The 230,686-nt window shown below is 51.6% G+C and carries 220 protein-coding genes and 1 pseudogene (2 of these 221 only partly in view); 134 read left to right on the top strand and 87 right to left on the bottom strand.

Annotated elements, in window-relative coordinates; all coding sequences use genetic code 11:
- Positions 1 to 291, top strand: partial view of an EF-hand domain-containing protein gene (locus tag DHN43_RS03195; RefSeq protein WP_108817703.1) — the 3' end only. It extends 717 nt beyond the left edge of the window; the window shows 291 of its 1,008 coding nt (coding positions 718-1,008); the start codon falls outside the window, past its left edge; it ends in the stop codon at positions 289 to 291.
- Positions 292 to 367: 76 nt separating this feature from the next.
- On the opposite strand, the gene DHN43_RS03190 is transcribed toward DHN43_RS03195, so the two are convergent.
- Together DHN43_RS03190 and DHN43_RS03185 are read right to left on the bottom strand one after the other, a co-directional pair.
- Entirely contained in the window at positions 368 to 1,954 is a 1,587-nt protein-coding gene (locus DHN43_RS03190) for a SulP family inorganic anion transporter (RefSeq protein ID WP_057462768.1), read from the bottom strand.
- A gap of 350 nt (positions 1,955 to 2,304) precedes the next feature.
- Positions 2,305 to 3,570: a hypothetical protein gene (locus tag DHN43_RS03185; RefSeq protein WP_108817702.1), complete on the bottom strand. Its 1,266-nt coding sequence runs from the start codon at positions 3,568 to 3,570 to the stop codon at positions 2,305 to 2,307.
- 967 nt (positions 3,571 to 4,537) lie between these two features.
- Here DHN43_RS03185 and DHN43_RS03180 point away from each other — a divergent pair.
- Both DHN43_RS03180 and DHN43_RS03175 read left to right on the top strand, forming a co-directional pair.
- Complete coding sequence (locus DHN43_RS03180; protein WP_063303605.1) at positions 4,538 to 5,710, top strand: aminotransferase; 1,173 nt, start codon at positions 4,538 to 4,540, stop codon at positions 5,708 to 5,710.
- A 219-nt stretch (positions 5,711 to 5,929) separates the two neighbouring features.
- Positions 5,930 to 6,952 (top strand): asparaginase, encoded by a 1,023-nt coding sequence (locus tag DHN43_RS03175; protein ID WP_057465847.1) that lies wholly within the window; start codon positions 5,930 to 5,932, stop codon positions 6,950 to 6,952.
- Positions 6,953 to 6,989: 37 nt separating this feature from the next.
- On the opposite strand, the gene DHN43_RS03170 is transcribed toward DHN43_RS03175, so the two are convergent.
- The 7 genes from DHN43_RS03170 to DHN43_RS03135 all read right to left on the bottom strand — a co-directional run bounded on the left by DHN43_RS03170 (position 6,990) and on the right by DHN43_RS03135 (position 16,226).
- Complete coding sequence (locus tag DHN43_RS03170) at positions 6,990 to 8,360, bottom strand: TIGR03808 family TAT-translocated repetitive protein (protein WP_063303606.1); 1,371 nt, start codon at positions 8,358 to 8,360, stop codon at positions 6,990 to 6,992.
- Positions 8,361 to 8,379: 19 nt separating this feature from the next.
- A complete protein-coding gene (gene meaB, locus DHN43_RS03165; RefSeq protein WP_063303607.1) occupies positions 8,380 to 9,378 on the bottom strand; it encodes a methylmalonyl Co-A mutase-associated GTPase MeaB in 999 nt (332 codons plus the stop codon).
- Positions 9,379 to 9,520: 142 nt separating this feature from the next.
- Complete coding sequence (locus DHN43_RS03160; RefSeq protein ID WP_057465850.1) at positions 9,521 to 9,841, bottom strand: heavy metal-binding domain-containing protein; 321 nt, start codon at positions 9,839 to 9,841, stop codon at positions 9,521 to 9,523.
- Positions 9,842 to 9,998: 157 nt separating this feature from the next.
- Positions 9,999 to 10,760 (bottom strand): potassium channel family protein, encoded by a 762-nt coding sequence (locus DHN43_RS03155; RefSeq protein ID WP_108817701.1) that lies wholly within the window; start codon positions 10,758 to 10,760, stop codon positions 9,999 to 10,001.
- A gap of 150 nt (positions 10,761 to 10,910) precedes the next feature.
- Positions 10,911 to 11,762, bottom strand: a complete 852-nt coding sequence (locus DHN43_RS03150; RefSeq protein ID WP_063303608.1) for an SDR family NAD(P)-dependent oxidoreductase — start codon at positions 11,760 to 11,762, stop codon at positions 10,911 to 10,913.
- Between the two features lie 304 nt (positions 11,763 to 12,066).
- A complete protein-coding gene (scpA, locus tag DHN43_RS03140) occupies positions 12,067 to 14,232 on the bottom strand; it encodes a methylmalonyl-CoA mutase (RefSeq protein WP_108817699.1) in 2,166 nt (721 codons plus the stop codon).
- Positions 14,232 to 16,226 (bottom strand): methylmalonyl-CoA mutase family protein, encoded by a 1,995-nt coding sequence (locus DHN43_RS03135; RefSeq protein ID WP_208994803.1) that lies wholly within the window; start codon positions 16,224 to 16,226, stop codon positions 14,232 to 14,234. Before DHN43_RS03135 ends, scpA begins: the two co-directional genes overlap by 1 nt.
- Positions 16,227 to 16,973: 747 nt before the next feature.
- On the opposite strand from DHN43_RS03135, the gene DHN43_RS27355 reads away from it, so the two are divergent.
- The gene (locus DHN43_RS27355) at positions 16,974 to 17,675 is read left to right on the top strand and encodes a LuxR C-terminal-related transcriptional regulator (protein WP_063303610.1); all 702 of its coding nucleotides are present in this window, start codon (positions 16,974 to 16,976) and stop codon (positions 17,673 to 17,675) included.
- A 121-nt stretch (positions 17,676 to 17,796) separates the two neighbouring features.
- On the opposite strand, the gene DHN43_RS03125 is transcribed toward DHN43_RS27355, so the two are convergent.
- The gene (locus tag DHN43_RS03125; RefSeq protein WP_082597153.1) at positions 17,797 to 18,186 is read right to left on the bottom strand and encodes a DUF2780 domain-containing protein; all 390 of its coding nucleotides are present in this window, start codon (positions 18,184 to 18,186) and stop codon (positions 17,797 to 17,799) included.
- A 378-nt stretch (positions 18,187 to 18,564) separates the two neighbouring features.
- Between DHN43_RS03125 and DHN43_RS03120 the strand changes: the two genes are divergently transcribed.
- Positions 18,565 to 19,953 carry a dipeptidase gene (locus DHN43_RS03120; RefSeq protein ID WP_108817697.1) on the top strand — a complete coding sequence of 463 codons (1,389 nt, stop codon included), beginning with the start codon at positions 18,565 to 18,567 and terminating at the stop codon, positions 19,951 to 19,953.
- Between the two features lie 97 nt (positions 19,954 to 20,050).
- A complete protein-coding gene (locus DHN43_RS03115) occupies positions 20,051 to 20,632 on the top strand; it encodes a TIGR00730 family Rossman fold protein (RefSeq protein ID WP_063288149.1) in 582 nt (193 codons plus the stop codon).
- 75 nt (positions 20,633 to 20,707) lie between these two features.
- Here the strand turns inward: DHN43_RS03115 and DHN43_RS03110 are convergent, their stop codons facing one another.
- Both DHN43_RS03110 and DHN43_RS03105 read right to left on the bottom strand, forming a co-directional pair.
- Complete coding sequence (locus DHN43_RS03110; RefSeq protein ID WP_208994729.1) at positions 20,708 to 21,571, bottom strand: DMT family transporter; 864 nt, start codon at positions 21,569 to 21,571, stop codon at positions 20,708 to 20,710.
- 231 nt (positions 21,572 to 21,802) lie between these two features.
- Positions 21,803 to 22,465: a haloacid dehalogenase type II gene (locus tag DHN43_RS03105; protein ID WP_057465857.1), complete on the bottom strand. Its 663-nt coding sequence runs from the start codon at positions 22,463 to 22,465 to the stop codon at positions 21,803 to 21,805.
- Between the two features lie 566 nt (positions 22,466 to 23,031).
- Here DHN43_RS03105 and DHN43_RS03100 point away from each other — a divergent pair.
- A complete protein-coding gene (locus tag DHN43_RS03100; RefSeq protein WP_057465858.1) occupies positions 23,032 to 23,901 on the top strand; it encodes a branched-chain amino acid aminotransferase in 870 nt (289 codons plus the stop codon).
- Between the two features lie 47 nt (positions 23,902 to 23,948).
- On the opposite strand, the gene DHN43_RS03095 is transcribed toward DHN43_RS03100, so the two are convergent.
- Positions 23,949 to 25,163 carry a YbfB/YjiJ family MFS transporter gene (locus DHN43_RS03095; protein ID WP_108817695.1) on the bottom strand — a complete coding sequence of 405 codons (1,215 nt, stop codon included), beginning with the start codon at positions 25,161 to 25,163 and terminating at the stop codon, positions 23,949 to 23,951.
- A 236-nt stretch (positions 25,164 to 25,399) separates the two neighbouring features.
- Here DHN43_RS03095 and DHN43_RS03090 point away from each other — a divergent pair, with 236 nt between their 5' ends.
- The 5 genes from DHN43_RS03090 to DHN43_RS03070 all read left to right on the top strand — a co-directional run bounded on the left by DHN43_RS03090 (position 25,400) and on the right by DHN43_RS03070 (position 29,231).
- On the top strand, positions 25,400 to 25,999 hold the full coding sequence (locus tag DHN43_RS03090) for a superoxide dismutase (RefSeq protein ID WP_057465860.1): 600 nt from the start codon (positions 25,400 to 25,402) through the stop codon (positions 25,997 to 25,999).
- A gap of 141 nt (positions 26,000 to 26,140) precedes the next feature.
- Positions 26,141 to 26,749, top strand: coding sequence for a TetR/AcrR family transcriptional regulator (locus tag DHN43_RS03085; RefSeq protein WP_108817694.1), 609 nt, complete (start codon positions 26,141 to 26,143; stop codon positions 26,747 to 26,749).
- Positions 26,724 to 27,029 carry a hypothetical protein gene (locus tag DHN43_RS03080; RefSeq protein ID WP_108817693.1) on the top strand — a complete coding sequence of 102 codons (306 nt, stop codon included), beginning with the start codon at positions 26,724 to 26,726 and terminating at the stop codon, positions 27,027 to 27,029. The genes DHN43_RS03085 and DHN43_RS03080 overlap by 26 nt, the downstream gene beginning before the upstream one ends.
- The gene (locus DHN43_RS03075) at positions 27,016 to 28,176 is read left to right on the top strand and encodes an aromatic ring-hydroxylating oxygenase subunit alpha (RefSeq protein WP_108817692.1); all 1,161 of its coding nucleotides are present in this window, start codon (positions 27,016 to 27,018) and stop codon (positions 28,174 to 28,176) included. Before DHN43_RS03080 ends, DHN43_RS03075 begins: the two co-directional genes overlap by 14 nt.
- A complete protein-coding gene (locus DHN43_RS03070; RefSeq protein WP_108817991.1) occupies positions 28,173 to 29,231 on the top strand; it encodes a ferredoxin--NADP reductase in 1,059 nt (352 codons plus the stop codon). The genes DHN43_RS03075 and DHN43_RS03070 overlap by 4 nt, the downstream gene beginning before the upstream one ends.
- Position 29,232: 1 nt before the next feature.
- Here the strand turns inward: DHN43_RS03070 and DHN43_RS03065 are convergent, their stop codons facing one another.
- From DHN43_RS03065 to msrB, 4 genes are all read right to left on the bottom strand, one after another.
- Complete coding sequence (locus DHN43_RS03065; protein ID WP_057465863.1) at positions 29,233 to 29,616, bottom strand: hypothetical protein; 384 nt, start codon at positions 29,614 to 29,616, stop codon at positions 29,233 to 29,235.
- Between the two features lie 49 nt (positions 29,617 to 29,665).
- Positions 29,666 to 30,031, bottom strand: coding sequence for a hypothetical protein (locus tag DHN43_RS27255; protein ID WP_208980729.1), 366 nt, complete (start codon positions 30,029 to 30,031; stop codon positions 29,666 to 29,668).
- Positions 30,032 to 30,248: 217 nt separating this feature from the next.
- Complete coding sequence (locus tag DHN43_RS03055) at positions 30,249 to 32,342, bottom strand: S9 family peptidase (RefSeq protein WP_108817691.1); 2,094 nt, start codon at positions 32,340 to 32,342, stop codon at positions 30,249 to 30,251.
- A gap of 295 nt (positions 32,343 to 32,637) precedes the next feature.
- A complete protein-coding gene (gene msrB, locus DHN43_RS03050) occupies positions 32,638 to 33,045 on the bottom strand; it encodes a peptide-methionine (R)-S-oxide reductase MsrB (protein ID WP_084404713.1) in 408 nt (135 codons plus the stop codon).
- A gap of 258 nt (positions 33,046 to 33,303) precedes the next feature.
- Here msrB and DHN43_RS03045 point away from each other — a divergent pair, with 258 nt between their 5' ends.
- The 10 genes from DHN43_RS03045 to DHN43_RS03000 all read left to right on the top strand — a co-directional run bounded on the left by DHN43_RS03045 (position 33,304) and on the right by DHN43_RS03000 (position 41,732).
- Positions 33,304 to 35,652, top strand: a complete 2,349-nt coding sequence (locus tag DHN43_RS03045) for a putative monovalent cation/H+ antiporter subunit A (RefSeq protein ID WP_108817690.1) — start codon at positions 33,304 to 33,306, stop codon at positions 35,650 to 35,652.
- Entirely contained in the window at positions 35,652 to 36,068 is a 417-nt protein-coding gene (locus DHN43_RS03040) for a Na+/H+ antiporter subunit B (RefSeq protein WP_057465865.1), read from the top strand. Before DHN43_RS03045 ends, DHN43_RS03040 begins: the two co-directional genes overlap by 1 nt.
- Positions 36,068 to 36,445 carry a Na+/H+ antiporter subunit C gene (locus DHN43_RS03035; RefSeq protein ID WP_057465866.1) on the top strand — a complete coding sequence of 126 codons (378 nt, stop codon included), beginning with the start codon at positions 36,068 to 36,070 and terminating at the stop codon, positions 36,443 to 36,445. The genes DHN43_RS03040 and DHN43_RS03035 overlap by 1 nt, the downstream gene beginning before the upstream one ends.
- A gap of 4 nt (positions 36,446 to 36,449) precedes the next feature.
- Positions 36,450 to 38,036, top strand: coding sequence for a Na+/H+ antiporter subunit D (locus DHN43_RS03030; RefSeq protein ID WP_063288157.1), 1,587 nt, complete (start codon positions 36,450 to 36,452; stop codon positions 38,034 to 38,036).
- Complete coding sequence (locus DHN43_RS03025; protein ID WP_057465868.1) at positions 38,033 to 38,512, top strand: Na+/H+ antiporter subunit E; 480 nt, start codon at positions 38,033 to 38,035, stop codon at positions 38,510 to 38,512. Before DHN43_RS03030 ends, DHN43_RS03025 begins: the two co-directional genes overlap by 4 nt.
- Complete coding sequence (locus DHN43_RS03020) at positions 38,509 to 38,862, top strand: cation:proton antiporter (protein WP_057465869.1); 354 nt, start codon at positions 38,509 to 38,511, stop codon at positions 38,860 to 38,862. The genes DHN43_RS03025 and DHN43_RS03020 overlap by 4 nt, the downstream gene beginning before the upstream one ends.
- Entirely contained in the window at positions 38,859 to 39,221 is a 363-nt protein-coding gene (gene mnhG, locus DHN43_RS03015; RefSeq protein WP_082830654.1) for a monovalent cation/H(+) antiporter subunit G, read from the top strand. The genes DHN43_RS03020 and mnhG overlap by 4 nt, the downstream gene beginning before the upstream one ends.
- Positions 39,222 to 39,684: 463 nt before the next feature.
- Positions 39,685 to 40,101 (top strand): MucR family transcriptional regulator, encoded by a 417-nt coding sequence (locus DHN43_RS03010; protein WP_008549808.1) that lies wholly within the window; start codon positions 39,685 to 39,687, stop codon positions 40,099 to 40,101.
- 490 nt (positions 40,102 to 40,591) lie between these two features.
- Complete coding sequence (locus DHN43_RS03005; protein WP_159096781.1) at positions 40,592 to 41,002, top strand: helix-turn-helix domain-containing protein; 411 nt, start codon at positions 40,592 to 40,594, stop codon at positions 41,000 to 41,002.
- A complete protein-coding gene (locus tag DHN43_RS03000; RefSeq protein WP_108817688.1) occupies positions 40,986 to 41,732 on the top strand; it encodes a DUF6456 domain-containing protein in 747 nt (248 codons plus the stop codon). Before DHN43_RS03005 ends, DHN43_RS03000 begins: the two co-directional genes overlap by 17 nt.
- Here DHN43_RS03000 and DHN43_RS02995 read toward each other — a convergent pair.
- Together DHN43_RS02995 and DHN43_RS02990 are read right to left on the bottom strand one after the other, a co-directional pair.
- Entirely contained in the window at positions 41,695 to 42,126 is a 432-nt protein-coding gene (locus DHN43_RS02995; protein ID WP_057465873.1) for a SufE family protein, read from the bottom strand. The two genes, DHN43_RS03000 and DHN43_RS02995, sit on opposite strands and share 38 nt — an antisense overlap.
- Before the next feature lie 146 nt (positions 42,127 to 42,272).
- Positions 42,273 to 42,857 carry a DUF5330 domain-containing protein gene (locus DHN43_RS02990; protein ID WP_108817687.1) on the bottom strand — a complete coding sequence of 195 codons (585 nt, stop codon included), beginning with the start codon at positions 42,855 to 42,857 and terminating at the stop codon, positions 42,273 to 42,275.
- Between the two features lie 528 nt (positions 42,858 to 43,385).
- Here DHN43_RS02990 and DHN43_RS02985 point away from each other — a divergent pair.
- Positions 43,386 to 44,264: a peptidoglycan-binding domain-containing protein gene (locus tag DHN43_RS02985; RefSeq protein ID WP_063303621.1), complete on the top strand. Its 879-nt coding sequence runs from the start codon at positions 43,386 to 43,388 to the stop codon at positions 44,262 to 44,264.
- Between the two features lie 33 nt (positions 44,265 to 44,297).
- A complete protein-coding gene (locus DHN43_RS02980; protein WP_082597157.1) occupies positions 44,298 to 44,684 on the top strand; it encodes a DUF1491 family protein in 387 nt (128 codons plus the stop codon).
- On the opposite strand, the gene DHN43_RS02975 is transcribed toward DHN43_RS02980, so the two are convergent.
- The gene (locus tag DHN43_RS02975) at positions 44,658 to 45,314 is read right to left on the bottom strand and encodes a hypothetical protein (protein WP_208994802.1); all 657 of its coding nucleotides are present in this window, start codon (positions 45,312 to 45,314) and stop codon (positions 44,658 to 44,660) included. The genes DHN43_RS02980 and DHN43_RS02975 overlap by 27 nt on opposite strands.
- 644 nt (positions 45,315 to 45,958) lie before the next feature.
- On the opposite strand from DHN43_RS02975, the gene DHN43_RS02970 reads away from it, so the two are divergent.
- The gene (locus DHN43_RS02970) at positions 45,959 to 46,801 is read left to right on the top strand and encodes a hypothetical protein (protein ID WP_108817686.1); all 843 of its coding nucleotides are present in this window, start codon (positions 45,959 to 45,961) and stop codon (positions 46,799 to 46,801) included.
- Positions 46,802 to 46,813: 12 nt separating this feature from the next.
- Here the strand turns inward: DHN43_RS02970 and DHN43_RS02965 are convergent, their stop codons facing one another.
- From DHN43_RS02965 to DHN43_RS02955, 3 genes are read right to left on the bottom strand one after another with little or no spacing between them, the layout of a single operon-like run.
- On the bottom strand, positions 46,814 to 47,404 hold the full coding sequence (locus DHN43_RS02965) for a DUF1254 domain-containing protein (protein WP_108817685.1): 591 nt from the start codon (positions 47,402 to 47,404) through the stop codon (positions 46,814 to 46,816).
- Positions 47,401 to 48,102, bottom strand: coding sequence for a DUF1214 domain-containing protein (locus DHN43_RS02960; protein ID WP_108817684.1), 702 nt, complete (start codon positions 48,100 to 48,102; stop codon positions 47,401 to 47,403). The genes DHN43_RS02965 and DHN43_RS02960 overlap by 4 nt, the downstream gene beginning before the upstream one ends.
- Positions 48,099 to 50,336: a transglycosylase domain-containing protein gene (locus DHN43_RS02955; RefSeq protein ID WP_108817683.1), complete on the bottom strand. Its 2,238-nt coding sequence runs from the start codon at positions 50,334 to 50,336 to the stop codon at positions 48,099 to 48,101. The genes DHN43_RS02960 and DHN43_RS02955 overlap by 4 nt, the downstream gene beginning before the upstream one ends.
- Before the next feature lie 112 nt (positions 50,337 to 50,448).
- Here DHN43_RS02955 and DHN43_RS02950 point away from each other — a divergent pair, with 112 nt between their 5' ends.
- The 33 genes and pseudogenes from DHN43_RS02950 (at position 50,449) to DHN43_RS02790 (ending at position 83,492) form a co-directional block, all read left to right on the top strand.
- A complete protein-coding gene (locus DHN43_RS02950) occupies positions 50,449 to 50,943 on the top strand; it encodes a YcgN family cysteine cluster protein (protein WP_208980731.1) in 495 nt (164 codons plus the stop codon).
- Positions 50,944 to 51,400: 457 nt separating this feature from the next.
- Positions 51,401 to 51,910 (top strand): hypothetical protein, encoded by a 510-nt coding sequence (locus tag DHN43_RS02945; RefSeq protein ID WP_108817682.1) that lies wholly within the window; start codon positions 51,401 to 51,403, stop codon positions 51,908 to 51,910.
- The gene (locus DHN43_RS02940; protein ID WP_208994801.1) at positions 51,843 to 53,174 is read left to right on the top strand and encodes a DNA-packaging protein; all 1,332 of its coding nucleotides are present in this window, start codon (positions 51,843 to 51,845) and stop codon (positions 53,172 to 53,174) included. Before DHN43_RS02945 ends, DHN43_RS02940 begins: the two co-directional genes overlap by 68 nt.
- A 218-nt stretch (positions 53,175 to 53,392) precedes the next feature.
- Positions 53,393 to 54,571: a phage portal protein gene (locus DHN43_RS02935; RefSeq protein WP_108817680.1), complete on the top strand. Its 1,179-nt coding sequence runs from the start codon at positions 53,393 to 53,395 to the stop codon at positions 54,569 to 54,571.
- A complete protein-coding gene (locus tag DHN43_RS02930; protein ID WP_063293237.1) occupies positions 54,564 to 54,752 on the top strand; it encodes a hypothetical protein in 189 nt (62 codons plus the stop codon). Before DHN43_RS02935 ends, DHN43_RS02930 begins: the two co-directional genes overlap by 8 nt.
- 51 nt (positions 54,753 to 54,803) lie before the next feature.
- The gene (locus tag DHN43_RS02925) at positions 54,804 to 54,983 is read left to right on the top strand and encodes a hypothetical protein (protein ID WP_108817679.1); all 180 of its coding nucleotides are present in this window, start codon (positions 54,804 to 54,806) and stop codon (positions 54,981 to 54,983) included.
- 25 nt (positions 54,984 to 55,008) lie between these two features.
- Positions 55,009 to 55,434, top strand: a complete 426-nt coding sequence (locus tag DHN43_RS02920) for an HK97 family phage prohead protease (RefSeq protein WP_057465886.1) — start codon at positions 55,009 to 55,011, stop codon at positions 55,432 to 55,434.
- Positions 55,435 to 55,517: 83 nt separating this feature from the next.
- On the top strand, positions 55,518 to 56,849 hold the full coding sequence (locus DHN43_RS02915; RefSeq protein ID WP_108817678.1) for a phage major capsid protein: 1,332 nt from the start codon (positions 55,518 to 55,520) through the stop codon (positions 56,847 to 56,849).
- A 32-nt stretch (positions 56,850 to 56,881) separates the two neighbouring features.
- A complete protein-coding gene (locus DHN43_RS02910) occupies positions 56,882 to 57,454 on the top strand; it encodes a head-tail connector protein (RefSeq protein ID WP_108817677.1) in 573 nt (190 codons plus the stop codon).
- A complete protein-coding gene (locus DHN43_RS02905) occupies positions 57,451 to 57,789 on the top strand; it encodes a phage head closure protein (protein ID WP_108817676.1) in 339 nt (112 codons plus the stop codon). The genes DHN43_RS02910 and DHN43_RS02905 overlap by 4 nt, the downstream gene beginning before the upstream one ends.
- Positions 57,776 to 58,183, top strand: a complete 408-nt coding sequence (locus DHN43_RS02900) for a DUF3168 domain-containing protein (RefSeq protein WP_208994800.1) — start codon at positions 57,776 to 57,778, stop codon at positions 58,181 to 58,183. The genes DHN43_RS02905 and DHN43_RS02900 overlap by 14 nt, the downstream gene beginning before the upstream one ends.
- 24 nt (positions 58,184 to 58,207) lie before the next feature.
- The gene (locus DHN43_RS02895; RefSeq protein ID WP_108817674.1) at positions 58,208 to 58,624 is read left to right on the top strand and encodes a phage major tail protein, TP901-1 family; all 417 of its coding nucleotides are present in this window, start codon (positions 58,208 to 58,210) and stop codon (positions 58,622 to 58,624) included.
- Between the two features lie 10 nt (positions 58,625 to 58,634).
- A complete protein-coding gene (locus DHN43_RS02890; protein ID WP_108817673.1) occupies positions 58,635 to 58,985 on the top strand; it encodes a gene transfer agent family protein in 351 nt (116 codons plus the stop codon).
- Complete coding sequence (locus DHN43_RS02885; protein ID WP_108817672.1) at positions 58,982 to 59,209, top strand: phage tail assembly chaperone; 228 nt, start codon at positions 58,982 to 58,984, stop codon at positions 59,207 to 59,209. Before DHN43_RS02890 ends, DHN43_RS02885 begins: the two co-directional genes overlap by 4 nt.
- On the top strand, positions 59,206 to 59,751 hold the full coding sequence (locus DHN43_RS02880) for a phage tail tape measure protein (protein WP_108817671.1): 546 nt from the start codon (positions 59,206 to 59,208) through the stop codon (positions 59,749 to 59,751). Before DHN43_RS02885 ends, DHN43_RS02880 begins: the two co-directional genes overlap by 4 nt.
- Before the next feature lie 210 nt (positions 59,752 to 59,961).
- The gene (locus DHN43_RS02875; protein WP_208994799.1) at positions 59,962 to 60,606 is read left to right on the top strand and encodes a DUF2460 domain-containing protein; all 645 of its coding nucleotides are present in this window, start codon (positions 59,962 to 59,964) and stop codon (positions 60,604 to 60,606) included.
- A gap of 22 nt (positions 60,607 to 60,628) precedes the next feature.
- Positions 60,629 to 61,516 (top strand): DUF2163 domain-containing protein, encoded by an 888-nt coding sequence (locus DHN43_RS02870; RefSeq protein WP_108817669.1) that lies wholly within the window; start codon positions 60,629 to 60,631, stop codon positions 61,514 to 61,516.
- A 2-nt stretch (positions 61,517 to 61,518) separates the two neighbouring features.
- The gene (locus DHN43_RS02865) at positions 61,519 to 61,959 is read left to right on the top strand and encodes a peptidase P60 (protein WP_108817668.1); all 441 of its coding nucleotides are present in this window, start codon (positions 61,519 to 61,521) and stop codon (positions 61,957 to 61,959) included.
- Between the two features lie 18 nt (positions 61,960 to 61,977).
- A complete protein-coding gene (locus DHN43_RS02860) occupies positions 61,978 to 65,856 on the top strand; it encodes a baseplate multidomain protein megatron (protein WP_108817667.1) in 3,879 nt (1,292 codons plus the stop codon).
- A gap of 137 nt (positions 65,857 to 65,993) precedes the next feature.
- Complete coding sequence (locus tag DHN43_RS02855) at positions 65,994 to 66,287, top strand: PepSY domain-containing protein (RefSeq protein WP_208981842.1); 294 nt, start codon at positions 65,994 to 65,996, stop codon at positions 66,285 to 66,287.
- 191 nt (positions 66,288 to 66,478) lie between these two features.
- A complete protein-coding gene (locus DHN43_RS02850) occupies positions 66,479 to 67,144 on the top strand; it encodes a response regulator transcription factor (protein WP_057465896.1) in 666 nt (221 codons plus the stop codon).
- Positions 67,137 to 68,558, top strand: a complete 1,422-nt coding sequence (locus DHN43_RS02845) for an ATP-binding protein (RefSeq protein ID WP_208994798.1) — start codon at positions 67,137 to 67,139, stop codon at positions 68,556 to 68,558. Before DHN43_RS02850 ends, DHN43_RS02845 begins: the two co-directional genes overlap by 8 nt.
- 223 nt (positions 68,559 to 68,781) lie before the next feature.
- A complete protein-coding gene (locus tag DHN43_RS02840; RefSeq protein ID WP_208986598.1) occupies positions 68,782 to 69,213 on the top strand; it encodes an RT0821/Lpp0805 family surface protein in 432 nt (143 codons plus the stop codon).
- Positions 69,214 to 69,421: 208 nt separating this feature from the next.
- Positions 69,422 to 70,888, top strand: a complete 1,467-nt coding sequence (locus DHN43_RS02835) for a hypothetical protein (protein WP_108817666.1) — start codon at positions 69,422 to 69,424, stop codon at positions 70,886 to 70,888.
- 138 nt (positions 70,889 to 71,026) lie between these two features.
- Complete coding sequence (gene ccmI, locus DHN43_RS02830; protein ID WP_108817665.1) at positions 71,027 to 72,187, top strand: c-type cytochrome biogenesis protein CcmI; 1,161 nt, start codon at positions 71,027 to 71,029, stop codon at positions 72,185 to 72,187.
- 155 nt (positions 72,188 to 72,342) lie between these two features.
- The gene (ccmE, locus tag DHN43_RS02825; protein WP_082597161.1) at positions 72,343 to 72,816 is read left to right on the top strand and encodes a cytochrome c maturation protein CcmE; all 474 of its coding nucleotides are present in this window, start codon (positions 72,343 to 72,345) and stop codon (positions 72,814 to 72,816) included.
- Positions 72,817 to 72,886: 70 nt separating this feature from the next.
- Positions 72,887 to 74,902, top strand: coding sequence for a heme lyase CcmF/NrfE family subunit (locus DHN43_RS02820; protein ID WP_063288184.1), 2,016 nt, complete (start codon positions 72,887 to 72,889; stop codon positions 74,900 to 74,902).
- Positions 74,903 to 74,907: 5 nt separating this feature from the next.
- Positions 74,908 to 75,390, top strand: a complete 483-nt coding sequence (locus DHN43_RS02815) for a cytochrome c-type biogenesis protein (RefSeq protein WP_199914763.1) — start codon at positions 74,908 to 74,910, stop codon at positions 75,388 to 75,390.
- 167 nt (positions 75,391 to 75,557) lie between these two features.
- Positions 75,558 to 76,313, top strand: a pseudogene (locus DHN43_RS02810) (alpha/beta hydrolase family protein); the annotation flags it as partial.
- Positions 76,314 to 76,488: 175 nt separating this feature from the next.
- Positions 76,489 to 78,039: a Do family serine endopeptidase gene (locus tag DHN43_RS02805; protein ID WP_108817989.1), complete on the top strand. Its 1,551-nt coding sequence runs from the start codon at positions 76,489 to 76,491 to the stop codon at positions 78,037 to 78,039.
- Positions 78,040 to 78,338: 299 nt separating this feature from the next.
- Positions 78,339 to 79,019: a response regulator transcription factor gene (locus DHN43_RS02800; protein WP_057465903.1), complete on the top strand. Its 681-nt coding sequence runs from the start codon at positions 78,339 to 78,341 to the stop codon at positions 79,017 to 79,019.
- Positions 79,003 to 80,499: a sensor histidine kinase gene (locus tag DHN43_RS02795; protein ID WP_108817663.1), complete on the top strand. Its 1,497-nt coding sequence runs from the start codon at positions 79,003 to 79,005 to the stop codon at positions 80,497 to 80,499. The genes DHN43_RS02800 and DHN43_RS02795 overlap by 17 nt, the downstream gene beginning before the upstream one ends.
- Positions 80,463 to 83,492, top strand: coding sequence for a bifunctional [glutamine synthetase] adenylyltransferase/[glutamine synthetase]-adenylyl-L-tyrosine phosphorylase (locus DHN43_RS02790; protein WP_108817662.1), 3,030 nt, complete (start codon positions 80,463 to 80,465; stop codon positions 83,490 to 83,492). Before DHN43_RS02795 ends, DHN43_RS02790 begins: the two co-directional genes overlap by 37 nt.
- A 74-nt stretch (positions 83,493 to 83,566) precedes the next feature.
- On the opposite strand, the gene DHN43_RS02785 is transcribed toward DHN43_RS02790, so the two are convergent.
- Positions 83,567 to 85,942, bottom strand: a complete 2,376-nt coding sequence (locus tag DHN43_RS02785; RefSeq protein WP_208994797.1) for a PAS domain-containing sensor histidine kinase — start codon at positions 85,940 to 85,942, stop codon at positions 83,567 to 83,569.
- A gap of 192 nt (positions 85,943 to 86,134) precedes the next feature.
- Entirely contained in the window at positions 86,135 to 88,771 is a 2,637-nt protein-coding gene (gene pepN, locus DHN43_RS02780) for an aminopeptidase N (RefSeq protein WP_108817661.1), read from the bottom strand.
- 270 nt (positions 88,772 to 89,041) lie between these two features.
- Here pepN and DHN43_RS02775 point away from each other — a divergent pair, with 270 nt between their 5' ends.
- The 7 genes from DHN43_RS02775 (at position 89,042) to DHN43_RS02745 (ending at position 99,065) form a co-directional block, all read left to right on the top strand.
- A complete protein-coding gene (locus tag DHN43_RS02775) occupies positions 89,042 to 90,217 on the top strand; it encodes a CaiB/BaiF CoA transferase family protein (RefSeq protein ID WP_108817660.1) in 1,176 nt (391 codons plus the stop codon).
- 186 nt (positions 90,218 to 90,403) lie between these two features.
- A complete protein-coding gene (locus tag DHN43_RS02770) occupies positions 90,404 to 92,176 on the top strand; it encodes an adenylate/guanylate cyclase domain-containing protein (RefSeq protein WP_208994796.1) in 1,773 nt (590 codons plus the stop codon).
- Positions 92,177 to 92,316: 140 nt separating this feature from the next.
- The gene (locus tag DHN43_RS02765) at positions 92,317 to 94,218 is read left to right on the top strand and encodes an ABC transporter ATP-binding protein (RefSeq protein ID WP_108817658.1); all 1,902 of its coding nucleotides are present in this window, start codon (positions 92,317 to 92,319) and stop codon (positions 94,216 to 94,218) included.
- Positions 94,215 to 96,131 (top strand): ABC transporter substrate-binding protein, encoded by a 1,917-nt coding sequence (locus tag DHN43_RS02760; protein WP_108817657.1) that lies wholly within the window; start codon positions 94,215 to 94,217, stop codon positions 96,129 to 96,131. The genes DHN43_RS02765 and DHN43_RS02760 overlap by 4 nt, the downstream gene beginning before the upstream one ends.
- Before the next feature lie 126 nt (positions 96,132 to 96,257).
- Entirely contained in the window at positions 96,258 to 97,286 is a 1,029-nt protein-coding gene (locus DHN43_RS02755; protein ID WP_108817656.1) for an ABC transporter permease, read from the top strand.
- The gene (locus tag DHN43_RS02750; RefSeq protein WP_108817655.1) at positions 97,283 to 98,455 is read left to right on the top strand and encodes an ABC transporter permease; all 1,173 of its coding nucleotides are present in this window, start codon (positions 97,283 to 97,285) and stop codon (positions 98,453 to 98,455) included. Before DHN43_RS02755 ends, DHN43_RS02750 begins: the two co-directional genes overlap by 4 nt.
- Before the next feature lie 16 nt (positions 98,456 to 98,471).
- Entirely contained in the window at positions 98,472 to 99,065 is a 594-nt protein-coding gene (locus DHN43_RS02745; protein WP_108817654.1) for a class I SAM-dependent methyltransferase, read from the top strand.
- On the opposite strand, the gene DHN43_RS02740 is transcribed toward DHN43_RS02745, so the two are convergent.
- The 5 genes from DHN43_RS02740 to DHN43_RS02720 are packed head-to-tail and all read right to left on the bottom strand — an operon-like array spanning position 99,040 to position 104,692.
- Positions 99,040 to 99,891 (bottom strand): polysaccharide deacetylase family protein, encoded by an 852-nt coding sequence (locus DHN43_RS02740; protein WP_208994795.1) that lies wholly within the window; start codon positions 99,889 to 99,891, stop codon positions 99,040 to 99,042. The two genes, DHN43_RS02745 and DHN43_RS02740, sit on opposite strands and share 26 nt — an antisense overlap.
- Positions 99,881 to 101,080, bottom strand: a complete 1,200-nt coding sequence (locus tag DHN43_RS02735) for a glycosyltransferase family protein (protein WP_108817987.1) — start codon at positions 101,078 to 101,080, stop codon at positions 99,881 to 99,883. Before DHN43_RS02735 ends, DHN43_RS02740 begins: the two co-directional genes overlap by 11 nt.
- Complete coding sequence (locus tag DHN43_RS02730; protein ID WP_057465914.1) at positions 101,080 to 102,210, bottom strand: glycosyltransferase family 4 protein; 1,131 nt, start codon at positions 102,208 to 102,210, stop codon at positions 101,080 to 101,082. Before DHN43_RS02730 ends, DHN43_RS02735 begins: the two co-directional genes overlap by 1 nt.
- Positions 102,210 to 103,448, bottom strand: a complete 1,239-nt coding sequence (locus DHN43_RS02725) for a glycosyltransferase family 4 protein (RefSeq protein ID WP_108817652.1) — start codon at positions 103,446 to 103,448, stop codon at positions 102,210 to 102,212. The genes DHN43_RS02730 and DHN43_RS02725 overlap by 1 nt, the downstream gene beginning before the upstream one ends.
- A gap of 2 nt (positions 103,449 to 103,450) precedes the next feature.
- Positions 103,451 to 104,692 (bottom strand): glycosyltransferase family protein, encoded by a 1,242-nt coding sequence (locus DHN43_RS02720; protein ID WP_199914762.1) that lies wholly within the window; start codon positions 104,690 to 104,692, stop codon positions 103,451 to 103,453.
- A gap of 253 nt (positions 104,693 to 104,945) precedes the next feature.
- Between DHN43_RS02720 and DHN43_RS02715 the strand changes: the two genes are divergently transcribed.
- From DHN43_RS02715 to ilvD, 8 genes are all read left to right on the top strand, one after another.
- Positions 104,946 to 107,537 carry an ABC transporter ATP-binding protein/permease gene (locus tag DHN43_RS02715; protein WP_108817651.1) on the top strand — a complete coding sequence of 864 codons (2,592 nt, stop codon included), beginning with the start codon at positions 104,946 to 104,948 and terminating at the stop codon, positions 107,535 to 107,537.
- 100 nt (positions 107,538 to 107,637) lie between these two features.
- The gene (locus DHN43_RS02710; protein WP_193757786.1) at positions 107,638 to 108,078 is read left to right on the top strand and encodes a cyclic nucleotide-binding domain-containing protein; all 441 of its coding nucleotides are present in this window, start codon (positions 107,638 to 107,640) and stop codon (positions 108,076 to 108,078) included.
- A gap of 13 nt (positions 108,079 to 108,091) precedes the next feature.
- Entirely contained in the window at positions 108,092 to 108,913 is an 822-nt protein-coding gene (locus tag DHN43_RS02705; RefSeq protein ID WP_063293205.1) for an MBL fold metallo-hydrolase, read from the top strand.
- Between the two features lie 86 nt (positions 108,914 to 108,999).
- Complete coding sequence (locus DHN43_RS02700) at positions 109,000 to 110,469, top strand: adenylate/guanylate cyclase domain-containing protein (RefSeq protein WP_057465918.1); 1,470 nt, start codon at positions 109,000 to 109,002, stop codon at positions 110,467 to 110,469.
- Positions 110,470 to 110,580: 111 nt separating this feature from the next.
- Positions 110,581 to 111,348, top strand: coding sequence for a 3-hydroxyacyl-CoA dehydrogenase (locus DHN43_RS02695; RefSeq protein WP_108817985.1), 768 nt, complete (start codon positions 110,581 to 110,583; stop codon positions 111,346 to 111,348).
- 184 nt (positions 111,349 to 111,532) lie between these two features.
- Positions 111,533 to 112,873: an NAD(P)/FAD-dependent oxidoreductase gene (locus tag DHN43_RS02690; RefSeq protein WP_108817650.1), complete on the top strand. Its 1,341-nt coding sequence runs from the start codon at positions 111,533 to 111,535 to the stop codon at positions 112,871 to 112,873.
- Positions 112,874 to 112,891: 18 nt separating this feature from the next.
- Complete coding sequence (locus tag DHN43_RS02685; RefSeq protein WP_108817649.1) at positions 112,892 to 114,193, top strand: NAD(P)/FAD-dependent oxidoreductase; 1,302 nt, start codon at positions 112,892 to 112,894, stop codon at positions 114,191 to 114,193.
- 191 nt (positions 114,194 to 114,384) lie between these two features.
- Positions 114,385 to 116,232, top strand: a complete 1,848-nt coding sequence (gene ilvD, locus DHN43_RS02680) for a dihydroxy-acid dehydratase (protein WP_063293202.1) — start codon at positions 114,385 to 114,387, stop codon at positions 116,230 to 116,232.
- An 85-nt stretch (positions 116,233 to 116,317) separates the two neighbouring features.
- Here ilvD and DHN43_RS02675 read toward each other — a convergent pair whose 3' ends face one another.
- Positions 116,318 to 116,968, bottom strand: coding sequence for a peroxiredoxin (locus DHN43_RS02675; RefSeq protein WP_108817648.1), 651 nt, complete (start codon positions 116,966 to 116,968; stop codon positions 116,318 to 116,320).
- 258 nt (positions 116,969 to 117,226) lie between these two features.
- Between DHN43_RS02675 and DHN43_RS02670 the strand changes: the two genes are divergently transcribed.
- Positions 117,227 to 117,688 carry an SRPBCC family protein gene (locus DHN43_RS02670; protein ID WP_108817984.1) on the top strand — a complete coding sequence of 154 codons (462 nt, stop codon included), beginning with the start codon at positions 117,227 to 117,229 and terminating at the stop codon, positions 117,686 to 117,688.
- A gap of 43 nt (positions 117,689 to 117,731) precedes the next feature.
- Here the strand turns inward: DHN43_RS02670 and DHN43_RS02665 are convergent, their stop codons facing one another.
- The 12 genes from DHN43_RS02665 to DHN43_RS02610 form a co-directional block, all read right to left on the bottom strand.
- Positions 117,732 to 118,532, bottom strand: a complete 801-nt coding sequence (locus DHN43_RS02665; protein WP_063288205.1) for an ABC transporter permease — start codon at positions 118,530 to 118,532, stop codon at positions 117,732 to 117,734.
- Positions 118,525 to 119,292 (bottom strand): ABC transporter ATP-binding protein, encoded by a 768-nt coding sequence (locus tag DHN43_RS02660; RefSeq protein ID WP_108817983.1) that lies wholly within the window; start codon positions 119,290 to 119,292, stop codon positions 118,525 to 118,527. Before DHN43_RS02660 ends, DHN43_RS02665 begins: the two co-directional genes overlap by 8 nt.
- A gap of 63 nt (positions 119,293 to 119,355) precedes the next feature.
- Positions 119,356 to 120,375, bottom strand: coding sequence for an ABC transporter substrate-binding protein (locus tag DHN43_RS02655; RefSeq protein ID WP_108817647.1), 1,020 nt, complete (start codon positions 120,373 to 120,375; stop codon positions 119,356 to 119,358).
- 404 nt (positions 120,376 to 120,779) lie between these two features.
- Complete coding sequence (locus tag DHN43_RS02650; RefSeq protein WP_108817646.1) at positions 120,780 to 122,942, bottom strand: anthranilate synthase component I; 2,163 nt, start codon at positions 122,940 to 122,942, stop codon at positions 120,780 to 120,782.
- 287 nt (positions 122,943 to 123,229) lie between these two features.
- Positions 123,230 to 124,384 (bottom strand): acetylornithine deacetylase, encoded by a 1,155-nt coding sequence (gene argE, locus DHN43_RS02645; protein ID WP_108817645.1) that lies wholly within the window; start codon positions 124,382 to 124,384, stop codon positions 123,230 to 123,232.
- 72 nt (positions 124,385 to 124,456) lie between these two features.
- On the bottom strand, positions 124,457 to 125,389 hold the full coding sequence (locus tag DHN43_RS02640) for an ROK family protein (protein ID WP_108817644.1): 933 nt from the start codon (positions 125,387 to 125,389) through the stop codon (positions 124,457 to 124,459).
- Positions 125,390 to 125,456: 67 nt separating this feature from the next.
- Positions 125,457 to 126,155 (bottom strand): class II aldolase/adducin family protein, encoded by a 699-nt coding sequence (locus DHN43_RS02635; RefSeq protein ID WP_108817643.1) that lies wholly within the window; start codon positions 126,153 to 126,155, stop codon positions 125,457 to 125,459.
- A gap of 72 nt (positions 126,156 to 126,227) precedes the next feature.
- A complete protein-coding gene (locus DHN43_RS02630; protein ID WP_108817642.1) occupies positions 126,228 to 127,865 on the bottom strand; it encodes an ABC transporter ATP-binding protein in 1,638 nt (545 codons plus the stop codon).
- Entirely contained in the window at positions 127,862 to 128,746 is an 885-nt protein-coding gene (locus tag DHN43_RS02625) for an ABC transporter permease (RefSeq protein ID WP_063301878.1), read from the bottom strand. The genes DHN43_RS02630 and DHN43_RS02625 overlap by 4 nt, the downstream gene beginning before the upstream one ends.
- Positions 128,743 to 129,690 (bottom strand): ABC transporter permease, encoded by a 948-nt coding sequence (locus DHN43_RS02620; protein WP_063288212.1) that lies wholly within the window; start codon positions 129,688 to 129,690, stop codon positions 128,743 to 128,745. Before DHN43_RS02620 ends, DHN43_RS02625 begins: the two co-directional genes overlap by 4 nt.
- Positions 129,691 to 129,887: 197 nt before the next feature.
- Complete coding sequence (locus DHN43_RS02615) at positions 129,888 to 131,399, bottom strand: ABC transporter substrate-binding protein (protein WP_108817641.1); 1,512 nt, start codon at positions 131,397 to 131,399, stop codon at positions 129,888 to 129,890.
- Between the two features lie 20 nt (positions 131,400 to 131,419).
- Complete coding sequence (locus DHN43_RS02610; protein ID WP_108817640.1) at positions 131,420 to 132,733, bottom strand: acetylornithine deacetylase/succinyl-diaminopimelate desuccinylase family protein; 1,314 nt, start codon at positions 132,731 to 132,733, stop codon at positions 131,420 to 131,422.
- 237 nt (positions 132,734 to 132,970) lie between these two features.
- On the opposite strand from DHN43_RS02610, the gene DHN43_RS02605 reads away from it, so the two are divergent.
- Both DHN43_RS02605 and DHN43_RS02600 read left to right on the top strand, forming a co-directional pair.
- Positions 132,971 to 134,374 carry a mannose-1-phosphate guanylyltransferase/mannose-6-phosphate isomerase gene (locus DHN43_RS02605; protein WP_063293192.1) on the top strand — a complete coding sequence of 468 codons (1,404 nt, stop codon included), beginning with the start codon at positions 132,971 to 132,973 and terminating at the stop codon, positions 134,372 to 134,374.
- 109 nt (positions 134,375 to 134,483) lie between these two features.
- Positions 134,484 to 135,995, top strand: a complete 1,512-nt coding sequence (locus tag DHN43_RS02600; protein ID WP_063296328.1) for a phosphomannomutase/phosphoglucomutase — start codon at positions 134,484 to 134,486, stop codon at positions 135,993 to 135,995.
- A gap of 86 nt (positions 135,996 to 136,081) precedes the next feature.
- On the opposite strand, the gene DHN43_RS02595 is transcribed toward DHN43_RS02600, so the two are convergent.
- Entirely contained in the window at positions 136,082 to 136,921 is an 840-nt protein-coding gene (locus DHN43_RS02595; protein WP_108817639.1) for a hypothetical protein, read from the bottom strand.
- A 112-nt stretch (positions 136,922 to 137,033) separates the two neighbouring features.
- Positions 137,034 to 137,924, bottom strand: a complete 891-nt coding sequence (locus tag DHN43_RS02590; RefSeq protein WP_108817638.1) for a LysR family transcriptional regulator — start codon at positions 137,922 to 137,924, stop codon at positions 137,034 to 137,036.
- Between the two features lie 190 nt (positions 137,925 to 138,114).
- On the opposite strand from DHN43_RS02590, the gene DHN43_RS02585 reads away from it, so the two are divergent.
- Complete coding sequence (locus tag DHN43_RS02585; protein WP_057465938.1) at positions 138,115 to 139,614, top strand: CoA-acylating methylmalonate-semialdehyde dehydrogenase; 1,500 nt, start codon at positions 138,115 to 138,117, stop codon at positions 139,612 to 139,614.
- Positions 139,615 to 139,659: 45 nt separating this feature from the next.
- On the opposite strand, the gene DHN43_RS02580 is transcribed toward DHN43_RS02585, so the two are convergent.
- Positions 139,660 to 140,160 (bottom strand): hypothetical protein, encoded by a 501-nt coding sequence (locus DHN43_RS02580; protein WP_208994794.1) that lies wholly within the window; start codon positions 140,158 to 140,160, stop codon positions 139,660 to 139,662.
- A gap of 451 nt (positions 140,161 to 140,611) precedes the next feature.
- On the opposite strand from DHN43_RS02580, the gene cydD reads away from it, so the two are divergent.
- Complete coding sequence (gene cydD / locus DHN43_RS02575; RefSeq protein WP_108817637.1) at positions 140,612 to 142,417, top strand: thiol reductant ABC exporter subunit CydD; 1,806 nt, start codon at positions 140,612 to 140,614, stop codon at positions 142,415 to 142,417.
- Entirely contained in the window at positions 142,414 to 144,153 is a 1,740-nt protein-coding gene (cydC, locus tag DHN43_RS02570; RefSeq protein ID WP_108817636.1) for a thiol reductant ABC exporter subunit CydC, read from the top strand. The genes cydD and cydC overlap by 4 nt, the downstream gene beginning before the upstream one ends.
- 97 nt (positions 144,154 to 144,250) lie before the next feature.
- Here the strand turns inward: cydC and DHN43_RS02565 are convergent, their stop codons facing one another.
- Positions 144,251 to 145,372 (bottom strand): saccharopine dehydrogenase family protein, encoded by a 1,122-nt coding sequence (locus tag DHN43_RS02565; RefSeq protein ID WP_108817635.1) that lies wholly within the window; start codon positions 145,370 to 145,372, stop codon positions 144,251 to 144,253.
- A 243-nt stretch (positions 145,373 to 145,615) separates the two neighbouring features.
- Complete coding sequence (locus DHN43_RS02560) at positions 145,616 to 146,095, bottom strand: Lrp/AsnC family transcriptional regulator (RefSeq protein WP_057465942.1); 480 nt, start codon at positions 146,093 to 146,095, stop codon at positions 145,616 to 145,618.
- A 249-nt stretch (positions 146,096 to 146,344) separates the two neighbouring features.
- Here DHN43_RS02560 and DHN43_RS02555 point away from each other — a divergent pair, with 249 nt between their 5' ends.
- A complete protein-coding gene (locus DHN43_RS02555) occupies positions 146,345 to 147,394 on the top strand; it encodes a zinc ABC transporter substrate-binding protein (protein WP_108817634.1) in 1,050 nt (349 codons plus the stop codon).
- A 205-nt stretch (positions 147,395 to 147,599) separates the two neighbouring features.
- Here the strand turns inward: DHN43_RS02555 and DHN43_RS02550 are convergent, their stop codons facing one another.
- Entirely contained in the window at positions 147,600 to 148,100 is a 501-nt protein-coding gene (locus DHN43_RS02550) for a MarR family winged helix-turn-helix transcriptional regulator (RefSeq protein WP_108817633.1), read from the bottom strand.
- A 146-nt stretch (positions 148,101 to 148,246) separates the two neighbouring features.
- Here DHN43_RS02550 and DHN43_RS02545 point away from each other — a divergent pair, with 146 nt between their 5' ends.
- The gene (locus tag DHN43_RS02545) at positions 148,247 to 149,125 is read left to right on the top strand and encodes a DMT family transporter (protein WP_108817632.1); all 879 of its coding nucleotides are present in this window, start codon (positions 148,247 to 148,249) and stop codon (positions 149,123 to 149,125) included.
- 68 nt (positions 149,126 to 149,193) lie between these two features.
- Here DHN43_RS02545 and DHN43_RS02540 read toward each other — a convergent pair whose 3' ends face one another.
- The 5 genes from DHN43_RS02540 to DHN43_RS02515 form a co-directional block, all read right to left on the bottom strand.
- Entirely contained in the window at positions 149,194 to 149,430 is a 237-nt protein-coding gene (locus DHN43_RS02540; protein WP_057465945.1) for a hypothetical protein, read from the bottom strand.
- Between the two features lie 197 nt (positions 149,431 to 149,627).
- On the bottom strand, positions 149,628 to 151,118 hold the full coding sequence (locus tag DHN43_RS02535; RefSeq protein ID WP_108817631.1) for a type III effector: 1,491 nt from the start codon (positions 151,116 to 151,118) through the stop codon (positions 149,628 to 149,630).
- A 302-nt stretch (positions 151,119 to 151,420) separates the two neighbouring features.
- The gene (locus DHN43_RS02530; protein ID WP_108817981.1) at positions 151,421 to 152,908 is read right to left on the bottom strand and encodes a flavin-containing monooxygenase; all 1,488 of its coding nucleotides are present in this window, start codon (positions 152,906 to 152,908) and stop codon (positions 151,421 to 151,423) included.
- An 11-nt stretch (positions 152,909 to 152,919) separates the two neighbouring features.
- Complete coding sequence (locus tag DHN43_RS02525; RefSeq protein WP_082830661.1) at positions 152,920 to 153,390, bottom strand: cupin domain-containing protein; 471 nt, start codon at positions 153,388 to 153,390, stop codon at positions 152,920 to 152,922.
- 427 nt (positions 153,391 to 153,817) lie between these two features.
- Positions 153,818 to 154,102, bottom strand: a complete 285-nt coding sequence (locus tag DHN43_RS02515; protein ID WP_057465947.1) for a putative quinol monooxygenase — start codon at positions 154,100 to 154,102, stop codon at positions 153,818 to 153,820.
- Positions 154,103 to 154,316: 214 nt separating this feature from the next.
- On the opposite strand from DHN43_RS02515, the gene DHN43_RS02510 reads away from it, so the two are divergent.
- On the top strand, positions 154,317 to 154,673 hold the full coding sequence (locus DHN43_RS02510) for a winged helix-turn-helix transcriptional regulator (RefSeq protein ID WP_057465948.1): 357 nt from the start codon (positions 154,317 to 154,319) through the stop codon (positions 154,671 to 154,673).
- A gap of 101 nt (positions 154,674 to 154,774) precedes the next feature.
- On the opposite strand, the gene DHN43_RS02505 is transcribed toward DHN43_RS02510, so the two are convergent.
- The gene (locus DHN43_RS02505; protein WP_057465949.1) at positions 154,775 to 155,020 is read right to left on the bottom strand and encodes a hypothetical protein; all 246 of its coding nucleotides are present in this window, start codon (positions 155,018 to 155,020) and stop codon (positions 154,775 to 154,777) included.
- 818 nt (positions 155,021 to 155,838) lie between these two features.
- Between DHN43_RS02505 and DHN43_RS02500 the strand changes: the two genes are divergently transcribed.
- Positions 155,839 to 160,143, top strand: a complete 4,305-nt coding sequence (locus DHN43_RS02500; RefSeq protein ID WP_159096780.1) for a VCBS domain-containing protein — start codon at positions 155,839 to 155,841, stop codon at positions 160,141 to 160,143.
- Between the two features lie 54 nt (positions 160,144 to 160,197).
- Here the strand turns inward: DHN43_RS02500 and DHN43_RS02495 are convergent, their stop codons facing one another.
- The 4 genes from DHN43_RS02495 to DHN43_RS02480 form a co-directional block, all read right to left on the bottom strand.
- Entirely contained in the window at positions 160,198 to 160,500 is a 303-nt protein-coding gene (locus DHN43_RS02495) for a pyocin activator PrtN family protein (RefSeq protein WP_244306636.1), read from the bottom strand.
- The gene (locus tag DHN43_RS02490; protein ID WP_108817628.1) at positions 160,497 to 161,069 is read right to left on the bottom strand and encodes a hypothetical protein; all 573 of its coding nucleotides are present in this window, start codon (positions 161,067 to 161,069) and stop codon (positions 160,497 to 160,499) included. Before DHN43_RS02490 ends, DHN43_RS02495 begins: the two co-directional genes overlap by 4 nt.
- Positions 161,070 to 161,071: 2 nt before the next feature.
- Positions 161,072 to 161,356 (bottom strand): hypothetical protein, encoded by a 285-nt coding sequence (locus tag DHN43_RS02485; protein ID WP_108817627.1) that lies wholly within the window; start codon positions 161,354 to 161,356, stop codon positions 161,072 to 161,074.
- A gap of 768 nt (positions 161,357 to 162,124) precedes the next feature.
- Entirely contained in the window at positions 162,125 to 162,439 is a 315-nt protein-coding gene (locus tag DHN43_RS02480) for a helix-turn-helix domain-containing protein (protein WP_063303685.1), read from the bottom strand.
- Between the two features lie 89 nt (positions 162,440 to 162,528).
- Here DHN43_RS02480 and DHN43_RS02475 point away from each other — a divergent pair, with 89 nt between their 5' ends.
- From DHN43_RS02475 to DHN43_RS02460, 3 genes are all read left to right on the top strand, one after another.
- Positions 162,529 to 162,783 (top strand): hypothetical protein, encoded by a 255-nt coding sequence (locus tag DHN43_RS02475; RefSeq protein WP_108817626.1) that lies wholly within the window; start codon positions 162,529 to 162,531, stop codon positions 162,781 to 162,783.
- Between the two features lie 208 nt (positions 162,784 to 162,991).
- Positions 162,992 to 163,486 (top strand): phage regulatory CII family protein, encoded by a 495-nt coding sequence (locus DHN43_RS02465; RefSeq protein WP_063288237.1) that lies wholly within the window; start codon positions 162,992 to 162,994, stop codon positions 163,484 to 163,486.
- Positions 163,483 to 164,001 carry a hypothetical protein gene (locus DHN43_RS02460; RefSeq protein WP_108817624.1) on the top strand — a complete coding sequence of 173 codons (519 nt, stop codon included), beginning with the start codon at positions 163,483 to 163,485 and terminating at the stop codon, positions 163,999 to 164,001. The genes DHN43_RS02465 and DHN43_RS02460 overlap by 4 nt, the downstream gene beginning before the upstream one ends.
- 5 nt (positions 164,002 to 164,006) lie before the next feature.
- On the opposite strand, the gene DHN43_RS02455 is transcribed toward DHN43_RS02460, so the two are convergent.
- The 4 genes from DHN43_RS02455 to DHN43_RS27015 form a co-directional block, all read right to left on the bottom strand.
- Positions 164,007 to 165,092, bottom strand: coding sequence for a pentapeptide repeat-containing protein (locus DHN43_RS02455; RefSeq protein WP_108817623.1), 1,086 nt, complete (start codon positions 165,090 to 165,092; stop codon positions 164,007 to 164,009).
- Positions 165,093 to 165,232: 140 nt separating this feature from the next.
- Positions 165,233 to 165,655: a hypothetical protein gene (locus DHN43_RS02450; protein WP_108817622.1), complete on the bottom strand. Its 423-nt coding sequence runs from the start codon at positions 165,653 to 165,655 to the stop codon at positions 165,233 to 165,235.
- Positions 165,656 to 167,275 (bottom strand): pentapeptide repeat-containing protein, encoded by a 1,620-nt coding sequence (locus DHN43_RS02445; protein WP_108817621.1) that lies wholly within the window; start codon positions 167,273 to 167,275, stop codon positions 165,656 to 165,658. It abuts the gene before it with no gap.
- 80 nt (positions 167,276 to 167,355) lie between these two features.
- Entirely contained in the window at positions 167,356 to 167,619 is a 264-nt protein-coding gene (locus DHN43_RS27015) for a hypothetical protein (RefSeq protein ID WP_159096779.1), read from the bottom strand.
- Between DHN43_RS27015 and DHN43_RS27010 the strand changes: the two genes are divergently transcribed.
- The 3 genes from DHN43_RS27010 (at position 167,618) to DHN43_RS02430 (ending at position 169,492) form a co-directional block, all read left to right on the top strand.
- On the top strand, positions 167,618 to 167,899 hold the full coding sequence (locus DHN43_RS27010) for a hypothetical protein (RefSeq protein WP_159096778.1): 282 nt from the start codon (positions 167,618 to 167,620) through the stop codon (positions 167,897 to 167,899). The genes DHN43_RS27015 and DHN43_RS27010 overlap by 2 nt on opposite strands.
- Complete coding sequence (locus tag DHN43_RS02435) at positions 167,887 to 168,654, top strand: Rha family transcriptional regulator (RefSeq protein ID WP_108817619.1); 768 nt, start codon at positions 167,887 to 167,889, stop codon at positions 168,652 to 168,654. Before DHN43_RS27010 ends, DHN43_RS02435 begins: the two co-directional genes overlap by 13 nt.
- Positions 168,655 to 168,733: 79 nt before the next feature.
- Complete coding sequence (locus DHN43_RS02430) at positions 168,734 to 169,492, top strand: BRO-N domain-containing protein (protein ID WP_108817618.1); 759 nt, start codon at positions 168,734 to 168,736, stop codon at positions 169,490 to 169,492.
- Here DHN43_RS02430 and DHN43_RS02425 read toward each other — a convergent pair.
- Both DHN43_RS02425 and DHN43_RS02420 read right to left on the bottom strand, forming a co-directional pair.
- Positions 169,459 to 170,304, bottom strand: a complete 846-nt coding sequence (locus DHN43_RS02425) for a hypothetical protein (protein ID WP_108817617.1) — start codon at positions 170,302 to 170,304, stop codon at positions 169,459 to 169,461. The genes DHN43_RS02430 and DHN43_RS02425 overlap by 34 nt on opposite strands.
- Before the next feature lie 75 nt (positions 170,305 to 170,379).
- The gene (locus tag DHN43_RS02420) at positions 170,380 to 171,267 is read right to left on the bottom strand and encodes a hypothetical protein (protein WP_108817616.1); all 888 of its coding nucleotides are present in this window, start codon (positions 171,265 to 171,267) and stop codon (positions 170,380 to 170,382) included.
- 77 nt (positions 171,268 to 171,344) lie between these two features.
- Between DHN43_RS02420 and DHN43_RS02415 the strand changes: the two genes are divergently transcribed.
- The 35 genes from DHN43_RS02415 to DHN43_RS02240 all read left to right on the top strand — a co-directional run bounded on the left by DHN43_RS02415 (position 171,345) and on the right by DHN43_RS02240 (position 199,670).
- Positions 171,345 to 171,587 carry a hypothetical protein gene (locus DHN43_RS02415; RefSeq protein ID WP_108817615.1) on the top strand — a complete coding sequence of 81 codons (243 nt, stop codon included), beginning with the start codon at positions 171,345 to 171,347 and terminating at the stop codon, positions 171,585 to 171,587.
- Entirely contained in the window at positions 171,587 to 172,726 is a 1,140-nt protein-coding gene (locus DHN43_RS02410; RefSeq protein WP_108817614.1) for a DUF7146 domain-containing protein, read from the top strand. The genes DHN43_RS02415 and DHN43_RS02410 overlap by 1 nt, the downstream gene beginning before the upstream one ends.
- On the top strand, positions 172,723 to 174,381 hold the full coding sequence (locus tag DHN43_RS02405; protein WP_108817613.1) for a DNA primase family protein: 1,659 nt from the start codon (positions 172,723 to 172,725) through the stop codon (positions 174,379 to 174,381). The genes DHN43_RS02410 and DHN43_RS02405 overlap by 4 nt, the downstream gene beginning before the upstream one ends.
- A gap of 312 nt (positions 174,382 to 174,693) precedes the next feature.
- The gene (locus DHN43_RS02400; RefSeq protein WP_108817612.1) at positions 174,694 to 175,425 is read left to right on the top strand and encodes a hypothetical protein; all 732 of its coding nucleotides are present in this window, start codon (positions 174,694 to 174,696) and stop codon (positions 175,423 to 175,425) included.
- 115 nt (positions 175,426 to 175,540) lie between these two features.
- Positions 175,541 to 176,077 (top strand): phage tail protein, encoded by a 537-nt coding sequence (locus tag DHN43_RS02395; RefSeq protein WP_108817611.1) that lies wholly within the window; start codon positions 175,541 to 175,543, stop codon positions 176,075 to 176,077.
- Between the two features lie 169 nt (positions 176,078 to 176,246).
- The gene (locus tag DHN43_RS02390; protein WP_063303703.1) at positions 176,247 to 176,930 is read left to right on the top strand and encodes a hypothetical protein; all 684 of its coding nucleotides are present in this window, start codon (positions 176,247 to 176,249) and stop codon (positions 176,928 to 176,930) included.
- A gap of 16 nt (positions 176,931 to 176,946) precedes the next feature.
- Entirely contained in the window at positions 176,947 to 179,001 is a 2,055-nt protein-coding gene (locus DHN43_RS02385) for a terminase gpA endonuclease subunit (RefSeq protein ID WP_108817610.1), read from the top strand.
- Positions 178,986 to 180,617, top strand: a complete 1,632-nt coding sequence (locus DHN43_RS02380; protein ID WP_108817609.1) for a phage portal protein — start codon at positions 178,986 to 178,988, stop codon at positions 180,615 to 180,617. Before DHN43_RS02385 ends, DHN43_RS02380 begins: the two co-directional genes overlap by 16 nt.
- The gene (locus tag DHN43_RS02375) at positions 180,610 to 180,870 is read left to right on the top strand and encodes a hypothetical protein (protein WP_108817608.1); all 261 of its coding nucleotides are present in this window, start codon (positions 180,610 to 180,612) and stop codon (positions 180,868 to 180,870) included. The genes DHN43_RS02380 and DHN43_RS02375 overlap by 8 nt, the downstream gene beginning before the upstream one ends.
- A gap of 25 nt (positions 180,871 to 180,895) precedes the next feature.
- Positions 180,896 to 181,960 (top strand): head maturation protease, ClpP-related, encoded by a 1,065-nt coding sequence (locus tag DHN43_RS02370; RefSeq protein ID WP_108817607.1) that lies wholly within the window; start codon positions 180,896 to 180,898, stop codon positions 181,958 to 181,960.
- Between the two features lie 11 nt (positions 181,961 to 181,971).
- Complete coding sequence (locus DHN43_RS02365) at positions 181,972 to 182,352, top strand: head decoration protein (RefSeq protein ID WP_108817606.1); 381 nt, start codon at positions 181,972 to 181,974, stop codon at positions 182,350 to 182,352.
- Positions 182,353 to 182,363: 11 nt separating this feature from the next.
- Positions 182,364 to 183,374, top strand: a complete 1,011-nt coding sequence (locus tag DHN43_RS02360; protein WP_108817605.1) for a major capsid protein — start codon at positions 182,364 to 182,366, stop codon at positions 183,372 to 183,374.
- A 72-nt stretch (positions 183,375 to 183,446) separates the two neighbouring features.
- Complete coding sequence (locus DHN43_RS02350; protein WP_159096777.1) at positions 183,447 to 183,761, top strand: hypothetical protein; 315 nt, start codon at positions 183,447 to 183,449, stop codon at positions 183,759 to 183,761.
- Between the two features lie 2 nt (positions 183,762 to 183,763).
- Positions 183,764 to 184,138, top strand: coding sequence for a hypothetical protein (locus DHN43_RS02345; RefSeq protein WP_108817603.1), 375 nt, complete (start codon positions 183,764 to 183,766; stop codon positions 184,136 to 184,138).
- Entirely contained in the window at positions 184,138 to 184,926 is a 789-nt protein-coding gene (locus tag DHN43_RS02340) for a hypothetical protein (RefSeq protein ID WP_108817602.1), read from the top strand. The genes DHN43_RS02345 and DHN43_RS02340 overlap by 1 nt, the downstream gene beginning before the upstream one ends.
- A 15-nt stretch (positions 184,927 to 184,941) precedes the next feature.
- Positions 184,942 to 185,556: a phage baseplate assembly protein V gene (locus DHN43_RS02335; protein ID WP_108817601.1), complete on the top strand. Its 615-nt coding sequence runs from the start codon at positions 184,942 to 184,944 to the stop codon at positions 185,554 to 185,556.
- A 12-nt stretch (positions 185,557 to 185,568) separates the two neighbouring features.
- Entirely contained in the window at positions 185,569 to 185,769 is a 201-nt protein-coding gene (locus DHN43_RS02330; protein WP_108817600.1) for a hypothetical protein, read from the top strand.
- A 3-nt stretch (positions 185,770 to 185,772) separates the two neighbouring features.
- A complete protein-coding gene (locus DHN43_RS02325) occupies positions 185,773 to 186,147 on the top strand; it encodes a GPW/gp25 family protein (RefSeq protein ID WP_108817599.1) in 375 nt (124 codons plus the stop codon).
- 22 nt (positions 186,148 to 186,169) lie between these two features.
- On the top strand, positions 186,170 to 187,129 hold the full coding sequence (locus DHN43_RS02320; RefSeq protein ID WP_108817598.1) for a baseplate assembly protein: 960 nt from the start codon (positions 186,170 to 186,172) through the stop codon (positions 187,127 to 187,129).
- Positions 187,122 to 187,859: a phage tail protein I gene (locus tag DHN43_RS02315; RefSeq protein ID WP_108817597.1), complete on the top strand. Its 738-nt coding sequence runs from the start codon at positions 187,122 to 187,124 to the stop codon at positions 187,857 to 187,859. Before DHN43_RS02320 ends, DHN43_RS02315 begins: the two co-directional genes overlap by 8 nt.
- On the top strand, positions 187,856 to 188,542 hold the full coding sequence (locus DHN43_RS02310) for a phage tail-collar fiber domain-containing protein (RefSeq protein WP_108817596.1): 687 nt from the start codon (positions 187,856 to 187,858) through the stop codon (positions 188,540 to 188,542). Before DHN43_RS02315 ends, DHN43_RS02310 begins: the two co-directional genes overlap by 4 nt.
- A complete protein-coding gene (locus tag DHN43_RS02305) occupies positions 188,539 to 189,282 on the top strand; it encodes a hypothetical protein (RefSeq protein WP_108817595.1) in 744 nt (247 codons plus the stop codon). The genes DHN43_RS02310 and DHN43_RS02305 overlap by 4 nt, the downstream gene beginning before the upstream one ends.
- A gap of 20 nt (positions 189,283 to 189,302) precedes the next feature.
- A complete protein-coding gene (locus tag DHN43_RS02300) occupies positions 189,303 to 189,707 on the top strand; it encodes a hypothetical protein (protein ID WP_208994793.1) in 405 nt (134 codons plus the stop codon).
- A 70-nt stretch (positions 189,708 to 189,777) separates the two neighbouring features.
- Positions 189,778 to 191,178: a phage tail sheath C-terminal domain-containing protein gene (locus DHN43_RS02295; RefSeq protein WP_108817594.1), complete on the top strand. Its 1,401-nt coding sequence runs from the start codon at positions 189,778 to 189,780 to the stop codon at positions 191,176 to 191,178.
- A gap of 9 nt (positions 191,179 to 191,187) precedes the next feature.
- A complete protein-coding gene (locus DHN43_RS02290; protein WP_108817593.1) occupies positions 191,188 to 191,694 on the top strand; it encodes a phage major tail tube protein in 507 nt (168 codons plus the stop codon).
- A gap of 9 nt (positions 191,695 to 191,703) precedes the next feature.
- The gene (locus DHN43_RS02285) at positions 191,704 to 192,012 is read left to right on the top strand and encodes a phage tail assembly protein (protein WP_108817592.1); all 309 of its coding nucleotides are present in this window, start codon (positions 191,704 to 191,706) and stop codon (positions 192,010 to 192,012) included.
- A 168-nt stretch (positions 192,013 to 192,180) separates the two neighbouring features.
- A complete protein-coding gene (locus DHN43_RS02280) occupies positions 192,181 to 195,312 on the top strand; it encodes a phage tail tape measure protein (RefSeq protein ID WP_108817591.1) in 3,132 nt (1,043 codons plus the stop codon).
- 23 nt (positions 195,313 to 195,335) lie between these two features.
- Positions 195,336 to 195,764, top strand: coding sequence for a phage tail protein (locus DHN43_RS02275; RefSeq protein ID WP_108817590.1), 429 nt, complete (start codon positions 195,336 to 195,338; stop codon positions 195,762 to 195,764).
- Positions 195,765 to 195,783: 19 nt separating this feature from the next.
- Entirely contained in the window at positions 195,784 to 195,990 is a 207-nt protein-coding gene (locus DHN43_RS02270) for a tail protein X (RefSeq protein ID WP_199914760.1), read from the top strand.
- A gap of 3 nt (positions 195,991 to 195,993) precedes the next feature.
- Positions 195,994 to 196,998: a phage late control D family protein gene (locus DHN43_RS02265; RefSeq protein ID WP_108817589.1), complete on the top strand. Its 1,005-nt coding sequence runs from the start codon at positions 195,994 to 195,996 to the stop codon at positions 196,996 to 196,998.
- Between the two features lie 317 nt (positions 196,999 to 197,315).
- Positions 197,316 to 197,912: a D-Ala-D-Ala carboxypeptidase family metallohydrolase gene (locus DHN43_RS02260; RefSeq protein WP_159096776.1), complete on the top strand. Its 597-nt coding sequence runs from the start codon at positions 197,316 to 197,318 to the stop codon at positions 197,910 to 197,912.
- Between the two features lie 34 nt (positions 197,913 to 197,946).
- Positions 197,947 to 198,453: a hypothetical protein gene (locus tag DHN43_RS02255; protein WP_108817587.1), complete on the top strand. Its 507-nt coding sequence runs from the start codon at positions 197,947 to 197,949 to the stop codon at positions 198,451 to 198,453.
- On the top strand, positions 198,450 to 198,671 hold the full coding sequence (locus DHN43_RS02250; RefSeq protein ID WP_108817586.1) for a hypothetical protein: 222 nt from the start codon (positions 198,450 to 198,452) through the stop codon (positions 198,669 to 198,671). Before DHN43_RS02255 ends, DHN43_RS02250 begins: the two co-directional genes overlap by 4 nt.
- Positions 198,672 to 198,895: 224 nt before the next feature.
- On the top strand, positions 198,896 to 199,399 hold the full coding sequence (locus DHN43_RS02245) for a thermonuclease family protein (protein WP_108817585.1): 504 nt from the start codon (positions 198,896 to 198,898) through the stop codon (positions 199,397 to 199,399).
- 76 nt (positions 199,400 to 199,475) lie between these two features.
- On the top strand, positions 199,476 to 199,670 hold the full coding sequence (locus DHN43_RS02240; protein WP_063288283.1) for a hypothetical protein: 195 nt from the start codon (positions 199,476 to 199,478) through the stop codon (positions 199,668 to 199,670).
- Between the two features lie 316 nt (positions 199,671 to 199,986).
- On the opposite strand, the gene DHN43_RS02235 is transcribed toward DHN43_RS02240, so the two are convergent.
- The 3 genes from DHN43_RS02235 to DHN43_RS27520 all read right to left on the bottom strand — a co-directional run bounded on the left by DHN43_RS02235 (position 199,987) and on the right by DHN43_RS27520 (position 204,460).
- Positions 199,987 to 200,643 carry a hypothetical protein gene (locus DHN43_RS02235; RefSeq protein WP_108817584.1) on the bottom strand — a complete coding sequence of 219 codons (657 nt, stop codon included), beginning with the start codon at positions 200,641 to 200,643 and terminating at the stop codon, positions 199,987 to 199,989.
- Positions 200,644 to 200,694: 51 nt separating this feature from the next.
- On the bottom strand, positions 200,695 to 203,127 hold the full coding sequence (locus DHN43_RS02230) for an AAA family ATPase (RefSeq protein ID WP_108817583.1): 2,433 nt from the start codon (positions 203,125 to 203,127) through the stop codon (positions 200,695 to 200,697).
- A 1,207-nt stretch (positions 203,128 to 204,334) separates the two neighbouring features.
- Positions 204,335 to 204,460 (bottom strand): hypothetical protein, encoded by a 126-nt coding sequence (locus tag DHN43_RS27520; protein ID WP_256387153.1) that lies wholly within the window; start codon positions 204,458 to 204,460, stop codon positions 204,335 to 204,337.
- Between DHN43_RS27520 and DHN43_RS02225 the strand changes: the two genes are divergently transcribed.
- Together DHN43_RS02225 and DHN43_RS02220 are read left to right on the top strand one after the other, a co-directional pair.
- Complete coding sequence (locus DHN43_RS02225) at positions 204,459 to 204,716, top strand: hypothetical protein (RefSeq protein ID WP_108817582.1); 258 nt, start codon at positions 204,459 to 204,461, stop codon at positions 204,714 to 204,716. The genes DHN43_RS27520 and DHN43_RS02225 overlap by 2 nt on opposite strands.
- Positions 204,713 to 205,579, top strand: a complete 867-nt coding sequence (locus DHN43_RS02220; protein ID WP_108817581.1) for a BRO-N domain-containing protein — start codon at positions 204,713 to 204,715, stop codon at positions 205,577 to 205,579. Before DHN43_RS02225 ends, DHN43_RS02220 begins: the two co-directional genes overlap by 4 nt.
- Positions 205,580 to 205,850: 271 nt before the next feature.
- Here DHN43_RS02220 and DHN43_RS02215 read toward each other — a convergent pair whose 3' ends face one another.
- Positions 205,851 to 206,156 carry a hypothetical protein gene (locus tag DHN43_RS02215; protein WP_108817580.1) on the bottom strand — a complete coding sequence of 102 codons (306 nt, stop codon included), beginning with the start codon at positions 206,154 to 206,156 and terminating at the stop codon, positions 205,851 to 205,853.
- Between the two features lie 623 nt (positions 206,157 to 206,779).
- On the opposite strand from DHN43_RS02215, the gene DHN43_RS02210 reads away from it, so the two are divergent.
- Positions 206,780 to 207,037: a YjhX family toxin gene (locus DHN43_RS02210; RefSeq protein ID WP_063295959.1), complete on the top strand. Its 258-nt coding sequence runs from the start codon at positions 206,780 to 206,782 to the stop codon at positions 207,035 to 207,037.
- A gap of 211 nt (positions 207,038 to 207,248) precedes the next feature.
- Positions 207,249 to 207,779: a GNAT family N-acetyltransferase gene (locus DHN43_RS02205; RefSeq protein ID WP_108817579.1), complete on the top strand. Its 531-nt coding sequence runs from the start codon at positions 207,249 to 207,251 to the stop codon at positions 207,777 to 207,779.
- A gap of 63 nt (positions 207,780 to 207,842) precedes the next feature.
- Here the strand turns inward: DHN43_RS02205 and DHN43_RS02200 are convergent, their stop codons facing one another.
- Entirely contained in the window at positions 207,843 to 208,970 is a 1,128-nt protein-coding gene (locus DHN43_RS02200) for an integrase (RefSeq protein ID WP_108817578.1), read from the bottom strand.
- 107 nt (positions 208,971 to 209,077) lie between these two features.
- Here DHN43_RS02200 and dusA point away from each other — a divergent pair, with 107 nt between their 5' ends.
- Together dusA and DHN43_RS02190 are read left to right on the top strand one after the other, a co-directional pair.
- Positions 209,078 to 210,124: a tRNA dihydrouridine(20/20a) synthase DusA gene (gene dusA / locus DHN43_RS02195; protein ID WP_108817577.1), complete on the top strand. Its 1,047-nt coding sequence runs from the start codon at positions 209,078 to 209,080 to the stop codon at positions 210,122 to 210,124.
- An 82-nt stretch (positions 210,125 to 210,206) separates the two neighbouring features.
- Positions 210,207 to 211,028, top strand: coding sequence for a sulfite exporter TauE/SafE family protein (locus tag DHN43_RS02190; protein ID WP_063288305.1), 822 nt, complete (start codon positions 210,207 to 210,209; stop codon positions 211,026 to 211,028).
- 78 nt (positions 211,029 to 211,106) lie between these two features.
- Here DHN43_RS02190 and DHN43_RS02185 read toward each other — a convergent pair whose 3' ends face one another.
- From DHN43_RS02185 to DHN43_RS02170, 4 genes are all read right to left on the bottom strand, one after another.
- Complete coding sequence (locus DHN43_RS02185) at positions 211,107 to 211,805, bottom strand: retropepsin-like aspartic protease family protein (protein ID WP_108817576.1); 699 nt, start codon at positions 211,803 to 211,805, stop codon at positions 211,107 to 211,109.
- The gene (locus tag DHN43_RS02180; protein WP_199914759.1) at positions 211,790 to 212,011 is read right to left on the bottom strand and encodes a DUF1289 domain-containing protein; all 222 of its coding nucleotides are present in this window, start codon (positions 212,009 to 212,011) and stop codon (positions 211,790 to 211,792) included. The genes DHN43_RS02185 and DHN43_RS02180 overlap by 16 nt, the downstream gene beginning before the upstream one ends.
- Before the next feature lie 40 nt (positions 212,012 to 212,051).
- On the bottom strand, positions 212,052 to 213,224 hold the full coding sequence (locus DHN43_RS02175) for an alpha/beta hydrolase (RefSeq protein WP_108817574.1): 1,173 nt from the start codon (positions 213,222 to 213,224) through the stop codon (positions 212,052 to 212,054).
- Positions 213,225 to 213,379: 155 nt separating this feature from the next.
- Positions 213,380 to 214,198: an adenosylcobinamide-GDP ribazoletransferase gene (locus DHN43_RS02170; protein ID WP_108817573.1), complete on the bottom strand. Its 819-nt coding sequence runs from the start codon at positions 214,196 to 214,198 to the stop codon at positions 213,380 to 213,382.
- Between the two features lie 301 nt (positions 214,199 to 214,499).
- Here DHN43_RS02170 and cobT point away from each other — a divergent pair, with 301 nt between their 5' ends.
- Positions 214,500 to 215,528, top strand: a complete 1,029-nt coding sequence (cobT, locus tag DHN43_RS02165; RefSeq protein ID WP_063293179.1) for a nicotinate-nucleotide--dimethylbenzimidazole phosphoribosyltransferase — start codon at positions 214,500 to 214,502, stop codon at positions 215,526 to 215,528.
- A 165-nt stretch (positions 215,529 to 215,693) separates the two neighbouring features.
- On the opposite strand, the gene DHN43_RS27250 is transcribed toward cobT, so the two are convergent.
- The 3 genes from DHN43_RS27250 to DHN43_RS02150 form a co-directional block, all read right to left on the bottom strand.
- Complete coding sequence (locus DHN43_RS27250; protein WP_208860398.1) at positions 215,694 to 216,050, bottom strand: GFA family protein; 357 nt, start codon at positions 216,048 to 216,050, stop codon at positions 215,694 to 215,696.
- Between the two features lie 87 nt (positions 216,051 to 216,137).
- Positions 216,138 to 216,494 (bottom strand): GFA family protein, encoded by a 357-nt coding sequence (locus DHN43_RS27245; RefSeq protein ID WP_208981844.1) that lies wholly within the window; start codon positions 216,492 to 216,494, stop codon positions 216,138 to 216,140.
- Between the two features lie 47 nt (positions 216,495 to 216,541).
- Positions 216,542 to 218,092, bottom strand: coding sequence for a sensor histidine kinase (locus DHN43_RS02150; protein WP_275078087.1), 1,551 nt, complete (start codon positions 218,090 to 218,092; stop codon positions 216,542 to 216,544).
- Positions 218,093 to 218,296: 204 nt separating this feature from the next.
- Here DHN43_RS02150 and DHN43_RS02145 point away from each other — a divergent pair, with 204 nt between their 5' ends.
- From DHN43_RS02145 to DHN43_RS02135, 3 genes are all read left to right on the top strand, one after another.
- Positions 218,297 to 218,941 carry a glutathione S-transferase gene (locus DHN43_RS02145; RefSeq protein ID WP_082597167.1) on the top strand — a complete coding sequence of 215 codons (645 nt, stop codon included), beginning with the start codon at positions 218,297 to 218,299 and terminating at the stop codon, positions 218,939 to 218,941.
- A gap of 80 nt (positions 218,942 to 219,021) precedes the next feature.
- Positions 219,022 to 219,555: a uracil-DNA glycosylase family protein gene (locus DHN43_RS02140; RefSeq protein ID WP_082831097.1), complete on the top strand. Its 534-nt coding sequence runs from the start codon at positions 219,022 to 219,024 to the stop codon at positions 219,553 to 219,555.
- A gap of 234 nt (positions 219,556 to 219,789) precedes the next feature.
- On the top strand, positions 219,790 to 220,281 hold the full coding sequence (locus tag DHN43_RS02135) for an Lrp/AsnC family transcriptional regulator (RefSeq protein ID WP_057465982.1): 492 nt from the start codon (positions 219,790 to 219,792) through the stop codon (positions 220,279 to 220,281).
- Positions 220,282 to 220,344: 63 nt separating this feature from the next.
- Here DHN43_RS02135 and DHN43_RS02130 read toward each other — a convergent pair whose 3' ends face one another.
- The 10 genes from DHN43_RS02130 to DHN43_RS02085 form a co-directional block, all read right to left on the bottom strand.
- Positions 220,345 to 221,226 (bottom strand): NAD(P)-dependent oxidoreductase, encoded by an 882-nt coding sequence (locus DHN43_RS02130; RefSeq protein ID WP_108817572.1) that lies wholly within the window; start codon positions 221,224 to 221,226, stop codon positions 220,345 to 220,347.
- A gap of 247 nt (positions 221,227 to 221,473) precedes the next feature.
- Positions 221,474 to 222,391, bottom strand: a complete 918-nt coding sequence (locus DHN43_RS02125) for an ABC transporter permease (RefSeq protein WP_199914758.1) — start codon at positions 222,389 to 222,391, stop codon at positions 221,474 to 221,476.
- Positions 222,388 to 223,098, bottom strand: coding sequence for an ABC transporter permease (locus DHN43_RS02120; RefSeq protein WP_057465985.1), 711 nt, complete (start codon positions 223,096 to 223,098; stop codon positions 222,388 to 222,390). The genes DHN43_RS02125 and DHN43_RS02120 overlap by 4 nt, the downstream gene beginning before the upstream one ends.
- Positions 223,099 to 223,175: 77 nt before the next feature.
- Positions 223,176 to 223,952, bottom strand: coding sequence for a transporter substrate-binding domain-containing protein (locus DHN43_RS02115; RefSeq protein WP_057465986.1), 777 nt, complete (start codon positions 223,950 to 223,952; stop codon positions 223,176 to 223,178).
- Positions 223,953 to 224,207: 255 nt separating this feature from the next.
- A complete protein-coding gene (locus DHN43_RS02110) occupies positions 224,208 to 224,984 on the bottom strand; it encodes a transporter substrate-binding domain-containing protein (protein WP_108817978.1) in 777 nt (258 codons plus the stop codon).
- Positions 224,985 to 225,403: 419 nt separating this feature from the next.
- On the bottom strand, positions 225,404 to 226,180 hold the full coding sequence (locus tag DHN43_RS02105; RefSeq protein ID WP_108817571.1) for a transporter substrate-binding domain-containing protein: 777 nt from the start codon (positions 226,178 to 226,180) through the stop codon (positions 225,404 to 225,406).
- Between the two features lie 262 nt (positions 226,181 to 226,442).
- On the bottom strand, positions 226,443 to 227,681 hold the full coding sequence (locus DHN43_RS02100; protein WP_108817570.1) for a molybdopterin molybdotransferase MoeA: 1,239 nt from the start codon (positions 227,679 to 227,681) through the stop codon (positions 226,443 to 226,445).
- 105 nt (positions 227,682 to 227,786) lie between these two features.
- Complete coding sequence (gene mobA, locus DHN43_RS02095) at positions 227,787 to 228,428, bottom strand: molybdenum cofactor guanylyltransferase MobA (RefSeq protein WP_108817569.1); 642 nt, start codon at positions 228,426 to 228,428, stop codon at positions 227,787 to 227,789.
- A gap of 188 nt (positions 228,429 to 228,616) precedes the next feature.
- Positions 228,617 to 229,075, bottom strand: coding sequence for a BLUF domain-containing protein (locus tag DHN43_RS02090; RefSeq protein ID WP_063288313.1), 459 nt, complete (start codon positions 229,073 to 229,075; stop codon positions 228,617 to 228,619).
- A 214-nt stretch (positions 229,076 to 229,289) separates the two neighbouring features.
- On the bottom strand, positions 229,290 to 230,686 hold the 3' portion of the coding sequence (locus DHN43_RS02085) for a bifunctional 2',3'-cyclic-nucleotide 2'-phosphodiesterase/3'-nucleotidase (RefSeq protein ID WP_108817568.1). The gene runs 538 nt beyond the window's last position; only the last 1,397 of its 1,935 coding nucleotides appear in the window; the start codon falls outside the window, past its right edge — the gene reads right to left on this strand; its stop codon occupies positions 229,290 to 229,292.

Here is a 230,686-nt window from a genome sequence, read left to right as displayed (position 1 = left end):
GCAAATGGCCCGGTTGATCTGGCTGGTTTCAGAACCATCGCAGCTGAATTCAAAGAGCCGATGTACGTTCGTTCCTTCCAGCGTCTGGATGCTAACGGCGACCTGAAAGTCACACAGGAAGAGTTCTTTGCACCAACTGCTCAGATGATGAAACGCATGGACCGTAACAACGACGGCGTCATCACCTCTGCAGACTTCACGAAGATGAAGAAAGACTGGCGCAAAGGCCAGAAGGACCGCAAAGGTGGCCACGGTCATGGTTACGGCAAGGGACAAGGCCAGCGCGGATAAACCAACCCGTTTGAGCGAATAAAAAAGGCGGAGCCAGTGTGCTCCGCCTTTTCTGTATCAGCTTAGGAAACCTGCATCAGCTTGTGGCTGGCTTGGTCTCTTGCATCTCTGCATCATAATCAACTGCAATGCCGTAATGCGGATCTTCCAGAACGGCGACCTCAACCATGCTGCCAGCTTTGTGCAGCAGGTCTTTACAATCCGGAGATAAGTGACGCAGATGCAGGGTCTTGCCAACCTGCTCATAGCGCGTTGCCAGTGCATCAATTGCCTGCAAACCGGAATGGTCCACCACGCGGGAATTGATGAAGTCAACAATCACATCATCCGGGTCAGACTGAGGATCAAAGATCTCCTGGAAACCAGCAGCAGAGCCAAAGAACAGCGGGCCTTCCAGCTTGTAGATCTTCTGGCCTTCAGAGTTGGTTGTTGTGTGTGCATCAATACGCTTGGATGCGTTCCATGCATAAGCCAGCGCAGAAACAATCACGCCAACCACAACAGCAACAGCAAGGTCAGAATACACAGTCACACCAGTCACCAGCGCAATAACAATCGCATCAGTTCGTGGAATCTTGTGCAGGATCTTGAAGGTGTTCCACGCAAAGGTACCAATCACCACCATGAACATCACACCAACCAGCGCTGCCAGCGGAATCTGTTCAATCAGCGAAGAGGCAAACAGAATGAAGCTGAGCAAAAACAGCGCTGCCGCAATACCTGCAAGGCGTGTCCGGCCACCGGATTTCACGTTGATCATCGACTGACCAATCATCGCACAACCACCCATGCCGCCGAAGAAGCCAGTCACAACGTTTGCTGCACCCTGAGCAAGACACTCTTTGGAGGCGCCACCGCGTGTATCTGTCATTTCAGAAACAAGGTTCAGCGTCAAAAGGCTTTCAATCAGGCCGATTGCAGCAAGAATGATGGAGTATGGCAGGATGATCTGCAGCGTCTCAAGGTTCAGTGGAACCATAGGGATGTGGAATTCAGGCAGGCCACCAGAAATCGGAGCCAGATCGCCAACGGTCTGAACGTTGAGCCCAAGGCCAATCACGATCACAGAAACAACAACAATAGCTGCAAGCGGAGCAGGAATAGCGTTGGTCAGCTTTGGCAGATACCAGATCACAGCCATGGTCAATGCAACAAGACCAAGCATCAACGTCAGGTCCATGCCTGCAAGCCAGCTTGCTGTGCCAGTCACTTCATCAACGGTCTGGAACTGGCCCATTTGCGCAAGAAAGATCACGATCGCAAGGCCGTTCACAAACCCAAGCATAACTGGATGCGGCACCATGCGGATGAACTTACCCCAGCGCATCACGCCGAAGATCAGCTGAAGGATACCCATCAGCACAACGGTCGCAAACAGGTATTCCACGCCGTAGGTCACTACGAGTGAGACCATAACAACGGCAAGCGCGCCGGTTGCACCAGAGATCATGCCCGGACGACCACCGAAAACAGCAGTAATAATGCCGACGATGAAGGCCGCGTACAGACCTACAAGCGGTTCAACCTGAGCAACAAATGCGAATGCAACAGCTTCTGGAACCAGAGCAAGAGCAACGGTAAGCCCGGAGAGGAGCTCAACCTTAATAGTATTGGCTGTAAAGCCAGTCTTTTCGGGCGCGTGCGCCTTCGAGGACGAATGCAAGTAGCACCTCCAATGGGATTCTTGGTACTGTTTTAAAGTAGTGGGCAAATCCTAGGCACGCACTGTGAAGTCCGTGTGAAACCAAGAGGTTTCCTGCTCAAGGACAAGAGCTATTCAGCCAGGACACCGCTAAAATTTGAGCGGTTTTTGTCTCCCTTTTGACGCGCTTATACGGGAATATCGTCAAAAACACCATCCCCCCAACGCATAATAGCCATGCACGGGGTGCGGGGAGGGGAAGTGTAAAGGTACGACATGAGGAAGACTGTGGTGTGAGTTTGCGTGATGAGGTGCCGTGATTAGAGAGTAAGTGTAATGAGGAGATCTTTAGAATCTTGAGATAACGAACCTCAGCTAGCCGGCGAAAACTGCGCTCTGAGTTTCCTAGCACCTTTCTTGGGATGCCATTTTTGACTTGCTAGAAATGTAAATATGCGCCTTGTTAGCAAAATCATTTCAGGCTTGGCTCCGTCTTTTAGAGATACATTTCTGCACTCAGACGCCAGTTTCCTTTGATTTCGTGTAAGTTCTTTCTCGTCACCATGCACAATACTACTTCGTAAGCTGTAATGTAGAAGGATGACTTTTTTCAAATCATTATGTTCATCAAGGCAGTGGACAATATAAGTTGCGAGTTTTTCGGATTTTTCGCCCGTTTTGTCGGGAAAACATGCCTCCAGAGCAAAAAACAACATTGGTATCTGTAATGATTTTGGGCCAATCAGCGCATGATTGAAATACTCGCAGGCGGCTTCCATCTTGGTTAGCCCTTGGAGGCAGGTAAGCATATGGTCGCAAAATGTGTCCACCTCGGTATTATCAATCTCCAAAAGCTTAGGTGGACGAGCCCCGAAAATTGCTGTTTCCTCAAGGTAGTCTGTATCACCAGTAGTGTGTTTGGCTTTTTGGTAACTCATTGGGAGCATAAAGTGTTTATGCCCAACTAATATATCAAGTAGTCTTATGTCGCCTTCTTTAATTAGGCGCAGAGAAGTCATGAAGCGCTTGATGAAACCGTCTTCTGTGAAAGTTTCTGATTTTGTATAGAACGCTGTATACAAATGGTTTTTGGTATGCGGGCTAGACCAAAACTGCCTGTAATTTTGGGTAGCTTCGTCAATTGGTGCGAAAGTTCCAATACCTGCTAACTCGATAGGAGTTTCAATTTTCAATCCTTGTATCAGTATAATAAAATGGTCATCCATTCGTTCTGATAACGATGAAGTACCATCAAGTAAGGTGCGAGTCAGAATATCTGGGTGTCTCGCAATGTCTCTGAATACAGGAAGTTGACTGCTTGCGTTAAGAGTATGACTGGTTTGGAACAAAGCTAAAGCATTTGTGATCTCTGTGAAATGGTAACAAATAACAAAGTACGGCTTGAGGCTTTCTCCCCCATTTTCTTTAACTTTGTTGTCAAGTGCAACCCATTCTGGCCATTCGAGTATTTGCTTCCATATGGCGTTGTTAGGGCGAATAGCTCCCTGGAAATCAGCTTTGATCTCGTTAGCGGCGTTCATAACGGCACAGAAGCTAAAACTCCGCTGAAACATGTGACTGTAGAACCTTGCAAAAAGGGCAAAGTACTCGTCTAAAAAATCAATTTTGTCAGGCATGTTACTTTCAGTGTGTAGCTCAACTATGTTGTTTGAGGCTATCAAAACCGCTAGTTGAAGCAATATTTACCTAGCTATCTTCTCTGTATTAAAAGCTCGATGCAATGGACTTTTTTGCAGCGCGTGGCTGAGGATGAGCTGTCAGGTTCGCTTGGATCACCGCCGTCATGCCGGACGGAACGGAGTGGAGATCCGGTAACCAGAGCCAAAGGCACCACCTTCTAGATTTTGGAAGAAAAAGCCGAGCAGATGCCACCAACTCAATCAAAAAAACTTATCCCCCCAGCTACAAACCGTGCCCATACTAATCCCATGCCTACGTAACGGGCTGCTGGCGGAGCGACCGTCAGTTTGTCGTAGGCTGGGTTGGGCTGTTGGAAGACGTAACGCACCTTTCAGTGGTCCGGTGAACCGAACTTCAAACGTGACCGCATGGTTTGAGGGGAAGGGCCCAGGACTATAGGGTATCACGCGGCGACGGATGCAGATGTACCGGTTGGAGAAATCCACTTTTGCAGATGTGTCTGTCAAAGACGGAGGAACTGTTCGGGCATGGAAACGTGTCTGGATAAGCCACTTTCTTTCCGGGAAACCGGCTATCGTGCCTTATAGGCAAAAGAGGCGACGTAGTTCATTAAAAGAAAGCCCGGGCAAGGCGTGTAGCCAATGCCGAAGAAACATTACTAATAAATAGCGCAGGTATTGCCTGCCGCCTTGCTCATCCCGACTATCGGGAATTCTGGTTCAACACTGCATGAGGGGTCATGTGGTGCTACTGGTGCTTCTGCATTTTTCAAAGCGTATCGCTGAAACCTGAGAAACGGGTTGAGCACAAAAATCCGCAATAGATGAAACCGCTTTATGTGGAAATACGCAGGAAATGCATCTAATGCAGACTTTGCAGGATGCCGCCTAATCGTTAGCTTGTCGTCCTGCGAAGAAGCGTGTCAGGCAAGGAGCACCCTGGATGAAACCGACAAACTCAGTATTTACCGGAATAGAAACAACGGTATTTGAGCGCATGTCGCGTCTGGCTATGGAACATCAGGCCATCAATCTGGGGCAGGGCTTCCCGGATGTAGACGGCCCGCAGGATGTGAGACAGGTTGCTGCTGACACCTTGATGGAAGGGCCTAACCAGTACCCGCCTATGTTGGGCGTCCCGGCGTTGCGACAGGCCGTTGCGGACAACAACAAGCGCTTCTATGATCTGGATGTAGACTGGCAGAGCGAAGTACTCGTCACCTCAGGTGCCACTGAAGCGCTGGCAGACAGCATCTGTGCGCTGGTTGAGCCGGGCGATGAAGTCATCCTGATTGAGCCGCTTTACGACTGCTATCTCTCGCTGGTCAAACGGGCAGGCGCCACTCCGGTCTTCGTGCAGGTAACGCCACCAAACTGGGAGCTGCGCGAAGAGACACTGCGCCAAGCGTTCTCCAGCAAAACAAAGGCCATTCTGCTCAACAACCCAATGAACCCAAGTGCGAAGGTTTTCTCCACGCAGGAACTGCAACTCATTGCAGACCTGTGTCTGGAGTTTGATTGCTATGCGATCTGCGATGAAGTCTACGAGCACATCGTCTTTTCCGACGACAAGCACAAACCACTCATGACCCTTCCGGGGATGCGTGATCGCTGCATCCGCATCGGCTCTGCGGGCAAGACGTTTTCACTGACAGGCTGGAAAGTCGGCTACATCACAGCCGCTCCAAACCTGTTGGAGCCAATTGCCAAAGCGCACCAGTTCATCACCTTCACCACACCGCCAAACCTGCAAAAAGCAGTCGCCTACGGCCTGAGCAAAGAAGATGACTACTACACCTCGTTGGAAGACGACCTGAGAGCAAAGCGTGACCTGATTTCCAAACCACTTGAAGACATGGGCTTTAAGGTGCTGCCGTGCGAAGGCACCTACTTTGTCACCTGCGACTTCTCCCCACTTGGCTTCAAAGGCAATGATGTGGAGTTTTGCCAGAAAATGGTGGAACAGGCAGGCGTTGCCGCCGTTCCGATCTCAGCATTTTACGGCACCAAAGGCCCGCAAACCTTCGTCCGATTCTGTTTCTGCAAAAAGGATGAAGTCCTGCACGAAGCTCTGGGTCGATTGCGCGTCTGGATGGGAGAACTGGCGGTTTCATAAGGGCTCGCACCAAACTGAAGACGTCGCTTCTCTGATAAGCAGTTCTGGTTCTTGGGAAAACGCGTAAAAATAAAGACAAATTCGCAAAAGTAGCTCTGCGCTCAAAAATAGAGTATGCAGACGACAACAAACCGGAGCTGCTTGGTCAGGCAAGGACGACTGACAGCCTTCCGCAAACAATCAATTAGCCTGTAATCCAACCCTTGGAAGTTTGAGTGAATGGATAATCCCGTACTCGTTGAAGTGACACGTGGCACCACTGTCGAGAGCCGTCACCGTGGTTCAATCGCTATTGTTGATGCCGATGGTAAGCTGGCATTCAGCGCAGGTGACGTGGAGCAGGGCATCTTTGCGCGCTCCGCAATTAAAGCTCTTCAGGCAATTCCAATGGTGGAATCCGGCGCGGCTGAAGCTCTTGATTTTGACGATGCAGAACTGGCTCTGGCCTGCGCCTCCCATAACGGCGAAGAGACCCATGCCAACTCCGCACGCATCATGCTCTTCAAAGCTGGCCTGACAGAAGAAGACCTGCTGTGTGGCCCACAATGGCCAAAGCACATGGATGATTGCGTCGGCCTTGTGAAGACCGATGACAGCCCATGCCAGCTGCACAACAACTGTTCTGGCAAGCATGCCGGTTTCCTGGCCATGGCCAAGACCCTCGGCATTCCAACCGAAAACTATATCGATTTTGACCATCCTGTTCAGATGGAAATCCGCAACGTTCTGGAACAGATGAGCGGTGGTATTCTGGCCCGTGATGTATGTGGCACAGATGGTTGTTCCATCCCGACCTACGCCATGGACCAACAGAAAACAGCGCTGGCCTTTGCCCGCTTCGCAACAGGTGTTGGTCTTGACCCGGTCCGCGCCAGTGCAGCGGAAACGCTCTACGAGGCGTGCGTTAACGAACCTTACATGGTCGCAGGTAAAAACCGCTTCTGTACCGAGATCATGGATATCTTCAAAGGTCGTGTCTTCGTGAAAGTGGGTGCAGAAGGCGTCTTCTGTGCAGCCCTGCCAGAACTAGGCTTCGGCGTAACGCTGAAATGCGAAGACGGTTCCGTACGCGGTGCAGAAGTGATGATGGCATCCACCATCAGATCGCTTCTGGATATTTCCGATGATGAGGAAAAAGGCCTGAACGCCTGGGAACACCAGCAGCTGAAGAACCGTCGCGATGTTCTCGTCGGCGAAGTGCGCCCTGTTGCAGACTTCAAGCGTCTGTTGAACGCCATGTGATGATGGAGGGCAGGAAGTCCACTTCCTGCCGTCTCACCTAAGCTGCACTGACAAGATTGTCTGTCACGCGAATGAAGTGTGGCAGATCCTCCGTTGAAATCGCCAGATCCCCGCTCACCTGCTCATCCCACTTGAAGCCAGCGATATTCACGGGGCAGCCCGCAATGATATTCTGGGAAATAAGCGCACTCTGCTTGTCAGCCGCAAAGCTGACGGCAATGCCCACAGGGGCAGAGCGTACACTGTTTTGAGCTGCAATAAGGTTCCGCATATACGGCCCCCAACCCAGATTGATGCCAATGATCCGTGCATCCTCGATAACATTGCCAGTCACGCTGGTGTCCGCCTCAACCGCAATACCAACCCCAAAGGTAGGATTGTCCTTCTCATAAGGCCCCGTGCTAGTGATGTCCCGAAGTACATTGTTGGAACATACGGCAAGACGTCCACCCTCACGGAAGTTGGTAATGGAAATCCCGTTAGCCGCTGCTTCAATCAGATTACTGCTGACAATAGCGCCCTGAAAACCGAACTCGACAAACAAAGCCACCTCGCCAGAACGATGGCAGGTGTTGCCAAGCACCTGAACATTAGACGCAGCATTGGCTCTGATTGCTGAGAACTTGCAGTCACTCACCTTGTTGTTGGAGATGGTGACATTATCCGCCCGAAACACATTGATGCCATTGCCATTCTGGCCGGTCCCGCCACTTTGTGCCGCGATGTTGGAGATTTGGTTGCCCGCAATGATCGAGCCATCATGCCCTTCTGACCACCGATGCACCAGAATACCGCCATTGCCACAATCAGAAACGATATTCCCCTCAATCCGAAGTGCACTAGCATTGTAGCTGAGAAGAGCAACATCTCCGATTGCATGTATGTGGTTACCAATAACAGAGCCTGAACACTGCTCCAGCACCAGACCAGACTTGCTGCTCTTGGTTATCTCACAGGAACTGAGATCAAGCCGTTCACACTGAGAAAACCACAGCAGCGCCGAAGCCTCTTCAGAAAGAGAGAAGGCATTGCCATCAAAAATAAGATTGCTCAAGCAAACACGATCACCCTGAATACCCTGCAGAAGAGGGCCACTTCCATTAAGCACCAGACGTGTATGTCCGGGCACGCCGCGCAAGCTCAGCCCACTGGGCAGAGAGAGGTTTGAACAGAAGAAATTGCCCGCACCAAGCTGAAGGATCTGCCCTTGCGCTGCGGTCTCATTCATTGCGGCTTGCAGCGCATCAGAGACATCTTGCTGCAAAGGAGGTGCAGGAAACTCCGCGATCACCGGTCTCAAAGGCGTCGCCGCCTGCGCGTCCTGAGCAGCCACAAGCGTTCCAGCTCCGGCAATGACACCAGCACCAAGCAGGGCACGACGTGAAAGTCTCTCTGGATCCTCAGTCATCTTGTCCCCCAACGCTGGTTTAAATGCCGAACAAGCTCGCCAGCTTACTCGCCGCAGCCGTTGCTGGCAGATTGCCGGATTTCACCGCGCTTTCAACATCAGGCAGCGCCGCTTGAATGTCCGGGTTCGCCTTCAAAGCTGCCTGAAGCTTCTCGTTCAGCAAGCCCCACATCCATGCAAGTTGTTGCTCTGCACGTTTGCTGTCCCAGTCACCGCTCGCCTGCATCCGTTCTTTGAAGATGCCGAGCTGTCCCCACACCTCATCAAGGCCCTCATTGGCAAGGCCGGAAACCGTCAGAACAGGGGGAGACCAGTGCTTGGAACGTGGCGCAAGAATATTGAGGGCGGCACGATACTCAGATGCCGCAGACCGCGCCCGCAGCAGCCCGTCACCTTCTGCCTTGTTCACGGCGATAAGGTCGGCAATCTCCAGCACGCCTTTCTTGATCCCCTGCAGCTCATCCCCAGCACCCGGCAGCATCAGCACGAGAAAGAAATCAACCATCTGCGCAACGGTGGTCTCGGACTGCCCGATGCCCACCGTCTCAACAAGGATCACATCAAACCCAGCCGCCTCACACAAAAGCATGCTCTCACGGGTTTTGGCAGCAACACCGCCAAGTGTACCGGCTGAAGGAGAAGGACGGATGAAGGCATTACGATCTATAGCCAACTGCGCCATACGGGTCTTGTCACCCAAAATGGAACCACCAGTTCGCGTAGAAGACGGATCAACAGCCAGCACGGCAACCTTGTGCCCGGCTGCTGTGAGATTGGAGCCAAAGGTGTCAATGGTGGTGGACTTGCCAACGCCCGGAACGCCCGTCACGCCAATGCGGAATGCATTTCCGGTGGAGCCCATCACCTTGGTCAGCAGCGCTTCGGCTTGCTCACGATGCGCTGGCTTCTTGGATTCAACAAGCGTTATGCCACGAGCAAGCGCAGCACGCTGCCCATTCAGCAGCCGCTCGGCAAGATCATCAATGTTGTCTCTGGAAGAAGCGAGGCGTGCATTCATTCAAATAAATCCGGTCAGAAGAATCTCTCCTGCCAACCTTGAACAGATGACGCCCCTTTGCAAGTCAGCGACTTGGAGAAGTTGTGGGGCAGAGCAGAACCCTGCGCCAGTTCTTCAGGAAGGATACGCGAAGAAAAATGCGTTAGCGGTAGGTGACAGCAGTACCGGTTGCGGTCACCATCAGCATAGAACCGTTGCTGCCAACAGTCTCATAATCGATGTCGATGCCAATCACAGCATTTGCGCCATAGCGAGCCGCTTCCTCAGTCATCTCATGCAGCGCAATCTGACGGGCTTTCTTCAACTCCCCCTCATAGGCGCCGGAACGACCACCGACGATATCGCGAATACCGGCGAACAGGTCCTTAAAGACGTTCGCACCCAGAATTGCTTCACCATGAACAATTCCCTTGTAGTCGGAAATCTCTTTGCCATCGAGAGTGTTAGTGGTCGTAGTAAGCATATGTCATCCTCAAATCCGTGCCATGGCCCTCAGCCAGACACACATCAATCCGTTCAATCAAAACCAACAAGCTATGATCGAAGTGCCCGAGCCCATAAAACGTATGGGCGCTTATCTCATGTAAGAAAGGATCTTACAAAATCCAGTGGTAGCCAAATTAGTCTGGGACGTGAATTTTCTTTTGCTTGCTTACCTCACGTCTCATCTCGGTCAATTCAGCGTGAAGCGCGTCAAGTTTTGCCTCCAGAACTTGTAAATCTTTGTTGCCCGCGTCTTCGCTCTCACTGATGAAGAGATTAGCAACGATTGTACCTGTCAAGGAGGCAAACATACCAACACCAACAGTCATCAAAAAAGCCGCGATCACACGACCTAAGGGTGAAACAGGAAAGAAATCTCCATAGCCCACTGTTGTGATGGTAACGAATGCCCACCAGATGGCATCTCTCAGACTGAGAATATTTGCACCTTCCATGTTTTTCTCTACTTGGAGAATAGCAACTGCAGCAAGGATGACCATCAGGATGGAACTGATGAACACAAGAGTAAGAATGCTGTTTGTTCTCTTGTTAAAGATGTGCCGTACAATGGTATGGGAAGCACGGATTGCGCGAATTATTCTGAAGAGCCTGATAATGCGTCCGTATCGTAGAGGGTCTACCAATGGGATGCTCGAAATGAGGTCGATCCAGCCCCATTTCATAAAATCGCCTTTCCGTTCTGCCTTTATGAAACGGACAAGAAAATCAATGAAGAAGACACCGCAAATTACAGTATCTGCGTAAATCAGTAGAGTAATGGTATCCGCGTCAAGCTGCATTGCTTCCTGGATAAGCAGTGCAGCGATTACATATATTGACAGGACGACAATAAACAAATCAAAAAGATGAGGTGCCGTTTGCAAGGAACGCTGGTTCATTACAGAAAATACCTAAAGTTAAATTTCAACGCTATCCCATTGGAATTGAAAAAATCAATCCGACAGATCTGGTGCTAATATTTCCTACTCAACATCGAGGTTTATGCAATTAATAGTTGCTGGTGTCTACAATGCACCAGCTATCAAAGACTACCTGATCTTCCCAGCTTTCTGGAAACTGGCAAACTTTTCGCAATAGTCTGGATGCCAACGTGAAAGAGCCGGACGGTTTTCGATAATATCACCAGCTGCCCAGGCGATCCGTAGCTTATCGGTGTTGGAGTCTACAGCGTTATCAGGGCACAGAATATAAAAGACACCCTCAGCCATACGCTGGAGGAAGTAGTCAACCGTTTGCTCGCTGGTCCACGCATCCTTCGGCTTATCCGGGTATTGGGCCATGTTTATACCCGTGTGAGTAAAGCCTGGTACAAAGAGATGTACTGAAATTGGTGCATTTGCCTCTCTGAGCTCATGGCAAAGCTGCTCACTTATGACTTTAATACCTGCCTTGGTCGTGTTGTAGGCAGGATTGCCGGGAGGTGTCGTGATCCCTTGTTTCGAGCCTGTGTTGACCACTACAGCCGGGCGGTTTGCGTCCATCATGCGCGGCAGGAAAGCATGAACGCCGTGGATTACACCAAACAGATTGACCGAGATGAGCTGCCGCCAGTTCTCCATCTCACCCCAGCTTGAAGATGGAATTTCAATCCCGGCATTGTTCATAAGAACGGCCACATCACCAGCCTCAAAGGCTTTGTCGGCCAACGTTTTCACCTGGCTCTCATCAGAGACATCTGTAGGAACACCAAACACGCTCGCAGAACTGGAAGCAACCGCGCGAACGTCTTTTACAGCTTGCTCAAGTCGCGGTCCGGGCAGATCTGCCAGAACTACGCCTAACCCCTGTTGGGCAAACCGAAGGGCAGATGCTTTGCCGACACCACTCGCTGCACCGGTAACGACCGCTAAACCACCGAGTTCAAGAGCTTCTTTAAACATTGTTATTCGCCTGATGACTGGAAGTTCTATTATGGAAGGAGACCTGCTCTTTCTACCCCACCTGTATGAGCTTTATTCATTAAGGGTTCATTGCAGCACAGATCGCGCGCATCTGAGAGCCAGTCTGTCACGAACATCTGGCGCAGCAGGAGATATTTAATTTTGTGGGAGGATGTCGAGGCAAGCTGACTTGCCATCCGCGGATAGAGTCCAGCGAAGGTAAAGAGCATGAAGGCGAAAACAAAAGTCTCGCCTTTATGCTGGGTTAAAAGCAGTCATCAACTGGGGGAGTGCCGATCAGTTATCACTCAGCCGCTTTTTGCGGCTCGTAGCCAAGCTTACCGTTGAGTTCGTGGATGAGGCCTTCAGCGGCCTCGGAGATTACGGTTCCCGGAGGGAAGATTGCGGAAGCACCAGATGCATAAAGCTCATCATAATCCTGCGGAGGCACAACGCCGCCCACAACAATCATGATGTCCTCGCGGCCCTCATCAGCCAGCGCTTTCTTCAAAGCAGGGACGAGGGTGAGGTGACCTGCGGCAAGGGAGGAAACGCCAACGATATGTACGTCGTTTTCAACCGCCTGACGGGCTGCTTCTTCAGGTGTGGCGAACAAAGGGCCAATATCTACATCGAAGCCAAGGTCAGCAAAGGCAGAGGCGATCACCTTCTGCCCACGGTCATGACCATCCTGTCCCATCTTGGCAACAAGAATACGCGGGCGGCGACCGTCATTTTCTTCAAACGCCTCAACCAGCTGCTCAATTTTGGAGATGCTCTCAGACATTTCACCAACCTCGCGCTTATAAACGCCAGCAATGGATTTGATTTCCGCTTTATGGCGACCAAACGCATTTTCCATTGCCAGAGACATTTCACCAACAGAAGCTTTCACACGAGCGGCTTTCACACAAAGATCCAGCAGATTGCCTTCGCCAGAGCGAGCTGCATCCTCAAGAGCCTTAAGCGCGGCTTGAGTATCCTCTTCGTTGCGCTCTTCACGCAAACGGTTCAGCTTCTCAATCTGCTTGGCGCGAACTTCTTCATTGTCCACTTTCAGAACTTCAAGTTCTTCTTCGCGGTCAGGACGGAACTTGTTCACGCCCACAACAGTCTGATGACCACTGTCGATACGGGCCTGCGTTTTTGCAGCAGCTTCCTCAATGCGAAGCTTCGGAATGCCTTTCTCAATGGCTTTCGCCATACCGCCAAGGCTTTCAATCTCTTCAATGTGCTTCAGTGCTTTGGAAGCCAGATCAGCGGTCAAGCGCTCAACATAGTAGGAGCCACCCCATGGATCGATGGTCTTGGTGGTACCGCTTTCCTGCTGCAGGAACAGCTGAGTGTTACGGGCAATCCGAGCAGAAAAGTCCGTCGGCAGCGCCAAAGCTTCATCCAAAGCGTTGGTATGCAGAGACTGGGTATGTCCCTGTGTTGCTGCCATAGCTTCAACGGTGGTGCGGATGACGTTGTTGAACACATCCTGTGCTGTCAAAGACCAGCCGGAGGTCTGCGAGTGTGTCCGCAGCGACAGGCTCTTCGGGTTCTTCGGCTGGAAGTTCTCCTGCATCAGCTTCGCCCAGATCAGGCGTGCTGCACGCAGTTTGGCAACTTCCATGAAGAAGTTCATGCCAATCGCCCAGAAGAAGGACAGGCGAGGGGCAAAAGCATCAATATCCATGCCTGCTGCCACACCAGCGCGGGCATATTCAATGCCATCCGCAATGGTAAAGGCCAGCTCCAGATCAGCCGTGGCACCCGCTTCCTGCATGTGATAACCGGAAATGGAGATCGAGTTGAACTTCGGCATATTTTCCGATGTATAGGCAAAAATATCGGAGATGATACGCATGGAAGGCACGGGCGGATAAATATAGGTATTCCGCACCATGAACTCTTTCAGAATGTCATTCTGAATGGTCCCGGAAAGTTTCTCAGAAGGCACGCCTTGCTCTTCGGCAGCCACCACATACAGCGCCATAACGGGCAGAACCGCACCGTTCATGGTCATGGACACACTCATCTTGTCCAGTGGAATGCCGGAAAAGAGCGTGCGCATGTCATAGATGGAGTCAATGGCAACACCCGCCATGCCCACATCACCGGCAACACGTGGATGATCACTGTCATACCCGCGGTGGGTTGCCAGATCGAACGCGATGGAAAGACCTTTTTGCCCTGCAGCCAAATTGCGGCGATAGAAGGCGTTGGAATCTTCCGCAGTCGAGAACCCGGCATACTGGCGCACAGTCCATGGCTGCTGCACATACATGGTTGGGTATGGTCCGCGCATAAACGGCGGCAGACCTGGCCAGGTGTTCAGGTGCGTCAGACCATTAAGATCTTCTGGACCATAAGCAGGCTTAACAGCAATACCTTCTGGCGTGTTCCATGTGGCTTGCGCGTCAGTGGAGGCCGACACGGCACAGTCTTTGTATTCAATCTGGGTGTAGTCAGGAAACAAGCTCATCAAATTGCCTCCACTTCATCAGCCAGCGAAACGCCAACCACTTCAAAACATGTCTTCAGTTCAGCAAGCATATCACAGCCTTGGTATATGGTTCCATCAAGGCCATTCTCAGTCAGCTCAGCAAGAAGATCCTTCGGACGCCCGGCCAGCGTAACGCGTTTAGCACCGGCAGCTTTCAGTTGTTTCAAAACGGCAACGGCTTGTTCCTCGTAGACCTTGTCAGAGGAGCACAAACACACAACCTTGGCATCGCTGATACGGAAACAGGAGATCATGTCATCAAGGCTGTCAAACTGCTTGCCACCCCCGCTGACAAACCCGCCAGTTGCATAAAAATTGGTTGCAAATGTTGCACGAGCAGTATGCTGAGCAACCGGTCCAAGCGTTGCCAAAAAGACCTTTGGCGGGTTGCCTTGCGTTTCTCGGAAAGCCTCGGCTTTGTCCCGCAGGTTCTCAAATGGTGCCGCCAGACGAGAAAGCTTCAGAGCCTGACAATCATTGTCACCCAGTTGCTTACGGCTGGCCTGAATGTCAACAAGACCGGCCCCCTCAGTCAATGTTTTGGCAACCGCCTCAAGCAACTGCCCATCTGTGCTTGGCTCTGGCAGGTCCATGCGTGTTGCGATCTCACCAATCTGGTCAGCATCCGCTTTCAGCACGTCAACATCAAGCTCGCCAAGGTTAGGGAAGGCGCTTGTGCCGGTCAACGGATGACGACCTGTTGCGACCAACTTGTCCTCTTCACGTCTGGCTGTCGTAACATCAAAATGAATTACGCCAGATGCCAGTGCTGCAAGCACCCCGCCTTCTTTCTCTATCTTCTGGAAATACGACCAAGCTGCATTGGCGAGGTCTTCAGTGCGCTCTTCAACCAAACCGCTTCCGGCTGCAGGATCGCTCACCTGCGCCAGATTGCTTTCTTCAATTAAAATGAGCTGCGTGTTTCGCGCAATACGCCGCGCGAATGCATTCGGCAAACCAAGAGCACTTGTAAATGGAAGAACGCTCACGCTGTCAGCACCGCCAATCCCGGCAGCAAACGCAGCAACTGTGGTGCGCAGCATATTCACCCAGGGATCGCGCTTGGTCATCATCCGCCAGCTGGTTTCCATATGAAGATGGAGCGGCAGGGATGGCAACTGAGCAGCATCCAGCAAACGAGACCAGATCTGGCGCATCGCGCGGGCTTTGATGATGGTGCCGAACTGGTCAGCACTTGCACTCAGGCAGGCCGAAACATGTTTTGGAAGGTCTTTAGCAGGCACACCGCCTTTTTCCAGCGTACGCATGTAATAGAGCAGGCTGGAAAGGATGAGGCCAAGTTCCTGAACGCTGTTGGCACCCGCATCGTGATAGCAACGCCCGTCACCGCGCAAGAGACTGCCCTGAATACCGTTGTTGCGGGCGTATCCTGCAAGATCTTGAGCACGCAATTCAAGCCGCTCAAAGGAGTTACGAACCCGCCCGGAGTTGACGAACACACTCAACGGATCGGAAACACCATGAACAGTCAGCTGGTTTGGCTCAATACCCAAACGCTTGCAGGTTTCAACGAGCAACGCGAGTGTTGCGCTGCCCTCATAACCACATTCAAGGCGGAAATCGATCAGGTCAGGTTTGACCCCCTCAAGGAGCCTCAGCATATCATCTATGCGCTGAACACTCAGTCCGCCACTTAGAACACGCGGGGAGGCAGGAAGAACCAGCTCGATGCTGTCAGCACCGCCCTCAAGGTCTTCGAGCATCTGGGCGTTGGCCTCGGAAACGATGGGATGATCACTTCTCTGAATGATCTTCCAAGGGTGAGAGCGCTCCCTCAATTGCAGTGGAGCACTGTCCGTGCGCCCTTGGTATAATGGCTTATTCTCAAGGCCGCCGGCAATTGGTGTGTTTAATGCATCCAGTGCCGCGCCTTTGAGGGCACGCAGAGCTGATGCTTCCCAGTCGCTGTGCGTCGCTTCTAGGAAATTGCTTGGAAAATCAATGTTTTGCATGTCCATCCCATGTCCTTCTGATAACTTTATACGAAGGAACCTTTGATGGTTTCAAGCTATGCGTTAGGACGAGATTGGAAAACAACTGCCTCAAACACTGCGTAAATTGCAGAACTACTGATGTGACAATGGTTGGACAGTTTTCGCATTAGCTTAATTTATCCTAAACTTGTCGCAATTGACCCTAGGGCATGTAACGCTGTTACTATTGCCGAGAGCTAAGCAGTAGTTTCGTACTCTTACTATAGATATTTCGGAGTTTCTGCGAAATAGCTCCTAGTTAAACTGTTGGGGTAATGCGTTTCTGGGGCAACAGTGGGGCCACTATTTACAAGTACTCTGAATACTTGGAGGTCAGTTGATCTACCTCCGAAAATGAGAATGACGGTATTGCCGAGATTGCTGTAATAACAAGTGGTCTAAGAGTAATGCAAAATACAAGAGATGGTTACATCTTGTAGAAGCGAGGCAACTCAAAGAATTGCCAGCAAACTACAAAATACAGCGATTAACAGGCGTGCAATATATTTTCTGAGCATGAGATAAGGCAACTGCCATAACTCCGCGATGAAGCAGTCCTGCGCTGAATAACCATTCAAAATGAAGAGTTTTCGAATTTACCTGCGCAAACCATCGGTTTGCGAAAGTTAGTTGGCATGCCTTCGGTATGTCAGGTGGGCAAGTGCGTCTTCAATCCAGCAGCACCCGAGCGAGTGCCAGGCGGATAGAAACGGGAAGGCAGGGCAAATGAACGATACTTCAGATATCGAAGCAAAGGTAAAAGCGATTTCAGAAGCACGGGCAGCGAAACCGGTTCTGGATATTGTGGAGTCCTATTTAAGGCGACTGGGTGCGTCCCATATCCTGATCACAGGTCTACCTATGCCAAACAGGACAATTGACAGTTTGGTTCATAGGTTCAGATGGCCTGATGAAAGAAACGGCGGTGTCGAGCGGACAACGCTGAGTGCTGGTGACAGTGCATTGATGTTGGGACTATCCGGCAATCGTCCGGTCGTCTGGTCGGTGTCCAGCTCGGACACAGGTAACTCCGAGCTCTTTGCAGCAATTGGTGAAGGTGCGCGGGTCATGGTGATCCCGGTGGATGCTCTTCATCCGTTCCAGGCAATGGTGGTTGGTGCCGGGCATCAAATCGCCGCTGAACCTTATGATCTGGCATCACTGGAAATTGTATGCTCGGCAGCGTTCCGGCGCTTGTTTGAGCTGGGTGTGATCTCTGATCAAAGACCGGGAGATCTGTCTGCACGCGAACGTCGTGTTCTGGAACTGACTGCGCTGGGCAAAACGGCCCATGAGATTGCAGAACTTCTGGAGATTTCACAAAGAACGGTTCATGCGCACCTGCAAAACGCAAGTGCCAAACTCAATGCATCAAATAAGACCCACACTGTGGTTGAGGCATTGCGTTACGGACAGATCAAAATCTGACCAAACGTTCTCTCAGTACTGGTGAAAAGCAGGCTCATTTCAAATGCGTCTGCTTTTTGCGTGATTGAATTATATGCAAAGGCGCATACTTGTGAGGACTGATGAACCTCACAAGAAGCTTCTATGTAATTTCAGCAAGCCCTGGCACACGGGCGACGATTTCATCTGTCATTTCTGGACCGACTTTTTCGCGAGTATATTGAACGGTTTCTTTCGCGACCTGTTGAATTTCTTCAACTGAGAGCCCAAGGCTGGTCATCTCATTCAAGGCAGCCAATACGCCGACACTTGCATTCATTTTGCTGGCAAGGCCACCCAGAAGCCCCTTGTTCTCAGTGGCTTCATCGATTGCAAGAAATCCCTCTGCAGCAGGGAAGGCCTCGAGCAAAGCCTCGACTTCTTCTTTACTGCTGTTTTTGGCGATGAAATTCAGCATGATCCCAACAGCAGGTTGAGCCTTCTCGGGATCCAGTCCGGTTCTTTCGGTAATGCGATCAACAAGTACGTGCATTGTAATCTCCTGTCCCCTAATGAATCTAATATAGTGATCATCGGGTGCAATGTTAGAGACAACGAAACAGGCGCAGGGCAACTCTGTGTTACCATCACTAAAAATCAGGCCTAATCCCGTGTGTTTCCTTCAAATTCCGTATCGCATGGCCTCTTAGGTGCCTTCGTTGTACAAAGTATCGCTCACGCACCTTAAAAGAGTTTAACCGACCCGCTTAAACAGTGCAGCGGAATTACAAGTGGTTACCAAGGCAAAGCCGTAGCTTTGACTTTGGAAATTATGTTAGAGCTTCTAACAGCCTCATATCTACGCAGTGACCTGCGTCCTATCCCATCTTACAGGTGATACACACGAGCCTGCACTACAAAGGAATGAACCATGTCGAATCTCGACAAAGTCCTTGATCGTATTGACCAAAATTTGGATCAAAGTCTCGATCGGTTGTTTGACCTCCTGCGCATCAAAAGCATTTCTACTGATCCTGAATATAAAGGGGATTGCCGCGAAGCAGCTGAATGGATGGCTAAAGAACTGACTGCAATTGGCATTCCTTCAGAGGTCAGAGACACCACTGGCCATCCAATGGTTGTTGGTCATCGTGTTGCTGATGGAAAGCCGGGCCCACACGTTCTGTTTTATGGTCACTATGATGTGCAGCCAGTCGATCCGATTGAGCTTTGGAACGCAGACCCGTTTGATCCGCAGATTGTTACCCGTGAAGACGGCTCTAAAATGATCGTCGCTCGTGGGGCAAATGATGACAAAGGCCAGTTGATGACCTTTGTTGAAGCTGTCCGCGCCTGGGTTGAAGAATCTGGTGATGTTCCGATCAACATCTCTGTTCTGCTCGAAGGTGAGGAAGAAAGCGGTTCTCCATCCCTTCAGCCATTCCTGGATGCAAACAAAGAAGAGTTGTCTAAAGATCTGGCACTCGTTTGTGATACCTCCATGTGGGACAAAGATACTCCTGCAATCTCCGTCATGCTGCGTGGTTTGGTTGGTGAAGAAATCACCCTGAAGGGTCCAAGCAAAGACCTTCACTCCGGTATGTATGGGGGTGCAGCACGCAACCCGCTTCATGTCCTTTCTGATATGGTTGCTGGCTTGCGCGATGAAAACGGACGCATCACGCTTCCTGGGTTCTACGATGGTGTTCTGGAGCTGCCGGAAGACGTCAAAGAAATGTGGGACAATCTTGGCTTCTCTACTGAGGAGTTTCTCGGCGGTATCGGCCTGAAAGATCTTGGCGGGGAAAAAGACCGCTCTGGCTTGGAACAGATCTGGGCACGCCCAACCTGTGAGGTAAACGGCTTGTGGGGCGGGTACACCGGTGCCGGCTTCAAAACAGTTATCCCTGCAGAAGCACACGCAAAAATCTCCTTCCGTCTGGTAGGCGATCAGGATCCTGAGAAAATCAGAGCTGCATTCCACTCTTACCTCAAGTCCAAAACTCCAGCGGATTTTGAGCTGGAATTGCACCCGCATGGTGGCGATCGTGCGCTGCGCATGGACTTTGATGCACCAGCTCTGGCCAAAGGCCGCGCTGCGCTCACTGCTGAGTGGGACAAGCCAGCGGCTTTGGTTGGCTGTGGTGGTTCCATTCCGATTGTTGGCAGCTTCAAGCGTACGCTCAACATGGACAGCCTGCTGATCGGCTTCGGTCTGGATGAAGACCAGATTCACTCACCAAACGAAAAGTACGAGCTGAAGAGCTTCCACAAAGGCATCCGTTCCTGGGCGCGTGTTCTGGAAGAGCTGGCGAAGTAATAAGCCATTGAAAATTTCTGGCTCTGGACTGTTTAGTTCAGAGCCAGAAGCTTTGAATTGAAGTTGTATTTTGGGCTCAGCCGACTGGAGAATTGAAATGGCATCTATCTGCGTGTTTTGCGGATCATCAATCGGGAAACGTCCGGAATATGAAGCTGCTGCCCGTGTTTTGGGCACCGAAATTGCAAAGCGTGGCAATCGTCTCGTTTATGGCGGTGCTGAAGTTGGATTGATGGGTGTCGTTGCAAATGCTGCGCTGGAAGCCGGCGGCGAAGTCGTTGGTGTCTTGCCAGAAGCACTTGCAGCAAAAGAACTGGCACACAGATCTCTGACGGATCTCCACATTGTCGGCTCTATGCACGAGCGTAAAGCGATGATGGCTGATCTGTCTGATGCGTTTGTGGCGCTGCCAGGCGGTATCGGCACCATGGAAGAGCTCTTTGAGGTCTGGACATGGGGACAGCTCGGCTACCACAACAAGCCATGCGGTCTATACAACGCAAACGGTTTTTACGGGCGCATGCTGGCATTTCTGGACTTCATGGAAGAAGAAGCGTTCATGAAGAAAACACACCGTGAGATGCTGTTGGTTGGTGACAATCCGACCCAGCTGCTGGATCAGATTGAAAACTATCAGGCGCCGATCGGCCATAAGTGGATCACGCGCGCTGAAACTTGATGGTTTGACACTCTGCAGGACTGAATATCACTTGATTAAAGCATGATGTGCGAATGAAAATAAGCGCAGCATGCTTTAGTCCTGCAGATACCGTGGAAGGCGAGAAGGTTCGTTTGTCAGGTAAAGCGCAGCCAGCAAAAAGACGAAGCCAACGGCCTGCCCAATACCTAAAGGTTCAGCAAAAACCCAATACCCTGTCAGGATCGCCAGTCCGAACTCAATGAAACCGGTGGTATAGGCCGTTTTCCTGCCAGACTTGTCAGAACTTCCATAGGCAAGCAAAAGCTGCGGCAACAATCCTGCAATCAGTGCCAGTCCTAGAATTGGCAGGGTACTCGGCATGGAACCTTCACCATGCCACACCTTGAGTTCGACAAGAGCAAAAGGAACTGCTGTCAAAACCGCCCCGGCAAAAATACAGGCGGCAATGGACAAAGAAGGCAGGTAACTCGGCGTTTTACGGCTAACCATCTGCAAACCGCCATAGCACAATGGCCCAATCAATCCGATTGCAACGGCGATAAAATCCACATCAGGCAGAGGTGTTGAGGCAATGATAATCAGCAGTGCGCCAAACACCAGTCCAAGTGTGAGCTTGTCACTGCTTCTCAATTTTTCGCCGCCAAGAGCTCTCAAAATCACCAGAAGAGCAGGATAGGAGAAGAACAGACTAGCGGCCAGATAGATCGGTAGCATGCTCAGAGCATAAAAATAGCTCCACGCCCCAAGCCCCATAATCATTCCGAACAGCACGTAATGTCGGCTGCTTGGGCCGGATTTAAGCGCTTGTGGCAGGTAGGGAGCAAGCAACACGGCTGGCAGAATGTAACGCAAGAGAACTGCTGCGCCAGGTGAGATGCCGGCGGCAAAGCCAATCTTTGCAAAATACGGGATGCTTCCGAAACAGACGGCGCCCAAACCCAATGCAACCAGGCTCACAAGCTTGTGGCCTTTGCCTACACTTTTAAATCCATGAAACATGAAGTCTAAGTAACGCCGATTGCTTCTACTCTGAAATAGGTTCTGGCCTCAAAGCCGCCACAAATATGAAACCTGCACGGACTAAGAGCAAGTTTATTCGCTGAGCCAGCTGAGTTTGAGCTCAGATGGCCACAGAAAATAGGCCTGTAATGAGGTTTATGCCAATTCAGGGTCAGGTGCACTCAAGGTTCAACCCAACGCAGGAAGCCCACTCAGGTCTTTCAAAACAGCCGATGGCGCCAAGTCTGCATATTCGTCCGGCATCTGAGAGCGATTAATCCAGACCGTCCGCATACCGTACTTTGTTGCACCTGCGATATCCCAGCGGTTGCTGGACTGGAATGAAATCGCTTCCGGATACATACGGAAATGTGTGGTCACAAGATCATAAACATCTGGATGCGGCTTGTAGGTTTGCACCGGATCAACCGAGAAGACCTCGTCAAAGGAATCCGTGATACCAGCGTTTTTGAGAGCGCCATCCATCATTTTCATAGGAGCGTTTGACAGGATCGCGAGCTTGGAACCACGTTCGCGCAGATCTTTCAGCAGCTGAGGAACTTCCGGATAGCAATCTAATTCCCAATAGGCGGCCAACAGCTCATCGCGTGCGCTTTTGTTTGCTTCTGGTACAAGCGCAAATGCAGTGTCCAGAGCCTGAACTGTCAGCTCCCAGAAATCTACATACTGCCCCATAAGAGAACGAACCCAGGAGTATTCCAGCTGCTTCTCACGCCAGATGGATGAGAGCTTTTTGCCTTCAGGCCCCACAGCACCCATGTGTTTTCTGGCGGCAGCATGCACGTCAAAAAGAGTTCCATAGGCATCAAAAACATAAACTGAGTGGCTCATCTCTGCTCTCCGGCTTTGCACCAAGCGTCAAGATTGGCAAATTCCAATACCTCTAAGAAAGCGATGTCATGCGTGTTCGTCAAGGCATGGTAAATACGTGCCCCCTATGCTTTGGGCGCAAAAATTTAACAATTGTTCCATGAAAACAACATTTCACTCCAAAATTGCTCGTACACGCACAAAACACGGCCAGAATCTTTAGCCAGCTCTCACGAAGGTTGCGGCAATCTCAAAAGTCCTCAAAACACGATTGCGTTAAAACTGTGCAAAAGAACAAAGAAGAGGCGTCAAGCCTGAAAACTACACGCAAGTCACAAGCCGCAATCTAATTGCGTTTTCTCACTATTTATTCGCGTGCAGTGACATTTAGTTGCGCCTCAGAGCTAAAATAGCTGCGGGATATAACTTTGAGCACGTTTGTGTTGGGCGTGATGACCGCACCTTGGTGCTTTGTCTTCTTTGTCGAGAGTATGGTTGACCCCATTTGAATTCTCAGGTCGACTGACAATAGATAATTGGGCGGGGCCTTTCAGGCTCATAAGCCGACTTTTGAGGAGAGATTAATTATGGCCGAAATGTCGAAGACTCGGACATGGGTTGAAGGCAAATGGTACGAGGGTAATCCGCCACTGATCGGTCCGCGTACGCATTCTTTTTGGTTGGGTTCGAACGTATTTGATGGTGCCCGTGGATTTGAAGGCGTTATGCCTGACCTTGATTTGCATTGTGAACGTCTAAACCGGTCTGCCGTAAACCTTGGTATGAAACCAACCATGCGCTTTGAAGAGATGGTTGAACTCGCGACAGAAGGCATGACCAAGTTTGAAGCGGACGAAGCAGTTTACATCCGTCCGATGTACTGGGCTGAACACGATGGTCCTGGCATCATTGACGGTGATCCGGAATCTACTCGTTTCTGCATGTGCCTGTTTGAAGCTCCAATGCCGCCCAAAGGTGCTTCCAACAGCCTGACATTGTCTCCATTCCGCCGACCAACAATGGAATCCATGCCAGTGAATGCGAAAGCTGGCTGCTTGTACCCAAACAATGCGCGGGCATCGCGTGAAGCAAAGTCCCGTGGCTTTGACAATGCGATCATGCTGGATGCTCTGGGCAATGTTGCAGAGCTGACCTCAGCCAACATCTTCATGGTCAAGGATGGTGAGGTGCTCACCCCTTACTGGAATGGCACCTTCCTGAATGGCATCACCCGCCAGCGCATTATCAAACTGCTCAGCAGCGCTGGCTATAACGTGCATGAAACAACGCTGACCTTTAAGGACTTCCTTGAGGCTGATGAGATCTTCTCAACCGGCAACTATGGCAAGGTGGTTCCAGTCCACAAACTGGAAGATCGCACAATGGACCATGGTCCTGTTGCTGCCAAAGCAAGAGAACTCTATTGGGAGTTTGCGCACGCTAAAGTGCCTGCATAACCCCATAGGGATTGGTTGTTTTAAAGGGAGGCAGTCGCCTCCCTTTTTTATGCCGGTGTGAAACGCTTGATCGTGAGCAAAGCAGCAAGAATGAGAGCACCTGCAGCCACAAGCGAGGCAAGCAAAAAGTCGCCGTTCAGCTCATAGAGATAACCAGCAAAGCTCGGGCCAAACATCTGGCCTAAACCGAAGGCAGCGGTCATCAGGCCGACAATCTGGCGAGGGTTAGAGCTTGCAAGACGACGCGCCTCAACAAGCCCGATCGATGTAATGCCAACAAACGTCCCACCCAACAGGATTGCAGCTGCTGAAAGCCCGGCGATAGTCGGCGTCAGAACACTCAAAGCCACGCCAATGGCTTCAAGTGTGCAGGCGACTGCAATTGCACGGCCATAACTGATACGGACTGCCAACTTCTCCCAAAAGAAAACGGAAGGGATGATCGCAAGTCCAACCAGCAGCCAGCCAAGGGATTTCATTGGCGCCAGCTCAGGCGTCGAACTAGCCAGTGCGCCGAGGAATGTGGCGGTGATGACGTAGCCAAAACCGAAGCAGCCGTAAGCAAAGATCAATCGCCACGCGCTCAGGTTCAGTGGCTTGGTCGTGGTCTTCATTTGGGTGGCGTGAGAAGCTGCTTGAGGAGCAAGCTCTTTTCGTGGAGGAAGAAGAAACGGCACGCACAACGAGAGCAGAAGACTGAGCGCACCGCTTGCGATCCAAAGCTGTGATGAGCTTTCTAAGCTTGTACCAAGCCATTCAATCATAAGGGACGAACCGGCTATGCCGATGCCAACACCAGTGAAATGGATCGGAAAGAGATGAAGGCTACGGGTCTCTGCCAGCCGCTGCATGACTATATTTGCGACCAAAACAAATGCATAAGCGCTTGCCAGCCCAGCTAGAAAGCGAATGACAACAAACCAGTAGACGCCAAGACTAAACGCCATGAAAAAGGTGACTACAGTGCTCGTGATCAACGCGATCATGAAGATACGATAGGGACCGCCGGGCAGGGGAGCGCGAGCTGCCAGCAGTGCTCCGAGCAGATAACCAAGATAATTGGAGGAGGCGACAAATCCTGCGTTGACTTCATTCAAAGTTCCGTCCTGCAACATGAACGGCAGAACCGGAGTATAGACAAATCTTCCGATACCCATGACTGCAGCCATAGCAAGGCAGCCACCCACCGCAGAAAGGACTGCAAACTGGTCTTTTTCGGTCGTAGTGGATGGTTTCATGAGTTTTTCGGAGGCATCTGACACAAATTGATTCCTTACAAGCCGCAGAATACAGCCAATAAAGTGACCTCACAGCTCCTGTAATTTCCAACTTAGAAGTTCTACTTACAAAAAAACAAGAAAAATATTTGCAAATTATGCTCTTCACCCGTTGCTCATACGGAAAAACATCACTATTTTGCACCATGAGTTGCAGCGCTGCTCGGTTGTAAAACTGAAAAGTACTGCGCCCAAAATTTCCTTTCCCATGGAGGTATACCATGTCTTTTGCTCTTGAAGACCTGCCATACGCATACGACGCTCTGGCCCCTTATATGTCTGCTGAAACTCTCGAGTTCCACCATGACAAGCACCATATGGCTTATGTAACTAACGGCAACAAGCTGCTCGAAGGTTCTGGTCTTGAAGGCAAAAGCCTTGAAGAGATCGTCAAGGAAAGCTACGGCACCAATGCAGGCCTGTTCAACAACGCTGGTCAGCACCTTAACCACCTGCACTTCTGGAAATGGATGAAGCCAAATGGCGGCGGTTCTTCTCTGCCGGGCGTTCTGGCTAAAAAGTTTGACGAAGATCTCGGTGGTTTCGACAAGTTCCGCGCTGACTTCATCAACGCTGGTGTAACCCAGTTCGGTTCCGGTTGGGCATGGCTGGCTGTTAAAGACGGCAAGCTCGTAGTGATGAAAACACCTAACGGTGAAAACCCAATCGTACACGGCGCAACCCCAATTCTTGGCTGCGACGTATGGGAACATTCCTACTACATCGACTACCGCAACGCGCGTCCTAAGTACCTGGAAGCATTCGTTGATAACCTGATCAACTGGGAATACGTGGAAGAGCTGTACTCTGCAGCTGTTTAATCCCAAAGACAGATTATAATCAAGGCGGCCTCGTGCCGCCTTTTTTGTCTCGATGGCTTTGATTTTTTAAATTGTCACTATTGACAGTTAATTATTTGAAGCCTATCTCTACTCGTGTCCGATGAGTGAAAGCACATACCCATGCCGCGTCCTAGTGTTCAATCCGCCAGACTAAATGAAATCGTTGAAGCTGCTGCGAAATGCGTTGCTCAATATGGTTTGGAAGGCGTGACGCTGGAACGCATTGCTGAAGAAACCGGACTGAAACGACCGCTTATCAGGCACCATGCCGGTAATCGGGAAGAGATAATAAACGCTGTTGTAACCCATGTTCTGTCAGGCTTTGGTGAGTTGACGACAATGTTCGCAAACGCATTGCCAGCAAAACGTGGTTCCTACACTGCCGTTGATCATCTGTTTGATGATCACGGCCACTCTGATCCAGCTGAGATGATGGTGTTCCAATCCATTGTTGCAGCAGCAGACAGGTTTCCTGCTGAGGCAGAAGCTCTTCTGAAATGGGTTGGTGATTTTACAGCAGTTGTCGTCGAGGCAATTAAACGAGACTTTCCTGAAGTGGAGAGTGAAGCCGCCGAAACCGTTGCCCATGGCATCGTGGCACTCTACTTCAACGTTGATTCCTTGGCTCCCCTCAAGCCGCCACATGCGTGGAGGCGTTATGCAAAAAATGCAGCATTGCTGCTGCTGAGGTCCTTGGAAGATAATGCAGGTACTCAAAGAGCTCTTTAGAAAGATAATCAGCTACGGCAAGTGGCGAACCATTTTTGCTCTGATCCTGATTGCTGCCTCGCTTTACTACGGCTGGCAGTGGGTCTGGGGTGCGCTTTTCCTCCTCTGGACAGTTAGAGCGTGGCGGAGCCAATCCGTCTATGTTGTCGAAACACTCACTCGTGGTGATAACCCGTTCCTGTTCTGGATCACGATCATCCTGTGGGCGACGCTTTCGCTCTATCTCATCCTCGCAGATCTAATAATGAAGCTAGGAGGCGTTCCCCATGTCTACTCATAGCAACGGTATGCCCGTTCTCCCCAAAGAGGCCTACACCTCGCAAGAATGGTTTGATCGAGAGCAGGCCGAAATCTTCTCCAAAACCTGGTCACTCGCAGGCTTTCAGGAGGACATCACTGAACCTGGCCAATACATCTCCGTTCAGGCTGGTTTGAACAATATCTTCATCGTAATGGGTCGTGATCATCGCTTGCGTGCGTTTCACAACATCTGCCGCCACAGAGGCACCCAGCTTTTGCGAGCTGAAGGCAAGACGCAAAAGGCGATCACATGCCCTTATCATGATTGGACATATGATCTTGAAGGCAACCTGATTTCTGTCCCGGAAAAAGAAAAAGAGTTTCCCGGGATAGATTTGTCCTGCAATGGTTTGAAAAAGGCATCTGTCGATATCTGGCGCGGAATGCTCTGGGTGCACCCAGATGAAAATGCTCCATCCATCATCAATTGGTTTGGAGAGGTAGAGCCATATCTTGCGCCATATGATCCAGCTGGATTAATTGAGACGGAAGAGGGCTACTCAAAGCATGAGATCAAGGCCAATTGGAAAATTATCGTCGAGAACTACATCGACGGGTATCATCTGTCACACCTGCATTCTCATACGCTCAACATGTATGACCACTCAAAGATTGAGTGTGAGTTCATCGGCCCACACTTCGCCTTCTGGGAGCCCCTTGCAGATTTCTATGCAGCTGAAGTGGAAAAGGTCACACCAATGCCACTCATTCCGGGTATCCCGAAAGACAAGATGGGAGCCTGGGTGCCAATGTTGTTTCCGGGGATTGGATTAGGTGAATCTGAGAATTCATGGTCCACCTTCCATATAACGCCAATCGCCCCGGACAGATCCGTAGTTGAGATACGGACCCGTGTGGCGAATGAAACCACTTGGGCCTTCACAAAAGCGGCCATGGCATCAGCCTCCTTCTGGGATAAGCATCTGGGTGCCAAATACAACGAAGACCCGAAAGCAGATCCGATGTCGTCTGGTGACTTTATGCAGGAAGATATCTACGCCTGCGAACAGCAGCAGAAGTCCCTGCAGAGTCCTTTCTTTGAACACGGCCCGTCCTCCAAACACGGCGAAAAGCCCGTTCGCGATCATCAGCGTGTCGTGGCTGAATGGGTGGAGCGCAATCCGTGAGAAATATCGTTTATTCACTGAGGGTTTCAGAGGTTATCTCTGAAACAAAGCATGCGAAAACCATCAGATTTGACATCCCTGCAGAGCTGAAGGAGGAATTTTTCTGGAAGCCAGGACAACACATCACCATTGAGCTGGATGTAAATGGTGACAAGGTGCGTCGTCCCTTCACGATTTCAGCGGCCCCTAGTGACGGTAACGCGTTACAGATCACGGTCAAATCCAATCCAGATGGCATTTTCTCCAAGTTCCTCTGCACAAAGGTGAAGGCAGGTCATCAGCTAAATGTGATGCCACCCTTCGGAGGTTTCACGCTTGAGCCTTTAAAAGACCGGCAAAGAACGCTCTACTTCTTTGCCGGTGGCAGCGGAATTACGCCGGCTGTCGCAATGATTGAAGCTGCATTGGAAAGAGAACCACGTTCAAAACTGTTTTTGCTCTATGCGAACCGGACAGCTGATGACATCATCTTTAAGGAACAATTGGAGCTGTTGGCAGAGCGCTTCCCGTCTCAGCTGGAAGTCAGGCATATTCTATCCAAACCATCCTTGTGGTCTATGTTCTCACCATGGAAATCTGGCCGGATAACCAAAGATGTGGCCTTGGAGTATTTGTCTGAATGCCGACCACTTGCTCAGAATACGCAATACTTTATTTGCGGTCCCGGTACCATGAACGCAGATGTGCGCGAGGCTCTTCGAAACTGCGATGTTCCGACAGATCGTATCCATGCGGAGAGTTTTGGCGGGAACCTTGATACGCCAAAAGACGTGTCCAGCGTGCCAGCTCTGCTAAAGCTCGACTACTACGGCGAGACCATTGAGCTGGAAGTTGCAAAAGGGCAGTCGATTATGAATGCTATCCGGGCCGCGGGCTTGGAGCCACCTTATTCCTGCCAGTCAGGAATCTGCGGAGCATGCCGGGCTCAGATCAAGAGCGGTGCGGTGAACATGAAGGCCAGAATGGCTTTGGAAGACTCTGATGTCGCCAAAGGAGCAATTCTGACCTGCCAATCCTATGCAAAAACCGCAGAACTATCGATCAGCTTTAAGTAGTTCAGGATCCGAACAGTTTGGCGAAGAAGCCTTTTTCATATCCAAGCTGGCAACGGGATGTGATGATCTGGTCTAAGACCCCGTTCATCAGATAGAGGAATGCTTCGCACTCGCTCTGAGTTGTGAAGCAAGCCTCGGTTGAGACGTTATAGGGCTGATTATCACTCAAAACGCGCCCGCCAACATTTGCTTGCCAGATATTGGAGGCGCCATGTTCAGCAGTCGCAATGGAACAATCATACTGAGTGCCTTTCACACGCGGCATGATTGGCCCTGTACGAGGTATCAGTTGCCGTTCCAGATAATTGGTGCTTGGTGGTTGACTGCAGCTGACCAGAAACAGAGACGCCGCTGCAAAGCAGGCGAGTGGGGCAATTGTCTTCATTTAATCAACGCTTTCGGGCCTTATCGGCCTCTTCTGTCAAAAGTGTATTTTAAAACCAGCCAAAAAGTCCTTTGTAATACCCATGCTGGCAACTGGCACTGCGCGTAAGCTCCAAATACCCACGCATGAAATTCAGATAAGCCTGACACTTCTTCATTGTCCGAAAACAGGCAACGCTGGAGATATTGCGGCTGGGATCGCTGAAATACCCGGTCACAAACGCCTGATAAACATTCTCCGCCCCGTCCTCTTTCACCCTGATCCGACAATCATACTGCGACCCATAGATCCGCGGCGCCGACCGCAAGTCATTCGGGATCAGATGATTGAACGGATAAAGCTTATTGTTGACCTGAGCGACTGTAGACGCAGGAAGCATAAGGATAAGAAGCAAGATAACCAGAATGGCACGCACAGGATGTTCCAGACTTTTTTGTTGTTTATGTCTTTAACATTGAGCGCCAAGAGGAGTTAAAGCTCCTCATTCGACCAAATAATCTTAGTCCTATGTTGGTTCCAGTATTCTTAACGGAGTTTTTGAACTGAGAATAAGGTTAAGGCAAACTTGCAGCTATATTAAATAAAAAGGCGCCCGTTTGAGGCGCCTTTTTATATTACTTAGTGAAGTTAGATTAGGCCTTGCCGGTCTGTTTTAAGGCAAAGGCATAGACCAAGGCGACCTCTTTCAGGCGATCGAAACGACCGGATGCGCCGCCGTGGCCGGCATCCATGTTGGTGCGCAGCATCACCAGACTATCATTAGCCTTCTTCTCACGCAGTGTTGCAACCCATTTGGCAGGCTCCCAATAGGTAACGCGCGGATCAGTCAGGCCGCCAAGTGCGAAGATCGCCGGATAGTCTTTCGCCTCCACATTGTCGATGGGAGAATAGGAGGCGATATACCCATATGCGCTCTTATCGCGGATCGGATCACCCCATTCCGGCCATTCAATCGGGGTCAGCGGCAACGTATCGTCGAGCATGGTGGTTAGCACGTCCACAAATGGCACTTCAGCAATCATTGCAGCAAAAGCCTCAGGTGCCATGTTTGCACATGCACCCATCAGCATGCCACCGGCTGAGCCGCCGTGGGCAACGATCCTATCGTGAGAAGTGAAGCCTTCGCTAGCCAGGAACTTAGAGGCTGCGATGAAGTCATAAAAGGTGTTCTTCTTGAACTCACGACGCCCGTTCTTGTACCAGGCATAGCCTTTGTCTTTGCCACCACGAATGTGCGCAATCGCATAAACAAATCCGCGATCAACAAGCGACAGGGCATTGGTGGAGAAGCTGGCAGGAATTGAAAGGCCATAGGACCCATACCCGTAAAGCAGGCAAGGAGCACTTCCATCCAGAACTGTCGAGCGTTTATAGAGCAGAGAAACCGGAACCAGTGTGCCATCATGTGAAGGAGCCATCAGGCGGCGCGTAATGTACTCAGAAGCATCGTGACCAGATGGCACTTCCTGCCGCTTGCGCAGCACTCTATCGCGCGTAGCAAGGTCATAGTCATATACCTCGCTTGGTGTTGTCATGGAAGAATACGTGAACCGGATGGTTGTGGTGTTATATTCAAACCCTGCGGCTATACCGAGGCTATAGGCTTCTTCATCAAATTCAATGCTGTGTGAAATACCATCGATGAAACGATGGACGACAATGCGCGGCAAGCCATCAACGCGCTCAAGCCACACCATATAATCCTTGTAAACATCGTGCGATAGGATCAGACGGCCAGGCTTATGAGCAATCAGATCAACCCAGTGTGACTTACCCGGAAGAGCAAGCTGAGCGACGAGCGGTACGCTGACAATCTTGAAATCTTCAGCCTCACCAGCGTTGGTTAAGATCAGTAGGCGGTCACCATTGTCTTCAACGGAATACTCCACGCCAGTCTCACGCTTGGCAACCAACGTAGGGGCTGCCAAAGGTTCATCTGCAGGAATAAGCCAAACCTCGGTGGTTTCATGGTCGCCTGAACCAATACAAATGAAGCGTCCGGATTGTGTTCTGCCAAGCCCAACAAAGAAGCTTGTATCTTGTTCTTCATAAACAAGAACATCTTCAGACGGTGCTGTACCGAGCTTGTGGCGGAAGAGCTTGGAAGGGCGATGGTTTGCGTCTACCTGAACATAAAACAGATACTGACCGTCCGTAGACCAAACACCGCCTGCACCAGTGTCTGGTATGGTGTCTTCCAGATCCTGTCCTGTCGTCGTGTCGCGCACTTTCAGTGTGTAGTACTCGGAGCCTTTGTCATCATAAGCCCAGGCCAGATACCTATGGTCATCGCTGTGAGATGCACCGCCAAATTTGAAGTATGCTTTGCCATCAGCTTCAAGGTCTCCATCGACAAGAACTATGGGGTCGCTTCCATCACGCTTGCTGCGCACAAATTTGGGGTGTTGGCCACCTTCAACAAACTTGGTCGCATAGGCGTACTCACCATCAGGAGAAGGAACTGAACTGTCGTCTTCTTTGATACGACCCTTTAGCTCTGCAAAAAGTGCTTTTTGCAGCTCTTCAGTGTCTTCCATCTCGCTTTCGGTATAGGCATTTTCTGCTTCAAGATAGGCACGGATCTCAGGATCAAGCAGAGTGGGGTCTCGCATTACCTCCTGCCAATTATCTGCGCGCAGCCAGGCATAAGGCTCGTTGCGAGTAAAACCATGATGGCTGGTTTCATGAGTGCGCATCTGGGCGCGAGGTGGAACTGACTTTTTCATTATACCTGACTGAGTTTACGCTTATGATTTTGAAATTTGAATTCTATTCTTCAGCATTTTAATCGGGAACGAGCATAAAGCCAGTTCCCGATTAAAACTTATCCCTGAGAAGATATGCGCTGAATCGAAGGTATAAATTTGAACCTGAAGCTTTTTACACCGATAATTTTCATGCTCATATGTCTTTCGAAGAGAGCAGATAATATTACTTCAATGTAATTAGAGTTGTTCTTCCACAGCTTCAAAACGTCGCTCTTTTGCCTCGCGATAACACCTATCTTGGATTTGATCAAAACTACGTGTCAGGTGTGAATGTCATCGAAGTACCATTCATGCAGTAGCGAAGTCCTGTTGGAGGTGGACCGTCAGGGAAAACGTGTCCGAGATGTCCTCCACAACTTGCACAGCAAATCTCTGTGCGGACCATGCCAAGCGTAGCGTCTTTATGTTCTGTCACAGCATCGGGAGAGACCGCCTCAAAGAAACTTGGCCAGCCGCAGCCTGCATCAAATTTTGTGTCTGATTTGAATAGCTTAGAGCTACATGCTGTGCAGCTGTAGGTGCCTGTTTCAAAGGTATTCCAATAAGGGCCTGTAAAGGCTCGTTCGGTACCTTTTTCCCTAAGGATACGATATTGCTCAGGGGTCAGTTGTTCCCGCCATTCCGACTCGGTCATGTCCTTAGGTGATTTTTTGTTAAACATGATAGAAATCCTTATTCACCGGGCTCAATGGTAGGGCCATGTTAAGTTTACCAAGACATAAACAAACAGCCAATGCCTATAAGGCAAGTTACAATTAGGTGAGGTTAAAGTTTATTGGAACCTGACAAAACTAGAATGTGATGAACTTGCCCTGCATGGGTGGGCAGATTATGTCTTTGGAGTGGTCGGGGGAGCGTGTTTGGCAAATTCGACTCGGTCTTATAGGTTAACCACACTAATAAATTTACGGAGTGCTACATGCCTTTATTCGGTGTCGAGGCAACGTTCTGGGCGTTATTAGGCCCGTTTGTTGCCGCTGCGCTTAGTCCCTTTCTGGCAAAGACTCTGAAACACAATGCTGCGTGGCTTCTCGCTGTTATTCCTGCATTGGCGTTCCTACAGTTTCTTTCATTTGTGCCAGGCATTGCCGAGGGGCAAACATTCAAGGCGAGCTTGGAGTGGGTTCCCACCTTCAACGTAAATTTCTCGATTTATCTGGATGGCCTGTCTGTCTTATTTGCGCTTCTGATTTCGGGAATAGGGACGCTCATTACGCTTTATGCAGGTGGATACCTGAAAGGCCATGAGAATCTTGGGCAGTTTCTGTCCTACCTGTTCCTCTTCATGGGGGCCATGCTGGGTGTTGTTGTTGCTGATAACGTCATCACGCTCTTCATCTACTGGGAGTTGACGTCTATCACGTCCTTCCTGTTGATCGGGTTTGACCACCTGCGCCGCGCCTCTCGCCGCTCTGCTGTGCAAGCGCTTGTTGTAACTGGCGGCGGTGGTCTAGCTCTGATGGCTGGTTTGATCTTAGCTGGCTACCAAGGTGGTAGTTTCGAGTTGAGTGAGTTGCTCAACTCCGGAGATGTTTTACGCGAAAGCCCGTATTACACCGCGATCTTCATCTTGGTGGTGCTGGGCGCTTTCACAAAGTCAGCTCAATTTCCGTTCCATTTCTGGCTTCCAAACGCAATGGAAGCTCCGACACCTGTTTCTGCATACTTACACTCTGCCACCATGGTGAAAGCCGGTGTTTACCTGCTCATGCGCATGCATCCGGTTCTGGGAGATACAGAACTCTGGATGACCGTACTTCCGATCTTTGGTGGCATCACACTGCTCGTTGGCACCATTCTTGGCATTCGGCAGACCGACCTCAAACTTGTTCTGGCCTACACAACAGTTGCGTCTCTCGGGTTGCTGGTGATGCTGACAGGCACATCAGATCCGGTGGCGATTCAAGGCGCCGTTATATACCTGTTCGCGCACTCACTCTTTAAGGGCTCTTTGTTTATGGTGGTCGGAACCGTCGACCATGAATCAGGTACACGCGATCTGAACAGAGTAGGGGGCTTGTTCTCACTGATGCCGATCACCGGTACAGCTGCGGTCCTCTCTGCGTTGTCAATGGCAGGTTTGCCACCTCTGGTCGGCTTTGTTGCAAAAGAAGTTCTTTATGACGGAACATGGCACGCTGTGAACGGTGGGCTTTGGACTGGCTTTGCCGTGCTGGGCAACGCGATGATGTTTGCTCTGGCTGCAACCGTTGCCATTAAACCGTTCTTCGGCGCCAAGGTGAAAACACCAAAAGTTGCTCATGAAGGAACAGTCCTACTTGTTGCAGGATCAATCACTCTTGCGGTTCTGGGGCTGGCAGCCGGTGCATTCATCGCATCAGTTGGTCATCAGCTCTTGTCACCAATGACCTCTGCAATTCTGGGAACGCCATTTGATGAAGAGTTGCATCTGTTCCCCACATACCTGTCACCGGCGCTTTACCTGTCCTTGGCGACAGTTGCCCTTGGTATTATCATCTTCATGTACATGGATAAGCTCCGTGTGATTGTTGCAGATGCTCTACGAACCATTGGGTGGGGACCGGATAAGGGCTTCGACCAGGTCCTGGAAGTTATCATTCGTTTTGCAACCACGCTGACACAAACAGTTCAAACTGGCAGTATGGTCACCTATATGCGCGCAACGTTTACCGTAATCGCGCTGGTGCTGTTTGTACCAATGATCCTCACAGGCAATTGGCCAAAGCTGCAAGGTATAGGCAGCTTCTACGCTTATGAGTGGTTTATTGCCGCGATTGCGGTGATTGGCGTTTATGCCGTGTTAACAGCACGCTACCGAGTAACGGCGATTGTCCTGCTTGGTATTCAAGGCTTTGCAGTGGCACTGATCTACCTGCTCTTTGGAGCGCCGGATCTGGCCTTCACGCAGTTTATGGTCGAGACACTCTCGGTTGTGATCCTTGCATTGGTAATGACCCGCCTGAATCTGAAGCCAACCGATGCCCGGTCATCGCGTGGCAAAGCCTTTGATATCAGCCTGTCAGTGCTTTGCGGTGCGGGTATCAGCATGTTGCTGATGTCCATTATTCAACTGCCGTTTGACCCAACACTCTCTGAGTTCTTCACACAGTACAGTCGGACGATTGCGCACGGTCGGAACATCGTGAACGTTATTCTCGTTGATTTCCGCGGCTTCGATACGATCGGAGAGATCTCCGTTGTGATGGTAACGGGTCTGGCGGTCCTTGCACTTATCCGAGTGCGACCTAAATCAAACGGAAACTCGAACTCGGAGAAAAATCGCTAATGAATACGCTTATATTCAGAACGGTCGCTCCGTATCTCTCTGCTCTGATGATGCTTTTTTCCGTCTTCGTATTGCTCCGTGGGCACAACGAGCCCGGTGGAGGTTTCATCGGCGGGCTGATTGCCGTTTCCGCCTTCGCAATTTATGGCATTGCCTGCGGTGTCTCTGCAGTTCGCCGGGCAATGAAGTTTCATCCTATGTCCATTGCTGCGTCAGGCCTGCTCCTCGCGGTTGTCTCTGTGTTGCCGAGCCTGTTCTTCAGTCAGCCAGCAATGACAAGTCAGTGGCTTGCACTCCCGTTTTTGGGCACGGTGATTGATCTATCAACACCGCTGTTCTTTGATATTGGAGTGTATCTGGTGGTGGTAGGAGCGATTTCTTCGATCGCTCTTTCTCTGGAAGAAAGGGCAGACTAATGGAAACGCTTTTCTCTGTTCTGGTCGGGATCCTTTTTGCAGGTTCCATTTATCTGCTTCTGTCTCGCAAACTTGTACGGATCCTGCTGGGTATTGCCATTCTTGGAAATGCCGTGAACCTCTTGATCTTCACGGCAGGACGCCTGACACGGGATGTACCGCCAATTATTCCGCTTCAAAGCTATCTCCCCGTAGAAGCAACAGCGAACCCTCTGCCTCAGGCATTGGTGCTGACCGCAATTGTGATCTCGTTCTCCTTCCTGGCATTCTTCCTGGTCCTCGGGTACCGGGCCTATCAGGAGCTGGGAACAGATGACTTGCTTGATATGCGCGTCGCAGAACCCAAAGAACATTCTGAACCGCCGCTGGGGTACTAAGTAGATGGCTGCAACGAAAACGACAGTTGATATTACAGCGGCTATGGTGACGGAGGCGGTGCCTCTTGCCGACTGGCTATTGGTTGCTCCTGTCCTGCTCACCATGGCAGGCGGTGCAATTTCAATTATTTTCCGAAAGAAATCGGCGACTCAGCCTTGGATCGCGATCACAACAATCGCACTGGTGATCCTTTCAAACATCGGCTTGCTCAACCACGTTCTCACCAACGGTGTTGTGACAATGGTGATGGGCAGTTGGCTCCCGCCTTTCGGTATCGCTTTTACAGCTGATCCGCTCGGCGCATTGCTGGCGCTGACAGCCTCTGTAGCAACCATGTGTGTCGCCGTCTTCGCAATGAACTCAATTGCTGAAAACGAAAGACGCTACGGTTTCTATCCGTTCCTCCTGATGCTGCTCTGCGGTGTCACGGGGTCATTTCTGACAGGTGACATCTTCAACCTTTATGTGTGGTTTGAAGTCCTGTTGATCTCATCTTTTGGGATGCAGATCCTTGGAAATGAAAAGGTGCAGATCGACGGTGCTGTAAAATATGCAGTGCTGAACCTGATTGCGACAACGCTATTCCTTGCCGCAACTGGCCTGCTTTATGGTCTGGTTGGTACGCTGAACATGGCGGATATTGCTGGCAAGCTGAAAGCCTTTGATAGCTCTGGTCCAATGCTTGGTTTGGCAACCCTGTACTTCCTCGCGTTTGCCATGAAGGCAGCAGCGTTCCCAGTCAATTTCTGGCTTCCGGCCTCTTATCACACACCACGTTTGGTAGTGGCCGCAATCTTTGCAGGCTTGCTCACCAAAGTCGGTGTCTATGCGCTGCTCAGAGTGATGCTTCTGCTGATGCCGGAAGGTCGTGACTGGCTCGCCTCTCTAATTGGAATAGTCGCAATCGCAACGATGCTGACCGGCTCACTTGGTGCATTGGCTCAAACAGATATCCGACGCCTGATGGCCTATCTCGTCATCGCTGGTATCGGTGCCATGATGGCTGGTATCGCAGTTGGTAATGAAGTTGCTGTATCTGGTGCGATCTTCTACTCCATGCATTCCGTTCTCATCATGACCGCGCTTTACCTCCTGGTCGCTTTTATGTTCCAGATGAGCGGAACATTTTCCCTGCGGGAAATCGGCGGTCTCTACATCCGCACGCCTCTGGGCGCTGGAATAGGCTTGATCCTCTTGCTCGCAGTCGCAGGCTTGCCACCTTTTTCTGGTTTCTGGGCAAAACTACTCCTCGTAGCTGGTGCGCTAGAAGCTGGTCGTGGCTGGGTCGCAGCTGGTATTCTGGTCTCTGGGCTGTTTACGACCATTGCTGTAGGACGTCTTTGGATCTTCGCATTCTGGCGAGGCGGGAACGAGCACACGGTGGATGGCATTCAAGCTCTCCCCATTGCCGGAAGCTCTGACGCCTCTGAGATATCGTGGAGCATCTGGTTGCCACTCGTTGTGTTGACTGCACTGATCTTCATAATTGGAATCTTGCCGGAAACCATGATGTCCATAACTGAAAATGGAGCAAAAACGCTGATTGATCCGACAGCCTATATCGGTTCCGTATTTGGAGGCATCCGATGAACAACACGGTCTTTCTCATGAACTTGCTGCTTGCAGCAGCATGGGGCGCTGTTACCGGCTCATTCACACCGCTGAATCTGATTTTCGGTTTTATCTTGTCCAGTATTGCGTTGTTCCTGATCCGGGAACAGATCGCATTTCGGGATTACTTTCAGCGCGGAGGGAAGATCCTCATTCTTGCTGGCAGCTTCTTCAAAGAGTTGGTGCTGTCCTCCTGGCGGGTACTGATGATTGTTATCAAACCGAAGATCAATCTCCACCCAGGCATCATCGCAGTGCCGCTCTCAGTCAGCGAAGACTTTGAGATCACGTTGCTGGCAAACATGGTCACGTTGACACCGGGAACGCTCTCTGTCGATGTTTCGGAAGATCGAAAGGTCTTGTTTGTGCATTGCCTCAACGTGCCAGATCCGGAAGAAACAATTGATGGCATCAAGAATGGTTTTGAACGTCAGATCTTGGAGGCGTTTCGATGAACGGATTTGAGGCTTTCGCATCAGATTTTCTGTATGCCTGTGTGAGCATCGCGCTCTTTATTCTCGGCCTGACATTCTTGCTGATTGTCTATCGCATCATCAAAGGCCCAACCTTGCCTGACCGTATTGTCGGACTGGATCTATTGGTGGTTGTCGCCATCGGCCTGATAGCGACTGTGGGTGTTGGGTCATCGTACACGCTCTATATCGATATCTCGCTTGCACTCGGTCTTGTCGGCTTTCTGGCAACCGTTGCCTTCGCCCGCTTCATCTTAAATCGAGGGCAGGCCAAAGACTTTATTATCATGCAGGAAATCAAAGATTCCGAAAAGCAGGAGGAGCAGAAATGATGTCAGCAGTTATCTCCATCCTGACTGGGATTATGCTCATTATAGGAGCAATCTTCGCAGCTGGCGCAGCGCTTGGAATCAATCGTCTGCCAGACGTCTATACACGCATGCACGCAGCGTCCAAGGCGGGTACTTTAGGATCTGGCTTGATGGTGCTGGCGCTTGGCCTCTATTCGCAGCAGTGGGATGATTTCATGCGCGCTGTCGCAACCGTCTGCTTCTTTCTGTTGACGGCTCCGGTTTCTGCACACCTCATCGCGCGCGCAGCCTATGTCGTGGGCTACAAACCTTGTAAGGAAACCAAGTTGGACGAGCTGAGTGTGACGAAGAAGTCTGTGGAGCCTGAAACGCCGCAATAATATGTCAGCTTCGGTCACAGTTTCTGGGGTTTAGTGCAACTAGATCACCAGAAATAATCGACAATGCCCTTTGGGAAGGCGGTTGACTAGAAACGTGAGTTTCACCGGCATCGCCTTGCCAACAGCCAATTACACAGCAAAGTCTCATTCTTTTACCTGTACATTAGGGCAAGCAGTTTATCTAGTTTACTTCTATGATTTCTCAAGTTTGTTGGAAGTCTGTAAGGTCCTTCTAAATCACAATGCACAAAAAACCATAGTAAATCTGCTTTTTCATACCGAATTTAACTTGTTATCCTTATTTCCTGTCTCTATAAAAGCCTCCTATGGTTTTTGCTTGTTTAGAGTCGAAGCTTAGCTGAGATAAGTACGGATCTAACGTTTAATCTTCGGATTAAAGTATTAGCTCTGTAGTAAGTAAGCACACCTACGAAATTTAGATCCACAAGATGACAGGTTAGAGATGAGCGAGATCCCTGCAGATAATAATTTGATGGAACTGACTGCTGATATCGTGTCAGCCTATGTTGGTAATAACACTGTGGCCTCTGCCGATTTGCCTGTGCTGATCAACGACGTTTACGTCGCTTTGCAGAAAACCAGTGGTGATCTTTCCGAGCCAGAGCCTGAGCCACTCAAGCCAGCTGTGCCGGTGAAGAAGTCTGTTACGAACGATTACATCATCTGTCTTGAAGATGGTAAGAAGTTCAAGTCCCTGAAGCGTCACCTACGCACGCATTACGATATGACACCTGAAGAATATCGTGAAAAATGGGGTCTGCCTTCAGACTACCCAATGGTTGCTCCTCATTACGCGGCAGCTCGTTCTGAGCTTGCTAAGAAAATGGGTCTCGGCCAGCAGCGTAAACGCGCTAAGTAATTTCAGGACATTTCCTGACAGAAAACCAGCCTCAATCGGGGCTGGTTTTTTTTATTCCCCTTCTGCTGTTTCTTATCCCCCCATTATTGATGAATTTCCCTTAAGGGTGCACGTGTTGTGCATAGTGCCTTGGCACGCCTTCTTCGACCTTCCGTAAAGGTAAAATCAGTTCATCTGACACTAGAGCTTAAGTTCTAATTTTCTTGTGCTTTACTAAGTTGTGATCTCAAAACACCTGCAAGTCTCAAGAGTTAATTCAAAAAAATAATTCGATAAGGTTTTAAGGGCAGCTTTCGAAACTTCGAAGCTGGACTCAAAAGTCGCTTAAGTCTGCCAGTCGTTTAGAAAAATTTATGCTTTGAGACCGCGAGGTACCAATCTTATCCCCCCCGAGTATCGCTAGGGCAACAATCAATTGTTCTTTGACGATAACCAATCAGTTCATTGGAGTAATTAAATGCCAAGAATTTCTGAGGGGGAGAAAAATGAAATGTCCAAGAGTCCGTGTTCGGAGTCTTCGGTTCATTCTGGACTGTCCCAAAAGCCTCTGTCAGCGGTGGACTGGATGGCGACAGGCCGTGTCGCGCTTGCATTTGGATTGAAGCCAGAGGAGCTTCATTCTGCCTCCCGCGGTTATGCAAAAGCTGCACGGGCCCGCCAAGTCTCTATGTATATTCTTCACGTCTCAATGGGCATGACCCTGTCCCAAGCAGGTGCAGTCTTTGGGCGTGACAGAACAACAGCAGCTCATGCCTGCAAAGTGGTTGAAGATTTAAGAGAAGATCCGAAATTTGATGCTGTCCTCTCCGAGATTGAGGGGCAGCTGTCTGCGTCTATTGCCAGTGCGCGCATGCATTCTTCCCTAAGCTCCGGAGGTCAGTCTGATGCCTACCCAGCCTGAGGAAGCAGTATCTGAAATGCAGCTCATCAAATTCTGCAAAGGGCTCGCAGTTGCAAAGCAGCATGCGGAACCTGAGGGGGAAGCTAAAGCTGTCTTATCGCGTGCAATAGCCCTGTCGCTGGTTGCTTCCTGTGCGCAGGGCTACCAGCTGACCAAAAAGGGCAAAAGCTGGTTGCGGCGAAAATTGAGCTATGGAGGGTTGGAAACTCAATCTAATACGGAGCAATCTCAAATCAATACCATCAACTCAGAAAGCCCACTGGCCTGGCTAAGGAGTAGAAAAGACAAAACGGGGAGAGGATACCTCTCGGAGCTCCAGTTTGAAGCAGGTGAGCGATTAAGAGAAGATTTCACCTACGCGCAACTTTGGGGAACCGTTAGATCGAACTGGCGCAGCGAGCAATCATCAAGATCGAGTACTAAGGTAGATGATGTATCCGACAGCGTTTACGATGCCAGAGATCGCCTTCAAAGAGCTCTCTCAACTGTCGGACCAGAGCTCTCCGGCGTTCTCATGGATGTGTGCTGTTTCTTGAAGCCTTTGAAACAGGTTGAGAGCGAGCGTCAATGGCCACAACGAACAGCCAAGATTGTTCTGGGGTTGGCGCTAGACCGACTTGCTACACATTACGGTTCGTCTCGCAGTCGTGCGGTCGGTCCCGAAAACGCTCAGATGGCGAGTTGGGCAGCGTCTAATTCGGAGTTAGAGCTGCGGACGCATCATCCTTGATACGCTGAACCATGGAACTCAAGCCATTGGAACGCTGAGGTGTCAGGTGTTCTTTGAGGCCAATCTTGCCAAATATACTCTCGATGTCCGTAGCAAGAATTTCCTTTGCAGAAACACCGGAATATTGCGCAAGAACGATAGCAACAAGACCGCGAACAATGTGTGCATCGCTGTCGCCCTTATAGAACAGGATCGGGCCTTTATCGGTATCTTCCTGAATGTTCTTCGAAAGCCAGACCTGAGAAACACAGCCATGAACGCGGTTTTCCTCACTGCGTTCATCATCTGTCAGGGGCTCAAGTTCTCGGCCCAGCTCGATGACATAGCGATAGCGGTCTTCCCAGTCTTCGAGGAACTCAAAGCCTTCCAGAATATCAGCGATCGCAGTGGTCATAATACTATTCTCTCACTCAGGGTTTTGAGGGCGTTTCTACCGCGCCAACCGGTTAGGGGCAATACGATTGGATTCAAAATATATAACGGCCCACACTCCAGATGAGAGTATAGGCCATAAATAGCTCAGATTTATGGAAATTGACCTTAATTCCGGCCGTAATACAGCGGATTAGGACGCGGTAACGGAACAGCAGCAACTGGAGTTGCATAGATTGGCTGAACTTCAGCAAACAGACCTTGTTCAGATGGATCTGCTTGCGCAGAGCTGTTCTGTTGCTGGTTTTGATTGAGTTGCCATGGAATGTCCCGATCAGCTGAACTAAGTGTACCGGAATGTGCAGGCTCGTCTGATGGGCTTGTAAGGCTCGGCAGCAACTGGCCAGCTGCAACTTCATCAAATGGTATTGCCTCGATAGCATCCTGAGCTGACGGCAGAGCAGCAAACTTGGTGGGTTGCAGATCTTCTGCCTCACTGTCGCTGAGGTAATTGTAGGTCAAGCGAGCAGCTTCTTTTGCCTTTAAACCGACGAGAGTGATGACCGAGCCGCCCATCTCGCAAGCATTGGGATTACGATCACAAAAACCGCCAAGATCCTTCACGGTGGATTGAGCAGCAAGGTAAACCTGAACGATCCCAATAGATGGTGCGTCCTCATCACTGCCAGTTCCAATTGGAAGCAGAAGCAGTACAAGTCCGATCCAAAATGTAGTTCTAAGCAAAAAGAACATTGGCTTCGCCCGTGGGTTTCAAGTGCGCCGAATAGGCTGACAACTTTTAGATAGTCGTTTAACTTGTTGAAACTATAGGGTTTACTCTCAAATATAACATATATTGTTCTCGATAAAATTGAATCAAATTTTATGTAAATTTGAAAACTACTGAAATTTATGGCTATTTTTCGTCTTTCGAAAATTTTGCGAAGCGTATCTATGATTAATAAAAGGTGTAGAAAAAGTATCCCAGCGGCACCTTATTGAAGTGAAAAGCCACCAGATGGGGCTCACAATTAAAACTCAAAAGTGCACATAAGAGTTTTTTTAAGCAAAACTTGATAGAAACAGTAGGACTGGAAAACTGGAAACGAGCCCAATTTAACCCAAGGTTTTATGGTGGTTCTCGGTGGGCAGAGAGCTATTCAAAGTGGACTTGCTGAGGTGAGGGCGATATCTCTAACCTCTCAGGAAGACACCAGTTAAAATTGGTAGTGACCGAGTACTCGGGTAACACACAAATTGCGTTGAAAGAGGTAGTGCTTGATGGTGGGGCGAAAGCCAAACGGCAAAAAAGCGAGCAAAGGTGGAGCCCGTCGGGGTTCTGCACATACGCAGCCTGATGGTGATTACCAAATGCATGTGGACTATGACGAAGACGGTGTTTTCTATGAAAATGGCGAAGTCGATCATGCTGCTGTTGCTAACGCTGCCTCCAAAAAGTCTCCAGGCATGAACAAGCTCTCTACATTGGTGCTGTTAGGCTTCGTTGGCATGGCATCGCTAATCGCGGTGAACGCTGCCTTTTTGCAAGATGCCAAGCATCCCTCTCCAATAGTCGCCACTCGGGTTTCTCAAAGCCAGTTAGATAGCTCAGAACTTGTAAGAGCAACTCAGAGATTGAGACAGCAAGAGCTGGTTGCTGAAGTGCAAAAAGAACTGCGCCGTTTAGGGGTGTATCCGGGCAGTTTGGATGGCCAGTTCGGTCCCGCGACAGAACGGGCAGTCCGTGCTTATCAAAGACAACGCGCAATGAGTGAAAACGGGCAGGTGACCGAAGCGCTGCTCGCACGGCTGACAATGGACTTTGCCGCGTTTGCGCCGTCTCCAAACACCGCGTCTGCTGAAGGGGCTGAGATTCCTATTCCTCGGGCAAGTCCTGAGGAAATTGAAGCATTGACGCAAAGTGGCTCCAATCTGACACAAGTCTCGGGTCAAACGGATGCAATGACTGAGCGTATCAAGCGCCTGCAAAAAACATTGGCAGATCTGGGGTACGGCCCGCTTACAATTGATGGTATTCCGGGTGGCCAGACCGCTTCTGCAATTGCCGCATTCCAACGCGATAATGCTTTGCAGATAGACGGGCAAATGAGCGAAGCTCTCTTCTCTAAGCTTGCTACTGTCAGTGGCACACGGATCTGATAGCGCGACCAATTCAATAAGAAAGACAACTTGATGCGAGTAACCTCTGAATTTTGGGTCGCTGCTTACACACGCCGGTGCTTCGGGGAAGGTGCTTTCGCGGGCATACGCCGCAAAGGCGCGCTGGAAGCAGGGGCCATCTTCATCATTGTTGATCGGTTGGACACGACCTACGACTTTTACGGTCCTGCGCCACAGTCTTTCTTTGAAGAGGAAAAACCACTTGATCGCGAGTTTGAGTGTTTGATGGAAAAGACTTCACGAGAGGAAATTGAAACCAAACTCACACGCGAAGAACGCATGGACCCTGACTTCTGGGTTGTCGAAGTTGAAGATAAGGAAGCCAGAAGCTTCCTGTCACTGCCAAAAGAGCCGGGGCCTGAAGATTTATTTTCAGGCTTTAAGGGTCGCAAGTTCTGAATGGTAATCTGAGGGACGCGTTAAAGATGTGCCCTGGGCTTTGAGTTCCCTCACAACTGTCTCGGTTGCCTCAAAAATCGTGTGATAGCGAGGATGAGAAATCTCTCCACTCCAGCTGCAGAGCAACTGTCGCGCAATCTTCTTGCTAACACCAGCAGCAGACTTTTGCAGGTCTCTCATGCGATCCGTCTCAATGAGTGTGCCCCAAAACCGTACGAGCAGCTGATCGACAAGACGGGAAGAGAACCCAAGACCAACGAGCATGACAATGAACCCGTCTGGAGAAGAATGCGTGCAGCATTGATGAATCTGATCTGGAGTCATGCGGCAGGCGTGCGCCAACTGGCCTACCATGCTCGTGTGGCCAAATTTTAGACCCCTAAGTGTAAGTTCTTGCGCCTCATTCTCCGTCAGAGCGTCAACCGTGTCATCTGAAGCAGAGGCATCTGACAGACTTGCCGAAAGGTCTTTGTATGATGAGATCGGTGTGCTCTCCAGGAAGAGACCAAGCAGATCTTCTGCAAGCTCATCAGAGGAAATGGCTGGATGTGAAGGGGCAACGGCGCTCCTGGAATTGAGAGCAACGTATTCTCCAATCATCTGGTCATGGTCATTTGCAAGAGCTTTCATCACGGCCTCCGGAGCATGAGAGATCGGGCACAACAGGTGCGCTACCTTCAATCGACTTGCCGCAGTGGCTGATGACAGGTGCTGCAGCGCTAACTCCTCATACATATGAGAGCTTGCATGAGAATGGCCGGTTTGAGCAAAAGCCTCTGTTGCTGCAATTAAGAGTTGAGACCTGTCTTCCATGAGTGAAGGAACCTGTATACGCAAAACAATGATTTCTCGATGTTTTTCGCAATCGCCAGAAATACGCAGCGACACATATGACATCGAATATAATTACTAGCTAAATTTAGGAGCAAATGCTTTACAGCTCATTAACTGAAACTCCGCTTAACTGAGGCTTGGAAGAACCACGGAATTGACCGGTAAATGTGCCAGAGGACAAACGATGGGTACACTTCATTATCTCGTGACTGAGCGGTCTCGAAGGCAACCCTTAGAGATACGCAGAGGCTTTGATCGTCAGCTTTCATCAGCCCAGATCCATATATTCCCGGGTGTCTACAAAATGCCGTCAGGATTAGGCTGCCGCAGCAGAGTTGGCGTTATTCGCGTTGTAGAAGAGCACTCGGAATACGAGAGGGACTAGCTTCCTACGTTCTTTGCCTGTATCTCCATTGCTGCAAGCAGTGGGATTGTGTGTCATGGGCGAGTTCGGGAAAACAGAGTTGATCAGCAAAGGTCGGGCCTTTGCGACTTGTCTCCTACTTGTGTCTTCAACCAGCCTGCTGTTGTCTGCCTGCGCCAAACCCACTGGAGATTTTGGCAGAGCAAAGCCAAATTTCCTCCATGACCGCGTTGCAGAAGATCTGGGCATGCTCTACCGCTATTCCCAGAAGCAAGACGTCTCCAACCTCAATTTGACAGATCAGGAAAATGAACTGCGCGATCGCGGATGGACGCTGGTTGTTCCTCCGGCCTCTGAGGATTGGATTGGAGCCAACAAGGCTCAGTTGGAACGTCAGGGTTTTTTGAAAGATCCATATGCTGCGATCAATCCGTCAAACTATTACGTTTATCTGCGCTCGGATAAGTACCGCTCCAGCGAAACGCGTTATACCCGTCTGATTGATGACATGAGGTCTGATCAAAAGCTCCTCCTGCCGTTTTGCAAAGTTGCCCGTCAGGTTCTGGTGAGTGATCATGAGCGTCTGGAGGCACTGAGCCGCCAAACTCAGGTGAGCCCGCAGTTTGCAACGGGGGTAAAGGCGAGGGTCCGCGAGAATAAGTCCTTTGTGGATTGGGTACTCCGCGCCACAGGCCACCGCCTACAGGCCTATCAGATCGCCATCAACGCGCTGGAAGTGGAAACCCCGTCTGCCCAGCAAATCTGGGACGCGAGCAAAGGTTACGAACAGCTGCGTCGAACCTATGAAGAACTGCCCTCCAAATGTTATGCTGAGGTCAAACGTCCGGCAGAACAAGTCGAAAAACCGTCCCGCATCTTTACCGGATGGGGTTTGGAGAGCGCTGTTCCGCAAAAATAGCCGAGTGGTGCTCTAAATCTTTGGCAAGTCAGAGCAAGTTGCAGATCGCAGCGCTGCGGAGATCTGTGGCAGATACGCGTTGGACGGCGCAAAGGCACGGAACAGCGCAAACCCCCTCAGCTCATTCGTCTCAACCACAATCATCTCTTCCAGGTCTTCTGGCGGGTTCTCACGCAGGATCGAAAGCTGCTGCGGTGTCAGCACCAACATGCGCACAGCTTCGCCCTCAGATGTCTTGTCATTGAGACTGTAAGTCACCTGTCCCTTTTCGTTGAACAGGCCAAGAGACCAGAACGGAGAGGGAGCAAACGCGCTCACTATCAATGGGCCGTTCTCAAGGGAATAACGACAGATCGCATGGCGCATAGATGGATCAAGATCCGGCAGAGGCTCACTGCGTGGCAGGATCGGTGGCAGCATCTGAAAACTGCGATCCGCACCAAAGCCGCCAACGCGTTCATAGGGGGAATGCGGAACATAAGCAGGAACGCTCAAAACAATGGCCACATGAATTATCCCCGCGACGAGCAATCCGCCAACGCCCCATAAAATCCAGCGGGGGGAAATGTAAAGGTCCTGCAGTTTTTTGAGGAGATCATTCATTTGCAGCTCACCAATTCAACAGCAGGCATCACAGGGGCACTCAAACCGGCACCCGTGGTGTAGGGGATATCGTAAAGACGCATGGCAAACACCAGCCCGTTACTCCCCCCGGTTGGCAACCAGTTCCCCGATCGGGCTTCAGGAGAAACCTGTATTGCAAACGCGCCTGTGTGATCCGTTAAAATGCCATGGCTATGCAAGGAGGCGCGACCGGCATCAGTCGCCAGCAGCTCCAGTGCGTTGTTCAAAGCTGTAATGGTCCAAAGCCGTGTAGTTGGCACTTTACCGGCAATTCGGTAATTGCACTGGGGGTCTAGTGCTCGTCCGCTGTCATCAAAGGCAGCGTAAAATGCAATGCCTTCACCGCTTCCAAGCGGCACGCGCCCGGTTCGTGCAAAAATAGCTGTACTGTAAGGATCACTGTCAATCGTCCCTGCATGCGGGTGCGCAACCCACACACCGCTTTCCAGTGCGCTGAACGGAGAGCCTCTGTTGAGCGACAGATAAGCACTGCCTATCCCCACGATCAAAGCAATCATGATGGAGAATAAAAACGGTCCGAACGAGAAAAACGGCGCTTTGAAAAGCAGTGGCGAAATATGAGGCCAAGGCTTTTGCCAGGAGGTTTCTCCATCAAAAATCTGGGTGGTTTCTGGTTCGCGAACCGCCACCAAAGGCATGTGAGGGGTGTGTGTCATCGGGTATAAGTCACATCCGCCTTTGCGTCAGAGCCCAGTTGGGCCTGCACGTTTGACTGAGAAATACTGTTGAATGGAAGCGCACGCAGTCGCTTCCCAAGCGCTTCCAGAACTTGCTGTGATGTTCTGTTGAGCAGTTCAGGTGGGCCAGTCACCTCAACATCACTGAGACCATTCGCGGCAATAACATCCTTACCTTCAGGTGGCTCCACACCGGGCATAGCTTTCAGCTCCAACCCCTGGTGCGCATACTTCATAAAGTTGCCCCAGGTCATCGCAGGTAAACTACCCCCGGTCATGCGTCGTGAGGAGGAGAAGTCGTCGTTTCCGTACCAGACCGCAGCCGCAAGGTTGCCCGTGTAGCCAATGAACCAGGCATCGCGATAAGCCTGTGTCGTACCAGTCTTACCGGCTGCAGTAATCCCATCCAGCCGGGCACGTCGGCCAGTGCCACGTTCCACCACATTCACCAGGATATCATTCATCATCGAGACCTTGTCAAACGGCAGAATCCGCAGAGAAGGGCCAGCGTCACGATCATGGTTGTAAAGCAACTCACCTTTTGAATTGCGCAACTCTAATATGGCGTAGGGGTCAATTTTCTTCCCGCCAGCTGCGAAGGCCGCATAGGAACTTGTCATATCAAGAACCGTAACTTCAGAGACTCCAAGCGGCATAGCACGGGTAATACGCAGTTCGCTGTTGATCCCCATCATATAGGCGGTAGTTGCAATCTTATCGCGCCCGATGGCCTGTGCCAGACGAACGGGAATGGTATTGATTGACTTGGTCAACGCCGTCTTCAGCGTCACAGCGCCTGCATAGCTGCGGGTATAATTGCGTGGACTCCAGCCGCCAATGCTGATTGGACGATCGGGGACAACACTCTCGCTCTCATATCCATTCAGGAAGGCCGTCATGTACACAAACGGTTTGAACGAGGAACCTGGTTGGCGAAGCGCATCAGTGGCTCTGTTGAACTGGCTTTCATCATAATCGCGTCCACCAACCATGGAGCGCACAGCGCCCTCGGTGGTGATAACTGTCATGGCCGCTTCTTCAACACCGTAACGGTCACCGTATTGACGTAAGGTGCTCTCGATTTGGTTGGTAGCTTCCTGTTGCATGCCCGGATCTAGCGTGGTGCGAACAGAAATAACCCTGTCATTACTGAGCTCTGGGTACTGTTCGGCAAGGTCTTTCACCTGTTCAAACGCCCAGTCGAGAAAATGATCTGGTGCCCGGCTCTTGGTCCGGTCAATCGCCTCTGCCGGGTTACGCCGGGCGCCGATAACTTGTCCCTCAGTCATGAAGCCCGCTTGCACGATATTCGTCAGGACCTCGTTGGCACGAGCACGGGCAGAAGGTAGGTTTTTATGGGGTGCATACTTGGAAGGAGCCTTGTAAAGCCCTGCTAACATTGCAGCTTCTGCCAGCGAAATTTCGCGCACGTCTTTACCGAAGTAAAATTCAGAAGCAGCGGCAACACCAAATGTCCCCGCGCCCATATAGGCGCGATCGAGGTACAATTTGAGGATTTCTTGCTTCGTCAGGTTCATCTCAAGCCATAAAGCGAGATAGGCCTCTTTGATTTTGCGTTGTAATGTGCGTTCGTTTGAAAGGAACAGGTTTTTTGCCAGCTGCTGTGTAATCGACGAGCCACCCTGCACAACAGAGCGGGCTTTCACGTTGGCAACCATGGCACGGAAGGTACCAACAAAGTCGATTCCCAAGTGATCAAAAAACCGTCTGTCCTCGGTAGCAAGGGTGGCCTGGATCACGTGATCAGGAATTTCATCCAGTGGAATTTTGTCGTTCAGTAAAATGCCGCGTTTGCCGATCGGGTTTCCGAACCGATCAAAAAAGCTCACGGAAAAGTCGGAGGTGGTCTTCCAGTCAGAACGTTCCGTTGCTTTAAAGGCCGGCTGCGCAAAGGTCAGCACGATCAGAAAGCCGAACGCGCAATAGGTCAGCCCTTCAGAAGCAAGCCCTGCAATAAACTTGGAGGGGCCGCGCAGGGAGAACCGGCGCATGAAGGCCGAGTACTCACGAAAGAACACCCCCAAAAACTGTGAGGTGTGCCAAAGCGCAGAATCCAGCCATGCATCGGTTGCAAGCATCCGCTGAGATAGATCCTGAAGGGTAAAAGATCGCTCCTTGCCCTTTTTTTTCACATTTTCAGCAGAATTTTCCGTGACATTCTGCTTTTCGCTGTTATCAGAGTTCTCTTCCAAACTGATTACCCGTAGTACCGGTCACACCCCTGAATGCGCAAAGGGGGACAATGAACCAAACCGAAGAACTAGCTAAGCGACATCCTCGCGATATTCCCATCGGAATTTTGCAATGAGAACGACAAAAATGGTATCCGTAAACTCTGAGAGTCACCGCCCTTTCTGGCAGACCAAAACCCTTGATGAGATGACCCATGAAGAATGGGAGTCACTCTGTGATGGATGTGGACGCTGCTGCCTGAACAAACTTGAAGATTGGGACACAGGCGCAATCTACTGGACAAACGTCGCGTGCACTCTGCTGGATGGAACCACATGTAGGTGCAAAAACTATGAACAGCGCTTCGACACAGTGCCCGATTGCGTACAGCTTTCGCCGGAAACTGTAAGAACTTTGAAATGGTTACCGCCAACATGTGCGTATCGTTTAATCCGTGAGGGCAGGGATCTGTACTGGTGGCATCCGCTTGTTTCCAAAGATCCGCAAAGCGTGCATGACGCCGGAATCTCTGTCCAAGACAAAACCATCAGCGAAGATGGAATGGAGCCAGAAGAGTTCGAAAACTATCTCGTCGACTGGCCGGATGAGGAATACACCAAAGACTGATCCTGCAAAATATGTTTATTTTCAATTACTTCTCCACAGGTGAGAAGCGGGTATAAGTCAAAATTCAAAGCAATTGTAAAGCCAGCGCAGTGCCTCAGGGCCTGCGCTTTTTTGAATGTCGCATCAAAGCCTTACAGCTTTCTTTATTTAAAGTTGAACGAGTTTCAATCCTAACGTGAAACGGGGATAAGTGTCCATGCCTCTTTGGACGACTTACTCTAGGAATATAATCTTGACAGCGCACCGCTGTTTTGATAGGGTTTTGGCATGCTAGAGAAAGTGTGACGGTGCCTGCAGAGGCAGTCTTACTCTTTCTATCTGCACTACATTTTAGAGAATTGACCAGCTGCTCCTTGTTTCAATGGGCGGCTTTTTTTGTGCCTACAGCGTATCGCCGAAAAGTGGGCACCGGTTTTCGGACAACGATACGCAATCAATTTTAGCGAGAGGAGGAACGATGGCGGAGGAGCAAGAGCCCCAACAGGAGGAGCAGGCAGCACGACTGCGTGTGCCATTAGAGGTCTGGCAGGTTGTCCGCCGCATGGTGGAAGAAGAGGCTATCTCAATTGCTGATATCGCTCGCAAAACAGGCCTGCCAAGCAGCACCATCACCACCAAGATCAAACGGGAAGGATGGCTGCGCAAATGGGAGCTGGCGCAGGAGCTTGCAAGCTCTCAGCCAGAAGAACGCAGGCGCCTGATTGCCCGTCTTTATGCTGCCTTTGAAAAACAAGTCAGCGCACTGGAAGCCAAACTGAAAAAGCTAAGCGGCGATCCGCAATCAGCAGCAGGAGAGATGGATGCCACAGCAAAAGCCATTACCAGCCTCGCCAAGACGCTAGATATGTTGATCGACCTGCAGCAAGCACACGGTGAGGACAACACAGAAGAGGTGAGTGATGACCAGATGCGACAACAGCTTTCGCAGCGCATTGAAAGCTTGTGTGGCGCAGGGCAAACTTCATGACTTTGTCGCCTCCTTGAATGCACATGAACTGAGTTATCTTCAATATAACTGGCAGGTGTTCGCACACGCCCATCAACGCCCGCCTGAGGGCAGTTGGACCACATGGTTGCTCATGGGCGGACGCGGTGCAGGCAAAACAAGAGCAGGGGCAGAATGGGTGAGAGGCAAGGTTGCAGGGGAGGCATGGGCTGGTCCGGCGGCTGGCAATATTGCGCTCGTCGGCCAAACCTACGCGGATGTGCGGGAGGTGATGATCGAGGGCATTTCCGGTCTGCTCACCGTTCACCCAGCAGGCCACAAGCCTCTGTGGAACCCATCACGGCGCCGATTGGAATGGGCGAACGGCGCGGTCGCTCGGGCCTTTTCTTCAGAAGATCCTGAGGCTCTGCGCGGTCCTCAATTTGACGCTGCCTGGTGTGATGAAGCAGGCAAGTGGAGCAACGCAACAGAAACCTTCGACATGCTCCAGTTTGGTCTGCGTCTTGGGGTGCAACCACAACAACTGGTGACCACAACACCCAAGTCCACGCCGCTGTTAAAACTGCTGCTGCAAGACAAAGGCACCGTGATGACCAAGGCCGGAACGAAAGCGAATGCCGCCTTTCTGGCAGAGGTGTTTCTGCTGCAAATGGCAGAGCGGTACGGTGGCACGCGATTAGGTAGGCAGGAGCTGGATGGCGAACTGATTGAAGACCGGGAAGACGCTTTATTCGCCCGCAAATGGTTCGAGATGGGCCGGGTGCGGGATGCTCCCGAACTGAAGCGCATTGTTGTTGCCGTGGACCCGCCAGCCACATCAGGCAGGACTGCAGATTCCTGTGGCATCGTCGCAGCAGGTATCACTGAGGCAGGTGACCTGCATGTCTTGCGAGACAGAACCGCCCAGGGCCTGCGCCCCGCTGCATGGGCTGAGCAAGCCATCAAACTCTATCATGAGCTGGAGGCGGATTGTTTATTGGCGGAGGTCAATCAGGGTGGCGAGATGGTGCGTGAGGTCATTGAAAGTGTTGATGCCAGCGTGCCGGTAAAGTCCGTCCACGCAACCAAAAGCAAACGCCGCAGAGCAGAGCCTGTCGCCCTGTTGTACGAGCAAGGGCGCGTTCATCACTGCGGTGTTTTTCCTGAGTTGGAAGATGAGCTCTCCGACTTTGGAGTTGGTGGACTGAGCAACGGAAGATCTCCCGATCGGCTGGATGCACTGGTCTGGGCCATAACAGAACTCAACCGCCGCCCAGCAGGCAAACCACGCCTGCGCAAACTTTAAAACACTAATTCTATCAGAGGTTAGCTCGCAAACTTGAATCTGTTTGTGAAGATTAGTCCTGCGTGTATTGCCGGAAAGTGAAAGCTGTTTTTCCGATCAGGATACGCGCAAGCAGAAAGTTAAAGCTGTTTATCAAGGCTAGCACAAAAACATACAGTTTTGGTCGCCTGATTAGTTGAATCAAAACATTAAGTTAGAGCGAAAAGGACTCTGATCTCATGGGGTTACGCAGACTTCTTGATTCAGTTTTTTCACCAGTAACTGAGCAAAAGGCATCACGGGCAAAATCAGTCGCCTTCATGCGATTTGGTGAAGGGGCCGTCTGGACCCCGCGCAACTATGAATCACTTATAAACCAAGGGTATTTACGAAATCCTATCGCCTACAGATGCGTGCGTCTCATCTCCGAAGCCGCCGCAAACGTGTCCCTCACTGTGAAAGTGGGCGATGAAGAGCTGGAAGTCCATCCCCTGATGGAACTTCTGAACCAGCCCACCCCCATGCAAACACGGCGTTCATTTCTGGAGGAGGTCTACGGCTTCCTGCTGGTCTCCGGCAATGCCTATGTAGAGGCCGTCTCGCTGGAGGGCGCACCGCGTGAGCTTCATGCCCTGCGCCCGGACCGTATGAAGGTGCTGGTGGATGAGGCCGGCTGGGTGGAGGCCTATGAATATCAGGTGGCAGGCCGCAAAGTAGAACTGCGCAAAGCCCCCGGTGACAAGGTCCAACCCGTTCTGCACATCAAGCTCTTCAACCCGCTCAACGACCACTACGGCTTCGCCCCCATTGAAGCCGCGCAAATTGCCCTCGACATTCATAACGCCGCCGGAGAGTGGAACAAGTCTCTGCTCGATAATGCCGCCTGTCCAACCGGTGCGCTGGTCTATGGTGCAGGCGATGCGATGAACATGACGGACGACCAGTTCCACCGCCTCAAAGAAGAGCTGGAAAGCTCCTATCAGGGTGCGAAAAATGCTGGCCGCCCCATGCTGCTGGAAGGCGGGCTCGACTGGAAACAGATGGGCATGTCGCCCAAGGATATGGACTTCATTGAGCTGAAGAATGTCGCCGCCCGCGAAATCGCACTGGCCTTCGGCGTGCCGCCTATGCTGCTCGGTATTCCGGGAGACAACACCTACGCCAACTATCAGGAAGCCAACCGCGCCTTCTGGCGTTTGACGGTTGTGCCGCTCGCCGCGCGGGTTCTCTCCGAGCTCTCCAATTGGCTCTCAGCTGCTTACGATGAGCAGGTCACGCTGGAGCTGGACCTTGATGCTGTCGAAGCGCTGGCGCTGGAACGCAAAGCACTGTGGGATCGCATCACCGCAGCGGACTTCCTCTCCCGCGATGAAAAACGCATCGCCGTTGGATATGGGGCGGAGGGCAAAGATGAATGAGTTACTGGCAGCGCTCGCTGCAAAAGGAGACCTTGCCCATGTGGCGCTCGGCGCCTGGGCAGGCACGTCCACATCACTGCTCCTATGGGCATTAAAGCAAGTCATCCGGTTCAATCGCAGGTTCGAGGAGTTCATGAGTGAACTGGAAAAACTCAACCAGCTGCTGCGCATGGATCCATGAAAATCGCACACTCAGACTATTGAGATTATTTGAAAGGTTGAAGGTGAAGCCTTGACCCAAAAACACAAAACACAAGCCGTGCCGGTTGAGCAAAAACAACAGCCAACGCAGCGCGGCAATGAAGCCCCTGCACAGACCTTCGCCAACTTCACCAAGGCCCTCGCCGGAGCTCTGGTGGAACGACGCGCGGCAAAGTCGGAGGGAGCAAACTCCGGCAGAAAAAACAATTGAAAGCTCGCTAAGGGAGGCAATCAATTTGAACACGGATCACCCCATCGCAATTGAAGGTTACGCCAGCCGGTTTGAACTGAGCGATCAGGGCGGCGACGTGATGCGCAAAGGTGCATTTCAAAACACGCTGCAAAAGCAAAAACTCACGGATGTAAAAATGCTCTGGCAGCACGATCCATCCCACCCCATCGGCAAGTGGCTGCACATTCAGGAGGACAGCATCGGCCTCTTTGTAAAGGGCTTGCTCTATCCGGGCATCACGCAGGGCCGGCAAGCCATCGCTATGGTGCAAACGGGTATTCTGGACGGACTGTCCATCGGCTTCAAAACCCGCCGCGCCCAGCGCAACAGCAAAACCGGCAGGCGGGATGTGCTGGCGGTAGACCTCTGGGAAATCTCGCTGGTCACGTTCCCGTTGCTGCCATCAGCACGGCTGACTGTGGTCTCCTGAAGCTCCTGATTATTTGAAAGTACGATCTGTGGTTCCAATCGGCGCCGCAGTCTTTTTATATGCTTTACGAGGAAAATAATCCTATGAAAAATACATGTAATCCAGCATTAGAAACCAAAGACTTCGCAAGGGAAGCTGCAGGAAAATCAGCTCATCCCGCACTTTCTGGCCCGGCAACAGGGCAGTTTGTGTCAGGAATGGAGGCCTCTGGCAGCTTTAACCAGCTGAACCACGCTTATTCTGAGTACACCCAGACCAACGACATGCGTCTGGCTGAGCTGGAGCAAAAATCCGGATCGGATGTGCTTTTGGACGAAAAACTCGCCCGTCTGGACGAGATTATAGACGGTCAGCTGCGCCACCTGAATGAGCTTCAACTCAAATCCCAGCGCTTGCCGCGCTCTACGCCAGAAACCACCGGCGGCCCATCAGCTGAGGTAGAGCACAAATCTGCGTTTGAGACCTACATGCGTGACGGGCAGGAGACCCGCCTTAAAACGCTGGAGCAAAAGGCCATGTCCTCCGGCACTGCTGGCGATGGTGGGTATCTGGTGCCGGAGCAGCTGGAAACGGACATCCTACGCCGCATCACAGCCCTGTCCCCCATCCGCTCCATCGCGTCCAACCGCAAGATCTCAGGCGCATCCTACCGCCGTCCTGTCGTAACGGTGAACCCGGATGCGGATTGGGAAGGCGAAACCGATGCCCGCAGCACGCCCACAAACGCAATGAAATTTGAGATGCGGGAGGTGAAGATCTTCGAGCTTTCTGCTTTGCCAGCCGTCACCCAAACTCTGCTGGACGACGCAGCGGTCAACATCGGGGAAATTCTGGCGGAAGAGGTGGAAACCGTCTTTGCAGAAAAGGAATCCGCTGCCTTCCTCAATGGCAACGGCACCAGTCAGCCACAAGGGCTGCTCAAAGGCACAATTCACGGCACGCTGAATGATACAGGCCTCTCCATCGGGTCCATCAAGACAGGACAGGCAGGGGCGTTTCCCTCTTCCAACGGAAGCGATCTGCTGATCTCGCTGATTTACGGCGTCAAAACCGCCATCCGCCGCAACGCCCGCTTCCTCTTCAATCGCAGAACGCAAGCTGCCATCCGCAAGCTGAAGGACGGGCAGGGCAACTACATCTGGCAACCACCCGCAGCTGTAGGCGCAGACCCAAGCCTCATGGGCTTCCCGGTCACGGAAGCTGAACACATGCCAGACATGACTGCTGGCTCTGATCCATACGCCATCGCGTTTGGTGACTTCCACCGTGGCTACATGGTGGTGGACCGTGTCGGCATCTCTGTTCTGCGTGACCCGTACACCAGCAAACCAAACGTGCTGTTTTACATCACCAAACGCGTCGGCGGCGGCATCATGGATTTCGATGCCTACAAACTGCTGAACTTCAGCGCCTAATCATCTTCATCAACAATCGAGGAGGAGCCGCCGTGACGGCTATACTCACAGTGCCACCGGCTCTGGAGCCGGTTTCGCTCGCCCAGGCGCATGCGCAGCTCAGGGTCTCCCACACCCACGAGGATGATCTGATCGAGCGTCTGATCAAAGCTGCGCGGGAACAGGTGGAGACCCTCACACGGCGGGCTCTTATAGAACAGGAATGGCGACTTCTTCTGGATGATCTGTCGCCAGACCGCCTGATCCGCCTGCCTGTCGCACCGGTCGCCCAAGTCCTGCAGGTCTACACCTATGACAGGGAAGGCAACCAACATCTGGTGCCGGCGTCGAACTATCAGGTGGATTTGGCCGGAAATCCCGCCCGCCTGCGCTTCAAGGCAGGCGCGGTTGGGCCATTGCGAGACCTCAACGGCATCGAGGTTGACTTCAAAGCTGGCTATGGCTCAGCGGCAACCTCGGTTCCCGCAGGTCTGCAAACCGCGATTCTGATGCTGGTCGGCTTCTGGTACGAGCGCCGTTCCATGCTGGAAGAAGACCGCCTCACAGGCCTCATGCCCCACGGCTTCGAGGCAGCACTCTCGCCTTACAAGGTGCTCAGGATATGAGAGCAGCAGGCACACTCAACGAACCCCTGCTGTTACTCAGACCAGAGATCACCAATGGCACGGATGGCTCTGTCACAAGGAGTTACCAGCAAATCGCCATGGTCTGGGGGCTGGTAGAGGCATCCACTGGCTCACAGAGCACTGCGGCAGGCCGCATTGCCAGCACTTACCCGCTCACGCTCACCCTTCGCCGCCGCACAGATGTGGCAGAGGGCTGGCGGGTGGAGCGGGGTGGACAGAGCCTCAGGGTAAAAGCAGTTCTCCCGCACTCAGAGCAGGCGCCCTTCATGCAAATCCTTTGTGAGCAAGAGGAGGGCGATGATGGGGGAGCTTGAGTTCCGCAAAGCCCTGTTTCAGGCAATCCACGCCAAGGCATCGCTAAAACCTTATCTGGGAGATCCAATGCGGGTGTTTGACGGCGTGCCAAGGGGAGCAGCCTTGCCCTATGCAACGCTGGAGGCTGTCACCACACAATTGCTGACAGGTCATCTGGACGACGGTGGCAGGCTCACAGGCTCCATAGGCATCTACTCGCGCCATGCGGACCGGGCTCAAACCCAGGAGGTCCTCCAGATCTTCAACGAACTGCTGGAGACGGGTGTCACGCCACCTGCCGGACTTGAAACGTCAGGCCTGACCTTGACCGAAACCAGCTGCCGCCGTCTGGGCGATGGCCGCACATGGTACGGACGCATCAAATTCTCCGTCCTGCTGCAAAAGACTGCTTAACACCAACCTTTGAGAGGAAAACAGATGGTCGCTCAGGCCGGAAAAGACCTGCTGTTGAAAGTGGATACAGTAGGAGACGGCACCTTCGAAAGCGTGGCAGGCCTGCGCTCAAGACGCCTCGCCCTCAACGCCACGCCCATTGATATCACCGATGCCGAAAGCACAGGCCGTTGGCGCGAGCTGCTAGCAGGAGCTTCCACACGCCACGCCTCGCTCTCTGGCAGTGGTCTGTTTCGCGACAAAGCCTCCGCAGAAAAAGTCCGCACAGCCTTCTTTGCTGGAGAGCTGCGTACATGGCAGATTATCCTGCCCGGTTTTGGAACACTGGAAGGCCCGTTCCACTTGTCCGCATTGGAATACTCCGGCGACTACCGATCTGAAGTCACCTTCGAGATCTCGCTGGAATCCGCCGGTGCTCTCACGTTTACCCCGCTAACCTGAGGAGTACAGGATGCCACCTAAAACCTATGGCAGAGGCGTTAATCGCAGGCGCGGTGAAGTCCTCGCAGACCTTGGCGGTCAAAAGCACATTCTTGTGCTCACACTCGGGGCTCTGGCAGAGCTGGAAGACGCGCTCAGCTGCAGCACATTACAGCAGCTGACAGAGCGGTTTTCCTCTGGGAAGCTGAGTGCTGCCGACATCATCAAAGTGCTCGGTGCAGGCCTTCGCGGGGGTGGACTTGTCATTGAGAACGAAGAGGTCGCAGAACTCTCCCATGAAGGCGGCGTTGCAGCCCTTGCCAAGCTGGCAGGGGAACTCCTGGTCGCCACGTTCTCTCCACCTCAGCAGTCTCAATCGTGAAGCCCGGGCAATCTGAAAACCAAGCTGTGCCCTGGCATGACCTGATGCACAAAGCCTGCCGGGAGCTTGGCTGGTCACCGTACACCTTCTGGCAATCAACACTGGTTGAGCTGGAAATGGCTTTCACTCCACCGGGAACCCGCAGTGCCCGCACGATCACACGAGGTGTACTGGAAGGGCTGCTGGCCCAGTTCCCAGACAAAGAGGATCAACAAACACCATGACCGATAGTTTTAATGAACCGCTGAACGTAGAAGACGCGCGTGAGTTGGAAACAACCATGCAGGAGGTCAACACCCTTGCCAAAGAGTTCTCTTCAGAGCTTGGCAAAGGCCTGCAAAGCGCAGTCACCTCTGGCAAAGACCTGCAATCGATCCTCTCACAAGTCGCGCTCAACATGTCCAGCTCTGCACTCAACAGTGCCTTAAAGCCACTTGAAAACCTGCTTTCTGCCGGAATTTCATCAGCTATTGGCAAAGTGGCAGGCGTGACGCCCTTTGCAAAAGGCGGGGTTGTTTCCAGCCCGATGATGTTCGCAGCAGGCAACACGGGCTTGGGGGTGATGGGAGAGGCGGGGGCAGAGGCAATCCTGCCTTTGCAGCGCGGCAACGATGGTCGACTGGGCGTTGCCATGAATGCGGGCAACACGCAGCCCAACGTCACAATAAATGTGGCGACACAGGATGTGCGCAGCTTTGAAAGATCTCAGGGGCAGATTGCGATGATAATGGCCCGCGCCACCGGACGGGGGCGACGCGGGCTATGACGTCGGCATTGAAGAGGAGGGACTCAAGGACCGACGTGGCTTTGCTACCGGACGGTGGTAGCAAACTTTTTGGAAAAATCCGTTGCTTTGCAAAGAGGGAGGAGCATCGACAACGGGTCTACGCAAATCACGCAGATAACTTTCCCATGTCAAACCTATTAGATGCTTCGCGGGCGCCCAGCCTTGAGCCAAGTCAAACAGGAGGGTGAAATGCAACCATGTTTTGTTGATGAATCATTCCCACTTGGAATTTCCCTAGGGGCTTCTGTCAGAGTAGAAAAACGCAGTCAGGTCACAAGGTTACTCAATGGCGCAGAATCCCGAAACGCCATCTGGAAGGGAACGCGACGGCATTTTGATGTGGGGACCGGATTGCGCAGCGCGGCAGACCTGCAGCGGGTGCTCTCATTTTTCGAAAAAGTGGGTGGTCGCCTCTGCGGATTCCGGTTTCGTGACCCCATGGATCATAAATCCTGCACCTTTGATGCAACTCCATCTGCAACCGATGTGACGATCGGAACTGGCGACGGGACAACAAAGACGTTCCAGCTCATCAAGCAAGTGGGAACGGCAAGCGTTGCCTGGCATCGCAAAATCACGAAACCAGTGGCAGGAACTGTCTCGGTTGCGGTCGCCGGTCAATTGAAAACCGTCGGCAGTGATGTGCTTCTTAATCCTCTGACAGGCAATCTTGAATTTCAGGCCGGTCACATTCCCTCAAACGATCAGGTGATCACGGCGGGCTTCCTGTTCGATACGCCCACGCGCTTTGAAAACGACCAGCTGGAAATCAACCTCCTGCACTTTGAGGCAGGGCAGGTGCCGTCCATCCCACTCGTCGAACTTCTCATCTGAAACCAACTCTGCGAGCAAACCCATGTTCAATGCTGCTTTGAAAGAACACCTGACCGGTGAGGGCACAACCGTGGCCTACTGCTGGCGCTTAACCGCTCCATCCGGTCTCAGCCTCGGTTTCACCACCCACGATCACCCAATCTCACTGCTCGGTAAAACCTATGAACCCGGCATCGGATTGGATGGCACTCAGGCCATGGCTCAATCTGACTTTCAGGCCGGACAGGAAGAAGCGCTGGGCGTCCTCTCTTCCGACAGCTTAAGCGAGAAGGAGTTGAGTGCGGGCCTTTGGGACAATGCCGAAGTTGAGGTCTATCTGGTCAACTGGCAAAAGCCGGAGGAGCACGAGTTGCTCCGGCGCGGCTCCCTTGGTGAAATCACAAGAAATGCCGATGTGTTCCGCACCGAGTTTCGCTCATTGGCCACCAAACTCTCTGAGCCAAAAGGCAGGCAACTCTCCCACCAATGTCATGCTGATCTGGGAGATCCTAACTGCGGGATCAATCTGGACGCTGCTGCCTACACAAGACAGGTGAGTATCACAGGCAAAGAAGGCGGCAATCGGTTGGTCATCGAGGGCAACACCGATATCGGCACAGACTGGTGGTCCTTCGGCAAGCTCATCTTTCAATCCGGCCCCTACGCCAATCAACCCTTGCGCATAGCCAGTCACCTCATTGAGCAAGGCAAGCACAAACTCACGCTCTGGGCACCCTTGTTACTGGAGCAAACTTATCCGTTATTCGCGTCCGTTTCCGCAGGCTGCGATAAAAGCTGGAGCAGCTGCCAGACTAAGTTCCAGAACACCGAGAACTTCCGGGGCTTTCCTCATATGCCGGGCAACGACTTCATCCTTGCCGGACCTGAAAGCCAATCTGCCGCCAACAACGGCGAAAAGCTGGTGGGGTAATCATGCAGCAGTCTCCCCAAACCCTCCTGAAGGAAGCGCGCAGCTGGGTCGGAACGCCTTACCAGCATCAGGCAACAACCAAAGGTGCAGGCTGCGATTGTCTTGGCTTTATCCGCGGCCTCTATCGCTTTTTGCATCACACCGAGCCACCCGTTCCTGCCAGTTACGCACCTGAATGGGCGGAGCTGAAAGGCGAGGACCAGTTGCTCAATGCTGCGCACCAGTATCTGAACGAGGTGCAAGGGTCTTTGCAAAAGCCAAAGCCAGCGGAAGTCATTCTGTTTCGCTGGGCACCACAAGTTCCCTGCAAACATCTTGGATTTATGACCAGCAAAGACCGCTTCATCCATGCCTACGAAGCGGTGGGAGTGGTTGAAAGCCCGCTGGTGCCCATGTGGCGCAACAAGATTGCAGGGCGTTTTTCATTCTTCTCAAGTCAGTGATCCGGAAAGGACAGGACCATGGCAACAATGGTGCTATCAAGTGTTGGTGCAGCCGTTGGCGGCGCAGTCGGTGGCCCTTTCGGTGCCATAATCGGACAAACACTGGGGGCTCTGGGTGGAGCATGGATCGATCAGCAGATCTTCGGTGAAAACAGAGAGCTTTCTGTCGGCAAGCTAGGCGACCTGCAATTACAAACCGCAGCTGAAGGCGCATCTCTTCCCTTTGTCTATGGCCGTGTCCGCGTAACTGGCAACATCATCTGGGCAACGCGACTGGAAGAGGTGGTCTCCGAAGAAAAACAGGGCGGAAAATCCACTGGCTCATCGACCAGTATCACCAGCCACAGCTACTTCGCCAACTTTGCCGTGGCCCTCTGTGAAGGCCCCATCACCGCAGTACGCCGTGTCTGGGCTAACGGTAAGGAGCTGGACACCAACGCGATTAACATGAGGGTGTATCTGGGGGCAGAAGATCAACAACCTGACCCACTGATAGAAGCCAAGCAAGGCACCGCGCCAGCCTACAAAGGCACCGCGTATGTGGTGTTCGAACGCCTCTCTCTGGCAGAGTTCGGCAACCGCATCCCTCAACTCGCCTTTGAAGTACTCCGCTCCATTGAACCACTGGAACAGCAGATCAAGGCAGTCACGCTCATCCCCGGAGCAGGTGAGTTCGCCTACCACCCGCAGGAAGTCATCGAGAAGCTCGCTCCCGGTAACACCCGGAGCGTCAACCGCCATGGCAAGGGCGAGGAAACCGATCTGGTCCGCTCTTTGGATGAACTTCAGGCCCTCTGCCCAAACCTGAAAAGCGTCGCGCTCGTTGTCGCCTGGTTTGGCGATGACCTACGCGCTTCCCAGTGCACCATTCAGCCCAAAGTGACCTACCAGACCACAAAGCACCTGCCAGAAAACTGGAGCGTTGCAGGCCTGACCCGCGCTGAAGCGCAGGAGGTCTCCCGCATCAATGACAGACCTGCCTATGGTGGCACTCCCTCCGATGTTTCCGTCACAGAAGCCATCAAGGAACTAAAGCGTCGCGGCCTTGCCGTCATGTTCTACCCGTTCGTGATGATGGATATCCCCGATGACAATCAGCTGCCCGACCCATATGGCGCAACCAATCAATCCAGCTTCCCCTGGCGCGGACGCATCACTTCTGAAATCGCAGCAGGACAACCCGGAACACAGCAGGGAACCAGCGCAGTTACGCCGCAGATAGACGCTTTTGTCGGCTTAGGTAGTGACTGGCGGTTTCGCCGTTTCATCCTGCACTATGCCAATTTGGTAAAAGAGGCCGGGTGTGTGGAAGCGTTTCTCATCGGCTCAGAAATGCGCGGTCTCACCCAATGTTGGGCAGGCGGCGGCACGTTTCCTTTTGTTGATCACCTGAAAATACTGGCCACAGAGGTCCGCCAGATTGTCGGCGACCAGACTAAACTTTCCTACGCAGCCGACTGGAGTGAATACGCGGGCCACCCCCCTCAATCCGGTGACCTGCGCTTTCCTCTGGACCCACTCTGGGCGCATGCTGACATCAATTTTGTCGGCATCGATAACTACCTGCCACTATCGGACTTGCGTCAGAACGATGACCCGCAAACAGCCTACAATCTCAAGGAATTGCGAGAGGGAATTGCCTCGGGCGAGTATTATGACTGGTACTACGCAGGCAACAATGACCGTTCCGAAAAGGCCCGCAGCCCGATTACAGACGGAGCCTACAACAAGCCATGGGTGTTCCGGCAAAAAGACCTTAAGAACTGGTGGCAAAACCAGCACTTTGAACGCAGTGCAAGTACGCAGCAAAACACACCAACCCCCTGGGTACCGCAATCCAAACCCATCTGGTTCACCGAACTCGGCTTTCCTGCTGTCGATAAAGGAACGAACCAGCCCAATGTCTTCGTGGACCCTAAGTCTGCCGAAAGCGCATTACCGCACTTCTCCAGCGGGCAACAGGATGACCTTGTCCAACGTCGCGCGCTGGAAGCAAGCCTCAGTTATTGGGGAACAGATCATCCGGACTGGCCTCAGGGCGACAATCCAGCCTCAAACACCTACGCAGGTACGATGGTCGATGCGGACAACGCCTTCCTCTGGACATGGGACGCCCGCCCATTCCCCGAATTCCCAACATATTCAGATGCCTGGGCAGATGGTCAGAACTGGCAGCTCGGCCATTGGCTGACAGGTCGTCTCGGCGCAACCTCTCTCTCAGGCCTCATCCGTGCCATGCGTGATGATTTTGGACACACACAAGAGCTGACAGAGATCGCTGAACTGGGCGAAACCCTCGAAGGTCTGATCGTGACAGGCCCAACGTCCTTACGCTCTGCGCTCTCTCCCGTCCTGCAACTCGCCGGAGGCATTGCCGTTGATCGCGGAACCCATCTGGCCATCCTCCCTAAATACGCCAAGGCCACAGAAAATGGAAAACTGAGCCTTGCTGACCTATTGGAAGCTGAAGAGGAGGAGGGCTATATCTCCATCAGCCGCAATGATGGCAGCGACCTGCCAGCTGAACTCCGACTGCGGGGAATGGACCCCAATAACAATTATGAGGCTCTCGTTGTCTCCTCCCGCCGTTTGGAAGGCATGGACAGGCGCACCTCCAACATCCAGCTCCCCATCACAGCTTCGCTCTCCTCTGCCAAAAAGCTGGTTCAAAAAATGCACCAGAGCGTGTGGCTGGATCGGGAGACCCTTAAGTTTAAACTTGCTCTGAGTAAAATCGATCTGCGACCGGGTGATGTACTGGAACTTCCCGGCGAGCTTCTGGGTGATGACACCACTTCCTTTCAGTGCCGGATTGATCAGGTCTCATCTGGTGCTCATCTGGACGTTCAGGCAATACGGCTCAACGGATATCCTAATATCGCAGCAGCAGTCTTGGATGGATCATCACAACGATCTTTCAACGACACCACCTCAGGTCCGCCAATTGTCAGCATCTTGGATTTGCCAAGGTTCCACAGTGAGGGAGCAGATGACGGAAGCCCGGTGGTCGCTATCTACAATGCGAACTGGCCGAGTGCCTATCAGCTGTACAGCTCCAGCTCAGGTGAAGAATTCACACCGCTAGTGCAGGTGACAGAACCAGCCACCACGGGCATATTGCAAGAACCTCTCACCTCTGGCCCACTTTGGCGATGGGATTTGGTCTCTCATATCACCGTAAAACTCTACGGAGGCCAGTTACAAAGCCGAAAGCTGCTCGATGTGCTCTCAGGCGCAAATGCCTGTGCCATTCGCAAAAATGAGGAGTGGGAAGTGATACAGTTCAGTCAAGCAGAACTGATCGCCCCCAAGACTTACAAACTCACGCAGTTACTCAGAGGGCAATTGAGTACGGAGCATCTGGTTGCTTCGTCGAGTGAGGAGAACGCCGAATTTATCCTCTTGGACCAATCCCTGCTGAAACTGCCATGGACCAGCGACAAAGCTGATGTTGCGCTCTCATATCGTGTCGTTCCAGCTGGCAAACCTCTGGGCTTTAAATGGGCCGTGAACACAAGCCATGCTGGAAAACAAAGCTCACTTAAACCATTCGCACCGGTTCATCTGAGTGCAAGCCAAGCCGATAATGGGGATTTGGAACTTAAATGGATTCGCAGAGCCAGATGGGAGGCGGACAGCTGGGCAACGCCAGATATTCCGCTCCAAGAGGATAAACTTCAGTTTTCGGTCACGCTTTATCGTCAGGATGAAGGCGAAAATGAACGGACCGCCTTGCGTGAATACGAGGCCACACAGGAAAGCCTGATAATCCCACAAACCGAGCTGCAATCGCTATTTGGAGCAGGTCAGCATCTGGTAGCCTGTGAAGTTGCTCAAAACTCAACGAAATTCGGTTTGGGGACAACTTCAGATTGCTTGGCGAGCGTAACACTTTAACAATTGCTTTTACCGGATTATTTGCAAACCAAGCCAAGAAACATCACAGACCCCAGAGAATCTGCTAGGTCTTTGTTTTGAAATATATAACACCTCGTTCATGTGAGGTTCAGCCAGTGCCGGTTAGAAGACGCCCTATGAGACACCAATTCCACAACCTCTTTTTTCGCTCATTGATGGCACTGGCTTTGGCGGCAACGGTTTTTACATGGTCAGCACCTGCGCAGGCCGCGTGTTTGTCCTCCAGCCAGACCAGGCAAGCTGTTGCCAGCGGTCAGGCGCGGCCTCTGGGCTCGCTGCGGGTCAATGGGCAGATACTCTCAGCCAAGCTCTGTGAGCGAGGAGGGGGATTGGTCTATGTGCTGTCCGTACTCAACAACGGCAACGTCTCACAAGTGACGCTGGATGCAAGAACTGGGCGCCGGTTGTAACCGATTTGAGAAGAACTCTGGATAGAGATTTTTCTGCCTGAATTTGAACGAATTTTGGAAGCGATATTAGGTGATACTGCACATTCCTATCTGAAAAGTGGAAACCGATTTTCAGATAGGAATGTGCAACTGTAAAATTAAAGCAGTCTGAACTGCTTTATGAGCCTGAGTGCTTGTGTGGGGTAGATCTTATGCGAATGTTGATCGTTGAAGATGATCGGGATTTGAACAGACAACTGTCTGAAGCGTTGGAAGACGCCGGTTACGTTGTCGACAAAGCATATGATGGCGAGGAAGGCCATTTCCTCGGCGATACTGAACCCTATGACGCTGTCATTCTGGATCTTGGTTTGCCGCAGATGGATGGTCTCAGCGTATTGGAACGTTGGCGTAGAGATGGCCATTCCATGCCAGTCCTTATCCTGACGGCTCGTGATCGTTGGAGCGATAAGGTTGCTGGCATTGATGCTGGCGCAGATGATTACGTTGCAAAGCCCTTCCACATGGAAGAAGTGCTGGCACGGGTGCGGGCACTGGTGCGCCGCGCCGCCGGTCTGGCTTCCAACGAGATATCTATCGGCGACATTGTTCTGGACACCAAGGCAGGCAAAGTGACGAAAAACGGCATGTCCGTAAAACTCACCTCTCACGAGTTCCGCCTGCTGTCTTACCTCATGCACCACAAAGGCCGAGTGATTTCCAGAACCGAACTGGTTGAACATCTGTACGATCAGGACTTTGACCGCGACTCCAACACCATTGAGGTGTTCGTAGGCCGATTGCGCAAGAAGTTTGGTAGTTCACTGATCGAGACCGTACGTGGATTGGGCTACAGGCTACAGGAAGAAAATGCCTGATAAGAACAGCGCAGACACCAACGACTTGCAGGGGCCGCTCAACTGGAATCCCATCAGGTTCATTCGCAAGAAGCAACAGGCGTCATTGGCATGGCGTCTGATTTTTGTTGCGGGCCTGTGGGCTGTTGTCAGTCTTGTTGTTGCGGGTGCTATTCTTGTTGCTCTGTTTCGAGAAGCGGGGGAGAAAGCACTGGATGAGCGCCTTGAAGTCCACATGACAGCAATTGTCAGCGCCCTTGCTGCGGAAGGGGAGCAGAAGAACCCTACATTAAGCCGTATCGGTGATCCACGGTTTAACATGCCGCTGTCGGGATGGTACTGGACCGTGCAACGCGGTGGCAAAGTTCTGTTTGAAAGCGAATCTCTTTTTGGTGACACGCTGCGCCTACAAAACATGCAGGGCGAACTGGAACTCAAGCAAAATATCACTGGCCCAGCTGGTCGCGATCTGCGCCTCTTGCAAAAACGCATCCAGTTTGGTGGTCTCCAGCCTGTAACAATCGCAGTTGCCGGAAGCACGCGAGAGCTTGGCGAGAGTACCGCATCCTTTGCATGGCAAGCAGCGATCACGCTGGGTGTTCTCGGTCTTGGTCTTGTCGCTGCTATCTTCCTGCAAGTGCGCTTTGGCTTGCGTCCGCTAACAGAACTTCAGGAGAGCCTTGGTCGGGTCCGTCAGGGAAAAGAGGAAGCAGTTCAGGAAGATCTGCCCAAAGAGCTGAAACCGCTCGCTGTTGAATTGAACGCACTCATCCACTCAAACAGAGAAGTCGTGGAACATTCCAGAACACAGGTGGGAAATCTTGCTCATGCCCTGAAAACGCCTCTCTCTGTCATTACCAACGAGGCCAGAAGTTCAGATGAGCCGCTCGCTTTGAAGGTTTCGGAGCAAGCGGATCTTATGAGAGGGCAAGTTCAGCACTATCTGGAAAAGGCACGGATGGCGGCTCAGCGCCGGGTGATCGGTGTGTCGTGTGAAGCTGCACCTGTGGTGTCGCGCATGGCACGTGCAATGGAAAAAATCCATCGTGACAAAGAGCCTGAGATCACGGTTGATATGGATGAGACTCTGTTGTTCCGTGGTGAGCAGCAAGATCTGGAGGAAATCCTTGGGAACTTGTTGGATAACGCCTGCAAATGGTGTGATAAAAAAGTGTCAGTGGCGCTGAAAAGCAACAATTCCTCTGCGTCACTCATCGCTCTGATCGTAGAAGATGATGGCCCTGGATTGGGGGCTGAAGAGAAAAAACGTGCGCTGCGCAGAGGGCAAAGATTGGATGAAACCGTCCCTGGAACGGGTTTGGGTTTATCCATAATTGTTGACATTGCAGGTATTTACGGTGGTTCATTTGAACTTGGCGATAGCGAGTTAGGTGGATTGAAGGCAACGGTGACCTTGCCGTCTCTGACAATCTGATCTGTTTTGGGGCAGGGGTTGCATCTGTTTCAAACAGTCCTGATAGTAAGTGTAACTGTGTTTTAAGGGGTTGCTCCACGATAGCGTTTTCAAGCTAATGACGCTGCTTTGGTTTGAGGCCTTACTGGAAGACCTTGGAAGGGACAAAGAGCCTTTCCGGAAAACGGATAAGTCGCAAAAGCGACAAAGAGGATGCATGTTGGTGCGAAACTGGAAAAAACTGATGGTCTTACCTGTCGTTGTTGGCGGTTTAGCCAGCTGTGCGACATCTGATCATGTCACCAGTGCTCAAACTGATGCCGAATCCTCATCTATTTTCGGTTTCTGGTCTTCTGACAGTGAGCAAAACGCAGCAGCTCAGGCTGCAATCGACAGCGCCACAGAAGGCGAGTTGAAGCAACTGCTCAGAAGCGGTGACCTCGACACCGTCTATAAAGCACAGAGCAAAGCGTTGAATGCATCTGATGCAGGCAACAAAGTTGTCTGGCGCAACCGATTCTCTGGCGCACAAGGCACAGTTAAGTCTGGTCCTGTCTATTACGTGAATGACCGCCGCTGCCGCGATTTCCAACATACCATTGCGTATGATGAGAAAACGCAGCTGATCAAAGGTGCGGCCTGTAAGGACGGTGAGCGCTGGGCAGCGCTGAACTAACCCGAAATCCCTCGCTATAAGCAGTTTTTGCGGAAGGAAACACACCTTTCGCATGCGGAAAAGGCTGATTATCAAGATTTGATTAAGCAATTCCGCCGATAGTTTTGATCAACAAATACAATTTTAGCAGTTGTCGTCTGCTGCATGTTGTGAGGGTTGAGCGTGTATAAGCTCAACCAGTGTAAAGCTGAGTACCAGAGAGATTTGGATGCACGAGGTCAACCATAAAGCATTGCAAATGGAGAAGGTGTTAGGAGCCTTGTCTCAATCTGCTTTGCGGATGTTGGAACGGTCTGTCGATGATACCGTGCAAAGCGGAACATCTGTACCAAATGCCGAACTCATGCTGCTCACTATTCGCAGGCTCCTTGGTGAAGCCTCTTACATCCCTGAAAATAGGCTGTCTCTGGATACGCCACTCAAGCGCGCAATTCTAAGCCCTCTTCAACCATTCCTCATTCAAATACCGCTGAGCACGCCGCAGCAAGGTCGGATCGATGCCGCAGTAATGGAGCCGCTCTGGACCTACATGCGCCAGGTGCTTCTTTCTAATGAGTTTACCGAAGCGGTAGAAGCCTTGGAAGAGCTGTGTCAGCAACAAGATTTGCCCACGACCCATGAAACCATCCAGAAAGCACTCTATACATGCGCTGAGGGTCTCCGCCTGCGTTTGGTTGCTGCTGCAAAAAAAGAGCTGGAAGCAGCAGATCAAGACATTCAGATAAAGACAAAGCTTCGCCGCAAGGTTGGAGGCCATGTCAATTTTGATTTCCTCTGTGACGTTCTGGTGATTTTGGAAAGAGCGCCTGCATGGGAAAAGGTGATGGCAGACACTCCACCTTTTGCAGAAGACATCCTGTCCATGTCCTCCGGTAACAGTTTGCAAAACATGCGTACCCATATGGAGCAGCACAGAGCTGAGGCCAATTATCTTGCAGCGCTGTCATTCCTTCGTCTGGACGAAGCGCCTGTTGACCTCATTAAACTGGCTCAAACCCTCGCAGCTGTTCCTACTCTTAAAGATATTACGGGCACCCCTTATGCAGCCTTTATAGAGTTTGCTTTGTCTTCTTTGGAGCAAAGTGTGTCCGTCGTTGAAGGCTGGCGCATGGAAGAGGAGGCCATTGTTGGGCTTCCGGAAGCAGCCAACGCCTGCTTGCTGCATTTTGAGGAACTAGAAGAACTCGAAGGCTTCAGCGCTTGCGGTCAATGGAACCAGCGTGCTGTTCAGCTCAAAAATCGTTTGTGTATTCTGTTACGCGATGAACTGCGCAACCTCCCAGCACAACTGGAGGAAGCAATTTCTTCAGAAACAAAACCTGACATTGCAGATTTGCAGGGTGGGTACCGGCTGGAGCAGATTCAACGCGCCTATCACAAATGTTTGAGGGGATTAAAACTCGCCAAGTTAGCGTCGCAATATGCAGGTGTGCTTGGCTTGAACGAGCTGCAAATCTCAACCAGAGATCATGTCGAACGTTTCATCGATCGCAACTCTGAGAAACTTTTGACAGCTCCCAAAGACGAGCAAAACGAGACTGAAAACCTTCCGAATTATGGCGAAATTTCGAGAAAATTGAGCCGTTTAATCTCGATGAGTGAGATCTCGCTGGAGCCGGAAGACACCGCGAACCTCATTCGCAGACAGAAGACTTACCTGAAAGATGCCGCCTAACCCCCTAGTAGTGCCTGCGTCTTTTAGAAAATAAGTGCAACTTCATAGGTATTTTGTGGGTATATGGCTTGTGCGACTGCCCGTCGCAGGGGGGGAACTGTTGCCTTTCACATTTAGAACCTGTCTATTTGAGCCACTATGACATTCTGGTTAGTTCTCGCAATTTTGACGGCGGCGGTCGCATTGGCCGTACTCGTTCCATTGGCTCGCTCTCCCAAGGTTAGTCCTGATGAGCGCAATGATGAAGCTGTGTTTCGTGCCCAGCTCGAAGAAATACAAAAAGATCTTGAGCGCGGTGTAATCGCGCCGGACATGGCAGAAGCCGCCAAAATTGAAGTGTCGCGTCGCTTGTTAGCCGCGCACAAGCAAAACCAGGGAGACCACCAGTCAGCTCCCTCTAAAATGCGCATGCGCATTGTGCAGCTGACAGCGGTTGTTTTGGTACCTCTGGCAGCGCTAGGTATGTATTTACAGTACGGTTCTCCGGAAATCCCTGACCAGCCACGCGCTGAGCGTTTGGCTGAAACCGCAGGGCAGGCTGATCTTGAAGTTCTGATTGCCAGGACTGAGGATCACCTCAAAGAAAACCCCAACGACGGACAGGGTTGGGCTGTAATCGCACCTGTTTACATGCGTACGAGCCAGTTTGATAAGGCCCGCCGCGCCTATGCGCAGGCGTTGAGCCAGTTCCCTGAAAATCTCGATTTCATGGTTGGTTGGGCTGAAGCAAGCATTTTCGCAAATGAAGGACAAGTGTCCGATGAAGTTGAAAAGGTTTTGCGCCGGATCAACCTTGCTAAGCCTGAAATGCTGCAACCCTACTACTATCTGGCAATGGCTATGGGCCAGAAGGGCCAGATAAACGAAGCGCTGGCTGCCTGGAATGCTCTGCTGAAGACTGCAGATCAAAATGCTCCTTGGGTGGACGCAGCAAAAGCACAGCGTGACGAACTGATCGCACGAGGCGCCGTTATATCTGGTGAGGCTGAGGCAATCCCGGCACTTGGACAGCCAGCAGGACCTTCTGCTGAAGAAGTTGAAGCAGCAGCTGAGATGAGTGCGGAAGATCGCAATGAAATGATCAACCAGATGGTTGTGCAACTGGATGAACGCCTTAATGAACAGGGTGGTTCTGTTTCCGAGTGGGGTCGCCTGATACAGGCCCGCATTATTCTCGGGGAGCAAGTGGAGGCCGCAAAAGCAGTCGCCCGCGCCAAGCAAAACCTGAAGGACGATGCGGCAGCGCTGGAACAGATCAACCAACTGGCCGCGAGCCTGAATTTGAGCCCTGCCGAATAAGGCAGGGGTTGCATATCTTTGATGAATACCAAGCGGTTTTCGGAAATAAGATATGCCTAGGACAAAGAGATAGAGCTTCTTTTGATGTTCTATTGAGCTGCAGAATACAAACGCCGTAAGGCATTAGTTGGCAACGTATCTACGGAACTGCGAGTATGACACGTAAACAAAAAAGACTCGGGCTTATTGGTCTTGCGGGATTGGTGCTGGGGTCAGCTGTCGGCTTGGTTCTTTATGGACTCTCCAGCAGCGTGACTTATTTCCAGAGCCCAAGCGACATCGCTGAACAGCAAGTTGAAGTTGGGCAACGCATCCGTCTTGGCGGTTTGGTTGAAGATGACTCTCTTGATAAGAGCCGGGGCTCAGTGATCCTCTTCCGGGTAACCGATCAGGCAGAAGCTATCCCGGTTTCTTACAAGGGCATTTTGCCAGATCTGTTTCGTGAAGGGCAGGGCATCATCGCTGAAGGCCACATGGACGAGAAGGGTGTTTTCATTGCAGACACGGTTCTGGCCAAGCATGATGAAAGCTATATGCCAAAAGAGGTCTACGAGACCTTGAAGGAAGATGGCCACTGGATGGAAGAGGAACAGGCCGCCTCCGCAGAGCAAAGCACCAAAGTAAACTAAAAAGTAAAATCAACCGGCTCTGCCCAAAAGGGCCGGTTATCCAGCGCCAAATGGATACTAGGATATCGTAATGATAATTGAACTTGGCCACTATGCACTCATTCTGGCATTGGTAGTCGCGGCTGTTCAGTCGGTCTTTCCAGTGTGGGGTGCAGTGAATTCAGACCACCGTCTGATGGGGATGGCACCTGGCCTTGCCGTACTTATGTTCCTTTTGACTTGCGTTGCCTTTGCCGCATTGACCTGGGCATACCTGAACTCAGACTTCTCGCTTCTGAATACCTATCAGAACTCCCACAGCGACAAGCCGCTGGTCTATAAAATCTCCGGTGTGTGGGGCAACCACGAAGGCTCCATCCTTCTCTGGGTACTTATTCTGGTGTTGTTCGGTGCATTGGTTGCAGTGTTTTCACGCAACATTCCACAGCGTCTCCGGGCTGCTACTCTTGGCGCTCAGGGCTGGGTTTCCTTTGCATTCCTGCTCTTCGTCATTGTTGCATCAAACCCCTTCACCCGTATCAGCCCTGCACCGTTGCAAGGCTCGGGCCTCAACCCAATGCTGCAGGATGTCGGCTTGGCGATCCATCCGCCAATTCTTTACATTGGCTACGTTGGCTTCTCCATCGTGTTCGCGTTTGCTGCAGCTGCGCTCATTCTTGGCAAACTTGATGCCGCTTGGGCGCGTTGGGTACGTCCTTGGATCCTCGTAAGCTGGATCTTCCTGACCCTCGGCATCGCAATGGGTTCTTACTGGGCTTACTACGAACTCGGCTGGGGTGGCTGGTGGTTCTGGGATCCGGTCGAAAACGCATCCTTCATGCCATGGCTCACCGGTACAGCGCTACTTCACTCCGCAATCGTAATGGAACGTCGGGATGCTCTGAAGGTTTGGACTGTTTTCCTCGCACTGCTGACATTCTCCTTGTCGCTGCTGGGGACCTTCCTCGTCCGTTCAGGTGTTCTCACCTCCGTACACGCATTCGCAGTTGATCCGGCACGTGGACTCTTTATCCTTGCGATCCTGCTGATCTTTGTCGGTGGGTCACTCACATTGTTTGCATGGCGCGCACCATTGCTTCGTCAAGGTGGCCTGTTTGCACCAATCAGCCGCGAAGGTTCACTGGTGTTGAACAACCTGTTCCTGACAACAGCCTGTGCTGCGGTCTTTGTCGGTACGCTTTACCCACTCGTTCTGGAAGCCTTCTCTGGCGACAAGATCTCCGTGGGTGCACCATTCTTCAACCTGACATTTGGCCCAATCATGGTGCCAGTACTGATCCTGATGCCATTTGGCCAGCTTTTGGCATGGAAGCGTGGTGATGCGTGGGGTGTAGCCCAACGCTTGACCTCTGCTTTTGTGATCGCAATGCTCGCGACTTTCGGCCTGATCTGGTTCATGGGCGTCAGTACAACAAGCATTATGACAGCGCTTGGCTTCGGTTTGGCATTCTGGGCGATCTTTGGTTCCCTTTGGGAAATCGTTGAACGTTCTCAGCTGTTCAAAATTGGCTTTGGTCGTTCCATGGCCCGCATCAAAGGCTTTGCACCAACTGTCTGGTCTACTGTGCTGGGCCATGCTGGTCTTGGGATTACCGTTCTGGGTATTGTGACAACAATGGCGTTTGAATCTGAACGCGTTGAAGTGATGCGCCCAGGTGATACGCTGGAACAGAACGGTTACAATGTGACCTATGAGAAGAGCTGGACCCAAAATGGTCCGAACTATCAGGAGATGGTCTCCCAGTATACTCTTCGCAAAGGTGGTAACGTCGTCGGTATCATGGAGCCATCCAAGCGTGCTTATAATGCCAGTGGAATGCCAATGAGTGAAACATCCATCGCGACCTTCGGCTTCTCGCAGGTGTACTTTGCAACGGGTGATTCTGACGCAAATGGTGGTATTGTTACGCGCATCTACTTCAAACCGCTGATCACGCTGATCTGGATTGGTACTCTGCTTATGTCTCTGGGTGGCTGTATTGCTCTCTTTGATCGTCGCCTGCGTGTTGGTGCTCCTGTTTCAGCCCGCAAGCGCAAAGGCGTAGCAGGCGGTGTTGCAACAGCAACCCCAACTCCGGCGGAGTAATGACCATGAAGATGAAGTTCGTACTGGTATTGATCTCTTCTGTTCTTCTGGGAACTCCAGCTGCTTATGCAGTCAACCCGGATGAAGTCTTGAAAGATCCTGTTCTGGAAGAACGTGCACGCGAAATTTCCAAGGAAGTGCGCTGCGTGGTCTGCCAGAACCAGTCCATTGACGACTCCAACGCTAAACTGGCGAAGGATCTACGCCTGCTGGTGCGTGAGCGACTGGTAGAAGGGGACAGTGACAAGGAAGTTATGGACTATCTTGTTGACCGCTATGGTGAGTTTGTCCTTCTCAAACCGCGCTTTGCGTTCCACACCCTGTTTTTGTGGGGCGGCGGACCTCTCGCATTGCTGCTTGGAGGCTTTTTCCTGTGGCGTACATCGCGAAAGAAAAAGCATGCACCGCTGAAGAGCAGTACAGCGGGTGTCAAGCCGCTCTCGGATGAAGAGCAGGCCGAACTCGACAAGCTTATGTCTTCTAAATAAGACCAATAACAGAGCCCCGCAGACATGGTTTGCGGGGCTCACGTTTAATCACATCTTCTTGCAACCAGTTGAATTGTAAAGACGCCTGTAAGCGCGCACTAGATACCTGTCTCTTAATATATATTCCGAATGTGCCAGTTGCGCAGGAAATGACAGGAACAGTTCAAATGGCAAACGATCCCATTAAATTGGAATTTGAAGGCTCTCAGGGAGCGCATCTTGCAGCGCGTCTGGACACACCAGATGGTGAACCAAAGGCCTATGCCCTGTTCGCCCATTGCTTCACTTGTTCCAAAGATCTTTCCGCAGCACGACGCATTGCATCTGCTTTGACCAAAGACGGGATTGCTGTTCTGCGCTTTGACTTCACTGGTCTCGGTAATAGCGGTGGCGACTTCGCTTCCACCAATTTCTCATCAAACCTTCAGGATCTTGTTCGCGCCGCTGATTACCTGCGGGAGCATTATGAGGCACCAAAGCTGCTTGTAGGGCATTCTCTGGGCGGCGCAGCTGTGCTCGCAGCAGCCTCTGAGGTGCCAGAGGTAAAAGCGGTTGCCACAATCGGTGCACCAGCCTCAGCTGATCATGTGATTCATAACTTCGGAGCTTCCCTTGATGAGATAAAAGAGAAGGGCGAAGCCACCGTCCAGCTTGGTGAACGACCGTTTAAGATTAAACGCCAGTTTATCGAAGATCTTGAAGCGCAGGATGTTCGGTCGCGCGTTGCTGTGCTGAAAAAGGCAGTGTTGGTTCTTCACTCGCCAATTGATGCCACGGTTGGCATTGAGAATGCTGCTCAGATCTTTGAGGCAGCGAAGCATCCGAAATCATTTGTGTCTTTGGATGATGCCGATCATCTGCTGTTTAAATACAAAGATGCAGACTATGCAGCACGCGTGATTGCAGCATGGGCAAGCCGCTACACGCAGGACTAACTAAAGCGAGGTGGGAGCAACTACGAAGTTTCCCCATCATTACAGAAGATTAATGTGGCAGATAGGTGTTTGTAAGGTTCGCTCTGGCATAGTCATTCTCAACGAAATGCAAAAGCCCGTTTTCCCCAGTTGGGCTGAGATTGACTAAATGGAGTTGAGCCAAATGAAGTTGACCAAGAACGCAAGTTCCAACGTTGTTTCCCTGTCTGCTGCAAAAACCACTTCCAAACGTCGTTCCCGTCTTCTCAATGGCACCATGGCACTGGCAATTGCAGGTGCAATGGTTGCTCCGCTGACACTTGTTCCAGCAACCGCTCAAGCCGAGCCGGTTCGCGTAAATGCGCCAGCAATGCCAAGCTTTGTTGGTTTGGTCGAAGCCGTTCAGCCAACAGTTGTTTCCGTTCGTGTGCGCTCTGAGGTTAAAGAGAATGATCGTCTGGCGGGCATTCCTCCAATGTTCCGCGATATGCCGGATGATCACCCACTGCAGAAATTCTTCCGCGAGTTTGGTGGTCCAGGTGGTGAGCAAAAAAAGAAAGCCCCACCACGCAAGCGCTTCGATCAATCTCAAGGGTCCGGCTTCTTCATCTCTGATGATGGCTATGTAGTGACCAACGAACACGTGGTTGAAGGCGGAACTGAGTTCACCATCGTAACCAGTGAAGGCGAGGAACTGGAAGCCTCGCTGGTTGGTTCCGACAAGCGTTCTGATCTGGCTCTCCTGAAAGTGGAAAGCGAAGAAAAGTTTGAATACGTCGCCTTTACAGATGATGCTCCACTGGTTGGAGAATGGGTCGTCGCAGTTGGCAACCCGTTCGGTCTGGGTGGCACTGTAACGGCTGGTATCGTCTCCGCTCGTGGTCGTGACATCGGCGCTGGCATCTATGATGATTTCCTTCAGATTGATGCTTCTGTGAACCGTGGTAACTCCGGTGGTCCTGCATTCAACGTGAAGGGTGAAGTGGTCGGCGTAAACTCTGCGATTGTGTCTCCAAGCGGTGGCAACGTGGGCATCGCATTTGCGATCCCGGCACAGACTGCAAAAAAGATCATCTCTGACCTGAAAGAAGACGGCGCAGTAACCCGCGGCTGGCTTGGCGTTCAGATCCAGCCTGTGACCAAGGACATCGCTGAATCCCTCGGTCTTGAAAACGAAAACGGCACGCTGGTTGCCGAAGTTCAGGGCGATACCCCTGCAAAAGCTGCTGGCTTCCAGGCTGGTGACATCATCCTCAAGGTCGATGGTGAAGAAGTGAACGGCCCGCGTGAACTGGCAAAGGTCATCGCTGGATACTCACCAAACACCGAAGTGAAGATCGAATACTGGCGCAATGGTGAAATCGACACCGCGACTGTGAAACTCGGCACTATTCCTGAAGAGAAAAAACAAGCCTCAGTGAGCAAAAGCAAGGATGCGAATACCGCATTGGTAGACAGCCTAGGTCTGGAACTGGCAACTGCTGAACAGGCAGGTGTTGATGAAGAAGGCGTTGTTGTCACCAAAGTAGATCCAGATGGACCTGCTGCTGACAAAGGCCTCGCACCTGGTGCGATCATCACCGAAGTTGCTGGTGTTAAAGTTGAAACACCAACCGATGTTGCAGAACAGGTTGAAACAGCACGTGAACAGGGACGCAAGGCAGTTCTGCTGCGTGTCACCCGTGGTGAGAACACACTCTTTGTAGCGATCCCGCTGGAAAAGAGTGAGGAATAAGCCACTTACAAGAATGCGGATCACGAGAAACGCCCCTCTCGTGATCCCTCGTCGAAACACCAAAGATACCCTCACAGGTGTTTCGGTTGTTTGAGGGGCTGATAGCAAGGGTAGCCCTCTACTTGATGTCAGTCCTAAAAACCAATGCTGGAAGAAAAGGCAGGGACTTTATCATCTGCCAACTTCACCTATAAAACTTATGCAAATGCTGACGGTTACCCCCAACAGCATTTGCTTTTTTTTATCGTTTCCCGTCAATGTGAGGAAACGACCAATGCCTTGCTCTGGGAAATGAAAAAATGAGAATCTTGATTATTGAAGATGATCGGGAAGCGGCAGACTATCTGCTCAAAGCACTGAAGGAAGCAGGGCACTCACCTGATCACGCAGACAATGGGGAAGACGGACTTGAGCTGGCAATCTCCAACACGTGGGATGTGCTCGTCGTTGATCGCATGCTGCCCAAACGCGATGGCCTCTCCATCATCGAAACACTGCGTGCCTCTGGTGATGAAACGCCCGTATTGATCCTCTCAGCGCTCTCGCAAGTAGATGATCGCGTGACCGGTCTGCGCGCAGGTGGAGATGACTACCTCTCAAAACCCTACGCCTTTTCTGAACTGCTCGCCCGTGTTGAAGTGCTGAGCCGCCGTAAAGCTGGTCCACAAGTGGAAACCAAGTTGCAAGTTGCTGATCTTGTTCTGGATCGCCTCGCGCACTCTGTTAGCCGTGCTGGACAGGAGATCGTGCTACAGCCCCGCGAGTTCCGCCTTCTTGAATACCTCATGAAGCATGCTGGGCAGGTAGTGACCCGCACCATGTTGCTGGAAAACGTCTGGGATTATCACTTTGATCCGCAGACCAACGTGATTGACGTTCACATCTCAAGGCTTCGGTCAAAGATCGACAAAGGGTTCGATTTCCCGTTGCTTCATACTGTTCGTGGTGCAGGGTATTCCATCCGTGACAGCTCTAACTAGAATCCTCTCAACCACAGCCTTCAAGCTGGCCGCAATCTATCTGACGTCGTTTACGGCGCTCTCTGTGTTTCTGTTCATCTTCATCTCGCAGAACACCGATGACCTGATGAATAAACAGGTGGTGCAGACGGTTGATGCAGAAATTCAGGGCCTTGCCGAACAATATGCACAAAACGGTATCAACGGGCTCGTCGTTGGTGTGGAGCGCCGTGTCCGAAGCCCCAACTCAAACCTCTATCTCATTCTGGACTACTCTGGAAACGTCATTACGGGCAACATCGCCTATCTGCCTGAGAAAGTTCTCTCAGTGTCCGATGGCCGAATTCAGTTTGTCTCCTACACACCACTAGGGTTTGCTGAGACGGACCAGAACAAAGCCAAAGCGATCGTCCGCATCTTCGAATTGCCCGGCAACTTCAAGCTGCTGGTCGGACGTGATCTGGAAGATCAGGTCCATCTGAAAAGCTTATTGGGTGACGCTTTGACCCTCTGGCTGGTCGGGATGGTCGTTCTGGCTGGCATCACATGGTTCTTCCTCAATCGCCGTATCCTGAAACGCATAGATAACCTTTCCATGAGCTCCCGTCTGATTATGGAAGGTGATCTTGCCGGTCGCCTCGATGTGACTGGTAACGGAGATGAGTTCGACCGTCTGGCCAGCAACCTCAATGTGATGTTGGATCGTATTGAAGAGCTGATGAAGGGCCTCAAGGAAGTCTCCGACAACATTGCACATGATCTCAAAACACCGCTCACACGTATGCGAGGGCGCGTGGAAGCTGCACTACGGCAAAACTTGAGTGAAAATGAAGGCCGCGAATGTCTGGAAGAGACACTGGTTGAGACCGATGAGCTGATCAACACCTTTAACGCACTGCTGCGCATCGCACGTGTAGAAGCGGGTTCCACTGGAGCTGAGCTGCAATCAATCAAGCTGGGCAACATCGTCAAGGACGTTTGCGAACTTTATGAGCCCGTTGCCGAAGATGATGGTGTTGAGTTCTCTGTCTCACTGGAAGATGAGCCTGTCATCGAAGGTGATCGGGAGTTACTGGCGCAAGCTCTCGCAAACTTGATAGAAAATGCTCTCAAATATGGTCGCCCAACCGAAGAGAATATCAAACCCACAATCAAAGTCGTACTGTCTGGAAATGATGAGCAGGCTATACTCAGCATAGAAGACAATGGTGCTGGCATCGCTGCTGCTGATCGTGAGCGGGTGTGTAATCGCTTCGTTCGGCTTGATAGCTCTCGCCATGCACCGGGTTCTGGGCTTGGATTGTCACTTATCAAGGCGGTGGTAACTCTCCATCATGGAGAATTGCAGCTAACATCGGCTGGGACAGCAGATGATTCTGAAAGTGATAAGCAATCTGGCCTGCGGGCCCGGATTGTTCTGCCCTTAAACAAGGGGCAAAGAGGTGAGGGAGAGGGCAACGAAGCATGGGACAAGGCTCGGAAGAAGAACGCCACCAGCTAAAAAGCAGCATTCTGAAGCGCGAACATCGTGAAGGAGCTCTTGCTCCTTTATTTGAGCGCTTAGAACGCCAACCCATCTGTGCAGATGATGATCTGGGTGATCGGTACCTGAAAGATCTTACTGAGAAGCTGGAACGTAAGGACCTCATTTCTGAGTTTGAACAGCTCTGTCAGGGCGCCCCCCATCTGCGCAGCTTTGTAAAAGGCTTCATGGTCAGTGCGCCGTTCCTGCGCGAGACCATGCTGCGCGATGTTCAACGCTTCCTGCGTATTTTGAATACACCGCCGGAAGAGACCATTGCGATCCTTTTACAGGACTGCCTGAATGCCCGACCTGAAAGCGAAGCTGCACTTATGCAGTCGCTGCGTCTGGCAAAACAGGAAATGGCTCTCACGGTTGCGTTGGCGGATATTGCAGGTGCATGGCCGCTGGAAAATGTAACGGGTGCTCTCACCAAGTTTGCAGATGCATCATTGACCGCCTGCCTACGCTTCTGCCTTCGTGAGCTTGAAGTCAAAGGTAAATTTATTCCGGTTGATCATGATGAACCGGAAAAAGAGGCAGGTTTCTTCATTCTGGCCATGGGCAAGCATGGTGCAGGTGAACTTAATTACTCCTCAGACATCGATCTGATCGTTCTTTATGATCCTGAGCGTAGCCGCCTGATTGGTGGTGCAGAAGCGCCTGTTGAATTCGTCCGTATCACCCGCCGTCTGGTGAAGCTCATGAACGAGCGTACCGGGGATGGATATGTTTTCAGAACCGACTTGCGCTTACGACCAGATCCAGGAGCAACGCCGCTGGCAATCTCTGTTCCTGCAGCGCTGGTCTATTATGAAAGCCTGGGCCAGAACTGGGAACGTGCAGCGCTCATCAAAGCACGCCCATGTGCAGGCGATATTGAAGCCGGTGAGATCTTCCTTGAAGAAATACGCCCATTCGTCTGGCGCAAATATTTGGACTATGCCGCCATTTCAGATGTGCACTCCATCAAACGCCAAATCCATGCCCACAAAGGCTTCAGCAAAATCACAGTTGCCGGTCATAACGTGAAGCTGGGACGGGGCGGTATTCGTGAAGTTGAGTTTTTCGCGCAGACCCAACAGCTGATCGCAGGTGGCCGCAACCCGCAACTACGCGACCGGCGAACACTGATCACACTGGAAAGACTGGCTGACTGTGGCTGGATCGACCAATCCGCTGCAGAAGATATGGAAGAAGCCTATCGCTACCTGCGCGAGGTTGAGCATCGCATTCAGATGATCAACGATGAGCAGACCCACATCCTGCCTAAGGATGAAGAGGCATTGGCACGTGTCTATCACCTTATGGGCATTCAAGGCCGCTCTGAGTTTGCTGACATGATCCGCTCTAAATTTGAGTTGGTGCAAAAGCACTACTCAGGCCTGTTTGAGCATGAGCCAGATCTGGCAACCAACCTTGGCAATTTGGTCTTCACAGGAGATGATGAAGACCCCAACACGCTCGAAACTCTCAGCCATCTTGGATTCCAAAGACCTGTCGATGCAATCCGCACCATCCGTCAATGGCACTACGGCAGATATCCGGCAGTTCGTGCGCCAAAGTCTCGTGAACGGTTGACCGAGTTTACCCCAATTCTGCTGGATGCATTAGCGCGTACTGAGAATGCAGACAAAGCACTGCTGACATTTGACTCCTTCCTCTCCAAACTGCCAATGGGTGTGCAACTCTTCGGGTTGCTCAAGTCTAACCCGCACCTGTTCAACTTGCTGACGATGGTGATGGGCAACGCACCACGTATGGCCGAGATCGTCTCCAAACGCGTCCACGTTCTGGATGCGCTTCTCGACCCGGCATTCTTTGGTGGGGCGCCATCAGCAGAGCAGATTGAAACAGCGCTTGCTGTGACGCTCGATCAGGCTGGGTATTATGAAGAAGCGCTCGACCGGGCGCGTATCTTTGTACAGGAGCAACAATTCTTGCTCGGCCTGCGCTTGATCACAGGAACGATCACAGCAGCAGAGTTAGGGCAGGGGCTTTCAACACTTGCAGACGCAGTGCTCTGTCAACTGTTGCCACGTGTTCAGCAGGAACTGGAAGATGCTCACGGCAAAATTCCAGGAGCTGAACTTGCTCTTGTTGCCATGGGCAAACTGGGTGGACAGGAAATCACTTGTGCATCGGACCTTGACCTGATCCTGCTCTACGATTTCCCCGAGGATGTCGTGCAAAGTGACGGCAAACGCCCGTTGGCCCCAAGCCAGTACTACAGTCGCCTCACTCAGCGCCTTGTATCCGCCCTGACTGCGCCGACGGCAGAGGGCGTCCTCTACGAGGTTGACTTCCGTTTGCGGCCCTCAGGCAACTCTGGACCTCTTGCAACGCGTTTTGCATCCTTCAAAGACTATCAGTCCAACGATGCCTGGACGTGGGAGCATATGGCCCTGACACGTGCTCGTGTCATCACCAGCTCAAGCCCTGAGTTTGCTCAACAGATCGACTGTGCGGTCTCCCAGTTGTTGCAGGACAAGCGCGATATTGAAAAACTGGCCCGTGATGTCTGCGATATGCGTGCGCGCATCCAGAAAGAAAAACCAGCAAAGAGCCCATGGCAGATCAAGGGTATTCCGGGTGGCTTGATCGATATTGAGTTCATCGCCCAGTTCTTGCAGTTGGCTCACGGTGTCGAGCATCCTGAAGTCCTGCAGGCGCGCACCGAAGATGCATTGCTTAAGGCGCGTGATTTTGGAGTATTGCGTGAAGAGGATGCTGACACGCTTATTCCAGCCCTTCGAAACTATGAGGACCTGACACAGATCCTGAAGCTCGCTCAAACCGGACACTTTGACCCAAAAACAGCTCCGGGTGGCTTGCTTGATCTTCTTGTAAATGCAGGAGGTGAGCCAGACTTTGAACGTCTGACCATCTACATGCAGGAACAACAGATCATGGTCCGCAGAACCTTTGAGCACCTCATTGGCAAAGTGGAAGAAGCTGAAAAGACCAGCTAAAATAATGTACATCTGAAAACAAAGAAAAGGCCGCTGATGAAGCGGCCTTTTCTTTGAAGATTGTCTTCTTGCTCTTAAGCTGCGTTCAAATTGCTGATGCCTGTCAGACGGCCTTTGTCGCGTCCCTTAGCTTTCAAGGGCAGCTTGATCGTAACCTCGGTGCCTGTACCAACTTCAGAAGCAATTTCCATGTAACCGCCGTGCAGCTCGCTGAGAGATCGTGCAATCGCCAGACCAAGGCCTGACCCTTTGTGCGTCTTGGTGAATTGGTTCTCCACCTGCACAAACGGCTTGGCAAGACGGTCGATATCTTTCTTGGAGATTCCGATACCATTGTCAGAGATCTTCAGTTCAGCAAAGGCACCCACCTTGCGGGCAGAGACCCTAACCTCACCATTGTCTGGTGTAAACTTGATAGAGTTTGCAAGCAGGTTGAGTAGGATCTGCTTAACAGCGCGGCGGTCAGCCTGCAGATGCATGTGAGGCAGATTTTCGCTAACAACCTTGATGTTCTTCTCAGCTGCTGTTGCAGAGATAATCCGGGCAGCATCCTGAACGATCTGCTGGATCTGAACATCTTCAACAGACAACTCAATCCGGCCCGCTTCAATCTTAGACATATCCAGAATGTCGTTGATCACGTTCAGCAGGTAGTTACCGGAGGAATGAATGTCCTTGCAGTATTCTTTGTACTTGTCGGAACCAAGATCACCAAACATGCCTTGATCCATAATCTCAGAGAAGCCGATGATCGCGTTCAGTGGTGTTCTCAACTCGTGGGAGATGTTTGCAAGGAATTCGGACTTCGCCTGGTTTGCATCTTCCGCGCGGGTCTTCTCATCCGCATACTTCTCGGTCAGTTCTACCAGCTGTTGAGCCTGTAGTTCAAGTTTCTGGCGGGACTGGCGCAAGTCGGCAATGGTCGCCATATGACCGCGCTCAGACTCAAGCAATTTCTCTTCTTTACGCTTCAGCTCTGTAATGTCGGTGCCAACGGAAACGAAGCCACCATCTTTGGTCCGGCGCTCTGAGACCTGTAACCAGCGACCACCTTCCATCTCAACCTTGTAGGAACTGCCCATATCGCTGTCGATGTGGTCGCCTTCCTCAGGCTCAGAAATAATCGGTTGGCTCGCGGAAGACATGACAGTTGCATAAGGCGTGCCCGACTGCACAACATGGTCTGGCAGCTGATGCAGCTTGCGGTAGTTGGAGTTACACATCACCAGATGGTTGTCAGCATCCCACAGGACAAAGGCTTCGGAGATGTTCTCAATCGCATCACGCAGGCGTAGATCAGCAGTACGGCTCTGCTCTGCCAAGCGCTTCTGCTCGGTCACATCCATACAGATGCCGATCAGGTGAGGTTCATTGGTACCCGCATCGGTTTGAACTTCAGCACGAACCCGAAGCCAGACCCAGGAACCATCACTGTGACGCATGCGCCATTGACGATCCACGTTGCTCTTACCGGTATCCAGCAGGCTCTTTGCAAGATCGTAAAGATCAACGTCATCAGCATGGGTCAGGGATTGGATCTCAGCAAAGCCCATAATGTCATTACGTGGATCCATGCCCAGCATCTCATAAAGCGAGGCAGACCAGAACACGCGGCCACGGGAAAGATCCCAGTCAAACAGGCCGCAGCGACCACGGTTGAGGGCAGCGTCTATGCGAGAGCGCGTCGCCGAGTAAATGCCATCTGCCTGTTGCGCTCGGGTTGCCTGCGCAAAATAGGCATAGATGATGACCAGCAGCACCATGGAGGTTGCAACAAAGATCGTGACATTGGCGGAAAGTTCAGCACGCCAGGAAGAGAAAATTGCATCTTCTGGCTGCATGATAGCAACCATGCCGATTTTGTTTGGTAGATGATGAACTGTTGCCCGGGTTGCGTCTTTGGTGCCCTCATTGAGCGTCAGCACACCTGCGCGCTTTCCAAAGAACGTCATTGGTTGAGTGTCACCAAGGAAACTGGTAATTTTCAACCCTTCCATATCAGGACGGGTCGGAGCACTGGCAACAATGGTACCGTTCGGGTCAGTCAACAGAATTTGGCGGCTTTGGCTGGTGGCCCGGGGGGGCAGGGCCTCAGAAAGTGCACGCTGCAAAGCAGAAGTCAGGCCGGCGGAGCCTTTTTCTTGCTCGGAAATTTCAATGCTGGCGGTCAGGGCAGTTGCAATAAGTGTGAGATCGTCCTGAGCCTTCTGGCCGACATTCTCATAATTGTAAGCAATCTCAAGTCCGCGGAAGATAGCGGTACACGCAATGAACACGATGCAAAGAGCAGGAATAATTCTGCGCATCATTGGTTCCGTTGTTAAGAGGCGTTGGTAGGCTGGTTGAGCGAGCAACTTGATATGTCCGGTCAGAGCGTCTTTTTTGCCTGTCCGTTTGGTCGAGTTCAAGAGTCGTCGAGCGGTCGCGCCCCCTGCAAAGGCTCGTGCCATGAATGCCCCCATGTGTCAGATTCCGCCGCAAATAACTCGGGTTGCAATTCACCCGAATCACATTCATTTGAATCTATCCGAATCAACTTGTCCAGAGTCTCGACACAAAAAAATGGTTAACGGCAGCTCTTTTTGCTGCCGTTAATTTTCATAGGACTCTCAGAGACTTCGCTGGGTGCAAAGTAGACTGTCTTAGTCTAGACACAGCTCAACTATTTCTTTGACATCAGTAGAGAGTTGCTGATCAGCTGCAAGAATTCGCTTCAAAGCGGCCTCTGCCTTTACTCTGCGTTCCGCATTCATATTCTTCCAGGAGCCAAAGCTTTTGACCATTCTGGAAGCAACCTGAGGGTTAATCTTGTCCAATTGCAACGTGATTTCAGCAAGATAATCATATCCTGAACCATCAGCCGCATGGAAACCTCTTGTATTGCCACCTAGGAAGCCACCAATGAGCGCGTAGATACGATTTGGATTATCCCAAGAAAATGCCGGATGTTCTGTAAGAGTACGTAGGGCGCCAATCGTGTCTTTGCTCGGCGCGCTGGCCGCGACACCCAGCCATTTATCCATGGCAAGAGCAGTGTCCTTGTGGCGTTCCTCAAAGGAAGCCATTGCTTCTTGCGCCCCTGCCAGCTTGAACTTGACCAGGCAGTTCAAGGCGCTGATCCGGTCCGTCATGTTATCAGCAGCATCAAAATGTGCCTTAGCCAGAGTAGCGCTGCCTTCACCATTGCTTGCCGCTAAGTAGGACAAACAACGCAGCTTCAGCGCACGCTTGCCAGCTGAAAGAGCATCCGGGCTAAACGTTGCTGGCATCTCCAAAGCATCATAGATACGCTTGAAGGTGTCATAGAGTGCAACGCCGATCTCTTTGGAGAACGCATCACGGGCATCACCGATCGCATCAGTATCGACGTCTTTGCCGATTTCAAGTGCGATTGCCTGCTCGCTAGGCAGCATCAGGCCAAAACCACGGAACGCGTGGTCAAGGTTCTCATCCTCTGCCATGTGACCGAGCGCCTCAATAAAGGCGTCCTTGCCTGTCGGCTCTGCACCATTGATCAGCTCAATAAGCAGATCGGTCATCAACGTCTGAGCAGCCTGCCAGCGATTGAACGGGTCAATGTCATGGCGCATCAGGAAGATCTGACCTTCACGGGACAGACCTGTTTCCAACTTAACTGGAGCCGAGAATTCACGCAGAAGGGAAGGAACTGGCCTACTGCCAATACCATGGAAGACAACGGTTTGTTTGTTGCCGCTCAGACACAGCAAGTCGCCATCGACTTGAGCACCTTCGGCACTGGAATAGACGAGATCATCTCCATTCGGGCCAACCAGGCCAAAGCGAATTGGAATGAAGAATGGCTTCTTTTGGTCTTGTCCAGGTGTTGGAGCATTAATCTGTTCCAGCTCCAGAGTGAAAGTCTTTGCAGCTTCGTCGTAAGAACTTTTTGCTTTCACAACTGGTGTGCCGGACTGGTGGTACCACAGGCTGAAGTGAGACAAATCGATCTTGGTCGCATCCTCAAAGCATTTGAGGAAGTCCTCAATGGTTGAGGCATCACCATCATGTCGCTCGAAGTAAAGATCCATCCCTTTTCTGAAGTTGTCTGCACCAAGAATTGTCTTGATCATACGAACCAGCTCAGCGCCTTTGTCATAGACAGTCGCCGTATAGAAGTTGTTGATCTCTTTGTATTCTGTCGGGCGCACTGGATGCGAAAGAGGTCCCTGATCCTCAGGGAACTGACGGGATTTCAGGCGGATCACATCAGCAATACGCTTCACAGGGCGGGAACGTTCATCAGAAGAAAACTCCTGATCGCGGAATACAGTGAGACCCTCCTTCAGGCAAAGTTGGAACCATTCGCGGCAGGTGATACGGTTGCCAGTCCAGTTGTGGAAGTATTCATGGGCAACAACAGTCTCAATACCCTCGTAGTCTGTGTCGGTCGCTGTGTCACTATCCGCCAGAATGAACTTGTCATTGAAAATGTTGAGGCCCTTGTTCTCCATCGCACCCATGTTGAATGCAGAAACAGCAACAATGTTGAACACTTCAAGGTCATACTCGCGGCCAAATACTTTCTCGTCCCACCGCATGGAGCGGATCAGGCTGTCCATGGACCAGTCTGCGCGGTCCTCATTGCCTTTCTCGACAAAGATGTTCAGATCGACTGGTGTGCCAGAAGCTGTCGTATACTTTTCTGAAATGCAGGCAAGATCGCCAGCAACAAGCGCAAACAGATAAGCTGGCTTCGGGTGTGGATCATGCCACACGGCAAAGTGACGGTCAGTGCCTTCAATGTCACCTGCGTCCTGCGGATTGCCATTACCAAGCAAAATCGGATTGGTCGCTTTGTCTGCTTCAATGCGGGTCGTGAATACTGAAAGCACATCCGGGCGGTCATAGTAGTAAGTGATCCGGCGGAAGCCCTCTGCCTCACATTGAGTGCAGTAGATGCCCTGAGAAAGGTAAAGCCCTTCCAGCTTGGTGTTCGTGGTTGGGTTCACCTTGGTGATAACTTCCAACTGGAAGCGCTCAGCAGGTGGTGCATGAACCGTCAGCTTGTCTGCAGAGGCTTCTAAAGCGTCTTCTGCCAATAGCACGCCATCAATAGCAGCTGAAATAAGTGTAAGCTCGTCGCCATCCAACTCAAGTGGAGCGCCGTCTTCGGTGCCATCACGCTTGGAAATGGTAAGGGTGGAGATAACTTCGGTTGCTTCTGGTAGAAGTTTGAAGATAAGAGAAACACTCTCAATGACGTAGGGTGTCTCTGTGTAGTCTTGCAGTCTAATGAGCTGAGCAGTTTCAGATCGCATACCTGTTCTCCCAAGAAGTGTTAAAGCAGCTTGATCACCCCTTGGCGCAGCGCTTCCAAATTTTTATGTAGATCGGCGGTACCGTTGAAAACGGTTCCGGTCAAATGCAGGGAATGAAAACCTCATCACTTTTGCACCCAAAAATCAAATTATCAAGCAAGGGAAGGACTGGAAGGAGATCATGACAGATCCTCGTAAGCACTATCCCGAAAAAACAGGTAGCACTGAGCCCCTGAAACAGATCTATACAAAAAGGCTGAGGTTGCTTCCGTGACAGCTCCCCTGGAAAACATAAAAGTATTGGAACTGGCGCGCATTCTGGCAGGCCCATGGATTGGACAAACCCTTTCTGATTTGGGTGCCGATGTCATCAAGGTGGAAAGCCCGCGCGGTGATGATACCCGGACCTGGGGACCTCCGTTTGTCGAAGAAGAGGGCGGAAGCAAAAGCGCAGCCTACTTCCATGCCTGCAATCGCGGCAAACGCTCCATAACTGCTGACTTCTCAAAGCAGGAAGATCTTGAGTTGATTTATGATCTGGTGCGTCAAAGTGATGTGCTGATCGAAAACTTCAAAGTTGGCGGGCTAGCCAAGTTTGGCCTCGACTATGATAGCCTCAAGAAGATCAATCCGAAGCTGATCTATTGTTCCGTGACTGGTTTTGGTCAGAATGGCCCTTATGCCCATCGCGCTGGATACGATTTTATGATCCAAGGCATGGGCGGTATTATGGATCTGACTGGTTCGCAAGGCGGCGAGCCACAAAAGGTAGGCGTTGCTTTTGCTGATATCTTCACGGGCCTATACGGGGTCATAGGTATTCAGGCAGCTCTGCGCCGCCGTGACCTGACCGGTGAAGGCGAATGGATCGATATGGCTTTGCTGGATGCTCAGGTCGGTGTTTTGGCCAATCAGGCGATGAATTATCTAAGCAGCGGCAATGTCCCTAGCCGTATGGGTAACGCTCATCCAAACATCGTTCCATATCAAGTTTTTGAAGTGAAGGATGGTCATCTCATTGTGGCTGTTGGCAACGACACTCAGTTTGCGAACTTCTGCAAGATTCTTGGGCAGGAAGAACTGTCTGAGGACGAGCGCTATGCCACCAACCCGTCTCGTGTGAAGCACCGCGAGGAATTAACAGAAAAGCTTCAGGCTCTCGTGCTGAACTTCAATCGGGATGAACTCCTGTCAAAAATGGAAGAACGCGGCGTTCCGGCAGGTCCGATCAATACAGTTGCTGATGTTTTGCAGGATCCGCAAATTGAACACCGGCAAATGAAAGTCAACTTGCCAACAACATCTAAGCATCAAGGCGAGCAAACCTATGTCCGTACGCCAATTCGGTTTACTAATTCTAAGCTGAAACTGGAGAAGGGTGCACCAGCTCTCGATGAGCATAGAAATGAGATATTGAGAGAATTAGGCAAAGAAGCAGTAGAATAAAGACTAGCGACACCATGTGCAGGAAGGCAGTTTGACCCTCGGTCCTGGGAGTGGTTTAACGGGCTGGCATTCCTCACACAGGTGGGTCACGGTTTGAAGCTTTGGAATAGGATCAGGCGTAAAGCAATCGGCATACGGCGGTGCTATTACAAGTTGTCATTGACGTGGTTGGTGAGCCTAACCTTCGTGACTGTTGTGACCTTGTGCGGCGGTATTGTGCTGTACATGTCTGTTCATACCAATCTGAAGAATACCCGAAGCTTGATCGAAAAAGCGTCGATCATGTCCACCGAGGCAATCAACAATGCCTTGAGTGCCTATATGACCCCGGCATTCTCCTCGGTACATGCAATCAAAGTTTATGCGGAAGAACAGCCAACGGCGCAAAATGCGATCTTTCGTGCCCGCCAGACGTTTCGTGGCGTGTTGTTCGGGGTGAAAAGTGTCGAAGGCTTGGTGTTGTCACTGCCCAATGGAACAGTCTGGGGCTTGCGTCACGCCGAAAACCGGCAAGATCTGATCCCATTCCAGCCTGAACAAGATCTGTTTGAATTCTCCAGAATGCAAAGCATCGATGCGCAAACTGCTGAAGACCCATTCTGGGGGGACTTCTACGCATCTGGTGAAGACCCATTTGCAACGGCGACAAGCGCTATCAAGTTTGATGGAGAGACGATCGGCTACGTTTCCGCAATTATCACGATGAAGGGTGTTGGCTCGGTCCTCGCCTCTTCAAAAGAAGATGGAATTGGAAACGAAGTAGACGAAGAGGATGTCACTCGCTTTATCCTGACTGACAAAAATCGGGTGCTCGCGTATTCCTCTCCAACCAATGAGCTGCAACAGCACAATCTGCTGGCGCATGTCACAGAGTTTGGAGATCCCGTTCTTGCAAAGTTTGAGGGCAGTAAAGCACAACCCTTTAGTCAGCGCGCGCGCAAACGAGGCGTTGAACTGCATTTGATTTACGATGGCGAGGACATGTATGTTCTTGTTTTACAAAAGCTTGTTTCACCAGATGGCGAGGTCTACTACGTCGGTGAGTATCAGTTGGCAAACTCGCGTTATGATGAGTTTACTCGTCTGATTAACTCGGTCTTTGCTGGCGTGGCTGTTGTGTTCCTGTCCGCACTTGTCGCGATCTTCTTCGCGCGTCGTCTGTCATCTCCATTGAAAGGCATTGCTGCGCGCGCTCAAAAGTTTGGGGCTCTGGAGTTTGAGCACCTTGAACCACTACCACGCAGTCATATTCGAGAAGTAGATCAGATTACGTCTGCAATGAATGCCAGCACCAGCGGCTTACAAGCCATGAGCCGGTATATCCCAAAGTCACTCTATTCCAAGTTGATGGCTATGGGGATCGACCGTGCAGCCAAAGCGAAAGAAGCTGAACTGACGATCCTGTTTACGGACATTGAAGGTTTCACGTCGATCTCCGAACACAGAAGCGCTGGCGAAGTGGCTGGACTGCTCAATGATCACTTCAAACTGCTTGTGTCTGCTGTGGAGGCTCATCAGGGGACTGTCGATAAGTTCGTCGGTGACGGCATGCTCGCATTCTGGGGTGCTCCAAACGAGATGGAAGACCATGCCCGATGCGCAATCTCTGCTGCAGAAGATATGGTCAGCGCCATCCAGCAAGCCAATGCAGTTACACCCGAAAATGCTTTGAATGTACGGATTGCCATTCACACAGGCCCAGTAATTGTTGGTAATGTAGGGGCGGTCGAACGTTGGAACTACACCATTGTCGGCGATGCCGTGAATGTGTGCAGTCGCCTGCAAAGCCTGGGTGGCACCATCTCCTCCGTTAAAGGAGCATGTGTGGTGTTGAGCGGTGAAACTGTTGAGAGAGCAGGGCGACCCGATAACGTAACCCATCGCGGTAGCCATGACATTCGTGGACGGAAGGGCAAAGTCGAGGTTTGGCAACTCAACTCGACCATATGCGACGACTGATAATCCCGGCATTGTCTTCTAGTTTAATTTAAGTGTGCCACGTAACCCAACCTCATTGAAAGAAAGCCCTGTTCTAGTGTGAAAGCCGCGAAAGGCTTTCTCGCGTGCGCTAGCAACAGACCAGTGAGGAAGGGACGCACGTGAACCTGCTTGACGTCAAAGGGTTGTCGGTAGAGTTTCATGGAGACGAAGGGCATCACCAAGTTGTCCGCGATGTGTCTTTTAGTGTCCCGGAAAACAAATGCGTCGCTTTGGTTGGTGAGTCAGGGTCTGGCAAGACCGTGATCTCCAGGGCGGTTATGGGGATCCTTCCTGCAAAATCTCGCATCACATCAGGTCAAATTTTATTTCGGGACAATCGCAAAAACGGTGAGAAAGTAGACATTGCAAAACTGCCTCCGGCTGGTCCTGCCATGCGCGCCATTCGCGGCGATCAGATTGCAATGATCTTTCAAGAGCCCATGGTCTCGCTCTCACCACTGCACACCATTGGAGATCAGATCAGCGAAGCAGCAAAACTGCACCGCTTTGTTGGCACTAAAGAAGCCCAGGAACTGACCAAGGATATGTTGCGTCTGGTTCATTTCCCCGAGCCTGAGCGCGCAATCCGTGCCTATCCATTTGAGCTCTCTGGCGGCTTACGGCAACGCGCACTCATAGCCATGGCGATGATCTGCCGCCCCACGCTTCTTATCGCAGATGAGCCGACAACCGCGCTGGATGTTACCATTCAGGCCGAAATTCTGAAGTTGATTAAGGAAGTACAAGCTGAACTGAACATGACACTGCTCATGATTACGCATGATTTTGGTGTAGTCACAAACATGGCTGATGAGGTTGTCGTGGTCTACAACGGTGAGGTCATGGAAAAGGGTAGTGTTGAAGACCTGTTCCTGACCCCGCAGCACCCTTATCTGAAAGCGCTGCTCAACGCGGTTCCTTCGCTTTCTATGGAGCCGGATGAACGCCTTGTTCCAATCCGCCCAATCAAACCCCGCACGCATCATTCTGACTTTCAGCCAAGTCCGGTTGGCAAAGCTCACGCATTCCGTGGAACGCCGCTCATTGAGCTGGAAGGCGTTTGTAAGAACTTCACATTCAAGAACCTGCGCGGCAAAAAACGCAGAGGCATGACAACCGCACTCGACAATGTATCTTTGACGGTCCGTAGAGGTGAATGCCTTGGTATTGTTGGAGAGTCAGGTTCCGGAAAAACCACAGCCGCGCTTGCTATGCTGCGAGCTTTTCCTTTGACGCGTGGCAAAATCTCCTACACCACTGAGGACGGCGCACGCGATATTCAGGGTTTTTCTGAAAAAGAGCTCTTCCAATACCGTAAACGGGCTCAGATTATCTTTCAGGACCCGTTCTCTTCGTTAAACCCACGCCGAACACTCAACGAGATCCTGCAGGAGCCGCTCGTCATACACCGTATGGGTGACAGCCTCAGTCAAGGAGCGCGCATCCGGGAACTGATTGATCTTGTCGGCTTGTCGCCAAGATATCTGCGTCGTTACCCGCACTCCTTCTCCGGAGGCCAAAGACAACGTATCGGGATCGCAAGAGCTCTGGCGCTAAACCCGGAGTTTTTGATTTGTGATGAACCAACATCAGCGCTTGATGTCTCCGTTCAGGCACAGATCTTGAACCTTCTCAAAGACCTCAAAGATGAGTTGGGCCTGACCTATGTTTTCGTCAGCCACAACCTTGCTGTGGTTGACTACATTTCTGATCGCATAGCGGTCATGTGCAAGGGCAAGGTTGTCGAAGTCGGACCAACGCGGCAGATCATAGATAATCCGATCCATCCCTATACGCGTACACTTCTCAAAGCAGTGCCAGAACCCTCTTTGGACCACAAACTGGATTTTTCATCTCTGGCAGGAACCGCAAGCTCAGACCCGACACAATGGCCTTCGCCCTACCGGATGCGCTACTCAACCGTACCGTATTTGGTTGAGATTGAGACAGATCATTGGGTATGTGCTCCGGGAATGGAAAGTATGCGCGATATCGTGGGTTTAGGGGGGAGCCATATATGAGAAAACTTGGCCTCCTCACAACGGTTGTTATGCTCATCAGCCTCGCAGTGCCCACGGTCTCGGCAGCTCTGGTCCTGAAGGAAACTCCGGGAATTCCGCCGGGCCTGCCATCTATCGTAGATCGTGTTCCCAATGAACCACTTGTGACCTACCCTGATGATATTGGCCGCGTAATCGGAGTGCAGGGTGGTGCGCTGCATACGCTCATTTCGCGGCCTAAAGACGTGCGTCTGATCAATGTGTGGGGCTATGCAAGGCTGGTTGGGTACAATGAAAACCTCGAGTTAAATCCAGACATTTTGGAGAGTGTAGATAATCACTATGACAAGATCTTCACTCTAAATCTGCGTGAAGGCCATAAATGGTCTGATGGCAGTTCCTTTAATGCAGAAGACTTTCGGTTCTGGTTTGAAGATGTCGCCCTAAACGAGGAGCTGAACCCCATCGGCCTGCCAGGGTTCATGCTGGTGGATGGTGAAGGTCCTGAGTTCTCAGTTATTGATGAGACGACGGTTCGTTTTGAGTGGCATGAGCCAAATCCTCTGTTCCTGCAGGAACTTGCAAAAGCACGCCCGCCGTTCATTTACCGGCCAGCTGCTTACATGAAGCAGTTCCATGAAGAGTATGGAAATCCGGAATTTATCAGGCAGATCGCTCGTATTGAGAAAGTGCGCGGGTGGGCACCTTTGTTCAACCGCATGGACGACATGTACGGCGCATCCAATCCGCATATCCCCACATTGCAGCCATGGGTGCCACGAAACACTTCGGGGGATCGCAGGGCAGTTATGGAGCGTAATCCGTTCTTCCATCGCGTGGACAGTGCAGGCCAGCAACTTCCCTATATCGACCGCATAATTATGGATGTGGTGGATGGTAAACTTATTCCGGCAAAGGCGCTGGCTGGTGAAAGTGATTTGCAGGCACGTGGACTTGGGTTCTCTGATATTTCCGTTCTTAAACGTGGTGAACAGACACAGGATTATGACACCCGTCTCTGGCTCAACTCCAAGGGATCTGAAATTTCAATCCTGCCCAACCTCAGCGTCAAAGATCCAACATGGCGCAAACTCATGCAGGACCGCAGATTTCGCCATGCGCTCTCGTTGGGCATCGATCGTGAGCTCATAAACAAAGTACTTTATTTTGGTTTGGGGAGAGCCGGCAACGATACGGTTCTCAACATTTCTCCGTTGTATCAGCCAGACTTTCAAACGGCTTGGGCGGAATTTAATCCAGACCTTGCTAATCAGTTGCTGGATGATATTGGACTGACAGATAGGCGAGGAGACGGCGTACGCTTGCTGGAAGACGGACGCCCGCTGCAACTCATTATTGAGACCACAGGCGAGAGTGCTGAACAGGATGATGCGCTGGAGCTTGTTGCAGAAACGTGGAAGGAAATTGGTGTTTCTGCTTTTATCCGCCCAAGCCAGCGCGACACGATCCGGGCTCGCGCGCTCTCTGGCACTTTGATGATGTCTGTCTGGTCCGGTTTTGAAAACGGTGTACCAACAGCAGATATGCCGCCGATAGATTATGCTCCCACGCGCGAAGATTTTCTCTCATGGGCTCCATGGGGCAACTACTATGAGAGTGATGGACACGCAGGTGTTAAACCTGACTGGCCTCCGGCAATTCGCTTGATTGAGCTCTTTGATCAATGGCTGGTGAGCAGTAGTTTTGAAGAGCGGGACATGATTTGGGAGCAAATCCTGCAGATTCACGCAGATGAAACAATTCATATCGGTCTGGTCAATGCTGTCCGGCAGCCAGTGGTTGTTAAGGGGCTTTTGAATGTACCTGAAATGGGCATTTATGGATGGGATCCCGGTGCTCAGTTCGGCATCCACCGCATGGATCTCTTCTTTTTTGAAGACCTCTTACCGGATGAAGACGATCTCCCTCATTGATTTTTTCACTTGCCTTAAGCGCGGGCTAATAGGGCTTCTCAAACCTGATTAGATTTTCTCAGAGAAAGCCAAGAGAGCTCCTTTAGACTTCTCCCACGAGTGGTGTGAGAAAAGAAAGGGAAGCGGGTGCTCAATTACATCCTGCGGCGGCTGTTGGTGATGATACCAACGCTTGCTGCCATCAGTTTCCTGGTTTTCTTCATCATTGAATTGCCGGAAGGGGACTACATCTCCAACCAGATCTCCATGCTCCGCTCAACCGGAGAAAGTGCTTCCATTGGCAGACTGGAGTTTCTGCGCAAAGAGTTCGCTCTTGATAGGCCGTTTGTGGAGCGTTACGGAATTTGGGTGGGGCTCTGGCCCGGACCCAATGGGTTTGATGGACTAATTCAGGGCAATTGGGGCTGGTCCTTTGAGTATGACCAGCCAGTCGGTGAAGTGGTTGGCCCAACATTACCGCTTACAGTTGCGCTCAACCTTGCTACGATCCTTTTCATTTACTGCGTTGCCTTTCCCATCGGCATTTACTCCGCGACACATCAGTATTCGTTAGGAGATTACACCTTCACACTTATTGGGTATCTCGGTCTAGCGACCCCTAACTTCTTATTGGCATTGGTTTTAATGTATCTGGCCAACAGCTGGTTTGGACTGACGGTAGGGGGCATTATGGAGGAGCACTACATTGGCGAACCCTTGAGCGGCGGTAAAGCCCTGTCTATTGTGGCACATCTTATTGTTCCGGTGATTGTCATCGGAACATCCGGCACAGCCGCCATGATCCGCCGATTACGCGCGAACCTGCTGGATGAGATCTATAAGCAATACGTCACGACCGCTCGTTCAAAGGGAATGCGAGAAAGTAAACTCCTCGTCAAATATCCCCTTCGTGTCGCTCTCAACCCATTCATAGCAGATATAGGCAATCTAATTCCCTCGCTTGTGTCAGGCTCGGTTATTGTTTCTGTCGTCCTCAACCTTCCCACCGTCGGTCCTGTCCTTCTTGGAGCGCTTCAATCGCAGGATCAGTTCCTTGCAGGGTTTATCCTCCTCTTCGTCTCTATCCTCACATTGATTGGCATGTTGGTCTCTGATGTCTTGCTTGGTTATCTGGATCCACGAATTCGCCTTGGAAAAGAAGGGGCAAGACAATGAACCCGGGCAAACGTGGAGAGGACAAAGCAGAGCACTACGTCAACCCTAAGGGTTTTGACCCCAAGGATGTTGAGATCCTGACCCGAGAGCAGGAGAGATACTATCAGGCGCCACAATGGAAAATCATCTGGTGGAAGTTCCGCAAGCACAAGCTGGCCGTTATCTCAGCGATCATTCTCTTCTTCTTCTACCTATGCGTCCCTTTTGCAGAAATTATTGCACCTTATTCAGTGGCAAAGCGAAACGTAGATTTCCTCTTTGCTCCGCCACAAGCCATTCACCTGTTCCATGAAGGCAAGTTGATTGGACCCTTTGTGTATGGTCTGAACCCTTCAGTTGATCTGGAAAATTTGAAGTGGGTCTATGAAACAGACACCACAAAAGTTCAAAAGCTCCGGTTCTTTTGCAAAGGAGACCCCTACAAGTTCTGGGGCCTGTTTCCCGCAAGCCTTCACGTTATTTGCCCCGCTAAAGACGGGACGCTGTTTATTGCAGGAACGGACAGATTGGGGCGAGATCAATATTCAGGTCTCGTTTATGGAGCACGGCTGTCTCTCACCATTGGTCTTGTCGGGGTAAGCATATCCATGGTGCTTGGTGTCTTGCTCGGCGGACTTGCTGGTTTCTTCGGTGGGTGGATCGATAGCTCAATTCAACGCGTTATCGAAATTATGCGCTCATTGCCCGAACTCCCACTCTGGATGGCTTTATCTGCCGCCTTGCCGATAACATGGTCGCCAGTCTGGATTTACTTCGGCTTGACGGTCATTCTGGGCCTGTTGGACTGGCCGGGTTTGGCGCGCGCCGTCAGATCAAAATTGCTATCACTGCGAGAAGAAGAATATGCCAAGGCCGCAGCTCTGATGGGCGCTAGCCCAAGTCGTATTATCGTCAAACACTTGCTTCCCGGTTTCACAAGTCACCTTGTTGCATCAGCAACACTTTCTGTACCGGCGATGATACTTGGTGAAACGGCTCTGTCCTTCTTGAATCTCGGACTGAGGAGGCCCGCTGTATCCTGGGGTGTTCTTCTCAATGAAGCCCAGAATATCTCCGTCGTTACCATTTATCCGTGGTTGATGGCGCCGGTTATTCCGATCATCATTGTCGTGCTTGCCTTCAACTTCATGGGCGACGGGCTGCGCGATGCAGCTGATCCGTATAAGTAGCTGGAGCCTCAATATAATGGAAGATCTCTCAGGTGATTGGGATCGCCAATACGAAGCAGGTCGCTGGCATTTTCTTAATGATATCAAAGAGGCTGCGCGCTACGGAATTCTCTCCGCATGGCTAGGACAAACTGCAACGACACATGCAGTCCTTGATGTCGGCTGCGGTGAAGCAATTCTGTATCACTATCTCAAGCCATCAGGCTTGCAGCGGTATTGTGGCGTCGATCTCTCAGAAATTGCACTAGGCAATGCCAAGGTTGGGGAGGAGCATGTGCAACTGGTGCAATCTGATCTTGAGAGCTTCAACGCTAAACCAGAGGAGACGTTCTCAGCAGTTGTCTTCAATGAAGTGCTCTACTTTTGCGAAGAGCCTGAATTACAGCTCAATCGGTATGCAAGATTTCTTGAAGATAACGGCGTTATTGCAATTTCCATGTACACGCCAGCGCGAGAAAAATCAGGCGCAAACAAGTCCATCAAGAAGATCTGGGATGAAACGGACAAAACAGATCTTTGGCAAGTGCTTGATGATCTTGAGTTAAAGTCTTTTTCAAAGAATGTAGGGTGGAAACTTAGGTTGGTCAGACCTGTCCGGCAGCCAAAGTAAAATCGTGTTTTGCTTGATCCAGAAGGTCTCGAGAACTAAGCCATTTAACTGCAGGATGAGCAGACGTGAGCTCGAAAAATACCTCCAGAAATTCTGAGCAGCCTTCACCGTGATCAAGATGATGTGTCAGCAGTCCGATCGGCTCAGCGACATTGGTTCGACGTCGGCAAAGCTGCAGATCTAACCGTTTGCGAGCTGCCTCCCAACCGATAAAGCGTTTGTTTTTCTTCCATTTGATGATGTCGACGTGGCTTTGGAGGCGTGGCAGGCGGAAATGATTGATCCAGGTAAATGCGGATAATCCGTAATCGCCTTGCTGCTTAAGGAGATGCACAGCACGCGGCGCAATCCGGTTCCAGGGAGGCACAAACAACGGCACAAAACGTTCACCGAACAAGTTTTGCAGGATCTCTCGGCCTTCTGCCAGTTCTTTCGCCATCTCCTTAGACGTTCGCCGCCACCCAAACTCACTGGCTTTCTCGCCGTATATTTTCTTCTGATAATTCTTATGCTGCCAACCATGATGAACGGCATGAACATCCTGCGTGTTCGCAAGACGCTGGGCGAGCGCATCTGTTGCAAATTTTGGAATTACGGCAAGCGAAAGCGGAATGCGGAACCGGTCAGAAAACACAAGCAATTCTTCAAGCGCAGGAGTTGGCGAAACAGCATCATCGTCCCGCCACCAGAACTTGACAGTAAGGCCGCGCTCTTCAAACCAATTGAGGTGCTGGGTGAGATGATGTTCAAACGCCCGTTGGCTGTCACCTGCGGGTTGTTCGGTTTCCGGAACAGGCTCAACGACAGGAGCGATACTAGAGATCACGAGAAACGTTCCTTTCCCAGATAATCCCGAGCGCATGGTCCATGGGTGTTTCCATGCCAAGATCTGCGGCAAGCACTTGAGCTGAAATCTCCGCTCCATTGAGCGCCACGTGTAAATCTGGCGCTGGAAGGGAAAGTGCTTTTTGTGCAGCTTGTGCAAGCGTATTAGGGCTGAGCACTTTTTCGGGAACAGCCACAGCTCTGTGATGCTTCATGAGGCTGAGCGCGCGTTGAGTTTGCTCTGTCTCAGCTTCTTGTGCGAAAGGAACCAGAACGGATGGAATACCTGCACGCAGGATATCGACAACCGTGTTGTAACCAGCTTGAGAAATAGAAAGTTTGGCATTCTTCAAAAGCGCAGGGAAGTCTTTGCGAGCCCGCTCAATAATGAGCTCTGATGAAGAGTGCCTGGAAAACTGTTGGAACTCAGCGTCGGGAACGTCCTGTCCAACAAGCACGCGCCACCGATGGCTGATGTTGGGTGACATATGGTTGGGAGCAGAAAGCGCAGCCCGCAACAAAGCAGAGCCGACAGCTCCACCTCCACACGAAACAATAATCTCACCTGCACCGTCAATTGAAGGTGCGGATGTTGTACGGTCATCACTGATATAGCCCGTGTAGCGGATATGCGAACTCACCCTGTTTGAGAACGGAAAACTCTCATCAAACGTAATGAGTTGCGGGTCTGAATGGACAAGGATCCGATCATAAAAGGCGGAGGCTTGTGAGGCCATCCATTCTTCCTTCCATAACTCGTCCTTGCGCACCAGAATGTCACGTACAGAGCAAACGACCCAGGGCGGGGAGAGTTTGCTGCCAGCACATTCAAGAAGACGCGTCATCTCGGCTGCAAACATCCTGCGCCCAAAGGGGTAGGTTTCTGTGATCAGCAAGTCAAAATGCTCAGAGGAAAAGGCAGAAAGCGTTGCCGTGATGCGTTTCTCCCACCACGCCTCATCAATCGGGACGTTATGCTCATCCAGCAGAACATTAAATTTTGCATTGGCAGCACGCACAGCAGGCAGCCGGACAACCGAAAGGCCGTCACAATTCAGCGTGTCAGGAATACGGTTCCCAGTTGCAAGAGTCACTGCAATGCCTTGACGAACCAGCGCCTTGGCAAGCGCCACTGCCCGAACGATATGGCCCGAGCCAAGTAAGTGCTGAACATGGATGAAGGCTTTCATCATCGGCCTCCGTGAACTCTCCGTTTAAACTTGTGATGTTCAAGAGCTGCGTTGAGCACCTTATCCAGCCCTCTCGCCCCAGCTTCAAGACTATGGTTTTTGTGAATGTTTTCTATAGCTGCGAGCCCCATATTCTCCCGTTTGTGTGTGTTTTTTATGAGAGACATCAGGTTTTGAGCCAAAGCAGAGGCGTCGCCTTCATCTGAAAGCAAACCACTGGTACCTTCCTCCACGATGTCAGGTACACCAAACACCCGCCCACCAACCACGGGCAAGCCACAGGATTGAGCCTCCAGAAACACAAAGCCAAAGGCTTCACGAATGGCAGGCCAGACAAAAATGTCGTGAGACCGGTAAAGACGCGGCATCTCTTGCCAAGGGATGAGCCCGACAAATTCTGTGCGTGCCGGATCAAACAGCGGTTCTATCTCACCTCGGGCCGGTCCATCTCCGGCAATGGTCAGGCGCCATGGCAAATCGGCAATCTGTTTCAGGGCAGCAGCAAGCACCATGTATGAAAATTGCTTGTCGCCTTCACGCATCATACCCGCACACAGCAGCCGTATCTTTCCATCAGCCGAGCCTTTGGTGACACTGTGACTGACCTCAAACTTTGCAGTTTCCAAAAATGGTGGCAGAACCGTCAGAACATCTTCATTCAGGACCTCTTTCAGGCATTGTGCATCAGATTTAGTCAGAGCGACCACCTGACTGGCCTGAGCAAGAGCTGCATCAGCTGCATTAAACCCGAGAGCCCAGTTGCCTGCCTGTCGTTTTGGGGCACGACTGGCTTCCACGACCACATAAGGAATGTTGAATTTCGCGCACAGGTACGGGCCGATCCAGTCAGGTGCTTTGTGGTAGAGGTGATACGTGAGAAACACATCAGGCACTTCACTGTGTTCAATCCAGCGCTCTGCGATAGCTTTTGCCTCTGTAAGCGCCAGCTCTTTCACGTCGCGTGTCACGTCCTCACCACCCTCAGCGCGCCAGCTGCGAAAAGTGGAGGCAATTTCAACCTCATGCCCCGCCAAATGTAATGCTCGCACGATCAATCGCCCCATGGTTCGGTCTCCCGAAGGCACAGGGTGGTCAATAGGCTTCATGGGCGCTGTAAAGGCGACTTTCATCAGCAGGGCTCCAAACTTCTCGAGAACTTCTCCTCTAGAAAATCCAAACCGGGCGAGGCACTGAACCGGCGATGAACGCTTTCAAACGCATTGGTTCCAATGCGCTCTCGCTCAGAAGGGTGTGTGATCAGAAGCTGCAGTGCCTCTGATAAGGCTGAGATGTCTTCAGCAGGACAAAGCAGGCCAGTCTCATTACTTTCAATGATCTCAGGAAGAGCAGACACCTCTGTTGAAACACACGGCAACGCCATAGCTTGTGCTTCCATCACCACGTTCGGCAGGCCATCCCGATCGCCCGACTTTGAGACACGGCAGGCAAGAGCGAAAATATCGGCGTTTTCCATCTCTTCCAACACAAGTTTCCTCGGTTGGGCTCCCAGCCACGATATACGGTCATCCAGACCAAGTTGCACACCAAGGTTCTTGAGTGAACATGACAGCTCACCTCCACCGATGTGAGTGAAGTGCCAGTTCAAATCCTTTTGGAGTTTGCTGAAAGCGCGCAGCAAGTTGTCATAACCCTTCTTGTCTACCAGTCGCCCGACGGAGATAATCCGAACGCCGTCTGCTCCTGTTCCATCCCGTAACGTGGCAGGACGGGGAGCCTCAGGAAATCCGCAAAAATCGAGACCATGATAAACAAGACTGATTTTGTGAGGTTCCTTACAAAGGGAACGCAGGTAAGCAAGGTTCGCTTTAGTACAGGTTACTCCCCAGGCAGCGTCAGCAAGTTTTGTCTCAAGTTCCCATCGTTCCGTGGTCCATATGTCTTTGGCATGAGCTGAGAATGACCAGCGACGCCCCGAGAGAAGAGCTGCGTAACGTGCAACACTACAAGGGCTGTGAAGGTAATGCGTGTGTATCCAGATAACATCCTCTGGCAGTTCATGAGCCATCACACAAGCTTGCCCCCATCGGCGGAAGCGCTCTGCATTTTTCTTGTGCTCTAGGTCTTTTTTAAAACATGCCCTGGCTGCTGCATATGCCGGTTGTTTCTTTGCCCATGCCATAGCTTTTTGGACACGAGGCGGATCATCCTTGAGATACTCAGTGAGGTAAAGCACTTCGGAAGTGATCTTCTCGTGGACGTCATGCACATAAGGATCATAGGGGCGGCGCAGCGCGACAATAAGCTGGCCTACACCGCGTTCCTGCAGACCGTAGATTTCCTGGGCAATAAAGGTCTCGGAAAGACGAGGATACCCTTTAACAACCACAGCAATGCGACCAACTTCCATCACTACCCCGCATTATATGTCAGTTTGACATCGTCTCGAGGATCAAGACGTTGTGATAAATGCTGTTCACGCATGCCAAGAATTTCGGCAGTTCGCAGATTGATAATATCCAAACCACCTAGATAGTTTTCGGAATGAGCATGAGACGGTGGTGCGATAAATGGTAGGTTTGCCAATGCTTTCACCATCAGCTCAACACTCGGGTATGAGTCAATCGGAAGCATCTGCGCAAGACCCAGCCGCTGGGCTTGCTCTGCTCGAATAGCCTGCTCTCTGCGTGGCACAACACGTGGAACCAGAAGGGCTGGATTGTCAAAGGAGAGGATCTCGCAGAATGTGTTGTACCCTCCCATGCCAATCACAGCAGTCGCATTGGCCATATAGGGCTCAATTTCTGGGGTAAATCGAAGGATCTCAACATCGCGCAAATGAGATGCACGCGTTGAGAATGCTTCCACATCTGCCTTGCTCATGAAGGGTCCAAGAACAATGAGAGCTGGGAACAAAGGACGCAAACGTGCTTCATAGGCCCGTATGACCCAATCGACGAGCTCAACACCATCACCACCCCCGCCCGGGGTCACCAACACATAAGGGGCACCATCAAAGGGCGCTGTGAAATCCTGAGCTGAACTTGGCATTGACCGGCGCAGGTAGCCGGTAAAGAGCGTCTTTTCCATCACCGACTGGTCAAAGCCAAGCCCATCCAATGGATTGTTCATTACTGAAGGGCCGTAAACCCAGATCTCATCATAAAGATCATTGAGAGCAGGGTAGGCGCGTTTGCGAAGCCACTCCTCCTTCAGAACATGCGGATCATCCATCACATCGCGAAGACCCAAAACCAGCCGTGTTTTTTGCCCCTTGAGGTATTGAAGCGAGGGGAGAACCTCACCACGCAGCCCAAGCGGCTCCTTATCGACGATGAAGATATCAGGTTTAAACACCTTGGCCGTGTGTTCGATGATGGATGATCGAATAGCGATCGTCTCATTGATATCAAGCTGCAAAGAGAGCGAAGTGTACTCACCACTACGCAGTTTGATCACGCCCGGAATGCGGACGAAATCGACCCGGGAACGAAACTCGAAACTACCAATGATGGGAGATCCTGAAAGGATGAGAACGGACATTTCCTGGAAGGAGCCAACCAAAGATTGTGCGATTGTGCGGCACCGCCGCAGATGGCCCAATCCAAAGGTGTCGTGGCTATAAATCAGAATTTTTGGCGTCATTACCGTCATGCGCTTCTTATTCCATCTGCTGCGCATAAACCTCAGCATCAGATCAGTTTGGCGGGGGAAGGCCACCAAGCAACGGTCAAACCTGCTTTGAAGCGTTTAAACACCAAAGAAGTACCCCCATAAATCCAAGGGATCTTGCGGGTTTATGCCGTTTTTTAAGATCTTGAAGCGTAAAGTTCCCTTGCGTCAGTTAGAGCGTAAATCGCATCGCCTCAGTTTGGGTTAGCCTGATCTGAGCTTAATCGGAGTGGACATGGAAAAATCGCTTTTCCAATTCATCTGGAAGAACTCAGCCCGCTATCAAGTGGCGATTCTTCTAGTCACCATATTGTCCTATCCGGTGAGTTACATCCTGCTGGATCTACCTAAGACAATTACCAATGAAGCAATTCAGGGTAGCAATTTTCCAGTAGAACTTTTCGGAATGCAGCTCGGTCAGATTCAGTATCTGGCGGTGCTATGTATTTTGTTTTTGGTTCTTGTTGTTGTTAGCAACTGCATCAAGCTCTACCTCAACGTCTACAAGGGTAGACTGGGTGAGAGGATGCTACGCCAGTTGCGGTTTGAGCTGTTTCAGCGCGTACTCCGCTTCCGCCTGCCTCACTTTAAGAAGGTCAGCTCCGGCGAGATCATACCAATGATTACCGCCGAGGTCGAGGATGTTGGTGGTTTTGTTGGCGAGGCCTTCGCTTTACCAGCCTATCAAGGCGGAATGCTGGTCGTTCAGGTCGGCTTTATTTTCATGCAGGACCCACTGCTCGGACTGGCCGCCATCTCACTTTATCCGGTGCAGGGATATATCATTCCCAAGCTCCAACAGAAGGTCGTTCGCCTGTCTCGTCAGCGTGTGAAGAATGTGCGCGTGATCGCCGATAAGGTGGGAGAGAGTATCTCAGGTATCTCCGAGATTCATAGCAACGACACGTCAGCGTGGCATTCAGCAGACCTTTCAGACAGACTCTATCGAAACTTCCGTATTCGTTTCGATATCTATAATCGCAAGTACTTCATCAAGTTCGTTAATAATTTCATGAACCAGCTGACGCCGTTTTTCTTCTACTTTATCGGCGGCTATCTGGTCATCAAAGGGCAACTCAGCATCGGTGCGTTGATTGCGGTGATTGCAGCCTACAAGGATCTGGCTGGTCCATGGAAAGAGCTGCTGGCCTACTACCAAATGACCGCAGACGTCTCAGTCAAATACCAGACAGTGGTCGAAAACTTCGATCCACCTGATCTCTACGACAAACAACGCCTGCTGGATGATGAATCTCTGGTGCTAACAGGTTCACTTACCCTAGATAAACTAGGGCTATCAGGAGTAGGGACCGGGCAGGAAGTGCATAATGTTTCACTTAATGTCGAGCCGGGTAAACCACTGGCTGTTTCTGGTGTGGATGGTTCTGGACGCGCTGAGTTGTTGCAGATGGCAGCTGGATTGCTGAGTCCCACGTCAGGATCAGTCACCATCAACAACACCAATTTCGAAAGCATGCCAGAAGCGACCTTGGGTCGGCAGATTGCCTACGTGGGTGGTCATTTGCATGTCTGGACAGGGACAATTCGCGATAACCTCTTCTACGGGCTGCGCCACAGGCCTCAGGAAAAGGTCGAGTATGAAGGCAGTGATCTGAGAAAGCGGCAGCGCCAGTTGAAGGAAGCTGCCATGACACTCAATCCGTACTTTGATTTGAAAGCGCGCTGGGAAGATTACGAGTTGGCCGATGCTGGGTCCATGCAGCAACTGGAAGACAAAGCCCTTGAGCTGTGTAAAGTGGCGGGTTTCTCGCGTGATTTGTACTTACTGGGCGTTGAGACAGTCATCAATCCAAACGAGACTGAAGAGCTCAATGGCGGCCTCATGCCCAAATTGGTTGAGGCGCGGAAAGCCTTGCGCGAGAAAATCCAGAATGACACAAAACTTCAAAATCTTGTCGAGTTCTGGGACCCTGAAAAATTCAACATGTCTGCTAATCTGGCGCAGAACCTGTTTTTCGCCAGCCCCAAAGAACACTTTATGACCATTGAACATGTTCCGACAGACCCGCAGATTTCAGCTTTCCTCAAAGAGACCGGGTTTGATGTGCTCCTGGCGGATATCGGGCTGAAAATCGCAAAGACCATGGTCGAACTGTTTGCTGATGTCAGCGCAGACAGTGATTTGCTGAACAGGTACTCTTTCATCAGTCGTGAGGATCTTCCGGAGTTTGCCCGTATTGTGAATGACCAAAAGGGTGAACAGCGGCGCAAACGGCTCAAAGATGTAGATCGGGCCCGTTTGATTGCGCTGGCGCTCAAGCTCATTCCAGCAAAGCACCGCCTTGGCGTTCTGGATGATGATATGCGGGAGAAGATCCTCGCTGCTCGGAAACAGTTTATGGAAACAGTGGGCAAAGACAATGAGCGTTTCGAGTTCTTTGATCCAGACACTTATCTCACCACTTTGAGCATCGAGGACAATCTGGTCTTCGGACACGCAAGGTTGGACCGCCGCGATGCCCGCCAGAAAATACAACAAGTTCTGCAGGAGCTCGTGCGTGAAAGAGACTTGATTGCCCCAATTCGCCGCGCTGCCTTCGATTATCAGGTGGGCATTGCTGGCGCGAAGTTATCCTCCCATCAACGCAGGTTGATTTGTCTGGTTCGTGCCCTGTTGAAGAATGCCCACATCTACGTTCTGGATGAGACAGCAAACAGTGTAAGTGCAACAGATAAAACCCTGCGCGAAGACCTCAGGAAGCTCATGAGTGATAAAATTCTCATGTTCGGAGTAAGTAATGAAAGTGTTGCTGAGGAGTTTTCTACGACGCTTCACCTAGAAAATGGGAGGGTTATCGAAAGATAGTCTTGGGAACTATGGTGAAACAAAGGCGAGATGATGTGAGCTGGAACACAGTTTGCTGGGAGAACTTCAGCTATGCTCATCAAGTTATTGGGAGTGAAATGTGACTATTGATGCAGAAGTTCAAGCTTTAAGCCGTGTCCCTCTCTTTCAGGGATTGGAACCAAGCAAACTGCGTCTTCTTGCGTTCATCAGTGACCGCATGGAGTTTCAGGATGGGGAGCATTTGTGCCATCAGGGAGATGATGGTGACAGTGCATTTGTTGTCCTCTCCGGTGAAGTTGCTGTGTTTGTTGATGAAAATGAGGTTGCGAAGGTTGGACAATATGCCATCATTGGTGAGATTGCGATCCTGTGTGATGTGCCAAGAACAGCGACCTTACAGTCAGTGGGTACAACTCACATTCTGGCAATATCCAAAGACGATTTTTTGAAGCTCATCGCGGAGTTTCCGAAAGTTTCGCTCGAGATTATGCGTGTATTGGCGTTGCGATTGGAAAAAACGACCAGAGAACTTGCGCAGGCACGCCCTGCGTCCACTTGAAAGGCCAGATTACTTGAACGAGTTTTCTCTTAAAATTTGGGGTGTTCGCGGTTCAACAGCTGCTGCTGGTCCCGAAACACTTAGATACGGCGGAGAAACAGCCTGCTTTGAAATTCGGGCGGGAGACGTTCTGTTGATGGTCGACTGTGGGTCTGGTGCACGCAATCTGGGTAAAGAGTTGATGAAAGGCCCACACCGCGACATCGATCTTCTCTTCACGCATACACACCTAGACCACATCTGTGGTTTGCCCTTCTTCGAGCCTGCGTACGATCCCAATTTCAGTATTCGCCTAACCGCAGGCCATTTTAATGACCCATGTGATTTGAAGGACATTATCTGTCGGATCATGTCACCCCCTATTTTCCCGGTAGGAGCGAACACGCTAAGTGCCGTTTCCTTTAAAAGTTTCAAGGCAGGGGACACCCTGAAGAAAGACAATGGGCTGATAATCAAAACCGTTGCGCTAAACCATCCAGGCGGTGCCTGTGGCTACCGGATGGAGTACAATGGTAAGTCCATGTGCATCATCACAGATCACGAAATGGGGAGCGCATCTCACGATGCTGCTGTCCTAGAGTTTATCCGTGATGCAGATGTTGTGATCCAGGATGGGATGTACACCTGTGCCGAATACCCTAAGTATAAGGGTTGGGGACATTCCACATGGGAGCATGTGGTCGGAATATGCCAGCGCGCCAACGTGAAAACGCCCGTGATCTTTCATCACGATCCGCGTCGCACGGATGATGAATTGGACGAGATAGGTTTGGCTGCCCAGCAGATGCATCCACGAGCAATCGTGGCCTCTGAAGGGATGGTCTTCAAACCTTAAGTTCATTCACCCGTCGCTCGCAACAGATCGGATGAAACTGCGAGCAAACCAGCAACACCTGTTGAATGGTGTGACGGGAGACAAGTGTGGCAGTTGGAAGTGGTCCAGAAAATTCCGATCCTTCAAAAAAACGTGGATCTGAGAAAAAGCCGGATGTGGACTTGAGCGAAAAGTTCCATGGCATCTCTTACCAGAAGAAAGCTGAACCTAACTTCTACCAGCAGCTGAAGCGCGGTGTTTTAGGGCCAAAAGCTCCGGAAGGGGACTTGCCTTTACGTGTGCGTAGTGAAGTAGCGCGTCAGGAAGCGGCCTCCGAACGTCTGATCGGTATCGTCCAGCTCGGAGTCATCATCTTCTTCGCTGTTCTGTACGCCCTGGCGCCAAGAGCCGAAGGCACTATGGGCTTCAACTTCGTTCCCATCGCCTTTTCCTGTTATCTCGTCTTTACGCTTATACGTATTTACGTCTCTTTCAGAACGACCCTGCCGGTCTGGTATCTGGTCCTGTCTATCATGGCAGACGTAGCGCTTCTGGTCGGATTGATTTTCTCCTTCCACATCCAGTATGCCCAGCATCCCACTTTTTACCTCAAGGCCCCGACCTTGATGTACCTGTTCCTGTTCATAGCCCTGAGAGCCCTCCGCTTTGATCCAAGATACGTGATCCTCACTGGCGTCTTCGGGGCTCTGGGTTGGTTAGGGTTGGTGTTCTATGCTCTGACCTATCAAGGTGGCTCAACACTTATCACTCGAAACTACATCGAATATCTGACCGGCGAGGCAGTTCTCATCGGGGCAGAATTAGACAAGTTGATAATCATCCTGTCAGTGACAGCGCTTCTTGCCCTTTCTATCTTCAGAGCCCGCCGCACTTTCTTCTCAGCCATTCGCCAGAAGAATGCAGTAAAAGACTTGAGCCGCTTTTTCACGCCAGAAGTTGCAAATTCCATTGTGGAATCTGAAAGCAGGCTCATGGCTGGAACTGGTGAAATCCGGGATGTTGCCATCCTTCTTGTAGACATCCGGTCCTTTACAAAAACTGCCGCCAAACTGCCACCAGAAACCACCATGCGTGTTCTGAGTCTCTACCAAAAGAAAGCTGCAAAGGTGATTTTGGGAGAAGGGGGCAAGATTGATAAGTTCCTTGGTGATGGAATTCTTGCAACCTTCGGCGCTGTATCAGACAGCGAAACGTATGCAGCTGACGCGTTGCGAGCAGGTGTCGAACTGACTCACATTCTGGAGGAAGAGTGCGCCGATCTGGAAGCTGCAGGTTGGCCCATGAAATTTGAAGTTGGTGTAGGGGTCGCAGCAGGTCCGGTCAGTGTTGGAGTTGTTGGTGTACGGGACCGGTTGGAGTTCACCGTGATCGGTGATGCTGTCAACCGCGCTGCAAAGCTGGAAGCCGCCAACAAGGTGCAGGGCACACGGTTCCTGACAGATGGTGCAAGTTATTCCATGGCTCTACGACAAGGGTATAAGGGAAACATGATAGATTTAAAGTCCGAGTGTGTTGCGGGAATCAATGGAAAAGTAGACCTTGTGGCTTTGGCGTGAGAATGATTTTCTCATGCCGACCCGCAATCCAGCATTTTGCTGCTTTCAAAGAATTTTGGCGGGAGCTTTGAAAGACAGCGGGGCAAACAAAATGAATCGGGATGGGATTCCATGCAACTTAATAAAGAAATTGCAGCCGTTGTAACCGGCGGCTCATCAGGCCTTGGCGCGGCAACCGCACGGAAATTGGCTGGCCATGGCGTTAAAGTAACTCTTTTCGACGTGAATGAAGAAGCTGGTAAAGCACTGGCACAAGAGATTGGTGGTCAGTTCGTAAAAGTGGACGTCACCAGCGATGACAGCGTGAAAGCAGGTCTGGATGCAGCTGAAGCAGCGCACGGCCCAACACGTATTCTCGTCAACTGTGCAGGTATCGCGCCTGTTGCAAAAACCACCTCTCGTGGTGAGCCGCACCCAATGGATATGTTCCAGACGGTGATCAACGTAAACCTTGTTGGCACATTCCGTTGTACGTCGTTTGCTGGAACACGCATGGCAAGCCTTGAACCACTGACAGAAGATGGTGAGCGCGGCGTGATCATCTCCACTGCATCTGTGGCAGCATTTGACGGTCAGATCGGCCAGGCAGCTTATGCAGCGTCTAAAGGTGGCATCGCCGCTCTGACATTGCCTGTTGCACGCGACCTGTCTAAGTCCGGCATCCGCGTGATGACTGTTGCACCGGGTATCTTCGAAACTCCAATGCTTCGTGGCCTCTCTCAGGAAGTGCAGGACTCTCTCGGTCAGCAGGTGCCGTTCCCGTCCCGTTTGGGCCGCGGCGACGAATACGCTCAGCTGGTGGAAGCAATTTGCACCAACCCAATGCTGAACGGTGAAACCATCCGCCTGGATGGCGCAATTCGTATGGCACCGCGCTAAGCAATTCTCTGGTCTGAGAGCGTTGAGTTCTCAGGCCAGCTTCTGGTTGCGAAACAACCAGACCTACCAATATGGTCTAATCCAAAGGTCGACTAAGTGCTTAGGCACACCCTCGTGCAGTGGTATCTTAGTCCTGCTAAGTTCATCGGATTGTAATTTATAGATCCGATTCCTAGAGGCCTTCATGGCGACCTATACCAGCTCCACTCCCCAACAGTTCTTCGGCGACCTTCCAGAACAGACTGATGTTCTGATTATTGGCGGTGGCGTGATTGGCACCTGCACAGCCTACTGGCTGGCACAAAAGGGTGTGAACGTGACACTCTGCGAAAAGGGCCGCGTTGCCGGAGAACAGTCGAGCCGCAACTGGGGCTGGGTCCGCCAGCAAGGCAGGGATGCCGCAGAACTCCCCATATCCATGGAAAGCAGCCGGCTCTGGCAGCAGCTGATGAAAGAAACCGGAGAGGATCTCGGGTTTCGCCAGGAGGGTGTTTATTATCTGGCAGAAAAACAAGAGGACCTCAAAAACTATGAGGACTTTCTTGAGCTCGCCAAACAGCATCAACTCGATACCAAGCTCCTCAGTAAAGACGAGGTCTACACCAAAATTCCGGGGCGTGATGGCAAATGGGTTGGTGGCATGGTCACACCAAGCGATGGCCGTGCTGAGCCATGGATAGCAGTGCCCGCGATTGGCAGAGCAGCGGAACGCAACGGTGCTGTGATCGTTGAAGACTGTGCAGTGCGTACGCTCGAGATTGAAGGTGGTAAACTCACAGGTGCTGTGACCGAAAAGGGGACGATCAAAGCAAACCGCGTCCTGATCGCTGCTGGTGCATGGTCCTCACTCTTTGCACAAAACCTCGGCGTGTCCATGCCTCAGCTATGTGTGCGGGCAACTGTGGCTGCAACCAAGGCTGTGCCTGATCTTTTCAACGGCAACGCTGCAGACGGCACATTCGCGTTCCGCAAAAGAGTAGATGGTGGTTACACACTTGCGGTCAGTGATATTCATGATCACTACATCGGTAAGGACTCGTTTCGTCACCTCTTCAAGTGGCTTCCTGCTGTGAAAGCGTCCTTCAAAGGCATTTCCTTTGGCATGAACCCACCAAAGAACTATCCAGATTCATGGGCGCATAAGCGGCATTGGTCTGGAGATGAAGTCACACCGTTTGAAACATGTCGTGTGCTAAACCCTGATCCGAGCCCGAAAGCCCTCAAACGCATTCAGGATCGTCTGGTTGACCGCTTCCCTCAGCTCAAAGGGCTGCAAATGGAAGAAAGTTGGGCTGGAATGATTGATGCAATGCCGGACTTTGTCCCGATCATGGATGAAGTCCCGACACAAAAGGGCGTGTTTATCGCAACGGGTTTTTCCGGGCATGGGTTTGGCATTGGTCCTGCAGCAGGACGCATAATGGCAGATTTGCTCATGGATAAACCAGCTGGCTACGACCTGACGCGCTTCCGTTATTCGCGGTTTTCCGATGGCTCCAAGATCAAGCTCGGACCCTTTATCTAACCTCCTTGAGTAAGTGACGTGATTTATTCAGAAAATACACCGCAGCAGTTCCATGGAGAACAGCCGCAGGAAACTGACGTGCTCATCATCGGCGGCGGCATCACTGGTGTTTGCACCGCGTATTACCTTGCTAAGAAGGGCGTAAGCGTCACCCTTTGCGAAAAGGGGCGTGTTGCTGGAGAGCAGTCCAGCCGCAATTGGGGTTGGATTCGGCAGCAAGGACGTGATGAACCGGAGATCCCGCTCTCGATTGAAGCACGCCGCCTATGGGCCGAGCTCAGCAAAGAGACAGGGGAAGACCTTGGCTACAGCGCGACTGGCGTCTACTACCTTGCTGAGAAGCATGAGGACTTGGAAAATTTCGAAAAGTTCGTCGAGCTTGGCCGGAAATATGATCTCGATACCTGCATGATCTCAAGAGCGCAGGTTCATGAAGACATCAAAGGTAAAGATGGGCGTTGGATTGGCGGAATGCATACTGCCAGTGATGGTCGGGCTGAACCCGGGCAAGCAACACTCGGCATTGCAAAGGCTGCAGAGCGTCTTGGAGCTGTCATCTGCGAAAACAATGCTGTTCGTACATTGGTAAAATCTGGCGGTGAAGTCGTTGGTGCTGTCACAGAGCAGGGCGAGATCAAGGCGGGGCAAGTAATGCTGGCAGGTGGGGCATGGTCTTCTCTATTCGCCGCCAATGCAGGCATTAAACTGCCTCAGCTTTCCGTGGAGCTGACTGTTGCTGCAACGCAAGCCGTGCCGGATGTCTTCCCGGCAAATGCCTCAGACAACACCTTCGCCATGCGCCGTCGTCAGGATGGTGGCTACACGCTGGCACTCAAGAACAACCAGACCCACCATATCGGTCTGGATTCTTTTAGGTTCTTGAAAGAATGGCTGCCCAACATGGCCGAAAACTTAAAAGGCACCAGCATCAAACCGTGGTCTCCAAAAAACTACCCTGACCACTGGATGCAAAAACGGAGCTGGACCGGAGCGGACATAACACCATTTGAAGCCATGCGCGTTCTTAACTCCATGCCTGATCAGAAAGAGCTGAGAGCTTTAACTGAGGCTCTTGTCGATCGCTTCCCTCAGCTCAAAGGAACGAAACTGCAATCCGCCTGGGGCGGCCTCATTGATGCCATGCCAGACTTTTTGCCGGTGATCGATAGAGCTCCAAATCTGGATAACCTGCATATCGTGACGGGTTTCTCAGGCCATGGGTTTGGAATAGGCCCATCTATTGGACGTCTTATGGCAGATGTGCTCACAGGGATACCAGCTGGTCACGATCTCTCCAGTTTTGCCTTTAACCGCTTCTAAAAGCAGCAAGACTTGAGGCACGAGCAGACGACACCCGAGAAATGCTCAAGCGATCAGAAGGGGAGAGGCGTACCCGCGGGTACTCTTTTTCTCATTAGTGGTGTAAGCTGAAGAAAAGTTGCCAAATTAGTCCGATAAAACTAACTATACCGCAACGCGTAAATAACATATTCGCCAGATTGGGGTTTTCGATGCCAAACTATCGTTCGCGCACTTCCACACACGGCCGCAACATGGCAGGCGCCAGAGGCCTGTGGCGGGCAACCGGTGTTAAAGAAAATGACTTCGGCAAGCCAATTATTGCTGTCGTCAACTCCTTCACGCAGTTCGTGCCAGGCCACGTGCATTTGAAAGACCTTGGTCAGCTCGTCGCTCGCGAAATCGAGCAGGCCGGTGGCATCGCAAAAGAGTTCAACACCATCGCAGTCGATGACGGCATCGCAATGGGTCACGACGGCATGCTCTACTCCTTGCCCTCTCGTGAGTTGATCGCCGACTCCGTGGAGTACATGGTCAACGCCCACTGCGCAGATGCTATGGTCTGTATTTCCAACTGTGACAAGATCACTCCAGGCATGCTGATGGCGTCTTTGCGCCTGAACATTCCAACCGTGTTTGTGTCCGGTGGACCGATGGAAGCTGGCAAAGTAACGCTCGCAAACGGTGAAAAACGCAAAGTTGACCTTGTCGACGCAATGATCGCCGCAGCTGATGACAACGTTTCTGACAGCGACGTTGAAAGCATCGAGCGCAGCGCATGCCCGACGTGTGGCTCCTGTTCTGGCATGTTCACCGCAAACTCTATGAACTGTCTGACAGAAGCTCTGGGCCTGTCCCTTCCGGGCAATGGCTCAACTCTGGCAACGCATTCAGACCGTAAACGCCTGTTCATCGAAGCTGGTCACCTGATCGTAGATTTGGCAAAACGCTATTACGAACAGGAAGATGAGAGCGCACTGCCGCGTAACATTGCAAACTTCAAAGCTTTTGAAAATGCAATGATTATGGACATCGCGATGGGTGGTTCCACCAACACCGTTCTGCATTTGCTGGCCGCAGCACAGGAAGGTGAAGTGGACTTCACCATGGAAGACATTGACCGTCTGTCTCGCATTGTACCAGTGTTGTGTAAGGTGGCTCCATCGATCGCCAACGTCCACATGGAAGACATTCACCGCGCAGGTGGCATCCTCGGTATTCTGGGCGAGCTGGACCGTGCAGGTCTCATCGATACCTCAGTAAAATCAGTACATGCCAAAGACTTAGCCGATGCTCTTGAGCGCTGGGATATCAAACGCACAGACAGCACAAGCGTACGCGAGTTCTTCTCCGCAGCGCCTGGTGGTGTGCCGACACAGGTCGCGTTCTCTCAGAGCTCCCGCTATGCCGAAGGCGTTGATGAGGATCGTGAAAACGGCGTTATCCGTTCCAAAGAACATGCCTTCTCACAGGATGGCGGACTGGCAGTTCTCTACGGCAATCTGGCAGAAGACGGCTGTATCGTTAAAACCGCAGGTGTTGATGAGAGCATTCTCACATTCTCCGGCCCAGCACGCATCTTTGAATCTCAGGACACAGCAGTCAGCGCGATCCTGACAGGTAAAGTGAAAGAGGGTGACATCGTTCTCATTCGTTACGAAGGCCCTCGTGGCGGTCCGGGCATGCAGGAAATGCTGTATCCAACCAGCTACCTCAAGTCCAAAGGCCTCGGCAAAGCCTGCGCACTCATCACAGATGGCCGCTTCTCTGGTGGGTCTTCCGGTTTGTCCATTGGCCATGTCTCCCCGGAAGCAGCTGAAGGCGGCAATATCGGCCTGTTGGAAGAAGGCGATATGATTGATATCGACATTCCAAACCGTAAAATCGAGATGCGTGTTTCTGATGAAGAGCTTGCCTCCCGTCGCGCTGCGATGGAAGCAAAAGGGAATGCTGCATGGAAACCTGTTGAGACGCGTAAGCGCAAGGTTACCACCGCGCTGAAAGCCTATGCTGCCATGACCACCAGCGCATCCAAAGGCGCAGTTCGTAAAGTTGACTAAGCCTCAGGTTCAATAAGACATTCAAAAGCCCCGTAGAGACCATCTCTGCGGGGCTTTCTATTGCAGGAGCGTGTTTTCTGAGTGTTTAGCTCGGCGCGCTCACATATCGCAGATAGGGCAGGACTGTTTTCACAGAGCCAAATTTGACTTCTGCGTCTTCGGTACTGACGGCTGGGGGCACGATTACATCCTGACCAACAGTCCAGTCCGCTGGCGTTGCAACGCCCTTGGCAGACATCTGAAGCCCGTCTAGCGCGCGCAGGATTTCTGCGAAATTTCGTCCAACGGTCATTGGATAGGTCATCATCAGCTTCACTTGCTTGTCTGGCCCAATGATGAAGACTGAGCGCACAGTGGCAGAGTCTGCTGGTGTCCGCCCATCAGGCAAGACATATTCCGCTGGCAACATGTCAAAGGCCTTCGCCATCTCCAGCCCAGCATCTGCAACAATCGCAAAATTGGGCTTTGCACCGCCAACAGATTCAATATCGACTTTCCATTTCTTATGGTCTTCAACACCATCAACTGAAACGCCAAGCACTTTAGTGTTACGCTTGGCCCATTCATTACCAAGCTGGGCCACAGCACCGAACTCAGTCGTGCAAACAGGTGTAAAATCCTTAGGGTGAGAGAAGATGATCGCCCAGCTGTCTCCAACCCAATCGTGCAGACTTATCTCTCCATGATCAGTAGGAACAGTCAAATTAGGGATCGTGTCGTTTATGCGTAAAACCATGATTTGTCCTCGTCTGATATGGCACTAAGACTGAGATAAGACTGCAATATGCCTTTTTTCGGCCTGCCAACATCTTCGTTCAGATTAGCTTTCAGTGAAACAATAGAAGCAAAATGTGGGAACATGCCATCTTTAATTTTTGGCAGAAGAAGTTCTAATCTGTGTCGAAACGGGAGGGTATAGAAGTTTGAGCTTCTGACTTGACAGTTCGTGGTTATAAATCTGTCTTATGAAGTCACCAAACAACAGGAGATCAGCATGATCACACCAGTGGTGAAAACGATTAAGGTGAACTGCAGTCCGGAAAGAGCCTTTGAGGTTTTTACAAGTGATTTCAGCAAATGGTGGCCAATTCAAACCCATTCTGTAACAGCAATGAGTGGCGGCGAACTGCCCGAGGTCTTTTGTGAGCAGCAGGAGGGCGGCAAGCTATATGAAGTCGCAAAAGATGGCACACGCCATGATTGGGGAACGCTCAAAATCTATCAGCCCTCAAAAGCTCTTTCGATCCTTTGGCATATCAATAACCCGGAGAGCATGGCAACCTGTGTGGATGTGACGTTTGAGAAGGACGGCGAAGGTACCAGAGTGGTTTTAAGCCATCATGATTGGGAAAAGCTTGGCGAAATCGGCTCCACAATGCGCGAAAGCTATAACAATGGCTGGGTCAGCGTGTTTGAAGTGAATTTCAAAAACGCGTGTAACTCCAGTTCTGCTTAGAAAGCAAAGCTTCGCTGTTTTATTCTCCAGCGAAGCCTGTCTATTACCCCCGCCAGTTCAGTAGGGCCTTTTCCGCCTTCCCGATCAACCAACTGACGCACAGCCCCAAAATGGAAAGCATCGCAACGCCGACGATCAGCTGATCTGTTGCGAACAAGGAACCTGCCATCAACACATAAGCGCCGATGCCATATTCTGCGCCAATCATCTCTGCGGCGACCAGCAAAATAATTGCTATGCTCGCGGAAATACGTGCACCCGAAAGGATCGCTGGTAGAGCACCTGGCAAAATGATCTTCCGCACAATGGAAAGCCAGCTCATACCGAACGACTGTCCCATGCGGATCAACCCACGCTCCACATTATCAACGCCGCCATAAGTGGCGATGACTGTAGGAAAAAACGTACCAAACAGGATTGTCGCAACTTTGGAACCCTCCCCGATGCCGAACCAGATGATGAAGAGTGGCAGCAAGGCAATCTTCGGGATTGGGAAAAACGCTGAGGTAAGCGGCAATAGGCTGGATCGCGCCAATGAAAACAGCCCAATCAGCAATCCCACCAAAATGCCAAGTGCTGTTCCAATGCTCCAGCCAAAGACAAGCCGGTAAAGACTTGTGCTCACGTGTTTCCAGAAAAGACCCGAATTATAGAGATCTAAGAAGGCCTGAAACGCTTCCGACGGTGCTGGCAAAACCAGATTGCTGATGATGCCTGTGCGGGAGCCAAACTCCCAGAACAACACCAGTGCCAAAAATACAAATGGAGCAACAAAACGGATCGGACGTGGCTTGAACCCGCCTCCACGAAACGGAACTTTCTTGCGGTTTATCTGATCAGACATCGGCAAGCTCCCTATCTGCAGCAAGAGCTTCTTCGCGCATCATATGCCATAACTGCTGCTGCACCTCCTCAAGCTCCACAGCTCGCTCCCGGCGCTCTTCAAGAGGGATCGAGATCTCAACAACATCGCGAACCTTGCCCGGGCGGCGAGACAACACAATGACCTTATGGCCAAGGCGAACAGCTTCAGCAAGATTATGCGTCACATAGCAAGCAGAGAATGCCTCACGGGCCCAAAGAGCCACTAGATCATCCATCAGAAGTTCTCGTGTCTGGCTGTCTAAAGCTGACAGAGGCTCATCCATGAGCAGAAAGGCAGGGCGAACTGCTAACGCTCGCGCAATTGCCACACGCTGCTTCATCCCACCGGATAACTGACGTGGAAGTGCATCATGAAACTCTGAGAGGTTGGTGCGTGCAAGCACATCATCAATGATCGCCTTGCTCTGCTGTTTGGAAAGCTTGTGATCTTCAAGCACCAAAGAGATATTCCCGGCCACAGAGCGCCATGGCAGCAACGCAAAATCCTGAAAGATGTAGGTGAGGGGATTGAAAGACCCTTCTGGCGCCTGACCTGCGATATAAGCGGCGCCCTTGCTCGGCTCTTCAAGTCCGCCCATCAGACGCAGCAGCGTAGATTTTCCGCAACCGGACGGACCGATGATCACGGCAATCTCGCCGGGCTCAAAGGTCAGATTGATATCATTCAGAACCTCGACAGAGCCGTAGGCGTGTGAGAGATTTTCAATGGAAATTTGCATGTAATCCAACCGGATTATGAGAAAAGGCATTGCCCACCCGCAGCGGGCAATGCGTGAGTTGGATTAGAAGGTTTCGACGAATTTCACATCAACCAACTTGTCGAGTGTTACACCTGCTGGTACCAACTTCTCGCTCTTGAACCAGTTGAGCTGGTCTTCAACACTCGCCATGTTTAGCGCAGCACCTTCGTTAAGACGCATCGCTCCCTTGCGAATGGATGGAGCAGCTTTCTCATATGGACGATCAGCATAGACGTACTTATGAATGAGCTTAACCATGTCCTCAGCTGCCGCATCTCCTGCGGATTTGTCCACCAAAGCCGCGTTAAAGTCAGCCGCGCCTTTGGAGTAGGCACCAAGGAAGGTCTTCACCAGCTCAGGATTACTATTAATGTTCTTCGCGGAGGTAAAGACAGTGGTCACCTGATAATTCGGTACATAGTCAGAAACTTTACCGATCATTTCCACTTGTGGGGATTTGGCAAGGCCTTTTGCGATGTGGGGAACAATAGACCACGCATCAATCTGACCACTCTTCAGCGCACCAATCACAGCGCCTACTTTTTGGAGCGGACGAATCTTGATGTCTTTGCGCTCAAAACCTTCTTTATCCGCAATCTTATGTGCCATGTAATGGAAAGACGAGCCTGCCGTCGTCACACCAAAGCTCTTGCCTTTCAGATCAGCAGGAGTTTTCAGGCCTGCATCAAACGCAGCTTTAGAGGCAAGGATCATCTGGCCGTCAATGCCAGCTTCTTCCTGTAGCGCGCCACCAATCACTTTCACAGCGCCCTTATCGGCAAGACTGATCAAGCCACCGGAAATTGCGGTAAGGCCGAAGTCCACATCGCCGGAGGCGATAGCAAGCGCCATTGGTTGTGCAGCCTGAAAGAACTTAAACTCAACTTCCAGACCAGCTTCGTCGAAATAACCCTTTTCAAACGCAACAAAATTCGCCGCATGAGAAGTGAAGCGCAAGGCGCCGACAGTGATCTTCTCTGCTGCAGTTGCTGTAGTCGCAAAGGTTCCTGTTAGAACTGCTGCGCCCATCAAAACGCCGCTTAAAATACCGCGTACCTTCATCTTTATCCTCTTAAGTGAACCTTGAGAGCAAACTCTCGTCAATCAAAGCGTATTCCCGAAAAGTGGCAACTGTTCTCCGGAAAGATACGCAGTAAAAATCTTTTGCAGTCTATAAATCCCTATGGAAAATGACTGCGTCAATCACTTCAATCGTGCATAGATTAGTCATATAACGCAACCCGGCGCACATGAGACTTGCAATATTCTCAATCTGAATAGGTTCACTTTCACTATCCAGCGCATTTATATGCTGCAATTCCACAACAATGCGACCAAAGATGCTTCTAGGTTTCGTGCAGATAAACCATCTATACAAAATTCTAGGAGAAAGGCCGGAAGTGATCGCTCAATCCCGGCCTTTAATTTAGTCCAATTGATGAATTCAATTTGGTCAGAGAGTCGATCTAGCCACCGATAAGAAGTTTGGTCATCACATTTTCAATAATCTTGTGACCACCGTCTTGATCGAGGGACATGATAGACTCTGGATGGAACTGAACAGCGCCAATAGGCTCATTCTTGTGTTCAATTGCCATGATCACACCGTCTTTGGTCTCTGAGGTTACCTCAAAACAATCTGGCAACACATCCCGCTTTGCAAACAAAGAGTGATAACGGCCAACACTGACAGGTGAACTCAGCCCATCAAACAGCTTGGAACTGTGACTGAAGGAAACAAGAGATGGCTTGCCATGCACAGGCACATCAAGCTGGTCAAGTTCACCGCCAAACGCTTCAGTCAGCGCCTGCAGACCAAGACACACACCAAAAATTGGCAGCTTGCGTGCACGGGCCCGTTCGATGGTAGCCCGGCAGTCAAAGTCCTTTGGAGAGCCTGGGCCAGGAGACAACACGATCAGATCCGGACGAACCTGATCAAAGACATCATCCAGCACTGGACTACGGTAAGTCACAACCTCAGCGCCTGTCTGACGGAAGTAATTTGCCAGTGTGTGCACGAAACTGTCTTCGTGGTCGACGAGTAGAATCTTCTTGCCTTTGCCCGGTTTAGCCTTAACCACTTCCTCTTCAGAAGTAAGCGCAAGTCCAGCTTCGCGAACAGCAGCAATCATCGCAGATGCTTTCAGCTCAGTCTCAGCTTCTTCATCCTCTGGGATGCTGTCATAAAGCAGCGTCGCACCTGCACGGATCTGAGCTACACCATCCTTGATGCGAACCGTGCGCAGGGTCAGACCTGTGTTCATATCGCCATTAAACAGCACAGCACCGATCGCACCGCCATACCATGCACGAGAACTCCTTTCGTGATCCTCGATAAACTGCATGGCCCAACGCTTCGGCGCACCAGTAACAGTTACAGCCCATGTATGAGAAAGGAACGCATCCAGCGCATCCTTGCCATCAAGCAGAGTGCCTTCGATGTGATCCACGGTATGAATCAGACGAGAATACATCTCGATCTGACGACGACCAATCACACGGACAGACTCAGGAACACAGATGCGGCTCTTGTCGTTCCGGTCCACGTCAGAACACATGGTCAGTTCTGCTTCGTCTTTGGCGGAGTTCAGCAGCTTGCGGATTTGTGCTTCATCTTCAATCGCGTTCTTGCCACGGCGGATCGTGCCGGAAATCGGGCATGTCTCCACACGGCGACCACCAGTCACCCGCACATACATCTCAGGAGAGGCACCAACAAGATATTCGGCGTTGCCTAGGTTGATGAAAAAGGAATAAGGCGAAGGGTTGATCTGCTGCAAACGTCGGGAAACGGCGGATGGTGGGTTTTTGCAAGGCTCATAGAACACTTGACCAGGTACGGTCTCAAACAGATCACCGCGCTTGAAATAATCGACTGCAGAGCGCACCAGATCAGCGTACTCACCCGGCTCATGGTCACCCCGTGCTGGAGTTTCAGTCGCTGCTTTGTAGGGTGTTTCTTCACCATCACGCGGCAAACCGTCTGTCGTTTTGGCATTGAACTCGAAATCGTATTCCAGCACATGGGCTTTACGGCCATAGTGGTCAACGATCAGGATTTCATCGGGCAGAAACAACACCATGTCCCGCTGGTCTTCAGGACGCTGCAGTTTCTGATTAATCGGCTCAAACTGGAACGTCAGATCATATCCGAATGCGCCATACAGCCCGAGCTGATCGTCATCACAGGAAAACAGATCGACAAGTGTACGCACCACGGAGAAGGTTGAAGGCTGGCGGGAGCGCTCTTCCTCTGAAAAGGCTCTGTCCGGCGTCTTGATAGTCAGATCAATGCGGTACTCATCTGCATTGAAATCTGCGATATCCTCGTGACCATCCAATGCGCCTTGAACGGCAGGCATCAGCACGCGCCCGCGCTCATTCAACGCCTGAATGGTAATCTTGCGATCGTTGGATTCAATCAGCAGCGGTGGGTTGGTCAACGCCATATCCCAGCGCGTGTAGCGGCCCGGATATTCGTAGGAAGAGGAAAGCACAGCACCGCGTTGACGGTCCAGTCTGTCCATCCATTCGCTTGTACCAGCGGCATAATCAGCATTTCGGCTTTTACGGCGGATGATAACGCCGCCTTTGCTCTTATAAGTCCGTTCTGCCGTAATCGGCATGGTCAATCCTCCGGGTCGTGCACACCTGTTTCCGATGTTTGCGAGGCGGTAGATACAACAAAGCCGCCTGCAGAAAATGCGGCGGCTTGGAAATTACAGGTCAACAAGACATGCGTGTTCAGCCACCGTCACCGGCGCCACCACCACAGCATGTTTTGTACTTGCATAGTCATCATGCGATTTTCATAACCTAAGGAGCTCATAGGTGCAACTCCTGAAGCAAAATTGCACCCAGCAATGAAAAGAAGAGCCCTTCAACCCATCGTGAAGAGCTCCCCATCATCAACTTAAGCACACGCGTGCTGGATAAGGCGGTCTAGGAAACCGTCGCATTTGTCGAGTTCGGACTGTTTGATATACTCGTCCGGTTTATGAGCCTGCTCGATGCTACCTGGGCCACACACCACGGTTGGGACTTTCAAAATGGTCTGGATCAGGCCAGCTTCTGTGCCATAAGCAACTTTTGCGTGGTCGTTGCGACCAGCCAGTTTCTTTGCCAGAACAGTCACATCCGCTTCAACTTCCGTATCCAGTCCTGGGATCTCAGAGTAAGGAATGAGCTCGATATCTGCCTTTTCAGAAACTTTGCGCATTTCAGGAAGAAGCTCCTCCGTGGCATAACGCCTGATCTCATCCATGCAAGCCTGAAGGCTTTCAGTTGGCAGCACGCGGAACTCAAATATGACTTCGCAGTGTTCAGGCACAATGTTGAGTGCAGTGCCGCCCTTCATGACACCTGTGTGAGCCGTGGAGTACGGCAAATCAAACAGATCATCGCTGGGACCCGATGCCAGTTCCCGCGCCATCTCTTCCAGCTTTGCAACAAGACGAGCGCCATAATGCACGGCGTTTACGCCCTGTGGTGCAAGGGAGGAGTGGCAGGAAAGGCCGGTAAACACAGCGCGGTAGGAGGCTTTGGATTTATGTGCCACCACAACCTGCATTTCAGTCGGCTCACCAACGAAACATGCTTCCGCCTGAAAGCCTTCGCCAGCAAGTTTGTACAGCACAGGCTGAACGCCGGTACAGCCTGTTTCTTCATCATAGGAGAACATCAGGTGAAACGGTTTGTTCAGCGGCGCCTTAAGCATCTCTGGCACTTTGGCAAGAGAGCACGCTACGAAGCCTTTCATGTCGCAAGAACCGCGACCGTATAGCAGACCGTCTTCTTTGCGAAGGGAGAACGGGTTACTGCTCCAGTCTTGCCCTTCAACCGGCACCACATCTGTGTGACCTGAAAGAATGTAACCATCGGTGCCATCTCCGCCGATCGTCGCAAACAGGCTCGCCTTCTCCCCCGTTTCGTCTGGTAGAATGGAAGAGGAGACCCCCAGGTCATTAAGATACTCTTCGATCCACTTGATCAGGGGGAGATTGGTTTTTGCGCTGACCGTGTCAAAGCTAACCAGCTTTGCAAGGATTTCTTGGCTTGTCATTGTCATGGAAATTTCTTTCAGGAAATCGGAATCGTGAGTTCTGACTATAGAAAGAGAAATCCATAAGGAAAAGTACGTTTACGAGCTTTCGTTGACATGCCGCAGCGTTGTTTCGCCTTTACCCCACAGCCATGCCGCTCCGCGCACACCAGAGCTGTCGCCGTGTTTGGCCTTGCGGATATCAAAATCATAACCATCAGAGAAAATGTAAGGACGCATTGCAGCAGGAAGATCCTTGTAAATCTCCTCCACGTTGGACATGCCACCAGCCAGTACAAAACAGTCCGGATCTAAAATGTTGGCTGCCATCGCCAAGGCGCGGCCCAAGCGGCTTACATAACGCTGATAGGTGCCCATGGCAGCTTCATCACCAGAGCGCATCAACTCAATGATCTCACTGCCCTTAAGAGCCTTGCCGGTGGCATTCTCATAATCCCACTGGAAACCTGTGCCAGAGCACAAAAGGTCAATCGTGCCGTGGTGTCCGGTCCAATTGAGCGGCCCTGGGAACTCGCCTTCCTGCATCCACGGCACAGTAACGTTGCCCCACTCGCCTCCAATGCCATTAGCGCCTTTATGGGGACGTCCATTAATCGCAATGCCTGAGCCACAGCCAGTGCCAATGATGATGCCGTGAACAACTCCGCATCCTGCACCCGCTCCATCAATGGCTTCAGAAACCGCCATGCAATTGGCATCGTTTTGAATGCGCATTTCACGGCCAAGCGCCTCTGTCAGATCTTTATCGAGAGGTTTCCCGTTCATCCAAGTGGAGTTTGCGTTCTTAACCAGCCCTGTGCTAGGCGAGATGGAGCCCGGAATGCCAATGCCCACTGTGCCGACTTCGCCAGTGGCTGCCTCCGTTGCAGCAACCAGTCCGATAACAGCTTCTACGCAACCCTGATAATCGTTCTTGGGAGTTGGAACACGTTTGCGAAACAGTTCTTCACCTTCGTTAGAAAGTGCCAGCGCTTCAATTTTAGTACCACCCCAGTCAAGTCCAATTCGCATGTTCCAGTCATTCCCCCGTTACAATCATAAAAGGCATCCGCCTCTGTATTCTTTGTTCTTTTCTGGATTAGTCACGTCGCTGGGGCATTTCAAAAGCACCCGCGTCGTTTCCATCCAATGCATCCAGCTGTTTGCCGTAGCTTTTAAATTTTCTTAAAATCTCTTTCATCTCAGTTGGAGAAAGAGGTGCAGGTTCTCCCAGAACCAGCGCAGACAAGTACTGATCAGCCAATGCTTCCACTTCACCGGCAAGCCCAAACGCCTTGTGCAGTGAAGGGCCAAAAGTAATTTGTCCATGATGCGCCAAAAGGCAAGCCTTCCGGTCTTCTAGCGCATCGATCATTGCTTGAGAAAGGGCTTTGGTTCCGAATGTTGCGTAGTCTGCGCATTTGATCTGATTACCGCCAGCAACAGCTACCATATAATGAAAGGCCGGAATGTCTTTGTTATGGGTTGAAAGCGCAGTCGCTCTGGCTGAATGACAGTGAACAACCGCCTCTGCTTCTTTGTAGTGCCGGTAGATGTCCATATGCATGCGCCACTCGGACGAAGGCAAGTAATCCCCAAAGTATCCGCCTTCAAGATCCATGAAGACAATCTTCTTGATCTCCAGGTCTTCGTAAGGAATGCCAGAAGGGGTGATGAGCATACCGTTTTCATATCGGGCGCTCACGTTGCCGGAGGTTCCATGTGTCAAACCAGTGCTTTGTAAAGCACGCGCCGTTCTTATAACTTCCCGGCGAAGCTGGTTCTCAGCTGTTGTCATAACATGTCTCCGATAGCTGTAGCCTGAGCAAATGCAAGGCTAGCTGCATTGGTTTGCTGCAGGCAATAGCGCTCAATGCGTATCTTTGTTCTCTTTTTCTCTGCGCCTGCGTAAGGCTTCATTGAGATCAGGCGCTGCGGAAACAAGGATACGTGTGTAAGGATGTTTGGGATTGGAAAAGACTTCTCCGGTTGGACCTTCTTCAACAATACGGCCTGCGTTCATCACAATCACCCGGTCAGTGATAGCCTGCACAACAGAAAGATCGTGTGAAATGAACAGATAAGCCATACCTAGCCGATCACGCAAATCTGCAAAGAGATCCAGAATTTGTGCTCTGATGGAAACATCAAGCGCAGAAACGGGTTCATCCGCGACGATCAGGCTTGGATTGGTGACCAGCGCACGAGCAATCGCGATACGCTGCCGTTGTCCGCCAGAAAATTCGTGCGGATATTTGTTGGCATCTGCAGAAGAAAGCCCCACGCTTTCCAAAACCTCATGAACGCGTTTTTTACGTTGAGAACGAGACAGCTCGTTGCGCATGAGGTGCAAAGGCTCTCCCACGGTACGTTCAACCGTATGCCGCGGATCAAAGCTTCCATAAGGATCCTGGAACACGGCCTGAATGCCCAGCTGCAAATCCTGACGGTCTTTTCGTGAAACCGAGTAGGGGTCTTTGCCAAGAAATTGGATATGGCCTGCGTTCGGAGGGGTCAGTCCCAAAATAGTGCGCGCAAGGGTGGACTTGCCACATCCACTTTCACCCACCAGTCCCATGCTCTGACGAGGGGCGACGTGGAAGGAGACATGCTGCACGGCCCGGTGCCATTGTCTGCGTGTGAAGATGCTGGCACGAGGGAGAGGATATTCCCGCAGCACATTGCTCACCTGCAAGAGTGGCTGTGTGACCTCGTCAACTGGCTCTTGCCGTGGAACAGGTACGTGATTGGAGGCTTCAAACAGCTTTTTGGAATAGGGGTGAGAAAGGTTGTCGAACAGCTCGCAAGTCGGGCCGCGCTCAACAATCACCCCGTCTTTCATAATCGCAACAGTGTCCGCCATGTCAGCAACAACTGCCAGATCATGCGAAATGAGCAGCATGGCCATCTGTTCTTTGCGCACGATGTCTTTCAGCAATGTCAGGATTTGCGCCTGAACCGTCACATCAAGCGCAGTGGTCGGCTCATCAGCAATCAATACCTTGGGCTTACAGGCGATAGCAATGGCGATGACAACGCGCTGCCTCTGTCCGCCGGAAAGCTGGTGGGGGAAACGATCAATCAAACCATATTCAAGACCAAGACCAACCCGTTCCAGAACATCGATGGTTTGGTCCATCGCTTCCTTGCGTGTAAGACCCTGATGCCAGCGAAGGCCTTCAGCAACTTGCTCGCCAATGGTGCGGGTCGGATTGAGAGCGGTCAGCGGTTCCTGAAAGACCATAGAGATGTCTTTGCCACGAACATGGGTCATCTCTGTATCTGTAGCGCGCGTGAGGTTCTTGCCCTCAAACATCAGATCACCAATCTGATGAGCACCCTCCGGCAAAAGCTGCATGGCTGAGAGCGCACTCATGGATTTACCAGAGCCACTTTCGCCAACGAGACCGAGGATTTTGCCCTGCTCAAGGTCAAAACTCACATTGCGCAGGATCGGCTTGCCAGAAATGGAAACGCAAAGGTCAGTGGCGGAAAAAACAGAGGTCACGCAACTCTCCTCCGCATCTTCGGATCCAGTAAATCCCGTAGTCCGTCGCCAAGAAGGTTAAAGCCGAGAACAGAAAAGATAATCGCAAATCCCGGATAAAGCGCCAGCTGCGGTGCAAAAGCAACCATGGTCTGGGCCTCATACAACATGCGGCCCCAACTCGCCATGGGTGGTTGCGTCCCCAAACCAAGATAGGAGAGACCTGCCTCTGAAAGGATTGCAAGAGAAAGCTGAATGGTCGCCTGTACAATCAGCAGGTTGGCAATGTTCGGAATAACGTGTTCCAGAGTGATCAAGAACGAGCTCTTGCCGGAAAGACGGGCGGCAAGCAAAAACTCGCGTCCTGAAAGAGACAAGGCGCCACCGCGAGCAACGCGGGCAAAAACTGGAATATTGAAGATGCCAATCGCAATTACAGCGTTGATTGTTCCAGGCCCAAAGATGGACGTGATGAGCACAGCAGAGAGTAGAGAGGGAAATGCGAAAATCAGATCATTGGTGCGCATCACCAGTTCTTCAAGAAAACCCTTTTGGGCCGCTGCCAGAAGTCCCAATGGCACGCCAATCAGCATGCCGATGCCAACAGCAATCAGCGCTACAATAATGGAGGTGCGGGCGCCAACCATCAACATGGAGAAGATATCGCGACCATACTGATCCGTCCCAAACCAGAATTCAGAACTCATCGGCTTAAGGCGCTTGGAAACATCCAGAACATCGATGGCATAGGGTGTCCAGAAGACGGAAGTAACCCCGGCAATGAGAATAACGAGAGCAAGCACTGCCCCGATCACGAACGAACGACTGTGAAAGGCTTTCTTCCAGATGGAGATTTCGTCAAAACTGGCAAGCGGCGGATAACTTGGGAGTTCCTGATTCATGCACGTCGCCTCAGTCTCGGATCAATGGCTGCGTAGGCGATGTCGACTAGGAATGTCACAAAGATTGTAAGAGCAACGAGCAACATGACACTGCTCTTCACTACGATCAGGTCGCGCTGAGTAATGCCTTGGAAAATCAGACGCCCTAGGCCTGGTAGGTAAAAGAGGTTTTCAATAATCACCGTACCTGCGATCAGGAAAGAGAACTGAAGACCCAGAATAGTCAGGACCGGAATAAGAGCATTGCGTACGCCGTGTCTCCAAAGCGTGGCTTTGTTGGAAAGCCCCTTGGCGCGCGCTGTACGGATATAGTCTTCATGTAAAACATCCAGCAAGGCTGAGCGCATCACGCGGGCCAGAATACTCGCTTGGGGGAGAGCCAGCGCGATAACAGGCAATAAGAGCGCCTGCAATGAGCCAAAAAAGCTCACATCCCAGCCCGGGAAACCACCAGATGGTAAAACCCGCAGCACGATCGCAAACACGTAAACCAGCAAAATGGCAATCCAGAAGTTTGGGATAGCAATGCCGATCTGAGCAATGGACATAATACCTGTGTCGATGACCTTGCCATGATAGCGGGCAGAGTAAACGCCGATCGGTATAGCAATGACTGTCGAGAGGATCAGTGCGCCAGTTGCAAGTGGAAGGCTGACCTGAATGCGTTCGCCGATCAGTTCAGAAACCGGAACTGAATATGTGTAGCTCACACCAAATTCACCCCGCAACATGCCCAGCAACCAGTTCACATAGCGGGTGGATAAAGGAGCATTGAGGCCAAGTTCAGCGCGCAGAGCTGCGAGTGTGTCAGGCTGCGCATTCAGCCCAAGCATCACTTCAGCCGGATCACCGGGAATAACCTCAAGCACAACGAAGATGACGAGGCTTGCGGCCAGGAGAGTTGTCAGTAAGCCTATGAGACGAAGGAACGCAAACCAGAGCATCGGACAAATCCGCTAAACCAATCAAACTTGCGTTGCACAAGCAAATTGCACAATGAGAGAAAAGGGTTACCCCTAAAGTAACTGTCAGTTTGGCAACCGCTTAAACCATATAATTTGGAATAGCAATTGAGAAGGACTACGATTGCGGTTGCAACCGCAGTCCTGTGCAAATATCTACGTGTATTTGCTAGGTGTTTTTAGTTATTCGCCCAATAGACCTGTGATAGATCGTTACCCGGTGTCGGGGAGTTTCGCCAAAGCCCCTTCACATTGGCATTCCACACAGCAGATTTCGCCAACTGGAACAGGTAGACGTTCACAGCATCCTCGGAGATGATTTGCTGCGCCTGCTTCAAAAGCTCATGCCGCTTCTCTTCGTCAACAGTCACATTCAGCTCTTCAATCAGTTGTTTGAAAGCATCACTGTTGTAGTTGAAGTAGTACTTATCGCGCGCATAGATACCAATATCCATCGGCTCAACATGAGAAACGATTGTGAAATCGTAATTGGTCTCCTTGAAGACCTCGGAAAGCCACTGTGCCCATTCAACAGGCACGATCTTCAAATCAATGCCGATCTTCTTCAGATCAGAGGCAATCAGCTCACCACCACGACGGGCATAGGTCGGTGGTGGCAGTTTCAGCGTTGCGCTGAAGCCATCTGGATACCCAGCTTTGGCAAGAAGTTCTTTCGCTTTCGCCGGATCGTAAGGATACAGTCCTGTTAGATCATTATAAGCGGGATGATGCGGAGCAAAGTGCGTTCCAATTGGCGTACCAAGTCCAAACATAGCCCCGTCAATCAGGGCTTGCTTATTGACCGCATGCGATATTGCCTGACGCACGAGCTTGTTCTTAAGCGGACCGCGGGTGTTGTTCATCGCAAGGATGGTTTCACCCTCAGTCGTGCCAATCGCAACTTCAAAACGTGGGTCCGCTTGAAACTGAATAATGGTTTCTGGAGCGGAAAATGTCGGGAACGCATCCAGATCGCCAGAGATCATTGCAGCAAAGGCGGCATTAGGATCAGAGATGAAACGGAAAGAGGCTTTATCTAGCTTTGGTTGGTCACCCCAATACTGGTCGAAACGGGAAATCCGAATTTCCTGCCCCTTCATCCAACGGTCAAACTTGAACGGTCCGGTGCCCACAGGCTGCGTCTTGTTCGTCTCAGCCGTTTTAGGAGATACAATTACCGCATCGCCCCAAGCCAGATTGTAAGCAAGATTGCCGCTTGGCGTAGTGAGCTTGATATCAACGGTTTGCGGATCTACGACAACCACATCAGAGATCGCTGCAAAGAGCGGCTTCTGGGCATTTACGCTGCCTTCAGCGCGTGCACGATCCAAGGAAAACTTTACGTCATCAGCAGAAAACGGCGTTCCATCATGAAAGAGGACACCTGTCTGCAAATGGAAGCGATAGGTCATGCCGTCTTCGCTCACATCCCACGATTTGGCGAGAGAGGGCAGAACACTTCCGTCTGGCCCAATACGTGTCAGGCCTTGAAAAACGTTTTGATAGACCACTTCATCGATAGCAGCTGCAGCCCCTGCAGTTGCATCAAGATGCGGTGGTTCGAGTACCATTCCCAAAGACAGGGAAGATTTGGCTTCAGCAGAACCGTGCGCACCTGTTAGTGCAGCAAGGACGAGGGCCGCGCCTCCGGCAAGGCAAAGCAGCCGGCTTTTTAATGACTTTGCATGCATTCCATTCCGTCCCTTATACTTTAAGAGTGCACGTGATCAGACAGTGTTCTTGTTATTGGTCTTGCATCAGGCTCCGTCAAAAGAGAGTACGCGGCCAGCGCCATCACTTTGGCGCTGTCAACGAGATCCTCAATTCCAACAAATTCGTCCGGCCTATGCGCCATCTCAAGTTTGCCTGGACCATACGCAATACAATCGTGCAAGTGGCCCAATCGTGTTATGTGCTTCTGATCATAAGTCCCCGGAGAGACAACATATGATGCATCCTTTTGAAGCACGTCTTTAATTCCGCCTGCAACAGCGCGAGCGACTGGGGAGTCTTTCTCTGCCATCACGGGGAGAACTTCAAGGAGATCCTTAAGTTCATATTCGAAATTTCTACGTGTTTTACGCAGATTTTCTAATATTTCAACTATCTCTTGTTTCACATCCTCCAGCGGTTCCTCAATCAGGAATCGACGATCCAGTATGATGCGGCAACTATCTGCAACGCAAGGGGAGGGAAGACCATCGTGTCCTTCATCCTGCCCGCCATGTAAAGAATTGATATTTAACGTGGATGATCGGGCGCCTCTAGGAATAACCGGCATTTGTGTTTGTTTTTTGCTGAGCGCAGGGTAAAGCTCGTTTTCCAGCACATTCAGGAAAGCACTCATGTGACGAATTGCACTGTCACCCAAAAACGGCATTGAGCCGTGAGCAATCGAACCACGCGTCTCAATTTCACTCCACCACACCCCTCGGTGCCCAAGACAAACCTGATCTTTGTGCAAAGGTTCAGGGATGATCACATGGTCGACACGCGGTTTGGAAAAGTAGCCATGTCTGGCAAGATAAGCCACACCGCCAAGGCCGCCGGATTCCTCATCAACAGTTCCAGATATCTCGATGGCACCACAAAACTCTGGGAAACATTCAATCAGAGTCTCTGCCGCGATTATGGAAGAGGCCATCCCGCCTTTCATATCACAGGCACCGCGCCCAAAGACCTTTCCGTCTTTTACCACGCCAGCAAAGGGATCAACCGTCCAGCCATACCCCACCTCGACAACATCGATATGGGAGTTGAAGTGGACACAAGGACCGGGACCGCGACCTTCATAGCGGCAAATGACATTGATACGCGGGTAGCGGTCAGAGTCTCCGGGGGTGCTCTCTCCTCTGACATACTCGACAGCAAAGCCTTTACGCTTCAAGCGCTCGCCGATGAACTCTGCACAAGGACGATAAGCTTCTCCAGGAGGATTGATTGTCGGAAAAGCTATCAGGTCACGAGTGAGCGCAACAAGCTCATCCACTTTCCGCTCTACGGACTGGCTTAATTCCTCCCGCATCTTCCCCCCCAGAACAAATGCTTAAATGAATTAAGTGATATCGTGACCGTTCCCAAAACGACTGAATACCCCTGAAAAATAATGGGGTATCTCGGAGCACGCAGACTGGTAAAAAGCCTTAATTATTTTCGAGAGAATGTGTGGAACACTGAAACTCCACGTGTTTTGAGGGTTTTGGGCTACAGCATCTAAGTTTACGAATAGTCTATTCGTTTGTTTGAAAGTGATCCTGAAAATATGACTGGCAATAGCATAAGCAAAATCACACCTGTGATTCTGTCGGGTGGGTTTGGATCTCGCCTCTGGCCTCTGTCCCGTAGAGAAAGGCCAAAACAATTCTTGCCAATCTTTTCAGGTCAAAGTCTCTTTCAAAAGACATGTGAGCGTGTCAGCTCCCAGCAGTTCCGTGCACCGCTGGTGATCTCAAATCAAGACCATCGCTTCTTGATCGGTGAGCAAATGGCCGAACTTGGGATAGAGCCACAGGCTATCGTATTAGAGCCATGCGGACGAAACACGGCTGCTCCCGCTGCACTCGCTGCACTCATGGCGCTTGAAACAGATAAAAACGCAATTGTCCTCCTGTTACCATCGGACCATCTGGTCGCTGATGACAAGGAGTTCTTGTGTGCTGTCGATGCCGCTCATGCAGCTGCTGAAGCTGGTCAGATCGTCACATTTGGTATTGAGCCAAGCGAACCCAACACCGGATACGGTTATATCAAACTCTGCGAGGGGGCAGCATCTGTCCGCAAAGTTGATGCCTTTGTCGAGAAACCGGATCTGGCAACGGCTGAAGAGTTCCTCAAAGACGGCAACTACCTTTGGAATGCTGGCATCTTTATGTACTCCGCAGCTGCGATGCGCGATGCTTTCTTAAAACACGCGCCTGACATCTGGGAGCAAGTTGCTAAGGCCTCCAAAAACGCACGACGCGATCTGGACTTCCTGCGGCTTGAAGAAGAATCCTTCGCTCAGGTGCGCAACATCTCCTTCGACTATGCGATTATGGAAAATGAAGAGAACGTCGCCTGTGTTCCAACTGATCCGGGGTGGAGCGATCTTGGCTCATGGCCTGCCATTTGGGAGTCTATGGCGAAGAATGATGAGGGTAACTCGGCTTTGGGCGAAGCGATCTTCGAACAGTCCAAAAATTGCCTCGTTTATTCTGAAGATGCCCTCGTCAGTGTTGTAGGGCTTGAAGACGTTGTGGTCGTCAACACCAAGGATGCGCTTCTGGTTGCCGCAAAAGATAAGGCACAGGACGTGAAGAAGGTGGTGGAACAGCTGGACAAGGCCAATAGGCCCGAAACCGTACAGCACCGCCGCGTGTACCGTCCATGGGGCTGGAGCGAGCGCATCTCTGAAGGTGAGCGCTTCCGCGTCCAGTCCATGATGATTGAGCCCGGCAAGGGCTTGACCTTGCAGCGCCACATCCACCGTGCTGAGCACTGGGTTGTTGTAAGTGGCACGCTGGAGGTGACCATTGATGGAAAAGATGAGCTGATTTCAGAAAATCAGTCCGTGTTTGTCCCGCTTGGCGCAAGGCACAAACTACAAAACCCGGGAAAAATCCCGGTTCGCATGATCGAAGTCCAGTCCGGCGCATACATCGCCGAGGATGATATCCTGCGAGTATAACGTGAATTTGAAAACCGTTGGGTGAGAAACGTCTCACAACCAAACGGAGTTTGATAAAAGCGTCACGTCTCTGCATTACCAGTGACCTGAAGCTTGTCTAGGAGAAATTATGTCAGTTAAGCCGGTTTCACAGCTAACGCCAAACACCTTGGCCTATGAAACGACACCGTTGGTCAAGCCGACCGGTTTTCGCGAGTACGATGCACGCTGGCTCTTTGAAAAAGAGATCAACCTGAAGGGCATTCAGGCGCTGGGCGAGGGACTTGGAACCCTTATTCATGAACTTGGCGTACGTCCTGAGATCGTTACTGGTCACGACTTCCGCGGCTACTCCGCATCCATCAAGATGGCACTGGTCACCGGCCTGATGTCTGCAGGCATCAAAGTGCACGACATCGGCCTCGCCATGTCTCCGATGGCCTATTACGCGCAGTTCGATCTGGATGTCCCATGCGTTGCCATGGTCACCGCGTCTCACAACGACAACGGCTGGACTGGTGTGAAGATGGGCGCAAACCGTCCACTGACGTTTGGTCCGGAAGAAATGGGCCGCCTGAAAGAGATTGTGTTGGAAGGGGCCAGTGACCTACGCGGTGGCGGAGCTTACGAATACCATCCTGATTTGACCGATCGCTATATCGCAGACCTCACAGAGCGTGAAAAGTTCAAGCGTCCAATCAAAGCTGTCGTCGCATGTGGCAACGGCACCGCAGGCGCGTTTGCACCGCGTATTCTGGAAGCGTTGGGTGTTGACGTCATTCCGCTGGACTGCGAGCTGGATCACACTTTCCCAAACTACAACCCGAACCCGGAAGACATGAAGATGCTTCATGCGATCCGTGACAAAGTGCTGGAAACCGGTGCTGAAGTCGGTCTGGGTTTTGATGGTGATGGTGACCGCTGTGGTGTGGTCGACAACGAAGGCGAAGAGATCTTCGCGGATAAAGTCGGCGTCATGCTGGCTCGCGATATCTCCGCCCTTCATCCGGAAAGCCAGTTTGTGGTTGATGTAAAATCAACCGGTCTGTACCACACCGATCCGGTCCTCAAGGCCAATGGTGCAAAGACTGATTACTTCAAAACAGGCCACTCCTACATCAAGCGCCGCGTAACTGAGCTTGGCGCTGTTGCTGGTTTTGAAAAGTCCGGCCACTACTTCTTCAACCCGCCAATCGGTCGTGGTTATGATGACGGTGTTGTCTCTGCGATTGCCATTCTGGATATGATGGACCGCAATCCGGATAAGAGTATGGCTGACCTGCGCCGTGATCTGCCAAAGACCTGGGGCTCACCAACCATGGCCGCCAAATGCGCGGACGAGATCAAGTACGATGTGGTTGATCGTGTGGTTGCGCGCTTCAAATCCATGCATGCTGACGGCGCGAAGGTATCTGGTCAGGATATAGCTGATCTGATCACCGTGAACGGTGTCCGTGTTGTGTGTGAAGATGGAACATGGGGCCTTGTCCGTGCATCCTCCAACAAACCAGAACTGGTTGTTGTTGTTGAAAGCCCGGTCTCAGAAGTGCGCCTGCACGAGATGTTCAAAGCAATGGATGCAGTTCTTCGCGAGAATCCAGAGGTCGGTGACTACAACCAGACATTGGCAGAACTCGCTTAAGACACCACCTAAAAAACAGACTAAAAAACGCCGGTCCAAAAAGGCCGGCGTTTTTTGCTTTAGGCGCTCTGCTTACCTTGGGCAGGTTAGTAGCCAGCGAAGTAGAGCAGGTCCACGATGTATTTGCGCATTGCAGGGCCATGTGGTGCGGGTAGGCCAACAAGAGCATCGTAAAGGCGGACCTCACTATCACACAGCTGTTTATCGGTTGGATCAGCAGCGAAAATGCGGCTTAGGGAATCCATTGGATAAACCTTCATCAGCGCATCAAATGCCGGGTTCGCAGGCAGATACAAATCTGCATCAGTCGGCTTATCCGCAGGCTTGCCAATCACACGCACTTTCTTCTGCGCAGGCTCAGCGGTGTAATGGATCACGAGCCCATCGTCCTTGGCTTTAACCTGAGCATCCGCGAGCAATTGGAACAGCGCCAGCCCTTCCTGCGTGCTTTCACTCTCTACCACGGCGTAGCTGTCCAGAAACGCACCAGTGGAACCGGAAAAAACCTGAGCACAAACCAGCTCACCTTTGCTTTTCTTCAGTTTTAAGGTGAGAGCACGTTTGGCCTTGAGGACGGTGATGATCTTATCGTCATCAGCATATTTTAGCAGTGGGCGATAAACCTGAAGTGCGCGGTAAAGCAAGTCATGCAGACGCTTAGCCAGCCCGCGCTCATCTACCCCTGATTGAATCTCTTTCTCAATCTGGCTCTGCAGGTCCTTGTAAAGATTCGGAAATTCAATCTTGATCACAGGCAGGGAAGGGATATCCGGTGCAAGAGTGTCCAGGAGAGCCTGCTGACCTTTGCCATCAGCTGCATGGCTTTCCTGTGTGAGGGATCCGCCAAAATCAAAGTAAAGCAGGGTCGCGACAATCGCGACAACAATCATAGGAACGCCAACGAACTCCGCAAGCTTACCAATCATCTCATTTTGCCTTCAAGTTACAGTCGGGAAGTGATCCGCACTGTATATTATAAATTATCAAAAATGACAATTTATAATTTTAAAGGCTTAATTCGGATTCCAAATCAAAGCGTTACAGATGATTTCTAAAGAGATCTTTCTCCTGCTTTACCAAGTCACCAATGAAATCAGAAACCGCTTTAATACGGCGCAGATGTCGTGCGCTTTCATGGGTGACAAGGTAATAGCTGCGCGAAATACGACGTTTGGGAAGCACTGGAACGAAATCATCATTGCCATCTGCAATGAACCCGTGAAGGATTCCGATCCCGCTGCCTGCCCGCACAGCTTCGGTCTGGCCGAGTGCGCTGGCACATTCCAGGCGAGACTGCCAGTCCTTGGAAAATTCTGCGGAGTAGTTGAGCGAAGAGGCAAAGATTAGGTCGTCCACATAGCCAATCAGGCGATGCTCTTTCAGCTCTTCCTCGTTCTCCGGCAGCCCGTAGCGTTCCACATAAGCGCAAGAGGCATAAAGACCCAATGAATAGTCGGTCAACTTGCGGCTCACCAGACGCCCATGTTCAGGCTGACCAACCGTAACTGCCAGATCAGCTTCGCGCTTGGAGAGAGAGAAAGCCCGGTGCAGCGGCACCAGCTGGAGTGTAAGGTCAGGATAGCGCTCATTCAGTGCACCCAGACGCGGTGCCAGAAAAGCCACCCCAAAACCATCGGGTGCACCAATGCGCACAGCACCGGAAAGCTCCACATCCGTCCCACCGATCTCGGCGCGGGCGGAAAGCATCTCCGTTTCCATCGATTCAGCAAACTCAAAGAACCGCTCGCCTTCGCTGGTCAGCGCACATCCTGTGGTGCGCCGATCAATGAGTTTGGCCTGCAGTGCAGTTTCAAGAGCAGAAAGGCGGCGGGCAACAGTTGCATGGTTGAGGCCAAGCCGCTGTGCAGCGCCCAAAATCTGTCCGGAGCGCGCCACAGCAAGAAACACTCTTGCATCATCCCAGTTCATGATTTTTGATAGCTCCCAGTCCACATGCTGCACGGATCGTACTTTAATTTTTGCACAACGGTTTCGGATATTATCTCATTGATATGCGAAAAATATAGTTCATGCTAGGGGCATAAAGAAATTCGCTCGCAGACCTGTAAAACGCATGTGTTTGCGGGCCGCAAGAATAGACCTGGAGAGGGAGGACCTCATGGAAGAGATCGGTCATTTTATCAATGGTAAGCGCGTTGCTGGCAAGTCCGGCCGCACTGCAGACGTTTTCAACCCTGCAACCGGCGAAGTAACTGCGAAGGTTGCTTTGGCAACTGCGGCAGAAATGCAGGAAGCTGTCGCCGTCGCTGAAAAAGCGCAGCCAGCATGGGCTGCAACCAACCCACAGCGCCGCGCTCGCGTAATGATGAAGTTCGTAACTTTGCTTCACCGCGACATGGACAAGCTGGCATCCAAGCTGTCTGCTGAGCACGGTAAAACACACCCGGACGCTAAAGGCGACGTGATCCGTGGTCTGGAAGTTGCAGAATTCTGCATCGGCGCACCACACATGATGAAGGGTGAGTTCACCGAGGGCGCAGGCCCTGGCATCGACATGTACTCCATGCGTCAGCCACTGGGCGTTGTTGCTGGCATCACGCCATTCAACTTCCCTGCAATGATCCCGATGTGGAAGTTCTGTGTTGCGATCGCAGCTGGTAACTCCTTCATCCTCAAACCGTCCGAGCGCAACCCGTCTGTGCCAATGATGCTGGCTGAGCTGATGCAGGAAGCTGGTCTGCCAGACGGCGTTCTGAACGTTGTGAACGGCGACAAAGAATCCGTAGACGCAATCCTTGATGATCCAATCATTCAGGCTGTTGGCTTCGTTGGTTCCACCGCGATTGCGGAGTACGTTTACACCCGCGGTACAGCTTCCGGTAAGCGCGTACAGTGCTTCGGCGGCGCGAAAAACCACATGCTCATCATGCCGGATGCTGATCTGGATCAGGCTGCTGACGCTCTGGTTGGCGCAGGCTTCGGTGCTGCTGGCGAACGCTGCATGGCGATCTCCGTTGCTGTTCCTGTTGGTCAGGAAACTGCAGACCGCCTCATCGAGAAACTCATCCCACGCGTTGAAGCTCTCAAAGTTGGCCCTTACACTGCAGGCGACGACGTTGACTTCGGTCCGGTCATCACCCCACAGGCACGTGAGCGTATCCTCGGTCTGGTGAACTCCGGTGTTGAGCAGGGTGCAAAGCTTGTTGTTGACGGACGTGACTTCAAACTGCAGGGCTATGAAAACGGTAACTTCGTTGGCCCTTGCCTGTTCGACAACGCAACCAAAGACATGGACATCTACAAAGAAGAAATCTTTGGTCCGGTTCTGACTGTTGTACGCGCAGAAACCTATGAAGAAGCTCTGAGCCTGCCAATGGATCATGAGTACGGCAACGGCACTGCAATCTACACCCGTGATGGTGACACTGCACGTGACTTTGCAAGCCGCATCAACATCGGCATGGTCGGCATCAACGTTCCAATCCCTGTGCCGCTCGCATACCACACCTTTGGTGGCTGGAAGCGTTCTGGCTTCGGCGATCTGAACCAGCACGGCCCAGATGGCTTCAAGTTCTACACCCGCACCAAGACAGTGACATCCCGCTGGCCTTCAGGTGTGAAGGAAGGTGCAGAATTCTCTATCCCAACAATGGGCTAAACCTTCGGGTTAACAGTTTGAAAGGCGCTCTTTTGAGCGCCTTTTTTATTCGTTGCTACCAAGAGGATAGGCGCAAGGCGCGGCACCAACCGCGCGGCAGGGTTCATAATAGACAGTGTTGCTGGTGCTTCCGTCATCCCACGTCAGTTGCACTGCAAGGGCTTGCACTGTCCCGCTAGGGAACTCCATGACGTACGGCTTATGAATGCTCTGCGCTTCTACGCGGAAGGGGTATTCAGGATCGCAATCAGGAATAGGAAAGCTCTTATCCAGATCCTTGGAGTCAATCGAATACTTAATTTCTTTCAGCCTGCAGCGCAGTGACATGATGGGGGCAAAGTTGATGATCTGTTTGTTGTCCAGAGTCTGGAAGGTGATCCAGCCTTCAGGCTCCAGGTCACTAGCCATCGTCTTGAAAATGTCCAATGGCGGAATCACATCATCCCGTTCTGCAGTAAACCCGGCTTTTTCAGAGGCAAAGGATGAGGAGGCAAGGCCCAGGCCCCAAATTGCCGCCAGACACAGGCGGCGAAAAGAGCAAAACATGGCAGGTTCTCTCCTTTTTGTTGTTATTCAGCAATATCAACTCGTTAGTTCGATGTAGGCTGAGAGCTATAAGAGAACTCGGGGACCCTAGCGGAAAGCAGTTAATATTCCCGAAAACTCGGGGATCCATGAGCCATTTTGATTTTTATCGTGGCAGCTCTTCGGTAAAACCCCGTAAACCTCGGCAAAGCAACGCTCTGCGGGGCACCTATGATCTCTCAATATGCGTACCTGTGCGCTTATGTCCCATACAAATTGGGGGGTCTTCGCCTCTGAGTTTGTTGCGATTTATTAAAAAACTGGAGTAATTCTAACGAGCGTGTTGCAATCACAGACCGGACGGGTCGATTCCATTGCGCAAGCAAGTCTAGGCAATTGAAGAGTTTTTTCGGAAATTGTCTTTATGAATTACAGGCAGATGCCCCGGCGAAGAGGGAACCGGACAAGCGGAATGACTGAAAACCTAGCAAACGTAACAGAGCTATCTGATGCAGACGTCGCGGAGGCAAATGCCCCCGCCAAGAAACGTGGACGCAAAAAATCCGCGGGTCAGGTTTGGCTGCAGGATGCGGTTCGCCCGGAAATGAAACTGGTGAAACGCGGTGCAATGTTACAAGGCCTCTCGGAACTCCTCTGGATTCCGCAGGCAGCATTATTGGCATTGGCAATCGCTGGCCTGATCGATCCACACGGACCGGGCCTTGATCCATTCTATGCAACAGCCTCTATACTTATCTTAGCCGTGATCCGCCATTTTCTGCGCATCAGAGGCGGTGAGATTGCAGTTCGCGCAGCCTCAAAGGCGCGCCACAGACTGGAAACCAGTCTGCTGAGCAATCTGACCAACCTGTCACCGGCAACCGAGCTGCCTGCAAGTGGTAAGATCGCGTCCATCGCAGTGGAGCACATTCAGGCAATCGGCCCTTATCTTGGCCGTTTTCTTCCAATTCAGGCGCGCCTTTCACTCGTTCCTCTCGTCTTGATTGCGTCTGTCGCCTATGTGAGTTGGTTCGCAGCTCTGTGTCTGTTGATCTTTGGCCCGCTAGTGCCGGTCTTCATGGCAATCGTCGGTATTCGTGCCAAAAAGGCCAGTGACCGCCAGCTCGGCGTCCTTGCTGATATGGGCGGGCTGCTGCTGGACCGCCTCAGAGGTATGGAAACCCTGCGTCTGTTTGGTGCGGTGAAACGCTCTGAGGACGATATCCGCAAACTGGGTGGTGACTTCCGCACATCCACCATGCGTGTATTGCGTATTGCTTTCCTCTCCAGCACTGCACTGGAACTGTTCAGCGCCGCAGCAATCGCCATCACCGCAATCTATGTCGGCTTCTCTCTCCTTGGAGACTGGAGCTTCGGCACATATGGCTCACCACTCACACTGGCCGGTGGCCTGTTCGTTCTGATGATCGTTCCTGAATATTTTGCACCACTTCGCGCTTTTGCGGCAGCGTATCATGATCGCGCCGCAGGCATTGCGGCAGCAGATCATATCGTTGAGTTGCAAAAACAGCTGGAGGACGACGGCCAGGCAGATATCATCGGGACCGGGCTTGATGTTGTGCCACTGCCTGCAACCGGTGCACTGACGATCCGAAACCTGAGTGTTTCCCGCGGTCACCGCAAGATCCTCGCTGACGTCAACTTGTCGTTGGGCGAACCGGAGCTAGTCGTTGTCAAAGGCCCGAGTGGGACCGGTAAATCAACCCTGATGGATTGCATTCTCGGCTTCTTGCCAGCTGATCAGGGCCAGATTGCTTATGGCGGACTGCCGCTGACCTCATACGGCTTGACCAACTGGCAACAGTCCATCTCCGTCCTTTCGCAAAATCCTGAGCTGTTCCACGGCACGTTGCGGGCAAACCTGCGCCGCGCTGATCAGTCAGCAGACGATGCAACACTTACAAAAGCCTTGAAGCTTGCTGCAGTTGATGAGTTGCTCGCCAAAATCCCGGGTGGCCTCTCAGGCCAAATTGGTGAAGACGGCAAGGGCTTGTCATTAGGGGAGCGTCGCCGCTTTGCGTTGGCACGTGCTGCCCTGCGTGAGGACGCAAGACTGATTATTGCAGATGAACCAACTGCCGATCTCGATGGTGCAACCGCACAAAAGGTTGTTGCTGCTCTTAAAAAGTTGGCACACAACAAGCCAGTTTTGGTCGCAACTCACGATCCGCGCGTTGTTGGCTCAGCAGACCGCGTGTTGACCCTGAAAGAGGGCGTGCTGGTTGAGTTGAATGAACGTGAAGGAGAAGAGCAATGAGATCGTCCCTTCGCATCATCTGGCTTTTGCAAAAAGAAGAGCCGCTCGCATTCTGGGGCGGCTTATTTCTGGCATTCCTACCAGCCGCTGCTGGCATCGCCTTGCTCGCCGTCTCTGGTTACTTCATCACCGCAACAGCAATCGCTGGCCTGTCTGCAGGCGCAATTGCATTCAACACATCTTCAGCGGCAAGCAGCATCCGCCTTTATGCCTCCATGCGCATCTTCGGTAGATACATCGAGCGCGTGATCACACACGATGCGACCTTCCGTTTTCTGGCAAACCTGCGCTCCGGCGTATTCCGTGGTCTTGTAGCCCGCGAAAGCAACGGCACACTGAGCCAACGCTCTGCTACAGCGCTCTCCCGCGTGGTGAGTGATGTGGACCAGCTTGATGGCTTGTTCCTGCGTCTCGTTGTGCCTCTTGCCTCAGCAACCATCATCACTGGCCTGACACTGGTCATCCTGTGGCAATACTCCCCAATGGCATCCATTGCTTTGGGTGCTGTTCAGGCAGCAGGCCTCACTGTTCTGGCAAAATCTGGTGGTCACCGCCAAAAGGCACAGGCACGCAAGCTCAATGCAGCCCGTGACGCTCTGCGCGTTCGTGTGTCGGATTTGGTACGAGGACGTCGTGACCTTTCCGTCTTCGGCGGTCTTGAGCAGCAGCGTGTTGCTGCACTCAAGGCAGTGAACCAGCTGGATGATGTGCAAGAGCAGAACGAACTGACAGACATGCGAAACCAGGCTGTGGTGAGCACCATGAGCCAGGTGATGGTCGCTGTTACGTTCCTGTTCGCCGCTTATTCCTATCAGCAAGGCCAGATGGAACTGAAGCATATCGCTCTGTTCGCGTTTGTAGCTCTTGCTCTGCCAGAACTGCTCATCTCCCTCGCCAACAGCGCAGGCAGCTGGAGTAAAATGTCTGGGGCAGCTGATCGCGTCCGCTCCCTGCTCACAGTAGGGCAGGACAACGAAGCACTTCAGAACGCCCGCAGCAATTCTGAAACGCCCTCTTTTGAGGTTGGTAAAGATGCGTTGAACCTGAAAGACATCCACTTCGCCTACACTCCAAAGGCAGCTGCTATTCTGGACGGTGTTGACCTCGCTCTGCCAACTGGCAGCCGTACAGTCGTGATCGGCCCAAGTGGTGCTGGTAAGTCTACGCTCGCAGCTATTGTTGCACGCCTGCAAACTCCGCAATCTGGTGCAATCCAGATTGGCGGCGTCGAGCTGAGCGGTATGGCAGAAGACAAGCTGCGTGCTGCCTTGACTGTTGTCGGTCAGCGCACGCAGATCTTCCACAGCACCATCGCAGAGAACCTGCGCGTTGCCCGTGAAGATGCAACCGACGCAGAGCTTTGGGAAGCACTGGCCCACGCTGGTTTGAAGGAGCTTGTCGAAGGCAGACAGGAAAAACTGGAAACCCGTCTGGGCGAAGGTGGTCTGGGTCTGTCTGGTGGTGAAGGTCGTCGTCTGGCATTGGCCCGCGCCTACTTGCGTAATCCGGAAATCTGGATTGCGGATGAGCTGACGGAAGGACTGGACCACGCAACTGCAGACAAAGTACTCGCATCCTTCCGCGCCATGACCAAAGGTAAAACAGTCCTCATGGTCTCCCACCGCGCCAGCGAGCTGGAAGGTGCTGACCGGGTTCTGGTGCTTGAAGACGGCAAGCTGGGGGAAGTCAACCTGCCATTGTCTGAGGAGATCAAAGGTCGCCTCCGCGACGATTGATCCGGGAAACCGAGTTTAAAAGAAAAGCGCAGCCTCAGAAATGAAGCTGCGCTTTTTTGTTCTCTCAAAGATTGCGGAACGGATCAGATATACAGCATTAAGCTGCGATCTGACGCCCCGGTGTTTCGTGATCAGACCCACCGTTGTTATAAAGGCCACCGAAGCGATTGGAGAGGAAGTCATCCAGGTTGATGCTCTCCTGCTTCACAAAGCCTTTGGCGTTCAAACTACCATCCATGAGCAGATCCAGCGTGGCACAGATGCTGGCTGCCGTAGTGATCTGAATACCGCTCCAGTGCTTGCCCATGATCTCGCGGTCATTGACCACGTGAGAGTAGGACTTCTGCTGGAACCGACCATCTTTCATGCCTGTGGCGGTGATGAAGATGAGCACGCGGTCCTGCATGGTGACCGGAATGGAATCTTCCATCACTTCTTTCAGCAAGTCACGCTTGTTGATGAAGCCCAAATCCTTCAGCAGCAGCTCCATGATGTCCCGGTGCCCCGGATAACGGATGGAGAGATAACGCAGGCTCTGCACCTTGTCCTTCAGCGTCTCAGAAAGAGAGCCTAAGCCACCAGAGGTGTTGAAGGCTTCATAATCAACGCCATCCAGAGAGAAATGTTGCAGACCGGCCAAAGCTGGCACTTTGGTCAACTCACCGTTCTCGATGGCGAGGCATGGATTGCAGTACTCGTTGATCAGGCCATCAGTGGACCATGTCAGATTATACTTGAGCTTGTTGGTCGGATAGCGGGGCAGGGCGCCCACACGCAGATGCAGGTCTTCAAGACTGTCAAACTGCTTTGCCAGATCATACCCAGCAATGGATACAAAACCGGGTGCGAGGCCGCATTGCGGAGCAAACGCCTTGTTGGCGCCTTCTGCAATCTTCTCCACTTCAGCAGTGCTGGCCACATCTTCGGTCAGGTCAAGATAGTGACAGTCTGCATCTTTCGCGGCCTGCGCAATCACCGGCGTCAGGAAAAACGGTGCAGCTGAAATAACTGCGTCGCATCCTTTAAGAGCTTCTGTGAGTTTTCCCAGATCACTCACATCCAGTGCTTCTGTTGTCACATGCGGCACGTCCAGCGCACTCAGCACTTCCACACTCTGGTCCAGTACCTTGATCTGATAATCACCTGAACCTTGTAACAATGCAGCGATCATCCCACCGATCTTACCTGCACCCACAACAGCAACATGATGTCGGCTCATAAGCCCCTCCAAGCTTGTTTCGATTGACGAGAAGTCTACGTGAAAACACTGCCGGAGTTTATGGGGCAACTTGACGAAATGACGCTTTATTTCGTGTAAATGACGGCAACTATGTCATATTGACATTAAAATTGTAAATATGACGATATTTACGTGCAGCGCTCACACGATTCGTGTTTGAGAAAACACACGAGGAGTGCCAATTAAATCGAATGGGTGAAGTATACGAATGCGCAGGAGCTGTTATTTCTCAAGGCTATAGGTATTTTGAGGCATGAAAGGCCGTTGCCTCTCAAACTTCTTCGTCAGCACGATAGAGGACCGCGTGCGCTCAACACCTGGAATGGCGGCAATTTCGTCCAGCACGGCATCCAGCTCTTCCAGACGGTCAGGCTCCACAATCAGGCAGAGGTCAAATTCACCGGAAATCGTCAGACAGCTGCGGATTTCAGGGTAGGACTCCAACTGCGCAATCAGTTCGCGTGAGCGTTGCTGCGCTACGGAAAGCATCACAAGAGCCTGAACCCGCTTCTGGTCCTCTTGGTCTCCCAAAATCGCCGTATAGCCGATAATGATGCCTTTGCGCTCAAGCCGGGCAATGCGCTCTTGAACCGTTGAGCGGGCAACGTCCAACCGCCGTGCAATAGAAGACACCGGTTCCCGAGCGTTTCCCTGCAAGATGGCAATTAGCTTGCGGTCCAGCTCATCCTTAATCTCGGCCATAGAAAGTCCTTTGAATTTTGCGGCAATATAACAGGCATCTCGTTAATTTGGCAGTAGGATCAGGCAAAACTAACAGTTTACTGGCTGAGGTCTGAGCGAACCTGCTGAGATCAATAGGGTATTTACCCCGTTATTTTGAGTTTTGCCCAGTCTTGCATAAATCGCAAAAAGGCCGTTGCACTCCAAAATATGTGACGTTATAAAGTAACAAATCGAATGTAATATTATAACAAAATGGTTGTGGGACGTATGAAGCATCTCTTAGGTTCACTAAGCATTCTCGGTCTTCTTGCCGGAAGCGTATCCTTTCCTGCTCTGGCTCAGGCCGAGGTCAATGTGGTGGCATCTATCAAGCCAATTCACTCTCTTGTAGCAAGCGTGATGGAAGGCGTGGGTACGCCTGATCTGGTGGTGGAAGGGGCAGGCTCTCCGCACACTTACAGCCTGCGTCCGTCAACAGCCCGCAAGATCGCCAACGCAGATGTGGTGTTCTGGGTAGGTCCTCAGTTGGAAAGTTTCCTTGAAACCCCGCTTGAGAACCTTGCCGACGGCGCAACCATCGTGACACTGAAAGATGCCCATGGTCTCACACTCCTGAACTTCCGTGAAGGTGGCAACTTTGAAGGTCACGACCACGGTGATCATGCTGGCGAAACCGCTGAAGAGCATGCCAAGCACGCTGGTGAAACTGCAGAAGAACATGCAGAACACGCCGACGAAGGGCATGAAGAGCATGCCGATCATGACCATGAGGCGCACGATGAGCATGGTGATGAAGCCGTAGACATGCACATCTGGCTGGATCCGCAAAATGCGGTCGCCATGCTGCATGAGATTGAGGAAGCCCTCTCCAAGGCCGACCCTGCAAATGCTGCCAAGTATGCAGCCAATGCAAAGGCGGAAGCAGAGGAGATCACCAAAGTCTCCGAGACGCTGAAGGCTGATCTGAAAAACAATCGGACCAAGCCTTTCGTGGTGTTCCACGATGCCTACCGTTATTTTGAAGAGGCCTATAACCTCAACGCGGTCGGCTCAGTCACAGTCAGCCCGGAAGTGCTGCCGGGAGCAAAGCGTCTGTCTGAAGTTCGCCAAAAACTGGAAGGGCTGGGCGTCAGCTGTGTCTTCTCTGAAGTACAGTTCAATCCGCGCATGGTTGCAGTGCTGAAAGAGGGAACAGGCGTCAACTCTGCAGAACTCGACCCTCTTGGATCAACGCTGGATTCAGGCCCACAGCTTTACACCGAGCTGCTTAAGCAAATGGGTGGTGCCTTCAACACCTGCCTCTCCGGCAACTCATAATTCTAAGAGAAAACAAGAACAATAGGTCAGAACAGGCAGTGCAGTGTGAACGAGCACTGTCTGTTTTGTATACCCCCAACTCAGCCACAGGTGGCCAGCGCAACTGCAAAGACCTCACCAGTTTTAGCAAGTGCCAGTTTTAGCAAGTGAATGTGCTAGAAGGAAACGTGCGAAAGCAGTTTGCCTGCCCCAAGCTTAAGGCAGATTACATCGTGCCGTTTTCTTCCAGCCTGTGGCTCCATCTTTCCAAAATACCCTCAAGCGCGTCCCGATCTTCTGGATCCAGAATCTTGAGCATCTCAGCTTCCATCTCAAAGTGCGCGGCAGCTGCTTCCTCCACCAGTGCGCGGCCTTTGTCCGTTAAATGGATCATCAGAGCCCGGCGATCTTCCGGATTGGGATTACGGCACACCAGGCCCAGCTTTTCCAGCTTATCGAGGCGACTGGTCATGGTGCCAGAAGTCAACATGCTGGATTTGGTCAGTTCGGTCGGGCGCAGTGCGTAGGGCTCACCGCTTCGCCGCAGCGTTGCCAGAACATCAAAATCACCCGTTGCCAGACCAAACTTCGCAAAGTTTGCAGAAAGATCTTTGTTGATCTGCATGTTGAGGCGCATCATCCGGGCCAGCACATACATCGGGCTGGCATCGACTTCAGGATATTCGCTCTTCCACTGGCGCACGACGCGCGCAACGTGATCAGTCATGGTCACTCTCAATAATCTGGCTTGCAGCAATACAGAGGTATATTGCAGAGGAATTACTTGAGATCAAGATACTTGACGGATCTGCGTATATATCCTAAGCATCAGATCGAATTAATTTGAGATCAAGATAATTGAGGTCGAAGTACATGCTTGTTCAGCTGCGCACGGCGCTTACGCCCGCAATTTGGGGCACCACCTACGCCGTTACAACGTTGCTCTTGCCAGCAGAAGACCCTGTCTGGATGGTGGTCTACCGCCTGTTGCCTGCAGGCTTGTTGTTATTGGCGTTTGCTCCGGGCTTGCTTAAAGGTCCTTGGGTCAAAAGAGCGATGACCATCGGCCTGACCAATCTCTCCATGATCTTCTTTGTGTTCATCGCTGCTTTCCGCCTTCCAAGCGGAATGGCCGGAACTCTTATGGCAACACTGCCCTTGCAGATCATCTTTTACATCTGGATTCTGGACGGCAAGACACCGGTTGCCCGCCAGCTCATAGCATCTCTCATCGGTCTGTTTGGCGTCGGCATGCTGCTGCTCGGCGCTGTTGAACTGGACTGGATTGGTATCGGCGCCGCAATGGCCGCCTGCCTGAGCACCTTCACCGGCGTTTACCTCAGCGGCAAATGGGGCAGACCAGATGTCAGCATGGTAACGTACACAGGCTGGCACGTCACATTAGGCGGCCTCTACGCCGTACCAATCGCACTTGTTTTGGAAGGCGCAGCTCCTGTGCCGGACCTGAACATGGTGCTGGCATTCTTCTGGATAGGCATTTTGGGAATGGGTCTGGCTTCGGTCAACTGGCTGAAGGGGATCGTGCAGCTCAACCCAACAACCATTGGCTTCCTGTCTCTGGTCAATCCGGTATCCGCGGTTTTGTGCGGTCAGCTGTTGGTTGGGGAGCAGTTTGGCTTACGCCAGTGGGTCGGCATTCTCATCGTATTGGGAAGTATCGTGTTCGCGCTGAAGGCTCCCAGCGCTGCAAAGGTCGCAGCACAAACCAAAGACGCGGCTGCAACCAGTTAGGGCGTATTCCTGAAAAGAGACTCTGATTTTCAGATAAGAATAAGCGCCCCAAATTGAAAAACTAAGGATTAGCGCAGGTAAGCGATATAAGCATCCTGCGCTTTTTGCATGGCCTCAACCTTGTCGTTGACGTCACCTTTGCACACAACACCATTGTGATGCAGCTCCCACCGCCATGGCTTACGGGCTTCATCATCACCTTCGCGATGAACCCGCATGCTCATCTCGGTATTGAGAACGCCTGTCCCTACAGTGTGATCCGGAACATTTCTCCAAAGCTGTCGCCACTGAAACTTCTTGGACATAGTTATCTAACACCCGATGTTCTTCCTATGTTCTCATTGTGAAATGATTCCATTAAAATTCTCCTAACGGATGTTAAGGATTAAATCTGAGAGGGCATGAAAACAGCCCAAACACGGGGTTGGGCTGCTCATTTTTTGATGAAATTTTCTGTTCCCAAGCACCACGTCTTAAGCGATGTCTTGCACAAAAAAACAGATTATCTACTCGGTTTTGGTGGTGCCTTGACCTTACCGTCTGGGGAGACCGTACCTTTGGAACCACCTTCCAGATCGAAGCGGTAGGCGTCTCTGTTCACGGCATCCTCTTCGGCTGTTTCCAGCTTAGTCTCAAGCTGATCAACAACTGCCTCACTGGAGATCTCAAAACCCTTGCCCTTGATCGGCTCGGAGAACGGTTCGGTATAAAGATTAGACCCCCATTGAGGCTTCAAACCGTGGTTGGCAGCACCCAGGTTTACCTCAACAGCAGAGTGGTGCTCATCGCCAACCAGATATCCGGTCGCCAGCCATCTGCCCAGTTCCTTCACCTGGTTCTCGGCATTGTCACCTTCCAACCCCAGTTCCTTCATCACCCCTTTACCCAGCAAGCGAATACCGGTGAGAAAGCGGTCTGTGGTACCGGACGGACCAGCAACGGTTGGTTTGTTGTGCAGGTCCGCATCCTTGGCAAAGCCTGTGCCGTCTTTAACATCCCAAACAGAAAAACCGGGCTGGTGTTCAACAATAACCTTGTCCTTCGGCATCTCACCGGCTTTGACAGGTTTGTTTTCTTTGAACTGGTAGTCTTCTCTGTCGTGCCGGTTACGCGGATTAGTCTTCGCAAAATTAATCTCGCGTTCTGTCAGGCGTTTGTTCGCTTCCAGATCAGCAGCCGTTGCCCACGCACCATCGCCGCCTTTCTTGCTGCGCTCACGATACTTCCGCTGGTTCGCCGTCAGGCTCTGACCTGCCAGTGCATCATTTTGCGGAATGGGTCCGTCAACTTGTTCACTGCCCGGCACTTCGCCGTAGAGCTCTGGGTTCTCCGAGGCGTTTTGCTTGTTCTCATTCCGATAGGTGTAAAGCTTCAACTCATCTGGAGCCGTGCTGTCCGGTCCCGCGCCACGAGGGCGGCCAAACTTGAAGCTGTGCAAGTAATCGATGTCGATGATGTCTTTCATCTTCTCCTGAAGTTCAGGGGAGTGATAGATCTTCTCCATAGCCTTTCGGAAAGCAGGGGAGTTGGACAAATCGAAATAGGCCGTGCCTTTTTCGCGGATTGTCACATCGCTATCTTCTTTGCCCTTCTTGGCACCATCGACAATCTTGGTAAAACCACCAGCACCCAGCTGACCGACAACACCGTATTTCGGATTGTCGCCTGTATAAGCCTGCATAGCATCCATCATGCCTTTGAGCTCGTCGTCACCTTCAAGCCGCGTGAACACGGTCACAATGCTCTTGATCAGACTGTCAGCTGTCTTGTGTGCGGCCGGACTATCAGAAGCAATCTGCGCCATCGATGCTTCAACGGCCTTGTTGTCAGCAACGCTCAGCACATCAGCTTTGGGCATGCTGGCTTCTATTTGCTCAGCCTGCTGCACACTATCAGGAAAATCGATACCAAGATGCTGACATACGCGTTTCGCCCAGCTCAGCTCGTCTTGATTTCCTGAACTCTCAGGTTGTTGTTGTGCACCACCAAGCATCGACACACTCCTCAGACAGATGACCATTTATTCTCATCTCACGACAATGTCTGGGCCGTGTTGCATGGGGTTTAAAATAATCGATAAAATATTGAGAGGAGCGTTCACAAAGATCACAATGGTTATATCGGCATTGTTATGTTGCAAGTGGTTTGATTAAAACACCGCTGATCACCGTTTAAAGGTGGTTCTCCAGCACCTTCAGCAAAACCGAAGGCACTGGAGAGACATTTAGAGATTATACACGAGAAACAACCATTTAGCGCTACAGGCTTAACAGATGACGGTGTCTCACGATGTTGTTATTGTGCAAGATACTGCGGAGCTGACTTAAGGTAACTCCCATAGGCCTGTGCATTTGGATAAGAGAACTGCTCCGCAACAGGGTTACTGCGCTTGCGTTTGGCCGCTCCAATATCTTCCAGCAGTTCATCAAAATGCTTGAAGTGGAATGGAGCTGAGCACAATCCGCCATAAACCTGAGCTGCTGGTCGGTCATCGCGCCGCCAGTCCAGCATCTCATCAATGTTCTGACGCATCTGTCCATCCGTTGGTTGCTTCTCCAGCTGCCCATCCGCATAGCGTACCAGCCAGTTGGCAATCATCTCTGCAGAAAGCACCGTGCAGAAGCTGGAATTGAAGCCCACAAACCCCATTTCTGGCAGGTCAGGGTTTACAGAAAGACGGTAGGTCCGATACTGCCCGTCCTCTTCAATCAGCTTGTCACGATACCCTTTTGCCAGATACGGAATGCCCAGCTTCCACCCCACAGCAAGCACCGAAACATCACAGCCCACTTTATCGCCGCTCGTCAGTACTGCCTGACCATCTTCATAATGATCAATCGTGCCTTGAACCGGCTTGATAACGCCGCTCTTGAACCCTTCAAACAACCCGGGGGTGACAATGGGAATAGAGCAGGAAATGTCCTTCTCAATCGGCACCTTCGGCACCATATCCCACTTCTTCAGCCCCAACTGAAGCTTCAGCAACATTTCAAGACCGCGGAAATTCGCCCAGATCAACGGTTTAGCAATCGCAGCCATTGCCTTTTGCAGCGGATTTCTGCCCCAGCTGTTGAACTGCAACTCCTGTGCCCGCATGTAAAGCAGCCGTTTGAAGTTGATGCCACCCACAAAATACGGCACCCGCCACACTGGCTCACGATACACCAATGTCACCTGAGAGGCCCCGTTTTTCGCCGCGTTCACCGCCACATCTGTTGCTGACTTGGACCCGCCCAGCACCACCACCCGTTTGCCTTTAGCAAGGGAAGGGTCGGTATAGTCGGATGAGTGCATGACATGTCCGCCCTGCGCCTCAAAGCTGTCCTGTCCCGGATGGCTGATAATGTTCTTTTCAGAAAACTGTCCCGTTGAGATGACGACAAAATCGAAGTCTTCTTTGCGAACCTGCCCCGCAGCATCGAGCGTAAGTGTCCATCCTGGCTGGCCGTCCTCCCGGCGGTCCATGGAAAGGACCGACGTATTCAGCTGAAACAACCGATGCAGCTTGTGCTTGCGAGCATAGGAATGCAGATAAGCATGCACTTGCGGCCCCTTGGGCCATTCCGGATACTCCTTGGGCATAGGATGATCCGTATAACAATACAGATCTTTTGGAGACTGGGTCTGCACCCCCGGATAGGATCTGGAAAGCTCCCAGACCCCGCCAAAATCGTGGGTGCGCTCATAGCCAAACACCCGGTGCCCACGTTCGTCAAAGGCTTTGGCAGCTGCAAGACCACTCACGCCGCCGCCAATGACAGCAACTTTCTTCTTCTTCACCATGTCAGCCACCTTTATTCCGCTGGTGGCGGTAAAAAGTCGACTTCATGCAAGGCAGAGATGCGCACAAGCTCTTCTGGATCTGTTACGCCGTCCAGGGCCTCAAACAGATCATAAAGCTTGCGGGAAGGGGCCACGCCAAACACACAGGTTGCTTCATCGCCGGAGCGGTTGAAGATCCCATGCGCAATTCCGCGTGGCATTCTGATTGTGTCTCCCGGTCCCGCTTTGTGGCAAGCTTCCCCAAACTCCACCTCAAGCGCACCAGTCAAAACTGTGATCCACTCATCCTGTGTTGGATGAATGTGCGGTGGCACAAAGGTCCCGTCCGGAATAGTTGCATGCCAGATAAACACGTTCTCGGTCAGTACTTTAGGTGTGTATGTATGGCCAACAACATTCCAGCTGGTGTTGTCATTAAGGCCTTCCCCCACAAGCGTCACACCTTGCAAAGCACCTTCCGGCATCAAGACTTGATCAGACATAATTTCCCTCCTCATCAATAGAATAAAGTGGCTGCTTAGCTCTGATTATTTATTTTGAAAAATTATCAATCTATCTCCGCAATACCTCCGTCATGAATACATAGAAATACTAGGCACTCAGGCGGCGTTGGTCAGGTTTATCTCGCATCTGCGAGATAAATATTTACCTAGTCTGGATAGATTCTTTTTTAAACTTAAAACAATGATATCTGCGAAGGGAGATAGTTCAAGCTTAAAATGTTATGGGGCTCTACAAACTATCGATTTTGGAGGATGAAATGAAAAGTGTAGAACGCATAGGGAAGGAGGTAACCAGCGGGATTTGCTGGGATTCGTCTGAGAAGGTTTCGGTTTTTACAATGTACGATAAAATTATGCAGAGCCCTCACAACATTGGAAAGACTCTGCAAAATACTCGTAGCAGCTGTTAGATGCGTGTCATCTCGTTCACAGTAAACGCGTCAACGGCGCCCTCTGTTGCCACCATGTAAGCAGCCAGATGCGGGGCATTCATGTGCTCCTGCCACAGCTCACGGGTCTCCCAGTTTTCATAGAACATGAAGTGACCAGAATTTTCATTGTCCACGTGCAGGTCATATTGCAGGCAACCAGCTTCAGCGCGCGTTACCGCAATCAGCTTCTCAAGCTCTGCCTTCACAAGATCTTCTTTGCCCTTAGCGGCATGGATATTGGCGACGATGGTCAAAGTCATAGGAGCAATCCTCTCTTTTGTTTTGCTGGCAGAGAACCTATATAGACGCTATATCAATAACAAGTACGCACAATTTTGGCCTATAGGTACAAGAAGTATACTAAGGCTTACTCCAGAAAAGTAGTTTCGGTTTTCGGATAAGAGTACGTGCAAAAAAAGACTTAGAGTCTGTTGCTTGAATGCATATGAAAGCAACCTGCTCTCAGGAGATAATATGAGTGATAAAAACCAACGCTTCGAGCAATACAATTGCAGTCAGGGATGTCCAGTAGAAGCTGCACTGGAGCTGATTGGCGGCAAATGGAAGGGCGTTATTCTCTACCACCTGATGGAAGGGACACAGCGCTTTGGCGAGCTGAAAAAACAAGTCGGAACAGTCACTCAGCGCATGTTGACCAAACAATTGAGAGAGCTGGAAACCGATGGTCTGGTCTCCCGCAAAGTCTTCGCTGTGGTTCCGCCTCACGTAGAATACTCACTCACACCAAAGGGCGAAACTCTACGCCCTATTATCACCGCACTGCGCGATTGGGGCATCGATCATGCTGTACGGGAAAAGGAAGAGGCCTGAACGACGAAGAAGGAGCGTATCAACCAGAATGAACATAGCGTTCAAGCCGGGATACGCTCAAAAGATAAGACATAATATGGCGTGGGGGTAATCTGGCTTCTTTAATGGCCCTCACCAAACGGCCATGAAAATGGCCAGAAAAACGGCCCAAGCCCAACTGTACAGAAAAACAGGAAGTAAGCACCAACCATGCGCACCAGATCCAGCTTATAAAGCGCCAGCGCCGCCTCATAAAACACGTAGGCACTAAACACCATAAACCCAACCCCGAGCAGCACCTGCACGCCCAGGATCACCAACTCCTGAAAAGACCGCGAAGCCTCCGGTTGCGTCACACCACCACCCATATCTCAGCTCTCTCCATTCAAATCACACCCAAAACCCTACCAGATCCCACAATCACTCACACCCCACAATGTTGTGTGTGGAGAGGGTAGGACCCGGTGATGTTTGATAAGGACGGCAGCCCAAAAGTGATGCCTCATTCATTCCGTCATAGCAGTCTATTCCTACGTTTCTGGTTGGGCTGACTTGCCAATTTGGTGCAGAAAGGGCAAAAGACTGCGACTTGAGGCAGTTTGAGACCGTCGTGAATGACTGAAGCAACAAAAAAACTCTATAATATCAACCAACCCGTCTTCGCGGTCGCGCCGATGCTTGATGGGATCGATACTTAAAGTTTATTTATATACTACAATGTGTTGTCAGCTGATGGCGTTGTCAGTCGTACTGATATTCGTACTAATATCTGAATTTGAGATAGATATTAGTGAGGCCTGAAAATAAAATTACGTTATAGACAGCGGGCGTTTCAGATCTAAGTCTAACAACCACAGCCGTTAGTTGTCGATCAATCAACTCATCAGTAGTTGGATCAACGTCCCCTTGGAGGCTGTAGCTGTTTCTCTTCTGGTTCCCTATCAAATCTTGATGCAGGACGTGGAACAGGGAAGTGGTCCAAGTTCGGCTCCTCCATGAGAATACAGCCATTCGGATAGTCTCTAGGAAATCCAACTAATTCACGCCCATCCCTTGCGCCTTAAGTTTGTCCTAACCAGAAGTTTGTTTTTACAACTCTGGGTTTTTTTAATTAATGTTTACAATCTCAAATATGCATGCATAGATGCATGATGCAATTATGCATGATGAATCTATGGTATCTCAAATGACAAATTTTGTACCCTCTGCCTTTCCTGTCGCAATAGGAGGGGGCGAAAGCTCTTCTCATAAAATCACACCTGCTTTTTACGATAGCGATTCTGCCGATACACACACTTTCACCGTAGATACCACCAACACGCTTGGCTCGGTCACAATCAATGATGATGGTACGTTCTCTTACAATCCAGCAGGGCGGTTTGAGTATCTGGCTTTGGGCGAGAAAACGACAGATACGTTTACATATACAGTGATCGATAGTTCCGGGGCCAGTTCATCAGCGACAGTCACTATAGAGCTCTTTGGTTCTAACGATGGTCCTGTAGCTTTTGCTTCGAGCGAAACCACAGGTGAAGGCAGTGCAGTTACTATAACCCCTTCCTATTCTGATGTAGACGCATCGGATACGCATATCGTTAGTATCATTAATACAAACACTGCAGGTGCAGTCATAACAAACGCTGACGGCACATTCAGCTATGACACTGATGGGAAGTTCGATCATTTAGGTGCTGGCGAAACGGCGACAGACAGCTTTTTTTATGTTGTTACTGATGGCTCTTGGGCCAGTGCAGGAGCGCAGGTTACCATCACCATTACTGGTGAAAATGATGCCCCTATAGCTGCAGAAGTTTCTGGTGAGACTAACGAAGACAGTTCCGTTATCATCACGCCTTCCTACTCTGATGCAGACGCCTCAGATACTCATAGCTTCAGCGTGGATACCACCAGCACTCTTGGCTCGGTTACCGTTAATGATGATGGTACATTCTCGTATCATCCGCAAGGCCAGTTTGACGGCCTTACAGCTGGTGAGACTGCAACTGATAGTTTCACCTATACTGTCACGGACAGTTCTGGTGCTACCTCAGTGGAAACTGTTAGGATTACAATCAGCGGCTTGAATGATGTGCCTGTTGTTTCTGAGCTTGCAGCGGAAACTTCTGAGGAAGAAAGCGTTCTGATCGAACCGGTTTTCTCAGACGCTGATACCTCAGATACTCACATCATCACAGTTGATACCAGCGGAACCATCGGTGAGGTCACTCAGGTTGATGGTAGCTTACAATATAACCCGAATGGACAGTTTGAATATCTGAGCATAGGTGAAAGCAAGATCGATACTTTCACTTATACCGTTGATGATGGCCATGGTGGCGTGGTCACAAAGACTGTGACTGTGACAATCAACGGAACTAATGATGCTCCTGTAACAGCTGAAGTCTCTGCTGAGACTAACGAAGACAGTTCTGTTGTCATTACGCCGTCTTATTCTGATGCAGATACTTCAGACACTCACAGCTTCAGTGTGGATACCACCAATACACGTGGCTCGGTTACCGTGAATGATGACGGTACATTCTCCTATCATCCGCAGGGCCAGTTTGATGGCCTTACAGCTGATGAAACTGCCACCGATACGTTCACTTATACCGTTACCGACAGTTCCGGTGCGACCTCCACGGAAACTGTTACGATTAAAATCAGCGGTGTGAACGATGCACCCGTTGTTGATGATATCGCAGCAACAACTTCTGAGGGTGAAAGCGTCTTTATAGAACCAGCTTTCTCAGATGCTGAGGTCTCAGACACTCATACCGTCACCGTAGATGCCAGTGAAACCACTGGGCAGGTCACTCTGGTTGATGGAAGCTTCCAATACAATCCAAATGGCCAATTTGAGCATCTTGTTGTAGGAGAGAGTGCGACTGATACTTTCACCTATACAGTGAATGATGGCAATGGCGGTGTCGTCACAAAGACAGTGACTATGACGATCACCGGAACTAATGACGCTCCTGTAGCAGCTGAAGTTTTTAGCGAGACTAACGAAGACAGTTCTGTTGTCATTACGCCGTCTTACTCTGATGCAGATACCTCAGATACACACAGCTTCAGTGTGGATACCACCAACGCTCTCGGTTCAGTGACCGTGAATGATGATGATACATTCTCTTATGATCCGACAAATCTGGTTGGCTCTCTAGGTCTTGGTGAATCTATCACTGATACCTTCACTTATACGGTTACAGACAGCGCCGGAGAAAGCTCAGCTGCAACAGCCATTGTGACAGTTACAGGAGACAGCGAAGTACTGACCGGGAGTCTAGGAGATGATACATATTTGATCCGGGCAGATAGTGGATCAACGATGATTGACTATACTACTGAAGTCGATGACGGAGGGTATGATACGGTTGTCTTTGAGGATCTGTCTTTTCTTGACCTTACAATTACAATAATTGATCACAATGACGACAACGGTACCGCACTAAAACTCTCTTGGCATGCATTAGGCGATAGGCCTGCCGGTCAGCTCCAGATCGCCAACATAGGCGAGCAAGTTGAACGATTTGAGTTTGCTGACGGGACGACGCTCAGCAAGATTGAGGTGTTGAATGATGTCCGTGTTGAGTTAACTGGTACTGATGGCAACGACAAGATTTCTGCCGGAGATCTGGCGGAACGTATTAACGGTGGTGAAGGAAAAGATACCGTTCGCTATCTGCTTTCAAATGCGTCTGTCACTGTCAATCTCTCCGATCAGTCTCAGAATGCAGGTGATGCCGCAGGCGATGAATACATCTCCATTGAAAACGTCAAAGGTACATATGCTTATGGCGATATCCTCACAGGCGACGCTGGCAACAATGAACTCTGGGGGTTGGGAGGTGATGATCAGCTAAACGGCGGAGAAGGTAACGATTATCTGTTTGGCGGGGCCGGTGCCGATCATCTTGACGGGGGCATTGGTTCTGACACTGCCTTCTATCGTGAATCAGATGCAGGAGTAACGATCAACCTCGCCGAAAATACTGCCAGTGGTGGCCATGCTACCGGAGATGTCCTTGTCAATATAGAACATGTTGAGGGCTCTCATTACGATGATCTTCTGATCGGTGACAGCAACAATAACGCCCTTTATGCCCAAAGTGGCATTGACCGCCTTTATGGTGGCGAAGGAAATGACTCGCTCAATGCTTATGGTTCAGGGGCGGACTATCTTGATGGTGGTGAAGGGACCGATGCGGTAAGATACCGCTGGTCGCACGCAGCAGTTACCGTCAATCTCTCCGACCAGTCTCAGAATGCAGGTGATGCGGCAGGCGATGAATACATCTCCATCGAAAATATCATGGGCACGGATGCTTACGGGGATACTCTCATAGGTGATGCAGGTGACAATGAGATCTGGGGCTATGGTGGTGATGATGCTCTCTATGGCGGAGAGGGAAACGACACACTTAATGCGTCCGGTTCGGGAGCAGACTATCTTGATGGTGGGGAAGGAAGTGATACGGTAAAATACCGCTGGTCGCAGGCTGCCGTCACCGTTAATCTCTCCGACCAGTCTCAGAATGCAGGTGATGCTGTCGGCGATGAATACTTCTCCATAGAAAACATCAAAGGTACAGAAGCTTATAGTGATACCCTCACAGGTGACGCTGGTAACAATGAGCTCTGGGGTTTTGGAGGAGATGATCAGCTCAACGGCGGTGAAGGAAATGATTATCTGTTTGGCGGGGCCGGCGCAGATCGCCTTGATGGTGGTTCTGGTTCTGACATTGCCTTCTATCGTGAATCAGATGCAGGAGTAACGATCAACCTCGCCGAAAATACTGCCAGTGGTGGCCATGCTACCGGAGATGTCCTTGTCAATATAGAACATGTTTCGGGCTCTCATTACGATGATCTGCTGATCGGTGACAGCAACGATAACGCCCTTTATGCCCAAAGTGGCATTGACCGCCTTTATGGTGGCGAAGGAAATGACACGCTTAATGGTTACGGTTCAGGAGCGGACTATCTTGATGGTGGTGAAGGAACCGATACGGTCAGATACTACTGGTCGAAGACTGCTGTCACCGTTAACCTCTCCGATCAGTCTCAAAATGCAGGTGATGCGGCTGGAGATGAATATATCTCCATCGAAAATATCAAGGGCACGGATGCTTACGGTGATGTCCTCACAGGTGATGCCGGTGACAACAGTATCTGGGCTTATGGAGGGGATGATCAGCTAAACGGTGGACGCGGAAACGACCGCTTAACCGGCGGTTCAGGTTCTGACACCTTCGATTTCTCAGGCGATGATTTTGGCAATGATGTGATTACTGACTTTGTAGTTGGAGGTGGGTCGGATGACATCATTCGCCTAGATAGCGATGTCTTTGCAGATTTTGAAAGTGTGATTGAAGCTGCCAGTAATGAAGGCACTGGCACAGTCATCATGCTGGACGAAAATAGCAGCATCACCTTACTCGGTGTGCTGAAAGAAGATCTCCTGATTGATGACTTCCAGTTCGTCTGATAAAAGATAACAACTCCTCTAGCCATCCCGGTAGTCTACATTGCCGGGATGGTCTTATCTTCCGAACATCGCATTGTTTTCTTTCGTAGCCTCTTCCCTCTTTTTGTCCAGGTAATGAGCCAGATCCACGAGGTGGACGCCTCTGGCGCATTTTTGGCTGTCTTCGATCCGGACAATTGGAAGGTCAATCTCGCCGCTGTTGTGCTTGCGAAGGAATTTTTGCAGCGTCAGGTGCCCGAAGAAGTCTTTGCATACTTCCTGTACGGGTATGATTGTTTTTCCAGAATACTGAGCCAGCAAGAGAAACTGGGTGTTCATAGGATTGCCTTCCAGAGTTCGAATTTCAACTTCAGTCATGCTGCACAGGGCTGCTTCAATGAGGGATGCCTGCAGCTTTCTTCCATCGCGTCCGCCCAATCCATTGCTGCCATTTCGGGGCTCTTGGGTTTGATGGTGGAGGCGAGAGGCAAGGTTGGGCCTGATACGCATCTGCGAGAGAGTTGGTTGAGGGTGGTTGTCACCGCGGCTCGGCGGATCTCCTCCAGCTTGGCGGTTTCAACCATGCTGATCTGCCGCGGTCGCGGAATGAGTGCTCCAAGCGCTTTTGCAAGCTCACACAGGCCGCCTTGCGGTCTCTGGAGTGTGGTCTGGCCGCTGTCGCAGTCCGTTTCCACATAGGCAAGGTTGGCAAGAATGACCTGAAGGCCGGAGGTCATCATCAGCGGGCGCAACGGACGCGGTGTGAAGCGGGAGGCCAGTAGATTGAACTGCGCCTGAGAGATAAAAACATCTGTAAGATTGGGTAGGGCTGCCACGCGGCCCAAAACAACGCCCACTGAACGCCAAGTCAGCTTTGATGAGGCTGGGTGTTGCAGATTGATGTAGCACCGCTCTGGCAATGGAATGAGGCATGTTGTGTCCGTCATTTCTAACCCCGCCCCATCTTGTTCAGCGTTTGCTGGCAGAGTTGCCAGCCGTCGCGGTAAAAATCCTGCAGGTTGCGGATCTGTGCAACGATCGCTGGTCCATCATCCGGCGTATCCTTCAAAACCAGCTTCAGGTCCTCGCGCTTCAGGGCGATCTCTCCAAAGCTTGGAGAGATCTGGTCGAGCAGTTTGTGGCCTTGTTGCTCTGCAGCGCTGGCTGATGTTGCTTGACCTGGTTGAAGCGGCGCAACGGGATCTTGAGTAATCAGCCTCAGATGAGAGCTCATGTAGATATCTCCTGAACCACCGTGAAAAGGATGGCGCGGGTGCATGTGTTGGTGGCAGCACCCGCGCCAGTCACCTGCCACATGAGGGGTTCTGCAGGACAGGTGACTATCAGTTTGAAAATGAATGCTGTGATCCATATTAGAGGCGCTTCATTACACCCAAATCAGATCAATTAAGTACGCCAATTGATGCGTATTATAATCCCTATGTCAATATCAAAATGGATTATAATACGCATTCATGGGTGTGAATCAGTATCTCGATCGTTCAGATGGAGCGGCGCGGTATGGAAAATTGTGCACATGATTTGTGGACAAGCACTGCGCCCAGGGGCGCATAACCAATAATCATTTAGCTGAGCGCAATCGTGCATGGACTACCCGCCCAGACGGGAAGTTAGCCTTTCAGTGGAAGGGAATAGGTTAAGTGGGGCGCTCTTAAATGAAATCAATTCAGCCTGAATGTAGAAATCGCTCAAATTACTGATTATCAATTAAAATTCGCTGCTCTTCAATTTTTCGCCCTTTGACTTGTGTTCCCTGCAAATCGGTAGATAGCCTGTGCAATGAGAGATCCATTCATTGGATTAGTGGAATTAGCACTGGGGCTGTGAAGGCATTGGCTGGACTACAGGAAGACACCAAAAACAAGGACGCTAAGTTCGCTGAGAAAATCAGGACCTTGTCATCCATTGAGCTTGTGAAGGTAGCGATAGAAATTGAGCGCCTGAGGGAAAGATCAAGGGCTGACGGGCAGTCTTAAAGTGCTTACTTTTGGGAGAAGCCGTCAATCATGCGGAGAATGACCTTCTTGTCATCGTCGCTTAACTGATTGAAATCCTTGATAAGCTGAGAGTGATCCGGCCCATCGGAGCCATAAAACAAATCACCGACATTGCTGCCCAGCTCATGCGAAATTGCGGAGAATACTTCGATGGTCGGCGTGAAGTTCTTCAGCATTTTATTGACGTAATCAGGACTTTTTCCAATGGCCAAGGAGAGGGCGCGTGCAGTTACGCCCTTCTTATCCATCTGATCTTTAAGGTTTTTACGCCAAGTTTCCATACGCGGATAATAATCCATGCATTTCGTTTCGTCTAGCGCACAATACTGCGTTGACTTGTTCGCAGTATACTCCATACTGACCTCGATTTCATTGGAGGTGATTTGGTATGCAGACGGAAAGATCCGAGATCAGCGAAGCGGACTTCAAACTTCCCACCAGAGCCGACATTATCAAGCTCATCGACATGGCTTGTAACGAGTTTGACATGACGCCTGCGCAGCTGGGTCAGCGGGCTGTCGGCAATCCTCATCTGCATTTGCGATTGCGCACCGGAGCCGATATCCGGCTTTCCTCACTCAGAGGCCTGGTGCTGTTCATCAAGTTTTGCCGTCAGGAGCGGATTCATGAGATCGAGCTCTGATCCTTCCGGCAAAACAACGAGCGAACCGGCAGGCGGCGAGGGCGCTTTGCATCTGTCGCCGGCCATGGCCTTGCTGCCGTTCAGCATCGCGCTCCAGTTTTTCCAAATTCCATTTCTTTGCCTGCATCAGCTCAGCTCCGCTGCTTTGGATCGGCAGTCTGCAAGACTGCCCCGGCGCTGTCAGCGAAACACTTGAGGATAGTTTTGCATGTCCCGCTCACAAACCAGTCGCACCCTGCCGGAATCTGACTATTCCCGCCTGTTTGCCTACTCCAAAGCTCTGGTGAAGCTGAATGGCGGTGTGGAAGCTGCCAGTATGGTCACCCGCGTCGCACCGTGCCAGCTCTCCCGCTATGGCAACCAGCAGAGCCATGACGCCATGCCGGTGGACGTGATTGCCGATCTGGAACACGAGGCCGCAGATCCCGTGCTCACCCGCATCCTGGCACGCATGAGCGGCCACACGCTGGTCAAACTCCCACGGGAAGCGGCAGAGCCGGATTGGGTCGGCAACATGGGTCAGCTCTCAAAGGAATTCTCAGATGTTCTCTCCCGCGTGGCTGAATGCCTGAAGGATGATGGCAAAGTCACAGCCGATGAAGTGAAACGCCACCACCTGCGCAGAGAAATTGCCGAGCTGATCAGCGTGGCCGTCAAGCTGGACAAAACCTGCGAAGCCATTGAGAGGGAGCCGGCCAGATGATCCAGTCCCCCAAAATCCGGCGCAGAATTGTGCAGCACCACCTCAACAACATGAGCCTCCGCGCCATCGCAGGCATCTATGGTTGCTCAGAGGGTGACGTGGAGAACGTTATCAAGACAGAGACAGCTGAACGGATCATCCTGTCTGGTGTGCCTGTTTCGGGCGGTGTGGCGCTCTATCCGGTGCAGAGCAGGGATGCCGACCTCCCCCCGCAAATCCGACTGTTTAAGGCCTTGCCGGAGGACGTCCGGACCTTTGCATCCGGTGTAGCTAAAACCTGCAAGGTGCCCGTGGGCCGCCTGTTCACCTCAAACAGCAAACGAAAGCAGGATGTCTTCTGCCGCGGCTGCTTCTACTACGGCCTCAGCTGCCAGTTCGACTGGAACTATGAGCGCATCGCACACGCTTCCGGCGTCAGCGTCCACGTCGTCTGCCGAGCGGTCAACCGCTACTGCACTCAGGTAGGCGCACCACGCCCAAGCGAACTGCTGAATGCACGGAGGGCTGTGGCGTGAGGGGGTTAGGCGGATTGCGAGCGAAGATCTTCACTAGAGGATGGTCGGATAATATTTCCAACGTGATCTACGATATTGAGAGAGCGTCGTTGAACCTCAGTAAACAGGTGCATCCATTGCTCCTCCACAAGCGCGCCTACAACTACCGCGTCAGTGAAATTGGCTTCCGAAAGATCAGCACCCACAAAGCAGGCATCGACAAGTATGGCATTTTCGAAGTTAGCATAATGCAGCTTAGCGTTTCTAAAATCAGTGCGCTGCATAAGCGCCTGTATCAACTTAGCTTCTTCGAAGAAGCCACCCCTCAGGTTAGCAGATCGCAAATCTGCTCCACTCAATGTCGCCTTAGTCCAATAGGTACCCGCAAACTGTCCATTTTCCATGTCTGCTTGGGTCAAGTCTGCATTGGAGAGGAAGAGGGTGCTCTGACTACCTGGGTAGTTGCAAAGATAAGCTTTTTGCAGCTGCAAAGAAACCGATTTTGTCAGCTCAGTGTGAAGGCTTCTATTAAGAAAGCTCAGCGTTTCCAGTGCGAGAGTAATGTCTTGCCGCAGGACACGACTATTTTTCATCCGTGTAATTTCGCCTTCATTATCAATTCCATCGATCTCTCGCAGCCATTTATTCTTTTCAACTCTGCATTTGTCGTTGAAGTAGCTAGTCATAACCTGAATGTTGCTAAGCTTGCTAAGTTCATCAGCGCTTGCGAAAACTTCTTTCAGAATAATTATGCCAGTTTCTCTGCTGAACCTGAGTTCAGAGTTCAACAACTCAAATGCATTTTTCATTCGATCGATATTTTGACCTCGCTCAGACAGCCGAAGATTTTCAGCAGAATGCAGGGCTTCTCTGTGAGCGGTTATGCTACGCCAAATAACGAACGGCAGACCAACTGCACCGAGAAGAGACAATCCAATATTTCTAAGAACTTCAGCTCGGTTAGCTTCTGGGCCTCCCCAAAAAGGAAAGAAACCGCCTGGCGGAAAGATCACGAAGAAGAGTACCGCCAAAAAAATAATGCCAACAAAACAGATCAGTGTGACCTTCACAATGTCAACGCCAGTAAGATGGTTATTGCCAAATGTAGACATCAATCTCAGCTCTCAAAACTGCATAAAGTAACTGCGTTGCACACTAGGCTGTGCGTCCCTGAGTCTTCAACCAGAGGATGCTGGTCGTCCAATGGCAATTGGAGGGTTGCTGCGTGATGGGTCAGGCGCTCAGAGCAGGGTCAACTCTGCCTCACCCAGCTTATGAAGGCGGTGAGGAGGGTTATGGGGATCATGAGGATGTAGACGGCCAGAACCATTTGGGTGATGGTCAGCTGGTTGAGGGCCTCAATCTTGAAATCCGCCAGACTAATGCGGATGAACGCGATGGCGGCGAACATCTGCACTTGAAAGAACAGGGTGACCAGCAGGGCTTTGAGCGGGCTGAAAACGGGGTTTATCCGTGTTGCCAGCCAGTAAACGAGAACCGCCCCAACAATCCAGAGAAACCCGGCCAGAAACCAGTCCCGCAACGCGCTACCCTGATAAATCAGATAGACGCCCAGGCTCCACAAATTACCCGCAAAAACAAACCCAAACCCACGCAGTTGTCCTGGCAAATAGGAGCGGAAAGGTTTCGGTGGAGCAGGGGGCAAGGTGGTCATCTAGTTGTCTTCCAGCTCCTTGTCCTTAGCCTCGATACGTCTAACAACTTGCTGACACTTCGCTCGAATTATGTCCGCAAGTCCTTCTCCCGATGCTTCGCAAACCCTAAGGAAAATAATGGAAGACCCCAGTGCCAAGACACCGATCGTGTATGCTTTCAAGCCAACTGTAGAGACAAACGTGACGAGGCCCGCCATCTGTTTGGGTGTCAGGTTTTTCAAACTACCAAAATACGGAACGGCATTTTCAAACTCCATCGAACTCCGAACAGCATTGTAGCAGTCATTCATCTCATCTTTGGAGAGCCAATCCTTAGTAAGACCTTCAAACCAAGTCTTGCCGGTTATATCCACCTCAAAATCTTCGTCTTTAAACAAGTCATCTCGAATTTGGTCAAAAAGCAAACTCAGGCTGTTTCCTTTGCCTCTCATTGCGATTGCAACACTTTCAAGGATGACCCTTTGTTCGCTTCCATCAGCTTTAGTGAACGAGATCGGTGTGGTAACTCGCATAATTTGATAGTTTTTGTGGAAGTCATCGGGCTCTTCTGGGGAGCTCGCGCGTGGATCTACTGCGTAACTCTCGGAGATTGCATCTGGTGTATCAGCGGGTGCAATTACGCTTTCGGACACAGCCTCAGAGGATGCAGCTTCTGCAATCGTCTCTTTGGTTTTGCTTTTATTAGACGTGCTAGGGTCCTCTTCGCTGCCAAAAACCAGCGGAAATTTATCTACTCCCAATACGCTCGGTTTTTGCTCAGGGCTTTGTTCGTCATTCAAAACCGTTGTCTCATCAGTAATTGCGGCTCTGAGTTGACTTCGTTGATAAATGGAGCCGACGAGATTTGCACCGCGCAGATCGGCGTTAGTCAGATTTGTATCGAGCAGATTGGTATCGGTCAAAATCGCGTTTCTGAGATCTGCATCTTTAAAATTGGTATCAGTGCATGTTGTGTTTTGGAGATTGGCAAATCTGAAGTTTGCGCCTTCAAAATTTGTTGCCGAAAGGTTGGCACCTTTAAGCCGAGCGCGGTTAAAATTTGCCTTTACGAAGTTACAGGAAACGATACGTGCATTCTGCAATTTAGCCATGCGAAACTTGGCTTCAACTCCAGTGCAATCTTCAAACACGGCATTGGCCAATCGTGCTTGAGTAAAAACAGGCGAACGAAGTCTGCAAAGCAAGAATGTCGTGGCTTCGAGGTTTGCTTTAGTAAAATCGACGTCTTCAAAGGTCACGTCATCAAACTCAGCCCGCCTCGCGTCTGCGTCGGTGAACTTAACCTGATAACCTCGCCCACTTCTAAATTGAAAAGCCTCCAAGTTAGCGCGCTCAAGACTGACGTTTTCCAAAGAGACGTTCAAGAAAGTGGAGAAATCGAGACTGGCTTCACTCATGTCAGTTTTGACGAAGCTGGTCTGCATGAACTCAGACTTGCTGATAATTGTTCGGACGAGAGACGCACCGGATATTATTGCTTTTTCAAAATTTGCATTACTCAAATCAATCCAAATATTCGGGAAACCTCCTTGAGTTTGCTCGACCCAAGAGTTCCACTGCGCTTCATCGTAGTCACGGAAATCCAACGTTTCTGGTGTAACAACCTGTCTACTATACATCTACAAGCGCCTCTGGATCAGTATTCTTATTACATCCGCAACCTATCCGCGATTCCGAGCTCGTTGACAACAGGTACAAATCAGGTCATGATTCCGCTCAGCTGGTGGTTTGCCAGTGAGCGCGTCACACAAAGGCGTGCGGGGATTGGTACCCCTTCCGAACTCTTGGCGCTCGTCGTGCGCCGCGTTTCCTGTTGGATCGCGGCTTTTTCATGGTCAGACGGGCGGGAGCGCTTACGCGCGCCACTTGCCTTGAGGGTGGTAGTACCAATCCTGTTCGTCTGGCCGCCAGAGATTGGTACCTCCAGCGGTCGGAAATATTCTGACTCGAGGAGGTTTGCCATGGTAGTACTGGCAGATAACGCGACACGTGCGTGCCGCGAATTACGGAATTCCCTTGAAAGTATTGATTTAGCTGTGGCCCAGTTTGGCGCGCTTTTGCACGCCATGAACGCGCTCGGCAACAACCTGCCTCCCCATCAGTGCGAGGCGGTGCAGTCCATTGTGACCCTGCAATCCCTTCTTCTCACCCACCACAAAGAGATTTTCACCCACACCCAATCCGCGTGGCACTCCACCCGCGTGCTTTTGCCAGTCAAAGGAGTTTCGGAATGCAGCATCTGATCAAAATTGAAAATGGTAAGCCTGTAACGGACACACTGGTGATTGCGGAGGTGTTTGCGCGTCGGCATGACGAAGTGCTCAGAAGCGTGCGGGGATTGATTAATGAGGGGACAATAGGACTCCGGGAATTTGCGTCGTCCTCTTACCTCAACGCACAGAACAAAGAGCAGCCGATGTATCAGCTGTCAGAAAAGGCGGCGTTGATTGCAATGCCATTCATTGGTGGCCGGAAATCAAAGGAAGGTCAACGTAAGCTCGTTGAAGCGTTTCTGGAGTATCGGGATCGGCTTATTTCCAGCAATTATGACAGGGCTCCGCAGGTCATCTCCATTGAAATGGAAATGGCTGTTGCAGAAGCAGCAGGACGGGCGCTTGCCATGTCTGACAGCTCCAAGCTGAAGATGATTGAAACCGTGGCCAACAACCACGGCTGCGCAACCAACATGCTGCCAGACTATGTCAATGAGAGAGCCTGTCTGGCGCTCACAACTCTGCTTAAGGAAATTGGAGAAACCCGCTCAGCCCGCACCGTCAACAAGGTGCTGTTGGACCTCGGCATTTTGGAGGAGCGCACCCGCACCTCCACCAGTGGCAAGGAAAAGCGCTTCAAACTGCTGACAGAAAAGGGCCTGTCCTTCGGCAAAAACCAAGTCAGCCCCAACAACCCGCGCGAAACCCAACCTCTCTACTACATCTCCACCTTCAACGACCTGATGCAGCTGATCGAAGCTGCCGAGCGGGGAGCAGCGGCATGACTGATCTGATTGCCGAGGGGGCCCATAGTATGGGCCCCCTTGATGAAACCATCGCACAGCAAAATTGAGGAGCAGTTTCATGAGTAACCTGATCAACATGGACTTTGAAGATAATCTGGTTCGCATTGTGAAACTGGAGGGAGAACCATGGTTCGTAGGCAAAGATGTTTGCACCTGCCTAGACATTAAGAAGGCCCGCAACTCGATTGATCTGCTCGATGAAGATGAGAGGGGTACCTATACTGTAGGCACCCCCTCTGGAGATCAGCAGATGACTATCATATCTGAACCCGGTCTCTATCGCTTGATCTTCCGTTCGCGCAAACCAGAAGCAGAGCGCTTTAAGCGCTGGCTCGCACACGACGTTCTGCCGAGCATCCGCAAAACTGGGGCATACACAGTAAGCAATGAAAGGCTGGTTGATCGCGCTGATCTTGGAAGCCTGACCGAGGTTGCCAACAAATCCAGATTGGTGGAGATCGCAGCAAAAATCTCCGGTCCACGCGCTGCCTGCGAGCTTTGGGAGAAGCTGGACCTGCCCATGGTCTCATCCTTCACCCCACGCAAAACCGAAATTCCAACCGGCATTGTCGCATCCTCAGCAGAGCAACTGCGCACCTTCATCGAGGAGGGATGCCAACTGGATCCAGACTACACCAAGACCGCCCGAGCCATGTTCCTGGCTTACAAAGACTGGGCCCACACAGAAGGCCACCCCATCATCACCGAGACCGCCTTCGGTCGCGCCATGCTCCACCTCTCACAGGACTACAACTTCCTGAAAAACAAAGCCCGCATTGTGACTTATCGTGGGCTTCGGGTGAAGGAGGTGGGGTGATGCTTGCTCCCATCAGGATACTTAATGACCACACTCTCTCGCCATTCATGCAACTGTTCAATCCAATTGTCAGGGAGACTGTTCTTATAAGCAATCAACATGTCTTCCAGTTCCTGAATCTCCTTTGCAAATGGATCTTTCTGTTTCGATTTGAGACATTTAGCGTATTCAGCCTGAACACTCGAGAAAGCATCGATGGCAACATCATGGTCAGGAATTGGAGCTCCATTATACGCTTCAGAAATCATCAAATGATACGCCCACAAAAACTGGTATTTCTGAATGAATTCTTGTCTCTTTTGATAGGAAGCCCCAGGGTTATACTTTGCCGCATTCTCGTTTTGCTCAAAGAACAGGAACCAAATATTGTTATAGTTCGAAAGCAACTGTTTCTGTTGGTCATCTCTCCAACCAACATCTCTCATGTCTTTCAACCAGCGTGTCACAAAGTCAATCGATCTAAGTTCTTGAGAGCAGTATTGCATTACATCTGGCACATGTTGTGCTTGGTTAATCTTATTTGCTTTTTGCGCTTCTCCTATTTGCTTCTCGAGCTTTTGAATTTGAGTAACAGCCCCATTGTAGGCAAAGTATGCCGCTACTGCAGCCGCACAAGCGGCTGCCCAACCACTTGTCGCTCCGATCCAGTCAATCAACTCAGCGTCAGCGATGTGCAGTGGTTCGAAAAAAATAAGAACATTATCGCTCAAGATGTGGGTGAGGTTCTGAGACCAAAAGCACGCAAGAAATACAACACTCATGAAGGTGCCGCATGTAATAGCGATCAAGTGGTTCCAAACTTTCCGTTCCATGCGATCTGTTCCGTTAATGTGAAGGCAAACAATGTCTTATGTCTTCTTTTGAGGCAGCGTTATCAAAATGCAACTTCACTTTTTGTCATCTACGTTTTGAACAAGATGAATGATCCCATATGCTTTCTCTCTAATGGGCTCATATTCTTTTTTAAATCCAAGCCAATACTCGTTCAGAAACTTAATTCTCTTATCTTCAGCTGTCTCAAACTCCTCCGAACTCAAAAACTCATCCAACGAGTTGATCAAATCATGAGCCTGAGTAATGCTTGCGGATCGCGGCGCTTCAGAGTTTTTGATCGCCGGATCAGTTATCAACTTTGTCGCCCGCGCAAAAAAATCTTTGCAATCTTCAAATTCCCTCTCGCTAACCTTTACAAGGGTATCTCTGGCTTCTTGCAAGTCGATAGAAAGGAATTTTGCGGCATCAAAATAGTGCTGGTTTCTAACAAAGCAGTCACGCCTTTTGGAGAGTCTAGTCCAAGCTTCTTCACATACGCGTTTGAGCCGATCCTCGTTGCGGGCAATGTCGTTGGGATAAGTGACAGAGTAGATTGCAACCAGCGCAGAGCGAAAAATTTCAAGTTGTGTTTTAACTTCGTGAGGCAGGGAGCTTTCACGATTCAGTTTCAGCAAAATCTCCTTTTCGCGAGCCATCCAACCGATACTCTCAGCAAAGATTGGTTGGAGAGCAATTCTGTTTGTCTTCTGTGCTTCAGTGATCTGTTTTTGAACCTTGTATCCAGCCCACGCGGCAGCTGCTATTGCTGCAAATGCAGCTGCCCAGCCACTCAACGCGCCGATCCATTCGCGGGTACAAGCCCATGGTTCGTCAATGGATATGCCTGCACAAAGACCAGCTCTACTAATGTGAAAATCCAAAATGAATATGCTGAGGAAGACGCTACCAGCTGCTCCCAAGATGCTGAAAATGATAATATTCCACGTACGCTGATTTTCCATTTAGCCCTCAATCTTGCCAGTTGTCGCTCTATCAGAGTCTCTTCACTCATGCACGCTCCAGTTGAGAGGTGTGCCGCATGACCCTCAAGATAGATCTCCGTAAATCCCCCAGAACAACGGTCGCAGGCCACTCCGAGCATCCTTGCATGGCGGAGGGCTGCACAAACTGGGGTTCCCGTGGTTACACCGTGGATGATGCTGGCAAGCGTCAGCAGTTGTGGTTTTGTCCGGAGCATGCCAAGCAGTATGAAGCGGATGTTGAGGCTGCCAAACGCACGCCTCCGCCGCCACGACCACCCAAACAAGGGAGGTTGGTGTGATGCGGTATTCCACTCTCGAATTGTTGCGGTTGAAGCAATCTGCGGATCTTTATGGACGCATTTGCCGCCATACCACGCTGCGCAAATCTGGTCGTCTGTATTCCGGTAAATGTCCGTTTCCCGACCATGACGATCGCAATGCCAGCTTTGTGCTTGATCCTGTCAGCAACAGTTTCCGTTGCTATTCCACCGCCTGTGGCCGCTCCGGATCCATCATCGACTGGATGATGGAGTTTGAGGGCTTTTCCAGCTTTGCTGATGCGGTTGAAGCCTTGGGCGGGGCACAGATTGCCCGTGATCAGCGCTGGCAGGACAAACAGCAAAAGTTGGTGCAGGACAACAAGGTGCTTGCGGCTGCGCGCACAGCCACCACACAGGAAAAAGCGCGTCAGGCGGCCTACAAAATCTTTTCAGCGGGGACAGAGCTTTCCGGCAGTGTAGCGGAAACCTACCTGCGCGAGGCGCGGGGGCTGGGTGACATCCCGTTGCCCGGCGCGGTGCTGCGGTTTGCTGCGGATCTGCCGTATTGGGCAGAGACTGCGAAGGGGCGCTTCGAGATCATCCATCACGGACCTGCGCTGCTGGCGGCCTTTCAAAACAAGCAGGGCCGGTTTGCAGCAGTGCACCAGACCTGGCTGAATGCAGATGGAAGCGGCAAAATTAAACTAAGCCTTGAGGATGGGCTGCGGTTGCCGGCCAAAAAGATCCGCGGACCGTATATGGGCACCAGTTTGCGGCTTGGCCCGCCTGCGCCTGTGATGGGCGTGGGTGAGGGCATTGAGACCTGCCTGTCCTGTGCGCCCTTTGGCCTTTCGTGCTGGTGTGCGGGCTCGCTTGGCAATCTGGTGGGCTCTGGCAAACCAGACGGGATTTGCGAGCCGCATCCGGTGCGTACTGGCCACCTGTTGCCATCACGGCAACCGGACATGGCCAGCGCCCGGGCGTTTTTACCATTTGAGGCGCGGTCCATGATTGTTTTGGCCGACAGTGACACCAAAGACCTTGAGGCGCTGAAAGCTCAGCTGGAACGCGCTGTGCGGCGCCTGCGCTTTGAGGAGCGTTCAGCGCAAATCTTATGGCCGCCATTGGGCATGGACATGAATGACTGGATACTGGCGAACGGGAGGGATGCGGCATGAGCACCATGAGCCAGGCGATTGAGGGTGCGATGCAGCCAAGCGACGATCCCCTCATCACCCCACTTTCAACCGAGTTTGCCGAAAAACTCTCGCGCTGCGCCCTGTATGACCAGAATGATACGGGCAATGCCAAGCGGCTGCGGGAGCATTTTGGCGAGGAGTTTTTGCATGTGCGGGAGGTGGGGTTTTACACCTTCAAAGGCACCCACTGGGATTTGACCGGCGGCGAGGAAGTGATGACCCGCTATGCGCAGCGTACGGCAGAGCTGATCAAAGAAGAGCTCGACTACCTTGGCTATGAGCCCTGGGAGGAGCTGGTGCTGGAAAAAGCCAAGGCGGTGCCTCGTCTGGCAGAAGAAGCGGCGCTGACCAAAGAGCAGGAAGCCCTGCTGAAGGATGCGGAGGACGTGAAAAAGGCCCGCTCCGGCAGGCGGACTGCGCGTAAAAAATTTGCAGTTTCCAGCGGCAATTCCAACAAGATCAAAGGTATGATTGTACAGGCCCTGCCGCATGTGACCTATGCGCCAGAGGAAATGGACGAAGACGACCTTGTGTTCAACACGCGCACGGCCACGCTGCAGCTGCATCCTGAACCTGATGGAGAAGGCGGGCAGGTGATGGTGCCGGACTCTGTGGCCCACGACAGAGCCATGCGGCTTTCCAAATGCGCACCGGTGAACTTTGACCCCAAAGCAGAATGCCCGCAGTGGCAGGCGTTTCTGGATTTCTTCCAGCCCGATGTTGGCGTGCAGCGCTTTTTGCAGGTGTATGCCGGCTATTGCCTGACCGGGCTGACAGCAGAGCAAAAGCTGCTGTTCTTCTATGGGGATGGAGCCAATGGCAAATCCACCTTTGTGGAGGCGATCTGCGGGCTGATGGGTGATTATGCCGGTCAGCTGAACCCGGAAAGTGTGACGGGCACAGGACAGCGGCGCGGTGACCAGGCCACGCCGGATCTGGCAACGCTGGTGGGCAAACGGCTGGTGCGTGTCTCCGAGCTGCCAAAGGGTGAGGCGGTGAAGGAAGAGCTGATCAAGGCGCTAACGGGTGGTGAGCCCATGCAGGTGCGCCGGCTGCATCAGGGCTTCTTTGATATGACGCCGATCTTCAAGGCGATCATGAGTGGTAACGACAAGCCCTTCATCAAAGGCAATGACTATGGCATCTGGCGGCGTTTGCTGATCGTGCCGTGGTCGGTGCGCATCAGCGAAGAGCAGAAGCGACCGATGGCCGAGGTGCTGGCCGAGTTTGAGGCTGAGCGATCGGGCATTCTCAACTGGATGCTGAAGGGGCTGCAGATCTACATGGAGGAAGGGCTGGATGTGCCTCCAGCCGTGGAAGGCCTGACGCAGGATTACAAGACCGAGCTGGACCCGATACAGCAATTTGTGGATGCCTGTCTGGAGTTTGCCGAGCCGCCGGGAGAGGACCCGAACGAGCCCTCCATCACTGGCCGCGCCATGTATGACACCTATAAGAAGTGGTCTGAAATCTCCGGCCTAAAGCCTTTTACGGAAACAGCTTTAGGGCGCGAACTACCGAAGAAACCGGGCATGCGCAAGGTGATGACCCGCATCCGCAAGTACGCCAATGTGCGCTTCAACCTGCCAGCCGAGATGTGTTCTGAAACGATGAGTTGGGAGCCTATGGGATGAGTGTATCTGAGCCCGCGAGGGTGCGAGGGTATGCGCGAGGGTTGCGCCGTGTGCCTCGCGCCGGATTTCGTAAAGCCGTGAATGGGTTAGAGGATAGCCGCGAGGGCGCGAGGGTATATCGCGCGCCTGCGCATATATAGGGGAATGGGGAATAGCTTTTAAGGAAAAGACTTCTCATATGCGTAATTAGTCAACTAACCCTTGAACCCTCGCGGAGGGTTATAAAAACAATTGATATTAAAAGATAAAATGGCCGCGAGGGTCTGATTTTAACACTCGCGGTACCCTCGGAACACTCGCAGGAGATCAATTATGGTTCAAACGCTGCGCGCATCACCGGAATACATTGGCCGGCTCAAACAAGAGCAGGCACAGCAGAACGAAGTCCGCAGGACTGATCTAGTCAGCTTGCTGGACTGGACCTACGGCGAGCAGAAGGCTCATCTGGATATCGTGAGCGATGATGAGGCGCGGCACTTCGACGTCCGGTGTGCGTTGAACTCACTTGAGCAGCTGCTGCATCTGCGCACCTTCGTGGATGGCGGCGGGCGCTCACGTGTGGAGCTGCATCCGGATGCCGAGGCCGTGCATGGCGCGGTGAAGGAGTTTGCAGCTCAATCCGATGATTGCGCCTATGCCGCTGGCCTGCTGATCTACTACGGCGCAAACCGGACACAGCCGGAGAAACCAGCCCTGAGTGGCAGCAAGCTGCAGGAAAAGCGCGATCGGACCGGGCGCACAGTGATGAGCTACTGGCGGGTTGATGGTGAGGAGCTCTTTGTTCGTCCCGGTACAAAACTGCCAAAGCCTCACGACTATGACGGACCGGGCTGCCGCGTCGGGCAGGCCTGTGAGCTGCAGGTGGTATCCGTTGAGAGTGATTTGGAAGAGTTTTTGCTGGAAACCTACACCTACTGGTGCGCAGCGCTCGAAATCATAAGCGGTGCGCTACCGATGTTGAAAACTCACAAACTCAAGAAGTTTCAAGCACCTGAGTTTGATCGGAAGGCTGTGAGATTGCTCCAAATGAGCTCCGCGACTTGAAATGACCCGCGTCGTTTGACAGCCTGACAGCGGAAAGAAGACCGCCTTGAGGGACAACCTGCAGGGCGGTTTTTTATTGAGAAGTGACACATCGCTTGTTTCCTAAGGCCTCAATATGTTCACCGTCAACTTCGACAAACGAGACCTGGATGATCTCATACGGGGGCTTGGTAACTTGCCCGGTGATATCAAAGGAAAGGCCATTGCTCGCGCCCTCAAACATACGACAGCAATTGCCAAAACGCGTGTCATTCGAAAGTCCGCAGCATCTACAGGAATGCGGCAAAAGGATATTCGCAGTGTAACCATTGCGGTGAACACAGGAGCTGATACCGCCAGTGTTATTATGCGCTCCGGTTGGATACCGCTCTACCAGCTGGGGAGCGTCCGCCAGACACGGGATGGTGTATCTGTTCGCAACTGGGGAACACACCAAGGCACATTTCTTGCCACGATGGCCTCTGGTCATGCCGGAGTATTCAAACGATCAAGCGCAGCACGCCTTCCAGTTCGCGAGCTGTGGGGCCCGAACCCCGCCGCCGATGTTCAAAACCACGAAGATGAATTTATGGACGTGCTCGAAAGCGTCGCTGACGAAAAGCTGCGGCCTCGTCTGGAACACGAAATCGACCGGCTGCTCCGATCCCTTTGAGGGCGCGGCGGCGGCTGAGAAAAAAAGGGACCGTACAAAACACCCTTTCCCCGCGGGGGGCGCAGCTCCCGGGGTTTCGTCAGTTTTACAGATTGAAAAATTGAGTTGTCAGGGTTGTTAGAGTTGCCAGCAACCGGTTGCCAAGGTTGCCAGAAGTGGAGGTTTTCAGATGCACGAAGATGCACCACTGGTGATGGCAACATTTGTGCAGGTTGCCGATCGGGATGGGGTCTCCAAATCAGCTGTTTCAAAAAACGTGCGCAACTACGCAGACAATCATAACTTGCCAGTTGAGCGGGATGGGCGCGGGCGGATCACATGCTTTTCGCTTGCCCACTATGATCACATCCGCTCCCGATTTTCTAATCCGCTGAAAACGACCACCAAGCTCCCCGCTGTTCCAACGGCACCAACAAGCCAGCCCTCGACAGAGGGGAGTATGCCGGCAGCACCCGGTGCCGATCCGCAAAGCTTGAACGAAGGTAAGCGTCAGGAAACATGGCTTAAGGTGCTTCGGCTCCGGCTTGCAATGCAGGAAGAGCTTGGAGCACTGGTGCGCCGCGATCTTATGGAAGATGCGCTCGCCAAAATGGGAGGCGAGATTAAGTCCGTTGTTTCGCGGCTTCCCAATCGAGCGGATGACCTGGCAGCGCGTGTCACCAAGGATGGTGTCCATGGCCTGCGTCTGGCGCTGAAGGATGCTGCCTTTGAAGTTGCAGAGGAGATTGCCGAAGCAATGGAAGCTGCTTTTCAGGAAGCACCACAGTTTGATGACCTACCAGAGGGTGTGGTCGGGGCTGAAGCCAGTGCAGAAGAACTCATGCTTGCAGGGGAGCAACAGGAGGAACTCTAACGATAACAGGTGAGCCATGCAGGAAACTTTGGGAAGTTTGCGAGGTGCAAACACAAGAGTTTATGGTGCAGCTCGCCTCGTTACGCGAGTGCTTGCAAGAACGATCCGCCCTAAAAAGCCACTGCCGTTTCACGAATGGCTTCCCAAAAACATTGAGCTGGTGGACGGCCCAAGACGTGGAGAGCTTTGGAATGCAAAAGACGCTCCGTATTTGCTGGAAATCGCCGCGTGTCTGTCTGCTGATCACCCTTGCAACTATGTCTGTGTTCGCAAATCACAGCAGACCGGTGTTTCTATCCTGGGGCTTTCCTGGAGCATCTACCTGGCGGAAAACGCACCCGACAATATTCTGTACGCTGTGCCAGGCGATCAGGCGCTGAAAGAAACCAACTCCATGAAGATCATGCCTTTGATTGAGGCATGGGAGAAGCGCACATCCAAGCAGGTGATTGAACCGATTACAAGCCGCAGCGGTAAAGGTTCGACCACCTTTGAGAAGAAGTTCCCAGGTGGCGCACTGTCGCTTGCCAATGCCAATTCGGAAATGGATCTTTCCTCCAAGACGATCAAGTATGGAGTAAAAGACGAAGTTTCCAAGTGGGAAGAGACGGACAATGGCGGCGATCCTGAAGAGCTTTTCTTTGGGCGCTTTACCGCATTTCGTCGTGAGAAGTCCTATAAGATCTTTGCTCTTTCTACCCCGGAACATGATAGCGGTGATGACGATGGAGAAGGTCCGGGTCATTGCCGTATCGATCGCGATTTCAAGCGCTCAGACCAACGGTTTTGGCATATTTGCTGCCCGTCCTGTGACTTTGAGCAACGGCAGGACTGGAGCGGGTTTCAGATAAATCGCGAAGATCCAGAGGAAAGCACATACCTTTGTGAGGAATGTGGCCACTCCATTACAGAGGCTGAGCGCGTAGTTGCTGTTCGCAAAGGGCAGTTCATTGCTTTGAAGGCGGGCGAGGGACGCCAGCCGGGTTTCCATGTGGATGCATTTTGCTCGCTGATGATGAGTTACGGCGATATCGCGCGGGACTTCATCAACGCGGAAAAACGAAGTGAAGCAGCCAAAAAGAACTTTACCAATCTGGTGCTCGCCAAGGCATATGCCATGCGCGGCAATGCTCCGAAACATGAACGGCTTATGGAGCGGCGTGAACAGCTGGAGCGCGGCACGATCCCGGCTGAAGGCCTGTTGTTTGTGGCCGGTGCGGACGTTCAGCACTACGGCATCTATGTGGAGGCGGTGGCCTTTGGAGATGACCGGCAAAGTTGGTGCGTGGATGCGCACTTTCTTGAGGGCTCAACGGATGACATCAAGGCGGGTGCATGGCTCAAGCTGGATGCGTTTTACAAGCAAGGCTTTAAGGACGCATGGGGCATGGAACGCCGGCTGGATGGTCTGGCGGTGGATGCTGGTGACAGTGGCCGCATGGAGCAGGTGCTGAGTTGGTGCAGAGCAAGGCCTGATACCTATGCCATTAAAGGGCAGGGTGGGCGCGGTGTTCCTGCGATCGGACTGCCGCAGAAGAAGTCAGTCAACAAACGAGGCAAGCGCGTAAAGGTGCGCGGTTCGCAGCTTTGGCCTGTTGGAACATGGGGCCTTAAGCACGAGTTCTTTGGCAGCTTGCATAAGTCTGGCATGGCGGCTGGCGCTGAGTGTGATCCACCTGGTTACTGCCATTATGGGGTATGGCTGGATGAAGAGTACTTTCTTCAAATCACGGCTGAGTACTTTGACCAGAAACTGGTGAAGGGCCGGTTGCTTGAGGAATGGAAAAAGTCCCGGAAGGACAACCACTTCCTTGATTGCCGGATCTACGCCATGGCGATTGCCGAGCATTTGGGCCTGACTTCAAATACTGACAATGACTGGTCTCGGCTGCGCAAGCGGCTTGTGCCTGCAAAGGATCTGGATTTGCTCTCACCTGAAGTTGTGAAAGCAAAACAGGAAAGCACACCCTCCGAAAACCCAAAGAAAAAGGCAGCTCAAGCTCACGATAAAGAAGGGGCAGAGAGGCAGGAACGCATCAGGAAGAGGCGCGAGAAATGGCGAAACCGTTAAAAGCGCTTGGTCGGTTGCTTAACCGGGGCGACAAACCTGTTCCAACTGAGAAGGGAGCAGGGCAAGTTGTAGTGCGCAGCCTCAACCGATATCTGCGCGATACCCGGTCCAGGGTTCTGGCAACACGTCCTGCACCGCTCACAAACAGCCGGGATGATATTCGTTTGTCCTGGCGCCGCTGCGCCGGGCTAGCGCGAGACATCATTCAAAACTCAGGACGGCTTAAAGGCGCCGTTGATCAGGTGATTGCGGACACTGTTGGCTCTGAGTTGCTGCTCAATCCAAAGCCGGATTTAAGTGCTGCGGGCTATGATGCGCAGGAAACGGCTGAATGGTGCCGGATTGTTAAACAGCGCTGGAAGCGTTTTGCCTGGGACCAGGCTGAATGCGACATGCGCGGCAAGTTCACCTTACCTCAACTGGTTGACTGTTCTTTGCGCGATTACATCACCTTTGGCGAAGTGACGGGCATGCTGGACTATATGGGCAGTGCTCAGCGGGCTCGTTACGGCATAAAGGCTGGAACAAAGCTTTGCTTGTTCTCTCCGCAAAAGCTGGTTCAGGACACACTGGAGCATGAACGTCTGTTCCAAGGTGTCTATCATGATGAGAATGGTCGCCCGATTTCCTATCTGATTGAAGAGGCGAGAAACGGTCAAACAGTTAAAACAAGATATAGCGCCCGCGATCTGGCTGGACGTGCTCAGGTCCTGCATATCTTTGATCCCACATGCGCAAGTGACGTGCGTGGGATTTCCGTTTTGGCCTCTGCCTTTAGAAAGCATATCCAGCACGAGATGCTTGAAGATGCCACGCTGCAAACCGCGATCCTGCAAACCTTGTTTGCCGCTGTTTTGAAAAGCGAGCTGCCATCAGAAGAAGCTTTTGCTGCAATTGATGCAATGCAGGACACAGATGCAGGCAAGGAGTTTAAAGAATCCTTTTCTGATTATCTCCTTGGCGCCTTGGATAAGTCCGCTGAAAGCTCTGTGAGTTTGGGGAGTGATCCAACAGTGTCACATATTGCGCCGGGTGAAGATTTTGAAATCAAAACGGCTGGCACGCCAGGGCCTCATTACTTGCCGTTCTCAGGTTCACTTGGGCGGGAAATGGCGCGGGCGATCGGGATCACCTATGGCGGCTTAACCATGGATTATTCCAACGCCACTTACTCCAGTGTTCGGATGGAAAATGCGAGCATTTGGCCGGTTGTGACCAGGCGGCGAGAGCGCATTGCTGCTCCAACTTATCAGGCTGTTTACGAAAGCTGGCTTGATGAAGAAGTGGGTGAGGGGCGTATCCCGTTCAAGGGCGGATATGAAGCCTATTCTGCATTGCGTGAGGAAGCATCCTGGGCTCAATGGCAAGGCCCAGCCAAGCCAACGGCAGATGATGCAAAAAGCGCGAAGGCGTCCAGCACACGATTGGAGAATGGCACGTCATCCCTTGCTCATGAATGCTCTGAAATGGGCATCGACGAGGAGGAGCTGTTTGAACAGCGCCTTTCCGAGCACCGGCGATATCTGGATGCGGGCATGCGCTCACCCTATGAGCCAAAGACTTCGCAGGTAGCGGAAGTCAGCCGTGACGAAACGCAAGGGGCAACCGATGAGTGATCAGGTCAAAATCGGTTCTGACATGGTTTCCATCAATCAGCCTTGTGACGTTGCAACGGCTCTTCGCAAAATTGAGCTTGTTGTTGCTGCTGGTGGTCGCCGGGAGACCGTCCGCTTCGGGCGGGATGAAGTGACTTATTCAGCCGCTAATCTACCAGCGTTGCAAAAGCTCATTGCTCAGTATGAGGCCAAATGCAGCCTTGCAGCGGGCGGCAAGGTTCGCCGCCGGGCTCGCTCAGTTCGCTGGTGCTGAACTCAACTTTTAAGGATTTTCAAAAATGCCTGATATTTATCACGGGGGCGAGCTTCTCCTTTACGGGGACGTGGGCGCCTTTGGTTGGGGGGATTACTTTACCTCTGCTGAAGTAAGGAAAGCACTTGCGCACCATGGAGGCGACAATCCGATAACTGTTCGCATAAACTCGGGCGGTGGCTATGTTCGCGAGGGGAATGGGTGTTTCAACGCTCTGAGAGACCACAAAGGCAAGGTCACCATTTATGTCGAGGCAATGGCCGCTTCTGCAGCCTCTATAATTGCAATGGCTGGTGATGAGATTGTCATTCGTACTGGTGCGGAGATGATGGTTCATGAGCCCTGGAGCTGGGGCGAGGGGAATGCCAAGGCTTTTCGTGATCGCGCGGATAAGCTGGAAAAAGATGCAGCTGCTATTGCCGCAATTTATGCTGCAAGGACAGGTAAAACCCAAGAAGAAATCCTTGTCTTAATGGAAGCCGAGACATGGATGAATGGCAAGGAAGCAGTGGAGTTGGGGTTTGCATCATCTGCTGAAGGCAACCTGGCTGAAGACTATGCGCCTTTCAATTATTGCCTATATCGCAATGCCCCCGAAGAGCTGAAAAATCTCTCAAAAAACATGAACTGGAGCACTGAGGCACAGCGCTCTCCAGCGGCATCCGTCGCACAACAGACTGTCAATCAGGAGATACAGCCTATGACGACACAACCTGCGGCGGGTGCCGACTCCGCCAACTCTACGACAGACCAAACGCAGGCCAATACTGATGATGCTCAAACAGCAGAGCGTGAGCGCATCGGTAAGATCCTCAACTGCGAGGAAGCTACTGGCCGCACTGAACTTGCAAAGTACCTCGCGTTTGAGACTTCAACGAGCTTTGAGGAGGCTCAAAAGGTGCTTGCCAAGGCTGCTAAAACGGAAGGAACTGAAAAGCCTGAAGGTGATGTGCCCAACACCCAGGCAAGTGCCTATGAGCAAGAGCGGCTCCGTTCAAGCAATCAAGCCAGTAACTATGGCTCGCAAAAGACCACGACAACCGCATCTCTCAACCGCGCCGACATTTTTGCTGCTCGCAAACAGGCATAGGATTGCCCGACATGGAAACAAAAGTTCAAGGGGCCCGTAATTGGGCCTTTTTGCTGTCCGTCGCTCATGGGAATTTGAGTACGGATACGGTCACTCTTGCCGAAGGGCAGGACACTTTGGAAGCTGGAACAGTGCTTGGCAAGGTTACTGCAAATGGTGAGTACGTCATGTCACCGGCAGCTGAAGAAGCCGGGAAGGAAGGCGCTGAAACAGCAACGGCCATTCTGGCAGTTAGAACAGCTACTGCGTCAGGTCCAACAGATGCCTTGGTGGTCAATGGTTTAGCTGAGGTGAAGTCTGACCTGCTGATTTTTGACGGCAGTGTTGATGATGCCGCAAAGATTTCCGCTAAACGTGAGCAGCTGGCTGCTGCCTTCATTAAAGTTCGATAGGAGCAGCGAATATGCCAGGACTAGATATTTTTAACGATGATGCTTTCTCGGTTCAAAGCCTGACTGCAACTGTAAACCAGATGCCCTATCGACCTGGGCAGATCAGTAAATCTGGTCTGTTTGAGGAAGATAGTGTAACGACCACGATGGTTTCAGTTGAACTGAAAGATGGGAAACTGGGGCTTATTGAGCCAACTGCACGTGGTGGAGCTGGTGAGACGACCGGAGATGATGAGCGCAAGTTGATCCCATTTGAGGTCGACCATTATCAGCGTGATGATGCCGTGAAGGCTGATGAAGTTCAGAACGTTCGCGCCTTTGGCAGTGAAAACGAAGTTGAGCAGGTTCTGGACCGGGTGACATCTAAGATGGATCGTCACCTTGCTGATTGCGATATGACGATCGAGCATCAGCGTGTCGGTGCGATTAAGGGTCTGGTTAAATCCAGATCCGGGACAACTCTTCATGACCTTTACGCGCGTTTTGATATTGCTATCCCCGCATCAATTTCGCTAGATCTGGGAAATGAAGATGCCAAGGTGGATGAGCTTCTCGCCACTGATGTTCAGCATTCAATTGAAGACAGTCTGGACGCGTTTTATGACGGTTTTCACGTCTACACTGGTCGTGAGTTTCATCTGAAACTCTGGGGTCACAAGCGTATCCGCGAAACGTTCCTGGCGACAGCAGGCGCAGCTCAGCTTCGCGAGGCAGTGCCTGACACCTTTACAGTCGGCAGCTTCACGTTTGAGCGATATAAGACAGGAGCTGGCGCCAGTACCAATGCAGGTGGGGCCTATATTGCTCATAATGAGGCACGGGTTGTGCCCGTTGGAGTTCCTGGGCTGTTTATCACGCGGTTCGCACCAGCTGACTATATTGAGACCGTGAACACTCCTGGCTTGCCGCGCTATGCGAAACAGTATCCGCAGGCAAATGGAAAAGGGGTGTCTCTGGAAGTGCAGACCAACGCTATTTCGCTTTGTACTCAGCCGGCAGCCCTTCGAAAGCTGACGCTGTAAAACTCCTCCTAACAACATCTCATTGAAAGGTCTGGCGGCAATGTTTTGTCGCCGGGCTTTTGGAGTACGTCGATGTCGAAGAAGAAGAGAATTTCTCTTTATAGCTCTAGCGTTTTGAGCGGCAAATCAATGGGGAAGGATGAAGACTTTCGCCAGGATCGCGACAAACCCTTTCTTGCGCCCGAAGGCTATGCCGATCACTTGATTGCAGAGGGTTTTGCTTATGTGCCTGAGAAGACGAAGAAGTCGCAGGAAGCTCCTGTAAACTCTGGTTCTCAGAACGGCAAGTCAGCTCAGGTCCTGTCTACTGGCACTGGTGCCGGTGATGGTTCTGGTGGCTCGAAGCCTGAGGACCAGACTGGCACCAGCGGAGTTAGTGATGCCTGATCATGTCTGAGCTTGATGACCTTCGGGCTGAACTCACCGAAGAGGTGGATGACGTCATGGGAGAGCCGGTTTTGCTGGCTTTCCTTGACGGTGAACAGCGCAGCGATCCTACCCGCGAAAATACGGCGGTGAATGCGGTTTTGCGCTGTGGTGCAGGGCATGCGTTCAATCTTGCTAAGGGATCGAAAAAAGAGCGCACCAGCCTTTCTGCAGAGCCATCTTTTTTGGAGCTTTCCCGCTCTGACTATGACGGGCCGGTGCCAAAGAGTGGGGACAAGGTGCAAGCACTTTCCCGCGCTGGCCTCCCGTGGTTTGAAGTCCTTGATGTCTCTGATCGCGGTGCCTCCCGCATTATTCTTGAACTCGGAGAAGCCTAATGTCGCTTGCCCGTATTGCATTGCGTCACTGCGCCGTGGAGGCGTTAAAAACAGCAGGAACACTAGTTGGTGCCAACATCCTTGATAGCAAGGTGGCGGCGCTTCAGGTGAGTAGTGATGGAAGTTTGCGCACCGATGAGGAAGGGCCGTTTATTGCCGTTTACACGGATGTTTCTAATTCGGGCGAGTTGGGTGGTCGCTCGCTGCGCGTAAATGGTCACCTGGATCTGGTTTTTAATTTCGGTATTACAGCTGCGATGACCCAGACCAACGAGAAGGGTGAGAGTGTTGTCGTTGGGCTGGAAGTGCCTGCAACAAGTCCCAACTTTGAGTTCTTTCTTGATGCCTTAACGCGGCAAATCAAGTTCGCTCTTCTTGATCCTCAAAACCCTTGGTCTGAGCTGCTTAAGGGATTTGCTCCAGACTTTCGAGCTTGTGAAGAGCTGCGCCATGGCAATGCCCGCGATGGGGTGCGGTTGGTGAGTGGTCAGTTGCGGCTAACCGTTGAGCTGGTTGCAGATCCTGTTCCAGGAGCAGCACTGCCTGAGGCCGGGATTTGGAGCCGGTTTCTAGCCAAGCTTGCTGAAAGTGATCCGGAACAATGTGAGCGCTTGCAAGGTTTGCTTGCCTGGAACGGTCGGGAACAGGATGACCGGCTTTCCTTCCTTCATGGGCTATCTGGCCTTGAAGCGGATGCCCTGAAACTGACCAGCGCTTCCAAGACCAATCCTTCAGCAACATTTTCCAGCGAACAACCGGAAGGCACACTCAGCGCCGGTTCCCCGTAACTTGGAGCACGCGCAATGTCGCAGGACCTGCCAGACTTAATTGCTGAACTGCATTTTGAGGTTGCCGAGATCAAACGGCGGCTTGCTTCGCGCACGCGGGAAGGGGTGATTTCTGAAGTTGATGCGGCCAAAGGCAAAGCACGGGTCAGGCTGACAGATTCAGATACTCCCATGCTTACGGGCTGGCTACCCTGGACCGAGCCGGCAAGCGGCGCCAATAAGACCCACAATCCGCCTTCGATTGGTCAGCAAGTATCACTGACCAGTGAGAGCGGTGATTTAACCGATGCCCGCATTGGGTCTGCGCTGCCAAGTGAAGACAATCCCAGACCGAGCGCAAAAGGAGACGACCATGTCCTGGCGCAGGTTGGGGCTACAAAATTTATCGTTTCAAGTGGTGGCGCTAAACTCCAGCTCAGTGTTGGGAATGCGTCCATTACCTTGGTTGATGGGCGGATGACTTTCAGCGTTGCTGGTACGTCCATCACCTTGACGCCTTCAGGCATTGAGGCCGCAGGCGATGTGGATTTGAACTCCGGCTATGTGAAGTCGGAAGGCACCACAATAGACCACACCCACATTCATTCTGGAGTGACACCTGGTCCATCTAAGACCGGGGCTCCTGTCTAATTGGAGGATACTATGGAAAAAAACCGCTACCGTGTTTTGCGTGCAGGCTTCTTGCATGGAACCTATCGCCGGGAAGGCGAGGAAATTGAGTTGTTTGAAAAACAGGCTCAAGTTGATCTTCCGCCCCTTGGTAGCCGGCTTGCAGAAGTAAGCGCGAAGACCACGAAGCCGGCCCCTGCTAAAGGCAAGGCCACCTCTCGAAGAGCTGGCTAGAACATGGCCGGTAAGGACTTAAGTGAGACAACGGGCGGGGAAGTTTCTGGCTGGGCTCATGTGGTCCAGTCCATCAACCGGCTGTTCTCAACTCCAAAAAATACGCGGGTTTTTCTGCGTGAGTTTGGTTCTGACCTGCCAAGCCTGGTGGATGTGCCTTCCAATGATGCTGGCATTCTGGCGTTGTTTGTAGCTGTCGCAACTGCCCTTGAGCAGTGGGAGCCAAGGTTTTCTTTAAGCTCCCTAAACGTATCACAGGCTGAACCTGGCAAGATCCTCTTGAACCTGGTTGGCACTTATTTGCCAAGAGGCCATCACGGCGACACCACGCCGGAAGGTGGAGAGCAAACCTTATCTGTGCCGATCTCTGGCCTTTAACTCCCGACATCAGGATAACACCATGAGCCGCTTTGCTGCGCTTGATCTGGCGACACTGCCGGAACCCTCCGCTGTGGTGGAACTGGACTATAATGCTTTGCTTGAAGCACGCCTTGTTGAGCTGGACCGTCATTTGCGTGATGGCCGCTTTGAACAGGCTGAGGCTGATGAGATCATGGCACTGGCGCGCTCCATTGCAGCATCGCCCGCCCGCTATTTAAGTGAGGCAGGAGCATCGCGCGAGCTTTACATGAATGCGCGCATCAATGCGGCGGTGAAATCAGTTCTGCTTGCAACGGCAACAGGATCTGATCTTGACCATCGCGGAGCAGGGCGGGGCGTTGCCCGCTTGGTTCTGGATGACAGTGACCCTGAAAACGTCATTTATGAGGATGACGAGAGTTATAGGGCTCGCATTCAGCTGGTGCTGGAAAGCTACTCTCCCTATGGGCCGGAAGGCGCATACGTCTACTGGGCTTTGCAGGCCTCCGGTGATGTGCTGGACGTTGTGCCTTATGGGCCTGATGACAATCTGGACCCGCCAATTCCTCCTGCTGAGCCCGTGATTTGTGTTCTTTCCAGAATTGGGGACGGGGTCGCGAGTGATGCTCTGTTGGAGAGCGTTTATCGGAACCTGAAATCAGACAAGCGCAGGCCAGTGGGTGACAAGTTGACGGTTATCTCTGCGACATCTGTTCACTATGAAGTTGAAGCTGAGCTGCAAGTTGTGTCAGCTTCAACTGCTTCCATCGTTGAAGAACAAGCGCAAGCAACCTTGCAAAAGTTTATTTCAACGCGCCTTGCCATAGGTCGCCCGCTCTATCGCACCACTCTTGCTGCGGCATTGAAAGTAGATGGTGTGGAGGAGGTGATCATCACCAAGCCTGCAGCTGATGTGATGGTCGGGCCTTTCGAAGCGCCTTACGCCTCTTCTGTCAAAATCACCGTTACCTCCATCACCGGAGGGTGGCGCAATGTCTGATAAGGTTCTCCGCCAAACTGTGCTGCCACCGAACTCTGCGGATATAGCTGTGGCAATGGACCTTGTTGAAGACCGTATGTCTGGTCTTCCAGCTGAGGTTATTCGCGATTGTCTGGACCCTTTGAAAGCACCTGCAAGCCTGCTTGACCATCTGGGCTGGGAGCTTTCCGTTGATGTGTGGGACCGGGAATGGCCTGAGCAAGTCAAACGCCGTGTGCTGGCTGTCTCGAAAGAGGTGCACAAATACAAAGGCACTCCATACTCAGTTAAGACTGCTCTCACAGCTCTTGGGGTGGCAGCGCACTTGCTGGAATGGTGGCAAGTGGGCGGTTCCGGCGTTCCTGGTACGTTTGAGATTACAGCTTATGCCAATGAGCAAATCTTTGCTGATGGGCCGGTTCTGGATGCCAGGTTGCAAGAAAACATCCTGAGCACAATCTCAGCAACTAAGCCAAAGTCACGCGGTTTCAGCTTCCAGATTGGGGCGCAATTTGAGACATCGCTCAGCATTGGCCTTGCAGGCCGTTCCAACGCCTTCACACAGCCCATAGGCGCAACGGTTTTGCCCGAAAGTGGAGCTACGTTGAGCGCAGGCACAATGGCGCGTGGTGTTGCCTTCCTGGCGCAAACAGTTGAGCCGGTTCTCCCGCAAATGGGGGCCGTTCTTGGTTGTGCCGCAACTGGTCGCGGGCATTCCTTTCTTTCACTTCATGGAGAGCTTTTGACATGAGCCTTAAGGCGATCAATCCAACACTTACGCGCGCTGGCATGCGATCCATCTTTGATGCCTCAGACGCTGGCCTTCATGCCAGGATCACACACCTGGCGTTTGGTGCCTCGCGCTACACTCCAACGGGTAATGAAAACAGTCTGAAATCAGAAAAGGCCCGTGTTGAGATTGTTGGATCTCGTTATCTGGATGATTTCCAGATGGAGATCACGGCTAAGATTGACGGAGATACCGGGTTCACTCTGGCAGAGCTGGGCGTGATGTTAGAGGACGGCACCTTGCTTGCTGTCTGGTCCGATCCTGACACGCCATTAGCTCAATACACTCCAGGCGTGCCGATTGCGTTTTCTTTTGTACTGGCGCTTGCTGCGCTTCCTCAGGGTGTCATTCAAGTAACGGGTGATGTGGATCTGCAACTCTTCTTTGGTGAAGAGTTCGCCCAACTTGGCGCGGCTTTGATTGGCGAACAGTTGCGTAATCTCAAGCTTTCGACACGGGTGGTTGAGCTGGAAAAACAACGATCCGCAACTCTCGCACTCACCGCAAATACCAACCAACTACAGCAGGTCATTGAGCATCAGCAACAGCAGATTAATGACCTGCTCCCCCTCATTACCAACACCGGGGCACTAGCACTTACCAATGCCCAAAACATCTTTAAGACAAAGGAGATCCTGCAATGAGTTTGACGGGTGAAATCACCAAGCTGGTTGGCAAGGCGACAGAGCTGATTGATACGTTTGAAGCAAAAGAAACTGAGATTGATCATAAGGTTCAGGCCGCTGTAGCTGCGTTTCCTGAAACACATAAAATACTTTATGTGGATGCGTTCAATGGTGACAATAGCAACCTTGGCACCGTTGAGGAGCCTTTGCTTACCCTGCAAGGGGCCATTGAGCGAGCTCCAATCAATGGCAGCGCTGACATCTACCTGCTCTCAGACATCACTTTACCACCAGAGCGCTATTCTCTTCAAAACAAGAGCATTCAGATCTACGGCCACAGGGCGCCAAGCGGAAAGGCTAAACTCAAAGCCTCTGTCTTCGAGAAAGATGGGTCTGCCTATCTGTCTGGCTGGAATACGTTTGGTTTGAATGCAGGGTTCATGCTCCGCTTCGTCAATATTGAATTTCCAATCTACACCGGTGACCTGCCCGGTTATCATCGCTATCGTTCAATTCTGGGCAATTTTTCTGGATATGTTCAAACGCTTTCTCATTTTGCCATCTCTGATGCCGAGCTGATTTTTCCCAATGAAAATGGCTTTGGTTGGTTAGCGTGTGCAACCCATACGGGTCTGGTTTTTCTGGGTAATAACATCGTCGATGTGAACGGGAACATGTCGGGCCAATACGTGGATGGCGCCGATGCTGCGGACCCGTCAAACACCACACAACTCATCACTAATCTGGCAACGCTCTAAGGCGTTAGGAGGGTTTATCCATGGATGCCTTTGACATCACATTTAACGGTCGAAGCTACCGGAATTTCACTGCCGAAGACGCCCTTGCTGCTGGCGTGCCCCAGGCTACTATTGATGAAGCCCAAAAAGGCGCTCGTCTCACAACCATCAAAGCGGAATGCCGTAAGCGCATTTATGCCCGCGCCAGCGCTGAGACCCAGATGAACATGGCAACGGCTGCTGCTGCCATTGCTGGCAAAGTCGTTGCTGACCGAAGCGCTGATGAGGCTACGCTTTTGACCAGCACAAAGGCTGCACTGGATTGGGTGGGTGCTATGCGCTCCAAATGCCCGGAGCTTGCTGAAGACCCAGCCACGGATTTCACACAGGATGCCAGCTGGCCGGAGTGCCCGCCTGAAGTGGTTGCACTGACAGAGCAGTTTTAAGCCGCTTCCCTTCCTTTTGAGTTTCATCCGTATCCGGTCCTGTGTGGCCGGTTTTTTTATGGAGAATTGAATGGCTGATGTCAGCTTTCACCATGGGGTGCGGGTCTTTGAATCTGCTGAAAATCCCATTCTTATCGAGATTGCCCAGACCTCTACCATCGCATTGATTGGCACTGCTGAAGGTGCCGATGCTGAAGCCTTCCCTTTGAATGAGCCGGTGTTGCTTTTAGGGGACCAGAGCAAGGCGGCATTGCTCGGGGACGGAAATCTACGCGATGGCGTTGATGCGGTGTTTAAACAGGTGGGAACCTACGTGTTTGTGATCCGTGTTGCAGAAGGGGCAGATGCTGCTGCAACGCTTTCCAACGTGATCGGTGAAGCTTCCGCGCTTACAGGTATCCACGCGCTCAAAAAATGCCAGTCGGCTCATGGCCTGACACCGCGCCTGATTGCCATTCCTGGCTTTACTGGCAGCTTTGAAGATAAAGGCCTGCAATCCATCAATGTGACAAGTGGTGGTGCCGGTTATACCGATGCTACAACCGTTACAATTGCAGGTGATGGCACCGGGGCTGAGGCAATTGCAATGGTCTTGGAAGGGGCAGTCACGGAACTGGTGATTACCAAGGCCGGTTCCGGTTACACCAATGCCACAGCCACCTTGAACGGGGATGGCAACGGGGCAACTGCGACTGTCAATATTGGCGCGGTTGGCGATCCGGTGATTGCCGAGCTTGGCGGTGTTCTGGGTGAGCTTGAGGCTATCGGCATAGTTGATGGACCTGATAGCACGGATCAGGACGCGGTGAACTTTAAGGAAGTAAATGCCCACCCGCGTATCTTTATTGTTGATCCAAAGGTTGGCGACTGGGACACGGATCTCAATGCCAACCGGTTTAAGCCATCAGCGCCGTATTTTTGCGGTGTGCAGGCAAAAACGGATCGCACGCACGGATTCTGGTGGTCGCTCTCCAACAAAACAATCAACGGTGTTACGGCGGTGTCCCGCCCGATCGCGTATGGCCCCCAGACCGACTATCTCAATGAGCGCGGCATTGCCACCATCATCAATCATGGAGACGGCTTTAAGACATGGGGCAACCGGCTTTCTGGCGGGGATGATCTTTGGCGGTTTATGGCTGTGCGGCGGACCGCTGATTTCATCAATGATGCTATCCGCAGCGCTTACATAGAGTTTGTCGACAAGCCGTTCTCAAAAGCCAACCTGCGGTTCATGGTTGAGAGCGGGAATGCCTTCATGGCCAAGCTGAAGGCTGAAGGTGCGATCCTGGGCGGTAAGGTCTGGCTGGACATGGAGCGCAACACCAATGAAGCCATGGCAGGCGGCAAGATCACGCTGGCCGTGGATTTTGAGCCGCCAGCTCCCATGGAAGATATCCGCTTCATCGCTCACCGCAACATCACCTATTACACCGAGCTGTTGAACGGTGTTCTGACCACCTCCGTTTAAGGAACCCCCATGAAAGAGACACCGCAATACATCTTGCGCAACTGCACCATTTTCGTGGATCGCGATTCCAAAGTGGGCAACGCAAGTGAAATCACCATTCCCAAGCTCACGGTGAAAACTGAGAGCATGCGCAATGCCGGCATGATCAAAGAGCGCGATGTGGTCCTTGGCTATGAGAAGCTGGAAATGAGCTTCAAAATGACAGCCTTTGACCCTGAGACTTTGAAGCTCTTCGGGCTGGCAGCTGGTGTTGAAAAGGATTTTCTCGCCACCGGGGCGTTTGCTGATGAGGACGGCACCACTCATAGCGCCACCTGTTACATGCGCGGCTTCCTGCGTGAAGTCGATGCCGGAGGCTGGAAGCCAGGTGATAAATCAGAGACGGATTATCAGGTCTCGGTCCACTCAATGAAACTGGAAATCGACGGTGCCCAGATTATTGAGATGGATGATTTCGACGTGAAGATTGGCGGTGTGTCGCAATATGACAGCATCCGCAGTGCACTCCAGCTTTAAGAGACCGACATGGATCAGATCACTGTAAAACTGCAATCGCCTGTCGAGCATGACGGGCGGACCTATAACGAGCTTGTGTTTCGCGAGCCAACGGTTGCGGACATGATTGCAGCTCAAAAGTTTGAGGCAGATACGCTGGAGAGCAACGCTGTGTTGCTGGCTGCGACTGCCGGGGTGAGCCTGCCTGTCATCAAGCGCCTGAAGCTTTATGATTACAACGCGTGCGACATGCAAACGGTTCCGCTGTTTCTTCCTCCTGATAAGCGACCGGGTGAGGGCGAAGACCCAAATGCGGAAGCGGTGACGGAACAACCTTAAGCTGGCTACAGGTGGCGGCAGAGATTGCCGCTCACCTGTCCACGCCGCTCAGTCACGTGGAACAACTGTCACCGCATAAAGCCACCGACTATTTTTATGAAGCCCAGAGGATCAAGCGGGAAGCTTTTGAGACTTCCCGGCGATAATTAAAGCAAACTGGAGCACGCTATGCGCAAGATTGAAACTCAACTGAACTTGCGCGTGGTCTCCAACATGACCCGTGAGTTTCAAAAGACCACGGGTGCAAGTGCGCAGGCCGCAAAGAAGTTTGCCGAGCCATGGGTGCGTGAGGTGAAAACCCTCAACAGCAAAATGAACCAGCTCGGGGACTTCAGGAAACTGGAAGGCCAGCTGGACAGCCTGAAGAATAAAACCAAAGCAGCTTATGACACGCTCTCCGGTCGGCGCGAGCAGCTGGCAGGACTGAACAATCAGGCCAAATTGCTGGCCGGATCTTATGAGGCAGCAAGTGATCGGGTGATGCTGCTTGCCGACCGTATGCAGCGTTTTAAGGCTGAACAGGCTGAAACCAGCAAACAACTGGCGAGCAATCAGGCAGCGCGCAAAGCTCTTGAAGAGCAAATGCGAGCGGCGCGAAAAGCTAAGGAACCTATTGATGGGTTGAAGGCTGCTATTGCTGAACTGAAGGCAGAAGAGCAGGGCCTAAAATCAATTCGGGCTGCGCAGAGTGAGCAGCTTTCAGCGCTCAATGCAGAGACCAAGGAAGCAGGGCAGGAAGCAAAAACCCTTTCCAAACAGCTTGCCAGCACAACGCGTGAGGCGAAAAAAGTTGGTCGGGCCTATGGCCAAGCTGAAGAGGGAGCTGAAAAGCTCTCAAGAGAGACCAGAAAAGCTTCCAAGTCTCTTGTCGATATGAAGACCGGCATGCGTTCCGCTGGTATGAACGTAAAAGACCTGACAGCTGAAGAGCGCAAGCTGGCCGCTGCTATAGATAACACCAGTGAAGCGATCGATGCACAAAATGCCAAGCTCTCTCAGCAAAAGAAAGCGGCACAGGTGCGGGACCAGAAACAGCAGGCTATGAAAGGCAAGGCTGTTAAGGCAGCGGCTGTAGGAGCTGGCGGTGCTGCAGCTTTTTACGCCAGCAAGCAAGCTTTGCGGGCTATGTACAACCCCGTTGGTGTCGCGATCGATGTGGAAGCAGCTTTTGCCGATGTGAAGGCCAAAACAAACTTCACCGATGAGGCTGAAGAGAAGAAATACAAGCAATCGACTATTGATATGTCGACCAAAATTGCAATGCCGTTGCTTGAGTTGTTTGCCTTGCAGGCAGCTGGCAGCTCAGCGGGTATTGCCAAGGAAGACTTGCAGCAGTTCACGTCGCTTGCTGGTAAAGCGGGTGTTTCCTTTGACATTGATGGAGCGCTTGCCGGTGAAGTGCTGGCGAAAACCAGAACGGCGCTGGGAACAGATCTAGAAGGGCTGACGGATTACGTTGATGCGGTGAACCACCTTTCTAACAAAACGTCTTCGATAGCACCTGATCTGCTTAACTACTTCTCGCGTGTGGCCGGGAGTTTCAAGAAAGCAGGCTTTACTCAAAATCAAACGCTTGCGTTAGGGTCGTCAATGGTGGCCGGTGGGTTTGCCCCTGAAGTTGTAGCCACCACATTTGCGAATGTTACAAAGACGCTGACCGGTGCAGATACGCTGAGCAAAGACAAGCGAGAGGCTTTTGCGGCAGTCGGGCTTGATCCTGTCCAGGTCGCCAAGGACATGCAGGTTGATGCCTTTGGCACCTTGCTCAAGGTGGTTGAAAAGCTTGGGGAGGTGGAAAAGTACCGCCGCCTTGCAATTGAAAGACAGCTTTTTGGTGAGGAAGCGAAGGCTTTTGGTGGTCTGACTGAAAACATCCAGCGTTTGAAAGACACCTATAAGCTGGTTGAAAATGATGGTCAGTACGATCCAAAAAACGACCATGCAGGCTATCGCGGTTCTACAGAAGCCGAATACGCTTCAAAATCAGCGACCACGGCAAACGAACTGCAACTGCTTTCCAATGAGATGTATGCGCTGAAAGCGGAATTTGGTGAAACCATGCTACCGGTTGTTCGGGCGGTCTCCAAGAGTATCCGAGAGTTCCTCGCCCCATTGCGTGACTGGGTGAGAGAAAATCCGGATCAGGCCAAACTTGCAGGCACCATTGCAGCTGTTGTGGCCGGGTTGATTGCAGTTGGTGGAGCTCTGACCACTCTTGTTGCAACGGCAACAGTTGCAGCCCTTGGCCTGAAGATGGCAACCAGTAAGCTCAGAGGACGCCGTGGATCTGGTTTGCTGGGTGAACTGATACTGGGTGAAGCCGCAGATAGTGTGCTGGGTGGTGATCACAAGCAAGACAAAGCCAAAACAAAGAGCAAATCAAAAATAGGAGGAAGGGCTGGAAAGTCCCTCGCGCTTGCTGGTTCTGCCGGGATTGTTTGGGATGCTCTAAGTACTGAATTACACCTGCTGGGCAAAACGGATGAAGAAAGACAGGCTCATTATCTCCAACAGTTAGAAGACGGCGCTCAAAATGGAAAGGCGCTGAACAGTTGGATTGAAGGTGTCTTACCGGATTGGGTCTTTAAAGCCGGCATAGTGAACAATCCCGATGTCCTGCCAAAAAGGCAGGTGGCACGGGAGAAGTTTGAACAATCCAAAGCGTTTTCCGGCGATCTGGCAACAGCGAAGGAAAAGCTGGCGTTCGTTGATGACAAGATTGCCAAGGTGAAAGGGACGCCTCGGGAGGCTTCCCAGCTTATGACCCTGAACCGTATGCGAGAGCAGCTGACGCAAACAATTGCCAAGCTTGAAAAGGAACTGCAAACGTCGCAGATCGCTCAGGCGCTGCAACAAAAGGCAGACCAGATTAAAGCTGTGATGGTGCCAGCGAACGCCCCCAGAGCAAAGCCATTGCCGGCTTTTGCAAGAGGTGGTGTCACAGGCCGTGGTCCGGCGCTCGTTGGAGAAAACGGACCGGAATACATCTGGACCGAGAAGGGCCAGTATGTCTCCAACAACAACCAACTGAAGCAAATCAGAGCACTTGCGGCATCTGCTGTGATTGCAATGCCCATTGGTTTGTCTTTACCGCAACCGCCTGCTCAAGCTGCCTTGTTCACTCCGCCAACTACTCAGCAGCAAGGGGCCGGCAGTACAGCTCGTAGTGCACCGCTTGTGGGTGAGCTTCATGTACATGTGTCTGGTGGAAGTGGAAAAGACGCGCGCTCACTGGGCAAGGATGTAGGGCGAGAGAGCGTTAAAGCTATCCGCCAGTATCATTCTGATGGCGGCATGTAATCTTACAAACTTATGGAGTGGCTATGGCTGGACCAATTCCCATGGCGCTGGGGCCGTTTTTGTTTCATGCGCACGGCTTTGGCTATACCGAGCTGGAACGGACACTGGAAACCCGGTGGGCCACGCAGGAAACTGCCGGGCGTATGCATGCCCAGCAATGGACGGGCCCCGGCTCTGAAACCGTCCGCATCAATGGAGTCCTGTTTCCGCAAGAATTCGGCGGGCAAACAACGCTTGACGGTGTGCGCCTTGCTGCCAGGCAGGGCGTGCCGTTGATGTTGGTTTCTATTGGTGGGCGGGTATTTGGATCTCACACCATCCAAGGGGTTGAAGAAGCTCAAAGCCTTCATGACCGGATCGGTACGCCAGGGCAAAATGAATACACCATCGAGCTGCTGGCCTACCCCAGCAGCTTTTTTAATGTGATTGGAGCTGTCGCTTCGATCTTTTAACTCAACTCACGGAGCACACATGGCGGAACTGATTGAGGTAGATATGGAGCGCCCTCTGGATCTGATCTGCTCACAGTATTACGGGCATACCAGAGGCAGCGTTGAAGTGGTGTTGGCGGCAAACACCCACCTTGTGGGGCTCACACCTATTGTGCCGCGTGGAACCAAGATTGCTATGCCGGTTTTAAGCGGTAATGAGACAACCACGCTGAAGCTTTGGGATTAGACAATGCGGCCAATCGTAAAAGTTTCTATCGATGGCAAACCCGTTTCAGGGCTGTTTCTGGAGCGCTTGATTTCCATCCGTGTGGTGGACCGTGAAGGTACGCGATCAGATACCGTTGATCTGGAACTGGAGGATGGTCCTCCCTTTGTCGCCCTGCCAAAGCCGAAAGCGAAGATCAAGGTTTGGATGGGGTATGCCACCAGTGGTCTGGTGTACAAAGGCGAATATACGGCCAGCGAAATTGAGGTGCAGTGCCTGCCGTATCTCCTCAATGTGCCAGGACAAGGCGCGGATGTAACGGAAGACCTGAAGACCCAGAAAGAACGCCATTTTGACAACAAGTCGGTCAAAGACATTGTGAAGCAGATAGCCGGTGAGCACGGACTAAAGCCTGTCATTGATGATGCAGTAGCCAGCCACGTTTATGAGTGGCTCGGTCAGCAAAGTGAATCGGATATGCACCTGCTTGAACGGCTTGCCCGGCGCCATGGTGCGCTGTTTGCTATCAAAGATGGCCGGCTTGTTTTTGCCGAAAAAGGAACCGGCAAAAGTGCGAGCGGAAAGGAACTTCCTGTTCAAACCATCTCGCAAACCCAGATCATTGAAGGGTCGTGCCGCGTGCGGTTTGGAGATCGTGGCCGGTACAAGACGATTAAAGCGTACTATCAGGACCCGAACAAAGCCCGCCGTGTCGGTGTTGAGGCACAGGGCGATGCGAACGGGAAGGGCACCTACAAGATCCGTGAGACCTTCAGTTCTGAAGGCGAGGCAAGAGAGGCTGCTAAGGCACGTGCCAAAGAGCTGCTGCGCGGTGAGGTGACCACAACAGTTTCAATTGAGGGCAGACCTGATTTTCTGGCCGGGCAACCATTCACATATGCGGGTGTGCGCCCTGGTGTGGACGGGTTGGAGTTTATCGCAGAAGGCGTCACCCACAGTTACTCAAAAGGCGATGGGTTACTGACAGAAATTGAAGGCAAGGCCAAAGCGAGAAACGACACTGCCTGACCGGCAAAGAATAGCATCCTCAGGCTACCAGGTTTGAATAAACAGCTTTAGCTTTCAGGAAAACCAACCGTAGTTGATGCCAATCAGAACTAGGATCACGATGGAAAGGCCGATAGAGGCGATTGCCAGTTTATCTTGCGTTGACATGATTGTGCTCCTATATTGTAAGCCAAGTAGACCCTCTGTGTCAGAGAGGGCCTACCGGCTTCAGGTTACCAGTGGTGTATGATGTTCGCTAAGAGCATCAGGGCCACGATAATCTGAAGGAGAATTGCGAGAAGCTGTAACTTCATATGCTTTTCTCCTTTGTGGCGGGGATGGCCAATCCATCCCCATCACCACACTCTTCTTATACTGCATTTTGCAGAGACATTCAGCTCCTGGTTGCGCATTTCGCAACTCATCCACCCGCCCTCCGAGGCGGGTTTTTTATTGGAGTAATTCCCGTGAACATCACTGAACTTGAGAGCGTGGAGGGCTTTGCCGCCTTCTGTGAGGGCCTCAACCTGCGCCATTTCGCGCCCCATGAGCTGCTGAGCAAGGGGAAAGCGCATGAAACACCCGGGCATCCCGGTTACGGCCTTAACGCAGATCCGCCTGCAGAGCTCTGGCCCAACATTATCCCCGCCATCACCATGGCTGATAGAATGAGAGAACACTTCGGACGCCCGGTTGTCATTCTCTCTGCCTATCGCTCTGCGGCCTACAACACGGCCATTGGCGGAGCCTCCCGCAGCCAGCACCTGAAGTTTGCCGCGCTGGATCTGAGCTGTCCGGGCATCACCCCGCGAGCCTGTTTTGACTGGCTCGGCATCCAGCGCGATCGCGGCGTGTTCGTCGGTGGCCTCGGCCTTTACCGCAGTTTCATCCATGTGGACGGGCGTGGCACCAACGCCACCTGGGACAACACCTGACGGCCACACCTCACTCATAAAAGGAACCTCTTTGATGCAACGGATCATTTCCCTTGCAATGGGCCTGTGCGCCCTTTGCTTTGCCGCCCTGAGCTTTGCCAGCACTGCGCTGGCCGCTGATGAGGGCAGTTACACCATCGACCTTGCGCCACTGGCAGAGGCTGTGATGCCCACGCTCATCGCTCTGCTGGGGGCGCTTGTCTCGGCAGCTCTGGCGTGGGCGGCGCGATTGCTGCACCGATACCTGGGTGTATCGCTGGATGAACGCCACCGCAAAACTCTGGAGGAGATTGTCGTTTCCAAACTGCGGCAGATGCTGACAGATGCCTATGAGGGCAACCGGGCATCCATGCGCATCCACTCCCGGTCCCAGCTCCTGGCCGAGGTTGCAGGTTACGCCACCAGAAAAGCCCCCGACGCCATCCGCCATTTCAAGCTGCAGCCGGATGATCTGGCCGAGTTTGTCTCTGGACGCGTGGGTCCCAGAACCTTGCAGAAAATCCAGCAGGGCGATCGGGCAACCGGGCAGGGCAACACATGAGCCAGCTGCTGCGTGTCTTCCTCAAAGCCGTGGTCGAGGCGCTGTTTAGCCGTCTTGACCAGAAACGTGCGCAGGCTCGCACCGATCGGCTCAATAAGACGGAGGAGCATCATGACTTTGAGCAGCGGGCCAGAGAGGCCGAGGCTGCGGCCAATCGCGAGCTGCTGGATGATAGCCCTGGTGATGTGCCTGAGCGCCTGCGCAAGCACGGGCTCTGATCCGTCCCCGCCAACACAGCCCGCTGGGTATGACTGGCGCTTTCCCACTCCCACGCTCCATCCCTACAGCCTGACGTACTCCGCCGCTGTGGCACAGGAGCTGGAAACCCTGCCACGGCACGCAAAGCTGCGACAGATCACAGCGCACTATCAGGCCCTGCGACGGGCTGTGTGCATCATCGACACATGGCAGCAACCGGCCTGCCAAACCTTAAGAGGTCACCATGAAACATCTTCTGACAGCAGTGCTGTGCCTGACGATCTGGGCGAGCGCGGAGCAGGGGCTGGCCAAGAGCCGGACGCTGCCCGGGCCCTACACCGCCAGGACAATTAAAGTCGTTGATGCCGATACGCTGCGCGTGTTTGTGGAGGTCTGGCCCATGGACTTCAAGCGTGTGGATGTGCGGCTGGAGGGCATTGATACGCCGGAAAAGCGCAGCACCGGCTGCACCGCGCTCTATGGCGGCAAGGCGGCGAATGTGCCGGCGCATATCAAGACCCATGAGAAGCAACTGGGCGTCAAAGCAACCGAGTTTGTGAAGGCCCATGTAAAGCCGGATGACACCTTGCTGCTGACCGGGGTGAAGCTTGGCAAATATGCGGGCCGCGCCGTGGGCAAACTGGCCCTGAGTGATGGGCGGGATCTGGGAGCACTGCTCATCCAAAACGGCCATGCGGTGACTTACGACGGCGGCACCAAAGCAGCGCCGTGGTGTCTGGACAACTAAGCCCGGCACAGGAAAAGACGCTTCAGCCCGGCCTCACACGATGCCGGGTTTTCTTTTGTTTTGAGGAGAGGGCTGCATGATCACCCGCAACGAGATTTCTACCGCCGCAGCCTTAGGCTCTGCCTGGATCGCCAACATCTGGGAGGGCTATGCAGAACCGCTCCTGCAGGCCGCAATAATTCTGCTGACCGTGCTCGGCGCCGCCTTCGTGGTCTGGCTGAGGTTTCTGGATATTCAGCTCAAAAGAAAGCAATTGCGGGAGAAGAATTAGAACTCTGAAGACCCTGAGACGGCTGATGACACCGGACATGTGATGGTGGCGGCGGAAGGTACGGTGCTTCACACCACAGGGGACACGCAATATCTGACCATTATTGACTGCAGTGAAGTGAGGGCGGACAAGTCATCCGGCGTCAGCCAAAGAACCATTTCCATGAAGCCCTCTGATGGCAGATAGCATGTCTCGCTCGCCTGTGATGACGATCCTCAAAGCGAGCTTGATCACATCAATGTCTTGAGGCTTAAATGACTTTGCTCTTGACCGCAGCCACCATGCTTTGGCTGCGGTTTTTGAATACAACGATAAGTTAGTCACTTATAGCTTCATCTTTTGATGCGAACTCCCAACCGGTGGTATGAAGAAAATCCTTTCCTAAAGTACTTGTTTCGTATCCCATAGCGTCTGAAACTCCGCCCCAACCTGCAGGCGCTTGGATAAGCATTCCATCTGCAACTAGTTGTGAGACATAAGCTTTATCTAAGTCGGCGAGTGTTTTTATGTTGTACTTTATAGCTGCTTCTTGCTGTATGTCTTGCTGTTTATGGAACCGCTCCAACAGCATGAAATGCCTTACTTCATAAGTATTTAACAGCCGCATAAATAGTCGGTTTCGCGCTTGAGTACTTTCATCAGATTTGAATGAGGCAAAGACTACACGGGCAATTTGCTCGATGCTTTCTCTGTTGGGAGTTCTTGAAGCAGCGATAAAACCCTCTTGAATAATATGAGTTTCAGAATCCTCTAACTTCAAATCCTTAATGTTAATCTCTAAATCACTAACTCTCTTTTCAAGCATTTGAATAAATGCCTCGATCCGATCAGAGCGCCTATCTCTAATAACAGTATCAAGGTACTCAGCAATCGCCCCACCAACAAAGGGAGTTAAACTCGCAACTGCTTTAACTGCTGGTTTTATGTCATCTGCTGCCGTTGGCTCTAAACTCGGCATTTCGGTTCCGGACATATACAAACTCCAAATGAGAAAATAAGTTTTATCGATTCATCAACTGCTTGATTAGGCGGGTTCGGGAGCTGCTTCTAGATTATCTTCTGATAGCTCTTTACCGATGCTCTCTAACAAGGAGGTATATTGGTCGATATCTGCTTCCTTTATGCGTTTCAAAACAAACCGCGCGAGTTTTTGAATTTCGTCGTAGTCAATGGGAGACATGCTGCGATCAAAGATTTCTTCCAAATGAGAGAACTCGTTTGCCACGCGTCCTGTCAATGCAGCAGCACCAGTATCAGGGGCAAAGAACTTTTGGATACGTTGATCTGCTGTTAATCTTGTCGATGGGTACTTGAAGTACAAGTACGCTTCGAGAAATTTTCTCAAGTTGTTGCCGAAGTTGTAGAAACTCTCAAAGTTATCATCTGTTTGCAGCATGGTTGCACAGTTGTGGACTTGATGAAACAGATAGTTGAACTCAGTAATGTACTTAGAAAGATACTGCGGCATCTTCTTCAAGGCACTTTCGTCTTTGATTCGCTCAACCATGAAGTAACGAGAGTCGGTAATTGGATTCTTTTTTCCCTCGATCCTTGTCATAGGGACACTTAAGCGCTTAAGAAACTTCAAAAACTCAAGATTATGAGTTGAGATAAACAGCTGGTCGTATCGGTATTTTTTTTGGGGTTGCCCATCTTCTTTAATTGGCCGAGCAAGTTCAGCTTCTATCAAACTAAAAACAAAGAAAACGTGATTATTATCAAGGCTAGAGATTGGATCATCAATCCATACTATCAAGTTCTTTTCCTGTGATTGAACATCTCTCAGCCGAGCCATAAAGTAACAAAATGCAATCAAGCTGCACTCGCCTTCACTAAGGTTATGAGCTAGTTTCTTCGCTCGATGTACTTTGAACTGTGTGCCTTTGGTCCCTTTAATTGCAACCAACTCCAGTCCATTGTGACCAAAGAAGTTCCTCAGGTAATTACTTACAATCTTGGCGCCGTGAGTTTCATCAATACGTTCAGCAAGTAGCTCTTCTAACTGAGTTTCAATTTCTTTCACATTCTCCGTTAGCAGATCACATCGCACCTTGACCTCATCATATCGAGTTTGCGCATCGATCACTGCTTGGTTTCGGATGAAGTAGTCCGCGCTACTGATAAACTGAGCAATCAGATTGTTTTTTATCTGAGCTTGAGCTTCTTTCTTCTTTCCATCTAGTTGCTCACTATGCTTGTTATGCTCGACTTCGACCGCTTGCAGTGAGGTAATTGAATCAAGTAGATTTGACTGAAATATTGGGAGTATCTGCCGAGGAGAAAAAACATCGTCCAGTTTCTTGTGAAGTTCGTTCTTCGCATTTTTGATATAAGCGTTGATTTTCTCAGTTTCAGTGTTCACTTGCTCAAAGAAAACGGAGAGAGTTTCACGATAACTCTCATACGTCTCATCAAGGTTGTAGGTGATCACATCCTCAAACTTCAAAGAAATGTGCTCTACCTCATTAATTAGATCATTGACTGTTTTCTTTAGTCTTTTGGATTCTTGATTGAAATGTGCATCAAACTTCTCCCAAATGTCCTCTGGAAGATCTGAACCACAAAAACCGCATGTGCTTCTCTTACCCTTATGCAGTTCTATTCCGTTCTCTGCCCAACGTTGTAGGGCTTTATTGTGAACCAGTTCCGCAAGTGTAAAATCTGGCGCAAGCTCTTCTACCAGAGCTGAGTTTACTCGTGAAACAAACGAAAGGAGGGCAGATAGGTCAAACTCACTGGTCGAAATATCTTTCCTGCGGGGTTCATTGATCGAACTTTCCAGCTGGTGTTTGATTTCGTCATTCAGGATATGTGATTTCGTGTCCTTTTCGCAGTCTTTGATGTCTTTATCTAGTTTTGAAATGTTGTAGTTGTACTCACCGAGAAGCGGATTAGGCTTGACGGTGCTGCTAGCAAACTTCTTTCGTAACTCTTCAAAGTCTTTCTTTTTAGATTTTAGTTCCTGCGAAGCCTTTGTCGTTTCATCATCTGCATGCTTAAGCTCTCCAAGTAACCCAGTCTCATCGTCTTTAGACCCCAATCTGTCTTTTAGATCTTTTGCCATTCTAGCAAGCTGGTTGTTAACCGTACCAAGCACAGCAAACGGTTTAATCTCTCCATCAGCAGATGTTAGAAAGCCCAGATTTTCAGAAACGAAATCTTTGTTGTAAACGCGGATGCAATCGTTTTCTTCAATGGAGTGTGCAGATTGATCAAATTGAATATTTGCAGTGTCAGTAATTGAGAACTTTGCAGCATTGTAATTTTCAGGCCACCGTCCGAGTTCCATTGCTCGAAACATGCGAGATAATGTCGTTTTGCCTGAATAATTTCGTCCATAAATTATATTTAGCTTCTTGAACTCATCGGGTTCTGTGCCTTTTGCAATTACAGAATTGTCCCAGACAAAGTCATTGAAGACACCGAAACTCTCAATCTTGTTGATTTTTTTGTACATCAGCGCAGCTCTTTAGAGACTCAAATAGAAATTACACACTGATTTTAATCACTTTTTACGGGTTTGTATTGCTGAGTTTATTGCGCCTATTAGATGGCAAGCTCTGCCTGATTGGCCATAAAAAAGCCCCGCCGAAGTGACGGGGCTTTCTGAGTTAATCATCGAATGGGTTGGGCTTTGCTCGATAGCCCACAAAGTGAGTACCTATTAGCTTGCCAGTTCTTGGATCTTTGCGAAAACGACGAAGAATTACTCTACGCGTAGGCGTAGAAGAGCGACTGAAATCAGTCATCGTATTAATACCTCTAGTTTTGAGGCACCAAAGCTGTTGCTCCAAGTCGTCCTGTCAGCTAGAATAGCTGTTGTAGATGGGACTTTTAGGACCAACACCTTTGGTACTATTAAAGTTCACAAAAGCGGTTTCCTCTGCAAAGGAAGCCGCTTTTATTTTTTTGACGCTTCATTTCATTACTGAGACAGTTACGCCGAAAGATAATCAATCACATTGCCTTGGTTTCAACAAGGGATGCGTCGCTTGCGGTTAGAGAAAAAATGCAATATCCACCGAAAAGAATAGGAATTTGAGAGTAAAATCTTTCTATTTACTGCTTATCCTTCGTGATGAAGAATATATATGAATAGTTGGCCAAACATTGACCAATCATTTATTTCTTGAAAGTTCTCTTATAGTCGATATTGATTGGTAGTCGATTGCTATATGATCTATCTACTAGCTTGTATGCCTCTCATATGACTCTTATAAACTTATCTATAGCTATTTTATATTTCTAGAGTTAGTTCACTTTCGAGGTTTGGCTAAGAGTTTAGTTTCTACTTCGAGTCTTGATTAAGAGTATAGCTTCGAATTTGAGCTTCGACTAAGAGTTTGGCTTCTACTTCGAGCCTCTAGTAGGAGTATAGCTTCGATTTTGAGCTTCGACTAAGAGTTTGGCTTCTACTTCGAGCCTCGACTACGTGTATAACCTCGAGTTTGAGCTTCGACGAAGAATTTAGTTTCAAGTTCGCGCTAGAACTTGACTACCTTCTAAATGAACAACTCACCTCCCTTGACAACCTTCCCATCCTCCGTCAACCTGTCCATGCTCATCCGAAAGCGGTGAGCCGGGTTTCGCAGCCTGAATGAAACACACAAGGCGTCGACGCGCCAGAAAACCGCTTTTGAGCGCGTTTTTTGTTGCGCATATGGTCAGGCGTTATGGGAGGCTTTATGCCTGCCGGTTTCCTTGTGTGCCGGTCTGCGAACCCGTGGCGTCTGGCCGCCATTTTCGCAGGTGTCGACCAGACTAAATCCATACACAAGGGAATTAGTCATGACAGAATTTTCCCGGAATACCTCACTTCAAGCCCTTTCCTCCAGCCATTCGGCACTGCAGAGCCTTGCAGCACGCATCGAGGGGCTGTTTCAGGCTCTGGGGCATGTCTCTAATGAAATCTCCAGTCCAAGCCCGCTGTGGAACGCAGCCGTTGCCTTGCAGGATGAACTCTCCGAGCGTCACAGCGATCTCATCAGGGAGCTGGACGCCATGGAAAGCAACATCAGCAAGCTGAACCGGGGAGGGCAGGCATGAGCGCGCTCACCATCTTCGACTTTGAAGATCACAGCCTGCGTACATTGTCGGTAGACGGCCTGTTCTGGTTCATCGCCAAAGATGTCTGCACCGTGCTGGAGATCAAGAACAGCCGCGATGCCGTCACCAAACTTGACAGCGATGACGTTCGTGTCGTTTCAACCGACACGAACGCGGGCAGGCGGCAAACAACTGCGGTGAATGAGAGCGGCCTCTACTCGCTCATTTTTGAATCCCGCAAGCCAGCGGCCAAAAAGTTCAAAAAATGGGTGACGGCAGAAGTGCTGCCCGCGTTGCGCCAGTCCGGCTCCTACTCCATGGGCCCCACACCGCAAAAGCAGCAAGGGCCAGACGCAAAGCAGGTGCTGCTCGTCAACGAGATGAACGCCCGCGCCAATCTGCTCAAAGAAGCGCGCTACATCTATGGCCGCGAGGCCGCCATGCAGCTGTGGGACAGGCTCGGCCTGCCGGATATCGCAGGCGAGGGCGTCAACCAGGTGGCCGGCACCGCCGCCGATGATCCCGATGGCTGCCTGACCCACCTGATCAACTTCACCTGCGGCAAAAACCTCTCCGTCCGCATTGCCCTGGCCTTCGCCCTGGCAGATGACGTCGGCGCCCGCCGCATGGAACAACTGGGCCTCAAACTGCGCCCCCATGCCTACCCCGACGGCGTCGCCATCGCCTACGATCACGACTACCTGTGGGAGGTCTTCCGCCTCACCCAATGGCACGGCAACTGGAAACTAGCCTTGCAAAAACTCCCCGCCGCCTGCCAATCCCAAAACGCCATCATGATCGACGGCAAGCAAAGAAGAGCAGTGATACTGCCCCTCTCATTGGTGGAGAGTTATGTGGGGTAGGGAGAGGCCTCACCACCTATTGGGGTGGTGGTCCCGACTTAAGGCGATAAAAAGAGGCTTCTTCTGCACTTGTTTTTGCTGCCTTTGCCCTTAAGACCGACGATACAGCCGAAATGGGAGCCTGACGCTTGCTCGAATAATTCCTGTTCCATTTTACAGAAGATAACGGGTCAATACCCGAGAGGTAAGCTCTAACAGGGCGAGAGAGAAAAAATCGGCTTTTGGGAGAAAGCCGATTTTTAACGCGTACTACAAAATTATCTTTGAATGATCAGCAGGAACCGTCAGTCAAAATCAAAGTACGGGCTTCTGTATCAGCCTTGTTTTCATCGTCCAGCAACTTGATGGCATCTTGAGCAACGTCAAAATCGCTTTTGCCCGTCGTTTCATTTTTGTCAGGTGTGAAGCCATTCTTTTGCAATATCTTCATTAGATCAGGAAACTTGATTTCGCAGTTGTTAGCGCGCAGTTCAGTGACGAGAAGCTCTTTCATTTCATCAACACTCACCTGATCTTTAGCAACCGCCGCAGAACCTGTTGCCAAAAGCAGCCCAAACGAAATAGAAAGTAATTTCATAAACTTGTCCCTAATTAGTCTTATATGTCGTCGTCGCTTCTATCAGTAGCGGATAGTTTCTCTATGCGATAATCTGCACTCCCCACAGACAAATTCGTAGCGCTATGCATCATTGACGCTGCACGCTGCTGGATAGTCGCAGCCCGGATCAAGAGTAAGCGCTGACCATCCACCTTTGTTGGACTATTTGCGTTTACGCACTTGCAATAATCCTCTTATGTAATCCGTGCTAATTCGCGTTACCATTCCTTCCAGACCTCTTGCATATCGTCACTGCCATCGTAGAGGCGCTGCATCTAGCGTATGTAAACGCCGCCACAGCAGCCTCTTTGCCCTTCGCAATCATCCTCCTTAAAAAAGTACTTGCCAAATGCGATGCGCATAATGTACGAAGTCGCTGCTTCACAGCCACAAATCTGGAGAGTTTTTGTTTAAACAAGAGAATCGGTAACCTTGCTGACTGCCTTTTCGCAATCTGACATTTAGGTCGTATTGCAAGAGGGTTGGATCTATCGCTTGTATCAGAGTGATACCCGGCCTGGCAGAAAGCTGAAATTCATGCACCCGGTCCAATTCAATTGGAAAGGGAGACGACTACGCATGTATTTGGGTAACCAACTCCAATGGACATCTCCAGACCAGAGCAGAAAATTCTGCATATGTTGGCGCAAGGCGGTTACATCCGCGTCGAAAAAGACGACGGCCGCCATATTTCCAAAATCGAATTATTCACCCGTGAAGGGTGGAGATTTTCCGGCCTGAGCGACGAAGTATTTCGCAAGCTCAAACGTCGAAAATTGATCGCGTCCAAGCAAAGCGCACCTTACCGTGTCACCAAAAGAGGTCTTATACTTGTAAGATCTCAGGTTGATAACCGTTAGGTAGCCGTGCGCGGGCTTGATCAAGATGTCGTCGTCGGTGAATTACGCGATTTGTCCGGAAATTCCGAAGCTTATCCAACATCTTAATACTGTGCAGATCAGACAAGTCACTGCTGGCGATCTGTTCTGCAAAGGCCCGCAACTCGTACGCGATCGCTAAATTTGATGGATCTGGTGAAGCGCAACCACGAAACCAACATGGAAAATTAGCATGATCAATACTGAAAACGATAAAGTAGAAATACAAGACCTTCACTTGCAAGCTTTTGGCGAAGAGGAAGGCCCTGTCATAGAAAAAATGACGGAAGAGTTTTTGTTGTTGCCTGAAACTATCTCGATCAATGTTTATCGAGGACTGCGGATAGCCGGAAACATACTCTTTTCGCCGTTCCAACTTGATGATCACCCAGAGAAGAAGTGTTTTCTTCTGGCTCCGCTCGGTGTTTTGCCTGAGCATCAGGGAACAGGGATCGGCAAAGAGCTGATCGAGAAAGGCGTGTATCATCTGAAACTCATTGGCGCAGATGCAATCTTTGTTCTTGGGCACCCGAGCTACTATGCATCAAGGGGCTTCGTTCAAGCGAAAGTCCTTTCACCGCACCATGAGCTCATGAAGCACCCCGAAGCATGGAGAATGCTGGAAGTTAAACCAGGATCTATGGAAGGTATCGCAGGCACTTCTGTTGCCGCGGAACCAATAATGGATCCTATGTTCTGGGATACCTCTGGCAGACCGGGATAACACCCGCAAATTGGATAGAAGGGTGAGTGCTCCCTTCTATTCATCTAACTCCAAGTGTCAAACCTAGCTTTCGGCGGTGCTGAACTCTAAGGTTTTATCTGCTGAGTTATCCATGGTCACCAGCAACTTATTCAACCAATCCCAATCCTCATATCTGTCTGCACTGCTTTGAATGTGAGCGTAACGCTTCAGTGAGGTCCAGCTCCTGTGGCCAGAAACAGCTGCGACGTGAGGGATGGTTAGGCCGCTTTCAAACAAGATCGAAATGCCCTCGTGCCTCAGATCGTGAAAGTGCAGATCCTCAATGCCAAGCACCTTGCAGGCTCTCGTGAAGGTCGTTGAGATGGTTCTCGGGTTGTAAGGGAAAATCTTCTCGTCAACTTCATCTTGATTTTCAAGGAAAGAGATTGCTCGGTCTGGCAGGTCAACCAGAACATCGTTTCCGATCTTCTCACCAGGGTGCTTCATGTCTCTCACCCAGATGCGTTTGTGATCTTTGTCGAAGTCAGCCCACGTTAGTCTGCAAATCTCATCAAGACGGCGCGTAGAAAAAAGAGCAAACGGGATAATCTGCTGCATAGGAGTGCTGCCGGGATATTTTGTTTGGCTCAGGCAAAAATGCTTTAGCAGCTTGTCCAGCTCCTCCAGTGATGGTCGGCGCTCCCGCTGTTTGGACTTTGATGTGATGCCCAGGCGTTTGCATACGATATGCGCGTCTTCCATGACTTGCTTGTCGAGAGGATAGCCCCATGCAGCGCGTGCAATGGAAAACACCGCTGAAAGATGGGAGAGATAATTGCCGACTGTTTGCGGCTGGACGTTTTGAGAAAGCTGTTTTGCAAACTCAACGATGTGCTCGGACCGGATCTCAGTGCAGTCCAGGTCTGCGATCGCATGTTGCTCTCGGATTGTCTCTAAAACCTGTGCCTTGGTGCGGCCAATGTTTTTGTTGTGATCTTCGATATATCGCTTTATTACCTCCCCTAAAGTCTTCGAGGGTTTTTGGGCTTGTTCTAGCCCACCTGGAAGCGATAATTCGGTCTCTCGTTTGTTGAGCCATGCTTGGGCTGCCCTCTTGCGGGAGAAGACCTTGCTTTCTCGATGGACAATTTTGCCTTTTCGCTTGATGAGTATCTGCGCGCAATGTGAGATACTGCCATCTTTGCGTGGTTTTGAGACTATAGTGCCCATCGGTACGAACCGCCCTTTTCGAGTACGAATTATTCGTACCAGAAGGGACGCGATAGTCAATAACGGACAGAAACGGTACGAATTCGATAGAGTTCTAGGAATGCTAAATGATTGAAAAAACAAAAAAACTCTATGATATCAATCAGTCCGTCTTCGCAGTCGCGCCGATGCTTGACTGGACGGACAGGCATTGTCGTGCATTTCATCGTGTCCTTTCAAAGAACTCGCTGCTCTATACTGAGATGGTCACCACTGGCGCCTTGATCCATGGCGACAGGGACCGTCATCTTCGGTTTTCTAAAGATGAGCAACCAGTTGCCTGCCAGTTGGGGGGCTCTGATCCCAAAACGCTGGCCGAGTGTGCCAAGATGGTAGAAGACTGGGGCTATGATGAGGTCAACCTCAACGTGGGCTGCCCGTCTGACCGGGTACAGTCCGGCAAGTTTGGCGCCTGCCTCATGCTGGAACCTGAATTGGTCGCAGAGGGCATTGCTGCCATGAAGGATGTTGTGTCTATTCCTGTCACCACCAAATGCCGCATTGGGGTGGATGATCAGGAACCGGAGGAAGCGCTGAATGCGCTGGCAAATAAAGTCATCGCAGCTGGCACGGACGCACTGTGGGTGCATGCCCGCAAGGCCTGGCTGAAAGGCCTGAGCCCGAAGGAAAACCGCGATGTGCCACCGCTGGATTACGACCTTGTCTACCGCCTGAAGCAACGCCTGCCGGACGTGTTTATCGGCGTCAACGGCGGTGTAGCCACATTGGACGAGACCTCGGCGCATTTGGAAAAGCTGGACGGTGTTATGATGGGCCGCGCAGCCTATCAAAACCCTATGCTGCTGGCTGAAGTGGACCGCGTGGTCTACGGAAAAGACAGTGCCGCAATCTCTCCTGTTGAGGCGATGGACCTTTACCGCAGTTACATTGAGGATGAACTGACCGCTGGCACAAAGCTGGCGTCAATCACCCGCCATATTTTAGGAACATACCAAGGCGTTCCCGGTGCCCGTCATTTCCGCCGTATCATGACGGTGGATGCAAACAAGACAGGCGCTGGCATTGAGGTGCTGGAAGATGCACTGGCCGCCGTATCACACCATCAAAGTGTAATGCGTGAAGCACGCGAGCAAAAAGAGGCCGCATTGATTTAAAGCGCACTCCCGAAAAGTGGTTACCGGTTGTCGGACAAGAGTGCGCGTATAAAAATTCGTTTGGAATTGAGGAGGGGGCAGCATGGACATGATTACAGCGTCTATGCTGGGTTTCGGAGCGGCATTGGTTGCCTCCGGCGCACTAGCAGGTTTTCTGGCAGGATTGTTTGGTATCGGAGGCGGCGCAATCCTTGTGCCGGTTCTCGTGACCATTTTAACGGAAGTGGGGGTTGATCCTGACGTCGTGGTCCACATCTCGGTGGCATCCTCTCTGGGAGTGATCGTACCAACGTCTTTACGGTCGTTCTTCGCACATAAAAAGAAGGGCGCCGTGGATCTGTCCTTGCTGAAAAGCTGGATCATTCCGGTACCTATTGGCGTGCTGCTAGCATCTTATGTTGCCGCGCTCGTTTCAGGGGATACGCTCAAGGGCATCTTTGCAGTGATCGCGTTCGTGGTCGCAATGCGTATGCTGTTCAATCGTGAAAGCTGGAAGCTGGGCAACGATATTCCGGGCAATCCGGTGCGTGCGCTCATTGGCGTGCTGATCGGCTTCTTCTCAACGCTCATGGGCATTGGTGGAGGCGTTATGAACAACACCTTCATGACCTTGTTTGGCCGTCCAATCCATCAGGCGGTTGCAACATCCTCCGGTGTTGGAGTGTTGATTTCAATTCCGGCTGTCTTCGGCATGGTCGCCGCAGGGTGGGGGGCTCCCAATCTTCCACCGTTCTCTGTTGGCTACATCAACCTGCTGGCCGTGGCGCTGATCATTCCGATCACAATCTATGTGGCCCCACTGGGCGCGCACTTCGCGCACAATTTGCCAAAGCGCAAGCTAGAGGTCGCGTTCGGTGTCTTCCTGCTCATCGCTTGCGCCCGGTTTACCTTCAGCCTGCTGTAAGCCAGCCCCTCTTAGAAACAAGAAAAGCCGCTGACAGTGATGTCAGCGGCTTTCTTTTATCTGATATCAGATGATTGTTTAGCGGGCCTTCAGGATCAGCTGATTGCCTTCTACGCGCCAACTGGCAAACGTGTTCAGGGCGCTCATGCCCAACAAGCTGGTGGAGAGCATCTCCTCCTGCGCCACAAAGGCAGGCACATCGTTTAGGTCCCAGTCTCCAATCTGCATGTCCTGCAAGCGCACACGGGCCACAAAACCCATGCCGTTGGCAGTCGAAACCGGTGTCGTGAAGGACAGGTTCTGCGTATCGATGCCAACCCGGCGGGCATCGCCATAAGACAGGGTGATATGGGAGGCGCCTGTATCTACCAGCATATCGACAGAGGTGCCATCCACCTGCGCATCAATGAAAAACTGATGGTTGATGCCGCGAGAGATCACTAACTCGCCGCTGGCTGTCTGCGAAATGGTGCCGGGGAACAGCTCGGACATCACACGGTCACGAACGGTCATCAGCTCATAACGGTACGAGTAGCCGATAATCAGCAGCAGAGCCAAACCACCCCAGAAGATGACTGCGCCAAAAACTTCGCGGAATTTTGGACGGCGGATGAGCACGCCCATGCCAATCACAATTCCCATGGCGAGTAGGGCAACGAGGCGCGGCCCGTCCTCCTGAAATTTGTCGCCCAAAAACTCAGGTGTTCCAAGGTAACCAGTCGCAACGCCAATCACCATTGCGCCAATAAGGATGACAAGGCCTATCGTCCAGCGCATTGCACATCCTCCTGTGTTACTGTGAGAAATCTGGCTTTCCGGGCAGGGAGCTTTGCCAGCACATCATGTTGAGCTTGTGCGGAGAGGGAACCCCATCCGGAAATCTCACTCAAAAGGCGCCAACAGCTCACGCACATCCTCCGGTCTTCATCCAGCTTACACAGTTTTAAACAAGGGCTGGCGGGTGGTTCTAAAGTGACTGACAAAATAAAGTCCTACAATATCGTTGGGGCTCCAACGCGCGTCTTAAGGGCGCGTTGAAACTGATCCGGGTGTGCTCACCACAATCTTGGCTGTGTGGCCAAGGAACTCGGTAAAGCTGCGTCCGGCATTGCCAAGGCGCCCGCCAATACCCTGTTTGCTTCTGTTCTGCTTACCCTGCTCAAGCGCTTTGACAAGTTGAGGGCCAAACTGAGCAAGCTGCGCATATTTGTCATGGTTGATCGAATCTTGTGACTCAACCTCTGTCAGATCAATAACAACAATGCCAAGTTTGGTCAGCCTTTCATCGTCTTCCACATCACCAACACGTGCTTTACCACCCGCAAGCCTGCGAGAGAAGCGCAGTGCCCGGTCATCACGCGAGACCAGAACGAAAACAGGGTTTGCTCTGTACCCAAGAGAGGTAATCATTGTTTCGAAAACATCAATATCGATGTCAGGAGATGCCATGACAACGGTGACTTTTTTATTCTTCAAAAGCCCTTTACCCTGAAGCTCCATTTGCCTCAAGGTCTCCAGAAGCAGCAGGTTTCCAAGAGAATGAGCCACAATGGTGATACGCTGCGCATTGGAATTGGTCAGATCAATGAGGACTTTCTCCAGTCCATCTCGCGCAATGGCAACACTGTTAGTATCATAAATATAGTCTGTGAGATAACCCGCTGAGGCCCAGGTGAACAAAATGGGCAAGCGGTTTGCTTTTGCATCAGCTGCCATTTGCGCCAGTCTGAAAACACCTTCAGAAAAGCGGGTGTTGTACCCATGAATAAACAACACAGCCTCACGCTCTTTCCCGGAGCGCGTTGCAAGTTCGCGGTTTATCTCTTTCTGAAAGGCGGCATTGCCATCAATGTAAGAGGCTTGGCGCACCACAAAATCAGTGTTCGGGTCGCCCGGAGAGGAAGACGGCCATGCAATCCGGCCCGGTTTATGGGTTGGCGGAATGGAGATGGTCGCCGATCCAAAGTCCACGCCTTCAGAGCGTTCTGAAGAGTAAAGTTGGTGAGGAACGTCAGAGCGTGCGCGTGTGGTGGCGATGAGCATGCTGACTTCTCTGGTTCCCGGCGCTTCCTCTAAAGAAACACGCAAGGCATCTGGTCCGGGCCGGGAGGCACAACCAGCAAGGACGGCAGCGGCCAGTGCAACAGTGGCAGCGCGTTTTAATGCAGACAGTGCGCAAGCAAAAGAAAGCTTCATGATTTCTCCGAGCCCGTAAGGTTCAATCAGTGAGACAAACGTGTTCTAGGCAATCAATGCGCGTAGAATAAAGCTAAAATGCTAGCAAAAGATTGCACAATGATGGTTTCTTAAAAGCGCTGCCCCGGTTTTCAGGCAAGCACACGCAGCAGGCTCTAAAGAGCAAGGACGCCCAGCAGGAAGCCCAGTGAACCAACTTGTTGCGCAGCCCCCAAAACATCACCAGTGATGCCCTTGATTTTTGCCAGAGACAGTTTTGCTAAGGCGCCGACCACCACAAAGCTGAATGCTGCCCCAAACGCCACTTGCCAGAAGCTGAGGTAGAACAAGCTTATGATCAGCAGTGGCAAGGCAAAGCCCGCAGCCCAGGAGACAGCACTGTTCTGGGGGATGCCAAAGCGAGTGGACAGCCCGCCATGATAAGCAGGTGGCATGGTGTTCCAGATCCAGATCATACCAACCCGGCCAGTCGTTTCCGCGGCCAGATAACCAAGCGCCGCGCCCATGCCGCCAAACCTCTCCAGCAACATGGAAAGCAGCAGCCAGCGCAGGCTCAGGGAAAGCACAAGTGCCACTGTGCCAAAAGCCCCAATGCGGCTGTCTTTCATGATCTCAAGCCGGCGCTCAGCCGTATGACCACCAAAGAACCCGTCAACTACATCAGAAAGGCCATCTTCATGCAGGCAGCCCTGCACAGCCGCCGCCACAGCAATCGCAAGCAGCGCAATAATGGCAGGCGACAGAGCACTCTGGGAGAGCACGAGTAACACCAGCATGCTTGGCAGTGAAATGACAATACCCGCCAGCGGAATGCTGCGCGCGCGCATACGAAAATCCGGTGCTGTGTTCAAATCATCCCAGCTCCCAAGTTTCGGCAGGGGAATGCGGGAGAAGAAGCGCACCAGTTCCGCCACCTCGGCCAAAATGGAGGAAGGTGTGGGAAGAGAATCTTCTGAATGTTTGTCGTCGGACATGATGGGTTCTCACAGAAATGAAACAGGCATGAAATACCGCTGGATTCAGTTAGAACAACAATTTGTAGTTTGCAAAGCCGTGGAAACCACAAATAGTTGATAAGTCTCATTTGTATTCTGCCTCCAGTGGCTTATAGATCTGCGCAAACAACAAAGCGCAAAATTCTGTTTTGCGGGTCAACTAATGTGCATCTCCGAAAAGTGGAAACTGGTTTTCGGATAAAAGGTGCGCGGAAACAAAAGCTAAAGCAGTTCAACTGATCCAACCTGAATGAGAACTGCTTTAAGTTCGGAGAAGCGTATGTCTCTTGCAACGTCTGCACTGCCATTCGATGATATCAGAAACCTGGTGGGCGCAATGCCTGGTCCAAGCCTTGAAGCAATTGAGGCAGTGAAGAAACGCGATGCGCAGTTGACGAAGCCTCAAGGCTCTTTGGGCCGTCTGGAAGAGTTGGTGGAATGGCTGGCAGCCTGGCAGGGCATGCCAATGCCAAAAGTCACCCGCCCACTGGTTGCTGTGTTTGCCGCAAACCATGGCGTTGCTGACAAAGGCGTTTCTGCTTTCCCGAAAGAAGTGACCGCACAGATGGTCTCCAACTTTGCAGCGGGCGGCGCAGCCGTAAACCAGCTTTGCATTGCGTATGACCTTGGCCTCAAAGTGTTTGAACTGGCGCTCGAAATGCCAACCCCGGACATCTCTGAGGAAGACGCTTTTGAAGAATCCGAGTGCGCAGCAACCATGGCCTTCGGCATGGAAGCGATCTCCGGCGGGACGGATCTGCTCTGCCTTGGCGAAATGGGCATCGCAAACACCACTGTAGCCGCTGCCATCTTCTACGCGCTGTTCGGCGGCACTGCAGAAGAGTGGGTTGGCCCAGGCACTGGCGTTCAGGGCGATGCGCTGAAAAACAAAATTGCTGTTGTTGAGCAAGCTGTGCAGCGGATCGGCGGACCGGGCAAAGTTGAGCCTCTGGAAGTTCTGCGCCGGATCGGTGGTCGCGAAATCGCAGCAATGGCCGGTGTTATTCTTGCAGCGCGCATGCAGCAGGTTCCTGTCGTTGTTGATGGCTTCGTCACCTCCGCTGCAGCTGCCATCCTTTACAAGATGGACAAGACTGCGTTGGAGCACTGTGTGTTCTCTCATGCCTCCGCTGAACCTGCACACCGCCGCGCCCTGACCGAGATGGGCGGCAAACCTCTTCTGGATCTGGGCATGCGCCTGGGTGAAGGTTCCGGTGCAGCCATCGCAGCAGGCATCATCAAAGCAGCAGCAGCAACGCATGCAGGCATGGCGACCTTCGCTGATGCAGGCGTTGCAGCTCAGGACTAAGTTGAGAATAGCCCCTCCGCCGAGGAGGGGAATAAATTGAAAAAAGGCCGCCTCACTCAGACGAGTTGAGGCGGCCTTTTTCAATTTCAGCAAATAACGCAGGAAAACCGCTTTCCTTTCAAACCAACGCACATAGCAACGCAAACGTGGGTTTGATGAGCTGCGCTAATCTACAAAGCGCCACGTATCAGCACCATCAAAGTGGCGCACACGGATGTCTTTCACATCCTCAGCAGGCACCAACCGTGTGTTCACCGCCATTTTATCCCCGTCAGGATCAACCGGCGCCCAGTGCGTGGTGTTCCCGCACGTTTTGCAGGTATGGAACTCAAGGCCCTTGTCGCCCCACAAATACGTAAAGGTCGCGTCCGGCTCTTTCTCAATACTCACGTTCTTGGGCGAACCATGCGCCCAGATGGTGCCGTAGCGACGACAGGCAGAGCAATTGCACTCCGTCAGCCACTCCGGTTTTTCACGAAATTCAAACTTAACTGCACCGCAATGGCATGAGCCGCGTAACATGTGTTTCTCCCGGTAAATGAATAGAAGCGTCGATCCTTAAACCCAAGGCAATGCAGGGTGCAGGATCACGATGAAAAGAGAATGGGTTTAATCCAGAAACTGCCCCGTATCAGCACCGTCAAAATGGCGGATAGGGATGTCTTTCACATCCTCAATCGGCACTAGACGTGTGTTGACTGCCATACGATCATAATCCTCGTCCAGGTCGGACCAGTGAGTGGTGTTTCCGCAGGTTTTACAGGTATGGAACGCGATCATCTTATCACCCCAAATATAGGTGAATGTCGCATCGGGAGCTTTTTCAATGCTCACATTCCTGGGTGATCCGTGCGCCCAAACAGTGCCGTAACGACGGCAGGCAGAGCAATTGCACTCTGTCAGCCATTCTGGATTTTCACGAAATTCAAATTTAACTGCACCGCAATGGCATGAACCACGAAGCATACATCCCCCCAATATACGCACCTAGAACAAATTAGGAACGTATACCCTTAGCCTGCACGAAGCAAGGGCTCTCTATCCTTGCGTGTACTCGGGTCTGGTGTGGGGATCGGGTCGATATGGCTCAGCACGCGCTTGGCTGGCAGCGAGATTGTTGCCTGCGTTCCTTCACGCAGTTTGGAGGCAAGTTTGAACTCACCCTCATGCATATGCGCCAATGCTTGCACAATGGAAAGGCCAAGGCCGGTGCCTTGCTCCGCATCCTGGATAGCCTGTGTGCCCTGACCAAAAGCCTGCAGCACCACAGGGATCTCTTCCTCAGGAATACCAGTACCTGTATCGCTTACACTGATGTATTGACCGCCTGAATTGTCGATGCCCACATGAATTGAGATTTCCCCCTCAGGAGGCGTAAACTTTACGGCGTTGGTCAAAAGGTTCAGCACCATCTGGCGCAGGGCTTTTTCATCGGCCCAGACTTTGCTCAAACCACTCTCGTAGATCTCATGAATCTCGATGTTCTTCGCCGCCGCCCGCATGTGCATCATGTGCTTGCAGGCTGCTGCCACGTCACGCAGACAGACTGGTTCCTCCTGCAACTCATAACGGCCTGCCTCAATGCGAGACAGGTCTAAAATCTCATTGATCAGATTGAGCAGATGCTCACCAGACTGATTGATATCCTTGGAGTAATCCAGATAGGTTTTATTATGCATCTGGCCAAGAACTTCGTCCTTCATCACCTCAGAGAACCCGAGAATCGCATTCAGAGGTGTGCGTAATTCGTGACTCATTGTCGCAAGAAAACGTGTTTTAGCCAGGTTTGCTTCCTCAGCACGGCGTCGTGCTTCCTGAGAAATTGCATTCACCTGTTCCATCTCGGAGATCAGGTGGTCCTTCTCTGCGCGGTATTCCAGCAAGGTCAAAGCGGAGTTATGCAACTGTTTGCTGAGGATATAAAAGAACAGCTGCGCCCCTATCGCCATCATCCCCATCGCGTAATGAGGCATGCTGTCATACTGCCAGAAACTGAAGATCAGTGCGCCCGTAATCGGGGCCGTGGCAGCCAGCAAAGCGCCGGGGAGAGGGGACGACAACATGGTCGCCATGGCAATGACGATCAGCATGGTCGCAAACTGAAAAACGCCAAACCCGTAATCCGTGTTGAACTGCAGGTTTCCGATAAAAAAGATAGCCCAAACAATGCCATAGAGCATATCACCAGCAAAAAGCTCTCTGCGGATTGAGCGCAGATCACCTTCCTGAGCTAAGCTTTTTTCCATTCGTTTTGTAGAAAGAAGAATAAGGGAGTGAGCGATCAGCATGGCGGCTAGCCAGCCTCCGGCCACTTCCACAGGAAGCCATACACTTGAGATGGTCGCAGCCACAATGGCGATCATCGGCATGGCGTAGGCCACGGACAATCTGTTCTTCACGAACATCAAAATAAGATCAGCTTCAAAACTGGGTCTCACGCCCTCAACGGTGCCAAGACGTTCGCGAGCATCCGTTACGGTACGTGCAACCTCGCGCCGGCGATTTGCTCGGGCACGATTAATAGTTGTTTTGTCCTTACTATTCTGCGACGATCCGTTGTTCATGTATTCTCGGCCTCTGTGTGCCAATAGATTGACGGGATACTTGCTCTTTTGACCAGAATGAACATGATCTCTTAAGATTGCTCTGATTCATAAGGTTAATGTTGAGTTTACAGGGTCTAAAAAATGCTAGGTTTTTGCCCCATTTTGGGACAGATTCTCTTTTAGATTGTAGGGGCAACAGCTCGTGGTTGTTGGGAGGCACCGTTGAAACTTTATAGCCATAGGCAAGCACCTAACCCTTTTCGCGTCACTCTGTTCCTTGCTGAGAAGGGCGTTAAGGTTAACACTGCCTACGTAGATTTCATGCATGGCGAATTGAAGGCAGATGAGTTTAAAGCGATCAATCCGTTTCAGCGATTGCCCGTGCTCGTGCTGGAGGATGGAACAGCGATATCTGAAAGCTGTGCCATCTGTCGCTACATAGAAGAAATGAACCCACTCAAGCCTTTGCTGGGCCAGACGGCCAAGGAAAGAGCGCTGATTGAGATGTGGAACCGGCGTGCTGATCTGAGGCTGTTAAATCAGATTTCCCAGGTATTCCGCCACACCAATCCGGCCATGGCTCCGCTGGAGCAGCCGCAGATCAAGGAATGGGGAGAGGCGAACAGGCCTAAAGTTCTGGAGACACTGGCCATTTTTGATAGGCAACTGGCAGACAATCAGTTTGTTGCCGGTGACCGGTATTCAATCGCTGACATCACATTGTTCGCAGCAATCAACTTTGCTCGCGTAATTAAGCTGCAAGTCCCTGAGGAACTTGGTAATCTGCGCAGATGGTATGCAAAAATGACAGAGCGTCCGGGCGTGCAGGCAGCCCTTCAGGTGATGAAAGAGACCTCCAGCGCTTAAGAGGGCGCATTGCCGCGTGCAGGGTTTGTGTAGAGCAACCCATCCGCCAGCCATTGCCCCACGAGCCAAGGCCAGTTGTTGTGCTGTCCTCAACAGCACGTATCGCCATATGCGGTCAGGCACCGGGAACGCGCGTCCACGCCTCAGGCAAACCGTTTACCGACCCGTCAGGAGATCGCCTGCGCGACTGGATGGGCATAGGGGAAGAGGTCTTCTACGACCCCGCCAAACTTGCAATTATCCCCATGGGCCTGTGTTTTCCGGGATTGGACTCAAAAGGGGGCGACAAGCCGCCGAGGCCGGAATGCAAGAAGACCTGGCATCAAGAAATATTCAGCAATATGCCACAGATTGAAACACTGCTGGCAATAGGTGGCTACGCACAGGCCTACCACATGCCCGAGCTGACCAAAAAACGCCTCTGGGAAACAATTGCTGATTTTCGATCAATCTGGGACAGGACAGTCGAGCGCCATGCCCAAGGCCTCGGCCCTCGCGTTCTCCCGCTCCCTCATCCTTCCTGGCGCAACAATGCCCACATAAAAAAGCATCCCTGGTTCGAAAATGAGCTGCTTCCGCTCCTGAAAGAAGAAGTAAGCCGTCTTTTGAGCTGATTTGAGAGATTCTTTTTTTATGTGCCTATAAATATGAGAACGGTTTTCTTTGGTCCCCGCTAAAATCCATCTTGATGAAAATAAATTTCATGAATTTAATTATGCGTAGAACGAAAACCTATATTCCTGCATAAATCTTGCTGTTTGAAGCTGGAATAACATTTCACATGACCTTATGCTTCCTGCAATGATTTTGCGCCAAACAATAATTCCGGTGGGAGATAGGGGTATAATATGATCGATAGGATCGACCGTCGCATTCTGTCCATTCTACAAGAAGACAGCACCATTCCCGTAGCTGAGATCGGTCGCCGCGTCGGCTTATCAACCACCCCATGCTGGCGCCGTATCCAGAAGATGGAAGAAGACGGCGTCATCACCCGCCGCGTCGCAGTGCTTGACCCAAAGAAGGTCAACGCCAAAGTCACCGCTTTCGTCGCCATCACCACCAACGAACACACCGACGACTGGCTCCGCAAATTTGCAGATGTCATCCGAGAGTTCCCGGAAGTGGTGGAATTCTACCGCATGGCCGGACAGGTAGACTACCTGCTGCGCGTTGCCGTGCCAGACATTGATGCCTACGACGATTTCTATAAGCGGCTGATTGCAAAGGTAAATATCGCGGACGTGTCCACGTCTTTCGCGATGGAGCAGATCAAGTACACAACTGAACTGCCACTCTCCTACATCATCGCCGAAAAACCAAAAGCGAACATGTCATAGGACTTGTTAGGCAAAGCTGAGAATTAAAAAGCCCCGGTCATCTGATCGGGGCTTTGTGTTTTCTTACTTCTTGTCGGCGTTGTTCAGCCGGGCAATCAGGCTGGAGGTATCCCAGCGATTGCCACCCATGCCTTGAACCTCTGAGTAGAACTGATCCACCAGCGCAGTCACCGGCAGGCGTGCGCCAACCTCGTCAGCTGCCTCAAGGCAGATCTTCAGATCCTTGCGCATCCAGTCCACTGCAAAGCCATGCTCGAACTCACCGTCACGCATGGTCTCCCAACGGTTCTCCATCTGCCAGGACTGTGCCGCCCCGCCGCGCACTGCTGAAATAGCTTTCTCAACATCAAGGCCGGACTTCTGCGCAAAATGAATTGCCTCAGACAGACCCTGCACCAGACCAGCAATGCAAATCTGATTGACCATCTTGGTTTGCTGGCCAGCGCCAACAGGACCCATCAAACCGGCAAACTTTGCAAAGCAATCGATGAACGGTTTTGCGCGATTAAAGACGTCTTCCTCACCGCCAATCATAACGGTCAGCACACCATTCTCAGCACCTGCCTGCCCACCTGAGACGGGCGCGTCAAGGAAGGAAAATCCTCCCGCACGCGCTGCCTCATCCAGCTCGCGAGCCACCTGAGCAGAAGCTGTGGTGTGGTCCACGAAGATAGCGCCAGTCTTCATGCCGTGAAATGCGCCGTTCTCGCCGGTCGTAACAGAGCGCAGGTCGTTGTCGTTGCCAACACAAGCAAAAACAACGTCACAGCCCTCAACGGCCTCCTGAGGGGTCAGAGCGAAGGAGCCATCGTATTCTTTGGCCCATGCCTCTGCTTTGGCTGTTGTCCGGTTGTAAACGGTAACGTCATGCCCACCACGTGAGGCCAGAAAACCCGCCATTGGGTATCCCATAACACCCAAACCAATAAACGCGACCTTTGCCATCGGACTATCCTTATAATCTTGAATCAGAGCGCAGCAACACTACCAGCTTCACCAGCAGATACCACGTAAATTCACGAGAGCGCGTTCCGTTTTATTGTATTCAACTAAACGACAAGAATTCGCTCCACCAAAGATGCGGGAGCGCGATGCGTGAGCGTTACTGAACGCAACGCGCCCTAGGTGTACCAATGAAAAAAGCGCAGGCTTTTGGACCCGCGCTTTCAAGTATTCATCTCTGCCTATTGGCTTATCTTTTTAGGTGACGCGTCAAACGAGCCTCAATGCGATCCCATGCCCGGCGCAATGTCTCCACCATCACCAGATAAGCAATCGCAGCCCAAACATACGCCTGGAAGTCATAGGTCCGTGAGAACGCACGACGCGTTTCACCCATCAGATCGTAGATGGTGATGATCGCTACAATCGCGGAGCCTTTGATCATCAAAATGATCTCGTTACCATAAGGGCGCAGAGAGACGATCAGAGCCTGCGGTAGAATAATTTTCCAGAAAGTCACCCACTTCGGAAGACCAAGCGCAGACGCAGCTTCCCACTGTCCTCTGGCAATGTTCTCAATGGAACCGCGCAGGATTTCCACCTGATAGGCAGCGGTGTTCAGCGTGAACGCCAGAACAGCACAGTTCCACGCATCACGGAAGAACCACCATAGATCAACGGATTCCAGTGGCTCACGGAACGTACCCGCGCCATAATAAATCAGGAACACCTGCGCCAGCAACGGAGTACCGCGGAAGAAATAGACGTAGCCATACGCAATGCCGCCCAGAACACGGTTCTTGCTCATCCGCATGAAGGTCATCGGAATGGAAAGCAGAACGCCCAGCAGCATGGAAACGCCAACAAGCTTCAGTGTGATGATGAAGCCTGAAACAAATTTCTCACCATACTTGGTCAGGAACTTCGCATTGTGGGTGAGTGAAACAGGCAGCAGACCTTCGCCGTCAAACACCAATGCAACGCTGTTTGAATTCAGCAGGAACCATACAATGCCCAGTCCGCTGACGATCCAAAGTGTCAACCATGTGGTGCCAACAATACGCGTTGGCGTCCACGGACGAGATGTCGGAGACGGAGGAGGGGCTTTTGCCTGAATGGCCTGAGATTGAACGTAGCTTCCCGGAGTGCCGATAGATGCATCACTCATCTGGAGATCTCCCCGCGTTTAGCCCATGCATCCAGGCGGGAAATGCCACCGGAAGAGATCACAGCCAGAACGAGATAAATCACGCAAGCAACCGAAAAGAACAGGAACGGTTCTTTGGTGGTCCGCGCTGCCATATTGGAATAGCGAATAATGTCCGCCAGACCGATAATGGAGACCAGAGAGGTCTCTTTCAGCAAGATGAGCCACAGATTGCTCAGCGCAGGCAAGGACAGGCGGACGAGCTGCGGCAGGATAACCAGACGCATGGTCTGCACGTATCCCAGACCGAGCGCATTCGCACCTTCATACTGGCCTTTGTTGATTGCGCGGAAGGCAGAAAGGAAAGCTTCGGAAGCGTAGGAAGAAAACACAAGCGACAGGGCAATCATCCCTGCCAGAAATGCGTTCACCTCAAAATAGAATTCCCCGAACAGCGCAAGCACTTGTTGAATGAGGATCTGACCACCGTAATAGACAAGGAAAAGGGTTAGAAGCTCGGGAAGTCCCCGAAAAATTGTCGTGTAAATGTTGGCTGCAGCGCGGAGAGAAGGCTCTTCGGACTTCTTCGCAAGCGCCAGCAGAAACCCCAAAAGCAAGCCAATGGGAAGGCTTGCCAACGCAAGGGAGACGGTCATAACAACGCCAAGTGCTATCTCATCGCCCCAGCCCATGTCCCCAAAGGACAAGAGTGTGAAAATTTCATTCATTACGGGGATTGCCCCTATTCTTTTTAGAACGGCGGGAAACTGGTCCCGCCGTCAGAGTGTATTGCAGCTTGACGCCATCACTCTCCGTAGGCGTCAAAGTCGAAATATTTGTCGTTGATCTCTTTGTACTTTCCATTCTCACGTAAAGCAATAACCGCTTTGGAGAATAGGTCTGCCAAGTCTTGGTCGTTCTTACGAACGCCTACACCAACGCCTTCACCATGTATCTCTGGAATAGGTGACATGGTACCGAGCAGTTTACAGCAATTGCCTTCCTCTGACTTCAACCAGTCAGAAAGAACAACTACGTCATCAACTGCAGCGTCAAGTCTACCACTTTCCAAATCGAGTTTATATTCATCAGCAGTAGGGTACAGAGACACTTCTGATTTAGTCAAAATGTCTTCAGCAAACACTGCGTGTGTCGCGCCAACCTGCGCGCCGACAAGAGCACCAGACATTCCTTCAATGGATGCCTCAGTGATCTTGCTATCGTTTGGTACTGCCACTCCCGGAGGGGTCTGGTAGTACTTTTCAGAGAACTGAATGCGCTGCTTCCGTTCTGGTGTGATGGACATAGATGCCATGATCGTGTCGTACTTGCCTGCAACGAGGCCAGGGATCAATCCGTCCCAGTCAACCGGCATCCATTCACATTCAACCTTCAGTTCAGCGCAAAGCGCGTTGCCCAGTTCAATCTCAAAGCCAACCAGCTTGCCATCGGCAGTGGTGTAGGCAAATGGAGGGTACGAGGCTTCAGTACCAATTCGGACTTTGGTCCATTCCTTTGCCTGAACCTGAGTTGAAGCAAGAAGTGCGAGTGTTGCAACAGTGGCAAAGCGCATGAAGCCCATTTGTATTCCCCTTTGTAAATTCTTGGCAGGGGTCATCAAGATGGCTCCCTGCACAGCCGGGGCGCATATTTAAATGGAAGAAATAAGATTTCAACCTATTTGAGTAGGGGGGTCAGCAGAAAATAGCCAATTCATTCCATCTTGAGAGGAGTAAGTTTCCATTCTGATCAGTTTTGGGTATGGTTGTTCCACAAAACGGTGATGCATCACAGAAACTTTCCCCAGCTTCGAATCTTTCTTGGCTCGTTTCAGCTGTTATTCGCCAAACGCATCCTGAGAGAAATACTTGTCATTGATCGTCTTATAGGTGCCGTTTTCACGAATTGCGAGAATAGCCTGAGAGAAGCGATCTGCCAGCTCTTCCTGACCTTTACGAACACCAACACCGATGCCCTGACCGTGTAACTCAGGCTGGATTGGCAAGGAGCCGATGATTTTGCAGCAAGAACCTGCTTCAGAATCCACCCAGCTCTGCAAAACACCCAGATCATCAATCACGGCATCCAGACGACCGTTTTCAATATCCAGCTTGTACTCTTCAGAGGTCGGGTACAGCGACACATCAGCGTCGGAGTAAATCTCTTCCGCCACAACAGAGTGCGTGGTGCCGCCCTGTGCCCCAATCAGCAGGCCTTCCAGAGCATCTGGAGTGATATCGGAAACGGGAGAATCCTTAGGCACTGCAATGGTTGATGGCGTGTTGTAATAGCTGCGAGAGAACGAAATGCGCTCTAGCCGCTCTTCCGTGATGGACATGCTGGCGATGATCGCATCGTATTTGCCAGCAACCAGACCTGGGATCATGCCATCCCACTCCTGCGTGCCCCATTCACACTCAACCTTCATCTCAGCGCAAAGTGCATTGCCAATCTCAACATCAAAGCCAGTCAGAACACCATCTGATCCTGTGAAGTTGAATGGAGGGTAAGCACCTTCTGTCGCAATGCGCAGTTTGGTGATCTCATCTGCCTGAAGGGCTGAAACAGCAGTGAAGCTCATAAGTGTGGCAAGCGCCATACGGGCAAAAGACATCCGTGTATCCTTGTTCTTTTTGGCAGAGTGGCCATTTTGGTTGTGCTCTGCATTTGTTGCCAAGGACACTATAAAAAATGCGCAGGACTTCAACTGAAATAACGGAGATATCGGAAGAAAAATGCGCCATGTGCCGTTATTGTGAAGTGATATCCGTTAAATTGACGGATTGTGTGGAAGAGATATTTCTCCCGCTTTCTGAGCTAAGTGAGAAAACTATGTCCCTTCACACTCAGAAGAGCGGGTTTAAGCTTTCCCGGAATCAATTACAATTTGCCATTTTGAGAGACTAAATGAGCCATTCTGCCAAACTGGTGACTTTGACTGGTCAAATTGGCAAAATAAAACCCTCGGGTGCTAAAACACCCGAGGGTCTCAAAAACCGTCAGCTGATAAGTCAGCTAAGTGTCAGGTTACTCTTATTCGCCGTAAACGTCGAACTTGAAGTACTTGTCGTTGATTTCTTTGTATTTGCCGTTAGCACGCAGAGCAGCGATACCCTTGGTGAACAGAGCAGCAAGGTCTTCGTCGCCTTTACGAACGCCGATGCCTGCGCCTTTACCGTGGATCTCTTCAACGGACTGCATAGTGCCAAGGATCTTACAGCAAGAACCCTTGTCAGAGCTGATCCACTGTTCCAGAGCCATCACGTCGTCAACCACAGCGTCAACACGGCCATTTTCCAGATCCAGCTTGTACTCTTCAGAAGTTGGGTAAAGAGCAACGTCGGAGCCGTTCAGGACCTCTTCAGCGAACTGAGAGTGCGTGGTGCTACCCTGTGCGCCAAGACGAACGCCTTTGAGGCCTTCTGGAGAGGCTTCGCTCAGCTCGGAATCTTTGCGTACTGCGATGCCTGGAGGAGTGTTGTAGTACTTCTCAGAGAAGGAAATCTTTTCCATACGCTCTGGAGTGATGGACATGGAAGCAAGGATGGTGTCGTACTTGCCAGCAACCAGACCAGGGATGATACCGTCCCAGTCCTGAGTAACCCATGTACACTCAAGCTTAAGCTCGTCACAAAGAGCATTCCCAATCTCAATGTCGAAGCCAGTCAGTGTTCCGTCAGCGGTGGTATAGTTGAATGGAGGATAGGCGCCCTCGGTGCCCATGCGAACCTTTGTCCATTCTTTTGCTTCCGCGCCAGAAACTGCTGCCAGCGCAATTGCTGCTACTGCTGCCAAACGCATAATACGCATATTATGTCCCCGAATTAATTATCTTGGCAGGGTTTCTTTAGGTAGGCCCCTGCATAACCGGAGCTTATGTTTCACTAAAAGTATCCGTAGATCAACCTATATACTGGGCATATTAGGCTAATTAATAGCAAAATGACGATGCTTAGCGGTAATATCTTGCAATATTTCGCAGCTTTGAGGGCAAACTTGTTAAAATTGCAACCAGTGATCTAGGCGTGGAAAAATGGCTCGCACGCGATTCTGAAAATGCGAGCCAGCAGAGTTACCTAAGGCCAATTTCATCAAAGCTGATGAACGGAACAAGATCACCCTTGCGAACAGAAGTCATATCTTCAGTCAACTCAATGAAACCATCGCCGAAAGTTAGAGAAGATAACAAGGCTGATCCGTCACTGTGATACTTGGTCAGTTTAAGAGTGCCATCTTCAACCACCCGGCGCCCGCGCAAAAACTCACGGCGTCCGGCTTTGCGGCCAAAAATCTCAAAATCCGCAGCGATGTATTGGCGCGGCGCTTCAATGAAGTCAGCCCCGGCAAGTGCTTCAATCAACGGGCGCGCAAGGAAGGCGAAGGCGACAGTGGCGGCCACAGGATTGCCCGGAAGACCGATAAAGACGCAATCAGGCAGTTCGCCCACCATGAAGGGGCGTCCGGGCTTAACAGCCAAGTGCCAGAAGGTGGTTTTGCCAAGCTTGGAGAGCGTTGCAGAGACGAAATCCTTATCACCACCTCCAGCACCGCCAGAGGTCAGGATCACATCACATTCTTTGGAGGCTGATTCTAACGCAGTTTCCACAACATCACGTTGATCTGCCAGAATGCCGAGATCCACCAGCTCTACCGGCAAATTGGCAAGCATACCGCGCAGCAGGAAGTGGTTCGTGTCGAAAATTTGCCCATCCTGCCGCGTTGTTCCCGGACGGATCAGTTCATTGCCCGTTGAAAAAACACCAACCTTCAGCTGGCGGTATGTTTGCAGTTGGCCAATACCGATGGAAGCAGCTGCAGCAATCTCCTGCGGGCGCAGCACAGTACCTGCCTTCACTATAGGTGCGCCTTTGCTCTGGTCTTCACCTTTGCGACGGATATTACAGCCAGTCGGATAGCCCCGAGACAGCTGAACCAAACGTACTCCATCGCTTTCACTCTCAGAGCAATCTTCTTGAGGAACAACAAAATCGGCTCCTTCAGGAACCGGTGCTCCCGTAAAAATCCGGGCAGCTTCTCCCGGTTTCAGCGCGGCTTCCGGCATGGAGCCAGCAAAGACTTCCATGACCACCGGAAAGGATGTCTGCTCGGACGCACTTTGAGCAATCGCGAAACCATCCATTGCAGAGTTATCAAGCGGAGGAAGGTCGCAGGTTGCAATGATGTCGTTGGCAAGAACACGGCCATACGCCTCGTAAAGCGATGTTTCTTCTGCAGTGACTTTGCAGTGACCTAAACCTCGCAAATGAGAAAGGGCTTCGTCAAAGCTCAGACTGGGCGTTTTCGTGTTCATGTCTATTCCGGAAACTTGAGTGGGCGTGTTTCTTTATTTACCAGAGTCACGCCTTAGGATTTGGCAAAAATCAAAGATCTCACAGGCATCTGATCGTTTTGACGACTATTGCACCTGTAATTGAGCAAGATGCTCAAGTGCGACGGGAACATCTTCTGGCGTGTTGATGTTAAAGAAGGGATCAACAGCATTCTGAAGTTTGAATTCCACGATGACTGGCGGATGGTTTTCAAAAAAGCCTTTGATGCTACGACCACCCTTCAAAAGGTATTCCTTCAAAGGGTCTGCTAAGGCCACAGGCCACAAGCCAAATGCAAAGTGGTCGCGCCCACCGCTGGAGCAAATGATTGGAGCGCCTGCATTCGTTTTTCTGCTGGCAGCAAGCGTCTCCACCAGGTCCGTTGGAAAAAACGGCGTATCAACTGCCACAGTCACAACATCGGATGTGTCAGGAGCGTTTTGTCTTACCCAACTCAATGAACTGTGAACACCAGCCAATGGCCCTAGATGGCCTTCAAGCTCATCTGAAAGCATCGGCAGTCCCAAACTTTCGTGAAGGTCACTTGGCTCATTCACGCTCAAAACACTCTGTGCGACTTGCCCATGCAAGCGGGTAGCAACATGTTCCAGCAAAGCCGTGCCATTCAGGTCTAGTAATGCTTTGTCAGAGCTGCCCATCCGTCGGGACTTTCCACCGCAGAGGATACAACCGATTACTTTGTTTCGCTTCTCTGTTTCAACAGACATACCTGATTTCCCACTTAGGACTGACGCGCAAATCATCAGCGCTACTTGTGAAGCAGGATAGAGCAGGGTGCAAAGTGGCATCCAGTCGCAAACCACAAGAAAACGCTCCTAAAGGCAGTGGGAGGAGAGGTGCCTTTAAGAGCGTCTGGGAGCGGTGGTCATGCCACCTTGGGGAACAAGTATTGGGACTACATGAGTGCAAGGCGGCTGGTCAGCTGACTTTCGCTCATGTTCATTGAGAGCAGAAGCAGCAACTCCATCACTTCCTCGCTACAGGTGCGGTCAGGATGGGCAAGGAGATTGCCAAAAAACTTGGGATACTGACTATCTGCTTCCTCACGAAGATCGCAGAAATGCATCCAGCAGTTATGAAAGAGCCTGAAATCCTGCTCTTCATTGGAAAGAACAGTCAGATCAGAATGCCGCTTATCCTCAAGCACACACTCAAACGTCCGCTTCACTAAGGGCCAGGGGCCTTCCAAAAGCTGAAAAACATGATTGTCTGTCAGGATCAGGGCGCCGGTAACGCCTGCCATCGAATTGATGCGCCGAATACGGGTCAAAGACCGCTCGACTTCCTCATCGAGGCTATAGCGAAGCGCAGGCCAATGAATGCGGCTGCGATAACATAATTGCGTAACACTCATTGTCAGATCCTCCGGTTCATGAAAGCCTGACAGCAAATTCTTCTAAAAATGTAAAATACAACGTTTAAAACACTGATACTTCTCGCGTTTTGCGAAAAAAGAAAAGGCGGAGCTTATGGCCCCGCCTTCCCAAAATCATGTAAGTCATTCAGATTTAGAGCGTATCGCCGTGAAGTGGTTCCGATTTTCGGATAACGATACGCCCCAGTCAAAATCAAAGCGTAATGCGGTACATGGCAAAACCGTCTTTGCCTTCACCTGCAGCCTCAATCTGAACGCCCTTAACACCTTTCATGTGCTTTTCAGCAGCAGGTCCGGTCTCAAACAGAACAGTCGTGTCAGCAACTGGCGTGAACTTCCAGTTTGCATCAGCGGACGGGTTAATCGTTCCCTGATCCACAATGTAGCGAACAATCACATCGCGGTTTGTGTCCGGACCAACAAAGATGATCACATCATCGTTGATGCCAGGGAAATTACCGCCACCGCCAGCGCGATAGTTATTGGTTGCAACAACAAACTTCTGATCCATATCGATTGGCTTGCCTTCGAATTGAAGGTTCACGATACGGTTAGAATCTGGATGCGCAACATTGCCCTTGCCGTCATACTTAGAAGGCTGTGTCAGGTCGATTTCGTAGGTAACACCGTCAATCACATCAAAGTTGTAAGACCGGAACTCAGCGTCCAGCAACACCTGGTCTTTCTTACCTGCTTCAATCTGGTTGAACATACCAGCAGAACGCTCAAGCCATTCCTTCACGTCTTTACCGGTGATCAGCACTGCACGTGTTGTGTTCGGGTAAAGGTAAAGGTCAGCAACGTTCTTAATTGCGATATCACCAGCAGCAACGTCAGTATAGTAGTCCGCACCACCGCGACCACCTGCTTTGAACGGAGCAGCAGCAGAAAGTACTGGCAGGCCAGCCCACTCGGTGTCCTTAAGCATTTCCTTGGTGTACCAGGTTTGTGCCTTGGAAACGATCTGAACAGACGGATCATCAGCCACCAGTGCAAAGTAGGAATGCAGCGGCGCAGAGGATTTGCCCACAGCGCGGCGCACATAAGAAAGTGTCTTTTGGTGATCATCCTCAACCGCTGCCAGCACTTCTTCATCACTGGTAACAAGAGGAATACGCTTACGACCTTCTTTCTTATAGATAGACGGTACGTCTGTGGTGAAGTTTGCAATGCGCCAGCCGTTGTTGCCGTCGCGCTCAATCATCAGATCGATGACACCAAGGTGAGAACCCCAGAAACCACCCATAGCAGCTGGTTTGCCTTGCAGCGTGCCTTTGACAGCATCAACGCCAGGAATGCCTTCATAGCTAGGACCCGGGAAGACATCGTGCTGGTGACCCGTAAACAGAGCATCAATGCCTTCAACACCAGCGATGTGTAGTGCAGTGTTTGCAGCGCCGTCTTCATGTTCGCCACCAGCGATACCACCATGGCACAACGCGATGATGAGGTCGCAGCCTTGTTCCTTCATTTCTGGAACCCATGCACGCGCAGCATCCACCATGTCACGAGTGTTCGCTTTGCCAACCAGGTGACGGGAGTCCCAATTCATGATCATTGGAGGAACGAAGCCAACAAAGCCCACTTTAA

The organism is Pseudovibrio sp. Alg231-02, from assembly GCF_900143565.1.
In the GTDB taxonomy this organism is placed as follows: Bacteria; Pseudomonadota; Alphaproteobacteria; order Rhizobiales; family Stappiaceae; genus Pseudovibrio.
Note: the sequence above shows the minus strand (reverse complement) of the source record. Positions and strands in the feature narration are given on the sequence as shown.

Coding starts and splice junctions, on each gene's coding strand:
- DHN43_RS03185 (WP_108817702.1), bottom strand. CDS start 3,570: ATGCCTGACAAAATTGATTTTTTAGACGAGTACTTTGCCCTTTTTGCA.
- DHN43_RS03180 (WP_063303605.1), top strand. CDS start 4,538: ATGAAACCGACAAACTCAGTATTTACCGGAATAGAAACAACGGTATTT.
- DHN43_RS03175 (WP_057465847.1), top strand. CDS start 5,930: ATGGATAATCCCGTACTCGTTGAAGTGACACGTGGCACCACTGTCGAG.
- DHN43_RS03170 (WP_063303606.1), bottom strand. CDS start 8,360: ATGACTGAGGATCCAGAGAGACTTTCACGTCGTGCCCTGCTTGGTGCT.
- meaB (WP_063303607.1), bottom strand. CDS start 9,378: ATGAATGCACGCCTCGCTTCTTCCAGAGACAACATTGATGATCTTGCC.
- DHN43_RS03160 (WP_057465850.1), bottom strand. CDS start 9,841: ATGCTTACTACGACCACTAACACTCTCGATGGCAAAGAGATTTCCGAC.
- DHN43_RS03155 (WP_108817701.1), bottom strand. CDS start 10,760: ATGAACCAGCGTTCCTTGCAAACGGCACCTCATCTTTTTGATTTGTTT.
- DHN43_RS03150 (WP_063303608.1), bottom strand. CDS start 11,762: ATGTTTAAAGAAGCTCTTGAACTCGGTGGTTTAGCGGTCGTTACCGGT.
- scpA (WP_108817699.1), bottom strand. CDS start 14,232: ATGAGCTTGTTTCCTGACTACACCCAGATTGAATACAAAGACTGTGCC.
- DHN43_RS03135 (WP_208994803.1), bottom strand. CDS start 16,226: ATGCAAAACATTGATTTTCCAAGCAATTTCCTAGAAGCGACGCACAGC.
- DHN43_RS27355 (WP_063303610.1), top strand. CDS start 16,974: ATGAACGATACTTCAGATATCGAAGCAAAGGTAAAAGCGATTTCAGAA.
- DHN43_RS03125 (WP_082597153.1), bottom strand. CDS start 18,186: ATGCACGTACTTGTTGATCGCATTACCGAAAGAACCGGACTGGATCCC.
- DHN43_RS03120 (WP_108817697.1), top strand. CDS start 18,565: ATGTCGAATCTCGACAAAGTCCTTGATCGTATTGACCAAAATTTGGAT.
- DHN43_RS03115 (WP_063288149.1), top strand. CDS start 20,051: ATGGCATCTATCTGCGTGTTTTGCGGATCATCAATCGGGAAACGTCCG.
- DHN43_RS03105 (WP_057465857.1), bottom strand. CDS start 22,465: ATGAGCCACTCAGTTTATGTTTTTGATGCCTATGGAACTCTTTTTGAC.
- DHN43_RS03100 (WP_057465858.1), top strand. CDS start 23,032: ATGGCCGAAATGTCGAAGACTCGGACATGGGTTGAAGGCAAATGGTAC.
- DHN43_RS03090 (WP_057465860.1), top strand. CDS start 25,400: ATGTCTTTTGCTCTTGAAGACCTGCCATACGCATACGACGCTCTGGCC.
- DHN43_RS03085 (WP_108817694.1), top strand. CDS start 26,141: ATGCCGCGTCCTAGTGTTCAATCCGCCAGACTAAATGAAATCGTTGAA.
- DHN43_RS03080 (WP_108817693.1), top strand. CDS start 26,724: ATGCAGGTACTCAAAGAGCTCTTTAGAAAGATAATCAGCTACGGCAAG.
- DHN43_RS03075 (WP_108817692.1), top strand. CDS start 27,016: ATGTCTACTCATAGCAACGGTATGCCCGTTCTCCCCAAAGAGGCCTAC.
- DHN43_RS03065 (WP_057465863.1), bottom strand. CDS start 29,616: ATGAAGACAATTGCCCCACTCGCCTGCTTTGCAGCGGCGTCTCTGTTT.
- DHN43_RS03055 (WP_108817691.1), bottom strand. CDS start 32,342: ATGAAAAAGTCAGTTCCACCTCGCGCCCAGATGCGCACTCATGAAACC.
- msrB (WP_084404713.1), bottom strand. CDS start 33,045: ATGTTTAACAAAAAATCACCTAAGGACATGACCGAGTCGGAATGGCGG.
- DHN43_RS03045 (WP_108817690.1), top strand. CDS start 33,304: ATGCCTTTATTCGGTGTCGAGGCAACGTTCTGGGCGTTATTAGGCCCG.
- DHN43_RS03040 (WP_057465865.1), top strand. CDS start 35,652: ATGAATACGCTTATATTCAGAACGGTCGCTCCGTATCTCTCTGCTCTG.
- DHN43_RS03035 (WP_057465866.1), top strand. CDS start 36,068: ATGGAAACGCTTTTCTCTGTTCTGGTCGGGATCCTTTTTGCAGGTTCC.
- DHN43_RS03030 (WP_063288157.1), top strand. CDS start 36,450: ATGGCTGCAACGAAAACGACAGTTGATATTACAGCGGCTATGGTGACG.
- DHN43_RS03025 (WP_057465868.1), top strand. CDS start 38,033: ATGAACAACACGGTCTTTCTCATGAACTTGCTGCTTGCAGCAGCATGG.
- DHN43_RS03020 (WP_057465869.1), top strand. CDS start 38,509: ATGAACGGATTTGAGGCTTTCGCATCAGATTTTCTGTATGCCTGTGTG.
- mnhG (WP_082830654.1), top strand. CDS start 38,859: ATGATGTCAGCAGTTATCTCCATCCTGACTGGGATTATGCTCATTATA.
- DHN43_RS03010 (WP_008549808.1), top strand. CDS start 39,685: ATGAGCGAGATCCCTGCAGATAATAATTTGATGGAACTGACTGCTGAT.
- DHN43_RS03005 (WP_159096781.1), top strand. CDS start 40,592: ATGTCCAAGAGTCCGTGTTCGGAGTCTTCGGTTCATTCTGGACTGTCC.
- DHN43_RS03000 (WP_108817688.1), top strand. CDS start 40,986: ATGCCTACCCAGCCTGAGGAAGCAGTATCTGAAATGCAGCTCATCAAA.
- DHN43_RS02995 (WP_057465873.1), bottom strand. CDS start 42,126: ATGACCACTGCGATCGCTGATATTCTGGAAGGCTTTGAGTTCCTCGAA.
- DHN43_RS02990 (WP_108817687.1), bottom strand. CDS start 42,857: ATGTTCTTTTTGCTTAGAACTACATTTTGGATCGGACTTGTACTGCTT.
- DHN43_RS02985 (WP_063303621.1), top strand. CDS start 43,386: ATGGTGGGGCGAAAGCCAAACGGCAAAAAAGCGAGCAAAGGTGGAGCC.
- DHN43_RS02980 (WP_082597157.1), top strand. CDS start 44,298: ATGCGAGTAACCTCTGAATTTTGGGTCGCTGCTTACACACGCCGGTGC.
- DHN43_RS02975 (WP_208994802.1), bottom strand. CDS start 45,314: ATGAAAGCTCTTGCAAATGACCATGACCAGATGATTGGAGAATACGTT.
- DHN43_RS02970 (WP_108817686.1), top strand. CDS start 45,959: ATGGGCGAGTTCGGGAAAACAGAGTTGATCAGCAAAGGTCGGGCCTTT.
- DHN43_RS02965 (WP_108817685.1), bottom strand. CDS start 47,404: ATGAATGATCTCCTCAAAAAACTGCAGGACCTTTACATTTCCCCCCGC.
- DHN43_RS02960 (WP_108817684.1), bottom strand. CDS start 48,102: ATGACACACACCCCTCACATGCCTTTGGTGGCGGTTCGCGAACCAGAA.
- DHN43_RS02950 (WP_208980731.1), top strand. CDS start 50,449: ATGAGAACGACAAAAATGGTATCCGTAAACTCTGAGAGTCACCGCCCT.
- DHN43_RS02945 (WP_108817682.1), top strand. CDS start 51,401: ATGGCGGAGGAGCAAGAGCCCCAACAGGAGGAGCAGGCAGCACGACTG.
- DHN43_RS02940 (WP_208994801.1), top strand. CDS start 51,843: ATGACCAGATGCGACAACAGCTTTCGCAGCGCATTGAAAGCTTGTGTG.
- DHN43_RS02935 (WP_108817680.1), top strand. CDS start 53,393: ATGGGGTTACGCAGACTTCTTGATTCAGTTTTTTCACCAGTAACTGAG.
- DHN43_RS02930 (WP_063293237.1), top strand. CDS start 54,564: ATGAATGAGTTACTGGCAGCGCTCGCTGCAAAAGGAGACCTTGCCCAT.
- DHN43_RS02915 (WP_108817678.1), top strand. CDS start 55,518: ATGAAAAATACATGTAATCCAGCATTAGAAACCAAAGACTTCGCAAGG.
- DHN43_RS02905 (WP_108817676.1), top strand. CDS start 57,451: ATGAGAGCAGCAGGCACACTCAACGAACCCCTGCTGTTACTCAGACCA.
- DHN43_RS02900 (WP_208994800.1), top strand. CDS start 57,776: ATGGGGGAGCTTGAGTTCCGCAAAGCCCTGTTTCAGGCAATCCACGCC.
- DHN43_RS02895 (WP_108817674.1), top strand. CDS start 58,208: ATGGTCGCTCAGGCCGGAAAAGACCTGCTGTTGAAAGTGGATACAGTA.
- DHN43_RS02890 (WP_108817673.1), top strand. CDS start 58,635: ATGCCACCTAAAACCTATGGCAGAGGCGTTAATCGCAGGCGCGGTGAA.
- DHN43_RS02880 (WP_108817671.1), top strand. CDS start 59,206: ATGACCGATAGTTTTAATGAACCGCTGAACGTAGAAGACGCGCGTGAG.
- DHN43_RS02875 (WP_208994799.1), top strand. CDS start 59,962: ATGCAACCATGTTTTGTTGATGAATCATTCCCACTTGGAATTTCCCTA.
- DHN43_RS02870 (WP_108817669.1), top strand. CDS start 60,629: ATGTTCAATGCTGCTTTGAAAGAACACCTGACCGGTGAGGGCACAACC.
- DHN43_RS02865 (WP_108817668.1), top strand. CDS start 61,519: ATGCAGCAGTCTCCCCAAACCCTCCTGAAGGAAGCGCGCAGCTGGGTC.
- DHN43_RS02860 (WP_108817667.1), top strand. CDS start 61,978: ATGGCAACAATGGTGCTATCAAGTGTTGGTGCAGCCGTTGGCGGCGCA.
- DHN43_RS02855 (WP_208981842.1), top strand. CDS start 65,994: ATGAGACACCAATTCCACAACCTCTTTTTTCGCTCATTGATGGCACTG.
- DHN43_RS02850 (WP_057465896.1), top strand. CDS start 66,479: ATGCGAATGTTGATCGTTGAAGATGATCGGGATTTGAACAGACAACTG.
- DHN43_RS02845 (WP_208994798.1), top strand. CDS start 67,137: ATGCCTGATAAGAACAGCGCAGACACCAACGACTTGCAGGGGCCGCTC.
- DHN43_RS02840 (WP_208986598.1), top strand. CDS start 68,782: ATGGTCTTACCTGTCGTTGTTGGCGGTTTAGCCAGCTGTGCGACATCT.
- DHN43_RS02835 (WP_108817666.1), top strand. CDS start 69,422: ATGCACGAGGTCAACCATAAAGCATTGCAAATGGAGAAGGTGTTAGGA.
- ccmI (WP_108817665.1), top strand. CDS start 71,027: ATGACATTCTGGTTAGTTCTCGCAATTTTGACGGCGGCGGTCGCATTG.
- ccmE (WP_082597161.1), top strand. CDS start 72,343: ATGACACGTAAACAAAAAAGACTCGGGCTTATTGGTCTTGCGGGATTG.
- DHN43_RS02820 (WP_063288184.1), top strand. CDS start 72,887: ATGATAATTGAACTTGGCCACTATGCACTCATTCTGGCATTGGTAGTC.
- DHN43_RS02815 (WP_199914763.1), top strand. CDS start 74,908: ATGAAGATGAAGTTCGTACTGGTATTGATCTCTTCTGTTCTTCTGGGA.
- DHN43_RS02805 (WP_108817989.1), top strand. CDS start 76,489: ATGAAGTTGACCAAGAACGCAAGTTCCAACGTTGTTTCCCTGTCTGCT.
- DHN43_RS02800 (WP_057465903.1), top strand. CDS start 78,339: ATGAGAATCTTGATTATTGAAGATGATCGGGAAGCGGCAGACTATCTG.
- DHN43_RS02790 (WP_108817662.1), top strand. CDS start 80,463: ATGGGACAAGGCTCGGAAGAAGAACGCCACCAGCTAAAAAGCAGCATT.
- DHN43_RS02785 (WP_208994797.1), bottom strand. CDS start 85,942: ATGGCACGAGCCTTTGCAGGGGGCGCGACCGCTCGACGACTCTTGAAC.
- pepN (WP_108817661.1), bottom strand. CDS start 88,771: ATGCGATCTGAAACTGCTCAGCTCATTAGACTGCAAGACTACACAGAG.
- DHN43_RS02760 (WP_108817657.1), top strand. CDS start 94,215: ATGAGAAAACTTGGCCTCCTCACAACGGTTGTTATGCTCATCAGCCTC.
- DHN43_RS02750 (WP_108817655.1), top strand. CDS start 97,283: ATGAACCCGGGCAAACGTGGAGAGGACAAAGCAGAGCACTACGTCAAC.
- DHN43_RS02745 (WP_108817654.1), top strand. CDS start 98,472: ATGGAAGATCTCTCAGGTGATTGGGATCGCCAATACGAAGCAGGTCGC.
- DHN43_RS02735 (WP_108817987.1), bottom strand. CDS start 101,080: ATGAAAGCCTTCATCCATGTTCAGCACTTACTTGGCTCGGGCCATATC.
- DHN43_RS02730 (WP_057465914.1), bottom strand. CDS start 102,210: ATGAAAGTCGCCTTTACAGCGCCCATGAAGCCTATTGACCACCCTGTG.
- DHN43_RS02725 (WP_108817652.1), bottom strand. CDS start 103,448: ATGGAAGTTGGTCGCATTGCTGTGGTTGTTAAAGGGTATCCTCGTCTT.
- DHN43_RS02720 (WP_199914762.1), bottom strand. CDS start 104,692: ATGACGGTAATGACGCCAAAAATTCTGATTTATAGCCACGACACCTTT.
- DHN43_RS02715 (WP_108817651.1), top strand. CDS start 104,946: ATGGAAAAATCGCTTTTCCAATTCATCTGGAAGAACTCAGCCCGCTAT.
- DHN43_RS02695 (WP_108817985.1), top strand. CDS start 110,581: ATGCAACTTAATAAAGAAATTGCAGCCGTTGTAACCGGCGGCTCATCA.
- DHN43_RS02690 (WP_108817650.1), top strand. CDS start 111,533: ATGGCGACCTATACCAGCTCCACTCCCCAACAGTTCTTCGGCGACCTT.
- ilvD (WP_063293202.1), top strand. CDS start 114,385: ATGCCAAACTATCGTTCGCGCACTTCCACACACGGCCGCAACATGGCA.
- DHN43_RS02675 (WP_108817648.1), bottom strand. CDS start 116,968: ATGGTTTTACGCATAAACGACACGATCCCTAATTTGACTGTTCCTACT.
- DHN43_RS02670 (WP_108817984.1), top strand. CDS start 117,227: ATGATCACACCAGTGGTGAAAACGATTAAGGTGAACTGCAGTCCGGAA.
- DHN43_RS02665 (WP_063288205.1), bottom strand. CDS start 118,532: ATGTCTGATCAGATAAACCGCAAGAAAGTTCCGTTTCGTGGAGGCGGG.
- DHN43_RS02660 (WP_108817983.1), bottom strand. CDS start 119,292: ATGCAAATTTCCATTGAAAATCTCTCACACGCCTACGGCTCTGTCGAG.
- DHN43_RS02655 (WP_108817647.1), bottom strand. CDS start 120,375: ATGAAGGTACGCGGTATTTTAAGCGGCGTTTTGATGGGCGCAGCAGTT.
- DHN43_RS02650 (WP_108817646.1), bottom strand. CDS start 122,942: ATGCCGATTACGGCAGAACGGACTTATAAGAGCAAAGGCGGCGTTATC.
- argE (WP_108817645.1), bottom strand. CDS start 124,384: ATGACAATGACAAGCCAAGAAATCCTTGCAAAGCTGGTTAGCTTTGAC.
- DHN43_RS02640 (WP_108817644.1), bottom strand. CDS start 125,389: ATGCGAATTGGACTTGACTGGGGTGGTACTAAAATTGAAGCGCTGGCA.
- DHN43_RS02635 (WP_108817643.1), bottom strand. CDS start 126,155: ATGACAACAGCTGAGAACCAGCTTCGCCGGGAAGTTATAAGAACGGCG.
- DHN43_RS02625 (WP_063301878.1), bottom strand. CDS start 128,746: ATGAATCAGGAACTCCCAAGTTATCCGCCGCTTGCCAGTTTTGACGAA.
- DHN43_RS02620 (WP_063288212.1), bottom strand. CDS start 129,690: ATGCTCTGGTTTGCGTTCCTTCGTCTCATAGGCTTACTGACAACTCTC.
- DHN43_RS02615 (WP_108817641.1), bottom strand. CDS start 131,399: ATGCATGCAAAGTCATTAAAAAGCCGGCTGCTTTGCCTTGCCGGAGGC.
- DHN43_RS02610 (WP_108817640.1), bottom strand. CDS start 132,733: ATGCGGGAGGAATTAAGCCAGTCCGTAGAGCGGAAAGTGGATGAGCTT.
- DHN43_RS02605 (WP_063293192.1), top strand. CDS start 132,971: ATGACTGGCAATAGCATAAGCAAAATCACACCTGTGATTCTGTCGGGT.
- DHN43_RS02600 (WP_063296328.1), top strand. CDS start 134,484: ATGTCAGTTAAGCCGGTTTCACAGCTAACGCCAAACACCTTGGCCTAT.
- DHN43_RS02595 (WP_108817639.1), bottom strand. CDS start 136,921: ATGATTGGTAAGCTTGCGGAGTTCGTTGGCGTTCCTATGATTGTTGTC.
- DHN43_RS02590 (WP_108817638.1), bottom strand. CDS start 137,924: ATGAACTGGGATGATGCAAGAGTGTTTCTTGCTGTGGCGCGCTCCGGA.
- DHN43_RS02585 (WP_057465938.1), top strand. CDS start 138,115: ATGGAAGAGATCGGTCATTTTATCAATGGTAAGCGCGTTGCTGGCAAG.
- DHN43_RS02580 (WP_208994794.1), bottom strand. CDS start 140,160: ATGTTTTGCTCTTTTCGCCGCCTGTGTCTGGCGGCAATTTGGGGCCTG.
- cydD (WP_108817637.1), top strand. CDS start 140,612: ATGACTGAAAACCTAGCAAACGTAACAGAGCTATCTGATGCAGACGTC.
- cydC (WP_108817636.1), top strand. CDS start 142,414: ATGAGATCGTCCCTTCGCATCATCTGGCTTTTGCAAAAAGAAGAGCCG.
- DHN43_RS02565 (WP_108817635.1), bottom strand. CDS start 145,372: ATGAGCCGACATCATGTTGCTGTTGTGGGTGCAGGTAAGATCGGTGGG.
- DHN43_RS02560 (WP_057465942.1), bottom strand. CDS start 146,095: ATGGCCGAGATTAAGGATGAGCTGGACCGCAAGCTAATTGCCATCTTG.
- DHN43_RS02555 (WP_108817634.1), top strand. CDS start 146,345: ATGAAGCATCTCTTAGGTTCACTAAGCATTCTCGGTCTTCTTGCCGGA.
- DHN43_RS02550 (WP_108817633.1), bottom strand. CDS start 148,100: ATGACTGATCACGTTGCGCGCGTCGTGCGCCAGTGGAAGAGCGAATAT.
- DHN43_RS02545 (WP_108817632.1), top strand. CDS start 148,247: ATGCTTGTTCAGCTGCGCACGGCGCTTACGCCCGCAATTTGGGGCACC.
- DHN43_RS02540 (WP_057465945.1), bottom strand. CDS start 149,430: ATGTCCAAGAAGTTTCAGTGGCGACAGCTTTGGAGAAATGTTCCGGAT.
- DHN43_RS02535 (WP_108817631.1), bottom strand. CDS start 151,118: ATGCTTGGTGGTGCACAACAACAACCTGAGAGTTCAGGAAATCAAGAC.
- DHN43_RS02530 (WP_108817981.1), bottom strand. CDS start 152,908: ATGGTGAAGAAGAAGAAAGTTGCTGTCATTGGCGGCGGCGTGAGTGGT.
- DHN43_RS02525 (WP_082830661.1), bottom strand. CDS start 153,390: ATGTCTGATCAAGTCTTGATGCCGGAAGGTGCTTTGCAAGGTGTGACG.
- DHN43_RS02515 (WP_057465947.1), bottom strand. CDS start 154,102: ATGACTTTGACCATCGTCGCCAATATCCATGCCGCTAAGGGCAAAGAA.
- DHN43_RS02510 (WP_057465948.1), top strand. CDS start 154,317: ATGAGTGATAAAAACCAACGCTTCGAGCAATACAATTGCAGTCAGGGA.
- DHN43_RS02505 (WP_057465949.1), bottom strand. CDS start 155,020: ATGGGTGGTGGTGTGACGCAACCGGAGGCTTCGCGGTCTTTTCAGGAG.
- DHN43_RS02500 (WP_159096780.1), top strand. CDS start 155,839: ATGACAAATTTTGTACCCTCTGCCTTTCCTGTCGCAATAGGAGGGGGC.
- DHN43_RS02495 (WP_244306636.1), bottom strand. CDS start 160,500: ATGACTGAAGTTGAAATTCGAACTCTGGAAGGCAATCCTATGAACACC.
- DHN43_RS02490 (WP_108817628.1), bottom strand. CDS start 161,069: ATGACGGACACAACATGCCTCATTCCATTGCCAGAGCGGTGCTACATC.
- DHN43_RS02485 (WP_108817627.1), bottom strand. CDS start 161,356: ATGAGCTCTCATCTGAGGCTGATTACTCAAGATCCCGTTGCGCCGCTT.
- DHN43_RS02480 (WP_063303685.1), bottom strand. CDS start 162,439: ATGGATTATTATCCGCGTATGGAAACTTGGCGTAAAAACCTTAAAGAT.
- DHN43_RS02475 (WP_108817626.1), top strand. CDS start 162,529: ATGCAGACGGAAAGATCCGAGATCAGCGAAGCGGACTTCAAACTTCCC.
- DHN43_RS02465 (WP_063288237.1), top strand. CDS start 162,992: ATGTCCCGCTCACAAACCAGTCGCACCCTGCCGGAATCTGACTATTCC.
- DHN43_RS02460 (WP_108817624.1), top strand. CDS start 163,483: ATGATCCAGTCCCCCAAAATCCGGCGCAGAATTGTGCAGCACCACCTC.
- DHN43_RS02455 (WP_108817623.1), bottom strand. CDS start 165,092: ATGTCTACATTTGGCAATAACCATCTTACTGGCGTTGACATTGTGAAG.
- DHN43_RS02450 (WP_108817622.1), bottom strand. CDS start 165,655: ATGACCACCTTGCCCCCTGCTCCACCGAAACCTTTCCGCTCCTATTTG.
- DHN43_RS02445 (WP_108817621.1), bottom strand. CDS start 167,275: ATGTATAGTAGACAGGTTGTTACACCAGAAACGTTGGATTTCCGTGAC.
- DHN43_RS27010 (WP_159096778.1), top strand. CDS start 167,618: ATGGTAGTACTGGCAGATAACGCGACACGTGCGTGCCGCGAATTACGG.
- DHN43_RS27015 (WP_159096779.1), bottom strand. CDS start 167,619: ATGGCAAACCTCCTCGAGTCAGAATATTTCCGACCGCTGGAGGTACCA.
- DHN43_RS02435 (WP_108817619.1), top strand. CDS start 167,887: ATGCAGCATCTGATCAAAATTGAAAATGGTAAGCCTGTAACGGACACA.
- DHN43_RS02430 (WP_108817618.1), top strand. CDS start 168,734: ATGAGTAACCTGATCAACATGGACTTTGAAGATAATCTGGTTCGCATT.
- DHN43_RS02425 (WP_108817617.1), bottom strand. CDS start 170,304: ATGGAACGGAAAGTTTGGAACCACTTGATCGCTATTACATGCGGCACC.
- DHN43_RS02420 (WP_108817616.1), bottom strand. CDS start 171,267: ATGGAAAATCAGCGTACGTGGAATATTATCATTTTCAGCATCTTGGGA.
- DHN43_RS02415 (WP_108817615.1), top strand. CDS start 171,345: ATGACCCTCAAGATAGATCTCCGTAAATCCCCCAGAACAACGGTCGCA.
- DHN43_RS02410 (WP_108817614.1), top strand. CDS start 171,587: ATGCGGTATTCCACTCTCGAATTGTTGCGGTTGAAGCAATCTGCGGAT.
- DHN43_RS02405 (WP_108817613.1), top strand. CDS start 172,723: ATGAGCACCATGAGCCAGGCGATTGAGGGTGCGATGCAGCCAAGCGAC.
- DHN43_RS02400 (WP_108817612.1), top strand. CDS start 174,694: ATGGTTCAAACGCTGCGCGCATCACCGGAATACATTGGCCGGCTCAAA.
- DHN43_RS02395 (WP_108817611.1), top strand. CDS start 175,541: ATGTTCACCGTCAACTTCGACAAACGAGACCTGGATGATCTCATACGG.
- DHN43_RS02390 (WP_063303703.1), top strand. CDS start 176,247: ATGCACGAAGATGCACCACTGGTGATGGCAACATTTGTGCAGGTTGCC.
- DHN43_RS02385 (WP_108817610.1), top strand. CDS start 176,947: ATGCAGGAAACTTTGGGAAGTTTGCGAGGTGCAAACACAAGAGTTTAT.
- DHN43_RS02380 (WP_108817609.1), top strand. CDS start 178,986: ATGGCGAAACCGTTAAAAGCGCTTGGTCGGTTGCTTAACCGGGGCGAC.
- DHN43_RS02375 (WP_108817608.1), top strand. CDS start 180,610: ATGAGTGATCAGGTCAAAATCGGTTCTGACATGGTTTCCATCAATCAG.
- DHN43_RS02370 (WP_108817607.1), top strand. CDS start 180,896: ATGCCTGATATTTATCACGGGGGCGAGCTTCTCCTTTACGGGGACGTG.
- DHN43_RS02365 (WP_108817606.1), top strand. CDS start 181,972: ATGGAAACAAAAGTTCAAGGGGCCCGTAATTGGGCCTTTTTGCTGTCC.
- DHN43_RS02360 (WP_108817605.1), top strand. CDS start 182,364: ATGCCAGGACTAGATATTTTTAACGATGATGCTTTCTCGGTTCAAAGC.
- DHN43_RS02350 (WP_159096777.1), top strand. CDS start 183,447: ATGTCGAAGAAGAAGAGAATTTCTCTTTATAGCTCTAGCGTTTTGAGC.
- DHN43_RS02345 (WP_108817603.1), top strand. CDS start 183,764: ATGTCTGAGCTTGATGACCTTCGGGCTGAACTCACCGAAGAGGTGGAT.
- DHN43_RS02340 (WP_108817602.1), top strand. CDS start 184,138: ATGTCGCTTGCCCGTATTGCATTGCGTCACTGCGCCGTGGAGGCGTTA.
- DHN43_RS02335 (WP_108817601.1), top strand. CDS start 184,942: ATGTCGCAGGACCTGCCAGACTTAATTGCTGAACTGCATTTTGAGGTT.
- DHN43_RS02330 (WP_108817600.1), top strand. CDS start 185,569: ATGGAAAAAAACCGCTACCGTGTTTTGCGTGCAGGCTTCTTGCATGGA.
- DHN43_RS02325 (WP_108817599.1), top strand. CDS start 185,773: ATGGCCGGTAAGGACTTAAGTGAGACAACGGGCGGGGAAGTTTCTGGC.
- DHN43_RS02320 (WP_108817598.1), top strand. CDS start 186,170: ATGAGCCGCTTTGCTGCGCTTGATCTGGCGACACTGCCGGAACCCTCC.
- DHN43_RS02315 (WP_108817597.1), top strand. CDS start 187,122: ATGTCTGATAAGGTTCTCCGCCAAACTGTGCTGCCACCGAACTCTGCG.
- DHN43_RS02310 (WP_108817596.1), top strand. CDS start 187,856: ATGAGCCTTAAGGCGATCAATCCAACACTTACGCGCGCTGGCATGCGA.
- DHN43_RS02305 (WP_108817595.1), top strand. CDS start 188,539: ATGAGTTTGACGGGTGAAATCACCAAGCTGGTTGGCAAGGCGACAGAG.
- DHN43_RS02300 (WP_208994793.1), top strand. CDS start 189,303: ATGGATGCCTTTGACATCACATTTAACGGTCGAAGCTACCGGAATTTC.
- DHN43_RS02295 (WP_108817594.1), top strand. CDS start 189,778: ATGGCTGATGTCAGCTTTCACCATGGGGTGCGGGTCTTTGAATCTGCT.
- DHN43_RS02290 (WP_108817593.1), top strand. CDS start 191,188: ATGAAAGAGACACCGCAATACATCTTGCGCAACTGCACCATTTTCGTG.
- DHN43_RS02285 (WP_108817592.1), top strand. CDS start 191,704: ATGGATCAGATCACTGTAAAACTGCAATCGCCTGTCGAGCATGACGGG.
- DHN43_RS02280 (WP_108817591.1), top strand. CDS start 192,181: ATGCGCAAGATTGAAACTCAACTGAACTTGCGCGTGGTCTCCAACATG.
- DHN43_RS02275 (WP_108817590.1), top strand. CDS start 195,336: ATGGCTGGACCAATTCCCATGGCGCTGGGGCCGTTTTTGTTTCATGCG.
- DHN43_RS02270 (WP_199914760.1), top strand. CDS start 195,784: ATGGCGGAACTGATTGAGGTAGATATGGAGCGCCCTCTGGATCTGATC.
- DHN43_RS02265 (WP_108817589.1), top strand. CDS start 195,994: ATGCGGCCAATCGTAAAAGTTTCTATCGATGGCAAACCCGTTTCAGGG.
- DHN43_RS02260 (WP_159096776.1), top strand. CDS start 197,316: ATGGCCAATCCATCCCCATCACCACACTCTTCTTATACTGCATTTTGC.
- DHN43_RS02255 (WP_108817587.1), top strand. CDS start 197,947: ATGCAACGGATCATTTCCCTTGCAATGGGCCTGTGCGCCCTTTGCTTT.
- DHN43_RS02250 (WP_108817586.1), top strand. CDS start 198,450: ATGAGCCAGCTGCTGCGTGTCTTCCTCAAAGCCGTGGTCGAGGCGCTG.
- DHN43_RS02245 (WP_108817585.1), top strand. CDS start 198,896: ATGAAACATCTTCTGACAGCAGTGCTGTGCCTGACGATCTGGGCGAGC.
- DHN43_RS02240 (WP_063288283.1), top strand. CDS start 199,476: ATGATCACCCGCAACGAGATTTCTACCGCCGCAGCCTTAGGCTCTGCC.
- DHN43_RS02235 (WP_108817584.1), bottom strand. CDS start 200,643: ATGTCCGGAACCGAAATGCCGAGTTTAGAGCCAACGGCAGCAGATGAC.
- DHN43_RS02230 (WP_108817583.1), bottom strand. CDS start 203,127: ATGTACAAAAAAATCAACAAGATTGAGAGTTTCGGTGTCTTCAATGAC.
- DHN43_RS02225 (WP_108817582.1), top strand. CDS start 204,459: ATGACAGAATTTTCCCGGAATACCTCACTTCAAGCCCTTTCCTCCAGC.
- DHN43_RS27520 (WP_256387153.1), bottom strand. CDS start 204,460: ATGACTAATTCCCTTGTGTATGGATTTAGTCTGGTCGACACCTGCGAA.
- DHN43_RS02220 (WP_108817581.1), top strand. CDS start 204,713: ATGAGCGCGCTCACCATCTTCGACTTTGAAGATCACAGCCTGCGTACA.
- DHN43_RS02215 (WP_108817580.1), bottom strand. CDS start 206,156: ATGAAATTACTTTCTATTTCGTTTGGGCTGCTTTTGGCAACAGGTTCT.
- DHN43_RS02210 (WP_063295959.1), top strand. CDS start 206,780: ATGGACATCTCCAGACCAGAGCAGAAAATTCTGCATATGTTGGCGCAA.
- DHN43_RS02205 (WP_108817579.1), top strand. CDS start 207,249: ATGATCAATACTGAAAACGATAAAGTAGAAATACAAGACCTTCACTTG.
- DHN43_RS02200 (WP_108817578.1), bottom strand. CDS start 208,970: ATGGGCACTATAGTCTCAAAACCACGCAAAGATGGCAGTATCTCACAT.
- dusA (WP_108817577.1), top strand. CDS start 209,078: ATGATTGAAAAAACAAAAAAACTCTATGATATCAATCAGTCCGTCTTC.
- DHN43_RS02190 (WP_063288305.1), top strand. CDS start 210,207: ATGGACATGATTACAGCGTCTATGCTGGGTTTCGGAGCGGCATTGGTT.
- DHN43_RS02185 (WP_108817576.1), bottom strand. CDS start 211,805: ATGCGCTGGACGATAGGCCTTGTCATCCTTATTGGCGCAATGGTGATT.
- DHN43_RS02175 (WP_108817574.1), bottom strand. CDS start 213,224: ATGAAGCTTTCTTTTGCTTGCGCACTGTCTGCATTAAAACGCGCTGCC.
- DHN43_RS02170 (WP_108817573.1), bottom strand. CDS start 214,198: ATGTCCGACGACAAACATTCAGAAGATTCTCTTCCCACACCTTCCTCC.
- cobT (WP_063293179.1), top strand. CDS start 214,500: ATGTCTCTTGCAACGTCTGCACTGCCATTCGATGATATCAGAAACCTG.
- DHN43_RS27250 (WP_208860398.1), bottom strand. CDS start 216,050: ATGTTACGCGGCTCATGCCATTGCGGTGCAGTTAAGTTTGAATTTCGT.
- DHN43_RS27245 (WP_208981844.1), bottom strand. CDS start 216,494: ATGCTTCGTGGTTCATGCCATTGCGGTGCAGTTAAATTTGAATTTCGT.
- DHN43_RS02150 (WP_275078087.1), bottom strand. CDS start 218,092: ATGAACAACGGATCGTCGCAGAATAGTAAGGACAAAACAACTATTAAT.
- DHN43_RS02135 (WP_057465982.1), top strand. CDS start 219,790: ATGATCGATAGGATCGACCGTCGCATTCTGTCCATTCTACAAGAAGAC.
- DHN43_RS02130 (WP_108817572.1), bottom strand. CDS start 221,226: ATGGCAAAGGTCGCGTTTATTGGTTTGGGTGTTATGGGATACCCAATG.
- DHN43_RS02125 (WP_199914758.1), bottom strand. CDS start 222,391: ATGAGTGATGCATCTATCGGCACTCCGGGAAGCTACGTTCAATCTCAG.
- DHN43_RS02120 (WP_057465985.1), bottom strand. CDS start 223,098: ATGAATGAAATTTTCACACTCTTGTCCTTTGGGGACATGGGCTGGGGC.
- DHN43_RS02115 (WP_057465986.1), bottom strand. CDS start 223,952: ATGGGCTTCATGCGCTTTGCCACTGTTGCAACACTCGCACTTCTTGCT.
- DHN43_RS02110 (WP_108817978.1), bottom strand. CDS start 224,984: ATGTCTTTTGCCCGTATGGCGCTTGCCACACTTATGAGCTTCACTGCT.
- DHN43_RS02105 (WP_108817571.1), bottom strand. CDS start 226,180: ATGCGTATTATGCGTTTGGCAGCAGTAGCAGCAATTGCGCTGGCAGCA.
- DHN43_RS02100 (WP_108817570.1), bottom strand. CDS start 227,681: ATGAACACGAAAACGCCCAGTCTGAGCTTTGACGAAGCCCTTTCTCAT.
- mobA (WP_108817569.1), bottom strand. CDS start 228,428: ATGTCTGTTGAAACAGAGAAGCGAAACAAAGTAATCGGTTGTATCCTC.
- DHN43_RS02090 (WP_063288313.1), bottom strand. CDS start 229,075: ATGAGTGTTACGCAATTATGTTATCGCAGCCGCATTCATTGGCCTGCG.